Origin of the sequence: Enterovirga rhinocerotis (genome assembly GCF_004363955.1) — a bacterium.
Lineage (GTDB): Bacteria > Pseudomonadota > Alphaproteobacteria > Rhizobiales > Beijerinckiaceae > Enterovirga > Enterovirga rhinocerotis.
Map to the genome: position 1 here is coordinate 1856983 of NZ_SNZR01000011.1, position 230686 is coordinate 2087668.

Here is a 230686-nt window from a genome sequence, read left to right on the forward strand (position 1 = left end):
GAGGTGATCTCGCGCGTGTTCGCGCCCGACGCCTATTTCGCCCGCGTCCGCGGCCTCGCCGCGACGCTCGACCGGGCGCCCTATCTGCCGCCCTTCAGCTGGCGAGCCCTGCGGCGCGATCTCACGGCGCTCAGCCGCGCACTCTATCGCTTCACGCGGACGCATCCGGATTTCGCGAAGCCCTTCTGGTCGACCTTCTGGTTCTGCCTCCGGACCAACCCACGCGCCCTGCAGATTCTCCTGATCAACATGGTGATCTACCTCCATCTCGGCCCGTTTTCCCGCTACGTGGTCCGCCAGCTCGACGAGCAGATCGAGGCGATCGATGCGGGACGCTGGATCGAGCCCCGCCCGCTGGACGCCGACCGGGCGGTCGCCTGACCGCGGCGGCTGGAAAGCGCCCGCGCCTTCCGATACCAGACGCGCCACAGGGTCTCGCCCGGCGAGGCCGCCAGCCGGATGACGAGATGGCCAAGTTCCGAACGATCGACGATGCAGGCAACCTTCGCGGCAAGCGCGTCCTGGTCCGCGTAGACCTGAACGTGCCGATGGAGAACGGGCGCGTGACGGACGCGACCCGCATCGAGCGCATTCTGCCGACCATCCGCGACATCGCCTCCCACGGCGGCCGGGTGATCCTGCTGGCCCATTTCGGCCGCCCGAAGGGCAAGCGCGTCGAGAGCGAGAGCCTCGGCCCGGTCCGGGCCGAACTCGCGAAGCTGCTCGGGCAGCCCGTCGGCTTCGCGGATGATTGCATCGGCGAGGCGGCCGAGCGGGCCGTCGCGAGCCTCGAGGACGGCGGCGTCCTGCTGCTCGAGAACACCCGCTTCCACGCGGGCGAGGAGAAGAACGATCCGGACTTCGCGAAGAAGCTTGCCGCGCTCGGCGACCTCTACGTGAACGACGCCTTCTCGGCCGCGCACCGTGCCCATGCCTCTACGGAAGCCCTCGCCCACCTGCTGCCCTCCTATGCCGGCCGGACGATGCAGGCCGAGCTCGAAGCCCTCCAGAAGGGGCTCGAAGCGCCCGAGCACCCGGTCGTCGCCATCGTCGGCGGCGCCAAGGTCTCGACCAAGATCGATCTTCTCGAGAACCTCGTCGCCAAGGTCGATGCGCTCGTCATCGGCGGCGGCATGGCGAACACCTTCCTGAACGCCATCGACGTGAATGTCGGCCGCTCGCTCTGCGAGGCCGATCTCGCGCCGACCGCCCAGCGCATCCTCGAGAAGGCCAAGGAGACCGGCTGCGCGATCATCCTGCCGGTGGACGGCGTCGTCGCGAAGGAGTTCAAGGCCGGCGCCGAGCACCACACCTACGGCGTCGACGCCATTCCCTCGGACGGCATGATCCTCGATGTCGGCGCGCAATCGATCGATCGGGTCAACGCGGCGATCGACGACGCGAAGACGCTCGTCTGGAACGGGCCGCTCGGCGCCTTCGAGATCGCGCCGTTCGACCAGGGCACGGTCGCGGCCGCTCGCCATGCGGCGGCGCGGACCAAGGCCGGCAAGCTCGTCTCGGTCGCCGGCGGCGGCGATACGGTCGCCGCGCTGAACCATGCCGGCGTCGGTGAGGATTTCACCTATGTCTCGACGGCCGGCGGCGCCTTCCTCGAATGGCTGGAGGGCAAGGAACTGCCAGGCGTCGAGGCCCTGAAGAAGAGCTGAGCGCGGTCCCGGATCCGGATCCTCCCCCTCAGCGGATGATCCGGATCTCCTTGTCGGCAATCCTCTGAAGGGTCGGGCACGAGACCACGATGCGGATGTCGTCGTAGTCCCGGTCGCTGCCTCCCGACGGCGTCGGAGGCCGGTCTTCCCAGCCGTAATACATGGACTTCCCGTCCGCGCAGGCACCGGTCGCCGTCTTCGGCGTCCGGCCGGTCTCGTTATTGTTCGGCAGGATCCCGCCCTGGTTCCGCGACTTGCAGTCGACATCCGTCGTACAGATGATCGTCTCCAGGATCGGGGCGGAGCTCAGGTCGGTCATCGTCATGGTGCCATTGGCCGATTCGCGCCCGCCAGTGACCGTGTTGGTCATCTTCCGGCTGTTCGGCTCGATCGTGGTATCGGTGTAATAGAGGTAGTGCTCCGCCGAGGGCTTGTCCCAGTTCGCCGGCGTCGTGCGAGCGTTGCGGACGTTTCGGAGCTGGTAGCTCAGCGTTTCGCCGTCGGCGCAGACGGGAAGCTTCGCCTTCGAATAATCGGTGCCGCCATTGTCGGAGATCGCTGTCAGCGTGTTCAGCATCCGACCCTTGTTCGACTGGTTCTTCTTGGATTCGTCGTAGCAATAGACCGAGATGCGGTTGTAATCACCGGCCTCGTAGGACATGTCGCGGACCGTGGGCAGGCTCCAGGCCCAGACGGGGGGCTTGCGCTTGACCGCGGTGGTGACGGAGACGGGGATCGTCCTCGGATAGCCCGGCAGCACGACGGACAGCGTCGTTGCGATGCTCGCATTCGCGGTCAGCGTGTAGATGCTTCCCGCCGTCCACTGGTCCGCCGTCCCCACCTGCGAGATCAATCCGCTGGCGCCGCCGTAACGGGTCGTCACCCGCGCCTTGAAGGCGGCGATCGACAAGGCCTCGTTGGGTGAATCCGAGGACGCGATGGCCAATGCGGTGGCATCCGTCTCGCGGTGCAGGAAGGTGCGCAGCTCCGTCGCCCGGCTGTAATCGACGGCGACACCCGCGAGACCGACAAGAGGCACCAGAGACAGGCCGAAGAGCACCGCGACATTGCCGCTTCGATCACGGCGAAAGCGATGCGCCCCGAGCGCGCCGGATCTGCGGATGGTCTCGCAAAGGCCCATGGTCCACCTCTGCCTTCGACGGAGGCTCACGCGCTCGGCCGGTCTTCCCGAACAGATCGGGAATTCCGCCTCGTCCGGGACAAGAGAAGGGCGACAACCCTAAAGCGCAGGTTTCAGGACGTGCTCGCAGTTGAGGAGCGCGACATGAGATGGCGAACGTCGTTAACCGATCATGATCGGGAAATCGGCCTGACCCGAGCCCGCTTCGACGCGGCAGCGGCAGCGCGGGGGCTTCGCTCGCCGCCCGGGACGGGGTAAGAGCGATCCACGCTCACGCAAGCCGTATCCAGAGAGGAAACGATGGCCCGCATCACCCTGCGACAGCTTCTCGATCACGCCGCCGAGAACGATTACGGCGTCCCCGCCTTCAACATCAACAACATGGAGCAGGCGCTCGCGATCATGGCGGCGGCCGATTCCGTCGACGCGCCGGTGATCATCCAGGCCTCGCGGGGCGCCCGCCAATACGCCAACGACATCATGCTGAAGCACATGATGGACGCGGTCACCGAGATCTACCCGCATATCCCGGTCTGCGTGCATCTCGACCACGGCAACGAGCCGGCGACCTGCATGACCGCGATCCAGGCCGGCTTCACCTCCGTCATGATGGACGGCTCGCTCAAAGCCGACGGCAAGACCCCCGGCGACTGGGACTACAATGTCGGCGTGACGAAGAAAGTGACCGAGATGGCCCATCTCGGCGGCATCTCCGTCGAAGGCGAACTCGGCGTGCTCGGCTCGCTCGAGACGGGCGAGGGCGAGAAGGAGGACGGCCACGGCTTCGAGGGCAAGCTCAGCCACGACCAGCTCCTCACCAATCCCGACGAGGCGGTGAAGTTCGTCGCCGAGACGAAGGTCGACGCGCTCGCGATCGCCATGGGCACCAGCCACGGAGCCTACAAGTTCTCCCGCAAGCCCGACGGCGCCGTCCTCGCGATGAACGTCATCGAGGAGATCCACCGGAAGCTGCCGAACACCCACCTCGTCATGCACGGCTCCTCCTCGGTGCCGAAGGAGTTGCAGGACATCATCAACCAGTACGGCGGCGAGATGAAGCCGACCTGGGGCGTGCCGGTCGAGGAGATCCAGCGCGGCATCAAGAACGGCGTGCGCAAGATCAACATCGACACCGACAACCGGATGGCGATGACCGGCCAGATCCGCAAGGTGTTCAAGGAGAACCCCTCCGAATTCGACCCGCGCAAGTATCTCGGGCCGGCGATGAAGGCGATGACGGCCCTCTGCAGGCAGCGCCTCGAGGAGTTCAACACCGCCGGCCAAGCCTCGAAGATCAAGCGCGTCGCGACGCTCGCCGAGATGGCCGCGCTCTACAAGAAGGGCGAGCTCGATCCGAAGATCGGCGCCGTGACGCGCGCCGCGGCCGGCTAACGCAGGCATTCATCGCCGACCGGCGCGTCGCAGCGCCGGTCGGCTCGCTCGGGATCGCCCGCCTCCCCTTCTTCGACCCGCCTTTCGCCGCAATCGGACAGCAATTCGATGGCTTCGGTTGGCCCCCATCGAGCATCATGACCAGCCTTCGTCCGAGCCTCTATCTTCTCTCGCCTTTGATCGAGGATCCGTCCTCCTTTCGGGCGCCTCTCGCCGAGGCCGTGGCGACGGGCTTCATCGAGGCAGTCCTGCTGCGCCTCGCCCCCCGCGAGGAGCGCGCACTGATCAATGCCGTCAAGGAACTGGCCCCGGTCGCGCAGGACCGGCAGGTCGCCGTGATCGTCGCCGATCCCGGCGATGGCTGCGATCTCGCACAGGTCGTCATGCGCAGCGGCGCGGATGGCGGGCACGCGGAGGATCCGGCCCGGATCGAGGCCCTGTGCCAGCGCCTGAAGGACGGCCGCAACATCGGCGCCGGCGGCCTCAAGTCGAAGCACGACGCCATGGTCGCAGGCGAGTTGGGCGTCGATTACGTGTTGTTCGGCGAGCCCCGGCCCGACGGCTTTCTTCCGCCCTTCGATCTCATCGAGGATCGGGCCGCCTGGTGGGCCGAGATCTTCCAGACGCCTTGCGTCGTCTATGCGCCGACCCTGGAGGCGCTGCCCGCCGTCGCCCGGACCGGGTCCGAGTTCGTCGCGCTCGGCGATGCCGTCTGGACGCATCCGGACGGACCCGGGGCGGCGCTTCGGGAGACCGAGAGCATCCTCGCCGCCCTTCCCCCCCGGGCCGGCGCATGACGCGGCCCGCCTCGCTGCTGCGGGCATGGGCGGTCCTGACCCTCGCGCTGGGCTGCGCGGCGGAAGCGGCGCCCTCCCCTCCTGGCAAGCCCGCGACGCCGGCAGCCCGCCCGCCCGCCGCAGCCACCCCGCCATCCGGCCCGCCCCGCGATCTCGCCTACGGCGCCTATCAGCGCGGCTATTACGCGACCGCCCGCCGCGAGGCGCTGCTGCGGCTCGAAAAGAACCCCGACGACGTCGCGGCGATGACATTGCTCGGGGAACTCTACAACCAGGGCCTCGGGGTCCGGCAGGATCCCAAGGCGGCCGCCGACTGGTATCGGCTGGCGGCGACGCGCGGCGATCCTCGAGCGATGGCGACGCTCGGCCTGATGGCGCTCGACGGTCGGGGCGTTCCGCGCGATCCGGCCGTCGCGCGCGAGTGGCTCGAGAAGGCGGCGGCGAAACGCGAGCCGGTCGCGTCCTACAACCTCGCCCTCACCCTGCTCGCCAGCGGCACGGACGAGAACATCGCGCGGGCGGCGCGCCTCCTCGTCGTCGCGGCCGAGGCGGAGATCGGCGATGCCCAGCATGCGCTCGGCGTCATGCATTCCCGCGGCCAGGGCGGCGTCGCGCATGACAGAGCGGAAGCCGTTCGCATGTTCCGGCGCGCGGCCCGCAACGGATCGATCGCGGGCGAGGTGGAATACGCGATCGCCCTGTTCAACGGCGACGGGGTGCCGGCGAACGAGGGCCTCGCGGCACGCCATTTCCTCCACGCCGCGGCCCTCGGCAACGCCATCGCCCGCAACAGGGTCGCGCGGCTCTTCGTGATCGGGAGGGGCGTCCACAAGAACCTCGTCGAGGCCGCCGCCTGGCACATCCTCGCCAAGGCGCAGGGACTGACCGACCCCTGGCTGGACGAGCAGCTCGCGGGCCTCTCCAAGGACGACCAGAAAAGGGCCGAGCTGATCGCGGCCCAGCGCTCCAACATCTGAGGCGCCCTACCTGGCCGTGCGCCACCGTCGCAGGAGGATCAGCCCGCCATTCCAGGCGAGCGAGGTCGCGAGGCCGAGGCTCAGCGCCATGGCCGATCCCAACGGCAGGGCGGTCAGGTGGACGACGGACAAGGCGGGGACGAACCCGCCGATTCCCGCCAGGGCGTGGGAAACGATGCCGGCGACGGGTGCCGCGCCGACGCGCGGCTGAAGCACGATGATCAGCGACAGGAACACGACCGGCATCAGGGCGCCGTAGCCGGCGGCGACCGGGCCGGCGAGCTCGCCGAGGATCGAAACAGCCGCGACGACCGTCATCACCGCACCCGCCCGCACGAGGAGATCGATCCTCCGGTTGGGCAACGCCACACGAACCGCGGCCCGCCGCGCGAAGCCCGTCGCGAGAAAGCTGCCTCCGATGAGGGTGGCGCTCCAGACGAACGCGCCGGGGAAGGTCCAGTCGAAGAGGTTCGTGACGAAGACGGTGGCGACCAGCGCCGCGATGGCCGCCCCTATCGACGGGATCGTGCCGGCCCTGCGCGAGACGACACAATAGGCCCAGACGAAGGGACCGGTGGCACCGACGCTGAGAATGCTGGCGACGGTGCTGTTCGCCAGGAACGCGGCATCGTGATCCAGCGCGAGGAACACATAGGCGGGACCGGCCGAGATCGGGATCGAGGCGAGCATGGCGCCGAGGAACGGCCCGGCCCGGCCGACAACCGCCGAGATCGCGAGGACGATCGCCGCCACGATCGCCATGCGGCAAGCCAGCAGAAAGGCGCCCGTCAGCACCGTGGATCGCCCCTCCCCCTCCCGGCAGCCGCTTCACGGCTTGCCGCCGGCCGGATTCGGCCGCTATCCCGCCTCATGCCCATCCTGTTCTCATCCGGCAAGGCCGCACGATGCCGGCCGCCCATGCTCGCCGCTCTCCTCGGCGCGCTGCTCGCCCTGTCGCCGTCCTCAGAAAGCCTCGCCCGAGACGGAGCGCGGCCGCTCTCCGACCCCCGTGTCGAGGCGCGCGTCGACGCGATTCTCTCGCGCATGACGCTCGAGGAGAAGATCGGGCAGCTCGACCTCGTCCCGAACGGACCGGACCTCGATCCGGCCGATATCCGGGCGGGGCGCATCGGTGCCGTCTCCGGCTTCAACACGTCGCGGAGCATCGCGGCGGTTCAGGAGGCGGCCCGATCCTCGCGCCACGGCGTGCCGCTTCTCGTCGGGCTCGACGTGGTGCACGGGTTTCGCACCATCTTCCCGCTCGGCCTCGCCGAGGCGGCGAGCTTCGAGCCCGCGCTCGGGCGGGAGGCCGCCGAGATCGCCGCGCGCGAGGCCGCCGCCGTCGGCATCAACTGGACCTTCGCGCCCATGGCCGATCTCACGCGCGACGTGCGCTGGGGCCGGGGTATCGAGGGCTTCGGCGAGGATGTCCTGCTCGGGCGGCTGTTCACCCGGGCCCGCGTCGAGGGCTACCGGGCGGGCGGCCTCGGGGTCTCGCTGAAGCATTTCGCCGGCTACGGTGCGGCCGTGGGCGGGCGCGACTACGACGCCGCCGAGATCTCGCGCCCGACGCTCCACGACCATTATCTGCCGCCTTTCCAGGCGGGGATCGAGGCGGGAGCGGAGAGCGTGATGAGCGCCTTCCACACCCTGAACGGGATGCCGGCCACCGCGAGCCGGCCGCTGCTGACGGACACGCTCCGCGGGCGCTTCGGCTTCCGCGGCTTCGTCGTCTCCGACTGGCAGGCCATCCCGCAGCTCATGCAGCACGGCATCGCGGCGGACGAGGCCGAAGCCGCCCGCAAGGCGATCGAGGCCGGCACGGATATGGACATGGCGGGCGGGCTCTACCGCGCCCATCTCGCCCCTCTCGTCAAATCGGGCCGGCTGCCGGAGCCGGTCGTCACGGAGGCGGCTCGGCGGGTCCTCCGCGCCAAGGTCGCGATGGGATTGCTCGACCGGCCGGCCCCGGCATCCCTCTCGGACGAGGTCCCCGCCCCCAGCGCCGCGGCGCGCGCGGCGGCACGCCGGATCACGGCCGACACGCTCGTCCTGCTGAGGAACGAGGGCCAGCTGCCGATCGGGACGAGCCCCATCCGCAAGCTGGCCGTCATCGGCGGCATGGCGGCCTCGGGCCAGGCGCTGATCGGCCCGCATGGCGCACTCGCCCGCTGGGAGGATTCGGTGACGGTCCTCGACGCTCTCGGCGAGCGAGGCAAACGGGCCGGAATCGAGGTGGCCTTCGCGGCCGGGTGCGAGGTCGAATGCACCGATGGGGCCGGGTTCGACGCGGCCGAAGCCGAGGCACGGGGCTCCGATCTCGTCGTCGCCGTGCTGGGGGAGCCGGAGGAGATCACCGGTGAAGGCGGCTCGCGGGCCCATCTGACGCTGCCGGGGCGGCAGGCCGAACTGCTCCGCCGCCTCGTCGAGACCGGCAAGCCCGTGGTGGTCGTGCTGCTCGCCGCCCGGCCGATCGATCTCGGCCCGCTCCACGACCGGCTCGCCGGCCTCCTGATGGCGTGGTTTCCGGGCACTGAGGGCGGCCATGCCGTCGCCGACATCCTCTTCGGCGATACCGGCCCCTCGGCCAAGCTGCCGGTCTCCTGGCCGCGGACGGTCGGCCAGGCCCCGCTCTATTACGACCGGCTGCCGACGGGACGGCCATTCGAGCCGGGCAACCGCTACACGCTGCGCTATGCCGACGAGGAGCTGACGCCGCTCTACCCGTTCGGGTTCGGCCTCACCTATGCCCGTTTCTCGCTCTCGCCCATCTCGGTCGAGACGCCGAAGGTCGCGCGGGCCGGCGAGCTGGTCGTCAAGGTCGGCATCGAGAATGTCGGCACGCTGGCCGGGCGGGAGGTGGTCCAGCTCTATCTCCGCCAACCGGTCGCAAGCCTCAGCCGGCCGGTGCGGCAGCTCAAGGCCTTCGAGAAAGTGACCCTGAAGCCCGGCGAGAGCCGGGTCGTCACCCTGCGCGTGCCGGCCGCCGATCTCGGCTTCCATCGCGAAGACGGGACCTATGTCGTCGAACCGGGCCGGTTCGAGATCTTCGCCGGCACGTCGTCCGACGCGGCGCTGTCGGCGCGGTTCGAGCTGGAATAGCGGCGCCGTGCCCGGGCCACTCGCCCATTGGCACGGCGGTTGCTGGCATGAGGATCGTCCTCGGAGACCCCAAGGATCATCCTCGGAGACCCCATGACCAGCTTCGCCGGACTGTTCGCCTCGGAGCCCGACCCGTGGAAGCCAGCCCGATGCTCCTGCGGAGACCACGAGTCGGAGGCTCAGCACGAGAAGGCCGTGGCGCTCGCACAAAGCCGCCGCGCTCGGCGCCTGTTGATCAAGACCACGCTCCGGAACCTGCTGCGCGTCTCAGCCAGAACGAAGACGATGGATGCGCCGGCAACGTTCCATCCCATCGCCTGACCTGACAGGCGGACACCGCCCATCGTCCGTCTCCGCCTCCTTTCCGGACTGCCCGACTCGCCCCATATTCGGGCATGGCCAAAGCTCCGAAGACAGCCGATCCGGATGCGTCGCCGAAGGGGAGCACGAAGGCTCGCAGCCGTGCCGCCCCGAAGGCCTCGAAGCCGGAGCTGAAACCGCTCGATGCGCATCTCGCGACGCTTCTGAACCCCGCCATCGGGCGCGGCGAAGCCTCGCCCGCCCACCTGTCGCCGCAGAAGCCCGCCCGGGCCCGCAAAGCAAAGGCAGGCGGCCCGTCCGGCTTCGGCGAGGCGCCGCAGGCCGCCTATGCGGGCGCGCCCGTCACGGCCCTCGATCCGGCCCTCGCCGAAACGCTCGGTCTCGGCGTCGCCGATCCCGCCGCGGAGGAAGCGGAGGACGAGGACACCGCCCTCCCCTCCTCCAGCGGCGTGTCGGCGACGGTCTCGGCGCTGACGGCGTTGCTGGAGAGCGGCAATCCGCTGTTCAAGCACGGCAAGCTCTGGACCCCGCACCGGCCGGAGCGCCCCGAGAAATCGGAAGGCGGCATCCGCTTCAAGCTGGTGTCGGACTACCAGCCCGCCGGCGACCAGCCCCAGGCCATTCGCGAACTCGTCGAGGGCGTGAAGACGCATGAGCGCGATCAGGTTCTGCTCGGCGTCACGGGCTCCGGCAAAACCTTCACCATGGCCCAGGTCATCGCCGAGACCGGCAAGCCGGCCCTGATCCTCGCACCCAACAAGACCCTCGCCGCCCAGCTCTACGGCGAATTCAAGTCGTTCTTCCCCGACAACGCCGTCGAGTATTTCGTATCCTACTACGATTACTACCAGCCAGAAGCCTACGTCCCGCGCACCGATCTCTATATCGAGAAGGATTCCTCGATCAACGAGCAGATCGACCGGATGCGGCACGCCGCGACCCGCGCATTGCTGGAACGCGACGACGTCATCATCGTCGCCTCGGTCTCCTGCATCTACGGCATCGGCTCGGTCGAGACCTACACGGCGATGACCTTCGCCGTGACGCTCGGCGAGACCATCGAGCAGCGCCAGCTCATCGCCGACCTCGTCGCGCTTCAATACAAGCGCGTGCAGGGCGATTTCGCGCGCGGCACCTTCCGGGTGCGCGGCGATACGGTCGAGGTCTTCCCGGCCCACTTGGAGGACCGGGCCTGGCGCATCAGCCTCTTCGGCGACGAGGTCGAATCCATCGCCGAGTTCGACCCGCTGACCGGCACCAAGACGGCCGATCTCAAGTTCGTGAAGATCTACGCGAACTCGCACTACGTCATCCCGCGCCCGACCCTGCAGCAGGCCTCGCGCCTGATCCGGGAGGAGCTGCGCCAGCGCCTCGACGAGCTGAACCGGATGGGGCGTCTCCTGGAGGCGCAACGGCTCGAGCAGCGCACGACCTTCGACCTCGAGATGATCGAGGCGACGGGCGCCTGCGCCGGCATCGAGAACTATTCGCGCTATCTCACCGGCCGGCGGCCCGGCGAGCCCCCGCCGACGCTGTTCGAATACCTGCCCGACAACGCCCTCGTCTTCACCGACGAGAGCCATGTCACGATCCCGCAGATCGGCGCGATGTATCGCGGCGACTTCCGGCGCAAGGCGACGCTCGCCGAATACGGCTTCCGGCTCCCCTCCTGCATGGACAACCGTCCTCTCCGCTTCGAGGAATGGGAGGCGATGCGGCCGCAGACGGTCCATGTCTCGGCGACGCCCGGCCCCTGGGAGATGGAGCGCGCGCAGGGCGTCTTCGTCGAGCAGGTCATCCGGCCGACCGGCCTCATCGATCCGCCCGTCGAGGTTCGCCCAGCGCGCAGCCAGGTCGACGACGTCCTCGGCGAGATCCGCGAGACGGCCCAGCGCGGCTACCGCTCGCTCGTCACCGTCCTGACGAAGCGGATGGCCGAGGACCTCACCGAGTATCTCCACGAGAACAAGATCCGCGTGCGCTACATGCATTCGGACATCGACACGATCGAGCGCATCGAGATCATCCGCGACCTGCGTCTCGGCGCCTTCGACGTGCTGGTCGGGATCAACCTGCTCCGCGAGGGGCTCGACATCCCCGAATGCGCCCTCGTCGCGATCCTCGACGCCGACAAGGAGGGGTTCCTGCGCTCGGAGACCTCGCTCGTGCAGACGATCGGCCGGGCGGCCCGCAACGTCGAGGGCAAGGTGATCCTCTACGGCGACCGGATCACGGGCTCGATGGAGCGCGCGATGGCCGAGACCGACCGGCGCCGCGAGAAGCAGCTCGCCTACAACACCGAGCACGGCATCACCCCGGCCTCGATCAAGCGCGGCATCGCCGACATCCTCGAGAGCGTAGCCGAGCGCGACCATGTCCGCGTCGATACCGGCCTCGCCGACCAAGCGGTCACGATCGGCCACAACCTCAAGGCCGTCATGGCCGATCTCGAGAAGCGCATGCGGGCCGCCGCGGCCGATCTCGATTTCGAGGCGGCGGCGCGCCTGCGCGACGAGCTGAAGCGACTTCAGATGACCGAGCTCCAGCTCGGCATCGATCCCAAGGGCGGCGGCGCCGGAGATGGCGGAGGCCGCTCCGCCGGCCGCGCGGTGGCCGTCGGACAAGGCTATCCCAAGCCCGGCCAGGACAGCCGCGCCCGCAAGCCGACCCTCGACGAGATGGGCCCTCACGCCCACGAATTGCCGGCCCATGCCGGCCCGATGCCGGTCAAGCCCGCCGCCTATTCGACCGCGGGCACCGCGGGGCAGAAGCCCAAATGGCGGGGGCGCAAGCGCTGACGCCATTCCGCCCCTGAATCGCCTCGCCCCGGAAACACGAAAGCACTTCCCCGCAGCCGACGCGCAATCACGCTGCAACACGCGGCCTCGATGACAGGTCCGCGTGCCGGTCCGCGCAGCTCTGGCGCCTCACCAGCGTCAGGAGCAGGCGAGGCACCGGCACCGCGGTTACGGATCGCTATGGGGGAAGAACGAAGTCATGAAGCGCTTTGCCATCATGCTGGCCGCCGCCGCGGCCTTGGGAGCAGCGACGTCGGGGGCGATGGCCGCGCCGGCCTTCCCGGGAGCGGGGGCGGGCGATAACCCGCTCGTCGAGAAGGCGCGGACCTTCTGCTACGACCGCCATACCGGCCGGTTCCTGCATTGGGGCTCCTGCCGCCGCGCGCGGCCGGTCTACAGCTCACGGCCCCGGGTCTATTGCCGCAACCGCTATACCGGCCAGTTCCTGCACTGGGGCTCCTGCCGCCGCTGACCGACGGCCAGGGGCCGCGCGCGGCGCGGCCCCTCCCTGCTCGCGCCTCACTCGACCAGCGCGCCGTAGATCAGGTTCTTGAACAGGAAGCGCGTGTGCTGGCGCGTCGACGGGCCAGCCGCCATGAAGACGCCCACGATCTTCTCCTTGGGATCGATCGTGAAGCTCGTGCCGCCGGCCCCTGCCCACATGTAGTCGCCGGTCGAGCCCGAGACCCAGGCGTTGCCCTCCGCGAGCCGGACGCCGAAGCCCAGGCCGAACCCGTAGCCCGGCCCCGTCGTCGGCAGCGGATCGCCGGCGAGGCCGCCGATATGGTTGCTGGTCATGTACTCGACCGTGTCGCGCCCGAGGATGCGCGCACCGTCGAGCTGCCCCTTGTTCAGCATCATCTGGGCGAAGCGGAAATAGTCCTCGGCCGTCGTGGCGGTCCCGGAGCCGCCGCGGAGGTAGCGCTTGCCGGGATCGGCCTCGATCCGGTTCGCCTTCCAGGAGCTCGCCTTCAGCGGATCGGCGTCGAAGGCGTCGGCCAGGCGGGGAAGCTGGCTCTCCTTCGCCTGGAAGCTCGTATCCTTCATGCCGAGCGGCTTGAAGATCGTCTCCTCGAGATGGACGTCGAGCCGCTTGCCGGCCACCTTCTCGACGACGAGTCCCAAGACGTCGGTCGCGACCGAGTATTCCCATCGCATCCCCGGCTCGTAGGCTAGCGGGATGGCGGCGAGACGCTTCATGAACTCCTCGGTCGAGACGTCCCCGACGCTCGATTCCACATCCGCCTTCAGATAGGCGTCGCGCAGTTCCGGGAAGGGCGAAGAGCCGGAATAGGTGAAGCCGGCCGTGTGCCGCAGGAGGTCCCAGATCAGGATGGGACGCGTCGCGGGAACCTCCGCCCGGCTCGTCAGGCCGCGTCCGTCGCGCTGCTCGACGAGCACCTTCATCTGCTTGAATTCGGGGAAGTATTGCGACAGCGGATCGCGCAGGCTCAGCTTGCCTTGCTCGACCAGCGCCATGGCGGCGACCGAGACGATCGGCTTCGTCATCGAATAGGCCCGGAACACCGCGTCCTTCGGCATCGGCTTGGTCTTGCCGGAATCGAGGAAGCCGTGCGCCTCGAAATGGACGATCTTGCCGTTGCGCGCGATGAGCGTGACAGCTCCCGGCACGGTGCCCTTGGCGATCTCGTCCTTCATCACCGGCGCGATGCGGGCGAGCCGGTCGACGGCCATGCCCTCCGCAGCGCCCGATGTCTGGGCGGCTGCCGCGCCAGCAAACGACAACAAGGCGGCCGCGAGGGCCGCCGAATGCAATCGGCTCATCGTTTCCTCCCGTTCGTCTTCGCGAACGGCAGGAAGGTAGTCAGGTTCTCCAGCCCCGGCCAGAGCGGAGAATCAGGCGCCCGGGGAGCCTTCCAGCTCGGTGACGACGCGCCTGTTCTGCGACTTGCAGTACAGTTCCGGGCAGTCGCGCACGAGCCTTTCGCGGCCGTACCCTCGCACATCCATGCGCTCGGGGGCGACGCCGACGGAGGCGAGGAAGCCCCGCACGGCCTCGGCGCGCCTCTCCGACAGGGCCAGATTGGCCTCCTTCGTGCCGGAATCGTCGGCGAAGCCCTGGATCCTCACGCGCCATTGCGGATGGCGGGACAGCCAGGCCGCCTGCTTGTCGAGCGTTTCCTTCGCGACGTTGTCGAGATCGGCCGAGTTCTCTCGGAAGAAGGTGCGCGGGCTGACGCTGACCGCGAAATCCGAACGGGAGCCCGGCGCGGCATCGGTCAGGACGGCGATCGACCGATCCGGCCCGCCGGCATCGGCCTTCACCTTCGGCTTCTCGGGCTGGACCGCGCAGCCGCCGAGGCCGAAGGCCACGAGCAGTGCCAGCCCCGCCAATCGTGGCGGGGTCCCCATCCTCGTCATGTCGGAACCCCCATTGGCCGCCGCAGAGCGCGCGGCCTGTCTGTATCAGGCGTCGCGGGACCCGAGATGCTTCAGCACCAGAACCTTGGTGCCGATCGGGCAGCGGCCGTAGAGATCGATGGCGTCCTCGTTGAGGAGCCGGATGCAGCCGGACGAACCGTCATGGCCGATCGACCAGGGCTCGTTGGTGCCGTGGATGCGAAAGCCCGTATCGCCCTTGTCGCGGTACAGGTAGAGCGCCCGCGCGCCCATGGGATTGGAGTCGCCGCCTTCCATGAACCGCGGCAGCTCGGGCTTCCGCTTGAGCATCTCGGGCGGAGGGGTCCAGGTCGGCCACATGGCGCGCCGGTCGATCGTGGCGCGGCCGTACCACTTGAAGCCCTCGCGTCCGACGCCGACGCCGTAGCGCAAGGCGGTCTGGTTCTCGAAGATGACGTAGAGGAAGTGGTTCTGCGTATCGATGACCACCGAACCGGGAGGCTCGTCGGAGCGATACTCGACGAGCTGGCGCAGCCAGATGCGCTCGAGCTTCTCGCGGTTGGTCGTCTTGAAGATCTTGCCGTGATCCTCGATCTCCGGACCGTAATAGAGGTGGTAGTCCGGCGGGATCTCGACATCGGCCCGCGCCGTCGTCGCAAGCGCCGCGCCCGCGATTCCGGTCGCAAAGCTCCGCCGCGTGATCATGACCATTACGCACACTCCGTCAGCGGTGAACGCCGTCCCGTCCGGGACGAATCGGACCGATCTGTGTCGCCGAACCGCCGCTCTCTCTTTCGCGCAATGTAGTTACCGACCTGTTGCCAAGTGTGTTGTACAGGAACATCACTGGTCGCCAGTATCGGGGCGGAGGCGCTCGCGGCAACTTCTCCGGCCTTCCGGCGTTGAAGCGGGCTTTCGCGGGCGGATGCCGAGGCAGGAGGGTGCGATGGGCCTTTTGGATCAGGTTCTGGGGCAGGTGATCGGCGGGATGGCCGGTCAGGGCGGCCGCGCGGGCGGTTCGGCGCCGGGCCCTTCGGGATCGGCCGGCGGCCTCGGCGATCTGCTCGGCCAGGTGCTCGGCGGCGGCCAGGCCGCAGGGCGAGCAGGCGGAGCGGGAGCAGGCGGACAGGCCGGCGGCGGCCTGCCGCCCGGTCCCCTCGGCGACCTTCTAGGCAACGTCCTGCGGGGCGGCACGGGATCGCCGCCTCCCGGCGCACCGCAGCCTCAGGCTCCTGCGCCGTCCGGCGGCGGCATCGGCGATGCGCTCGGCGGCATCCTCTCGAGCGCCGGCGGCAAATACTCGCCGCTCGTTCTCGCCCTGCTCGCCATCCTCGCCAACAAGAACCTGTCCTCGGGCGCCGGCGGCTTCGGCAGCGTGCTGCACGACATGTTCACGGGCGGGCGCCCTGGCCCGCGCGGAGGTGAAGAGGCACCGGAAGGCTATGCTGGCGATGACGGCTACCGCACCCCGCGCGGCGGCATGGGCGCTCCGATGGGCTATGACGAGGGTCCCGGCTACGATGCGCCGCCGCCCGGCTACGGACGACGCGGGGGAGACGGCGGCGGGGGCTTCCTCGACGAGATCGGCTCGATGCTGGACGGCCCGGGCGGGCAGGCCCGCGCCTTCGCGGGGGGCGGCAGCCTGCAGGACCTCGTCGGCGGCGGGATCGACGGCCTGCGGCAGCGCTTCGACCAGAACGGGCGGGCGGACGTGTTCGATTCATGGGTCCAGCCGGGCCCGAACCATCAGCCGGACCCGACCGATCTCGATCAGGCCTTCGGCGCGGGGACGATCGACGAGCTGGCACGCCGTACGGGGCTTTCCCGCGAGGATCTGCTGGCGCAACTTGGCCAGGCCCTGCCTCAGGTGATCGACGGCCTGACGCCCGGCGGCCGCATGCCCGACCCGGACGAGCAGCGGCACTGGATCTGACAAGCGCCGCGTCCGAAGGAGATATGCAGAGATGAGTACGGCCCCGACCGCCTCCCCCGATACCGATGGCTCGATCCTCGGCCAGCGCAGCGCCCTTCTCGCCCGGAACTGGTGGGTCGTCGCGCTTCGCGGGGCTTTCGGCATCCTGTTCGGCGTCCTGACGCTTCTGCTGCCGGGCGTGACGCTCGTCAGCCTCGTCTATGTGTTCGCAGCCTATCTGCTCATCGACGGAGCCCTCGCCATCGCCGCGGCGGTCCGCGCGGCACGCGCCGGCGAGCGCTGGGGCCTCTTGATCCTCGAAGGCATCGTCGACCTCGTCGGGGCGGCGGCGATGGTGGCCATACCCGGCCTCGCCATCGTGTTCTTCATCTACCTCGTCGCGGGGTGGTCGATCGTCTCCGGCGTGTTCGAGGTGGTCGCGGCCTTCCAGCTCCATCTCGATCACGGACGCTGGTGGCTGGTCCTCGCCGGGATCGTCTCGATCGCGTTCGGCCTCCTCATCGCCATCGCGCCGATCGCGGGTGCCATCGTGCTCGCGGTGTGGATCGGTGCCTATGCCATCGTCTTCGGAACGATGCTGCTGGTCCTCGGCTTCCGTCTCAAGAGCCGTCATCAGGCGGCGGCCTAAGCCTCCGTCGATCGGCTTCGAGGGGCGCGAACGCCCCTCGACGCTCTTGGTCCTCGCCGCTCAGACGACGGTGGGGACGGCCACGCCATCCATCGAGATGTTGACGCCGGTCAGGTAGCTCGCGCGGTCGGAGGCGAGGAACAGGACCGTCGAGGCGATCTCCTCGGGCTCGGCCATCCGGCCGAGGGGGATCTTGGCGACCCCGTCCTTCAGCGCCTCCTCCTCGGAGATGCCCTTGAGCGCCGCGTCGGCCTTCATGCCTTCGGCGACGCGGGAGGTGGCCGTGAGACCGGGATTGATGCCGACGACCCGCACGCCGCGCCCCGCATAGGCATTGGCGAGACCCGCAGTCGCCAGCATCAGGGCGGCATTGGCCGCCCCGCCCGCGAGATGGATCGGAGAGGCGACCTTCCCGCCGTTGCCGATCACATTGACGACGACGCCCGCCTTGCGCGCGGCCATGCGCTTGATCACGGGATCGATGACGTTGATGTAGGAGAAGTACTTCGCGTCCATGGCGGCCCGCCAATGAGCCGGCGTGAGTTCGTCGGCCGGGGTGCGCCGAGCGGCCCCCGCGCTGTTGACGAGGATGTCGATCGGCCCGAGCGCAGCCTCCAGCGCATCGATCGCGCGCAGGGCATCGGCGGCATCGATGAGATCGGCCGCCTGGGTCTCGACGCTCCCGAGTTCGGACGCCGCCCGCGCGAGGTTCTCCTGCGACCGCGACACGATGCCGACGCGCGCGCCTTCCTCCAGGAACGCCTTGGCGCAGGCGAGGCCGATCCCCTTCGATCCCCCGGTCACGATGACGACCTTGTTCTCCAGCCCGAGCTTCATCGGATTCTCCCTAGCCGCCGGATCGGCCGGCCCGTCGCGGTCAAGCACCGCATGATGCCCTTGTCGAGGATCGATCACACCAATCCTTCACGGCCGGGCGCTAAACGGGCGGGATGACGACCGGCCCAGCCGATCCCATCGAAGCCCGGCTTCTCGGACCGGATGCCCTCGCGGAGCTCGCGGATGCCTGGGACGACCTGGCAGGACGGGCGCTCGACCCGAATCCGTTCCTGTCGCCGGCCTTCGGCCGGGCTCGGCTCCATCATCTGCCCGATGGCCGCGCGGCGCGGCTTCTCGTCGCCTGGTCCCGCTCGGGCGGCCGGCGGCGGCTTGTCGGCCTGTCGGTCCTGGTCCCGCCGCGCGGGCGGCATTTCACGCCATGCCGGATCCTCAGGTCCGCCCAGCTCTACGCTCCCGTCTCGACGCCCCTCGTCGCACCGGAGGCACCGGTCGAGACGATCTCGGCCATGCTCGGAGCGTTGCGGCGGGCAGGCTTCGGCGGTCTCGCCCTGCCGTTTCTTGCGCGGCACGGTGCCGTCGCCGCCGCCCTGCGCGAGGCCGCGGAGCGGGAGGCGCTGCCGCTCGTGGTTCTGGACGAGCACGAACGCGCGTTTCTCCGCAGCCCCCTCGGCGGTGCGGAATACCTGCGAACCGCAATCGACCGCCGGCGCAGGCGCGAGGCGGATCGCCAGCGGCGAAGGCTCGCCGAACTGGGCACCCTCACCTTCTCGGTCGCAAGCGAGCCGGATGATGTCACCGCGGCGCTCGAGCGGTTTCTCGCGCTCGAAGCCGCGGGGTGGAAAGGTCAGGGCGGAACCGCGATCGCCCATGCCGACGGCGCCGCTCCCTTCTTCCGGGAGGCCGCATTCGAGGGCGCGAGGACAGGCGCCTTCCGGGTCGCGACGCTCGCTCTCGACGACAGGCCCGTGGCGGCGGGTCTCCTGGCGATCGCAGGCCGGCACGCCGCCTATATCAAGACCGCCTATGACGAGGAGATGGCCCGCTTCTCTCCCGGCCTCCTCCTCACGCTCGACCTGACCGCCCACCTGCTCGACGATCCCGCCATCGACGAGGCCGATTCGCTGGCCGTCGCGGGCCATCCCATGATCGATCGGATCTGGACCGGCCGCCTTCCGATCGAAAGCGTCCTCGTCGGAACGCGGCCCGGCCGCCCGCTGGCCTTCGCCGTGGCGAAAGCTGTCGAGCGCAACCGCGAGCGCGCCATCGACCTCGCCAAGGCGCTGCGAAGGCGGCAGGCGTGATTTTCCCGAGGCGACGCCGCCCTGATGCACGCCGTTATCGGCATTGCAGCCCAGAATTGTACGCGTAAAGACTGACGGCTGGTCTTGGCAATGCTCTCGCTGCTATTCTAGCGTCCCCCCGGATCGACCGGGTCAACCTCGACCGGACGTCACACCATTTCACTCGATCTTTCCGGTGACGTTCCAGCGCTGGTCCTCGACGAGGCGGCGCGCATCGTCGAGATCAACGAGGCCGCGCTCGCCCTTCTCGGGGGATCGCGGGACGCGGTCCTCGGCCGCGATTACTTCCGCGACCTCGAACCCGCCCTCTCCGGCCCGGCCTATCGCGGCCGGTTCCTCGATTTCGTCCGAGGCGGCATCGCCCCTCCGCCGATCAGCGCGATCGTGGGCCGGGAGACGGGTAGCCTGCGGCTCTCGATCGTCATGAGGCCGGGTGATTCGGCTGGACGCTACCGTCTCACCATCGCCCTTCTCGAAACGTTTCGGCCGAGCCGGCACCGCGAAGCGATGCTCGCCGTCGGACGGCGCGAGCGGGTGGAGAGCGTCGATCCCGTCGTCTGCGAGGCGGAGCCGATCCAGGTTCCCGGGACCATCCAGCCGCCCAGCGGCCTTCTCGCGGTCGATCCCGCGACGTTTATCGTCGAGGCGGCGAGCGAGACGATGGCCGAGTTGATCGGCACGGATTCGGCGATCCTCGGCTGCACCCTCGACGAGGTGCTGTCGCCGGAGGCCGCCACCATGATCCGCACGGCCTATGGCGACGGCACGCTTCCCGAGGGACCGCCGATCCGTCGGCCCGCGACGCTCGGCCCCGAGCGCCGTCCTTTCGATCTCATGCTCCACCACAAGGACGGCCGCCTGATCGTCGAGGTGGAGGCGGCACCGCGTCTGCCCGGAGATTTCGGCGTCCCGCCGCACGCCGCAATCCGGGAGGCGGTGGAGGCCTTGCGCAAGGCCGACGACCTCGCGGGCCTGCTGGACGCGGCAGTGGCGCGTATCAAGGACCTGAGCGGCTACGAGCGCGTCCTCATCTACCGCTTCGATTCGGATTGGAACGGCGAGGCGGTCGCAGAGGCGATCGATCCCGATTGGGACGCCTCGCTGAAAGGTCTGCATTTTCCGGCTTCCGACATCCCCCGGCAGGCGCGCGAACTCTATACGCGAAGCCCGTCCCGCTTCGTCGTGGACCGCGATGCGGCGCCCGTTCCCATCGTCGCCCGGCCGACGATGGGGAACCGGCCGATCGACATGACCTTTGCCGGGTTCCGCAGCCTCTCCCCCGTTCATCTCGAATATCAGCGCAACCTTGGCGTGAACGGCTCCATGTCGATCGCGATCCTGGTCGACGGGCAGCTCTGGGGGCTCGTGATCGGGCATCATCGCCGGCCGCTGTATCAGGCACCGGAGACGCGGGACGCGCTGGTCGGCTTCACCGACACCCTCGCGCTCGCGATCGAGGAGACGGCAGCCCGTACCAAGGCGGCCGATCAGAACGTCCACCTCTTCGCCGAAGTCGCCCTGCTCGAGCAGATGGCGGGCGCGGACGACATCGCGGTCGCGCTGAGCGGGGAGACCAGGCTGAACGATCTCTTCGGCTCGACGGGCGCGGCCGTGATCACCGGCGATGCGGTCTCGACGATCGGCTCGACCCCGCCCGAGAGCGACATCGTCGATCTGATCCGCCGCGCCCGAGACGAGATCGAGGCCCTGGCCTTCGGGACCGATCACCTCGAATCCTTCCACCCCGCCATGGCGGATCACAGGGCCATCGCCAGCGGCGCCCTGATCGCCTTCACGAGCGAGAGCCGGCACCGGGCTCTCGTCTGGTTCCGGCCGGAAATCGTGCGGACCATCGCCTGGGGCGGCGATCCCTCGAAGCCGCTGGCCGGAGACCGCATGTCCGGACAGGCCCTCCCCCGCGCGTCGTTCGAGCGCTGGGTCGAGACCGTCCGGGGACGGTCGCGACCCTGGCCCGACTGGAAGGTCGAGGCGGCGCAGGCTCTGGCGCGCGCCGTCGAGCGCATGGGCGCGCGCACGACACGCCGCATCGAGGAGCTCAGCCGGCAACAGGCCGACCTGATCGCCGCTCTGGTTCAGAAGGAGGCCCTGCTCGCGGAGAAGGATCTCATGACCCGCGAGATCGACCACCGGGTGAAGAACAGCCTCCAGATCGTCTCGGCCTTCCTGCGCATGCAGGGCCGCCAGGTCAGCGATCCGGACGCGCGGGCCGCCTTCAACGACAGCTACGGGCGCGTCATGTCGATCGCGCGCGTGCATGACAGCCTGTACCAGTCCGACAGCGTCACCGAGGTCGATCTCGGTCAGACGATCGAGAACCTCTGCCGCGATCTCGCGGTGATGGGTGGCGACCGCCGCGAGATCGGCCTCGACGTCCAGCAGGGCCTGATGGTGCCCTACCGCAAGGCGGTGGCCCTCTGCCTCATCGCGACCGAACTCGTGACCAATGCCTGGAAATACGCCTATCCGGCCAACCAGCCGGGTCCGGTCGAGGTCGAGGTCAAGCGCAGCACGAGCGACGGGCTGTCCCTCACCGTCCGAGACCTGGGCAAAGGCATGCCGACCGATTGGGAGGAGAACCGAAAGGGCCTCGGCATGCAGATCATCGGCGCGATGCTGAGCCAGATCGAGGCGAGCATCGCCGTCGTCAACGATCCGGGCGCGCGCGTGACCGTGACCTGCACCTGACGCCGCGGCGTTCGGGGGGCAGCCATCCCGTCCTGGCGCTGATCGCTATTGCGACAGCCGCGCCCTCGCCCGAGCCTGCGCAGTCTTGATCAAGCCTTGATATTGACGGTCCTTGCCCGGGTACCAGGGCATGCTCGCGATCGTCCCGAAGCCGGGGATGGTCTCCATATGCGCCACCATGCGGCGGCGCATCGCGGCATCGGGCAGCGGCCCGTGCATCGCCATCAGGTTGTCGACGACGTGATCGGGATCGGACGTGCCGCACAGCACGCTGGTCACGGCGGGGTGCGCCATCGCCCATTTGAGGAAGAACTGGGCCCAGCTCGTGGCGCCGAACTCGCTCGCGAAGCCGGGCAGGCGATGGCCCTCGACGACCTTCATCAGCCGCGCCTTCTCGAGCGGCAGATTCACCAGCACGCCGACGCCACGGTCGGCGGCCAGCGGAAGCAGGCGCTGCTCGGCGTGTCGGTCGAAGATCGAGTAATTGACCTGGACCATGTCGACATCGCCCTTCCCGACGATCTGCGCCAGTTGCTCATGCGCGGCTGTCTCGTGATGCGTCACCCCGACGAGGCGGATCTGCCCTTCCTTCTTCCAGGCCTGGAGAAGCGGAATGACGACCGGCGCATTCACGATGCTGTGGCACTGCATCAGGTCGATCGGCGATCGCCAGGTCCGCAGCTTGGACTGCTCGAGGCTGTCGGTCGCCGGGCCGACATCGCCGAGATACTCGCCCGTTGCCCAGATCTTGTTGGCGAGGAACATCTGCGCATCGGCCGGCGCCTGCGAGAGAAAGGCGCCGACGCTGGCCTCGGCGGAGCCATAGAGCGGCGAGGTATCCACCACCCGGCCGCCGCCGGCCACGTAAAGCCGGAACACGTCCTGGATCTGCTGACGCGACGCGCCCGGCAGAAGGTCGAAGGTCAGGAAGGTGCCGAGCCCGAGCGCCGTGAGGCTCTGCCCGGTGCGCGGGATCTGCCGTGTGATCGGCGCGCCTCCCATGGTCGCTCCCATGGCTGCGGTCGTCGCGCCGGCCGCCTGCGTTCCGCCGGTCTGCGCCTGCGCCGCACCGGAAGCGGCCAATGTCACGGTCGCGCCGCCTACGGCGCCGAGAAAGCCGCGCCGGTCCAGGCCGATCATCGTGCCGGTCATCGTGATGCCTCCTTCAAACCTGCCAGCCCGCGGGGACCCAGGCGTAACCGGTGTCCGTGCGCAGCAGATGGCCGAGCCCTGGGAACGGGTAGTGAAAGCCGAGCACGGGAATGCGGTCGGCCGCCGCGCGGTCGAAGATGCGCCGGCGTGCGCTGAGCGCGGCATCCTTGTCGCGATCGGGACCGGGCCGCCATGGCCGGTCGATGTTGACGACGGGGTGGTAGGCGAGATCCGCCGTCAGCAGCAGCTGGTCGCGGCCCGAATGCACGAGGAAGGAAACCATACCGGGCGTGTGGCCCGCGGCAGCGATCGTGGTCAGCCCGGGAACGATCTCCGTCCCCGGCTCGTAGAGCTCGACGGATTTCGCGACGGGTTCGAGGCTGCGCTTGATGGCGGCGCCGAAGCGCCGGCGGAAGTCTTCCGGAACCGGCATGTAGGAGAGATCGGGCTCGCCGCCGACGAAGAAATCCCAGTCCGCCTTGGGCGCGAAGACCGTGGCCCTCGGGAAGGCCGGCGTTCCGTCGGCAGCCCGAAGATTGCCGACATGATCGGGGTGGGTGTGAGAGACGACGACCGCGTCGATGTCCCGAGGGCCGAGACCGATCTCGGAGAGACGGGCGAAGATGCGGCCGCCATCGGGGCCCATCGTCTGGCCCGCACCGGGATCCAGCAGGATGCGCCGGCCGCCGGTCTCGATCAGAAGCGCGTTCAGATTGAGCGTCATCCGGTCGACGGGCAGGAAGGCGCGCCTCAGCACCTCCTGCAATTCCTGCTCGGGCGCGTCGCTGGCGTAGATGCGTGGCGGCCCGCCGATCACCCCGTCGCTGAGCACCGTCGCGCCGATCTCGCCGACACGGAAGCGGTAGTGCCCGGCGTTGCGGATGGGTGTCTGCGAGGCCTGGCCATGCGCCGTCCCGATGCTGCCGCCAGACACGAGGCCCGCCGCGCCCATGGCGGCGGAAAGCATGATCCTGCGGCGGTTCAATGTGATGGTCGTCATGGCCTCCTCGCGGGTTGCCTCATCGATCCCCCGCAAGGTGACGATTGTCGATTGATCGGATAAGCCACCTTCTATCGATCGGCTTGATAAGAAAATTGTCGCAATGAAACCGCTTCGCCTCGACAGTCTCGATGCCTTTGCCTGTGTCGTCGCCTGCGGCGGATTTCGGGCGGCGGCAACCGAACGGGGCGTGTCGTCGGCTGCGCTGAGCCAGGGCATCGCGGCGCTGGAGGGCACGCTGGGCCTGCGGCTGCTGAACCGGACGACGAGAAGCGTCGCCCCGACCGAGGCCGGAGCCCGGCTCTATGAACGGCTCGTTCCGGCATTGCAGGACATCAGGATGGCTGTCGACGATCTGGATCGGCTTCGCGAAACCCCGACAGGCACCTTGAGGATCAACGCGCCCGGCCCGGCGGTCGACCACGTGCTCTGCCCTCTGGTGTTCGACTTCATGCGCCTGTTTCCGGACGTGAAGGTCGAGCTGATCAGCGACGCGGCCATCATCGACATCGTCCAGCAGGGCTTCGATGCCGGGGTGCGCTTCGGCAGACAGCTGGAGCAGGACATGATCGCGGTCCCGCTCGGACCAGCCCTGCGCTACGCCATCGTGGCGTCGCGGGACTATCTGCGGGATCGCCCTGCCCCGCCGACGCCGTCCGATCTCATGGGCTTCGACTGCATTCGCCGGCGCTTCCCAGGCGGCTCCATCGTCAGCTGGCATTTCGAAAAGGACGGCGAGCGCCTGGAGATCACACCGGAAGGCCGCCTGACGCTGAGCTCCGCACACCAGGAATTGCAGGCGGCACTGGCAGGACAAGGCATCGCGCACGTCTTCGAGGATTATGCGAGACCACATCTCGACGAGGGGAGCCTGGTCGAACTGCTGGCGAACTGGTCCCCAGAGCTGCCGAGCTGGTTTCTCTACTACCCCAACCGGCGGCACCAGAGCGCGGCGATGTCAGCGCTGCTGCAGCACATTCGCAAGTTCGATTGGCGGCTTGAGACATAGTCGCGCCGCCCAGAACGACCGCTGGCAGGCGGTCTGCCAAGATCGACTTGTGGCGCTCGGCGTCTGCCGCGTCCGGACCGCCGCATTCGCGACCTTCGGCTCCGGCCACGCCGGTCCAGTCAGCTCCGGCTTGGACGAGGTTGGAACCTGCTGTCGTGTCGGTGGAACGGCCGCAACCTCTACCGTGCCGCGGCCCGCATCGAGACCCAGGCGGCCGGTGTCGCGTAGCCTTCGGAGGTCACGTCGACATCGACGCTCATGCCGAGGAAATCGCCCGGGAAACCCGTGAAGCTGCCGGAGAGCGGCATGGCCTGCCGAGGGTCGCGCACCGTCGCGACGCGGACGAGCCCGGCATTGCCGACCCAGCCGCTCGTCGGATCGAAATCGACCCAGCCGACGCTCGGAAGAAACACCTGGAGCCAGGCATGGGTGTTGCCGCCGGCCTGCCGGATATGGCTCTCGTCATGCGGCACATAGAGATAGCCGGACACGAAGCGGGCGGCGAAGCCGAGGCTGCGCACCGCCTCCGCCATCAGCACCGCGAAGTCGCGGCAGGAGCCGCGGCCGCTGCGCAGCGTCGCGGCGGCATCCTGGATGCCCTCCTCCTCGCGGCGGATGTAGCTGAACCCGCCTTCGATCGCGTCGTTCATGCGGCACAGGAAGGCCCAGCTGTCCCGTCCCGGTGTCTCGTCGAGAATCCGTCTGGCCCAGGCCTCGACCGCTCCGCCGGCATCAGGCTGCTGGCGCTCGATGAAGCGGGCAAGATCCGGCATCTTCTCGCGCGGATACGAGAAGGGGCAGGTCCGCACGGCGGCAGGAAGACTGACATGGGTCGTGTCGAACGGCGTCTGCTCGACCACCATCGTCGCCACCACCCGAAGCATCGGGGCGCGTCGGTCGAAGTTCATGACCACGACGGCATTGCCCGAGGCGTCCTCCTGCCAGGACACGCGGGCAGGCCGCGGCTCGACCTCGAGCCGATAGTCGAGGGTCCGCTGATCCATCGACTCGCGCGGGCGCAGGAGAGCGCGGTGCTCGCCGAAGGCCACCGGTGAGCGGTACCGATAGACCGTCTCGTGTCTGATCCGAAGGATCGCCATGAGTCATGGCGCTAGCAGGATTGCGGCCAGACAGGATAGAGCGCGAGAGTCACGCATCCACGACGATCTCACGACAGGACCGCGGCGCCATGGCCGACACGCTGCTCTCCCCGGACGAGCCCTCCCCGGTGACGGTCCGCCATCCGGAGGGGCGATCGCCGCTGTTCCTGACCTGCGACCATGCCGGCCGGGCGACGCCGCGACGGCTCGGCCGGCTGGGCCTCCCCGAGAGCGAGTTCGAGCGCCATATCGCGTGGGATATCGGCATCGCCGCCGTCTCGCGCCGGATATCCGACGCTTTGGACGCGACGCTGGTCGAGCAGACCTATTCGCGGCTCGTGATCGACTGCAACCGGCCACCCTCAGTGCCGAATTCGATCCCGCTCGTCAGCGAGGCGACGCCGATTCCCGGCAATGCGGGGCTGACGGAGGCGGCGCGGCAGGCCCGGCTGCGGGAGGTCTTCGAGCCCTACCACGCCCGGATCGAAGGGCTGCTGCAGGAACGTGCAGCGCGTCCGACCGTCCTCGTGGCCATGCACAGCTTCACGCCGGTCTATCTCGGCGAGGCGCGCCCCTGGCAGATCGGGACTCTCTACGGCCGCGACGGCCGCCTCGGCCGCGCCCTCGGTACGCTCCTCGTGCGGGAGGAGCGATTCACCGTCGGCGACAACCAGCCCTACAGCGTCAGCGACGAGACCGACCACACCCTCCCCGTCCACGGCGAACGGCGCGGGCTGCACCATGTCGGCATCGAGATCAGGCAGGATCTGATTACGGATGAGGCAGGACAGAACGAATGGGCCGATCTCCTGATCCGGCTCCTGCCCGAAGCGGCCAGTCGGGTCCTCGATTGAGGTGCGATGGGCCGCCATGCCCCGCAAGCACTTGTGAATCCGTCCCCGGCGGATCACATTAGCGTCATCCGAGGGGTGCCCTGCGGGGCTGAGACGGCATCGCCGAACCCTTTGAACCTGATCCGAATCGTATCGGCGGAGGGACGGACTTGCCCAACGATCGCACCATGACGAATGCCACCCCCGCAGCGACGGTGGTCGGTGCCGGCATCTGCGGAAGCTGGGCCGCCCTGCTCCTGGCCGAGGCCGGGCTCGCTGTCACGCTGCACGAGCGCGACGATCCCGATCTCAAGTCGTCGACCAGCCATTGGGCAGGCGGCATGCTGGCACCCGATTGTGAGAGCGACGGGGCCGAGCCGGTCGTCGTGCGCCTCGGCAAGCGCTCGCTCGACCTCTGGTCCTCCCACCTTCCGGACGTTCCGATGGAAGGCTCTCTGATCGTCGCCCATCCCCGCGACCGCAGCGAACTCGACCGCTTCGCCCGCCAGACGAGCGGCCATCGGCGCGTGGACGAGGACGCCATCGCCTCTCTCGAACCAGCGCTCGCCGGCCGGTTCCGGTCCGGCCTGTTCTTTCCGAGTGAGGGCCATGTGGAACCCCGCGCCGTTCTGCCGGCCCTGCACGAGAAGCTGCGCGCCAGGGGCGGGACGATCCGCTTCGGCTCGGAGGTCGATCCGGCGGTGCTGACCGGGCTCGTCGTCGATTGCCGCGGGATCGCGGCGCGCGGCGATCAGCCGGACCTGCGCGGCGTCAAGGGCGAGACCGTCCTGATCGAGACGCCGGAGGTCACGCTGACGCGCCCCGTGCGCCTGATGCATCCGCGCTGGCCGATCTACCTGATCCCCCGGCCCGGCCACCGCTATCTCATCGGCGCCTCGTCCATCGAGAGCGAGGACGCATCGGGCGTGACGGTCCGGTCGGCCCTGGACCTCCTGACGGCGGCCTATACGCTCCACCCGGCCTTCGGGGAGGCGCGCATCGTCGAACTCGGCACGGCGCTTCGGCCGGCCTTCCCCGACAACGCGCCGCGGATCGAGGTCCGCGGCGAGCACATCGCCGTGAACGGGCTCTACCGTCACGGCTTCCTTCTCGCCCCCGCCCTGGCCGAGATCGTGGCGGGCTACGTGACGACGGGGGCGCGCGATAACGAGGTCATGCGATGGAGTTGATCGTCAACGGCGAGCGGAAGCAGGTCGGGGCGACCCGCATTCCCGCCCTTCTCGACGAACTGGGCTACGAAGGCTCGTTCTTCGCCGTCGCGGTGAACCGGGAGGTGGTTCGGCGCGCGCGCTGGAGCGATGTCGAACTCAACGACGGCGACGAGGTCGAGGTGGTGACGCCCCGGCAGGGAGGATGAGGTGACGGCAACCCACGCAGCGACAGGCGCGTCGCGGCTCACGCTCTACGGCCAGGAGGTGTCCTCGCGTCTCCTCCTCGGCACCGCGCTCTATCCGTCCCCGGCGGTGATGGAGGAGGCGATCCGCGCCTCCGGCGCGGAGATCGTCACCGTCTCCCTCCGGCGCGAATCGGCCGGCGGACGCGCGGGCGATGCCTTCTGGCGCATCATCCGCTCGCTCGGCCTCAAGGTCCTGCCGAACACCGCCGGCTGCCGCAGCGTGAAGGAGGCCGTGACCACGGCCGAACTCGCGCGCGAACTCTTCGACACGCCCTGGATCAAGCTCGAGGTGGTCGGCGACGACGAGACGCTGCAGCCCGACGTGATCGGGCTCGTCGAGGCGGCGAAGATCCTCCTCGACGACGGCTTCGAGGTGTTCCCGTACTGCACCGAGGACCTGACGGTCGCGACGCGCCTCGTCGAGGCCGGCTGCCGGGTCGTCATGCCCTGGGGCGCGCCGATCGGCTCGGGCCAGGGGCTGATGAACCGCCACGGCCTGCGCACGCTCCGCGCCCGCTTCCCCGACGTCACGCTGATCGTCGATGCGGGCCTCGGCGCGCCGTCGCATGCGGCCGAGGCGATGGAACTCGGCTATGACGGCGTTCTCCTGAACACCGCCGTCGCCAAGGCGGACGATCCGATCGCCATGGCGCGGGGCTTCGCGCTGGCGATCGAGGGCGGGCGCCTCGCGCACGAGGCCGGGCTGATGCCCCCGCGCGACTTCGCCACGCCCTCGACCCCGGTCGTCGGCACGCCGTTCTGGCACGCGGCCGGCTGAGCCGCCCGACGATGTCCGGTCCGCAGCGCGCCGAGATCACGCCCGAGATCCTGCTGCGGGCCTATGCCGCCGGCATCTTCCCGATGGCGCAGGATGCGGACGACCCGTCGCTCTTCTGGGTCGAGCCCGAGACCCGCGGCTTCTTCCCGCTGGGATCGATCCACGTCCCGCGCCGCCTCGCCCGGACGGTGAGGCAAGACGTGTTCGAGATCCGCATCGACCACGATTTCGATGCCGTGCTCGCGGGCTGCGCCGCGCCCGCGCCCGACCGGGACCGGACCTGGATCAGCGGTCGCATCCGCGAACTCTACGGCGAATTGTTCGATCTCGGCCATTGCCACACCGTCGAGGCGTGGCAGGACGGACGCCTCGTCGGCGGGCTCTACGGAGTGCGGCTCGGCGCGGCCTTCTTCGGGGAATCGATGTTTCACCGCGTCCGGGACGCCTCCAAGGTGGCCTTCGTCCACCTCGCGGCGCGCCTGAACCGCGGCGGCTTCCGCCTGCTCGACGCGCAATTCGTCACCGACCACCTCGCGAGCCTCGGCGCGGTCGAGATGGGGCGCGACGCCTATCGCATCATGCTGTCGGAGGCCGTCACGGGCGACGCGGATTGGGAATGCTGGCCGCCCGGCCGACTCGTTTCAGGACACGAAGCTCTGGCAGCGCTCGATCAGAGGGTGTCAGCGGCCGGCTGAACGCCGCGCGGCGACCTGAGCGTACTCCTCCGAAAGGAAGTCTAGGAAGCTCCTGACGGACGGCAGCAAGCCGCGCCGGGATGCGAAGACGGCGTGGACGATCCCGGACGAAAGCCGCCAGCCCGGAAGGACCTCGACCAGCCGGCCCGCCGCGAGATGGTCGTCGATGACCATGCTCGGCAGCTTGACCACACCGACGCCGTCCAGAGCAGCGTACAGCAACTGCGCCATGTCGTCGGTGACGAGACGCGGGCGATGCGAATGCCGCACCGTCTCCCCGTCGGGCGACACGAAATCCCAGCCGTGCCGCGACAGCGACGGCCCGAAATCGAGGCTCGGCAGCGTCGCGAGATCGGATGGAGCCGCCAGCGGATGAGGGGCGACGAGCGAGGGCCGGGCGACGAGGCGCTGCTCGCTGTCTCCCAGCCGACGCATGACGAGATCGCTGGCCTCGAGCGGCGGAAAGCGGACGCGGATGGCGATATCGATGCCCTCGCCGACGAGGTCGACCCGGCGGCTCGTACTGTCCATCTCGACGGTGACGTCGGGATTGCGGGCCATGAAGCGGGCGATCATCGGCCCGATCTCGAAACAGACTAGGGCCGGCGGCGCGCTGATGCGCAGAAGCCCCTGCGGGCCGGCCCGCGATCGGTCGATCGCCTCCTGGGCCGCCTCGGCCTCGACGAGCATCGCCACGCAATGCCGGTAATATTCCTGGCCGAGTTCCGTCACCGACAGCTTGCGGGTTGTCCTCTGGAGCAGCCGCACGCCGAGCCTTTCCTCCAGCGCGAGGATGCGTCGGCTGAGCCGGGACTTCGGCATGCCGAGCGCCCGCCCCGCCGCGGCGTAGCCGCCATGGTCGACGACGTTCACGAAATGGGCGAGGTCGTTCAGGTCAATCACCGGCGATCGTCCTACAGGCGGGACGCTGAGGCCCGCGAACGCCATCTAGTCGCGCGATCATCGCATCGGCAACGTCGCTCCATGCGCGATCCGCGCAATGTGGAAGAGAGCGAAAGGAAGATCGATGACAAAGCCCTACGTCCGACTGGACAAGGACCAGGCCGCCGTCCTTCTCGTCGACCATCAGTCGGGACTGCTGTCGCTGGTGCGCGACATCGACCCGGACCGGTTCAAGAACAACGTCCTCGCGCTCTCCGACCTCGCCCGGTATTTCAAGCTCCCGACGATCCTGACCACGAGCTTCGAGGACGGCCCGAACGGTCCCCTCGTGCCGGAACTGAAGGAGGCGTTTCCGAATGCGCCCTTCATCCCGCGTCCGGGCCAGATCAACGCCTGGGACAACGAGGATTTCGTCAATGCCGTGAAGGCGACCGGCCGCAGGCAGCTCATCATCGCGGGTGTCGTGACCGAGGTGTGCGTCGCCTTCCCCGCCTTGTCGGCGCTCGCGGAAGGCTACGACGTCTTCGTCGTCACGGATGCCTCGGGGACGTTCAACGAGCTGACGCGGCACTCGGCGTGGGATCGGATGTCGGCTGCCGGAGCCCAGCTCATGACCTGGTTCGGCCTCGCCTGCGAACTGCATCGCGACTGGCGCAACGACGTCGAAGGCCTCGGCACGCTCTTCTCGAACCACATCCCGGACTACCGGAACCTGATCACGTCCTACACGACGATGAAGCGCGGCTCATAGCGGCGCGAAACGCCGTCACCGCCCGGGATTGAACCCGCCGACGCCGCCCTCGTTGGTCGGGAAGAAGCGGCGGCTCGGCGCCTGTTTCGGCTGGACCTCGCGGCCGCGCGGTCCCTCGACGTCGATCTGGCCGGCGGAGTTGGTGCGCCGGGCCTGACGCTGCTGGCGGCGTTCGGGACGTGCCGCGGCGGCGACCGGCGCGTCGTCCTTCTCCTTCGCGTCCGCGATGACCGCCGTGCCGCCTTTGCACTCCGTCAGCCAGACATCGTAGATCGGGTGCTCGACGCCGTGCAGGCCGGGGCTGGCCGCGAACATCCAGCCCGAGAAGATCCGGCGGTACTTGTTCTCGAGCGTGACCTCGTCGACCTCGATAAAGGCGTCGGTCTGCGGGGTCTCGGTCGGCGGGCGCGAATAGCAGACGCGCGGCGTGATCTGGAGCGCGCCGAACTGCACGGTCTCGTCCACCGCCACGTCGAACGCGATGATTCGGCCGGTGATCTTGTCGAGACCGGCGAAGACGGCGGTCGGGTTCTTGATCTTGTCCGCCTCGGCAGGCCCTGCAACGAAGGCGATGGCGCCCGCGAGGAGCGTGCCCGCCGCGAGGGCGGTGACCTTGATGGCTCTCGTCGTCATCCGCTGGTCCGATCCCTCGGCGCCGCCGCGCCGCCCTGGCCGAGGTCCCGCTTCGCCGAGACAGGCGATGCAGGACTCATCCGACACGTCGGGGATGCGTGTTCCACGACCTCTGGACGAAAGTATGGCTGCGCGGTCAGCCGGCGCGGCCGGCCGCGCCCTCGTCCGGAGACCACGGCACGTAATCGCCCGTCGCCGCGGGGCGCCGGCCGCTCGCGCTCGGCGACCCCTGCGGGCGATAGGCCTCGGGCGTGCCGGTCATGTTCGGCAGGTGCGCCATCTCCCACTCGCGCGGCGTGTACTGTTCCTCGCTCGGCGGGACGTTATGCGTATGGGCGAGCCAGCCGCGCCAGGAGGGCGGCACGCGCGACATGTCGGCGAGGCCGTTATAGACCACCCAGCGCCGCTCCGGCCCCATGGACGGGTCGATCATATGGTCGGTGGCCCGGTAATAGACATTGCCGAGCTCGTCCTCGCCGACGCGTTCGCCGCGGCGGCGGGTGTACCAATAGGTCCCCCACGTCTGGCCGTTCCACCAGGTGAAGGTGCGGGTGAGGAAGTCGATCAGTTTCATACCGGGATCGGAACGCTGGCGCCGTGGCTTCCGGTTAGGCCGAGAGGGCTCGCCTGTCCAGGGCGCGCGCACATGATGCAGCCTTGCAACGCCTGTCACGTGGTCGCGGGGCATCATCCCCGCCATCCACAGCCGCACACATCAATCGCTCAGAACGGGCGGATTTCGCCAAGCCCTTGATCCGTCTCGGCAACACTTCCTTAACCGCCGCTCGAACACCATATCTAGCGTCGGAGATCGGACCTTGGCGCAAGCCCTAGAGAGAACTCGGACGATTGACGATGGTGCGAGACTCGCACTAGCGTCGTTATCCGTTGTGAGCGGCCGCCAGTACGCGGACGTTCGCGGCTCCCATCGTATCGGGCGTTCATCCCCCTCGGAAGACAGTTTTCCGAGCGCGGCGAAGCTTTGCCCGAGCCGTCGGAGCGACATGATTTTTTGATCGGGGCGGCGCAAGCCGGAGGGGCGGGACCATGCGGATCGAACGGCGGCACACGAAAGCTGGCAGCTCACCTTATGCAGGCATCGCCTTCCGGACGGCGACGAGCGAGATCCGCAATCCGGACGGCTCGACCGTCTTCAAGGCCGAGGGGATCGAGGTTCCGGAGGCCTGGTCGCAGGTCGCCTCCGACGTCCTCGCCCAGAAATATTTCCGCAAGGCGGGCGTGCCCGCGCGCCTGAAGAAGGTCGAGGAGAACGACGTCCCGTCCTGGCTCTGGCGCTCGGTGCCTGACGAGGACGCGCTCGCGGCCCTGCCGGAAGGCGAGCGTCTCGGCTCCGAGACGACGGCGAGCCAGGTCTTCGACCGTCTCGCCGGCTGCTGGACCTATTGGGGCTGGAAGGGCGGCTATTTCTCGACCGAGGAGGATGCCCGCGCATTCCATGACGAGCTCCGCTTCATGCTGGCCGCGCAGATGTGCGCGCCGAACTCGCCGCAATGGTTCAATACCGGCCTGCATTGGGCCTACGGCATCGACGGGCCGGGCCAGGGCCATTTCTACGTCGACCCCTTCACCGGCACGCTGACCTCCTCCGCCTCGGCCTACGAGCATCCGCAGCCCCATGCCTGCTTCATCCAGGGCGTCGGGGACGATCTCGTCAACGAGGGCGGCATCATGGACCTCTGGGTGCGCGAGGCGCGCCTGTTCAAATACGGCTCGGGCACCGGCTCGAATTTCTCGCGCCTGCGCGGCGAGGGCGAGCGGCTGTCCGGCGGCGGCAAGTCCTCCGGCCTGATGTCCTTCCTCAAGATCGGCGACCGCGCGGCCGGCGCCATCAAGTCGGGCGGCACGACGCGCCGGGCGGCCAAGATGGTCGTCGTCGACATCGATCACCCCGATATCGAGACCTATATCGACTGGAAGGTGCGCGAGGAGCAGAAGGTCGCGGCGCTCGTCACCGGCTCGAAGGTCGTCAAGAAGCACCTGAAGGCGGTGCTGAAGGCCTGCGTCCAGTGCGAAGCCGAGGGCGACGCCTGTTTCGACCCCGAGAAGAACCCCGCCCTCAAGCGCGAGATCAAGCTGGCGCGCCGCTCCCAGGTGCCGGACAACTACATCCGCCGCGTCATCCAGCAGGCGCGGATGGGCACGACCGAGCTCGATTTCCCGGTCTTCGACACCGATTGGGATTCGGAGGCCTACCTCACGGTCGCGGGCCAGAACTCGAACAACTCCGTCTCGCTCACGGACGACTTCCTGCGCGCGGTCGAGGGTGATGGCAACTGGCACCTCAACGGCCGCACCACGGGCAAGGTCACGAAGACCCTGAAGGCGCGCGACCTCTGGGACAAGATCAGCGCCGCCGCCTGGGCCTCCGCCGATCCGGGCCTGCATTTCAACACGACGATGAACGACTGGCACACCTGCCCGGCGGGCGGGCGGATCAGGGCGTCGAACCCCTGCTCCGAGTACATGTTCCTGGACGACACGGCGTGCAACTTAGCGTCGGCTAATCTTCTGACGTTCTACGATCGCGAGACGCGGCGCTTCGACGTCGAGAGCTACGAGCACCTCTGCCGGCTCTGGACCGTCGTGCTCGAGATCTCGGTCATGATGGCCCAGTTCCCCTCGAAGGAGATCGCGGCGCTCTCCTATGAGTACCGCACGCTCGGCCTCGGCTACGCCAATATCGGCGGCCTGCTCATGACGATGGGCCTCGGCTACGATTCGGAGGAGGCCCGCTCGCTCTGCGGCGCCCTCACCGCCATCATGACGGGCACGAGCTACGCGACCTCGGCCGAGATGGCGAAGGAACTCGGCCCCTTCCCCCGCTACGAGGAGAACGCGGAGGCGATGCTGCGGGTCATCCGCAACCACCGCCGCGCCGCCCATGGCGAGACCTTCGGCTACGAATTCCTGCAGCAGAACCCGGTCCCGCTGGACCGGGCCCATTGCCCGCAGGTCGACCTCGTCCAGCACGCGGCCGCCGCCTGGGACAAGGCGCTCGACCTCGGCAAGCGCCACGGCTTCCGCAACGCCCAGGCCACCGTCATCGCGCCGACCGGCACGATCGGCCTCGTGATGGATTGCGACACGACCGGGATCGAGCCCGACTTCGCGCTCGTGAAGTTCAAGAAGCTCGCCGGCGGCGGCTATTTCAAGATCATCAACCGCGCCGTGCCGGACGCCCTCCGCGCGCTCGGCTACCGCGAGCACGAGATCGCCGAGATCGAGGCCTATGCGGTCGGCCACGGCTCGATGAAGCAGGCTCCGGCCATCAACCCCTCGACGCTGAAGGCCAAGGGCTTCACCGACGAGGCGATCGCCGCCGCCGAGGCGGGCATGAAGAGCGCCTTCGACATCAAGTTCGTGTTCAACAAATGGACGCTCGGCGCCGATTTCCTCGTGCAGGTCCTGAAGGTGCCGGCCGAGAAGCTGGAGGACCCGTCCTTCGAGTTGCTCCGCCATCTCGGCTTCTCGAAGGACGACATCGAGGCCGCCAACGTCCATGTCTGCGGGGCGATGACGCTGGAAGGCGCGCCGCACCTCAAGACCGAGCATTACAGCGTCTTCGACTGCGCCAATCCCTGCGGGCGGCTCGGCAAGCGCTACCTCTCGGTCGAGAGCCACATCCGCATGATGGCGGCGGCGCAGCCCTTCATCTCGGGCGCGATCTCGAAGACCATCAACATGCCGAACGACGCGACCATCGAGGATTGCTCCAAGGCCTACATGCTGTCCTGGCGCCTCGCGCTGAAGGCGAACGCCCTCTACCGCGACGGCTCGAAGCTGTCGCAGCCGCTCAACTCCGCCCTCGTCTCGGATGACGAGGACGAGGTGGAGGATGCGGTCGACGCCCTCCTCGCGCAGCCGACGGCGGCCCGCACGGCGCAGATCGCCGAGCGCATCGTCGAGAAGGTGATCGAGCGGGTCGAGCGCGTCGAGGTCGAGGTGCCGGTCCGCCTGCGCGAGAAGATGCCCGACCGGCGCACCGGCTACATCCAGAAGGCCGTGGTCGGCGGCCACAAGGTCTATATCCATACCGGCGAATACAATGACGGCCGGCTCGGCGAGATCTTCATCGACATGCACAAGGAGGGCGCGGCCTTCCGGGCGATGATGAACAACTTCGCCATCGCCATCTCGCTCGGCCTGCAATACGGCGTGCCGCTCGAGGAATACGTGGAAGCCTTCACCTTCACCCGCTTCGAGCCGGCCGGCTTCGTGACGGGGAACGAGCGCATCAAGAACGCGACCTCGATCCTCGACTACGTCTTCCGCGAGCTCGCCGTCTCCTATCTCGGCCGCACCGATCTCGCCCATGTGAACCCCGAGGAGATCGGCCACGACGTCCTCGGCTCGGGCGAGACCGAGGGCCGCGCGGCCGGATCGGGCGGCGCGGTCGCTCCGGACGAGGCCCCGGCCGCCCTCCCCGCCGGCATCGCCTCCTCGGGCTTCCTGCGCGGCAAGCCCGCGGCGCTCACGGTCTTCGAAGGCGGCCGCTCCACCGGCGGCTACGCCACGGCCGGCGCCACGGCGCTGAAGGCGGAGGAGGTGGTCGAGCCCACGGGACAGCTCGGCTTCCTCGCCATCGCCGAAGCGCCCCCGGTCTCGAAGGCCTCGGTCCGCGAAGCCACAGTCGCCGAACGCCGCACCGAAGCGCGCATGAAGGGCTACGAGGGCGAAGCCTGCCCCGAATGCGCCAACTTCACCCTGGTGCGCAACGGGACGTGCCTGAAGTGCGACACGTGCGGGAGCACGACGGGGTGTAGTTGAAGGGCCGCATACGCCACCTTTACTTTGGCCAAATAAAAGATGCGCTGAGCGACCTAGCCAATCAGGCCGCTCTCCGCCAAATCGGGGGCGCAGATGAATCGCGACGACTTTCTGAAGGTAAGAAATTCTTATCTTACCTCAGCGAGCCCGATTCAGTCTCCCGAGCATCTGAAAGGCCGTGAGCGCTCGCTGAGCGCGCTAGTAGACGCATTGAGCTCACCCGGTAGACATGCGTTTATATTTGGTCATCGAGGCGTCGGAAAGACATCATTATCTCAAACAGCAGCATTTCAGCTGCAGAACTCTCACGGATCTCCTATTTTATTAGGATGCGATCAATCATCGACCTTCGATTCATTATGCTCCGAGGCAATAAAACAGGCTCTAAACATAAGCCCCCTTGAGCGAAAAGGACAGATGAAATTCAACCTTGGCGCCAGTGTAGCTTCGCTAGGAGGCGCCACTGTTGGATTTGACAGAGCAAAAGAAGGCACTCAAATAGCTATAAGCTCAGCGAATTCTGCTGTTTCATATTTTTCTGCCGTAACGAAGTATTTGGGATTTGGACTGATAGTTGTAATTGACGAATTCGATAAACTTCAGAATCAAAATGATCACGCAAAATTTGCATCACTGATTAAACTGTCAAGTGATCAAAAAATACCCGTCAAATTTATCTTGTGCGGCATCGGGGAAACAATTGAGCTAATTTTTAAGGAGCACGAGTCTGTATCTCGACAAGTTCACTCCGAAGCCGTAAGTCAATTGAATCTACAAGCCAGACTGGATATAATTGAAGATGCCGAGAAAGCACTTTTCATACATATGAAATCTGATTTCAAATACAGAATAGCTCAAATAAGCGATGGATTCCCGTCGTTTGTGCATCTGATAGCCGAGAAGATATTCACCGCGGCCTTCGACGCGGGAGAGACTGAAGTTACGAGCGAATCGTACAGAGACGGATTGGAACAGGCGATAGTCTCTGTAGAATTCTCCATGAGAACTAGATACGAGAAAGCACTTCACAAAAACACCAGAACCTATGAACCCATAATATGGGCCCTAGCGAATGATAAACTTCTTGAATTGAACGTAGACGATACATGGAGAAACTATCTAAAAGTCTGCGATCAGATGAATATCACGCCATCTTCTCGCCAAAATATGAATACAAAACTTAATCAATTAACGCAAGAGCCGTATGGATGCCTGCTTTTCAAGCCACGAAGATCTAATTATACATTTTCTGAGAAAATGATGAGAGGGTACGCCCGGTTAAGAGCCGCAAGGGATGGGTGCATGCTGGGCCCAGAGAACCCAGCGGCGACATAGTATTTCGGAACAACCATCGCCCAACGCGCAGTGCGTGCTTCGAGACGGGCTGCTGCGCAGCCCTCCTCAGCATGACTCCGTTGGGAGTTGCTAGGCGGGCGGATCGCGCCTCGCCCTAGAACCCAACAGCCGGATGCGCTCCCAATCGCCCGCGATCAACGCCTCCTTCTTGGCCCGGCTCCAGCCCTTGATCCGTCGCTCGGCGGCGATGGCATCGAGGATGTCCTGGAACTCCTCCGCCCAGACGAGCACCACGGGACGCCGGCGCGCCGTAGTGCCGTCCATCTCGCCGCCCTGGTGCTGGCCGATGCGGGTGTCGAGGTCGCTCGTGCAGCCGACATGGAACGAGCCGTCGGTACAACGCAGCATGGAGGCCCAGAACGGCATCGGCGGCGCCCGATTGCGTGCTTCGAGACGGCGGCCCTCGGCCGCCTCCTCAGCATGAGGCCGCTGAGATTGCGCGGCAACGGCACCGGTCGATCCACCCGACGCTCCTCATCCTGCGGTGCTCGGCCCGCATCTCGGGTGTTCCCGAGATGCGCACCGACGGGTGCTCAAGTCGGCAACAGCCGATTTGGGTGCCGAGCCTCGAAGGACACCCGACGCTGGTGCGTGCTTCGAGGCTCGCCATGCGGGCGAGCACCTCAGCATGAGGAAGGGAGGGAATTCTATGTCGTCAGCCACCCAGCGACGCCTCGGCGGTCGACCGAGCCGAACCGGCTGCGCCCTCTCCTCGGCCTGCGCTGCCCCCGTAACCGCCCGCTCTCGTTCGGGAGGTGACATCCCGCATTACCCAGCCGCCTTCGCTTCGGCCCGATCCCCGCGGCATGCGCGTCCCGCGCCTCCAGCACCAGCGCGAGGGCCTGTTCCATCGCCGCGAGATCAGCGGCGTCCGAGGCGAGGAGGGTTTCGGCCTTCACGAGGAGGCGCCACGGGAGGGTGCGCGCGCCCTGGCGGATGATGGCACGCGGCGTGTCGCTCAATTCGTCGAGGGGCCGGGCGCTTCCCGGCGGACGGCGCCAGCCGCCCGAGCGGGCCCACCGGCTCACCGTCATGTGCGAAACGCCGACGATGGCAGCGATCTCCTTCTGGCCGAGGCGCGTCTCCTCGACGAGTTCGCGGACCTGCGCGACGACATCGTCGCCATAGGGCTGCCCCTGGCCGCCGAGCGGGCCGACCGTCAGCCGGACGAGACCTTCGCCCCACCTCACGGCGCGGCTTCGCGCGAGCGGACCGGCCGCAGCGCGGCCCGCACGCGGCCGAGCAGGGTGCGCGCCCGGGACAGGCGCTCGGAATCGTCGGTCTCGGCAATGCGGACGGACTCGCGCTCCGCCATCGCCTCCAGCCTCCGCAAGGCTGCGCGGCAGCGACGCGTGAAACCGGCCCGCTCCAGGCCGACCTTCCGCGTCGACAGGGAGGCATCCGCCGGCCGCCGCCAGCCGTGGCGCGTCTTCCAGGCGTGGACGGTGGCGACGCCCACACCGACCCGCGCCGCGATCGCGGCTTCCGGCCAGGTGGTTCCGACGATCAGGACGCGGACCTGCTCGACGACGTCGGCCACATAGCGGCGTCCCTTTCCGCGCCGGCGGCGCTCCGGGCGCGGCGGGGAGACGAGGAGGGGCGGAAGACGAGGGCGGCGTCGCATGACATAGGTATATATACCCAAACACGCCAATGACGCGAGTCGAATGGGTGCCGCAGCGTCATCGCGGGGAGCGGAGCGACGAAGCAAGGCGGGGGCCGTCTGCGCCGAGGTTCTGGATTGCTTCGCTACGCTCGCAAGGACGGGGGCGGAAGCCCCCCGCCCCTCAGTTCAACAAACTCTCGTTCTCGGGCTCGGCCTGCTGGCGCGCGGCGACGGGGACGCGGCCGAGGCCGTCCTTGTTGTAGATGTCGTCGCGGAACTGGACGAGGCCGTCGGGCTGGGTCCAGCTCGTGATGTAGGTCCAGTAGACCGGCACCGCGCTCGCGAGCGGCGCGTCGGTGCGCGAGCCCGCCGCGAAGGTCTCCTCGATCCGGTGGCGGTCCCAGCCGGGCGTCTCGCGCAGCAGCCAGGTGACGTAGTCGCGCACGTTCTGCACGCGCACGCAGCCCGAGGAGACGAAGCGGAAATCGTCGCCGAAGATGCCCTTCGAGGGCGTGTCGTGCATGTAGACGCCGTGCGGGTTCGGGATGTTGATGCGCACGAAGCCCATCGAGTTCACCTCCCCGCCCGGATCCTGCCGGAACATGTAGCGGGTGGCCTCGTCCGAGTTCCAGTTGACGTTCTCGGGGCGGATCTCCTGGCCCGAGCGGTCGAAGATGCGGATCTTGTTGTCCGTCAGGTAGGACGGCTGCTTCCGCATCATCGGAATGAGGTCCTTGCGGATGATCGAGGCAGGCACGGTCCAAAACGGATTGAAGTTCACGGCGACGATGCGCGCGTTCATCACCGGCGACTGGCGGTCGATCTTGCCGACACCGGCGGCATGGCGCGTGACGACGCGCCCGCCCTCGACGGTCTCGACGAGCGCGGCCGGGATGTTCACGATCACGTAGCGGTGGCCGAGATTGCCCGAATAGGAGCGCAGCCGCACGATGTTGAGCTCGAGCTGGCGCAGGCGCGTCTCGGCCGGCACGTTCATCGCCGCGACCGTCGCGACGTTGACGACGCCTGTGGCGGACAGGCCGTGCCGCGACTGGTAGCGCCGCACGCCCGCCTCGACATAGCTGTCGTAGATGGGCGAGAGCCCGGCATTCGGATCGAGGTCGCCCTCGATCATCAGCCGCTGGCGGAGCTGCTCGACGGCGGGGCTGCGCGTGCCGATCCGCATCCCCGTCGGGAGTTGCACGGCCTGCCAGCCGCCGCGCTGCACGATCTCGCGATAGCGCTCGGCCGTCTGCTCGGTCGCCTGGAGGGCCTGGGGCGAGAGGATCGGCGTCGCGGAGCGCGGGATCCGCACCCGCGCCGCACCGTCATAGTTCTGCGCCCACTCGGCCTGCTGCGCGAAGGACCGGCCGGACAGGACCGTCCCCGCCGCGGCCGTGGACAGGAAAATGCGCCGGGAAATCGTCATCGGATCGCTGGCTTCTCTCGCTCGAGTTCGGTCCGGGAGCTGGCCAGGCGCTGCCCCCGACGAGGGGCGAGCCGTGCCAAGCCGCCGTTAACGAAGCCTCACCAGTCCGGCCGATTTGTGACGGCAGCCGGGCTCTGCCGCGGTGCCGCGACGCAGCGGCGGGTTTCATGCGCGGCTGATGCACACGGGACACAGGCGCGGGCACCGGCCGGGTTTTCGGAAATCTCCGCCATTTTAAGCGATTGGCAGAAGGCCTTTCGTAGGGTCGCTCGCATATCCCGTGCGACGATCAGCCCACAGCCTGCGATGCCCTCGCGCCTGTGACCCGCGACAGAAGCGGCAACAAGGACCGCCAAGCATGCGCAGCCCGTCCCAGGTCGAGCAGTTCATCGCGTTCTGCCATGGCCGATCGAACGCGCCGGCCGGTGATTTCGAGGCGTTCGAGCGCTGGTCCGTCGCGGAATTCCGGCTGTTCTGGCGCGACTTCCTCGACTGGTCCGCGATCGCATGGTCCGGCTCGGCGGAGCCGGTCTGCGTCGGCGATCTCTGCGAGACGGCGAGGTTCTTCCCCGAAATCGAGCTGAACTATGCCGATATCGTCCTGTCGCCGGACGATACGGATGCGGTCGCGATCACGGCGGCGCGGCGCGGCCGCCCGGACGAGATCATCACGCGCCGGCAGCTCCGGCGGCGGGTCGTCCGGCTCGCGGCGCATCTGGAGCGGCTCGGCATCCGCAGCGGCGACCGGGTCGTCGCCATCGCACGGAACCGGCCCGAAGCCGTGATCGCGGCCCTCGCCGCCGCCGCCATCGGCGCGACCTTTTCGAGCTGCTCGCAGGAGATGGGCGCCGAAGCGATCCTCGCCCGGTTCAGCGCTCTCGGGGCGGGTGTCCTCCTGGCCCATGTCGCCGCCGAGCCCTGGGATGCGGGCGAGCCGCTCGCGACGCGCGTCTGCGAGGTGGCGGCACGCCTGCCCGGCCTCCGCCATCTCGTCGCCCTCGACCCCTCGCCCGTGCTCGACGTCGCGCTGCCGGTCTCCTCCTACGAGGAGATCATGGCCGGAGCGGATGACGAGGAGATCGCCGCCCCCCTCCCCCGCCTTCCCTTCAACCACCCGCTTTTCATCCTGTTCTCGTCGGGGACGACGGGGCAGCCGAAATGCATCGTCCACGGCGCCGGCGGCACGCTGCTGGAACACCTGAAGGAGCATCGGCTCCACTGCGACCTCAAGGCCGGCGACCGCCTCTATTTCCACACCGGCTGCGCCTGGATGATGTGGAACTGGCAGCTCACCGCCCTCGCCTCGGGCGCCGAGATCGTCCTCTTCGACGGACCGATCGAAGGGCCCGGCACGCTGTGGGACCTCGTCGAGCGCCTCGGCGTGACGGTGTTCGGGACGAGCCCGACCTACCTCCAGCTCTGCGAGCGGACGGGCTATCGCCCCGGCGCGGCGCACCGGCTCGACGCCCTGCGGTCGGTCCTGTCGACGGGCTCCGTCCTGTACGACCGGCAGTTCGACTGGTTCGAACGGCATGTGAAGCCGATCCCGCTGCAATCCATCTCCGGCGGGACCGACATCCTCGGCTGCTTCGTGCTCGGACTGCCGCTCCGCCCCGTCACGCGCGGCGAGGCGCAGAGCCGGAGCCTCGCGCTGGACGTGCGCGCGATCCCGGCGCGGGAGGGGGATGCGATCGGCGAACTCGTCTGCGCCAACCCCTTCCCCTCGCGGCCCCTCGGCTTCTTCGGCGATGACGGCTCGGCCTTTCACCGCGCCTATTTCAGCCAGAACCCGCCCTTCTGGACCCATGGCGACCTGATCGCGTTCGGCCCGTCCGGCGGCGCCCGGCTGCACGGCCGCTCGGACGACGTGATGAACATCAAGGGCATCCGGATCGGGCCGGCCGAGATCTACGCGATCCTGAAGCGCATCGACGGCATCGCCGATTCCATGGCCGTCGAGCGCGAGCATCCCTCCGAAGGCTCCGATCTCGTCCTGCTGGTCGTCCTCGACGAGGACCGGAAGCTCGACGCCGAACTCCTCAGGACGGTCCGCCGGGAACTCGCCGAGCAGGGCTCGACCGCCTTCGTTCCCGCCCTCTGCGTCCAGGTGCCCGAACTGCCCGAGACGATCAGCGGAAAGCGATCCGAGACCTCCGTCCGGGACCTCGTGAACAATCGGCCGGTCAGGAACGCCGCGGCGCTGAGGAACCCGGGCAGTCTCGGGACGATCCAGGCCCGGATCGAGGAGGCGACATCCGCTCGGGCCACCGGCCCGGAGGGGGCCGCAGCGACGGCGACGTCACCCGAAGGCATCAGAGACCTCATCCGGTCCGAGCTTCGGATCGAACTCGGGCTGGACGACAGCTTCCTCGACGCCGGCGCGGATTCGCTTGCGATCGTCCACATCCTTCTCCGGCTTCAGGAGACCTCCGGACACGCGCTGTCGATCGACGATCTCCTCGCCTCGCCCAGCCCACGGGGCATCGCGGCCCTCTTCGAGGGCGGTGCGTCGGCAGGCGGCGGACCTCCGACCGGCGCCGAGGCGACCTCGATCCGGGCCGCGCGCCCCGAGGATCTCGACGAGATCTGCGCGCTGCTGGACCGAGGCTTTCCCGGCGGGCACGTGGCGCGCTCGGAGTGGCGCCGGATCGCCGCGACGCGATGGACCGAGGACGATCTCGGCTACGGTCTCGTCCTCCTGGCCGGCGGCCAGATCGTCGGCTTTCTCGGCACGCTCTTCGCGGACCGCCCAAGGGACGACGGCACGACGGCGCTCGTCTGCAACCTGACGTCCTGGTACGTCGAGCCCGCCTATCGGAGCGCAGGCGCCCTCCTGATGGCAGCCGCCATGCGCCGCCGCGACGTGATCTACACCTCGCTCACCCCCGCTCCGACCGTGGAGCCCATCCTCAGTGGCATCGGCTTCACGCCCTATGCCCATCTCGAGTTCTACGGTCCGCGCCTCAAGCCTCTGACGGTCCTCTTTCCCGGCATCCGCGTGAACGCGATCCCCGCGATCGTGCGCGAACGGATCGGCACTCGGCAGCACCGCGTGTTCGACAACAACCAGCACGACAGCCTGCTGCATCTGTTCGTCGAGGATCGGTACGGCGACCTCTATCTGATCGCGAAACGGCGAAAGATGGCCTGGAACAAGATCTCCGTCGTCGTCAGCGAAGTGATCTATGCGGACAACATCGAGCTTTTCCGGCGCTCCTTCGACGCGATCGCGAACTATGTTCTCCTGAAACAGCGATCCGTGCTGGTGTCCGTCGAGAGCCGTCACGCGCCTCCGAAGTCGCGTCCGCTGCGGCGCTCGAAACAGAGCCGCTACATCTATCCCGGCCCGCCGGAAGACGACCGCTTCTACGGCGTCTTCTCCGAGTTCTCGATTCTGGACGTGTGAGCGCCGCGCGGCGTCGGCTCAGGCCTGCACGCCGTCCTCCGCGCCCATCAGCGCCACCTTCAGGGCCTCGAGCTGCTCGGCGACGCGGGTCGCCTCGTGCTCGAGTTCCTCGCCGCGCACCCGCGCTCTCATCGATCGAAGATGCCGGATGATGATATCGATCGATCGAAGGCTGTTCGCGCTCGCCTGACCGGTCGAGACCCTGTGGGCCAGCTGGACCATGGTATGGTCCGGCATCAGCTTGATGTTCTTGTGGATGATCAGGATCGCATCGTCATTGCTGACGGCGACGATCTGATCGAACTCGGCCAGGATCTCGTTGTTCGCCCGGGTCCGCCAGACGCATTCGAACCGCATGAACAGGAGGTTCCGGTCGAACCTGTACTCGCCGGACACCTCGGAAATGCTTTCAAGCGCGCCGTGATAGTCGGCGGCCTTCATCTGACACTGGATCAACGATCGAAGGCTCGAGCCCTTGTCGGTCTGCGCCAGCGTCCGCCAGACATCCGCAGCCGTGCGATAGCTGGACAGCTTCTCGAGGTTCCTGGCGAGGAGCATCAGCGCGACCCGGTGCTCGCGGTCGACCCGGACCACCTCCAGCGCCGACGAGGCGGCCACATGATGGGCTCCGGTGCGATCCGCAAGACGGGCCATCAGGAGGTTGGCCGGAACAGACGTCGGGTCCGTCGCCTGGGCTTCGCGGGCGAACCCCAAGGCCGTCTCGGCATCTCCCACCGCGAGATAGGCTTCCGCCAGGACCACCCTCGGACTTTCCCGGAACTCGGCCGAGTCGACGGCGGATGCGAGCAGCTTACGCGCCTCGTCCATCTGGCCCTTCTTCACGAGCGCACGGACGGTCGCGAGGATGGATTCCTCCTCGACCGCCGTGAGCCTGTCGAATTCGGCGATGGCGGCGGCGACGGACTCGAACAGCGTCAGCTTGCCGTCGTGCAGGACGCCTCCGACATCCGCCAGGTAGCGGGCGTTCCGCGTGCTGGACGTCACGATGATCGTCGACGTGCTCTGCCGCCGGGCCTCGAAGGCATCGACGCAGCGCTTGATGACCGTCTGGCTGCCGCGGGAGGGCGACGGCGAGATGCCGTTCAGCAGATAGAAATCCGCCCAGACGGAATAGCCGAGGCCGTAGGAGAGATTGCTCTTATCCTCAGGGGTCAGGTGGATCAGATAGGTGTCGAGACTGAGGTCTCCGATGAAGAGGCGGACGGATTCGCGCAGCTGCCTCGCGTCGACCTCGTAACTCTGCGCGACGAGATTGACCGCCTCGCCCACCGTGTGACTGTAGAACGGCAGCGCCGCGGTTCCGATCACGGGCGAGACCGTTCCGTAGCGCATGATGCGGCCCTTGCTCGGCCGGCTGTAACCGCCGAGAAGGTTGAGCAGAACCCGCGGCTTCGCATCCGGCGTCGCGAAGATGATGTAGCTCGAGTTCTTCAGGAACGCGGCATTGATGTTGTCGTAAAGGCATGTCCGTCTCATCCACTTCCCGGAGAAGTGGGTGAGAGACTGGAGTTCGATCCCCCGCCTGTCATCCGCCGGCATCATCGCGCAACTCCGGCCCCGTCAGCACGCCGCCGCGGGGTCGTCGGATGCGGCTCATGCGTGGTGGGGCTCCATGTCGACCTGTGTCGCATCGTCCTCATGCGGACCGGATCCGCCTCAATCAAAGCTCGGCGCCGGATCCTCGGGCGCCACGTCCTGCCGCAGCAAAGCAGGCAATCGCGACAAAGCTAAGGTCTCACCCGCGCGATCGGAAGGGGCCTGACGGGCAGCAGCCGTTTCCGGCTACTCTTCCGCCTCGCAGATCGTGAACAGCTCCTGCGCCCGTTCGATGCCGCGGAGCGCGTAGCGCCCGACCGAGACGAGGCATAGGCGGTCGTCCTCGTCCGCGGCGGAGACGAAGGCGGACGAGGCGAGGACGGTCCGCTCCGCCGAGCGGCACATCGCCGCGATCCGCGAGGCCTCGTTCACGGCCGGTCCCACCACGGTGAAGTCGAGGCGCGTATCCGAGCCCACATTGCCGTAGAAGACCTCGCCGACATGCAGGCCGAGATAGACCTCCGTGACCGGCAGTTCGGCCGCGTTCCGGCGCTCGTTGAGGCTCCTGACCCGCTCGAAGGCCTGGGTCTGGGCGCGGATGGCCGCGCAGCAGGCATCCGCGAGGCGGGGTGCGGTGAAGATCGCGAGCGTCCCGTCGCCGATCAGCTTCAGCACGTCGCCGCCCGCCTCCTCGACCGAGGAGATGATCGCGTCCGCATAGTCGTTCAGGAACGGGATGATCTGGTCGGGCGGCGCCGCGCCGGTGATGCGCGTATAGCCCCGCAGATCGCTGAACCAGAGCACCGCCTCGATCCGGTCCGTGATCCCGCGCTCGATCCGGCCCTGGAGCACCCGGCGGCCCGGATCGCGGCCGAGATAGGTCTCGACCAGCGTGCCGGCGATCCGACCGAGCGCGACCGCCTTGATGGCAAGGCCAAGCACGGGGGCGAGGCGGCGCAGCTTCGCGACCTGATCGTCGGTGAAGCCGCCCGGCTGACGGGTGCTGAAGGCGGAGAAGAGGCAATCCAGCTCCCCGATCGTGCCCGCTTCGTTGAAGCGGTCGAGGAGGATCACCCACTGCGTGTTGCCCTCGTCCTTCAGCTCCTTGACGATGGTGTTCTCGGCGTAGTCCGGGTGGTCGATCCCGATGAGAAGCAGGTCCTCGCCCGATTGGAGCATCCGGTAGAAGGGCGATTTCCGCCAGCTTTCCTCGGCCTCGCCGCCCCGGTTGGTGCGGCCGTATTCGCGGGTCGTGATCTCGGCGGGCGCTCGGTCGCGCCAATGGTAGACGTGGCCCTCATGCACCGGATGCAGCGTATCGACGAGCAGGATGGCGCGTGAGATCCCGACCCCTGCCTCGAGCGCGCCCTGGCAGAAGTCGCGCAGCAACTCCTCCTCCGACGCGCCGGCGAGACCGGCCTTCGTGATCCGGTAGCCGAGTTCCGCCGCCGCGTCAGAGCCCATCGGCCGAATCCGCTCAGCCCTTGAGATGGGCCTCGAGTTCGGCCCGGAATGCGGGTCCGAGATCGTCGCGCTCGAGCGCATAGGCGACGTTCGCCATCAGGAAGCCGAGCTTGTTGCCGGTATCGTAGGTCTTGCCCTCGTAGCGCAGGCCGAAGAACGACTGCTCGGCGGCGAGCCGCTTCATGGCATCCGTGAGTTGGATCTCGTTGCCGGCGCCGCGCTCCTGCGAGGACAGGATGCCGAAGATCTCCGGCTGGAGGATGTAGCGGCCGGAGATGATGAGGTTCGAGGGCGCGGTGCCCTTCGGCGGCTTCTCGACCATGCCTTCGATCTCGAAGGTCCGGCCGAAATCCTGCCCGACGGCGACGATGCCGTATTGATGCGTCTGGTCCTCCGGCACCTCCTCGACGGCGATGACGTTGCCGCCATGCTGCTCGTAGGCCTCGATCATCTGCTTCATGCAGCCGCGGCTCAGCATGTCCGGCAGGATCACGGCGAAAGGCTCGTCGCCGACGATCTCGCGCGCGCACCAGACCGCGTGGCCGAGGCCGAGCGGGGCCTGCTGTCGCGTGAAGCTCGTCTGGCCGGCGGCCGGAAGATCCGCCTTCAGCGCCTCGAGCTCCTTCGTCTTGCCGCGCTCGGCGAGCGTGCTGTCGAGTTCGTAGGCGATGTCGAAATGGTCCTCGATCACGCCCTTGTTCCGGCCGGTGACGAAGACGAAATGCTCGATCCCGGCTTCGCGGGCCTCGTCGACCACGTGCTGGATCACGGGCCGGTCGACGACCGTCAGCATCTCCTTCGGCACGGATTTGGTGGCCGGCAGGAACCGGGTTCCGAGCCCTGCGACCGGCAGGACCGCCTTGCGGATGCGCTTCATGAGCCGTTCCGTCTCCGTCGTGTCGATTGTTTCTTTGGGGTGGGACCGATGAACCAGCCCTGTCACCAATTGGTGAAGGAGCCTTGTCTCCGATGCGTGAAAGGAAATGTCAAAGATGCCCTTTCACGCCTCATTGAAGCGTTTCGCGGCAAGATGATGGCGACGAGGCCGGAGCGGGCCTTGCTGGAGACGAGACGATGACGGTCCTGGTGACGGGCGGCGCCGGCTATATCGGCAGCCATTTGGTGCTGGCGCTGCTGGATCGGGGCGAGACGCCGGTGGTCCTCGACAACCTGTCCACGGGCTTCGCCTGGGCCGTGCCCGCGGGCGTGCCCCTGGTGACGGGCGACATGGGCGATGCCGATCTCGTCGCGCGCACCATCGCGGACCATGGCATCCGCGAGATCGTCCATTTCGCGGCGAAGATCGTCGTGCCGGACTCCGTCGCCGATCCGCTCGGCTACTATCTCAACAACACCTCGAAATCGCGGACGCTGATCGAGACGGCCATCCGCGGCGGCGTCGACCGGATGATCTTCTCCTCCACGGCGGCCGTCTACGGCGACGTCTCGGGCGATCCGGTCGACGAGACCGCGCCGACCGCGCCCGTCTCGCCCTACGGCCGCTCGAAGCTGATGACGGAATGGATGCTGGCCGATGCCGGCGTCGCGCACGGGCTGCGCTCGGTCGCGCTGCGCTACTTCAACGTCGCGGGGGCCGATCCCGCCGGCCGGTCCGGGCAGTCGATGCAGGCGGCGACCCACCTCATCAAGGTGGCCGCCCAGGCCGTGCTCGGGCAGCGTCCGAAGCTCGACGTCTTCGGAACCGACTATCCCACCCGCGACGGCTCGTGCCTGCGCGACTACATCCACGTCTCGGACCTCGCCGACGCCCACCTCGCCGCACTCGACCATCTGCGGGGCGGCGGCGGCAGCCTGACCCTCAATTGCGGCTACGGCCAGGGCACCTCGGTGCTGGAGGTGATCGAGGTGATGAAGCGCGTCTCGGGCGTCGATTTCCCGGTCGCGATCTCGCCGCGCCGGCCCGGCGATCCGGCGGCGATCGTGGCCAAGGCGGACCGGATCCGATCCGAACTCGGCTGGAGCCCGAAGCGCGACGACCTCGACGGGATCGTGCGCTCGGCACTCGCCTGGGAGCGCCATCTCCTCACGGCCAAGGCGGCCTGAGGGTTCAGGGCGCGACGAGCACCCGTCGGCACTCGGCGGGAAGCTGGGACATCAGCATGGGCGGCGGCGGAGCGCCTGGGCCGGGGAAGAGCATCTCCGGCGTGAACCAGCGCTCGAGCTCCGCGCCGCACCCGTCGCCCCGCGGCACCGGATCCTGATCCCGGCAGGCATCGCCGTCCGGGCAGGTCAGGCGGATGTGGAAATGGTAGTTGTGGCCCCAGATCGGCCGCACCTTCGACAGCCACGACCGGTCGCCGGCGGAATCCCGGCAGAAAGCCTTCTTGATCGCCGGGTTGACGAAGATGCGCGCCACCTCCGGCTCGGCCGCGACCGCGCGGATCAGCTTCATATGCGCGGCCGTGTAGACCGCGGGATCGATGTCCCGGCGATCCGGCCGCAGCAGATTGACCGCCGCCATCTCCTCCCGGTCCGAACGCGACATCTTCCGGTTCGGCATGGGCATGAGCCAGATATCGGCATCGAGCCCGATCTGGTGCGAGGCGTGGCCCGTCAGCATCGGCCCACCGCGCGGCTGCGAGATGTCGCCCACGAGGAGCCCGGGCCAGCCGTTGATGGCGGGCACCTTGGCCGAGAGCCGCTCGATGAAGGCGATCATCTTGGGATGCCCCCAGTTCCGGTTGCGCGACACGCGCATCGCCTGCCAGGTCTTGCCGTCGACCGGCAGAGCCCGCGCCCCCGCGAGGCAGCCCTTCGAATAGAAGCCGATCGAGCGGGCCTCGAGCGAGGCGGGCTTCGGCCTCCGCCCGAACATCTCCTTGGCCGGCGTCGCCGGGCCTGCCTGACCGAGAGGGGGAAGCGGCTTCGGATCGAACGTCCCGTCCTGCGCGAAGACCGGCACGGACGTCAGGGCGATCGCGGCGACCAGCGGCGCGAGGAAGCGGCGAATCGGGAGCATGGCTCAGCCTTGGCTCAGCCGAGGATGCAGGAGAAGGGGGCAGATGGCCACGCTGCGGCGGAGCGCTCGCCCGCGCCGTGAGCCGTGCGGCATTGACATCACGTCCGGCCTGCCATGGTGCGGATGGGCGATGAACGCGAACGACCACAGCAGGGAGACGCCGCGCCCCGCCCATAACGGACGGAGGACCTTTCTCGTCGCCGCCTGGATGACCGGCACGCTGCTGTCGTTCTGCGTGTCGGCGATCTCGGTCCGGGCCCTGTCGCGGACCCTCGGCATCTTCGAGTTCCTGTCCCTGCGCTCGCTGATCGGGGTCGGGCTCGTGGTGGCGATCGCCATGTATCTGCCCGGCGGCCTGCGCCGGCTCACGATCCGCCGCCCCCGCCTTCAGCTCGTTCGGAACTCCATCCACTGGGTCGGCCAGGCCGCCTGGGCCTACGGCGTGACGCTGCTGCCGCTCGCGATGGTGTTCTCACTCGAATTCACCGCGCCGATCTGGCTCGCGGTCCTCGCCGTGCCTTTCCTCGGCGAGCGGCTGACGACGGCGCGGATCGGGGCGGTCGTGCTCGGCATCGCCGGCATCCTGATCGTGCTGCGGCCTGGATTCGTCCCGCTCGGCCTGCCGAGCATCGCCGTGCTCTTCTCCGCCTTCGCCTTCGCCATCACGGCCATCTGCACCAAGAGGCTGACCGCGACAGAGGGAACCTTCGCGATCCTCTTCTGGATGAACGTTATCCAGCTTCCGCTGAACCTGGCCCTCTCGAGCCCGGACATGATCTTTCGGATCGAACCCGGCCAGTGGCTCGCGGTCATCGGGATCGGTGTGTCGGGGGTTTCCTCCCACCTCTGCCTGATCCAGGCCTACCGCCACGGCGACGCCACCGCGGTCGTGCCGTTCGACTTTCTGCGGGTTCCGCTGATCGCGCTCGTCGGCTGGCAATTCTACGGCGAGGCCCTGGATGTTTATGTCTTCCTGGGCGCCATCGTCGTCATCGCAGGGATCACCTGGATGCTGATCAGCGAAACGAGACGGCCGTACCGGCCGCCGGGCGGCACTAGCGGATCGCCATGACCTGGATGACGGCCGGCGTCATGATGACGACGAACAGGACCGGCAGGAAGAACAGGATCATCGGCACCGTGAGCTTCGGCGGCAATCCGGCCGCCTTCTTCTCGGCCTCCATCATGCGCATGTCGCGGCTTTCCTGCGCGAGGACGCGCAGCGCCTGGCCGAGCGGCGTGCCGTATTTCTCCGCTTGGACGAGCGCCGTCGTGATCGACTTCACCGCGTCGAGCCCCGTCCGCTTGGCGAGGTTCTCGTAGGCGGCCCGCCGCTCCTGGAGGTAGGAGAGTTCGGCGGTGGTCAGGGTCAGTTCCTCGGCGAGGGCGACGGACTGGCTTCCCACCTCCTCGCTGACGCGGCGGAACGCCTGCTCGATCGACATCCCGGCCTCGACGCAGATGAGGAGGAGATCGAGCGAATCCGGCCAAGCCTTGCGGATCGATTGCTGACGCTTCTCGATGACGTTCTTCAGGAACAGTTCCGGTGCCTTGATGCCGAGATAGAGCGCGAGGATCACCCCGGCGATCCGCAGGATCGCGGGCTGCCCGAAATCGTTGAGCACGAAGAGATAGAACGCAGCGAAGAGCGCGAAGGCGATCGGCGCGACGAGGCGGAAGAACAGGAACGTGACCTCGGCGCCCGACCCTCTGAAGCCCGCCATCACCAGCTGCGATTTCGCCGTCTCGGTGCCGAGCCAGTCCCCGAGCTTGAACTGGTCCACCACGCGCTTCATGTACGCCTTCGGCTCCTGGCGCAGGACCACGCGGCCTGCGGATCCGAGGCGCTCGCGGTCGCGGATCCGCAGGCGCTCGCGCTCCTGCGCGACGGCCTTCATGCGCCGGCCGAGATTGTCCCCTTCCAGCAGCGGCATCGCCAGGGTGATGACGGTCGCCGCCGCGGCGACGGCCGCGAAGATCGCGGCGAGCACCTGAGGATCGGACAGCTTGAGCAGAAGCTGGGACATGGCGGGACCCCGGCTCAGATTTCGAAGTTGATCATCTTGCGCATGACCAGCACGCCGATGGTCATCCAGACTGCGCAACACACGAGGGCGACCTTGCCGACATCCGTGATCCAGAGCAGCTCGATGTATTTCGGGCTCGAGAGATAGGTCATGAGGGCAACCATGAAGGGCAACGCTGCGATGATCATGGCGGAGGCCTTCGCCTCCTGGCTCATGGCCTGCACCTTCGCCTTCATCTTCTTGCGGTCGCGCAGCACGCGAGACAGGTTGCCGAGCGTCTCCGACAGATTGCCGCCGGCCTTGGCCTGGATCGAGATGACGATGGCGAAGAAGGTGGATTCCGCCACGGGGACGCGATCGTAGAGCTTGGCGACCGCATCCGCGATCGGCACCCCGAGAGCCTGCTCGTCGACGATGGCCTTGAACTCGGACCTGACCGGCTCCTGTGCCTCCGCGGCGATCATGCGAAGGCAATCGTTGAGCGGCAGGCCGGCCTTGATGCCACGCACGATGACGTCCATCGCGTTGGGCAGCTCCTCCAGATAACGCGAGATCCGGCGATTCTTCAGATAGCCGAGGATCCAGCGCGGAAGCCCGAGCCCGCCGATGAACAGGCCGGCGACGAGGCCCATCCATCCGTTCGTGATGAGGAACAGGACGAGGCCCATCCCCGCGCCGAGAAGAGCACTGATCAGCAGGAACTTCGACTTCGACCAATCGAGCCCCGCCTGAGCGATGCGGGCTTCGAGCGTCAGCTTGTGACGCGCCTTCTCCCGCTGCTCGAGTTCCTTCAGGCTCTGCGCGACCTGGTCGCGCCGGTTCTGAGCGCCCGTGACGCGTTCGACGCGCGCGGCGGTCGAGCCCACGAAGGTCTTCTGCCGCTTCTCCGCCCGCGCCTCGCCCGAGAGCGCCGGGTACAGGAACACATAGGCGAGGCCGCCGGCCGAGGCGGCCGACAGGAGCGCGACGGCGACCGTCGTCAGGTCCATCGCCGGCCAAGCCATCAAGACCTCCTGCCCCGCGCGCCGGGAACGATCGCGCCCATCATGCCGCCTGCTCGGTTGCGGCACGCTCCATCGCGTCGAGGGCGGCGGCGAGATGCCCCTCCTCGTTGTAGTAGCGCGCGCGCTCCCAGAATTTCGGCCGCCCGATCCCCGTCGAGCGGTGCACGCCGCTGAGACGACCGGAGGCATCCTCGCCGAGGAGGTCGTACACGACGATATCCTGCGTCGTGATCACGTCGCCCTCCATGCCGACGACCTCGGTGATGTGGGTGATGCGACGCGAACCGTCGCGCAGACGGGCCGCCTGGATGATGACGTCGACCGAGGACGCGATCATGTCCTTGATCGTGCGGGAGGGCAGCGAGAAGCCGCCCATGGTGATGAGCGATTCGATACGGGACAGGCATTCCCTCGGCGAGTTCGAGTGGACCGTCCCCATCGACCCGTCATGGCCCGTGTTCATGGCCTGGAGCAGGTCGAATGCTTCGGGTCCGCGCACCTCGCCGACGATGATCCGCTCGGGACGCATACGCAGGCAGTTGCGCACGAGATCGCGCATCGTCACCTGCCCCTGCCCTTCGAGGTTCGGAGGCCGTGTTTCGAGCCTGACGACATGCGGCTGCTGGAGCTGCAACTCGGCCGCGTCCTCGCAGGTGATGACGCGCTCGTCGGGTTCGATGTAGCGGGTCAGGCAGTTCAGCAGGGTCGTCTTGCCGGAGCCCGTGCCGCCCGAGATGACGACGTTGCAGCGGACCTTGCCGATGATCTCGAGGATCCTCGCCCCCTCCGGCGAGATGGCGCCGAACCGCACCAGTTGTTCGAGGGTCAGCTTGTCCTTCTTGAACTTCCGGATGGTGAGGGACGGGCCGTCGATCGCCAGCGGCGGCGCGATCACGTTGACGCGCGAGCCGTCCGGCAGGCGCGCGTCGCAGATGGGCGAGGATTCGTCGACGCGCCGGCCGACCTGGCTGACGATCCGCTGGCAGATGTTCATCAACTGGGCGTTGTCGCGGAAGCGGACGCCGGTCAGTTGGATCTTGCCGCCCACTTCGATGTAGGTGCGGTTCGCTCCGTTCACCATGATGTCGGCGATGTCGTCGCGCGACAGCAGCGGCTCGAGCGGGCCGTAACCGAGGACGTCGTTGCAGATGCCGTCGAGCAGTTCCTCCTGCTCGGCGATGGACATCACGACGTTCTTGAGCGCGATGATCTCGTTGACGATGTCGCGGATCTCGTCGCGGGCCGCCTCGGGATCGAGCCGGGCGAGCTGCGACAGGTCGATCGCCTCGATCAGCGCGCCGAAGACCATGCTCTTGGTGGCATAGTAGTCGTCGGACTTTCGCCTCTCCTGCGCGTGAGCGGCCTCGTCGAAGGGCGCCGGCTCGGCGGCGCGCGCCGAATGTCGGGTGTCGGGCAACGGCGCCGATGCGGGCTGCAGGGGTGCGGCCGCCGGACGAGGCGATTGCGGGGACGAGGTGCCGGTTGAACGCTTGCCGAACATGATCGCTCTCCGCCCCCTCAGGACGCCTTCAGCCCGAGCCGGGCCATGAGCGGCTCGAACAGACTGGGACGGGCGCGCTTGGGCTCGACCTTGCCCGTGAGCGTCGAGCCGAGCGATGCGAAGAGCTCGGCATGTTTCGAGCCCGCCTGCACCTCGGCGATCATCTGGCCGTTATTGGCCGCGGCGCCGAACAGAGCCGCGTCATGCGGCAGGGTGGCGGCAAGCTCGATATCGAGCGCCTTGGCGAACTCCGCCGGAGCGATTTCGGGGCGCTTGGGCATGCCGACGCCGTTCAGGACGACCCGCGGCGGCGCGTCGTTCGGACGATTCCCTCGCACGGCTTCGAGCAGGTTCTTGGTATTGCGCAGGCTGGCGAGATCAGGCGTCGCGACGACCACGATCTCGTCGGACGACACCAGGACGCGGCGGGTCCAGGCGGTCCAGACGTGGGGAACGTCGAGAATGATCGTCGGGATCGACGCGCGCAGGATGTCGATCAGGCCGTCGAGCGAGGTCTCGGTCAGGTCCGTCGTCCGGTCGAGCACCGCCGGGGCGACGAGAAGCGACAGATTGTCGGAGCATTTCGACATGAGCCGATCGACGAGATTGGCGTCGAGGCGGTCGGGCGCGAAGATGGCCTCGGCGATGCTCTGGGGCGGATCCTGGTTGAAATCGAGACCGGCCGTTCCGAAGGCGACGTCGAGATCGGCGATCAGCGTCTGGCTCTTCAGGTTTCGAGCGATGGCCCAGCCGACATTGTGGGCGATCGTCGAGGCCCCGACTCCACCTCTGGCGCCCACGAAGGCGATCATGCGTCCGAGCGGCTCGGCGCCCGGAGCGGAGAACAGCTCCGACACCGTCCTGACCACATCGAGCACGCTCAGCGGCGCAATGAGGTATTCGCTCACGCCGCGGCGCGTCATCTCCCGGTAGAGAAAGACGTCGTTGACATGGCCCACCACGAGGACCTTGGTGCCGGCGTCACAGACCCCTGCCAGTTGGTCGAGAGCGTCGAGCGTCGCCGCGCGATCGCCCTGGAACTCCAAGACAACGACGTTGGGCGTCGGCGCCTGGCGATAGGCCTCGACCGCGGCCGCCCCGCCGCCCATCTGAACCTTCACATGCGCCTTCTGCATGCGCCGGTCCCGCCCGGCCGCGTCGATCGCCTCCGCAACCGGGGCGGTCTCGCAGAAGGCCTGGATCGTGACCCGGGGAACCGGTGCGATCAGTTCGCCATGCGGATCGAGTTCGTCGGACATGCCTGAAGCTCCCTCTCCGCCCGTTACTGGCTGATGCCCTGCATGACGCTGGCAGGCGCGTTCCTCCACTGGGTCGACGGGTCCTGCCCGCGGCGGAGCTGCTCGAAATTGTACATGCGCCGGCCGGTATCGGGCCTGCTCTCCTGGCGGCCGCGCACGAGATCGACCGGATCGGCCACCTGCGAGGCGAGGTTGGCCTGATAGGCGCAGCCGAGGTTCCAATACTGCTCGTTGCGCCAGTCCTTCTTGTAGTCGCCGACCCCGAGATCGTCCGGCCACAGGCCGCATTGCGAGCCGACCTTGGCCTGGAGACGCTTGAAGCTGAGCCGGATGGGCGAAGCGACCCGGGGATCCGTCGGCCTGTAATAGGAGACCGAGACCCGGCTACCGGACCGCGAGCGGATCGTCTCGATCGCGCGGCGCGTCGCCGGATTGGTGCCGTGACCGTGAGGCACCTGGGCGACCATCGGCCCGGTGCCGTGCTGGCGATACTCGGCGAAGAAGGCGCCGAGATCCTGCCGGCTGCGCGTCACGAGGCCGTCGTGCCCCTGCACGAACACGTCCAGCACCCGCGAGCCGTCCGACAGGACGATCGGATGGCGGTCGCGATAATCGGCCGGGTAGATCGAGCCGGTGATCTCCTCCTTCGACTGGCAGGCGGCTAGGGCCGGCAACAGGAGGGCGACCGCGACAAGAGGCTTCAAAAGGGTCTTCAAGGGGGACCGAAGGACGGGAGCGGTCATCGGAAAGTCTCCGGCGGCTCTGGAGCGCGCCTCGATGGATCGTGAAGGCGTCAGTCGGTGATGAAGCCGAAGCGGCCGGGCACGCGGGCCGCCGCCCGGCCGGGGCCGGCCGTGCCGTAGAGCTTGTTCAGCCGCCCCATCAGGAGCGCCTGGGGATCGGTCGGATCCTGGAAGCCATCATCCGGACGCACCACCTGCGCCGCCTCCATGGGCTTGGCGAGATAGGGCGTGACCATGATCATCAGTTCGCTGTCCCGCCGCTGGAAGTCGCGCGAGCGGAACAGGGCGCCGAGGACGGGAAGATTGATCAGCCCGGGGATGCCGGTGATGGCCTGGGTCGATTGCGAGGAGATGAGGCCGGCCGTCACCATCGTGCCGCCGGAGGGGAGTTCCACCGTCGTCGCGGTCTTGCGGGTGCGGAAGCCGACATTGCCGTTGATGGTGGTCTCGCGGTCGAGTTCGTTGACCTCCGTCGTGACCCGCAGGCTGATACGGCCGGGCGACAGGACGATCGGAGTGAAGCCGAGAGCGATGCCGTAGGGCTTGTAGGTCACGGAAGGCGGGCAGAACTGGCCGGGCGCGCAGACCGTGTTCACGATGATCGGAACCTCGCCGCCGGCGTGGAAGGTCGCGGATTCGCCTGAAATCGCGACGAGAGTCGGCTCCGCGAGGACACGGGAGACGCCGGCGCGTTCGAGCGCCTGGAGCGTTCCGCCCACATTGGCGTTGCCGCCGATGCCGGCCTGGCCCTGGAAGTTCAAGCCGCCTTGCTCGTTCCGGCCGGCCAGAATGCCGGTCGCGAAACCGACGAGCCCGGAGGCGGGATTGGCCGCGGCGACGCCCTGCTTGGCGGCATCCATCACGTTCCAGTTGCCGCCGACATTGATGCCGAGCTGTTTGATGGCGGTGCGAGCCATCTCGACCACCGTCACCTTCAGCATCACCTGCTCACGATCGGCGATGGTGAGGGCGTTGATGACCTGACCGGTTCCGCTCGATTGCGCCGACGTCGAGGGCGCACCCGTAGCGCTGCCGGCGGGGACCGCCACGCCGCCCGAGCCGAGTCCGGTCCCGACGAAAGCCCTCGCGATATCCGCCGCCTGCTGGGCGTCCGCCGCGTTCTGGACGGTTCCGGTCAGGAGGATGGAATTGCCGGCGGGCTGGACCTCGATGCGCCCCATCGGAATCGCGGCGCGGAGGGTCTGACGAAGCGGGTTGAGGTCGCGGCCGACATTGACCTCGAAGGACGCGATCTGGCGCCCCTCCGCATCCATGGCGAGCACGGAGGTTCCGCCATTGCCGATACCGATGAGGAACATCTTGCGGGCCGAGCGCACCACCGCATTCGCGACGGCAGGGTTGGCGACGAAGACCTCTTTCGCGTCGCGCGGCAGATCGATGATGACGGAGCGCCCGATCGAGATGTCGAGGCGCTGCGAGCCGCGGAGCTCCGTGCCCGTGCCGCCGCCATAGGCTGCCGGATGATAGCCCCCTCCCCGATCGGCCGCCTGCCCAGACGCGGCGGCCAGCGGGAGGAGCGCAAGCGCGGCAAGGCCGGGGCGCAGGAGCGTCGCGAGGGTCGGGTGGGACCGGTCGGTGTTCATGGGCGTGGGTTTCCCTCGATTCCGGTCGGTCAGCGGCGGGCCGCCTGACGGCTGATGCCGTAGCGGATCAGGGTCAGGTTGGCGTCGTCGTCCTTCGCCTCCGGCGTCTCCGCGGCCTTGCCGGCATCGGCGAGGCTGCGCAGGGAGAGCGAGAGCTGTCCCGTCTTCTGGGCCAGCGCCAGCGTCTCGGCCTCGGCCGGGGAGACTTCGAGCGTCGCCGTCTCGCCCGTCACGACCTTCTCGCCGTTCTTGTCCTGCACGTTCTGGCCGATCGCGAGGATGCGGATGTTCTGCAACAGCGTCTCGGAGCTCTGGCCCTCGCCGCCGAGCTTGGCCGCCTCCTCGTCACGATAGGTCCTGATGATGTCGACCCGGTCGTTCGGCAGGATGAAGCCGCCCGCCGTGTTCGAACCGCGGGTGTCGATCGAGATCGCGACCGCACGCATCCCGGCCGGCAGGATGGCGGACATGAAGGCGTTCGAATTCGCCTTGACCAGCTTCTCCTGCCGGATCGGCTCGCCGACGAGGAAGCCGGAGCGCACGATCGAGCCCGTGATATCGCCGAGCGTCTCGCCTCCCTGGCGCGTCACGGAGCCGGGCGGCACGTAGTCGGACGGCCAGGGCTGCCAGCGCAGGTCGCCATCCTTGAGCGTGGTGCCGATGGGAAGGTCCGCCGCGGCGATCAACACGTCGGTGGTTCTGACGGGCGCCTTGCGCTCGACCACGACCTTCTCCGGCGGCGCCGCGGGACGGGACATCAGCATGGCGGCGGCCCCGGCGGCCACGACAGCCACGCCGAGGACGATGATACGCGCAGGCTTCATGGAAGCGTTTCCGACGCAAACGTGCGTTCGAGGAAGCTTGCCCGCGGAATGGTCAAAACATGGTTAATCGACCTTCAAGAATGCAGGTCGCCCGCCATCCGTCTAAGCTGTGCAAAACATCCCCGCGTTTCGATCGAAACTCGCGGGCGACACGACCTAGCCGCGGATCTTCAGGGATCGGATGTCGGCTGCCTCAGCCGGACAGCGCACTCAGCCAGATCTCCGACGACGGGTACACCGCGAGCGCGGCTCCCGCGAGGGCAATGCCGTAGGGAACGCCCGTCTTCTGGTCGTGCAGGTGCAACAGCCAGGGCCAGCGGGACGCGAAGCCCGGCAGCGGCACACGCCGTATCGCAAGGAGCGCCAGGGTGAGGAACCCGCCCGCCACGGCCGCGATCAGAAGGTATTCGAAGAGGACGCCGAAGCCGAGCCAGAGCGCGCTCGCCGCGGCGAGCTTCGCATCGCCCCCGCCGATCCAGCCGGCCGCGAACATGCCGAAGGTGATCGCGAGGACGAGGACGCCGGCCGCAAGATGGAGCAGCGTCGCCTCGAGGCTGAGGCCCGCCAGCCAGGCCATGACGGGAAAGGCGCCGACGAGCAGCAGCGCGAGACGATTGGGAATCGTCATCGTGAACAGGTCGCTCGAGGCCGCATAGGCCATGAGCAAGGGGAAGAAGACGAGGATAAGCGCTTCGGTCATCGTCCAGCTCGCCTGTTCTTCGCAGCGAAACTCGAGATCGACGATATCAGCCTCGGTGATCGGTCTCGACACGCTACAATAAAATACGGGCGGCATGCTGCCGCCCGTCGAATCGTCCGCGTGAGAATCTGTCTACACGCGAAGCATAGATATCACGACAGATTTTCGGCGATGTTGTTGAACTTGCTCTCGAGGCGCGTGCCGATGATGCCGATCACGCCGATGATGACGACGGCGATCAGGGCGGCGATCATGCCGTACTCGATGGCGGTGGCGCCCGACTCGTCCTTCGCGAAACGCTTCATCAGATTCATGGTAGTCTCCTGGATGCACTGGGTTTTTTTGACAACCCGGCGGCTCGGGACGCCCCGGGCTCGACCGAGGCTCACAGTAGAAAACGCCCGTTTCGACATAGTTAAACCGAGCGCCTAAACACGACGCGTCTCCGGTGGAGTTAATTTTGTCTGGATTTCGTCAAGACCGTGTCTAAGGTGCGCCATCCTAGCATAGAGGCACCGGCTGTTCTTGATCTGGGCAGACAGAGCGGACGTTAGCCAAAGATTCACCAAATCACGGGCATGGTTCGAAGACAGCTGCCACGGATTCCTCGCCCATGGGTTCGACGCCCCCCTTCGCCCTGACGGCGGCTCTCGCCTCTGTTCTGCTCGCGGCGGTTCCGGCTTCGGCGCGGGATGCCGTCCGCCAGGTGCCGAGCGTATCCGCGCCTCCCGCCTCCCAGCCGACGCCCTCCCCCGAGCCGACCGTCGCTTCGGCGCCCGTGACGACGCCGGTTCCGGCCGCAGCGTCGAACCCGTCCTCCGATCGCGGCTCCCTCGACGTGATGATCAATCGGGCGAAGGTGATCCGGCTGCCGGAGCGCACGCAGACCGTGATCGTCGGCAATCCGGCCATCGCCGACCTCTCCGTTCAGAAGAGCGGAATCGTCGTCGTGACCGGCAAGAGCTACGGCTCGACGAACCTCATCGCCCTCGACGGGACGGGCAACATGCTGGCGGAATCGCTGGTGAACGTCGTCGGGCAGACCGACGGCATGCTGGTTGTCCAGCGCGCCTTCGACCGGGCCTCGTATTCGTGCAACCCCGTCTGCCAACCGACGGTCAATCTCGGCGATTCCAACGCCTATTTCAACGATACGCGCGCACAGGCCGACGCGAACAACCAGTTCGCCATCTCCCGCTGACCCTGGCATCCGTGCCGGCCGCACGGCGGCCCAGCCTTGTCGGGACGCGGGCAGCCGGCGCCGCATCGCGCCCGACGCTCCCGCGACACGCGCAGGATCGATAGTCGGCCTCGCGACCGGAGGCCAGGCGCCCGAGTAATCTCGAGAAGTCGCAAATCGGCTCAACGGTCTAGAAAAGTTTTCCGGATATTTCGGAGGACCGCGACCGGCCATCGGCCGCGATCGGTGGAAAGAGTTCGATGCGGGCACAACGAGGGGCTTCGGCGAGGCCGATCTCCGGCCTCGATCTGACAAGACGGTTCCGGCGCTCCCAGCGCGGCGCAACGGCGGTCGAATTCGCCCTCATCCTCGGCCCCTTCCTGTTCGCACTCCTCGCGACGCTCGAGATCGCGATGGTGTTCTGGAAGACGCAGGTCCTCGAAACGGCCGTGGCGAACGCATCCCGGCAGATCTATACTGGCCAGTTCCAGACGAACCCGGACAACAAAAACAAGACCAGCGCGCAGCTTTTGGCCAACTTCAAGGGCAAGCTCTGCGAAAACGTCACCGCCCTGTTCAATTGCCAGGCCGATATCTCGGTCGATGTGCGCGACGTGTCCGCCTTCGCGGGCGCTACGCCGCCCGATCCCGTCTCGAACGGGGTGTTCAATGCATCCGGCTTCTCCTACGCCCCGATCGGACCCGGCGCGATCGGGATCGTGACCGTAGCGACGGAATACAAGTCGTTCTTTCCCTCGCTGTCCGGCAACAGATTGAAGAACGGCAACCGGCTGATCATGGCGACCGCCGTGTTCAGGTCCGAGCCGTACGGGAATTGAGGCCGGTGATGCCGAGCATTTTCGCCCGCTCCCTGCTGGGGCCGCTTCAGCGGGCCGCAGGTCATGCGCGACGCCTCGGGACCGCGTCCGCCGGCGTCGCCGCGATCGAGTTCTCGCTGATCCTGCCGGTCATGCTGGTCCTCTATTTCGGCCTGACGGAGGTCACGCCCGCCATCAACATCAAGCGCAAGCTCAGTCTCGTGGCGCGGACGCTGGCCGACCTCTCGTCGCGCTCGGCGACCCTGTCGACGGACGAGCTGAAGAACATCTTCTCGGCCTCCTCGGCCATCATGCGGCCCTATGACCGCGCGGGGCAGACGCAGATGCTGGTGACGCTCGTCGACGTGACGCAGGCCACGAAAGGCGGCCCCTATACCGGCAAGGTCGCTTGGAGCTGCGGCTGGAACCTCGCCACAGCCCCCACCGGCGAAGACCTTCGCAAACCGGCCGAGCAGTCCGATCACGTCGTGCCGGCCGGCTACGCCAACGACACGACGAAATCCTTCATCGTCGTGACAACCCTCTATCCCTATTCGCCGGTGATCGGCCACGCGATCTCCGGCACGATCCATCTCAAGGAAACGACGCCCTGGCCGATCCGCGACGCGGACCGCGTCGCGAAACCGGTTTGCCCGCCTCAGAGCTGACCCGTCACAGGGTCTGGTTGTAGGCCCCGACCTCCGGGTTCTCGCGCAGGACCCCGTCGACGGCCTTGAACATCTCCTTGAGACGCGCCTCGGAGACCGGGCTCTCGACGACGACCACCAGCTCGGGCTTGTTCGAGGAGGCGCGAACGAGGCCCCAGGTGCCGTCCTCGGTGACGACCCGAACGCCGTTCACCGTGACGAGATCGACGATCTTCTGGCCCGCGACCGTGTCGCCCTTGGCCCTCATGTCCTCGAACCGCTTCACGACCTTCTCGACGACGCCGTATTTCTTCTCGTCGTCGCAGTGAGGCGCCATGGTCGGCGAGCCCCAGGTCTTGGGCAGGGCCGCGTAGAGCTCGGACATGGTCTTGTCGGGGCTGCGGTCGAGCATGTCGAGAACGGCGATCGCGGTGACGACGCCGTCGTCATAGCCGCGCCCGACCGGCGCGTTGAAGAAGAAGTGACCCGACTTCTCGAAACCGGCGAGCGCGTTCAGCTCCTTGACCCGGCGCTTGATGTAGGAATGGCCGGTCTTCCAGTAATCGGTCTTGGCGCCGAGTTCCTTCAGCACCGGATCAGTCAGGAAGAGGCCGGTCGACTTCACGTCCACCACGAATTGCGAGGGGCCGTGGACGCGGGCGAGGTCGCGGGCGAGCATCGCGCCGATCTTGTCCGCGAAGATCTCGTGGCCCTTCTCGTCGACCACGCCGCAGCGGTCGCCATCGCCGTCGAAGCCGAGCGCGAGATCGGCGCCGTGTTCCTTCACGGCCGCCGCCATGACATGGAGCATCTCCATGTCCTCGGGATTGGGGTTGTAGCGCGGGAAGGTATAGTCGAGCTCGGTGTCGAGCCGCACGACCTCGCAGCCGAGGGCTTCGAGGATCTGCGGGGCGAAGGCGCCGGCCGTGCCGTTGCCGCAGGCCGCGATCACCTTGAGCTTGCGCTTGATCTTCGGGCGGTCGGTCAGGTCCTTGATGTAGCGGTCGGGGAAATTCTCGGCGAAGACGTAGGAGCCGCCGCCCGCGAGGTCGAAATCGCCGGAGAGCACAATCTCTTTGAGCTGGCCCATCTCGTCGGGGCCGAAGGTGACGGGACGCTGGGCGCCCATCTTCACGCCGGTCCAGCCGTTGTCGTTATGCGAGGCCGTGACCATGGCGACGGCCGGCACGTCGAGTTCGAACTGCGCGAAATAGGCCATCGGCGACATGGCGAGGCCGATATCGTGGACCTTGCAGCCGGCCGCCATGAGGCCCGTGATCAGCGCGTACTTGATCGAGGAGGAATAGGCGCGGAAGTCGTGGCCGGTCACGATCTCCTTCTTGACGCCGAGGCGTCCGAGCATCGTGCCGAGGCCCATGCCGAGAGCCTGCACGCCCATCAGGTTCAATTCGGGCGCCTTGTCTGAGCCCGGATGCCCGAACCACCAGCGCGCATCGTATTCCCGAAAGCCTGTCGCTTTCACGAGGGGCTGCATCTCGAAGCCGAGGGTGTTCGGCTTCAGGGAGGCTTGCGGCTTCGGATACATTCGGTCTCCGGGATTCTCTGGACGTGCCTGAGCGGGCTGTCTCCGCCGGGTCGAGCCGACGGGCTTCCGCCTTAGCCTATCGGGCCGAGCAAATGAACGCATCCGGAACGGCCGCCTTGCCGGAGCCGCGCCCGCATGCCACCTCCCCTCCATGACGAAGCCGCTGCCGACGAACCCGCTCCTCGCTCCCTGGGACACCCCCTTCGGCGTGCCGCCCTTCGAGGAGATCGCGCCCGGCCATGTCCGGCCCGCCCTCGACGAGGCCTGCGCCGAGCATCTCGCCGAGATCGCCGCGATCCGCGACGAGCCGGCTCCTGCCGATTTCGAGAACACGATCGCCGCGCTCGAACGGGCGGGACGCAAGCTCGACCGGGTGACGGGCGTCTTCTACAACCTCGCCGGCGCCCATACGAACGAGGCGCTGCAGGCGGTCGAGCGCGAGGTCTCGCCGATCCTCGCCCGGCATTGGAACGCGATCTATCTCGACCCCGCGCTGTTCCGGAGGATCGACGAGGTCAAGGGCCGCGCGGAGAACCTCGATGCCGAGCAGGCCCGCGTCCTCGACAATTACCACCGCGCCTTCCGCCGCCAGGGAGCCGGCCTGCCTGATGCCGAGCGCCGGCGTCTCGCCGAGATCGCCGAGCGCCTCGCGAGCCTCGGCACGCAGTTCGGACAGAACGTCCTCGCCGACGAGCAGAGCTTCGTCCTGCCGCTCGAGACGGAGGCCGATCTCGCCGGCTTGCCCGATTTCCTGCGCATCGCGGCACGGCAGGCGGCGGAGGAGCGCGGGCTTCCGGGCCATGTCGTCACGCTCGCCCGCTCGCTGATCGAGCCGTTCCTGCAATATTCGACCCGCCGCGACCTGCGCGAACGGGCTTTTGCCGCCTGGACCCGGCGCGGCGAGACCGGCGGCACGACCGACAACCGCGCCATCGTCGCCGAGACCGTGCGGCTGCGCGCGGAGCGGGCGCGGATCCTCGGCTTCCCGAGCTATGCCCATTTCCGGCTCGAACCCACGATGGCCAAGACCCCGGAGGCGGCTCAGGGGCTGCTGCGCACCGTCTGGGGTCCGGCCCGCGAACTCGCCCTCGCCGAGGCGCGCGACCTCCAGGAGATGGCGGATCGCGACGGCGCCTCCATCCGCATCGGACCGCAGGATTGGCGCCATTACGCCGAGCGCGTGCGCAAGGAGCGCTACGATTTCGACGCGGCGGCGCTCAAGCCCTACCTCACGCTCGAGCGGATGATCGAGGCGGCCTTCGACTGCGCCTCGCGGCTCTTCGGCGTCTCCTTCGTGGAACGGTTCGACATCCCGCGCTACCATCCGGACGTCCGGGCGTTCGAGGTGAAGAATGCCGGAGGCGAGACCATCGGCCTCTTCCTCGGGGACTATTTCGCCCGCCCCTCGAAGCGCTCGGGCGCCTGGATGAGCGCCTTCCGCCGCCAGCGGAAGCTCGACGGCATCGTCCGGCCGATCATCGTCAACGTGATGAACTTCGCCGAAGGGGCCGAGGGCGGCCCGACGCTCCTCTCCTTCGACGATGCGCGCACGCTCTTCCACGAATTCGGCCATGCCCTGCACGGCCTCCTCTCGGACGTGACCTATCCCTCGATCGCAGGCACCTCGGTCGCGCGCGATTTCGTCGAGTTCCCCTCGCAGCTCTTCGAGCACTGGCTCGACGAGCCCTCCGTCCTCGCGCGGTTCGCGACCCATGCCGAGACCGGCGAGCCGATGCCGCCGGACCTGGTCGGCCGCCTGCAGGCGGCCCGCAAGTTCAACCAGGGCTTCGCGACGGTGGAATACGTCTCCTCGGCCCTCGTCGATCTCGACTTCCACCTCCTGCCCTCGGCCGACAACCTCGATGTCGGCGCCTTCGAACGGGCCTCGCTCGACGCGATTGGGATGCCGGAGGCGATCACCATGCGGCACCGGACGCCGCATTTCACGCATGTCTTCTCGGGAGAGGGCTATGCCTCCTCCTATTACAGCTACATGTGGTCGGAGGTGCTGGACGCCGACGGCTTCGCGGCGTTCGAGGAGGCCGGCGATCCCTTCGATCCGGAGACGGCGAAGCGGCTGAAGGACTACGTCTATGCGGCCGGCGACCGGCGCGAGCCGGACGAAGCCTATACGCTCTTCCGGGGCCGCCTCCCCTCCCCCGAGGCGCTCCTGCGTCAGCGCGGCCTCGCCCCGGTATCCCCGCAAGGCGAGATGTAGACGCGTCTCCGGAGCCGGCGAACGCTCCAGACGACCGGCGCGGGCGACGATGGCGCCGCGCCCGGCGCATGGCTTCGCCGCGCGAGCCCCGTCGCGGGGAACGATCCGCTCTGATACTGCTCGTCGGTAGAAGAACGATCGCAGGAGGAACGCCATGCGGGACGGCCACGGCCTCTCGCCCTTCGACGTGGGCGACGACGGCCCGCCGGCCGATGGGCGCGCCGCCTGGATGCGGCTGCTCGTGTCGCTGGCGATGGTCACCGTCGGCGGTGTCGGCATGTGGTGCGTGGTCGTGGCGCTGCCCGCCGTCCAGGCCGAGTTCGGCGTCGATCGCGGCATGGCCTCGCTGCCCTACACCATGCTGATGCTCGGCATCGCGGCCGGAGGCGTCCAACTCGGGCGTCTCTCCGACCGGTTCGGCATCATGCCCGTCGCGGCGGGCGGCGGCGTTCTCCTCGGCCTCGGCTTCATCGCAGCCGCCCTTTCGCCCAATCTGTGGACCTTCGCCCTGGTCCACGGCCTCATGATCGGCGTCGGCGCCTCCGCGAGCTTCGGACCGGTCATGGCCGACATCTCCTTCTGGTTCTGGCGTCGCCGCGGCATCGCCGTCGCCATCGTGGCCTCGGGCAACTACCTCGCCGGCGCCTTCTGGCCGCCGATCATCCAGTGGGTGATCGCCAATTACAGCTGGCGCACCGCGCTCGCGGGGATCGGCGTCGTCTGCCTCGTTACGATCGTCCCTCTGTCGCTCGCCCTCGGGCGCCGTCCGCGACGGCCGGTCATGCCGGACAGCATGGCCTCGGCCGGCCGGATCAGCCCCGCGATGGGGGCGCCGAGCACCCAGTCGCGGCTGGGGCTCAGCCCCTCCTTCGTCCAGATGCTGCTGATCCTCGCCGGGCTCGGCTGCTGCGTCGCGATGTCGATGCCGCAGGTGCACATCGTCGCCTATTGCGGCGATCTCGGTTACGGGCCGGCCCGCGGCGCGGAGATGCTGTCGCTCATGCTGGGCTTCGGCATCATCTCGCGCGTCGCGTCCGGCTATGTCGCCGACCGGATCGGGGGGCTGATGACGCTGCTCGTCGGCTCGGCGCTCCAGTGCCTCGCACTCATCATGTACCTGTTCGCGGACACCCTCGTCTCCCTCTATGTGGTGTCGATCCTGTTCGGGCTGTTCCAGGGCGGGATCGTGCCGAGCTATGCGCTCATCGTGCGGGAGCTGTTTCCTCCGGGCGAGGCGGGACGGCGGGTCGGCCTCTGCGTCGCCTCGACCCTCGTCGGCATGGCCCTCGGCGGCTGGCTGTCGGGCGTCATCTTCGACTGGACCGGAAGCTACCGCGCCGCCTTCCTGCACGGCATCGCCTGGAACCTCGTCAATCAGGGCATCGTGCTCTATCTGCTGATGCGCATGACGCGGCGCACCGCAATCGGCGGAAAGACCGTGCCGGCCTGACGGCCATCCAGGGAGCACACGATGAGCGACGGCATCTCGATTTCCGACTCGATCGCCTGGGCGAAGCCGGAGGATGTCGGGATGTCGCGCGACAGGCTCGCGCGGATGGGCGAGCGGCTCGAGGCCGATATCGCCGACGGCTCGCTGCCCGGCGCCGTCGCCCTCGTCGCGCGGCGCGGACGCGTCGTCCACTACAAGGCCTATGGACGGCGCGACCCGGCCCATCCGGATCCGATGCAGCGCGATACGATCTTCCGCATCTATTCGATGACGAAGCCCATCACCTCCGTCGCCGCGATGATGCTCGTCGAGGAGGGCCGGCTCGATCTCGCGGCGCCGGTCTCGCAGTACCTGCCCGATTTCGCCAGGATGCAGGTCTATGCCGGCGAGGGGCGCACCGTGCCGGCGAAGCGCACGATCACCATCCACGACCTCCTCCGCCACACCTCGGGCATGACGCTCGACTGGGGGGAGCGCGACACGACGGGGCCGATCTACCAGAAGAACGACACCGCGCGGCGCAGCCGGACGAATGCCGAACAGGCCGCCCTGCTCGCGAGCCTGCCGCTCGCCTGCCAGCCGGGCGAGCGCTTCGTCTACGGTCGCTCGACCGACGTGCTCGGCCACGTGATCGAAGTCATCACCGGCGAGCCGATCGCCGAGCATCTGCGCGCGCGGGTGCTGTGGCCGCTCGGAATGATGGAGACCGGCTTCCACGTTCCGGCGGATTTCGCGCACCGCATCGCGGGCGGGCACCCGATCGACCCGGATACGAGGGCGAAGACGAGCTTCATCGACCTCACCGAGAACCCGCCGCTCCAGATGGCCGGCGGCGGCATGGCCTCGACGACGGCCGATTACGCGCGCTTCCTGCACATGATCCTGAACGGCGGCACCCTCGACGGCGTCCGCCTGCTCTCCCCCGCGACGCTCGCCTTCATGATGAGCGACCATCTCGCACCCGATGTCGGCAACAACCTCGACATCCTGCCCGAAGGCTACGGGTTCGGCCTCGGCTTCGCCGTGCGCCGCGGCGGCGGCATCGCTCCGTTCCCCGGATCGCCTGGCGACTGCTTCTGGGAGGGGATCGCAGGCACGAGCTTCTGGATCGATCCCGCTCTCCAGCTCTACGCCATCCTCATGGTCCAGGCGCCCGGGCGGCGCGAGCGGTACCGGCGCATGTTCCGGAGCCTCGTCTATGCGGCGGTGACGTCGTAGCGGGCGGGCCGCCCCGCCTTCAGCTTGCCTTCCGCATCCGGCCCGACGAGCGGGCCGCGGTCCGGCGCGAGGTCGAGGCCGGCTTTTTGCGCGCGGGGGATTTCGGGGCGGCCTTTCCGCCGCCCTCCTCCGCCTTCCCCGAAGCCTTGGCCTTCGCGGGCGACGTCTTGGCCTCGCCCTTCCCCTGATCGGCCAGGCTCTTGCGCAGGGCATCCATCAGGCTGACCACGTTCCCCGTCTTCTTGGCGGCGGGGGCCGACTTGACCGGCCGGTTGTGGCGCTTGGCGTCGATGATCGCGAGCAGCGCATCCTGGTAGCGGTCCTCGAACTGCTTCGGGTCGAAATGCGCCATCTTGCGGCCGATGATGTGGGTCGCGAGATCGAGCATCTCGTCCGGCACATCCTTGTCCGCGATGTCCTCGAAGACCTCCTCGTCGGCCCGGACCTCGTAGGCGTAGCGCAGGGTCGTCGCGACGAGCCCCTTCCCCCGCGGCTCGAGCAGGATCGGCCGCTCGCGCCGGTAGAGCACGACGCGCCCGATGCCGCAGACGCCCTTCTCGCGCATCGCCTCGCGGATGACGGAGAAGGCCTCCTCCGCCATCGCTCCGTCCGGCGCGAGGTAATACGGCGTGTCGAGGAAGGTCTCGTCGATCTCGTCGCGGGCGACGAAGGTTTCGATGTCGATCGTGTGGTTCGATTCGATGGCGACGGAGTCGAAATCTCCCTCCTCCATCAGGATGTATTCGTTCTTGCCGACGGCGTAGCCGCGGACCTGCTCGTCCGCCTCGACCTCCGCCTCGGTCTCCGGATCGACCAGCCTGCGGCGAAGCCGATTGCCGGTCTCGCGGTTCAGGAGATGGAACGACACCCGCTCCCGCGACGTGGTCGCCGGGAAAAGTTGGACCGGACACGAAACCAGGGACAGTTTCAGATAGCCCTTCCAGTTCGCGCGCGCGGCCATGAGATACTCCTACTCGGGCTCGAACCGGGGCGACCCAATTCGGCTGCGACTTAACGACTCGTCCGGGCGAGTCGTTCCGCCCGCTCCGGCACGCGCTCATCGGACGCTTGCGTCTCGCGCCCGGGAAGGCCAATTACGTCGTCGGATGTCGCAGACGCCCCCTTCCCCCGACGAGCCCTCCGAGGCCGCGCCTGCTCCGACCGCCGCGGAGGCCGACGGGGGCGGAGCGTGCCTCGTGCCGCTCTCCATCCTCCCGAAGGCCGTCGGGATCCGGGACTGGCTCCTCGCGTCCACCGAGCTCCCGCAGACCCAGCTCCTCGCCGGCTTCGCCGAGCGACTCAACGAGATCGGGGTGCCGATCGACCGGCTGACGACGGCGATCGACGCGCTGCATTCGGAATATTCCGGCATCGGCCGGTTCTGGCGCAAGGGCGAGGGCTCGAGCCATCTCCTGTTCCCCTACGGCCCGGAAACGGACGCCATCTACGAACGCTCGCCGTTCGCGCATGTCCACCGGACAGGCGAGTGGCTGATCCTGAACCTCGACGAGACGCCGGATGACCGCTTCGGCATCATCCCCGAGCTGAAGGAGCAGGGATTCCGGCACTACATCGTCATCCCGCTGATCTTCTCCAACGGAACGCAGAACGGCATATCCCTCGCGACCGAGCAACCGAACGGTTTCGACGATCGCGCCATCGGCCTGCTCCGCTTCCTCGTGCCCACTCTCTCGGCCGCCATCGAAATGCGGTCCGTCGGGCAGAGGCTGGACAACGTGCTGCGGATCTATGTCGGCGACGAGCCGCATCGTCAGATCCTGTCGGGAGCGATCCGGCGCGGCCAGGTCTCGCGCATCCGCTCGGCGATCCTCTTCGCCGACATGCGCAGCTACACGCGCATCACCTCCGCGCTGACCCCGGAAGCCGCCGTCGAACTGCTGAATACCTTCTTCGACTGCCTCGTCCCTCCGATCGAGGCGGAGGGCGGAGAGGTCCTGAAATATCTCGGTGACGGCCTCCTCGCGATCTTCCGCGACCGAGGGGACGACACCGGCGGGACCGCGCAATCGGCCCTCAATGCGGCCATCGACGGGCTCGTGAAGCTGGAACAGGCGAACCAGGCCCAGGTCTTTCCGCAACTGATCAAGGCCGGGATCGCGCTGCATTACGGCGAGGCCGCCTACGGCAATGTCGGCTCAGGCAGCCGCCTCGACTTCACCGTGATCGGCCGGGACGTGAACCTTGCATCCCGCATTGCACAATTGAACAAGGCCTTGGGCGAGCCGCTCCTGATGTCCCGGCAATTCGCCGACCATCTCTGGGGCGATCCCGAACCGCTCGGCGACCACAGCCTGCCGGGATTCGAGCAGCCGGTATCGATCTATCGGCTGCGGCCGGCCGCTCCGCCCTCGGAGCCTCGGATCGAGGATCCCGAGCCGGCGGCGGCCTGAACACGCCGTTCGGATGTCACGGCCGACGCCCGCGAGCCGGTATGGAGCGGACAGCAAAAAGGGCGGGATGGCGCCCGCCCTTCGAGACAATCGCCGAGATCACCAAGACGCCGCCTCAGACGAAGTGGCGCTCGATCCGGCGCTCCAGGTCGTCCGTCATGCGACCGCCGCGCATTTCGATGTAGCGGGCGATCTCGCGCTCGGCGCGGCGCGTCTGAGCCTCTTGAACGGCACTCAGGATGCGGGCGAAGAAGCCGGACCGCTCGGTGGCCGAAGAGGAAACCTGGGAACCAACAAAACCATTGAGCTGAACAGAAGCCGCGGGCATGGATATCTCCGTAGGAACCGCGGGCGTTTCCTTCGTATGTTGCACTGCAATATAAGGGGATGCCGTGGTTTGGTTAGGTGTCGTCTCGCAAGGTCGACCTGCGTTTTCCGCATGCCGTGACGCGTAATCAGTCAACGCCATGCCGTCAGAACATGCACGCCCTCTTGGCCGTGCCAACCCGCACGGTTTCCATCCCATGGCCTTCCGTTCCCTGCCCCCCTCGCTCCACCCCGAGACCCTGCTCGTCCATGGCGGATCGTTGCGCTCCGAATTCGGCGAGACCTCCGAAGCGATCTTTCTGACCCAGGGCCACGTCTACGGCAGCGCGGAGGAGAGCGAGCGCCGCTTCTCCGGCGACGAGCCGGGCTTCATCTATGCCCGCTTCTCGAACCCGACCGTCGCGATGTTCGAGGCGCGCATGGCCGCGCTCGAAGGCGCCGAGGCCGCACGCGCCACCGCAACCGGCATGGCGGCCGTGACGGCGGCCCTCGTCGGCCAGTTGAAGGCGGGCGACCACGTGCTCGCCGCGCGCGCCCTCTTCGGCTCCTGCCGCTACGTGATCGAGGAGTTCCTGCCGCGCTTCGGGGTGGAATCCACCCTGGTCGACGGACGCGATCTCGATGCCTGGAAAAGAGGCATCCGCCCGAACACCAAGACATTATTCCTCGAAAGCCCGGCCAATCCGACGCTCGACCTCGTCGACATCGCGGCCGTCGCCCGCATCGCGAAAGCGGCCGGGGCGACGCTCGTCGTCGACAACGTCTTCGCGACGCCGCTCTTCCAGAAGCCGCTCGAACTCGGGGCCGATTGCGTCGTGTATTCGGCGACCAAGCATATCGACGGCCAAGGGCGCTGCCTCGGCGGGGTGATCCTCGCCTCGGCCGCGTTCATCGACGCCCATATCCAGACCTATCTGCGCCAGACCGGGCCGGCCATGTCGCCCTTCAACGCCTGGGTGCTGCTCAAGGCGCTGGAGACGCTGCCCCTGCGCATCCGCCAGCAGGCGGCGAGCGCGGCCCACATCGCCGACGGCCTCGCGGGTTCGGCGGGGATCGCCCGGCTCGTCTATCCCGGCCGGCCGGACCACCCCCAGGCCGATCTCGTCGCGCGCCAGATGACGGGCGGCTCGACCCTGATCGCGCTCGAGATCGACGGCGGCAAGGCTGCGGCCTTCCGGTTCCTCAACGCGCTGCGGCTCGTGCTGATCTCGAACAACCTCGGGGATGCGAAGAGCCTCATCACCCACCCGGCGACGACGACCCACCAACGGTTCACCCCGCAAGCCCGCGCCGAGATGGGCGTCGGCGAGGGCCTCGTCCGGCTCTCGGTCGGCCTCGAACATGCGGACGACATCCTGACGGATCTGAAACAGGCCCTCGCGGCGTCGCGGGCCTGAGAGACGGCCGGCCTCTGCACGACCCACCGGCCGAACCGAGATCGCTCATCATCGGGAAGCCCCACCGGCGTCGACCCCCTCGGCAGCCTCGTCGGCGTTCTTCAAGGACGAAGACCCGGCTCCAGCCACCGTGAATTATCGGCGCCCGAAGGTTGCATTTTCACTTGTCATTCACGCAGTGCGCGCTATATGTTCATCCGACAGGAGGGTGCCATGGCTCGAATCTGGATTAGCGCAGTCACCGTGTTCGTCGCGCTTCTTCCCTATGTGGAAGCATTGGCCGGCCCGACCAACCCGCGTTGAGCGTCATAGGAACCGAGCCGCGCGACCGGTCAGGAGCGGGCGGAGCCACCGGCGCTTCAACCGGCGGCTGAAGACGCCCCGCCTAGCGACGGTTGGCCACCGCCGTACTCGGCCGCCGCCATCGGTTCTTATCGTCGGTTGCAACGGCTATCTGCGGTCGCCGCTTCGGGCGGCCGCATCTGTCATCGGTATCCACGATCAGGTGGTCCCTGCTCTCGGTGGGAGCGTAGCTGAAAGTCGTCGCCGGCATTGGTGGCTGCTGCCAGGCGCCGCTCGTCGGATGCTGTGACTGGCGTCCACGCTCAGCCCCATCCAAGCAATCGCTGCCCGGCCGGCCACTTCGCTCACGTCCATCGGCGCCGCACGCGTCAGTCACGGGCTCCGCACATTCCCTCTCGGACACCGCCGACTTCGTTACGGGCTCCCTCCGCCTTCCCCTCGCGGGCGGCGCTTCCCTCGCAGGCAACGCGCCCCCACGGGCGCCGCACCTTTACTCACGGACACCGCCGGCTCCCTCACGGGCTCCGCCTTCCCTAGCGGGTGGTGCGCTCCCCTCGCAGGCGACGCACGCCCCCACAGGCACCGCACCTTTCCTCCCGGACACCGCCGACTTCCTCACGAGCTCCGCACCTTCCGCTCGCAGGCCGCGCACGTCCTCACGGGCACTCGTCCCGCCCTTCCTTCAGTTGCACGTCGATGCGCTCGGCCCGCGCAGCATATCCGCTCCGGGTATCGCTCGCATGCGCCCGGTCGATCTTCGTGTCCCAGCTCCCCTCGCTTACCTGCCGGCGATGACCTCCGTTCAGGTAGTCGTCCTGAAACGAGAGGGCGTCCCGCGCATGCGTCAACGCCGTACAGAGCAGCGCGCGTCGCCTCGACCGACTGCTCTCCTTCGCGGCCAGCGCCGCGTTGATCGCCGCAATCGTGTCGTGGAACGCCGCTTCGGTGCGCACGCTGTTGAACCGATCGTCGCTCTGCCCGTGGATCCGCAGGCAGGAGAAGTTGAGGTTCTCGAGCTGGCTCATTCTTTTGCCGAACAGCCTCGTCCTGCTCTCGCTGTCGATCAAATCGGGACTGGTCGACGTGAAGTAGAGGTAGCTGTTGACGTAGCTGAAGTGGACCAACGCGAAGATCTTGAAGTTCGCGCTCGTGGCACCGTGACATCGGGCCGGCGCGAGGGTGTCGAGGAGGCCGTTCTTATAGATCGTGCCGCTGAAGCCGACCCACGGAACCCTGCTCAGGATCAGTTCCCCCTGATCGAGCGATTCACGGATCCAGCCCATGCTCAACCGCCTCATCGCGGTCGCGCCGTCCCCGAAATCGAGGCTCGCTCCGTGTGTCAGCAGCCGGTAGCGGGGAAACAGGAAGCGACGGCCATCGGCTTCCTGGAGGTTCGGCCGGAAGCCTTGAGCCCAGAGATCGAACTGCCACAGGGCGGCGTGAGGCTCGCCGATGGCATCCAGCATGAGCGCGGACAGGATCGTTCCGTATGGGAGCTTCGGATTAAACGTATTCGGGTGAACGTGATCCGCAATGATTTTATCTCTCTCGGTCTCCGTCGGACAATATTCGGCTCCTCTTACCGCGACCTGAGACGCTCCGTCGTCACCGGAGCGCAGGACGATTTCGCAGCTCACGGTCCAGATCAGCTTGAGCCCTGCTATGATCTTGTTGATATTGCCGCGCTGCCGTTCCTGATCCGAGCGTGATCGCGGCGAGGAATCGACGAATGCTCGGAAATCGTCGACGAAGTGGCGCGGCACGACGAATTCCGGAGAATTGTATCGGCGGACGTCATGCATCATCTCGACGATGTTGCCGATCGGATAGGCCACGCGCCGTGCGAATTTGTGATCGTTGCCGAAGGTCTCGTCCTGATCGACTGCCTCGTCCCCCGCGACGCCCCCCTCGGGCGGTTTACCCGGGAGTGCGGCCCTGAAGAGTTCGTCGTGGAACGCGATGTCTTCCTTGATGTGGTTCGGCAGGTTCCGCATGAAGCGCAGCAGCGTGGCGACCTTGCTTTCCCCGGATTTGACATTGGCCAGCGTCGGGGTCGGAGCGAGCCGATGCTCCGTCGACGCGCCGGCCTGGGCTGAGAACTCGATCCCGCCTCCGCCGATCGACACCTTCTGCAGACGGGCGAGCCAGCCATACCGGTCCTCCGACACGATCAGACTGACAAACAGCACGCTGACCAACAACGGCAGGAACGCCCGTGCCCCCGCGATGGGCTGATCCTGGGAGACGACGCCGGCCGAACGTGCCGGAGGCACGACGAGCGTGCGGAGCCAGATGCCGAAACCGACGCCCGCAGCGATCGGCAACAGGACGGATTTGAACGCCTCACGCAGGCCGAAGATGCCTCTCGCCTCGAGCAGGAACTCATAGAGCGCCAGACCGAAGACCATGACGAGGCCGACACGGATGGGCCACCAGGCGAGATCCCGCCAGCCTCGTGGCGATTGGTCATGCCAAAGATGGGCGAGGCCGAAGCCGGACATCATCCCGAGCCAAAGGAAGAACAAGGCCCCCTCCCTTCCGCCGACGACCGCCGCCGATGACTACCCATACGTGCATCAATGACACGATAACAACCATCAGTACTTGAGGCCGGAGTCAAGCCGGCACGCATGCGGCCGGCGCACCGCCGCGATCGAGCGATTTGCCATTCCGGCCCTGTCCGGGGCAGGAGGGGACGGAACGCGGGAGAGCGAGATGTCCTTCTGGAAGCGCATTTTCGGTGGCGGGGCGGACGACAAGGAGCCGGGTGCCCCGACGACGACCGCCGAGGTCGAGCATAACGGTTTCACGATCCTCGCTCAGCCCTACAAGGCCGAGGGCGGCTACCAGACCGCCGGCCTCGTGACGAAGGGAGAGGGTGAGGCCCGCCGGGAGCATCGCTTCGTGCGAGCCGATCGTTTCCCGTCCCTCGACGACGCTACCGAATTCTCGCTGCGAAAGGGCCGCCAACTGGTGGACGAGCAGGGCGAGCGGATGTTCCGATGATCGATCCGTCGCCGGCACAGATGCATGATTGCGCCCTGAAGCATCGCATCTCAGGCCGACGGAACGTTATATCGCGACCGAAGAACGGAAGTAGTCATCTTTCCTCCAAGGTTTAGCTTGGAAACCCACCTCGGAATTACTATTCGCCACATCCCAGCGCGCGAGACGCTCGGCCTCGTGCCTGCTCGCACCGATCGGGCGGGCGGAGATTGTCGCACCCTGCAACAAATAACCTCGGCCGGACTTGATGCGGCATCGACGAGGCGAGACGTCCCCCGACACCTGGCGACGCAGCGCTCCGCGATCGATCTGACCTCGGAGGTACGAGATGAATCAAGTGACGAAGGGTGCCATCGTCGGCGGGGCCTTGCTGGCGGCAGTGGGAGTGACGACGGCCGCGTCGGCGCAGCAGCCGCTGGCGGTCGTCGTGCGGCCGGTCGCGGCAGTGGTCCAGGCCCCTTTCACGCTGCTGGGGCTGCCCGCGACGACGGGCTACAATCCGGAGCCCGCTCGGCAGGCAGCGGTCGCCTATACATCGTATGACTGGGCCGTCGTCCGTCCTGGCGTCCTGAAGGCGACCGGGCCGCATCACATCAACCCGGCCAACGCCGATTACCGCCGCCCGATCGTCCTGCGCCGCGGCTCGACGGTGCCCGCCTATGTCGAAACGGCGCCCGTGGCGAACATCTCGACGCCCGGCATGGTCCGGAACGCCACCTACGACTTCTTCGTCTCCCCCCAGCGGCACGTGGTGTTCGTGCACCCGGTCACGCGGCAGGTCGTTCAGATCACGCGCTGAGGCCAATGGGAGCCGCCCCGAACTCGGGTGCGGCTCCCGTTGGATGAACGGCCGGGACGCCGCGTCGACGCGTGAACGGCAGCGCTCCGGCTCACAGCGAATTGCCGCGTGGCCTGCGACATGACGGGTTGGCGCCCAGCGCCCCCGGGCGTGGCCGCCGCCATCGGCGCATTCGCCTGATGGTGTCGACCCACGCGCGGACCGTCCGTTCGAAGCGGTTGGGATTAATGCGTCGCCGGTCGATACCGGGAAATCTTCTGCCGGCCCGACCGGTCCGGACGCCGATTACCGCGCGAAAGCGAGGGCTGCGACGAGCACCGAAATCCACACAAGGATCCCTAGCCAGGCCGTGCCCGCAGAAGAGACCAGCACGGTGCCGGTATCCGTCCGCCTTGCGAAGCCCCGATTGAATTCGGCCGCGGGGGAGTCCAGCCCGGCCGACCTGATCCTCCCAAGCGACAGCAACGGCAAGCGACGGCGACCGGTGTGATAGCCGAACCGGTCGAACAGCAATTCGAGGGCGATCACGTCTGACCCCTGGGACGAGCCAGTCCTCACCGGATGGCGATGTCGTGCAGGAGGGCCCGAGGCAATTGTCGCCGCACATGGCACGAACGCCGTGGTCCCTCACGACGAAGGCCGCCCTCGTTCATCACGAAGGCGGCCTCTTGCTGTCTGTCCTCCCCAGACGGAGGTCGCGCTGGATCGGGCTTCAGCCGCCAGCGCGGCCGTCCAGGCCCGCTCAGTCGTAGAAGAAGGAGCCGTAATCCACGGGCCCGAGCGGGTTGCGGGCGCCGATGAAGGGGCCGTTCGTCGTCGGATCGGGCAGCGTGCCGGCGCCGTAGCGATCCCGATCGTGAGCGTACGGGGGGCTGTTCACATAGGACACCATCTGGCCGTAGGCGCTGGCCGGGTTCACCATGCTGTGGGGCGACACCACGGTGCCCGGGTTCAGGAACGATTTCGCCCGAACCGTCAGCCGGAGGGGTCCGTTGACGTGGTAGGATTGCTGGGCCTCCGCCACGCCGGCCCCGAGCGTGACGAGGGCGGTGGCGAGAGCGAGTGCAGAGACGCGCATCGGGTGGTCCTTCGGCCGCGAATCGGCCCGTATCCATGAAGGCGATCGCGCCTCAAAAGTTCCCTAAAGCGGCCGGATTCTCGGCGGATTCCAGCGCATGGCAGCTCATGCGAGGACCTCCTTGCGCTCGGCAAGCCGCCCGTCGACCTTCGCCCGCTTCTCGTCGAGATGGCCGCCCTGGGCGGCGGCCAGCGCCTCGCGGATATCCTGGGCCAATGCCAGCCGGATCAGGGTCACGTAATCGGCGCCGGCCGCATAGAGGCTCTCGACGTCGTCCAGCGTGTCTGCCGGCGCGATGATGGTCGCGTTCGGATTGAGCGAGCGCAGGAGACGGACGAGACGTTCGTTGGTGATCCCCTTCAGGAGATAATCCGGGACGGACAGGACGAGGATCTCGGCGCTCTCGACGCCGGCATGGATCAGCGTCTCCCGCTGGGAGATGTCGCCGTAGCGGACCCGGACGCCCCGCGTGGTGAGGTTCGAGAAGACGACCGGATTGAAATCGACGACGCCGACATCCTTGAGGAGTTCGGGCTCCTCCCGCTCGAGATCCGCCACGAGCGAGCTCGCCGTCCGAAAGAAGCCGAGCAGAAGGATCTTCGCGCCATGGCCTTCTCCGAGCCCTTCGGCCGGCGCGCCGGCATCGAGGTCCGGCAACCCGAGCGCCTTCAGGAGGCGCACAACCCGGCGTGTGATCCAATCCGAATTCGTCATCGCGAAGGAAGACACGACGGCGAGGATCACGAAGGCGAAGGAGGTCGCGTTCTTCACGTCGGCCGAGACGTGTCCCGCAGCGAGGCCGAGCGTCATCAGGACGAGCGAGAATTCGCTGATCTGGCAGAGGTTGAGGGCGGGCAGGAAGCTCGCCCGGATGCCCTGCCGCAACAGGTAGAGGGCCGGGAAGGTCGTCAGGATGCGGCTGACCACGACGAAGGCGGCGATTCCGAGCGTCAGGCCGATCACCGCGGAGGTCGGGATCGGGATCGTCATGCCGAGGCCGACGAAGAAGAGGGTGACGAAGAAGTCGCGCAGGCTCGTGACCTTCGCCGTCACGTCGAGCGCGTAGGGGAAGGTGGAGAGCGCCACCCCGGCGACGAGCGCGCCCATCTCGCGCGACAGGTGCAGGCGCGCGGCCAGTTCGCTGCCGAAGAAGCACCAGGCCAGCGCGCCGACGAGAACGAGTTCAGGCTGCCGCGCGATCGAGCGGAAGAACCTCGGCAGCAGGTAGCGGCTGATCACGAACAGGGTGACGACGAGCGCCATCACGCGTCCGACCGACAGGAAAAGCACGCTGAGATGGAGGTCGTTCAGGCTCGGCTGGACCGCCAGGAACAGGATCGCGAAGAGATCCTGGAGCACCAGGAGCCCGAGCGTGATGCGCCCCGGCAACGTGTCGAGTTCGCGCTTCTCGTAGAGCACCTTGACGATGATCACGGTCGAGGACAGGGCCGCGGCGACGCCGAGATAGAGCGCATCCCAGCGCTGACCGCTCATCGGGAACCCGATCAGCGCGAAGACGGCGACACCGAGGATCGCTCCTCCGACGATCTGCGACGCCGCGCTGCCGAGGATCGCCGCGCCGGACCGGATGATCTTCTTCAGGTCAATCTCGAGACCGATCATGAAGAGCAGGAAGATGAGGCCGAGCTCGGAGATCGTCTCGATCGAATGCTGTGACTGGACCAGCGACAGGCAGGTCGGGCCCACCAGGAAACCGGCGACGAGATAGGCGAGGATGACCGGCTGCCGCGCATATTGCGACAACACGCCGAGGATCCAGGCCGCGATCGTGCAGGTCGCGATGTCGACGAGAAGACTATGCATGGAAGCCTGTGCGGATGGACGGGGCTTGGTCCCTGCCCCGCGGCATCATCCTGCCACGAGGCGGGAGGAACGAGACGATCAGACCGTCTTGAACCGTGCGGCGAGCGCTTCGGCGTTGCGCGCGAGCAGGCCGAGATCGGCCCCGACGGCGGTGAAGGTCGCGCCCCATTCGATGTAGCGCCGCGCCTGTTCCTCGTTGCCGGTCAGGATCCCCGCCGGCTTGCCGACCGCCTTCAGCCGGCCGATCGCGTCCCGGATCGCATCCTGGACGACGGGATGGGCCTGGTCGCCGAGATGGCCGAGCGAGGCCGAGAGATCGGCCGGGCCGATGAAGACGCCGTCGACGCCGTCGACCCTCGCGATCGCTTCCAGATCATCGAGCGCTTCGCGCGTCTCGACCTGGACGAGGACGCAGATCTCGGCCGGCGCCTTGTGCAGATAATCCTTGATCCGACCATAGCCGCCCGCCCGGCCGCTGGTGGTGATCCCGCGGATGCCATGGGGCGGGTAGCGCGTCGCGGCGACCGCCGCCTTCGCCTCCGCCTCGTTCTGCACGAAAGGCAGGAGCAGCGACTGGGCGCCGGCGTCGAGGAAGCGCTTGATCAGGACGGGATCGTTCCAGGCGGGCCGCACGATCGGCGTCGCTGTGCTGGTCGCGAGGGCCTGGAGCTGGGCGACGACGTCGGGGACTTCGTTCGGCGAGTGCTCGGTATCGATCAGGATCCAGTCGAACCCCGCCCCCCCGATGATCTCCGCGACGATCGGGCTGCAGAGGCTCGACCACAGGCCGATCTGCCGCTCGCCGCGCAGGATGGCGGCCTTGAAGGCGTTTCGCTTGATCTCCACGGCGTCCCCCGTCCCGAGCCGCCCTCGGCCCGTATCGGCTGGTGTCGATCCGCCAGCCTCGAAAGTCCAGCGCCAAGCGGGGCTGCAAGCGAGGCCGAGGGTCAGATCATCGGCAGATGGCGCGGCTTGCGGCCGAGCGGGAACGCGGCGTCGAGCCGTGCGATCTGCGCCGGGCCGAGCACGAGATCGCCGGATGCGGCGTTGTCGCGGGCATGGGCCACGCGCGATGCCTTCGGGATCGGAAAGACCGACGGGTGCCGGGCGAGAAAGGCCAGAACCACCTGCCGCGGGCTCGCGCCCGTCTCCGCCGCGACCTCCTCCAGCGCCCGCCGGGCCGGCGAGCCGGCCTCGGGAAACTCGCCGTGTCCGAAGGGGCTGTAGGCGACGAGGGCGATCCCGTGCGTCTCGCAGAACGGCAGCACGGCATGCTCGATCGCCCGCTCGGCCGGATGGTAGAGCACCTGGTTGCAGGCGATGCGCCCTTCCCCGGCGACGGCGACCGCCTCGGCGAGATCGTCCTCGTCGAAATTGCTGACGCCCCACGAGACGATCTTGCCCTGCTCACGGAGCGTCTCGAAGGCCGCGAAGGTCTCCTCGAGCGGCACCGGGCCGCGCCAATGCAGGAGGTAGCTATCGAGCCGATCCGTCCCGAGCCGCTTCAGGCTGCGCTCGCAGGCTGCGATGGTGCCGGCCCGGCTCGCGTTCTGAGGCAGCACCTTCGAGACGAGGAAGACCTCGTCCCGCCGCCCCGCGATCGCCTCGGCGACGAGCGGCTCGGCCTCGCCGTACATCTCGGCCGTGTCGACATGCGTCATGCCGGCATCGAGGCCTGCCCGCAGGGCCGCGAGCGCCTCCGGCCTCGCCTCGTCGTCGAGGAGCCAGGTGCCCTGCCCGATCACCGAAACGGAGCGGCCCGTCGGGCCGAAGGGTCGCGTCTGCATGGCCGATCTCGCTACCGTGCCGTCCAGCCGCCGTCCACGAACATCGTCGAGCCGGTGCAGAACGAGGATTCGTCGCTCGCCAGGAAGAGGATCGCGTTCGCGATCTCCTCCGGCTTGCCGAGGCGGTTCATCGCCTGCCGGGATTCGAGGCCGTGGCGGAAGGCGGCCGGGTCGTTCGACTGGGCGAGCATCCGGTCGAAATAGGGGGATTCGATCGTGCCGGGCCCGACCGCGTTGCAGCGGATGTTGTCGGCGACGTGGTCGAGCGCGACGGCCCGCGTCAGGCCGGCGACGGCCCCCTTCGAGGCGACATAGGCCGCCCGGTCCGTGACGCCGACCCGCGAGGTCGTCGAGGCGGTGTTGACGATGACGCCGCCGCCCTGCGCGCGCATGATGGGCACGGCGTATTTGCAGCCGAAGAAGACCCCGTTGACGTTCACCGACAGCAGCGCGTTCCAATCCTCCTCTGAGGTCGATTCCACGGTGCCGACGATGCCGTAGCCGGCATTGTTGACGAGGATGTCGAGGCGGCCATGCGCGGCGACGGCGGCCTCGAGCAGGGCCTTCACCTCGGCCGAGCGCGAGACGTCGACCTGACGCGCGCTCGCCTTGCCCCCGGCCGCCACGACATCGGCCACGACGCCCTCCACGGCCTCGGCATTCTTGTCGGCGAGAAGGAGGGTCGCGCCCTCGCGCGCGAAGAGCGCAGCCGTCGCCCGCCCGATCCCGGATCCGGCGCCCGTGATCACCGCGATCTTGCCACCCAGCCTCATTGCGTTCTCCCGTTGCTCTTGATGCGCCGAGCTATAGGGGCAGGTAGCCTCCCTGTCTTCGCGAAACGGACCGTTCGCGAAATGGACCTTGGCGCGAGGCGCGGGCGCCGCCACGTAGGACCCAGCGAGGCCTAAGCGGCCTTCTTCCAACCATGCGAGGCCGGCCGCAGATCGCGCGCCCCGCCTCAGGGAGCACGTCCATGGACCTCACCGGCATCCACCATCTCACCGCCGTCACGGCGGATGCGCCGCGCAACCGCGACTTCTACACGCGCGTCCTCGGGCTCCGGCTCGTCAAGAAGACCGTCAACCAGGACGATACGAGCGCCTATCACCTCTTCTATGCGGACGGGAAAGCCTCGCCGGGCTCCGACCTCACCTTCTTCGACTTCGCCGCCTCGCCCGAGCGGCGCGGCACGCGCAGCATCAGCCGTACTGGGCTGCGGGTCGCGGGCGCCGACGCCCTGGCCTACTGGGCGAAGCGCTTCGACGAGGAGGGCGTCACCCATGGCGGCATCGTGCAGCGCGACGGGCGCGCGGCGCTCGACTTCGAGGATTTCGAAGGCCAGCGCTTCACGCTCGTCGACGATGGCGGCCAGGGCGAGGCGCATCCCTGGGAGCGCTCCCCCGTGCCGGCGGAGCATCAGATCCGCGGCCTCGGCCCGATCACGATCAGCGTGCCCTCGCTGGAAGGCACCGACCTCGTGCTGACGCGGGTGATGGGAATGCGCTCCGTGCGCGACTATCCGACGCCCGGCAACGAGGGCTCGACGACGCAGGTCTACGAGATGGGCGCCGGCGGCGCGGCGGCCGAGTTGCACGTCGCCGTCGAGCCCGGCCTGCCGGTCGCGATGCCGGGAGCCGGGGGCGTGCACCATGTCGCCTTCCGCATCCCGGATGCGGATTACGACGCCTGGGCGCGGCGGCTGCAGGAGATCGGCGTCCGCTCGAGCGGGCCGGTCGACCGGTTCTACTTCCGGAGCCTCTATTTCCGGGAGCCGGCCGGCATCCTGTTCGAGATCGCGACGGACGGACCCGGCTTCACCGCGGACGAGCCGCTTGAGACGCTCGGCGAGAGCCTCGCCCTGCCGCCCTTCCTCGAGCCGCGCCGGGCCGCGATCGAAGCCGGGCTGAAGCCGCTCTGAAGGGCCGGTGCCCGCCTGCCGCGGTTCTGTGGCGGCGGGCACCTACCCTTCGCGGCCTCCGGTTGCTATGCCCCGGCCTTGCGGCCGCGGCGCGGCCGATTGGCGGATTGCGATCACCCATGAACATTTTCGGGCTCTTCGAACGGCGTGTCGCGGAAGGGCTGGAGCGCCTCGCCGCGGCCGGGCACCTGCCCGCCGGGCTCGACCTCTCGCGCGTCCTGGTCGAACCGCCGCGCGATCCGAGCCACGGCGACATGGCGACCAACGCGGCGATGGCCATCGCCAAGCCCGCGCGCATGAACCCGCGCGCGCTCGCCGATCTTCTCGCCGAGGATCTGCGCACCGATCCGCGCATCACCGAGGTGTCGGTGGCGGGGCCGGGCTTCATCAATCTGCGCCTCGCGCCTCACCTCCACCACGAGGTGATCCGGGCCGCGCTGCTCGATCCGGCAGGTTTCGGCCGCAGCGGGCGCGGCGCCGGCGAGGCGGTGAACGTCGAGTACGTGTCGGCCAATCCGACCGGACCGATGCATGTCGGCCATGGGCGCGGCGCGGTGTTCGGCGATGCGCTCGCGAACCTGCTCGCCTTCGCCGGCTACGAGGTGACGCGCGAGTACTACATCAACGATGCCGGCGCCCAGGTCGACGTCCTCGGGCGCTCGGCCTTCCTGCGATATCGGGAAGCGCTCGGCATGGATGTCGGTCCGGTGCCCGAAGGCCTCTATCCGGGCGATTACCTGAAGCCCGTCGGCGCCGCCCTCGCCGAAGCGCACGGCTACGCCCTCGCGCAGATGCCCGAGGAGGAATGGCTGCCGATCGTCCGGCAGGCGGCGATCGACGCCATGATGGACCTCATCCGCGCGGATCTCGCGGCGATCGACATCCGGCACGAGGTCTTCTTCTCGGAGCGTTCCCTGACCAAGGGGGAGGTCGACCAGATCGGCGCGACCATCGCCGAGCTCCGCGCGCGCGATCTCGTCTATGAGGGGCGGCTCGAGCCGCCGAAGGGCCAGCCGATCGAGGATTGGGAGGATCGCGAGCAGACGCTGTTCCGGGCCAGCCGCTTCGGCGACGATGTCGACCGTCCGCTCCTGAAGTCGGACGGCTCCTACACCTATTTCGCCGCCGACATCGCCTATCATCGCTCGAAGTTCGAGCGCGGCTTCCGCCACATGATCGACATCTGGGGCGCGGATCACGGCGGCTACGTCAAGCGGATGACGGCGGCCGTGAAGGCCGTGAGCGGCGGCGAGGCCGACCTCGACGTCAAGCTGTGCCAGCTCGTGAAGCTGCTGCGCGGCGGCGAGCCCGTGAAAATGTCGAAGCGCGCCGGCGACTTCGTGACGTTGCGTGATGTGGTGGATGAAGTCGGACAGGACCCCGTCCGCTTCATGATGCTGTACCGGAAGAACGACGCCCCGCTCGATTTCGACCTCGCCAAGGTGCTGGAGCAGTCGAAGGACAATCCGGTCTTCTACGTCCAGTACGCCCATGCCCGGATCGCCTCGGTGTTCCGGCAGGCGGCCGAGGCCCTCGGGCGCGCGCCCGAGATGAGGTCGCTGGCCGATGCGGACCTCTCCCTTCTCGTGGACGAGGCGGAGATCGATCTCGTCCGGCGCATCGGGCAGTTCCCGCGCATTGTCGACGCGGCGGCGGCGGCGCACGAGCCGCACCGCATCGCTTTCTACCTCTACGAACTCGCAGGTCTTTTCCACGCCTTGTGGAACAAGGGCAAAGACCTGCCGCAATTACGGTTTGTTAAGCACGACGATGAAAGGTCGACACTTGCCAGACTCGCACTCGTCGGGGCGCTGAAGGGCGTGCTGGCCTCGGGTCTGGCCATCCTGGGCGTGAAGGCGCCGGACGAGATGCGCTGAAGCCAGGCTCCCTCCTCGGAACCGGCTTGCATCCGCCGCCTTGTCGCCCACCTCTTGGTCTAGGACCGGCAGCGGCCCTTGGACCGAGCCGGAGAGCGTGTTCATGAGCGAAGCCAGAACTCATCGCTTCGAGATCGATATCGACGAGATCGAGCGTCAGCTGCGCCGCTCCATCGAGGAGCAGCCGGCGGCGAAGCCTGATCCGCTGGCCGAACTCGCGCGCATCGTCGGTCAGGACGATCCCTTCCGAGGCATCCTGCCCCGCGATGCGGCTCAGCCCGCGCCGCGGCCCGCGCCCCAGCCCCAGGCGGCGCTGCCGCCCGCCTCCCATGGGCGGGACGAGCTGCCGCCGAACGTCCATGTCTTCCAGCGGCCCGCGCAGCCTGCGCTCGAACAGCCGCCGGCGCCGGCCCGGTACGACGACCTGCCTCCCCAGCAGCAGGAGCCGGCCTACGCTGCCGATCCATATTCGGCCGAACCGCAGATCCGCGCCGAGCAGCCTGCGCCGCAGGAGAATCTGTACGATCCCGTCTCCGCCGCCTACGGCTCGCAGGACGCGGCGCTGGCCGAGGAGGATTTCAAGCCCCTGCACCGGCGCCGCTCGCGCGGCCGCCTCGCCGTCGTCATGGCGGGATTGCTGGTGACGGTCGGCGCGGTCGCCGGCGGCCTGTATCTCAGGAGTTCCGGCAGCCTGTCCTCGGGGCCGAAGCTCATCACCGCCGATACGAGCCCGCTGAAGGTGGCGCCGGAGAATCCCGGCGGCCTCCATGTGCCGAACCAGGATCGGAAGATCTACGAGCAGCCCGGCACCCGCGACGTGCCGAGCCGCGTCGTCGATGGCCGCGAGCAGCCGATCGACGTCCGGGCCGCCGCCCGCAACATGCCGGCGCCTGTGACGCCCGCGCCGACGGCGCCCGGCTCGGAGCAGCCTGCCGCCGAGACGGGACAGGGCGGCTCCACCGTCGCGAGCGCCCTCGGCGAGCCGCGCCGGGTGCGCACCGTCGCGGTCAATCCGGACGGCAGCCAATATGGTGCCCGCACGCCCGTCGCGACCTCGCCTTCGGGAGCCCTGGTTCCCGGCGGAGAGGTGCCCTCTCCGGTCTCCGTGACGACGGTTCCCGTCGGGAGCGATCCGGCCTCCGCCGCCCCGGCTCCGCCGGTTGCCGAGGCTCCCGCCCCGACCGCGCCCGAGCCTGCCCCTCCGCCGGCCATCGCCAGTGCCGGCGAGCCGAGCACGCTCGCCCCGGTGATGGATGTCATGCCGCCGAGGCGTCCGCGCTTCGACGCTCCGGCCGAACCTCCCGTCCGGACCGCGGCCCTGCCGACCGAGCGGCCGAGCGCCGAGCGGCCCGCGGCGGAGAGCCCTGCAGCGGGACGGGCCAACTTCTCGGTGCAGATCGCCGTCCGGTCGTCCGAGCAGGAAGCGCGTGAGGCCTGGGGCCAGGCGCAGGACAAGTTCGGAGCGGCCCTCGAGAACAAGCCCGCTCGCCTGACGACGGCCAATGTCGGCGGCCGCACGGTCCATCGCGTTCGCCTCGGCCCGATGACCAAGACGGAAGCCGATGCGATGTGCGCGCGGCTCAAGACCAGGGGCGGCGCCTGCTTCGTCGCCCAGAACTGACGGCAGGCCCGAACGGGCCCGGCTGAGCCGGGCCCCCTTCACGACGGGATATCGAGATGCGGGCATTCGTGGCCGGCTGCTCCGGGCCGGACCTCACGGCGGAGGAGCGCGCGTTCTTTCGCGAGGCCGATCCGTTCGGATTCATCCTCTTCCGGCGGAACGTCGTCTCGCCCGAACAGGTTCGCGCGCTGACGGCCTCGCTGCGCGAGGCGGTCGGACGGGCGGATGCGCCCATCCTCATCGATCAGGAAGGCGGCCGGGTGCAGCGGCTCGGGCCGCCGCACTGGCCCCGCTATCCGGCCGGCCGGACCTATGGCGCGCTCGGGGCCGACGCCATCGAGGCGCGCGACGCCGCCTTCCTCGGCGCCCGGCTGATGGCGCACGACCTGCGCGAACTCGGCATCACCGTCGATTGCGTCCCGGTGCTCGACGTGCCCGTTCCCGGAGCCCACGACGTCATCGGCGACCGGGCCTATGGCGAGGATCCGGAGACCGTGACGGCGCTCGGCGGCGGCGCGGCGGAGGGCCTCCTCGCCGGCGGCGTCCTTCCCGTCGTCAAGCACATCCCCGGCCATGGCCGTGCGGGGGCGGACAGCCACCTCGCCCTTCCGCGCGTCTCCGCCTCCCTGGACGACCTGCGGGCGCGGGACTTCGTCCCCTTCAAGGCCCTCGCCCACCTGCCGGCGGCCATGACCGCCCATGTCGTCTACGAGGCGATCGATCCCGACGCTCCGGGCACGACGTCGCGCCGCGTCGTCCAGGACGTCATCCGCGGCGAGATCGGCTTCGACGGCCTCCTCTTCACCGACGACCTCTCGATGAAGGCCCTCGCCGGCCCGTTCCGCACGCGGATGGAGGCGGCGATCGCGGCGGGCTGCGACATCGGGCTCCACTGCAACGGGGACCTCGCCGAGGCGCGCGCGGTGGCGGACGGAGCGCCGCTCCTCGCGGGGCGCGCGCTCGAACGGGCCGAGGCGGCTCTCGCGCTCATCGCCGCGGGACCGGCGGAGTTCGATCCTGTGGATGCGAGGCTCGCCTTCGAGACGCGACTCGGCGCGATCGCGTAGAATTCCGCCCGTCATGATGCGACGGGCCTGAACGAACGGATGGCGAAGGAGATCCCTTTCGAGGAGGACCGGCAGGAGCGTGCCTCGGCCGATCCGACGCTCGTCGTCGATGTCGGCGGCTTCGAGGGGCCGCTCGACCTCCTGCTCGACCTCGCCCGGCGCCAGAAGGTGGACCTGCACGAGATCTCCGTCCTCGCGCTCGCCGAACAATACCTCGCCTTCATCGAGGACGCCCGCGCGATGCGGCTCGAACTCGCCGCCGATTATCTCGTGATGGCGGCCTGGCTCGCCTATCTGAAGTCGCGTCTTCTCCTGCCCGAACCGCCGAAGCCCGAAGGACCGAGCGCGGAGGACCTCGCGACCGCCCTCGCCTTCCGCCTCCGCCGCCTCGAGGCGATCCGGCAGGCGGCGAAGCTGCTGGGCGAGCGCGCGCAGCTCGGCCGCGAGATCTTCGCCCGCGGCGAGGCGGAGCCGCCGGTGTCGACGAACGCCCCGATCCGATACGAGGGCAACCTCTACGACCTCCTCGCCGCCTATGCCGCGCGGCGCCAGCGCCATCTCGGTGCCCGGGTCACGGTGGCGCGCCGCGCCGTCTGGACCCTCGCCGAGGCGCGGGAGGCTCTGGAGCGCCTCGTCGGCTGGGCGAGCGACTGGGTGGAGCTGGACTCGTTCCTTCTGCGCTATCAGGCGGAGCCGCAGATGCGCAGCACGGTCCTCGCCTCCGCCCTCTCGGCCGCGCTGGAGATGGTGCGCGAGGGCAAGGCGAGCATCCGCCAGGACGCGCCCTTCGCGCCTCTCATGATGAAGCGCGGCGAGCCCGCGCTGCGGCTGGTCGCGCCATGACGCAGGCCGCCAAACGGAACACCGACACGGCAGGCGGAAACGCGGTCCTCAAGCAGATCGCGGCGATCTCGCGTTCGCTCGCGGCCAAGCCCGTCGAGACGCCCGCGCCGGAATCGATCCGCATCGCCGAGGCTCTCATCTTCGCCTCGCCGCAGCCGCTGAAGGCCGAGGCGATCGCCGCCCGCCTGCCGAAGGGCACCGACGTCGAGGCGGTCCTGCGGATGATCGCGGCAGCCTATGAGGGGCGCGGCATCAACCTCGTGCGGGTCGCCGGAGGCTGGGCCTTCCGGACCCCGACCGACCTCGCCTACGCCCTCGCCGACGAGGCGGCGCCCCCGCCGCAGAAGCTCTCCCGCGCGGCGATGGAGGTGCTCTCCATCATCGCCTACCACCAGCCGGCGACGCGTGCCGAGATCGAGGAGATCCGCGGCGTCGCGACCTCGAAGGGAACCCTCGACACGCTGCTGGAAGCGGGCTGGATCAGGCTGCGCGGCCGCCGGAAGGCGCCCGGCCGCCCCGTCACCTTCGGCACGACGCCGGCCTTCCTCGCCCAGTTCGGGCTCGACGCCATCACGGACCTTCCCGGCCTCGAGGAGTTGAAGGGGCTCGGCTTCCTCGAAGGCCGCGTTCCCAAGGGGCTCGACGTGCCGATGCCCTCCGATTCCGACACGCTGGCACCGGACGAGGAGCCGCTCGAGGCCGACATGCTGTCGGTCACGCCGCTCGAGGTCGACGAGGAATAGAGGGCCGGGCCGGTGAGGCCCTGCCCTCCTAATCCATCGAGGCCTATTGCTTCTTCAGTTCGCGCAGCAGCGCCTCGTGGAAGCGGTCCGGCGCCTCGACCTGCGGCGAGTGACCCATTTCAGGGAACTCGACGAGCGACGCGCCGGGGATGCGCTCCGCGGCCGCCTTTCCGAGACGATCGTAGCGGCCGAGCGTCCCCGCCAGCTCCTTGGAGGCCCGGTTGGCCCCGGGCGCCGTGCGGTCCTTGCCGCCGATGATCAGGACGGTCGGGACGCGCAAAGCGGGCAGTTCGTGCAGGACCGGCTGGGTGAAGATCATGTCCCCGGTCTGGGCGCTGTTCCAGGCAACCCGTTCGGCACCCGGGCCGGCATAGAGGCCGGCCTGCATCTGCACCCAGCGATCGTATTCCGGCCTCCAGACGCCGTTGTAGTAGAATTTCAGCTGGTAGGCCTTGATGCTGTCGAACGTGGTCTTGCGCTCCGCCTCATAAGCCTTCTCGATCGGAAGCCAGGGCACGCCCGCGGCCTGCCAATCCTCGAGGCCGAGCGGCGCGACGAGGACGAGCTTCTCCACCCGCTCCGGCATCATCAGCGCGAACCGGGTCGCGAGCATGCCGCCCATCGAATGACCGAGGACCGTCGCCTTCTCGATGCCGAGCGAGGACAGGAGCCCGGCCGTGTTGGTCGCCAGCTGCTGGAACGAGAACTGATAGCCGGCAGGCTTGGTCGACTTGCAGAACCCGACCTGGTCGGGCGCGATCACCCGGTAGCCGACCTTGGTCAAGGCGGCGATGGTGCCTTCCCAGGTCGCCGCACAGAAGTTCTTGCCGTGGAGCAGCACGATTGTGCGCCCGTTCGCCTTCTCCGGCCGCACGTCCATATAGGCCATCGAGACGTCCTGCCGCTGCGACGTGAAGCGGTGATGCTTCACCTCGTGCGGGTACTCGAATCCGTCGAGTTCGGGGCCATAGGTCTCCGCGGCCTGGGCGCCCAGGCTCGCCATCATAGCGAACGCGACAAGGATCGGTCTCTTCATCCAGATGCTCCAGCGTGAGGAGGCATCCTCCTAGCCGGACGCGACGACCGAATGGCGACCCGCCGGTGCGGCTAATCGGCAGGGTCCGTCGCCGCATCTGAGCGACCGGCAACCGTCGTCGAACATTCAGCTGGCCGCAGCGGCATGATGCCGTGTGCTAAGCGCTGGGCGCCCCGCCGCAGCGATCAGCTCCAGTCCTGCTCAGCCTGTTCGGCATGTGTGTCCGATATCGTTAAACGACCTTGTCGCTCACCACCGGCGGGAAGCTTATCCATCTTCTCTTCTATCGGACAGGTGTCGGCTTTCTCAAATATCCGCGCCGTTGATCACCCTTCCGGCTATTGCCAGTGAGGATAGGTCACATAAGCTGTCACGGCGCCGTCTTCGTGAGAGCGGATTTTGACCTTGTCGCCCTTCTGCATGGCGATGATCTCTCCTCGTCCCGCCGTCACCGACTTGTGGCCGTCGGAGACGGTGATCGTTCCTTCAAGGATGATCATCGTGTCGTGCACGGCCATGGTCTCCTCCAAGGTCTGAGACGGCCCAAAGCGCCCGAAGCCGATGGTGACCGGCCCGCCGTGACGCTGGTCCAGGAGGTTGCCCGTGAAGACGTCGCCGTCCTGACCCGGCGAGCGTTCCAGCTTTGCGTCAGCGAAGGCGAACTTGTGGATCGTCATGGCTTACATCCTTTGTGATCGGGATTTCGGGCCAAAGCGCATCCACAGAGGACGAATTCCGGGACGTCGGCGTGCAGCGCGGCGGCATCCGGCCTCCGCATCCGGTGCGGACAGCCAGGACTGCTTCCTATGTTGGGGGCTGCGACAGGTCGGACAAGGTCAGAGGATCAAGCGAGCCTGAGAGCCGTCTGATCACAGCCGCATCCAGGCGCTGATCGAGGCGTAGGGCGTGAGGGAGCGGCGGCCGTCCTCCGTCATCCAGCCGGCCGAGAGGCGGAGCGTCACGATGCCGAGGGCGAGGCCGGTGACATGCCCGCCCCATCGCGTCTCGCGGTAGGTCGGCGTGGTGTAGAACGTCACCTCCGGCCCGAGATAGGCGTTCGAGAAGGCCCGGATCCCGCCCGACATGCGGGCCCAGACGCTCTCGTTCGCCGAACTCAGGATCACCGTCCCCGTGATCAGCGTGTCGGGGCTCGGATGAGCCCAGAGTTCCACCTGCGCGCGGCCGCCGAGCCGGGGCTTCGAGAAGTTCGCGAACCGCCCCCGATGGGTAAGCTGCTCCTGGAACAGTTCAGGACCCGCATAGGCGGCGAGATAAAGCGGCCCCAGCATCGTCTGCCAGCCGAGCGAGGCGCTCGTCTGATGCGTGAAGCGCCGGACCGCGACAGCGCGACCGTCGATGACGATGCGCTCGTGCGTGAGGCCGATCCCCGTGAGTTCGAGCCCGAGAAGGCCCGGGCGGTCGAGCGTGCCGGTCAGCGCCTGTTTCGAGCCGCCGCTGAGAAAGACCGAACGGCCGCCATCGGCGCCTGCGAAGAGGACGAAGCGATGATCCTCGGGACGCAGGAAGAGCGCCTCGTCCTTGGCGAGGACGCTCCCCGGCCCGAGCGCGACCGTCAGCGCCGAAAGGCCGACGACGCACGCGATGAGCCGGGCGATACGCGACACGGACGCAACCCTCGGGGAGCCGGTCTCTTAACCATATCGGCGGGGCGGGCGGATGCCAGCGCCGCCGCATCCCGGCACGGGGTTTGCGACGAGGTGTGTGATGAAAGTCGCGCCGAATTCGACGTGAATGCGGTTCACATTCGACGCGGTTTGAATCCGTTAACGAATTCGGGGCGACACTTCATCGTCGCCCAAATCGAAAGACGACAGGAGTTACACTCAACAACGCGAGGTGGTTCGATGGTCTCCGAAGACTTCACCCGTCAGATCCAAGGTTACGGCCTCACCACGGCCACCATCCTGTACGGACTGCCCGACCATCCGCGACTGCTCCAGACCTTCGTCTGGCAGAACTACGACCTCGCTCCGCGCTTTCCGGTGCTGCGCAAGTTCCTCGACTTCTGGCGCCGCGAACTCGAAGGCCCGCTCCATTCGGTCACGGTGGCGCACAGCGTGCTCATCAAGCCCGCCGAGTTCAGGTCCGTGAATGGGGAACTGACCTACCACTGAGGGCCGTGCGAACGGCGCATCCCACGATCACAGTCCGAACCGCGCTCGATCCTGCCCTCTGGGGGCAAGTCGGCGCCAGCCGACCGGGGTGGGGTGATGCCCGGCTGGGTTCTCCCCACCCCGGTTCGACGCTTCGCGTCGACTCGGCCCTCCCCTCCGGGGAGGGATCGAGCGCCTATCCTCGGCCTACCCCGACTGCGCCTCCACCACCGCGACCGCCGTCAGGTTGACGATGCCGCGCGCGGTCACGGAGGGCGTGAGGATGTGGACGGGTTTCGAGGGCCCGATCAGGATCGGACCGACCGGCAGGGCATCGGCGAGGATGCGGACGAACTGGAAGGCGATGTTGGCCGCGTCGAGATTGGGCATGACGAGGAGGTTCGCCTCGCCCTTCAGCGCAGCGCCGGGATAGACCCGGTCGCGGATCATCTGGGACAGGGCCGTGTCTGCGGCCATCTCGCCGTCGACCTCGAGGTCGGGCGCCATCTCGCGGACGCGGGCGAGCGCGGCCCTCATCTTCTTCGCCGAATCCGTGTCGCCCGAGCCGTAATCGGAATGCGACAGCAGGGCGGCCTTCGGCGTGATCCCGAACCGTTTGACGTGGTTCGCGCAGGAGATGGTCATCTCCGCGATCTCCTCGGCCGTCGGATCCGGCCGGACATGCGTGTCGGCGAGGAAATAGGGCCCCTTCGACGTGATCATCAGGCTCATCGCCGCGAGCTGCTGATGGCCCGGCGCGAGGCCGACGATGTCGGAGATGTGGCGCAGGTTCGAGCGGAAGCGCCCCTCAAGCCCGCAGAGCAGCGCGTCGACGTCGCCGCGCATCAGCGCGATCGAGCCGATCACCGTCGCGTTGGTGCGCACCAGCGTGCGGGCGGCATCGGGCGTGATGCCCTTGCGCCCCGCGATCTCGACGAAGGTCTGGACGTAGTCGCGATAGCGCGGATCGTCCTCGGGATTGATGAGGTCGAAGTCGCGGCCGGCCGCCAAGGAGAGGCCGAAGCGCTTGAGCCGCGCCTCGATCACGGCGGGACGACCGATCAGGGTCGGACGCGCGAGCTTGTCCTCGACGACGGCCTGGACGGCGCGCAGCACGCGCTCGTCCTCGCCCTCGGCATAGGCGACGCGCCGAGGCGAGGCCTTCGCCGCGGCGAAGAGCGGCTTCATGATGAAGCCCGAGCGGAAGACGAAGCGCCCGAGGCTCTCCGCATAGGCGTCGAGATCCGCCACGGGCCGGCGCGCGACCCCGCTCTCCATCGCCGCCTTCGCGACGGCGGGCGCGATGCGCAGGATGAGGCGCGGATCGAAGGGACTCGGGATCAGCGAATCCGCTCCGAAGGGGCGCGCCTCGCCGCCATAGGCCCGGGCCACGACGTCGGACGGCGCCTCACGGGCGAGGGCCGCGATGGCGCGAACGGCCGCGCCCTTCATCTCCTCGTTGATGGTGGAGGCGCCGACATCGAGGGCGCCGCGGAAGATGTAGGGGAAGCAGAGGACGTTGTTGACCTGGTTCGGGAAATCCGAGCGCCCGGTGCAGATCAGCGCATCGGGACGCGCCTCCCGGGCGAGTTCCGGCATGATCTCCGGCGTCGGGTTCGCGAGCGCCATGATCAAGGGGTTCGGCGCCATGGATTTCAGCATCTCGGGCTTGATGACGCCCGCCGCCGACAGGCCGATCACGACGTCGGCCCCCTCGATCACCTCCGCGAGGGTCCGCTTGTCGGTCTCCTGCGCATAGACCTCCTTCCAGCGGTCCATGAGGGTGTTGCGGCCCTTGTAGACGACGCCCTCGATGTCCGTGACCCAGATGTGCTCGCGCGGCACGCCGAGGGTCACGAGCAGGTTCAGCGTCGCCAGGGCCGCCGCGCCCGCGCCGGAGGTCACGACCTTGATCTCGGAGAGCTTCTTGCCGCCGATCTCGAGTGCGTTGAGGACGGCCGAGGCGACGATGATCGCGGTGCCGTGCTGGTCGTCGTGGAAGACCGGGATGTTCATCCGGGCCTTCAGCTTGTCCTCGACGTCGAAGCACTCGGGCGCCTTGATGTCCTCGAGATTGATGCCGCCGAAGGTCGGCTCGAGCGCGGCGATCACGTCGACCATCCGGTCGACGTTGAGTTCCTCGATCTCGATGTCGAAGACGTCGATGCCGGCGAATTTCTTGAACAGGACCGCCTTGCCCTCCATCACCGGCTTCGAGGCGAGCGGGCCGATGGCGCCGAGGCCGAGCACGGCGGTGCCGTTCGTGACGACAGCGACGAGATTCTGGCGGGCGGTGAGTTCGGCCGCCTGATCCGGATCGGCAGCGATGGCCTCGCAGGCGATGGCGACGCCCGGCGTGTAGGCGAGCGCGAGGTCGCGCTGGTTGCCGAGGGGCTTGGTCGGTTGGATCTCCAGTTTCCCAGGCCGCGGATTTCGGTGATAGAAGAGCGCGCTGCTCTTCAACTCGTCCGAAACGTTGTCCGCCATCCCACCGATTCCCTGTGCTCGCACGCGCCGGCCCTATCCGCCCGGAACGTCGTCTCGATGACGTTATTGCAGCGACTGCGGCGGGGCCGCAATCCGCACAATCAAACTGCGATCCACCTCGCACCGCTGATCCGGCGCTGGGGGCACGTCATAGGTGACTATTCCTACGGCCATCCGAAGGTCCGCTTTTCGGAAACGGGCGCCAAGCTGCGCATGGGCCGCTATTGCTCGATCGCCGACAAGGTCGAGATCCTGCTCGGCGGAAATCACCGTCTCGACTGGACGACGACCTACCCCTTCACGGCCCTTCCCGAGCTCTGGCCCACGGCTCGGGACCTCGAAGGATCGCACGCCTCGAAGGGGGACGTCACGATCGGCAACGACGTCTGGATCGGCTCGGCCTGCATGATCCTGTCCGGCGTCACGATCGGACACGGCGCGGTGATCGGCGCGCGCGCCGTCGTCGCGAAGGACGTGCCGCCCTATGCCATCGTCGCCGGCAACCCGGCGCGCGTGATCCGCATCCGCTTCCCGCAGGAGGTGGTCGAGGCCCTGCTCGACGGCGCCTGGTGGGACCTGCCTCGGGCGCAGGTCGAGCCGCTGATCCCCCTGCTCCAGAGCAACCGGATCCCGGAGCTGCTGGCGGCGCTTGGACGGATACGGGGCGGCTAGCGCGCTCCGTCATTGCGAGCGACGGCGTTCCCGTTCCCCCCTCGCCCGCCATGTTCTAAGACGCCCCCTTTCCCCGGCCGCGGGGCCGATGTTCCAGAGATCGCCATGCATCTGTCCGCCCTCGACAAGGCCCGCGTCTTCCGATCCGCCTATCTCGCCGGCGTCGAAGACCAGCCCCTCGCGATCCTCGACGTCGGCTCGGCCATCGTCGATCCGACCCAGCATTCCAACCGCGATGCGATGACCAATCCGCGCTGGACGCCGACCGGACTCGACATCGAGCCCGGCCTCAACGTCGATGTCGCGGTCGCCGACCCCTATGACTGGCGGGAGGTCCAAAGCGCGTCGATCGACGTCGTCACCTGCTCCGAGGTGTTCGAGCACGCCGAGTATTTCTGGGTCACGATCCACGAGATCGCCCGCGTGCTGAAGCCGAACGGGCTCGCCTTCATCACCTCGCCGAGTTCCGGGCCGCTGCACCGCTTCCCGGTCGATTGCTGGCGCTTCTACGACGACGGCCTGCCGGCCGTCGCGCGCTATGGCGGCCTCACGGTGCTGGAGGCGCAGGTGCAGTGGATGCCGGTCTACCGGAAGGGCATGCAGTGGCGCGACGCCTCGATCGTCCTGCAGAAGCCGGCGCATTCCCCCGAGGGCGCGGCGGCGGCGCATCTGAAGAACTGGGCGGCGAAGCTGATCCTCAAGGCCGACCTGACGGCGGCCGATTTCGCCTCGCCGCCCCTCGCCCCGGCCGCGCAGCCGAGCATCATTCCTCCGCTGGAGGGCAAGGGCGCCTTCGCCGCGCGCGAGGCAGAACTCGCCCGCGAGGGCGGACTGAAGCAGAAGGGACAGGTCGTCCTGCGCCAGGTCCGAGACCTGATGCGCACGATCGGCGAGCCGCTGACGAAGATGAGGTACTGAGCGCCTCGGCGAGCCGCGACGTCGTTCGGCGGCCCTCCCCTGCTCCGGGGAGGCGACCGCCCTCTCCCCAGGAGAGCGGAGAACAAATCGTTCTTTTGCCGACCGTTCTTTTGAACATACGTTTCGTTGCAAATAACGAACTAGGCGTGGCAGATTCCCGACAGAACGCGATGGTCGCGGTCGGGATCAGCCGGAACCGGCGGATCCGTGTTTTCCGCGGGAGATTGCCATGCCGGTTTTGTCGAGACGCGCCCTGCTCGGGGCTCTGGCCGCAGCGGCGGCGTCCGGTCCGGCCTTCGGCCAGCAAGCGACGATCAAGGTGGGAGCCACGGCCGGACCTCATGCCGAAGTCCTGGACGTCGCGGCCAAGGTCGCTGCCCGCAACGGGCTGACCGTGCAGGTCATCGAATTCAACGATTACATCCAGCCCAATGCGGCTCTCGCAGCCGGCGATCTCCAGGCGAATTCCTATCAGCACCTGCCGTTCCTGCAGGCGCAGATCGACGCGCGGGGCTACGACATCGTGCCGGTCGGGCGCACGGTCCTGTTTCCGATCGCGGTCTATTCGAAGAAGCACAAGCGCCTCGAGGACCTCCCCAAGGGAGCGCTCATCAGCATCGGCAGCGACCCCGCCAACTTGGCGCGCACCCTCATCCTGTTTCAGGAGGCCGGGCTGCTGAAGCTGCGGGACGGCTCCGGCTTCAAGGCGACGCCGCTCGACATCGTCGCGAACCCGAAAGGCCTCCGCTTCAAGGAGCTCGAAGCGGCGCAGCTCGTCCATGCCCTCGACGATGTCGACGCCTCGGCCGTCAACACGAACTATGCGCTGCTGGCCGGGCTCAACCCCCAGAAGGATTCGATCCTGCTGGAGAAGCCCCAATCCGACTATGTCTGCGCGATCGTCGTCCGCAGGCAGGACAAGGACGCTCCCTGGGCGAAGACCCTCGTCGCCTCCTATCAGTCGGACGAGGTGAAGGCCTTCATCGAGAAGCGCTATCCCGGCGCCGGCTTCGCCGGCTGGTAGGGCGTCACCCTGGGCTTCGATCCGCGGCGCCCGGCTCCGCGAGGACACCCTCGCGGCCGAGCGCCGTCCGGCCGCGCAGGAAGGCGAGCGCGCCCGCCGCCGAGCCCGCGTAGCGTTCGATCAGCGGGCGCCGAAAGCTCGCGAGGGCGAGCAAGCTCCTGACCGCGTTCCACGCGAACATGCCGGGAGCCGGCGACGGCAGGCCCCATTTCCGCGAGACATAGGCCCGCGACCAGGCCTGGTGCCAGCGCGAGCGGAAGATGCGCCCCGGCGCCGGACCGCTCGACTTGCCCCGGCCATGCCGAGCCACCGCCGCCTGCACATGGACCAGCGCATGGCCGGCCTCGGAGAGACGCCGGCAGAGATCGTCGTCCTCGTAGAAGAGGAAGATCGCCGGATCGAAGCCCCCGACGGCCAGGAAGACCTCCCGGCGCACGAGGAGGCAGGCGCCGGACAGGAAGGGCGCGCAGCAATCGCCCTCGGGGAAGCAGGGCACGCCCTGCGGGTTGGTCAGGAAGCCCGAAAGCAGCGAACGCGGCTGGAAGAAATAGCGCCCGTCCTCCTCGACGATGCGCGGGGCGAAGAGCGCGGCATCCGGATAGGCCGCCGCCGCCGCGAGCAGCGCCGCAGCGGCCCCCTCGTCGAGGACGAGATCGGGATTGGCGATGAGGACGAACGCCGCCCCGCTCGCGGCGACGCCGGCATTGTTGGCCCGGCCATAGCCCTCGTTCCGCGCCATGCGCACGACGCGCGCCCCGGCCCGCTCCGCGACCTTAGCCGTGCCGTCGCGGCTCGCATTGTCGACGACGATGGCCGGCACGCCCTCCCGCGCCAGAGCCGCGAGGCAGGCCGGAAGAACCTCGGCCGAATCGTGCGCGACGACGACGGCTTCGATCTGGGACCGCACAGGATGATCGACTAGAGGCACGCTGCTCTCGGGCGCGGGAGACCTTCCCCGCCAGCCCGAGATGGACGACCAGACGGCGCCCCGCAAGCCGATCGCGGGCCTCGCATGCCCATCAGGCGGCGGGGGCAGCCGAGATGCCGTCGAGAGCGTCGAGTGTTTCGGGCCGCAGCGCGATCTCGGAGGCCGCCAGATTGTCCCGCAGATGCCCGATCGACGACGTGCCGGGGATCAGGAGGATGTTCGGGGCGCGGTGGAGAAGCCAGGCGAGGGCAAGCTGCATCGGTAGCACGCCGATCCTGGCCGCCTCCTCCGACAGGGTCGAGGATTGAAGCGGCGTGAAGCCGCCGAGCGGAAAGAAGGGCACGTAGGCCACGCTGTCGCGGGCGAGCGCGTCGATCATCTGATCGTCATGCCTGTGCGCGAGATTGTACTGGTTCTGCACGCACGCGATCTCGGCGATCTGGCGGCCCTCGGAGACTTGCGTCGAGGTCGCGTTGCTGAGCCCGATATGCCGCACGAGGCCACGGCGCTGGAGATCCGCCACGGCCTCGAGGGGCGCTGCGATGGATCCCTCGGCAGGGCCGTGCGCGTCGAACATGATCCGCAGATTCACGACCTCCAGCACGTCCAGGCGAAGGTTGCGCAGGTTGTCCTCGACGGCTCGGGCGAGTTCGTCCGCGGAGAAGGCCGCATCCCACGACCCCTCGGGGCCGCGCTTGGCGCCGATCTTCGTCACGATGACGAGATCGTCCGGATAGGGGTGGAGCGCCTCGCGGATGATGTCGTTCGTGACGTGGGGGCCGTAGAAATCGCTCGTGTCGAGGTGGTTCACGCCGGACGCCACGGCCTCGCGAAGCACGCCGATCGCCGCGGCGCGGTCTCTCGGCGGCCCGAAGACGCCTGGGCCGGCGAGCTGCATCGCCCCGTAGCCCATCCGGTTCACCTCGCGGTCCCCGAGCTTGAATGTCTTGCCGATCGTCATCGCTCATCTCCCGGTGTTCCGACATATATGCGCGCTGGCGGGGCGGACGATAACGGATCACAATCGGGACAGGCTGTACGTTCTGGCGAACAATCATGGTCGATGTCGGGGATCTCAACGCCTTTCTGGCCGTCGCCGAGCGCGGCAGCTTTCGCGGGGCCGCCCGAAGACTGAACGTCAGCGCATCCGGATTGAGCGAGGCGGTCCGACGCCTCGAGAGCAAGCTCGGCATCCGCCTGCTCCACCGAACGACCCGCAGCGTCGTCGCGACGGAGGCGGGTGCTCGGCTGATCGAGCGCCTGCGCCCCGCGCTCGCGGAGGTCGAGGCCGCGCTGGAAGTGGTCGACACCTTCCGCGACCGGCCGGCAGGAACGCTTCGGCTCAACGTGCCCGTCGTCGCCGCGCGCCTGATCCTTCCGGCGATCGTGCCGGACTTTCTCGCCCGCTATCCCGACATCACCTTGGAGGTCGCCGCCGAGGACGATTTCATCGACCTCGTCGCGGCAGGTTTCGACGCCGGCATCCGATATGACGAGCGCCTGGAACGCGACATGATCGCGGTGCCGATCGGGCCGCGAGTCCAGCGCAGCGCCACCGCCGCGGCTCCGGCCTATCTCGCGCGAAAGGGCAGGCCGGAGCACCCGGAGGACCTGCTGTCCCACTCCTGTCTCACGGGACGGTTCGGCAGCGGCGCGGTCCTGATCTGGGAATTCGAGCGCGACGGCGAGATCGTCCGGGTCGAACCGCGAGGCCCGCTCGTGATCCGCACCGGGGCGACGGCGGATCTCGCCGTCGACGCTGCCATCGCCGGGACCGGCATCATCCATCTGTTCGAGGATTGGCTGCGGCCGCATTTCGCGCGCGGCACGCTCGTTCCGGTCCTCGAACCCTGGTGGCAGCCATATTCCGGGCCGTTCCTCTACTATCCAGGCCGCCGGCTCCCGCCCCCGCCCCTGAGGGCATTCGTCGACTTCATCCGCTCCCGCCGGCCCGGCTGAGGACGTCACGCTGCACGAAGGGAAGGCCTCGGCGGACCTCCGCGCAGCCTTCCGGATCGCTGCGCAGGCGGCGCGATGCGACGCGTCCGCTGGCTACCCCTTCTGCGGCAGGTTCAGCCGTATGTGCAGCTCCCGGAGCTGCTTCGGCGTCACCTCGGAGGGCGCGCCCATGAGGAGGTCCTCGGCGCGCTGGTTCATCGGGTAGAGGACGACCTCGCGCAGGTTCTGCTCGCCGCAGAGGAGCATCACAATGCGGTCGATGCCGGGCGCGATGCCGCCGTGGGGCGGGGCGCCGTAGGTCAGCGCGCGCAGCATGCCGCCGAACTTCTCCTCCAGCACGTCCTCGCCGTAGCCGGCGAGCGCGAAGGCCTTGCGCATGATGTCGGGGCGGTGGTTCCGGATGGCCCCGGAGGACAGCTCGATGCCGTTGCAGACGATGTCGTACTGGAAGGCCTTGATGCCGAGGATCGTGTCCTTGTCGGCCGCCTCGAGCGCCAGGAAGGCGTCCTTGTCGAAGTTCGGCATCGAGAACGGGTTATGCGAGAAGTCGACCTTCTTCTCGTCCTCGTTCCACTCGAACATCGGGAAATCGGTGATCCAGCAGAAGGCGTACTGGTCCTTGTCCGACAGGTCGAGATCGTCGCCGATGCGGATGCGCGCCTTGCCGGCGAGGCTCGCGGCCTTCGCCTCCTCGCCCGCCGCGAAGAAGACCGCGTCGCCCGCACCGATCCCCGCCCGCATGGCGATGGCGGCCTGCACGTCGGCCGGGATGAACTTCGCGATCGGGCCCTTGCCCTCGAGCCGCCCGCTCTCGTCGCCGAAGACGATGTAGCCGAGCCCGGCCGCGCCTTCCGAGCGCGCCCAGTCGTTCAGCTTGTCGAAGAAGGAGCGCGGCTGCGAGGCTGCGCCCGGCGCCGGGATGGCGCGCACGACGCCGCCCGCCTTGATGACGTTCTTGAAGGCGTTGAAGGTCACGCCCTCGTCCGAGAACTCCTCGGTGACGTCGGCGATCACGAGGGGGTTGCGCAGATCCGGCTTGTCCGAGCCGTATTTGAGCGCGGCCTCGGCGAAGGTGATGCGGGGGAACTCGCCCGTGACGCGCTTGCCCTCGGCGAATTCCTCGAAGACGCCGCGCAGAACGGGCTCGACCGACTGGAAGACGTCCTCCTGGGTGACGAAGCTCATCTCGATGTCGAGCTGGTAGAACTCGCCCGGCGAGCGGTCGGCGCGGGCGTCCTCGTCGCGGAAACAGGGCGCGATCTGGAAGTAGCGGTCGAAGCCCGCGATCATCGTGAGCTGCTTGAACTGCTGCGGCGCCTGCGGCAGCGCGTAGAACTTGCCGGGATGGAGGCGCGAGGGCACGAGGAAGTCGCGCGCGCCCTCAGGCGAGGAGGCGGTCAGGATCGGGGTCTGGAACTCGAAGAAGCCGCCCTCCTTCATCCGCCGGCGGATCGAATCGATGATCTCGCCGCGCTTCATGATGTTGGCGTGCAGCTTCTCGCGGCGCAGATCGAGGAAGCGGTACTTGAGCCGCTGCTCCTCCGGGTATTCCTGATCGCCGAAGACGGGCACGGGCAGCTCCGCGGCCGGCCCGAGCGCCTCCATCTCGGTCGCGTAGATCTCGATCTGGCCGGTCGGCAGCTCGGCGTTGATGGTGCCCTCGGGCCGTGCCCGGACCTTGCCGTCGATGCGCACCACCCATTCCGAGCGGGCCTCGTTCGCGAGCCGGAAGGCCGGCGAATCCGGATCCACCACGATCTGCGTCATGCCGTAATGGTCGCGCAGGTCGATGAAGAGCACCCCGCCATGGTCGCGGATGCGGTGGCACCACCCGGACAGGCGGACGGTCTGACCGATATCGGACGGGCGCAGGGCGCCGCAGGTATGGCTGCGATAGGCGTGCATGGAAACGATCTTCTGGAGAAGCGGGGGTCCGACCATGGAGGCCCCGGCTTGTCAAGCCGAGCACGCCGGACGCCCATGCGCGGGCCGCAAGGCGTTAACTCCAATTCTCAGGATTCGATTCAGGAACCGGTCATAACTCACTCGCACCTCACCAAGACCCGTGCCGTGCGACATGTCCTCCCGCGATTTGCTCCTGTGCCTTTGCACGTTGTCGTCGCTCGCGGTTCTCGGGCGAGCGCCCGGTGCGGTGAGCCTGCGGCTGCGCGATGTCGAGGCGGCGATCGCGTGCGATGCCAAGAACGGGCGGGACAAGAAGGTGGCCATCCGCCCCCTCGGTGGAAATCCCGTCGGATAAGCGCGCCGGTCTGTCGCGGCCGCCGCATGGCTGCGCTATAGGTTAACGATGCCGCTCATCACCACGACCTCCGAGCTGGAGCTCGCCTGCGCGCGCTTCGCCGCGCTTCCCTTCGTGACCGTCGACACGGAGTTCATGCGCGAGACGACCTATTATTCGAAGCTCTGCCTGATCCAGATGGCCGGGCCGGGCGTCGAGGGCGTCCTCGTCGACCCCCTCGCTCCGGGCCTCAGCCTCGATCCGTTCCTCGCCCTGATGACCGATCCGCGCGCCGTGAAGGTGTTCCATTCGGGCCGCCAGGACGTCGAGATCATCTGGCATCTCGGCCATGTGATCCCCTCCCCTCTCTTCGACACCCAGGTCGCCGCCATGGTCTGCGGCTATGGCGATTCGGTCTCCTACGAGCAGCTCGCGAACGACCTCGCGAAGGCGCGGATCGACAAGTCCTCGCGCTTCACCGACTGGTCGCGCCGCCCGCTCAGCGAGGCCCAGACGCTCTACGCCCTCTCGGACGTCACGCATCTCGTGCCGGTCTACGAGAAGCTCCTCGACGAGCTCGAACGCACCGGGCGCTCGCACTGGCTCGACGACGAGATGGCGGTGCTGACCTCGCCCGACACCTACCGGGCCGACCCCGACCAGGCCTGGCAGAGGCTCTCGGGCCGGATGCGCAAGCCGCGCGAGATCGCCGTCCTCATGGAGGTCGCGGCCTGGCGGGAGCGCGAGGCGCAGACGCGCGACGTGCCGCGCAGCCGCGTCCTGAAGGACGAGGCGGTGATCGACGTCGCCGTCTCGGCGCCCCGCAGCGTCGAGGCCCTCGGCCGCCTGCGCTCGATCCCCAACGGATTCGAGCGTTCGCGCACGGGCCAGGACATCCTCGCGGCGGTCGAGCGCGGCCTCGCCCGCGATCCCGCCACCATCCCCGTGGCGCAGCGCTCGCGCGGAGGGCGCGGCGGGGCGGCGGCGACGGTCGAACTGCTGAAGGTCCTGCTGCGCGCCGTCTCCGAGAACGAGGGCGTCGCGCCGAAGCTGATCGCAGGAGTCGACGACCTCGAGGAGATCGCAGCGGACAACACCGCCCGCGTTCCCGCGCTGTCCGGCTGGCGGCGCGAGGTCTTCGGCGAGCAGGCGCTCGCCCTCAAGGCCGGCCGTGTCGGGCTGTCGATCGATCGCGGCCGCGTCGTCACCTTCGAGCGCCCGGCGGCCGAGCCGGATCAGGCGGAATAGCGCTCCTTCAAGAGCGCGTAGACGAGCCGCGCTCCCTGGACCTCGCCGCCCTCGGGGCGGGCCGGACGCGATGACGGCATCCAGCCGTAGATGTCGAAATGCAGATGGGCCTTCGCCGCCGTCACGAAGCGGGCGAGGAAGAGGGCCGCCGTGATCGAGCCCGCGAATCCGCCGGCGGGCGCATTGGTGAGATCGGCCACCTTGCCCTCGATCATCGAGCGATAGCGCGGCCAGAGCGGAAGGCGCCACACCGGATCGTTCACCGCGAGCCCGAGGCGCACGACATCCTCCGCGAGCGCGTCGTCGTCGCTATAGACCGGCGGCAGGTCGGGCCCGAGCGCCACCCGCGCCGCGCCGGTGAGGGTCGCGAAATCGACGATCAGGCCGGGCTCCTCCTCGTCGGCGAGTGCAAGGGCGTCGGCGAGGATCAGCCGCCCCTCGGCATCGGTGTTGCCGATCTCGACGCTGAGCCCCTTGCGGCTGCGCATCACGTCGCCGGGACGGAAGGAGGCGCCCGAGATCGCGTTCTCGACCGTCGGGATCAGCACGCGAAGCCGAATCGGGAGGTCGGCGCCCATGATCATCTGCGCGAGCGCGAGAGCGGCGGCCGCGCCGCCCATGTCCTTCTTCATCAGCAGCATCGCCGCCGAGGGCTTGATGTCGAGCCCGCCGGTATCGAAGCAGACGCCTTTGCCGACGATCGTGACCATCGGCGCGGTGCGCTCGCCCCAGACCATGTCGATCAGCCGTGGCGCACGAGGCGAGCCCGCCCCGACCGCATGGATCATGGGAAGGTTGGCCGCGAGCAGGGCATCGCCCGCGATCACGGAGAATTCCGCTCCGAACCTGTCGGCGATCCGCCGGGCGGCGGCCTCGACCTCGTCCGGTCCGAGATCGTTGGCCGGCGTGTTGATCAGGTCGCGGCCGAGCGCGACAGCCTCGGCGATGCGCTCGATCTCGCCCGCATCCACGTCCTTCGGCGCGACGAGGCGCGCCGCGCGGCGCGGCCGCTCGCGGTAGCGGTCGAAGCGGTAGCCGGCGAGGAGCCAGGCCAGGGCCGCGCCTTCGAGATCGGGCCATTCGTCGGCGAAGCGGTAGGTTCCGGCCGGCAGTTCCGCCGCGAGCTTTCCGGCCGCGAAGGGATCGTCATCGCTCCCGACCCCGAATAGCACCTCCGCCACGGACCCGTCGGGCGCAGGGACGAGCGCGATCCGCCCGGCCTTCGGCTCGAACTCGCTGGCCTCCAGGAAGGCGCGCGCCATCGGCACGAGCGTCGCGGCGCGGGCGGGCCAGGTCTCGCGGTCGACCCGAACGATCGGGATCGCACCGTCGGGCTCGCCGGGCAGGGGCGGAGGCGCGAAGGCGTAGGGAGAAGGGTCGGCGGAGTGTGACGGTTCGGAGGACGACATGCACAGCCTCTGGGGCGGTTAACGGCCGGTTAGGGTTAACGATTTATCGCTGATGCCCTTGGGTCAGGGGTTGGTGTCATGGCGTCCGGGTCGCTGCAAGCTTTTGCTCCGAAGCTTCGGGGAGCAGTCGTCTCAACGCTGCTCGTCACGACGGCGGCTCTGGCGGGTTGCCAGTCGCGGGGACCGACGACCACCGGCTCGATCGGCCTGGGCGCGCGCGCCGCGCAGGTCGATCCGGAAGCCCTCGGGCGTCGCTACGAGGCCAACCCGCGCGATCCGAACGCCGCGCTCGCCTATGCGTCGAGCCTGCGGGCCCGCGGCCAGACCGCACAGGCGCTCGCCGTCCTCCAGCAGGGCGCCCTCAAGAATCCGAACCACCCTCCCCTGCTCGCCGCCTATGGCAAGGTCCTCGCCGATGCCGGGCGCTACAAGGAGGCTGCGGCCGTCCTCGCGAATGCCCATCGGCCCGACCGGCCCGATTGGAGCATCCTGTCGGTCCAGGGCGCGGTCGCCGATCAGCTCGGGCAGTTCGAAAGCGCCCAGCGCTATTATGCGGCGGCACTGAGGATCGTCCCCGGCGAGCCTTCGGTCCTCGCCAACCAGGGCCTCTCCTTCGCCCTCGTGAAGCGGCTCGACGAAGCCGAGCGCATCTTGCGGGAGGCGGCCAACCATCCGCGCGCCGATTCGCGGGTCCGGCGCAACCTCGCCCTGGTGCTGGGATTGCGCGGCCGCTACGCGGAGGCCGAGCAGGTGCTGGCGCGCGACATGCCGGCCGATCAGGCCCGGCAGAGCATCGCCGAAATCCGGGGCAGCCAGGCGGCTCCCGCGCCCCGGCGCGCCGTCCGCCAGCCCGATCCCTGGACGGCGATCCGCCAGTCCGATGCGGGGCACGGGGGCGTGGATCCGTCGCCGGCAGCGAAGCCGGATGCCCGCCGGGCGGTGCCGAGGCACGCCGCGCTTTAGACGGAGAACTCGCACCCTCACGACCGCCGGGCCTATCCTCGATTGCGATTCCGGCCGGGGCGTTCTAACGCTCCGGCTTATCCCTGGGAGGGCCCCGATGCTCGATAACAATGCGCGCGGCGTCTACGCGATCGCTCCGACCCCGTTCCACCCCGACGGACGCGTCGACGAAAAATCCATCGACACCATGGTGGACGCCTATGCCGCCGCCGGCTGCGAAGGCATCACCGTGCTCGGCATCATGGGCGAAGCGCCGAAGCTCGAGGCGAAGGAAGCCCTCGACATCGCGACCCGCGTCATCAAGCGGGCCGGCAAGATGAAGATCATCGTCGGCGTCTCGGCCGCGGGCTTCGCCGCCATGCGGGCGCTGTCGAACGGCGTCATGGATGTGGGCGCGGCGGGCGTCATGATCGCCCCTCCCCCCAGCCTGCGCACGGACGACCAGATCGTCACCTATTTCGGCCAGGCCGCCGAGGTGATCGGCGCGCAGACCCCCTGGGTGCTTCAGGATTATCCGCTCACCCTGAGCGTCGTCATGACGCCCGGCGTCATCCGCCGCATCATCACCGAGAACCCGTCCTGCGTGATGCTCAAGCACGAGGATTGGCCGGGGCTCGACAAGATCTCGACCCTGCGCCGCTTCGAGAAGGACGGCATGCGCCGCGTCTCGATCCTGACCGGCAACGGCGCCCTCTTCCTCGATTTCGAGATGGAGCGCGGCGCGGACGGCGCCATGACCGGCTATTGCTTCCCCGACATGCTGGTCGACATCGTCAATCTCTCCTCCGCCGGCAAGCGCGAGGAGGCGCACGACCTCTTCGACGCGCATCTGCCTCTGATCCGCTACGAGCAGCAGCAGGGCGTCGGGCTCGCCGTCCGCAAGTACGTCCTCATGCGCCGCGGCATCATCGCCTCGGACGCCCAGCGCAAGCCGGGGCCGGCGCTCTCGGCGGAAACGAAGAAGGAGGTCGACTACCTCCTCTCGCGCCTCGCCCGCCACGATCAGCGGGCGCAGAAGCTCGCTGCCTGACGGCAGCCGAAAACGTCGATCGGATTTGAACGGCCGCGCAGCCTTGCGCGGCCGTTTTCATGTCGGGAGATGGCCCGCTTCGCGCAAGAAGCGCGCGATGCCGGGATGGATCCACGCCGCCGGGACGGCGGCGACCGTGTTGGCAGGGCGCGTCTCCCGTCCCTGGGGCAGGAGCGCGGCGAGCCTGTCCTGCGCTCGGTCGAGGGCGCGGGCGAAGCGATGGCCGGATGCCTCCGGGAGATCGCCCCGGCAGAGAATGAGACTCCAGGACCCGATCGAGACCAGCGGCAGATCCTGGCCCCGATAGGTGCCGGCCGGCACCTCGATCCGGCGCATGTCCGGATGAGCCGCGAGGATGCGGGAGATCGCCTCCTCTCCCGGCGCAATGAACCGCGCTCCCGCGGGCTGCGCCGCGACGGCGTGGAAGCCGGGCCACCCGACACCGCCCCCGAACAGGGCCGCGGCCCGCCCATCCGCGACCATGATGGGTCCCTCACCCGCCCGCTCGAGCGTGATCGCCTCGATATCGGTCTCCGGATTGAGGCCCTCCCCCCGCAGGATCGCACGCGCCAAGACCGCCAGGCCCGATCCCGCAGCGCCCAGGGCGATGCGGCGGCCGCGCAGGTCCCCGATGGTCCGGAGCGAGCTATCCCCCCGGACGACGAACAGCCCCGCCGTCGCATACATCGCGGCGGCAACCTTCGGCCCGCCCGGCTCCGATCCGAGCCGCGAAAGATGCGCGTAGGCCACCTCGCCCTGGACGAGGCCGAGATCGATCCGCCGCTCCTCCAGCAACGGCACGTTCTCGGCCGATCCCCGGGTGTTGCGTTCGTCCAGCACGACGCCGGGATCGGCCTCGCGCACGGCCCTCGCGAGGGCGGCGCCGTAGACGGGAAAGCCGCCGCCGGGCGTCGCCGTTCCGAGGACGAGGCGGAGGGTTTCCTGCGCTGCGGCGCCCCGTGCCGTGACCGATCCGGACACAGCCGCCGCCAATCCTCCGGCGACGATGTGACGACGCCTCATCGGAACGCTCCCTGCCTTGCGGTCTCTTACCGCGTCTCCAACCGCTTCGCGCGTTTCTCCAGGAACTCGGCGAGCCCGGCCGCGACCTCCGGGCCGGACTGGACGATCCCCGCCATCAGGCTTTCCGCGAAGAGCCCGTCCGTCGTCGACATGTCGTTGATCCGGCTGATGGCCGTGACCATGGCGTAGTTCGACAAGGGCGCGTGCTTCGCGGCGGCTTCGGCGATCTCGAGCGCGCGCTCGAGGCTTCGGCCGGGCGGCACGATCTCGTGGCAGAGGCCGAGATCGAGGCCGCGCTTGGCGTCGTAGGTGCGCGCGGCGAGCATCATGTCGACCATCCGCCCGGCGCCGATGATGCGCCCGACCCGGACCGTCGCGCCGCCGCCGGTGAAGATCGCGCGCTGGCCCTCGGGCAGGGCGAAGAAGGTCGTCTCGTCGGCGACGCGGCTATGGCAGGCCGCCGCGATCTCGAGGCCGCCGCCCACCACCGCGCCCTGGAGCGCGCCGATGACGGGCGTTCCGCCGAACTGCATCTGGTCGAAGGCCCAATGCCAGCGCTGGCACATGCGCATGAACTCGACCGGCGTCCGCCCGAGCCGCGCATGCTCCTCGAGATCGAGACCGGCGCAGAAATGCGGCCCCTCGCCGGTCAGGACGATGACCTTCGTGCCCTCGGGCGGCTTCTCGAAGAAGCGCCCGATCTCCTCGACCGTCGCCTCGTCGATCGCGTTGCGCCGATCGGGCCGCGACAGCGTGACGACGGCGATGGGCCCGCGCATCTCGACCCGCAGCGACTTGAGATCCATCTCGCCCTTCCTCTCGCTCCACCGTATTCGGTCTCTCGGGCCTGTCCGATCAAATCGCGGGCCTCGTGGCAAGACCCGGCCGTCCGAGAACCCCAGCCCGGCAAAGGGGGCATCGTGGCAAAATTGCTGTTCGCGATTGACGACTCGGCGCCGCTCGCCCCTTCCATGAGCGCGCCGCAACCTCCGCGCGATTCCGTCTCATCAGCGGCCATTGTCAGAAGGATCGAGGATATGAACACCACTGAGAAATCCCGCCGCAACGTCCTTCGTCTGGCCGGGGCGGGTCTCGCCGCGACCTCCGTCGCCACCGTCGCGGCGAACGAAGCCCTCGCCTATCAGGGGAACATGGAACGCGCCGTCTCCTCCCTTTACAGCGCGCTCGGCTCGCTGCGGGAATCGACCTCCGACAAAGGCGGCCACCGGGTCAAGGCCATGCGCCTCATCCAGCAGGCCATCACCGAGGTTCAGTCCGGGATCGAATTCGCCGCCGAAAAGTTCGGCGACTGAGCAACTCCGGGCGAGAACGATCTCCGCCCGAAGATGCGACGAGAGCACGATCGGTGTGACCGTGCTCTCCTTTCGCGGAAGACTTCGCCCCGCGGCCAGCTACCGTTGCACGACTGCGCCATTCGGTCTTCCAGGCCGAGAACGAAGGATCGGAACGATGGATTATCGACGGATGGGTCTCGCGGCGGCGCTGTCCGTCGTCGCGGCCGGCGCCGCTCAGGCGACCGAGGCGCAGTACGAATGCAGCGGCGGCACGCGCCTCTTGGCGCAGTTCTCTCCGCCGGGCGCCCCGAACGGGCACGTCGTGCTCACCTTCACCGGCTCCGATCGCAAGCTGAGGCTGCCCCAGGCCATGTCGGCGGATGGCGGGCGCTATGTCGGCGACGGCATCGAGTTCTGGATCAAGGGCCGCGGCGCGACGCTCACCCGGGGCGACCAGCGCGAGACCTGCACCTCGCCCTGAGAGCAGAACCATCCGCGTCGCGGACGCACGACCGATCGGGGAGCCTTTCCATGCACGAACGTTTCGACGGGGCGCTCCGCCGCCTCCTTTTCGCGGCGGCGATCGGAGCGGCGCCGCTCGCCGCCTCATCGGGTGCGAGCGCGGCCTCCTTCGATTGCAAGCTCGCCGCGCTTCCCGCGGAAAAGGCGATCTGCGGCAACGCCAATCTCAGCCGGCTCGATGACAGCACGGCCGGGATGTATCTGCTGATCGTGGGAAGCGGCGCTCCGGCAGCCACCATGTCGCGCGTGAAGCAGGCCCAGACCAAGTTCCTGCAGACCCGCAACGCCTGCGGCACCGATATCGACTGCCTCGTCGACGCCTACACCTCGCAGATGATGTTCCTGCGGAACGAGAAGAGCAATCTCGGGCTCTGACGGGGGCCGAGCGGTCGCGGATCGCCTCATCGCGCAGAGCGCGCGGGTCCCGGAGCCTGCGGCGTCCTTTCGGCGCCTCCGGCACCGGGAGCAACGCGGGCCGCGGCGAAGCCAGAGCGCGCGCACATCTCGATGAACGCCCGCAGCTTCGGCTGGTCCTGCGCCGTCCGCGCGAAATAGAGGTAGAGCGCATCGGCGCTCGGGGAATGGTCCAGCAGGACCGGTTCGAGCGTGCCGGCCTCGATCTCCGTCGCGGAATGGTAGGTCGACGAATAGATGAGCCCGAGCCCCCGCGCGGCCATCCGGCGCATCAGCTCGGCATCGTTGACCGTCATCGGTCCGTTCGGCTCGATGCGCACCACCTCGCCGTCCTCGACGAATTCCCACCGGTAGATGTCGCCCTTGCCCGGCCTGCGGAACCGGATGCACTGGTGGGAGGCGAGGTCGCCGGGTCGCTCGGGACGGCCATGGGCGGCGAAATATGCCGGCGAACCGAAGACCGCCCAGCGGAACCGAGGCGAGAGCCGCACGGCGATCATCTCTTGGGCGATGTACGAGCCGATCATGATCCCGGCATCGTAGCCCTCGCCGACGAAATCGGATTGCCGGTTGCTCACGGTGATGTCGATGGCGACCGCCGGATAGGCTTGGCGGAAGTCGGGCAGGACATTCGGCAGGACCTGCGTCAGGGCGATGCGGTCGACGATCAGCCGGAGCGTGCCGACCGGCTCCTCCGAGGCTCGAAGGGCCTCCTCCAGGCCGATATCGATCGCGTCCGCGGCCGGCCCGATCCTGGCCAGGAGGGCCTCGCCGGGTCCCGTCAGCGAGAGCCGTCGGGTGGTGCGGTGGAACAGGGCGACGCCCAGCCGTCGTTCGAGCCGCTGCAAGGCCTGGCTGACGGCGCCGGGCGTCACGTCGAGCGCCAGGGCCGCGCCGCGGATGCTCCTCTGCCTGGCGATGGCGAGGAACTCGGGCAGACCGTCGAAACGATTCTGGCGGCTCACGCGCGGTCCTCCGGGATCGGTGGGAATTCGATGCATCATGGGAGGCAATGACGCGCCCATTCAAGCGCTTCGCTAAACAATCAGTATAGCTCGCACGGCTACCGGCCGACCCCGCGCGCGGCGATACAGGTCCCGTGTTCCCCCAAGCGAGGATCGGCATCCCATGTTCAAGCGAATTGCAGCACTTTTCGTCGCGCTGACGACCCTGGCCGCGGCGCCGAGCGTCGTATGGGCCCAAGGTGCAAGCCAGCCCAAGAAGATCCTGATCGTCGTCTCCAGCCTCGACAAGAAGGCGCCCAACCTCGTCGGCGGGTATTGGTTTCCGGAACTGACCCACCCGGTCGAGGTCTACGACAAGGCCGGCATCGAGTTCGACATCGCCAGTCCGAAGGGTGGCCTCTCGCCATTCGACGGCTTCGATCTGAAGGACCAGGCGACCCTCGATTTCTGGACGAATGCAGGCCATCGCACAAAGATCGCGAATTCGATCAAGCTGTCGGATGTCGACCCGACGAAATACGCCGCCGTCCAGCTCGTCGGCGGTCACGGCCCGATGTGGGACTTCGTCGACAATCCCGAACTCGACGCCATCATCCGCTCGATCCACGATCGCGGCGGGATCGTCAGCGCGGTCTGTCACGGTCCTGCGGGACTGCTCGGCGTGCGTCTCGCCAACGGCGAGAGGCTCATCAAGGGCAAGAAGCTGACAGGCTTCACCGCCGAGGAAGAGGCCTCGCGTGGATACGACAGGATCGTGCCCTTCGAGCTCGAGGGCGCGCTCAAGACCGCCGGCGCGGCGTTCGAGGAGGCGCCGATCTTCCAGAGCCGCGTCGTCGTCGACGGCCGTCTGATCACCGGCCAGAACCCGGCCTCGGCCCGCGAATTCGGCGAAGCCGTCGCCAAGGCGCTCGGCTCGAAATCCTGAGGGCCGCCGCACCCGTCGGCGACAGGGGATCGACAGCCGTCGTGCCGCACGATGGGCGCTTCGTCCGATGCGCCCATCGCTTTCCTGTCGTGGGACGGTCGCTGCCCGCCTCAGATGACGATGTCGAAATGCGCGGCGGTGAGGGTGGGGTTGGTCGTGAGGACGGCGATGAGCTGCGGGGCCTCGTCGCGGCCGGAGCCGTCGGCGTCGTAATAGAGATGGCCCTTGCTCTCGACGTACAGGAACCGATCCGTCGCCGAGGTCGCCCGGCCCGTGGTGCTCAGCACGAATTGCTCGGGCGTGAGCTCGTCCCCGGCGACCAGGCCGCCGCCGAAGAGGGCGGCGCTGATCTGGAGCATATCCTCGGCCGCTACGAAATCGCGGATCATGTCGCGGTCGGCCGTCGTCGCGGTCAGCACGAAGGTGTCCGCGCCCGCCCCGCCGAACAGGTTGTCGATGCCCGCGCCGCCGATCAGCGTGTCGTTGCCGGCCCCGCCGCGGATCGTGTCGCGCCCGCCCCCGCCGAAGAGGACGTTGTCGCCCCCGTTGCCCTGGATGACGTTGTCGAGGTTGTTGCCGGTGGCGGAGACGATGCCGTCGCGCAGGATCAGGCGCTCGACCGAGGCGCCGTCGGCGAGGACGTAGCCGTCGACGCCCAGCATGGCGGTGTCGTAGCCCTCGCCCGCCTCCTCGACCATCACGTCGCCGAGATCGTCGATGTAGTAGGTGTCGTTGCCGATGCCGCCGATGAGGATGTCCGCGCCGCCCCGCCCGTCGAGTCGGTCGTTGCCGGCCCCGCCCGAGAGGGTGTTGGCGCCGCTGTTGCCCATCAGGATGTTGTTCAGCGCGTTGCCGAAGCCGCTGAGATCGGCGCTGCCCATGAGGAACAGGTTCTCGACGTTGTCGCCGAGGACATAGCCGTCGAGCGTGGTGCGGACCTGGTCGATCCCCTCGCCGGCGAGTTCCACAACGACGTCGCCGACATTGTCGACGACAAAGATGTCGTTGCCGGTGCCGCCCGTCATCGTGTCGGCCCCGAGGCCGCCGTCGAGGCGGTCGTTGCCGCCGCCCCCGGACAGGCTATCGTTCCCGAGACCCGCTATAAGAATATCTCCGAAGTTTCCACCTCCGAGCGCAACGGGTGCCAAATTCTGCGAAAAATTAGCACTGATCGAATACTGATCGGCGCGCATCCAATCGGAAAAATCGTTTGGGTCGCCGAAGAACGATCCGCCATTGTAATTGGCTACTCCGAAATTCATCAGAAACCAACTTGGCGACGTATAAGGACCGACGCCGTAACTAATGGCTGAGTTTTGATAGTCGTTAGGGTTCGTATTGGTGAAGTTTACCGTACTGGTCGGATCAAAATCGCCGCCATAGGTGAATGAGATGGTTGCCATCGCTGCCTCCTGAGCATGAGGCCACCGCCCCGCGCACTACAAGTCTCACCCGTCACATCGCCGGTTAAGGGTCTATCTCTGAACGCGATGAAATTTGTTGCTTCTGCCGTTTCGATAGAATCGTACGTTGGATCCCAACGATGTCGCCTTCACGAACACGGCTACTTCGCTCGGACGGGCCTCGTCGGGATCATCGAGGCGACAGCTCGATCGGCAGCCCCTCCGGCACGGCGGGGCCGTCCACCTCCGCTTCACGCCGGTCTCGCCTGCCGCATGGCGCGGACGATCTCCCGCAGCTCTCGCATCTCCGCTCGCTTCTCGGCCTCTTCGTCCATCTCACGATCGTGAGCCTCGGCCTCGAGGCACCCGGCGCAGCGGGTCAGGGCCGCCGTCAGCATCGTGATCGCGTTCACGAGCACTCGATGTCGCGGGCGCCCGGAAAGGGCCCGTCGGCGGTCGGAAGGATTTCGGGCTTCAGCGGCTCGCGCCGGCCGCTCGCCGCCTCCTTCGTATAGGCAAGGTATCCGACGACAATCGCCGAAGCCTTCCATGGAAGACGACGCCCCATTGCCGTTCGGAGGCGAGCTCCGCCAGAGCGGCATTGATGGGGTTCCCGAAGGTCCGTCGCCACGGCACGATGAGCCAGAGGCCCCAACCGATCGTCATGCACGCGAAGAGATGTTCGACGAGGCGATCGGGATAGACGTCGACGAAGCGCTCGCGACGGACGCCATCCCATCCCTGCTGCAGGATCGGTGCGACCGGAAGCTAATTGCGATCGACGTGCGATTGAACCGCCGCGACCTTCAGGCAATCGGCGCCCGCTCAATCCCAAAAAGCAATGTATTGAAGCGGGTTGATGGTGGGCGTGACAGGGATTGAACCTGTGACCCCTACGATGTCAACGTAGTGCTCTCCCGCTGAGCTACACGCCCGGGATGCCGGCGGATCGTGCCCGCCGGGAAGGGCCGTATAGAGGCTCGCGCCGGCCGGCGCAAGCACTCTGTCGACCTTTGTTTCGCAGAGCGATCAGTCCACGCGCTCGAAGGCCATGGCGGCGCCCTGCCCTACGCCGACGCACATCGTGGCGAGGCCGTAGCGCGCGCCGCGGCGGCCAAGTTCCTCAACGACATCCATGGCGATTCGGGCGCCCGACATGCCGAGCGGATGGCCGAGCGCGATGCCGCCGCCATTCGGATTGACGAACTCGGCATCGTCGGCGACGCCGAGCTGGCGCAGCGAGGCGAGGACCTGCGAGGCGAAGGCCTCGTTCAGCTCGATCAGCTCGATGTCCGAGACGCGCAGGCCCAGGCGCTCGAGCAGCTTGCGCGTCGCCGGGACGGGGCCGATGCCCATGACGCGCGGCGGCACGCCCGCGGAGGCGAGGCCGAGCACGCGGGCCCGCTTCACGAGCCCGTGCTTCTCCGCCGCCTCGGCCGAGGCGAGGATCAGCGCGGCCGCGCCGTCGTTCACGCCCGAGGCGTTGCCGGCCGTGACCGACCCTCCGGCCCGAATCGGCCTCAGCTTGGCGAGCATCTCCGCGGTCGTCTCCGGGCGCGGATGCTCGTCCCGGTCGACCACCGTCACCTGCCCCTTCCGGCCCGTGATCTCGACCGGAACGATCCGCGCGCCGAGCCGCCCCGCCGCCTGCGCCGCCGCGGCGCGCTGCTGCGAGCGCAGCGCATAGGCATCCTGGTCCTCGCGCGAGACCTGGAAATCCTGCGCGACGTTCTCGGCGGTGTCCGGCATCGAATCGACACCGTATTGCTGCTTCATCAGCGGGTTGACGAAGCGCCAGCCGATGGTGGTGTCGTGGATCTCGGCCGAGCGCTGGAACGCCGTCTCGGCCTTGCCCATCACGAAGGGCGCGCGGGTCATGGATTCGACGCCGCCCGCGATCACGAGATCGGCCTCGCCGGCCTTGATGGCCCGCGCGCCCGCCCCGACCGCGTCGAGGCCCGAAGCGCAGAGGCGGTTCAGCGTCACGCCCGGCACGGAATCCGGCAGCCCGGCGAGAAGCACCGCCATCCGCGCGACGTTCCGGTTATCCTCGCCAGCCTGGTTGGCGCAGCCGAGATAGACCTCGTCAACATGATCCGCGATGCCGGGATGCCGCTTCAGCAGCTCCCGGATCGGGATGGCAGCGAGATCGTCCGTCCGCACCGGCGCCAGGGCGCCTCCGAAGCGGCCGATGGGCGTGCGGACGGCTTCGCAGACGAAGACCTCCTTCATGGTATTCTCCTCCGGCGCGGCCGAACGGCCCGCTCCTGACAACGTCAAAGATTTACTCGGCGGCCTTGAGCGCCGGCTCGTGCTTGTAGGCGGCTCCCGGCCACAGGTTCGGCGCGGCGCGCTGATATTGCAGCGGACGCGCGACTTCCGCGCCGAGCACCTGGGCAGCGTTCCAGGCCCAATGCGGATCGTCGAGCACGGTGCGGGCCAGGGCGATCATGTCCGCCTCGCCGGACGCCACGATCGCTTCGGCCTGGTGAGGCGTGACGATCAGCCCGACCGCCCAGACCGGGATGTCGACGCGGCGGCGGATCTCCGCCGCGAAGGGGACCTGATAGCCAGGGCCGATCGCGATCTTGGCGCCGAGGGCGACCCCGCCGGAGGTGACGTCGATATAGTGGCAGCCCCGAGCCTTGAGCTCGCTCGCGAAGGCGACGGCCTCCTCGACGTCGATCCCGCCCTCGATCCAGTCCGACCCGGTGATCCGCGCACCGACGGCCATGGTGTCCGGCGCGACCGCCTTGACGGCGTCGAAGACGCGCAGCGGAAACCTCATCCTGTTCTCGAGGCTACCGCCGTAAGCATCTGTCCGCTTGTTGGAAAGCGGCGAAAGGAACTGGTGGAGAAGGTAGCCGTGGGCGGCGTGGACCTCGACGAGGTCGATCCCCTGCCGGGCCGCGCGCCGCGTGGTCGCGGCGAAGGCGTCGACGATCCGGTCGAGATCGGCTTCCGTCGCCTCGGAGGGCGTATGCCAGTCGTCGGCGAAGGGGATGGCCGAGGCCGAGACGGTCTGCCAGGGATCGCCGTCCGGCCCGAGCGCTCGGCCGCCTTGCCAGGGCACCTGCGAGGAAGCCTTGCGGCCGGCATGAGCGAGTTGGATCCCGATCCGGGCCGAGCCGTGCTTGCGGCAGAAGCCCATGATGCGGGCGAAAGCGGCCTCGTTGTCGTCGTTGTAGAGGCCGAGGCAATGATGCGTGATCCGGCCGATCTCCTCGACCGCCGTCGCCTCCAGCACGAGGACGGAGGCCCCGGACATGGCGAGCGATCCGAGATGGACAAGGTGCCAGTCATTCGCATCGCCATGGATGGCGCTGTACTGGCACATCGGCGCGATCGCGATCCGGTTGGGCAGATCGAGGGGGCCGATCCGGATCGGGGAGAAGAGTTCGCTCATCGGGAGTTATAGCCTCTCAGACACATCGGCCGCCGTCGACGGCGAGAACCGTTCCTGTCACCATCTCGCCCTCGTCCGAACAGAGGAAGAGAGCGGCGTTCGCGATATCCTGGGCGGTCGAGAGCCGACCCCAGGGGATGCTCGCCTTGAAAGCCTCGCGCTTCTCGGGCGTGTCCTCGCCCATGAAGGAGGCGAGGAGCGGCGTGTCCCCGGCGACCGGCGCGATGCAATTGACGCGCACCCGGTCGGGCGCGAGCTCCACCGCCATCGATTTGGAGAGAAGGTTCACCGCGCCCTTCGAGGCGTTGTACCAGGTGAGGCCCGGCCGCGGCCGGATGCCCGCCGTAGAGCCGATATTGAGGATGCAGCCGCCGCGGCGGCTGCGAAAATGCGGCAGCACCGCTCGGGTGAGGAGGTAGACCGACTTCACGTTCACGGCGAAGATGCGGTCGTATTCCTCTTCCTCGACCTCCAGCATGGGCCGGTTGCGATGGGTCGTGCCGGCATTGTTGACGACGATGTCGACGCCGCCAAACCGCTCGATCGCCGCCTCGGCCGCGCGGTTCACGTCGCCGGCCTTGGAGACGTCGCAGCCGAGCCCGATGGCGGCCGCCCCGAACGGCTCGGCAGCCTTCGCCACCGCGGCTTCGTTGATATCGAGCATCGCGACCCGCGCACCCTCGCGGATGAAGGTCTCCGCGATGCCGAGGCCGAAGCCCTGGGCAGCCCCCGTCACGATCGCGGTCTTGTTGTGCAGCCGTCCGGCCATATCTGCCTCCCAGCCCGTCCGCGCCTGTCTCGGGGGTCCCGCGAGCGGCGTCAACCCAGCGCGGCGTCCGGGGTTGATCTGCGGCGAGGTTTTGACGACACTGCCTGTGAAGCAGCGTGACGCTGCCGTCGGCGAGAACGTTCGCCACTCGGATCCTGGGGGTAGAACAGGAGGCCGGATGAGCACCGCCGGACTGCGCCGGCGTACGGCGCTCATCGTGGAGAGTGATCGCTGCCGCAGCGATCTCGCCGCAATGATGATGAAGGAATTCGATCTCGAGATCACGCAGGTCGCCGATGCCGACGATGCGATCGATCACCTCTGCGCCAGCCCGTCCGGCGTGGATATCGCGCTGATCGAGATGTCTCTCGACGGCAGCATGGACGGCCTCGCGCTCGCCCGGCGCATCTCGGTCCTCTGGCCGACCATGAGCGTGATCGTCACCTCGCGCACGGTCTGCTCGGGCGATGCCCCGGCCCTGCCTTCGCGAACCACCTTCGTGCGAAAGCCCTGCCGCCCCCTCGACATCGTCGCGGCCACCGCGAATGCGGCGCGCGCCGACCATTCCCTGCGCTCGCTCCGCTTCTGATCGCCCGGCCGCGCGCGTCGTCCCTCCCGCTAGACCGGGCGGGAACCGATGACGCCCGTCCTCGCGCTTCCGTGCGGCAGGGCACCCACCGCTCAGTTTTAAAACGGACCTGCCGGTCGAGGGGCGACCTAAGGTCGCGACAGGGGGGACGCTTGCTGCCGCCCCCTCGCTCGGGCCGCCGCATCCGTCCCAAATCGAGTCGGCCGGCCGGCGGCTCTTAACGCCTCGTTAGAGTTTGAGTGGTCAGATTAAGATCTCATTGACGAATGCTGCCGAGCCCCTGGGGCCGGACCGGCGGTGAGGGACGAGCGGCGCAACGAAACTTCGGAGATCAACCGTGGCCAGGCAATTGACTGTGCTCCTCGTGGCGAGCGACGGGCTGACCCGCCAGATCACGGCGAACGGGCTTGCCATGTACGGATACGAGCCGATCCTCGCCAAGGACGGCGTCGAGGCGATGGTCGCGCTCACCGGAGAGACGAGGATCGACATCCTCGTCGTCGATGCCGATCTCGGCGGCGACATCCCCGGCGTCGAGGTCGCGAAAGCCGCCCGTCTCCGCAATCCGCGCATCGACGTCATCTACACGTCGCGCATGCCGTTCCGGATCCCCGAAGGCGCCAAGGTGAAGGGCGCGCCGTCGATCCGCACGCCCTACCAGCCCCAGCAGATCGTCGGCATGATCTCCGAACTCCGCCATCGCGGCGGCGGCTCCGACGACTACGCCCGCCGGGTCGCCTGATCCATCGAGCGTCGCCGAGGCGCGCTGCGCCGGACCGGCTTCCTCAGATGTCGGCTTCGGATACCTGCGGCGCTCCCCGGGCCGGGGCCACAGGGGAGCGGCTTCGCTTCTTCCGATAGAGCTCGCTGTCAGCGCTGGACATCATCTCCTGGAAGGTGACGCCGGACTGGCATCGCTGCACCCCGACCGAAACCGATAGAACATGCGGGAGGCCGGATCGCTCCCGGAAATTGTCCGTCGCGGCGCGGTTGATGGCGACGACGAGCCGATCGACCGTTCGCGCTTCGCCCCGGGGCACATACGCACAGAATTCGTCGCCGCCGATGCGCGCGATGAGACATTCGTCGCCCAGGACGATCTCCAGCGCATGGGACACCGCCAGGATCGCGTTGTCACCGGCAAGGTGGCCATGCCGATCGTTGATCGACTTGAGATAGTCGACGTCAGCGATGATGAACTTGCCGCCCGAACGGAGCTTGATCGCGGCGTCGAACTGCTCTTCGAAGCTTCTCCTGTTCAACAGCCCCGTCAGAGGATCGGTACTGGCTCGCCTCGACAATTCGCGCGTCTTCTTCAGAAGACTCCTGTAGGCAAGATCAAGCCGTTCGATCTTCGAAAAAAGGACAACCGCAATCGGAAAGGCGATGATGAACGGCAGTATCAAGCGAACGATGATCGTAATACCGTCCGACTTCACGCCCAGGTAATATCGGACGGCTGTAGACGTCGATATAGACAGCGCGGCACAAAACAATGTGACGATCGTCGCCCATTTCAAAACGTAGGGGGAGAGAAATCTCACTTCTTCGACCACGGCAGCGACGTCGGCAGAGGGGTTCTAGCCCCTGACATGACTTGATCACAACCCCCGAGTGCCATAGGCGCGCACGGCGATAGAAGCGCGCTCGCGACGCCGGTCCGTTCGCCGGCCCGCCAGCGCGCCGAAGGCCCGGCCAACGGCTCGATGCCGGGATATTGACGCATCTGTCCCGGAGCGCATGCTGCGTCGTCCTAGAACCAACTCAAGAGCGAGGCCGCCCCCTTGAAATCCGTCACGCAACGCGCCCGCGATCTCCGCCGCCGCTTTCACGTCAAGCCGCATGCCGCGGTCGATCTCGAGGCGCTCGATCCCGCGGAGACTAGCCATGTGGGGGACAAGGAGACGGCGAAGGCGCAGACGGAGGAGGATGCCCTCGCGATCGACGCGCTGCAGGACCGGCTCTTCGCCGAGGGGCGGCGCGCGCTGCTCGTGATCCTCCAGGGCATGGACACGAGCGGGAAGGATGGGACGACACGGGCCGTGTTCGGCCGGACCGGCCCGCTCGGGGTCTCCGTCACCTCCTTCAAGAAGCCCAGCGAGGTCGAACTCTCTCACGACTTCCTGTGGCGGGTGCACAAGGCCTGCCCGCAACGCGGCACGATCGGCATCTTCAATCGGTCGCAATACGAGGACGTCCTGATCGGACGCGTGCGCAAGCTCGCCTCGCGGGAGGTGATCGAACATCGCTACGAGCAGATCAACGCCTTCGAGGACATGATCTCCTCCTCGACCCACATCGTGAAGTTTATGCTCCACATCTCGAAGGACGAGCAGAAGGAACGCCTCCAGTCCCGCCTCGACAATCCTGACAAGAACTGGAAATTCGATCCGTCCGACGTCGCCGAGCGCAAGCTTTGGGATGACTACCTGCGCGCCTACGAGACCATGCTGCAACGCTGCTCGACGGCAATCGCACCGTGGTACGTGATCCCCGCGGACAAGAAATGGGCGCGCAACGCCGCGGTCGCGACCATCGTGCGGGCGACGCTCGAGGAGATGGACCCTCAATATCCCAAGGTCGATTTCGATCCGGCCGCGATCACGATCGACTGACCCGGCATGGGCGGACCCACGATCGAGGCGGTCGAGACGCTGTACGAAGGCTGGGGCCGCTATCTCGGCGTCACCGTCCGGCGCCCCGACGGCGTCCGCTTGAAGCGCGAGGTCGAGGATCACGGCGGAGCCGCGGGCCTCCTCGCCTACGATCCCGAGCGCCGCACCGCACTCCTCGTCCTCCAGCTCCGGGTCGCGATGCTGCTCGCGGGCGGTCATCGCGACACGCTCGAGATCGTCGCCGGCCTGATCGAGGAGGACGAGACGCCCGAGGCCTGCATCCGGCGCGAGGCGATGGAGGAGGCCGGTCTCGCCGTGCGCGAGATCGAGCCGGTCGTCGTCATGCAGACCATGCCCGGCATCTCGACCGAGCGGATCCACCTCTATCTCGCCGCCTACACGCTGGCCGACCGGTCCGGCCCGGGCGGCGGCGTCGCGTCCGAGGCCGAGGACATCACCGTCGTCGAGCTCTCCCTCCGCGATCTCGCCGACATGGCCGATCGGGGCGATCTCCCCGACGCCAAGACCATGCTCCTGCTGCAGACGCTCCGGATCAGGCGGCCCGACCTGTTCTGACAGCTCCCCTTCGCGGCTCCCGCTCCCGGCCCTTTTCGACCGCACCGCGAGCCGGCGGACACTCACCACAACCCAGGACAGAATTTTTATCTTGAAGCATCTTTCGATTGCATCACTATGTCGCGATGCAATCCCAGATCGCGCCAGCACCACCGGCAGAGATCGACGCGTTCATCGCGCGCTGGTCCGACCGGGAAGGCGGCCAGGAGAGAGCGAATTACGGCCTCTTCCTGCTCGGGCTGATCGGCCTTCTCCGCCTCCCCTCCCCCGACCCCGCTGGCGCAACCCATGAGCACAACGACTACGTGTTCGAAAGGGCCGTCCCGAAGCGGCGGGGCGAGGCGGAGACGACGGGGCGGATCGACCTCTACAAGCGCGACTGCTTCGTCCTCGAGGCCAAGCAGTCGCGCCTGAAGGGGAACGCCAAGGAGATCGCCGGGCAGGCCGATCTCTTCCGACCGGAGGACGACCGGCCGCGGTGCGGCGCGCGCGGCGGCTGGGACGTCCTGATGCTGAACGCCAAGCGCCAGGCCGAGGATTATGCCCGCGCCCTGCCGGCCTCGCACGGCTGGCCGCCCTTCATCCTCGTCTGCGACGTCGGCCGCGTGATCGAGGTCTTCGCCGACTTCTCCGGCCAGGGCCGGAACTACACGCAGTTCCCGGACCGGCAGAGCTACCGCATCCGCCTCGAAGACCTGCGCGAGGCGGCGATCCGCGACCGGCTCCGCGCCATCTGGCTCGATCCGACCTCCCTCGATCCCGGCCGGATCGCCGCCCGCGCGACGCGTCGGATCGCCGAGCGTCTCGCCGCCGCCACGCGGCGGCTCGAGCGCGCGGGCCATGCGGCGGAGGAGGTCGCCCATTTCCTGATGCGCTGCCTCTTCACCATGTTCGCCGCCGATGTCGGCCTTCTGCCGCGCGGATCCTTCCGCGACCTGCTGAGGGAATGCCGCGCCGATCCGGAGGCGTTCCCGCGCCTCGTCGGAGAGCTGTGGGAGGCGATGGACAAGGGCTCCCCCTACGCCATCTCCATCCGGGCCAAGGTGATGCGTTTCAACGGCTCGCTGTTCAGGGAGGCCAAGGTCCTGCCGCTCGGCGCGGAGGAGATCGGCGAACTCGCCGCCGCCGCAGAGCAGGATTGGCGCGAGGTCGAGCCGGCCATCTTCGGCACGCTGCTCGAACAGGCGCTCGATCCGGCCGACCGCAGGAGGCTCGGCGCTCATTACACGCCCCGCGCCTATGTCGAGCGGCTCGTCGTCGCGACGGTGATCGAGCCGCTCCAGGCCGATTGGCGAAGCGTCCAGTCGGCGGCGGAGGAGCGCCGGGCCGCCGGCGACGCGAAGGGAGCCCTCGCCGCCGTGCGAGCCTTCCATGAGGCCCTGTGCCAGACGCGGGTGCTCGACCCGGCCTGTGGGACCGGGAACTTCCTCTATGTCGCGCTCGAACTCATGAAGAAGCTCGAAGGCGAAGTCCTGGAGGCGCTCGTCGCGCTCGGCGGCCAGGAATCGCTGATCGGCCTCGGCGGCCACACGATCGACCCGCACAACTTCCTCGGCCTCGAGATCAATCCGCGCGCCGCCGCCATCGCAGAACTCGTGCTGTGGATCGGGTATCTCCAGCTCCATTTCCGGATGCGGGGCGGGATTCCCGAACAGCCGATCCTGAAGGCGTTCCGGAACATCCGGCAGACGGACGCGATCCTGACCTGGGACGGCGCGCCCGTCCCCGCCGTCACCGGCGGCCGCGAGACCTATCCGAACCCCCGCCGACCCGACTGGCCTGCGGCCGAGTTCATCGTCGGGAACCCGCCCTTCATCGGCGGCAAGGACCTGCGTGGCCGGCTCGGCGACGGCCATGCCGAAGCGCTGTGGGCCGCGCACCGCCACATCAATCCGTCGGCCGATCTCGTCATGTACTGGTGGGACCGCGCGGCCGAACTCCTGACGCGCAAGGGCACGGCGCTCCGCCGCTTCGGCTTCGTGACCACGAATTCCGTCACGCAGGACTTCTCGCGCCGCGTGATGAAGAGGCGCCTCGACGGCAAGGCGCCGATCTCGCTCGTCATGGCGATCCCCGATCATCCCTGGACGAAGGCGACGCCCGACGCCGCCGCCGTGCGGATCGCGATGACGGTCGCCGAGGCGGGCGCCCATGACGGCGCCTTGCGGGAGGTCTTGAGCGAATCCGGCCTCGAGACCGACCAGCCCGCGATCACCTTCGCGGACCGAACCGGACGCATCAATCCGGACCTGACGGTCGGGGTCGACGTCACCTCGGCTCTGCCGCTTCGCGCGAATGCCGGACTGTGCTCACCGGGCGTGAAACTTCACGGGGCCGGCTTCATCGTCACCCCGCAGCAGGCCGAGCATCTGGGGCTCGGCCGCCGGCCGGGTCTGGAACGGCATATCCTCGCCTACCGGAACGGCCGCGACCTGACCGCGCGGCCTCGAGGCGTGATGGTGATCGACCTCTTCGGCCTGACGGAGGACGAGGTTCGCCTGCGTTATCCGGAGGTGTACCAGCACGTCTTGCGCGAGGTGAGAGACAAGGTCGACGGCGAGGGACGGCGCGTGGGGCGGGCTTGGAACGCGCGCGCATCCTATCGGGAGAGCTGGTGGGTCTTCGGCGAGCCGAGAACAGAGCTGCGGCCCGCCCTGGACGGCCTGAGCCGATACGTGGCGACGGTCGAGACCGCCCGGCATCGGACCTTCCAGCTTCTTCCCTCCGACATCATGCCGGACAACATGCTGGTCTGCATCGCTGCGGCGGATGCGCTCCAACTCGGCATCCTCTCATCACACCCGCATCTCCTCTGGAGTGCGCATGCCGGCGGCACCCTCGAGGATCGCCCTCGCTACACGAAGTCGGCCTGTTTCGACCCCTTCCCCTTCCCTGCCCCGTCCGATGCGCTGAGGGGCACAATCCGCGCCGTCGCGGAGGAGCTCGACGCCTTCCGCAAGGCTCGGCAGGCGGAGCATCCGGAGCTCACACTGACCGGCCTGTACAACGTCCTGGAGGCGCTGAAGGCCGGCCGCCCGCTCGACGCCAAGGAGGAGGCGATCCGCGACCGGGGGCTCGTCCTCATCCTGAAGGAACTCCACGACCGGCTCGATCGCCTCGTCATGCAGGCCTATGGCTGGCCGCCATCCCTCTCGGACGAAGCCATCCTCGAACGCCTCGTCGCGCTCAACCGGGAGCGGGCGAAGGAGGAGCGGGAAGGCCTCGTGCGCTGGCTGCGACCGGACTACCAGATCCCGCTTTTCGCCAGGGATACCGATCGTCAGGAAGCGGCGGAGAGAGGCAGGCAGGCCCCGCTCGACATCGTACTGCCGCGCCAGAAGCCGAGCTTCCCGGCCGGGGCGGTCGAGCAGAGCGCCGCCATCTTCGCGGCTCTCGCCTCGGCCACGAGCCCCATGGACGCGCCCAGGATCGCCTCCGTCTTCCGGCAGGGCCGGCGGATCGAGCCGAGGGTCGCGGCCATCCTCGCCTCGGCCTCGCGGATCGGGGCGCTCGATACGCCCGACGGCAACCGCTTCTTGCTCCGCCGCGCGGCGTGAGCGTCGGCACGACGGCCTCGCGCGGCGCGCTCCGCTGCGTCCAGCCGGTGAACGGACGGCGCCGGGGAGCCGTTCGGCCGACCCTCTACTGGCTCTCCAGCAGGCGGCGCGCGATGACCTGGGCCTGGATCTCGGCCGCGCCCTCGAAGATCGAGAGAATGCGGGCGTCGCAGAGAAGGCGGCTCACCGGGTATTCGAGCGCGAATCCGTTGCCGCCATGGATCTGGACGGCGTTGTCGGCGGCCGACCAGGCGATGCGCGCGGCGAGCAGCTTCGCCATCCCCGCCTCGAGATCGCAGCGCGTGCCCTCGTCCTTGGCGCGGCCGGCGAAATAGGTGATCTGCCGTGCGATCGCGACCTCGACCGCCATCATCGCGATCTTGTCCGCGACGCGCGGGAACTGGGTCAGCGGCTTGCCGAATTGCTGGCGCTCCTCGGCATAGCGGAGCGCGACGTCGAGCGCGGATTGCGCCACGCCGGTCGCGCGCGCGGCCGTCTGGATGCGGGCGGATTCGAAGGTCTGCATGAGCTGCGTGAAGCCGCGGCCCTCGACCCCGCCGAGGAGGTTGTCGCCCCTCACGGCAAATCCGTCGAAGGACAGCTCGTATTCCTTCATGCCGCGATAACCGAGCACCTCGATCTCGCCGCCCGTCAGGCCTTCGACCGGGAAGGGATCGGCGTCGGTGCCGCGCGGCTTCTCGCCGATCAGCATGGAGAGGCCCTTGTAGCCTTTCTCCTCGGGGATGGTGCGGACGAGGATCGTCATGATGTCGGCCCGGACGGGATGGGTGATCCAGGTCTTGTTGCCGTGGACCTTCCAGGTCTCACCCTCCTTCACCGCGCGGGTGCGCAGCGAGGCGAGGTCGGAGCCCGTATTCGGCTCGGTGAAGACCGCCGTCGGCAGGAGCTCGCCCGAGGCGATCTTGGGCAGGAAGCGGGCCTTCTGCTCGTCGGTGCCGCCGCCGAGGATCAGCTCGGCCGCGATCTCCGAGCGCGTGCCGAGCGAGCCGACGCCGATATAGGCGCGCGACAATTCCTCGGAGACGACGCACATCGAGACCTTCGACAGCCCCATCCCGCCGAATTCCTCGGGGATGGTCAGGCCGAAGACCCCGAGCTCGGCCATCTGCTCGACGACCGGCATCGGGATGTATTCGTTGCGCATGTGCCAGCCATGGGCATGCGGCTCGACCTCGCGCTCGGCGAAGCGGCGCATCTCGCCCCGGATGGCCTCCAGCGTCTCGTCGAGGCCGGTATCGGCGGGCGACGGCCCCTTCTCCCGAAGGATGGCGACGAGGCGGGCGCGGTTGCCGGTCGTGTTGCCGGTCTCGATCAGGCTCTCGACGGCATCGGTGCGGAAGCGCGCCGCCTCACGGGCGGGCAGGCCGAGATCGGCGAGCCGGGCCGTCTCGAGCTGGCTCATCGGGATGCCTGAGAACAGCTGTTCGAGATACTCGCCCATGCCGATCCGCACGAGCAGCGTCTCGGCTTCGCCCAGCCGTCCCTCGGCCGCGAGGCGTTCGGCATAGGCGGCGAGTTCGCGCAGCGCGATCGCGTAGGTCGCCGCCCAGGCGAGGGCGTGGGTCGCGTGCTGCTCGGCTTCGAGCTTCTGTCCCGAGACGCGCCCGTCCTCGACGAGGCGCGTGCGCACGCGCCGCGAGGCTTCCGCGACGAGGTCGGCGGCGGAGGCCGCACCCTCCCTGGCGAGCGTGACGAGATCGGCGGCGGGCGCGGATGGGGACGAGGCGGACATGGTTTTCCTTTTCCTCAAGGCTCCCGAAGCGTCAATCGTCAGGATCGCGTCGCGAGCGCCACCCCGACCATCGCAACAGCCATGCCGAGCATCTGAACGGGGGCCAGCGTCTCGCCGAAGATCGCAAGGCTCATCAGGGCCGTGATCGGCGGCACGAGGAAAAGCCAGGCCGCGACACCGACCACCGCGCCGCGCCGGATCATCGTGAACAGCAGCATGACCGCGCCGATCGACAGCCCGAAGATGGACCAGACGAGCCCGATCCAGAAGGCGGGGGCCGGATCGACACGCATGGTCTCGGTCGCAAAAGCGAGCGGAAGGAGCGCGATCGCGGAGGCGCCGAACTGGATGGCCATGCCGGTGCGCATGTCCTGAGCCCCGCCGGCCCTCTTCTGCCAGATCGTGCCGAGCGTGATGGCGATCAGGCTCGCGACGCTCACGACGAGGGGAAGGACACCGTAGCCGCCGCCGACACCGATCTTGGGCAGGAGAACGAGGGCCACCCCGACGAAGCCGACGGCGACGCCGAGCCAGCGCCTCGGCGAGACGCGCTCGCCGAGGAGCGGCAGCGCGACCAAGGCCGTGAGGAGCGGCTGCGTCGCCGCGATCAGCGCCGAAACGCTGGTCGGGAGACCGTGCCTGACGGCCCAGAACACGCCGCCGAGATAGACTCCCTGGATCAGGATCCCGATCGCGGCCGTCCGCGCCCACTCGGATGGCCGGCGCGGCCACGGCGCGCCGGCCGCCAGTGCGAAGACGCCGAGGACGATCGTCGTCAAGCCGAAACGCAGAACGAGGAAGGAGATCGGCTCGATATGCGGCGCGACGAGTCGGGCCGTGACGAACCCTGTCGCCCACATCAGGACGAAGAGAGGCGGAATGACGAGGGAAAGGTTCATGTCGACGCTTCGCGCCAGCGGGCGCAGGGGCCGTGTAGCCCGCCCTCGTCCCGATCAGAAGCCGCGCGCGACACCGGTCGGACCCGACGCCCGCGCAGACGCCGCCGCGCGCCAGTCCGGGATCGGCCCGATCGAGGTGCAAAAGCCGTGGGACGAGCCTCTTCCAGCCTTGCGCCGCCGCGACCGGGCTGCCATGTGCCTCGGCAGATGTCGGCCGTGAAACGCTCCATCTCGCCCCTCGACGTTCCGACGATCGCGTTCCAGCGCTTCGTCACCCATGACGGCTGGGCGATCGCGAGCCATATCGCCCTTTCGGCGCTGACCTCGATGTTCCCCTTCCTGATCCTGCTGACGGCGCTCGCGCCGCTCTTCGGGCCGGCGAATCTCGCGGACGAAGCGGCGAACGTCATTCTGGAAGCCTGGCCCAAGGAAGTGGGCGGCCCGATCGCGGCGGAGGTGCACCGCGTCCTCTCGACGACGCGCCCGAGCATCCTGACCTACGGCGCCATCCTCGCGCTCTACTTCTCGTCCTCGGGCGTGGAATCTCTGCGCGTCGGGCTCAACCGCGCCTATGACAAGCCGGAATTGCGGCCCTGGTGGCTCACCCGGCTCGAATCCATCGCCTATGTGATCTTCGGCGCCTTCGCGATGCTGGCCTTCGGCTTCCTCGTCGTGCTCGGCCCACTTCTCTGGCGCGGAGCGGTGAGCTTCGTGCCCCAGCTGGCCCCGTTCAACCTGACCGTCACCATCATCCGGCTCATGCTGGCGACCGCCGCGATCATCGGCGCCCTCACGATCGCGCACAAATTCATCGCGGCGGGGCGACGCCGCTTCATCGACATCGTGCCCGGCATCTCGACGACGCTCGTCCTCTGGCTGATCGGAGGCGCGCTGTTCGGCTGGTATCTCGACGGCTTCGCAGGCGCCTACGTCTCGACTTATGGCGGCCTTGCGACCGCCATGGTGGCGCTGGTGTTCCTGTATTGGCTCGCCGCCATGTTCATCTTCGGCGGCGAGGTGAACGGCGTCCTGATCGCGGCGCGGCGGCGCCAGAAGCGCTCGCCGAAGCGGGCCGCCGAGGAGATCAACCCGGCTCCGTGACCGCCCGTCAGGGTCCTCCGCGCCCGCCCACCGCGCCGAAGATCTGGCCGGTCGAGAAGGTCGCCTCGTCCGAGGCGAGGAGAACGAAGAGGCTGGCGAGCTCCGCCGGCTGGCCCGGGCGGCCCATCGGCGTGTTGGCGCCGAAGTCCGGCAGGTCCTCGGGGAACTGCCCGCCCGAGGGCTGGAGCGGCGTCCAGACCGGCCCCGGCGCGACGCCGTTCACGCGGATGCCGCGCGAGGCGAGCTGTTTGGCGAGGCTCTTGGTCATGTTCATGTTGACCGCCTTCGTCGCCGCGTAATCCAGCAGGTTCTCGCCGGGATCATAGGCATTGATCGAGGTCGTGGTGATGATGGCCGAGCCGGGCTCAAGATGCGGCAGGGCCGCCTTCGTGATCCAGAACGGAGCATAGACGTTCGTCTTGAAGGTCCGGTCGAACTGCTCGCTCGTGATCTCGTCGATCGCGGTCTGCGGCTTCTGGTAGGCCGCGTTGTTGACGAGGATGTCGAGCCCGCCGAGCGCGGAGACCGCGTCCTCGACGAGCCTCTCGCAGAAGGCCTCCTCGCGGATGTCGCCCGGCAGCGCGACGCCCTTTCGTCCGGCCTCGCGGATCAGGCCGATCACCTCGGCGGCGTCGGATTCCTCCTCCTCGAGGTAGTTGATCGCGACATCGGCGCCCTCGCGGGCGAAGGCGATGGCCGCGGCCCGGCCGATGCCGGAATCACCGCCCGTGATGAGCGCCCTGCGGCCCTCGAGGCGGCCCGAGCCCCGATAGCTCGCCTCGCCATGGTCCGGCCGCGGCTGCATCTTCGAGGCGAGGCCGGGCCAGGGCTGCTCCTGCCTCGCGAAGGGCGGGCGCGGATGCTTCGCGAGCGGATCGCGGAGCGGGCTCGTGCGGATCTCGTGTCCGTCGCTCATGCTGTCCTCCGTCCGGCCGCCGAAGAGGCGGCGTCAGGAGGGCCAACGCCTCAGGCCGCCGAGCGTTGCGGCCAAGCTCCGAGCGGTCGGCGCATCAGGGCGTGCCGGCCTCGATCACGTCCTCCATCGTGCGAAGGCCCGGCTTCGGCGAATTGACGAGCACGGCCATGTTGCCCGGCAGATGCTGGTTCTTCCACATCTTGGTGTGGGCGAGCGGAATCTCGTTCCAGGGCATCACCTCGCTCATGCAGGGGTCGATGCGCCGGTCGAGCACGAAGCGATTGGCGGCGACGGCCTGTTTCAGATGGGCGAAATGCGAGCCCTGGATGCGCTTCTGCCGCATCCAGACATAGCGCGCGTCGAAGGTGATGTTGAAGCCGGTCGTGCCGGCGCAGAAGACGATCATGCCGCCACGCTTGGCGACGAGGGTCGAGACCGGAAAGGTCTGCTCGCCCGGATGCTCGAAGACGATGTCGACGTCCTGCTTGCCGGTGATGTCCCAGATCGCCTTGCCGAACTTGCGCGCCTCCTTGGTCCAGTCCGCATATTCGGGCGAGTTCACCGTCGGGAGCTGGCCCCAGCAGTTGAAGTCCTTGCGGTCGATGACGCCCTTCGCGCCGAGGCCGAGCACGTAGTCGCGCTTGGTCGGGTCGGAGATGACGCCGATCGCGTTCGCACCCGAGGCGGCGCAGATCTGGATGCCGAAGACGCCGAGGCCGCCGGACGCGCCCCAGACGAGGACGTTCTGCCCCGGCTGCAGGCGATGGCCCTGGTGGCCGTAGAGCATGCGGAAGGCGGTCGCGAGGGTGAGCGTGTAGCAGGCGCTCTCCTCCCAGGTCAGGTGCTTCGGCCGCTCCATCAGCTGGCGCGACTGCACCCGGCAGAATTGCCCGAAGGAGCCGTCCGGCGTCTCGTAGCCCCAGATCCGCTGCGAGGGGGAGAACATCGGATCGCCCCCGTTGCACTCCTCGTCGTCGCCGTCGTCCTGGTTGCAATGCACGACGACCTCGTCGCCGACCTTCCAGCGTTTGACCTTCGAGCCGACGGCCCACACGATGCCGGACGCGTCGGAGCCTGCGACGTGGAACGGCGCCTTGTGGACGTCGAAGGGGGAGATCGGCTCGCCGAGCCCGGCCCAGACGCCGTTGTAGTTCACGCCCGCCGCCATCACGAGCAGCAGCACCTCGTCATCGCCGATCGTCCAGGTCGGCACGACTTCGAGCTGCATCGACTGCTCGGGCGCCCCGTGGCGCTCGCGCCGGATCGCCCAGGCATGCATCCGCTCGGGCACGTGGCCCAGCGGGGGGATCTCGCCGATATCGTAGAGGTCTTTGGGACCGGCCGCCTTCTTCTTGCTGGTCTTCGCCACCGCTCGTCCCCTTCCTCAAGCCGGTCTGGCCGGTTGTTTCGGGCGCGAGCCTAGCCCGCATCGGGCTCATGCTGCAACGCATCATATATGCGTAGTCGGCACTCGTTCTCCGTGTCGTTCGCCGCCCGCTTCAACGCGCGGCGACGCGCGCTCCGACCGGCTATTCCGCCATCGACGAAAGATCGCGGCGGACCGCATCCCGCTCCGCATCGTCCTCGGCGAGGAGGTGCACGTGCAGCTCCGTCGCGCCCCGGGTGCGCATCAGGGCGAGCCAGCGCAGGCGCGAGCGCCGCGTCGCTGCCGGGTCCGGGACGGTGACGTCGACGACGCTGGCCGTCCCGTCACCGCCGCGACGGACCGCGATCAGGACCGCGCCGGCCATGTCGACGACAGCCGGCACGAGCGAGGGATGGACCCCGACCACGTAGCGGCGGCCGGACACCCCGCGCCAGGACGACATCGGCGAGGCCAGCCGCAGGCCGGCCGTCGACCGCAAACGCTCCTCGCGCACCCCAGCACGAGGCATTCTCTCGCCCCTCACGTCGCGCATGGCACCGGACCAGGACAGGCTTCGTCTGTTCGTCATTTGTTCTCAAATGGGGCGAGTCCCGATACTTGTCAAGCGAAACGTGGCGGGGATCGCGCTGGCGCCTTCGTCGCCTTCACCGCGCCGCCCACACGCCGCCGGCAGGCCTACTCTGCCTGTTCTAGGACAGCGCATAAACGATCATCGCCGAGTATCCGGCCGACATCATCGCCATTATTACCAATGCAACGTTGAGTGAATTTTGATTGCAGACGAGCACAGAAAACATCATCGGCACAACCGGAAATATCCCGGGAAACACTACCACAACAGTCTCCAGATATCGGACCCCAAAACTGCCGTCGGATGGATAGCAGAGACGCAAGCCGGTCAGAACGTAGGCAATAGCCAAAGCCAGAGACAGCCATCGAAACACGTGCAATCCCCCTCGGTCGTTCTAAACAAGGCGGACCGGGCTTCCGTATTCGGCGAGTGCCGCATCCGCCGTGAGGAGCACGATGCCCTCGGTTTTGGCCTGGGCGAAAAGAAGCCGGTCGAACGGGTCCTTGTGGAAGGCCGGCAGAGCTGCGGTCGAGACCGCGTGCCTGCCCGAGATCGGCAACTCCCGATAACCGTTGTCGATCAGGCGACGTAAAAGCACCCCCGGGTCGAGGCGGAAGTCGGGCCGACCCAGCGCGCTTTTGATGGCGACCTCCCACAGGCTGGCGGAACTGAAGACCAGAGTATTTTCAGACGCAGCCATGAGCGAGCGCGCCTCCGCCGGGAGCCGGTCGGCCCCTTCCGCCGCCCACAACAGGATGTGGGTGTCGAGCAGAAGCTGCACCTACCGACCCTGCGCAAAAAGCTGCGCGATCTCGTCGGTGCCCATCGTGTCGAAATCGTCCGGCACTTCGATTTCGCCAGCCATGAAGCCGAACCGCTTCATTTGCGCCGCATCGGAAGGCGCATCGAGCGCGACGACCTTCACCATAGGCTTGCCGGCCTTGGCGATGACGAAGGCATCGCCCCGCGCCGCCTCTTCGATCAGGCGAGAGAGGTGTGTCTTCGCATGATGGACGTTGTAGCTGCGCATGATCTCAAGTTAGTCCGCTGACTTAAGTTCAGCAATATCGAAGACCAGTGTCTTTCCCGCTTGCGCGCTCGGGGCGAGAGGCCTAAAGCGACCCGTAACGTACGGTACGGTTCGCGTTCTTGCCCCGATGACCACGACCTCGGACAGCACGGGAGAGGCCCCCACGCCCCGCCAGCAGGCGGTGCTGGATGCCGTGCTCGGGCTCATGGTCGAATCCGGCGACCAACTCACCATGGACGCCGTCGCGCGCCGGGCGAGCTGCTCGAAGGAGACGCTCTACAAGTGGTTCGGCGACCGGGACGGCCTGCTCGCGGCGACCGTTCAGTGGCAGGCCTCGAAGGTCCGCGCCCGCCGCTACGATCGCCAGCATCTCGACGTCGCCGCCCTGCGCGACAGCCTGCGCGGCTTCGCGGCGGCCTGGCTGACGACCATTTCGAGCCCGACCTCGATCGCCCTGAACCGCCTCGCCATCGCCCATGCCGCCTCGTCCGGGAGCAATCTCGGCCGGCTCGTCCTCGCCAATGGTCGTTTCGCGATCGGCGAGCGCCTGAAGCCGGTCCTCGAAGAGGGCCGCGAGGCCGGCCTGCTCGATTTCGACGACGCGGAGACGGCGTTCCGCACCTTCTTCGGGCTCGTCGGCCGGGACGTCCAGATCCGGCTCCTCCTCGGCGACCGGCTGCCCCTCCCCCCGGCGGAGATCGCGCAGGACGCCGAGCGTGCCATCGACCAGTTCCTCGCGCTTCACGGCGCGGCGAAGCCCAAGCCTCAGGCTTGAAATCAGTCAACCCAGGGAAGGATTTAAGTCATGCGTGTCTATTACGATCGTGATGCGGACATCAATCTGATCAAGGGCAAGAAGGTCCTGATCGTCGGCTACGGCAGCCAGGGCCACGCCCATGCGCTGAACCTGCGCGATTCCGGCGTCAAGGATGTCGCGATCGCGCTCAAGGACGGCTCCAAGACCCGCGCTAAGGCGGAAGCCGCCGGCTTCAAGGTCTTCACCCCGGCCGAGGGCGCCAAGTGGGCCGATTTCGTCATGATGCTGACGCCCGACGAGCTCCAGGCCGACATCTACAACCAGGACCTCGCCGCCAACATGAAGCAGGGCGCCGCCCTCGCCTTCGCGCACGGCCTCAACGTCCACTTCAACCTCATCGAGGCCCGCCCCGATCTCGACGTGCTGATGATCGCGCCGAAGGGCCCCGGCCACACCGTGCGCTCCGAGTACCAGCGCGGCGGCGGCGTGCCGACCCTGATCGCCATCGACCAGGATGCGACCGGCAACGCGCATGATCTCGGCCTGTCCTACGCCTCGGCCAATGGCGGCGGCCGCGCCGGCATCATCGAGACGACCTTCAAGGAGGAATGCGAGACCGACCTCTTCGGCGAGCAGGTCGTCCTCTGCGGCGGCCTCGTCGAGCTGATCCGCGCCGGCTTCGAGACGCTGGTCGAGGCGGGCTACGCCCCCGAGATGGCCTATTTCGAGTGCCTGCACGAGGTGAAGCTGATCGTCGACCTCATCTACGAGGGCGGCATCGCCAACATGAACTACTCGATCTCGAACACGGCCGAGTACGGCGAGTACGTCACGGGCCCGCGCATCATCACTTCCGAGACCAAGGCCGAGATGAAGCGCGTCCTGACCGACATCCAGTCGGGCAAGTTCACGCGCGACTGGATGCTGGAGAACAAGGTCTCCCAGACCTCGTTCAAGGCGACCCGCGCCCGCCACAACGCCCATCCGATCGAGCAGGTCGGCGAGCAGCTCCGCGGCATGATGCCCTGGATCAAGGAGAAGGCCCTGGTCGACAAGGCCAAGAACTGAGCCGTTCCGGCCCGAACGGGTTCGGATCTCATCCTGGGGCTCGGCGAAGCCGAGCCCCCCTTCGCCCGGCGGCGATTACTTGTAGGCCTCGGGATCGGCCGAATCCGTCGGCTTCGCCCAGGCCTTCTTGGTGAGGTCGCTCGGCGTGTAGTTCAGCGTGATGGTCTGCGGCGGGATCGGCTGCTCGAACCACTTCTTGTACAGAGCCTGCATCTCGCCGGTCTCGATCATCTTGCGCAGCCGGCGATCGATGACGGCCTTGAAGGCCGGATCGTCCCTCCGGATCATGACGCTGTAGGGCTCGATCGACATCGCCTCGCCGACGAGATGGTACGCCGAAGGGTTGCGCGAGCGCGCGGCGAGCGAGGCGAGGATCACGTCGTCGAGGAAGAAGGCCTCCGCCCGGTCGTTCTCGAGCAGCAGGAAGGCCTCGCCGAGATCCGAGCCTGGCGTGATCCGCATGCCCATGGACTGGGCCGCGTTCAGTTCGGAGAGCTGCTTCAGGCCGGTCGAGCCGGCATTGGTCGTCACCGTCCGGCCCTTGAGGTCGTCGAACCCCTTGATCGGCGAGGAGGTCTTGGTGAGGATGCGGTTGCCGGAGACGAAATAGGTCAGCGAGAAGGCGACCTGCTTCTGGCGCTCGGCCGAGTTGGTGGTCGTGCCGCATTCCATGTCGATGGTGCCGTTCAGCAGAAGCGGAATGCGGGCCGAGCCGGCGACGAGCTGGAACCTCACCTTCAGATCCGGCTTCTTCAGCTCGGCCTTGATCTCCTCGACCGCCTGAAGACAGATGTCGTGGGCATAGCCGACCGGCTGCTGATTGCCGTCGACATAGGAGAACGGCACCGCCGCATCGCGGTAGGAGACCACGACCTCTCCCTTCTCCGCGATCTTCTTGAGGGTCTCGCCCTGCTGGGCCTGGGCGGCCGCCGCCGAGAGGCAGAGCGCCCCCGCCAGGGCCAGGGCTGCGGAACTCATCTTCATCGTCGGTCTCCCTCTGTCTTCGATGGAGCTCTCTGCGGAGCCTGGGCCTCAGGCCTCGGGCAAATTCAACGCCGCCTCGGCGCAGCGCGTCAAGCACCCTCCGGCGCTTGCCTCCCTCGTCTGCGAATGCGATCCCCGAGGAGAAGGCCGCAACGACGGCCGAGGGAGGACGCATCGTGGGAACAGGCTTGGATCGGCGCCAATTCGGCCTTTCGGCTGCAGGAGCGGCCATCGCGCTCGCAGCCGGCCGCGATGCACGGGCGCAGGCGGGTCCGATCACGCGCCCGGTCACGCTCGTCGTCCCCTTCGCTGCCGGGGGCTCGACGGACGTCCTCAGCCGCATCGTCGCCAGGCGCCTGTCCGAGAAGACGGGATTGTCGGTCGTCGTCGAAAATGTGGGGGGTGCCGGCGGCACGATCGGCGCCGGACGCGTGGCGCGCGCCGAGCCCGACGGCTCGACCATCCTGATGGCGACGGTCGCGACCCACGCGCTGAACCCGCTGATGGCCAAGGAGAGGCCCTACGATCCCGTCGCCGATTTCGCGCCGGTCTCGCTGCTCGCCACGGTCCCGAACGTTCTTCTCGTGAACCCCAAGGTGCCGGTGAAGAGCGTGCAGGAGCTGATCGCGCTGCTCAAGGCCGAGCCGGGCAAGTACAGCTACGCCTCGTCCGGCGTCGGCACGCCGCTTCACCTCTCCGGCGAGCTGTTCAAGGTGCTGACCGGCGTGAAGATGGAGCACGTTCCCTATCGCGGCGGAGGCCCGGCCATGACGGATCTCATCGGCGGGCAGGTGCCGATCATGTTCGACGTGCTCTCCGGTGCTGCCGGCTTCGTGCGGAACGGCAGCGTGCGCGCGCTCGCCGTGACCACCCGCACCCGCGTCGGCTCCTTCCCCGACCTGCCCACCATCGCGGAATCGGGCGTGCCGGATTACGAGACCTATACGTGGAACGCGGTCTTCGGGCCGGCGAAGCTGCCGCAGCCGATCGTCGAGTTCCTGTCGCGGGAATTGCAGGCGGTGATCGCGGAGCCTGCGATCCGCGAGCGGCTGAGCGATCTCAGCGCGGTTCCGGTGGGGTCCGACCCCGCCGGCCTCGCCGCGCAGGTGAAGAGCGAACTCGAGAAATGGGCGCCCGTCATCGCGGCGGCGGGCCTCAAGCAAACCTGACGGCCGCCTGGCCCGGAGCCGAGAGCATGACCGAACCTTCCGACTTCGCCGAAGCCGCCGCAGCCCTGATCGGCCCCAAATACGTCAGGACCGATCCGGCCGAGACCGAACCCTTCCGGAAAGACTGGCGCGGCCGCTATGCCGGCGAGGCGCTCGCGGTCGTGTTTCCCGGCACCCCAGACGAGGTCGCCGCGATGCTGCGGCTCTGCGCCGAGCGGGGTCTTCCCGTCGTTCCCCAGGGCGGCAATACCGGCCTCGTCGGCGGCGCGATCCCGAGCAAGGATGGCCGGGCCGTCCTGATCAACGTCTCGCGCATGGACCGCATCCGCGAGACCGACATCGCCAACAACTCGGTCACGGTCGAGGCCGGCTGCATCCTCGCGAACCTCCGCGAGCATGCCGACCGGCACGACCGGCTCTTTCCGATGCTGCTCGGCAGCGTCGGGAGCTGCGAGGTCGGCGGCCTCGTCTCGACCAATGCCGGCGGAACGGGCGTGCTTCGCTACGGCAACATGCGCGACCTCGTGCTCGGCCTCGAGGTCGTGCTTCCGGACGGGCGCATCTGGAATGGCCTACGCGGGCTCCGCAAGGACAATTCCGGCTACGACCTGAAGCAGCTCTTCATCGGCGCGGAGGGCACGCTCGGCATCGTCACGGCAGCCGTGCTGAAGCTCTTCCCGAAGCCGCTCGTCTCGGCGACCGCGATGGTCTCGCTCGGCTCGGTCGAGAAGGCCGTCTCCCTGCTGGAGCTGATGCAGAACCGGATCGGCAACCGCATCGAGGCCTTCGAGCTCGTCTCGAAATCGCAGCTCGAGATCGTCGAGCGGCACATGCCCGCGCTCAGGAGCCCGATGCCGCTGGCGGAGCCCTTCTACGCGCTCGTCGAGATCGCGGACAATGCCGCCGACTGGAACCCGGAGGAGGCCTTCGCGGCCGCGCTCGAGGCCGCCCTCGAACAGGAGCTGATCGGCGATGCCGTCGTCGCGACCGACATCGCCAAGGCCGAGCGCATCTGGGCACTCCGCCACAACATCTCGGAATCCAACAAGCAGGAAGGCTTCACGATCTCGAACGACACCTCGGTGCCGATCTCGCAGCTCCCGGCCTATGTCGAGCGCGTGACCGAGGCGCTGAAGCGCGAGGTCCGCGACGCCACCATCTGCCATGCGGGCCATATGGGCGACGGCAACCTGCACGTGATCGCGATCCTCTCGCGCGCGACCTATCGCACCCCCGAGGAATGCGAGGCGGGCGCGGCGATCGTGAACGCCATCGTGCACGAGGAGGCCGTCAAGCTGAACGGCAGCATCTCGGCCGAGCACGGGATCGGCCTCATGCATGTCGGGCGGCTGAAGAAGTACAAGCCGCCGCTCGATATCGAGCTGATGCAGCGCCTGCGCGCCGCCTTCGATCCGACCGGCATGATGAACCCCGGCAAGATCGTTTAGGCTGCGCGCGCTCTATGTTCTAGCTGGAGCATGCTGTTTTCGGGAAACGGGATTCCGATGTCCCGCAGCATGCTCTAGCGTCGGGCGCCCTCGAAAGCGGCGAGGAAGGCGACGAGGTTCTTCGGCAGCGCCTCGCAGAGATAGCCGCCCTCCTGGACGAGGAGGACGGGTCCGCGGAAGCCCGCGACGATCTCGGCCGCGCGGCTGAACCCGTCGGTCGTCACGCGGAAGGCGCCGATCGGGTCGTGTTCGGAGGCGTCGAAGCCGAGCGCCACGACGAGGGCGGCCGGCCCGTAACCGTCGATCTGGCCCATCGCATCACGGATCGCGCCGAGCCAGGGCGCATCGCCCGAGCCCTCCGGCAGGACGAGGTTCCGGTTGAAGCCCCGCCCCTCCCCGCCCCCGGTCTCGTCGGCATAGCCGGCGTAGAACGGGAAATAGTTCGACGGGTCGGCGTGGATCGAGACCGTCAGCACGTCCGGACGGGACCAGAAGATGCCCTGCGTCCCGTTGCCGTGATGGACGTCGATGTCGAGGATCGCGACGCGCCCGCCCATGGCCGAGCGCAGCGATTGCGCCGCGATCGCGGTGTTGTTCAGGAAGCAGAAGCCGCCGGCCGAATCCGCATAGGCATGATGGCCGGGCGGCCGGCACAGGGCATAGACGCCACGCCGCTCGAGCAGGCAGGCGGCGCCTTCGAGCGCGACCTGCGCGCTCGAATAGATCGCCTCCCAGGTGCGGGCCCGGACCGGGGTCGAGGTATCCGCCATGTGATAGCCGAGCTGCCCGAGCAGCCCCTCCGGGCGGCGGGCCATCTGCGGCCGTGCGAAATGGCCCGTCAGGATCTCCTCGCCGATCCCCGGCAATTCGGCCCGGCGCGACCAGACGGTCGAGAGAAGGTCGAGATAGCCGGCATCGTGCACGGCCGTGATGGGGGCGAGGCCGTGATCGCGCGGCTCGCCGAGCCGATGCCCGGCCTCCGCCACCGCATCCCGCAGGATGCTGTAGCGCCGCGCCTGTTCGGGATGCTCGACGGTCTGGCCCCGGCGGAAATAGCCGCTCGGATCGTGAAGGAGCGAGGCAGGCGAATGCACGACGAGCATGGGGTCTCCTGTTTCACGACGATTACAAAAATCAAGGACTAAGCGCCCTGAAACATCCCGACATCACCTCAATAGAAGCTATCTTACCTGATGAGGACTTTCCTTGAACGATATTTCCGCACTTAAGAAAACCACTGAGATTGTTGAATCCAAAGCGCTCGCGATATCCTACGTCGCCTCCCGTATATCCTTCCTGGACAAGCCTTCTCTTAAGAGCTTCAAAATCCCCTCCGATAGGATACGTCAGCTCGATTTCCGCCTGGAGGCGTCGATCAGCAATTGTTGGCCCGGCACAGCCGCCCATGAGAAGGACCAAGAAACAAGTTCTGAGGCCCGAGCCTGCGATGGTCATGCCAGACCCGTGAGCAACGCCTTCATCAGGCGCAGGCGGGGGACGAAGCAAGAAACGAGCGCATATTCCTCGAGCGTATGGGCGCCGTCGCCCTCGACGCCGATCCCGTCGAGCGTCGGCACGCCGAGCGCAGCCGTGAAATTGCCGTCCGAGCCGCCGCCCGTGCGGGGCGCCTCCGCGAGGTCGATCCCGACGGACGCAGCGAGCGCCCGCGCCTGACCGAAGAGGTCGGCGATGGCGCGGCTGCGCTCGTAAGGCGGCCGGTTCATGCCGCCCGAGACTCGCACGGCGACATCCGGCCCGATCGGCGCAAGGCCGAGGATGGCACGCGTCAGGGCCACGCCCTCCTCCGGCGTCTCGACCCGCAGATCGACGCTGAAGCGGCAGAATTGCGGGACGACGTTCGCCGCCGTGCCGCCGGAGACGAGTCCGACGCTGGTCGTCACGCCCCGCTCGTAATCGGTCATGCCCTCGACGGCGGTGATCTGAAGCGCAGCCTCGCGGATCGCGCTACGGCCGTCCTCGTGGCGGGTGCCGGAATGCGAGGGCCGGCCCTCGACCTCGACGTCGAACCGGCCGACGCCCTTGCGGGCGGTGACGCAGCGGCCGCCATCGCGCGCCGGCTCGGTCACGAGCGCATAGGCGGCCTCGCGGCCGAGATCCTCGATCAGCGAGCGCGTCGTCGGGGAGCCGATCTCCTCGTCCGGCGTAAACAGCATGACGAGCGGGTGCGAACCCGAGCCCGTCCGGGCGGCGGACAGGAAAGCCTGGAAGGCGAGATAGGCCCCGCCCTTCATGTCGAAGATGCCCGGCCCGTAGAGCCGGTCGCCCACCCTTCGCAGCGGCAGGTCGCCGGCGAGCGTGCCCAGGGGATGCACCGTGTCGAGATGCGACAGGACGAGGATCGAGCCGGCCTCGTTCGCGGGGCCGGTCCGAAGGACGACGCTGCCGCCGAGCCCGTCGCGGCCCGGAACCCGCTCGATGCCGATCGCAGGCACCGCCGACGCCTCGGCGACGACGAGGTCCATCATCGCATCGACGCCGGCAGCGTCGGAGCTCGGGGATTCCGTCTCGACCCAGCGCGAGAGGCCGGCGACGATCTGGTCCTCGGTCACGGCCCGCAGCCTTGCCGCCGAAGCCTAGAACGGGATGTCGTCGTCGAGGTCCTTCGAATAGCCGCCACGGCCGCCGCCGCTCGCGGCGCCGCCCCCGCCGCCCCCGCCGCCGCTCGCCATGGCCGGGCGACGCTCCATCGGGCCCGAACGGCCGAACTCGCCGCCCCGGCTGACCTGTCCGCCTTCCATGTCGTCGCCGTAATCGCCGCCGCCGGACCGCTCGCCGCGTCCGTCGAGCAGCGTCAGGTCGCCGCGGAAGCGCGAGAGGACGATCTCGGTCGTGTACTTGTCCTGCCCGGACTGGTCCTGCCATTTGCGGGTCTGCAACTGGCCCTCGACATAGACCTTCGAGCCCTTGCGCAGATATTGCTCGGCGATGCGGCACAGGTTCTCGTTGAAGATGACGACGGAGTGCCACTCCGTTTTCTCCTTCCGTTCCCCGGTGCCGCGATCCTTCCAGGATTCCGAGGTCGCGATGCGCAGGCTCACCACCGGATCGCCGGAGCCGAGGCGCCGCGTCTCGGGATCGCGGCCCAGATTGCCGACGAGGATGACCTTGTTCACGCTGCCGGCCATGTGAAACTCCACTCCGGGACTGACATCAGAACGCGCACCATCCTGCCGCGGGCCTGCGAGAGCAAGTCCCAAGGCGTTCGCACGGGACGCGTCCACCGCTAGTTTGTTCTAACTTTGTTCTCAGCTCCGATCAACCGGCAATGCAGGCCGGCCCGCTTCGGGGCCTCCGTTCAGCCGCGGATCCGATCTCGCAGTTCGACAAGGCTCGCCCGCTCACGCGGGAGGGTTTCGGGCACGCTCGTCCAGCGCCCGATCCCGAGAACGTCGCCGCGCGAGCGCTCGGTCGTCGCCGCCGTCAAAAGGCTCGGATCGATGCAGCGGCGGCTATCGGCGCCATCCGGAGACCTGAAGGTCAGGCAGAGGGCGGCCGTGGGCGTCGTCGCGGAGCCGACCGTCGCCATCTCGGCAGACCAGCGGCCATGCATGATCTGGAACTGGTCGGCGCGCAGCAGCGAGGCCCGGCCGCCCGGCTCGAAATACAGGACCTCGTAGCTGTCGCCTGCGGCCGGCCGAAGGAAGGAATGACCGGACGCCGTGGTCCGGATCTCCTCGACGCTCATGCCGGCCGGCACCGCGGCCGGAGGCGGCTCACTCGTCGCAATGCGGCCGGACGGGCCGCCGGAGGGCGAGCATGCCGCCGCGCCGAGGACCAGAACCGATACCGCAACCACCACCTTCAACGTCATCGCGCGCCCCTGAACCCATCACTTCGTTCCGCTCGACCGCGGCAACGCGCCTGCTGGAGGCGATCACAACACGGCTGCATCCTGGAACAAATCCATTAACCAGGAAAAGGTCCCCTCGAACCGCCATCCACCGCGTTCGCGCAGGTCATCGCGCCCCGCCACGCACCTTCCGGAGCAATTCGTCGAGCGAGTAGCGGTCCTGCTTGCCGGTGACGAAAGGCACGGCCTTGCGCCGGGCGAGGCCGAACACGTCGCCCGGCCGCGCCTGCCCGCCCGCAAAAAGCAGATTGGCGTAGGATGTGCACTCCCAGCCCCCGCCCCGATGCCCCGTCACAGGGTTGTGGGTCTCGGCCCCGTACTGGAAGCAGATGCGGGGCTGCGAGACGGTGCGGGAGCCCTCCGGCCGTTGGATCGTCACGCTGCGCGCCTCGACCTTCCAGCGTCCCGCGAGGATCATCGGGTTGCCGGGATACCAGAGATAGCTTCGCCCATCGCGCGAGGTGTAGGCCACCTGCATCCCATGCCCCCCACTCGTGCTCACGCGCGTGCGGTCCGCAAGATGAGCGCGCGCCTCGGCGACGGACCAGTCCGGGATCCTGTCGAGCGCGATGCGAGGGATCGCCGCGCCCGGCGCTCGAAAGCCGGGCGGAGACGGGCTGGTGCAAGCCGAGGTCGCAAGCGCGACCATGCCGGCCGCTGTGACGGCCCATCGGGCCTTCAGGACGATCATCGGACGCTCAGCCTTTCACGCGCCGGCGCAGATCCGCCAGGCTCGCCTGCTCCCGTGGAAGCGAGGCCGGGACGCTCTGCCAGGAGGCGATGCCGAGGACGTCGCCCCTCGCGCGCTCCGTGTTCGGCGCCTTCAGCAGCCGGGGATCGATGCAACGGCGGCTATATCCGGCCTGGGCGGCATCGAGGCTGATGCAGATCGACGGGACCGGCGTCGCCGAGGAACTCACGGGCGTCGCTTCCGCCGCCCATTGCCCGTGCACGATCTGCGATTGCTGCGACCGCAGCAGGGACACCTTCCCGCCCGGAGCGAAATAGAGCACCTCGTATCCGCCGCCCGTGGACGGCCGCAGGAACGAGTGGCCCGAGGCGAGCGTGCGGGCCTCGTCGATGGTTGCGAGCGCTCCCGCGCCGCCCGGCGCCATCACCTCCTTCACGGTGACGTTCGCCCGGGATGTGCCCCCTCCGCTCGGAGAACAGGCGACCACGCCCGCCGCCATCGCGGCGACGGCAAGACCTCTGATGACCACCCGCGCATCCCCCCGCCGGCTTGGTGCCGTTGTCGGGCCGTGCGGCCCTCGGGAGCGACCTAATCCTGCTCCATCAGGCCGTGCAATTGCGGATCGGCCACACTCGCCGGCAAGCGGAGCCCCGTCAGACCAGCATCGACATCGGGTTCTCGATCAGCCCCTTGAAGGCGGCCAGCAATTCGGCGCCGAGCGCTCCATCGACCACGCGATGGTCGACCGAGAGCGTGACGGTCATCGCCTGGACCACGACCGGCGCATCGCCCTTCACGACCATGCGCTTCTCGCCCGCGCCGACCGCGAGGATGGTGGCATGGGGCGGGTTGATGACGGCCTGGAAGAACTTGATGCCGAACATGCCGAGATTGGAGACGGCCGTCGCGCCGCCCTGGTATTCCTCGGGCTTCAGGCGACGCTTCCGGGCGCGGTCGGCAAGATCCTTCATCTCGTTCGAGATCACCGAGAGCGTCTTCTGCTCGGCCTTGCGGATGACCGGCGTGAACAGGCCGCCTTCGATCGCGACCGCGACGCCGACATCCGAATGCCGGAAGCGGAAGATGCGGTCCTCGGCCCAGACCGCATTCGCGGCCGGCACGCGCTGGAGGGCGACGGCGAGGCCCTTGATGACGAAGTCATTCACCGACAGCTTGAAGGCGGGCTTGCCGTCCTTGTCCTTCGGCGCGCCCGCATTGATCTGCTCGCGCAAGGCCATCAGCGCGTCGAGCTCGACGTCGAGCGACATGTAGAAATGCGGCACGCTCTGCTTGGATTCCGTCAGCCGCTTGGCGACGGTCTTGCGCATGCCGTCGAGCGCGACCTCCTCGTAGCTGCCGGCCTCGTACATCGCCTTGACCTGATCGAGGGTCGGGCCGGCGGCGAGCGCGGCGCCGGCGGCCGGTTTCGCAGAAGCGGGAGCCCCCGCCGGGGCAGCCGTGTCGGCCTTCGGCGCCGCCTTGGCGCCGCCGCCCGCGATCGCGGCCTCGACATCGGCCTGGACGATCCGGCCCTTCGGCCCCGATCCGCTGATGGCGGAGAGGTCGACATTGCCCTCCTTGGCGATGCGGCGCGCGAGGGGCGAGGCGAAGATGCGCTCGCCCTCGGCGGCGGCGGCCGCGGGCTTCGCGGAGGGGGCGGGCGTCTCGGCCGGCGCGGGGACCGCCGGCGCCGCCTCGACCGAACCCTTGTCGGGAGCGGGCTCCGCTGGCGCGGCCTTCGGAGCCTCGCCCTTCGGCGCGCCCGCTCCGGAAGCGGCGACGCTCTTCGCATCCTCGCCCTCCCCGGCGATGATGCCGATGATCTCGTTCACCGGCACGTCGGCCGTGCCTTCGGGCACGGTAATCTTGGCGAGCACGCCCTCGTCGACCGCCTCGACCTCCATGGTCGCCTTGTCGGTCTCGATCTCGGCGATGATGTCGCCGGATTTGATCGTGTCGCCCTCCTTCTTGAGCCATTTGGCAAGGTTGCCCTTCTCCATGGTCGGCGAGAGGGCGGGCATGAGGATGTTGGTCGGCATGGTCAGGCCTCGGCCGCGGGCGGCGTGTCGAAGGGAAAGAGGTCGTCGAGCGGAAAGGAGATGGCGTCGAACGGCGCGACGCTCACCATCTCTCCGCGTTCGATCGTTGCGAGAAGAAGCCATTGCTCGCCTGCAAGCCCGAAGGCTTCGAGCACGCCCTCCACCGGATCGAGCAGCCACAGGTGTTGCACGCCTGCGCTCGCGTAGATGCGGCGCTTCGGGCCGCGATCAAGCCGTGCCGTCGAAGGCGAGAGGATTTCGCAGATCCAATCCGGCACGATGGTGATGAACGCGTCTTTCGGTCTTGGAAGACGTTCCCGCCGCCAGCCGGCGATGTCTGGCACGACGATGTGGGAGCCGAGATGCAGTTCGGGCTCCACGAGGAATATCCATCCGCCCGGCCCGCCTCGGCCACGATTGAATGGGCCGGTCAATTCATAGGACAGGCTGTTGGCCGCCGCGCCGTGCTCCGGCCTCGGCCGCGGATGCGTCTCCAGCACGCCGTCGATGATCTCGGCGACCAGCGTCTCCGGCACGGCCTCGAGGTCGGCATAGGTGGCGCGGCGGCGGGCGGGCTCGGCCATGTCAGGCCGCCTTCCCGGACGTGGCCGGGTGGACGATGTCGATCGGCATCCAATACGAGCGCCGCCGCGCGAGGCGCTCGTCCGGCGTCTCGTTCGCATAATTGACCGGCTCGGGCTCGCGACCCTCGAATTCGGGCACGCCGAGGCCGCCGACATTGACGACCGCAATCGGCCGCTCGTCCGGCTGGACGGCGGCGACATAGGTGCCGCAGTTGGCGCAGAGCAGATAATCCGCGAGGCGCAGGCCGAAGCGGTAGCGGTTCAATGCGCCGGGCCCACTCGCGCGGATGATCGCCCGCCCCTCGGAATCAGCGATGGTGCGCACCCCGCGCGGCCGGCAGAACCCGCATTGGCAGGCACGCAGGCGCAACTCGTCCGGCGCCTTCGACAGCTCGAGATCGACCTGGACGGCGCCGCAATGGCAATAGCCGGCGGGGCGGAGGATGTGGGTCGAGGTCGTCACGCAGCCCGCCCCGAAAAAGCAAAGCGCGCGGGACGGCCGGTAGCCCCGAATACGACGACACGCCCTCCATGCTCCGCGGAACGCGCGCGCAGATCAAAAGCCGATGCGGAACGTCTGCTCGCAGAAGCCGCAGCCATCACTCATCCACCAGCGCCAGCCGGCGCATCGAACACAGAGCAGGTGATCGAATTGCCTCCCCTTCGATTGCACTGCCACAACCGCGCATTTCCGCCCGGCTTTTCAGGAAGTGCGATCGTGTATCCGAAGGCGGCCGATACGCTTCCGCATCGCGCCCGCCACCGGCTGTGTCCATCGGCATAATAGCCAGCGGGGATGATGATCGCCACATTGCACGTGTCGCGCCAAGCCTTCCGGATCAACCCGTTGAGGACCCGCGCACGCGCCGTGTCACCCATTTCCTTGAACTGGACGGTCGATATCCCTGCCGGCGAAACCGTCACGCGGTCCAACGCGGCCTGCCGCTCGGCGGGCGCCATCCGAGCCCAGCGCCCAGCATGATCCTGCTGCACGCAACCGGTCACCGCAAAACCGACCGACAACAGAACGAGCGATCGCAGGGGGAGCATGGCAGGCACTTCATTTAGATCCGGAGACAGGCCCTAGGACCGATAGCAGACCGCCTTGGCCGCCGCGATCACCTCGGCGACGTTCGGCAGGGCAAGCTTCTCGAGATTGGCGGCATACGGCATCGGCACGTCCTTGCCGGTGACGCGCGCGACGGGGGCATCGAGATAGTCGAATGCCTCCTCCATGATCCTCATGCCGATCTCGGCGGTGACGCCCGATTGCGGGAAGCCCTCCTCCACCGCGACGCAGCGGTTGGTCTTCTGGACCGACTTCACCACCGTCGCGACGTCCATCGGGCGGATGGTGCGCAGGTCGATCACCTCGGCCTCGATCCCCTCCTTGGCGAGTTCCTCCGCAGCCTTGAGGGCATAGGTCATGCCGATGCCGAAGGAGACGATGGTCACGTCCTTTCCCGGCCGATGGATGCGGGCCTTGCCGATCGGCAGGACGAAATCGTCGAGCTTCGGCACCGGCATCGACTGGCCGTAGAGGATCTCGTTCTCGAGGAAGATGATCGGGTTCGGATCGCGGATCGCGGCCTTGAGGAGGCCCTTCGCGTCGGCGGCCGTGTAGGGCATGACGACCTTGAGGCCGGGCACGTTCGAGTACCACGCGGCGTAGTCGTGCGAATGCTGGGCGGCGACGCGGGCGGCCGCTCCGTTCGGGCCGCGGAAGACGATCGGCGCACCCATCTGGCCGCCGGACATGTAGAGCGTCTTGGCGGCCGAATTGATGATCTGGTCGATCGCCTGCATGGCGAAGTTCCAGGTCATGAACTCGACGATGGGCTTGAGGCCCGCGAGCGCCGCGCCGACGCCGAGACCGGCGAAGCCGTGTTCGGTGATCGGCGTGTCGATGACGCGTTTCGGTCCGAATTCCTGCAGGAGGCCCTGCGTGACCTTGTAGGCGCCCTGGTACTCGGCGACCTCCTCGCCCATCACGAAGACGTCCCTGTCGCGCCGCATCTCCTCGGCCATGGCGTCGCGCAGCGCCTCGCGGACGGTCTGCGTCACCATCTCGGTGCCCTCGGGCACCTCGGGGTCGACGACGGTCTCGGGCTGGGGCGGCGCAGCGACGGCCGAGGGGGCCTTCGGCTGCGCGGGCACCTTGGGCGCCTGGCCGGGCTCGGCCTGGGCGGCGGCGGGCGCGGGCGTGTCGCCCTTCGGGGGCTCGCCGGCCGAACCGTTCGAGGCAGGCTTCGCCGCCGTCGCCGCGGAGACGTCCTCGCCCTCGGCGGCGATGACGCCGATCGGGGTGTTCACGGCGACGTCGTCGGTGCCGTCCGGCACCAGGATCTTGGCGAGCACGCCCTCGTCGACGGCCTCGACCTCCATCGTCGCCTTGTCGGTCTCGATCTCGGCGAGGATGTCGCCGGACTTGATCGTGTCGCCCTCCTTCTTGAGCCATTTGGCGAGCTTGCCCTGCTCCATGGTCGGCGAGAGGGCGGGCATGAGGATGTCGGTCGGCATCGGTATGCTCTTAAGGAATTCGGCAAGACGGATACCCCCGAGCCCCCTCATCCCGAGGTGGCGCCCGCAGGGCAGCCTCGAAGAACGCACGAGCCTGGTGCGTGCTTCGAGGGCCGGCGGCGCCGGCCACCTCAGCATGAGGACCGGGGGTGGGCATGGAGCGCGCTAGGCCCGGACCTCGACGAGGATGTCGGTCCACAATTCGGCGGGATCGGGCTCGGGATCGTGGCTTGCGAATTCGGCCGAGTCGTTGACGATCTCGCGGACCTTGGCGTCGATCTTCTTCAGTTCGTCTTCGCCGACCTTGTGGGACTCGAGGAGGCGCTTCCTCACCATCTCGATCGGGTCGCGCTCCTCGCGCATCTTCGCGACCTCGTCCTTGGTCCGGTACTTGGCCGGATCGGACATGGAATGGCCGCGATAGCGGTAGGTCTGCATTTCGAGGATGTAGGGGCCCTTGCCCGAACGGGCGAAGTCGATCGCGCGCTGGCCAGCCTCGCGCACCGCGCGGACATCCATCCCGTCGACCTGCTCGCCCGGAATGTTGAAGGAGACGCCGCGTTTCGAGAAATCGGTCTGGGCCGAGGCCCGGTTCACCGAGGTGCCCATGGCGTATTTGTTGTTCTCGATGATGTACACGACCGGCAGCTTCCACAGCTCGGCCATGTTGAAGCTCTCGTAGACCTGCCCCTGGTTGGCGGCTCCGTCGCCGAAATAGACGAGCGCGACCTTGCCGTCCTCGCGGTACCAATTGGCGAGGCCGAGACCAGTGCCGAGGGAGACCTGGGCGCCCACGATGCCGTGGCCGCCATAGAAGGCCTTCTCCTTCGAGAACATGTGCATCGAGCCGCCCTTGCCCTTGGAGTAGCCTCCGCGGCGCCCGGTGAGCTCGGCCATGACGCCGCGCGGATCCATTCCGCAGGCGAGCATGTGGCCGTGGTCGCGATACCCGGTGATGACCTCGTCGCCCTCGTTCGCGGCCATCTGCATGCCGACGACGACCGCTTCCTGGCCGATATAGAGGTGGCAGAAGCCGCCGATCAGGCCCATGCCGTAGAGCTGGCCGGCCTTCTCCTCGAAGCGGCGAATGAGCAACATCTCGTGATACGCGGAGAGGTCCTCGGCCTCGGTGAAGGGCGGCGGATTGTTCGCCGGTACCTCCGATACCGCGGGGTCGACGGCAGTCTCTGCGGCCGCACCCCTATCCGTCCTCCCGCCGCCGCTCGTCTTGCGTGCTGCGACCGCCATTCGACCCCTCCGAAACAGCCTGCCTTTTGAAGCGACGCTAGACTAGTCGGGCGGGGAAAGCGAGAGTGTGACGGTGCCCTTTCGGATCAGGGGCCGACGACGACGACGTCGTTCTTGTGCACCCGACCGAGCAGGATTCGGGCGCGCTCCTCCAGGAGATCGCGATCGACATGCTCGGCGCGCAGGAGGGCCAGCCGGCGCTCCCATTCCTTGGTCTCGGCGCGAGTGGAGTCGAGCTCCTTGTTCAGCTCGAAGATCTGGATCTTGAGGATCTGCTTGGCGTCGAGACCGCGATTTCCGATGCGGGCGTTGTGCAGGAAATAGGCGACGAGCCCGCCGGCCATCGCGTAGGCCGCGAGCGAGAAGAGGATGACGCGAAAGCGGCGGCGGCGCACGACCATGATGCTGCAAGCCTTGCTGCATCACGGTTAAGGAACGGTTAGGGGCCGGCCTCCGTCAGACCTTGGGCTTCATGCGCAGGTAGTTGCCGCGGGCCGCAGCCGCGAGGCCCGCGACGATCAGGGCGATTCCCGCGACCTGGATGGGCCCCGGCCATTCGCCGAGGATGGGGATGGCGAAGATCGTGCCGACGACCGGAATCATGGGTGGGAAGAGCTGGGTGCCGCCGGCACCGAGCACCTTGACCCCGTGCCCCCAGAGCCAGAGCACGACGATCGAATTGACGATGCCCTGGTACAGGGCCTGGAAGACCAGCACCTCGACCGGCACGGCAAAGAGGCGCGGCTCGATGAGGACCAGGTAGATCGGCACGAAGACGAGCGAGAGCACGGCGCAGATGGCGGCGCCCGTCATGCCGTCGATCCGCCAGCGATGAAGCAGGACGGGGTAGAAGCCCCAGAGAAATCCGCCGGCGAAATAGCACAGATCGCCGAGCATGACCGACCGCGATCCCGTCACGGAGCCCGCCACGGCGATGGCGGCGAGGCCTGCGAGCGCCAGGCCGATCCCGGCGATGGTCAGCCCCGGCGGCAGGCGGCCCGCGAGGATGGCCGCGTAGACGACGCCGACCACCGTCACGGTGCCGGGTCCGAGAGCGGCGCCATGGGCGGCGGGCGCGAGCCAGGAGCCGAAGCTCATCAGCGTCGTGATCAAGGCCCCGCTCGTCAGGGCGAGCACGATGCCTCGGCCCCAGCCGACCCCCGCGCAATCCCGCCAGCCCTTCTGCACGAAGAAGGGCAGCAGGATCGTCCCGCCGATCGCGAATCGCAGGAAGACGAGGTCCCAGGGCGAAAGCCCGTGCTGGATGCCGTGCCGCGACACGGCGAAATTCGCGCCTGCCGTCAGCATCGACACGAGCATCGCGGCGATCGCGATCCGGGGGGACCAGCGCGGATTGAGGAACGAGAGGTGCACGCCCTCCCTTACCGCACGATACGCGCCAAGCTGCCATGTGCGCGGCACGGGCGGCCATGCCGCCACCGCGCGGCACTCGCCCGGCCCATCCCCGGCCGCGGCGGCCGGGGACCTGTCGGAGGCAGAGCGATCAGACCTTCAGCGCCGCCCGCCCCGCATAACGCGCGGCCGAACCCAGCTCCTCCTCGATGCGGATGAGCTGGTTGTACTTGGCGAGCCGATCCGAGCGGGACAGCGAGCCGGTCTTGATCTGCCCGCAATTCGTGGCGACCGCGAGATCGGCGATCGTCGCGTCCTCGGTCTCGCCGGAGCGGTGGGACATCACGGCCGTATACCCCGCCTTGTGCGCCATCTCGACGGCAGCGAGCGTCTCGGTGAGCGAGCCGATCTGGTTGACCTTGACCAGGATCGAGTTGCCGACGCCCTTCTTGATCCCGTCGGCGAGGCGGACGGGGTTGGTGACGAAGAGATCGTCGCCGACGAGCTGGCACTTCTTGCCGACGAGGTCGGTGAGGATCTTCCAGCCGGCCCAGTCGTCCTCGGCCATGCCGTCCTCGATCGAGACGATCGGGTAATCGGCCACGAGCTTCGCCAGGTACTCGGCCTGGGCCTGCGGATCGCGGCTCTTGCCCTCGCCCTCGTAGGCGTAGTTGCCCTTCTTGAAGAATTCGGTCGAGGCGCAATCGAGCGCGAGGACGACGTCGCGGCCCGCCTTGTAGCCGGCCTGCTTGATCGAGGTCATGCAGAAGTCGAGCGCCTCCTCGGCCGAGGAGAGGTTCGGCGCGAAGCCGCCCTCGTCGCCGACATTGGTGTTGTGGCCCGCCTTCTTCAGCGCCGCCTTGAGGGTGTGGAACACCTCGGCGCCGACGCGGACGGCATCCGCGAAGGTCGGCGCGCCGACCGGCATGATCATGAATTCCTGGAAGTCGATCGGATTGTCGGCATGGGCGCCGCCGTTGATGATGTTCATCATCGGAACGGGGAGCACGCGCGCCTGCGTGCCGCCGACATAGCGGTAGAGCGGCAGGCCCGCCGCGTCGGACGCCGCCTTGGCCACCGCGAGCGAGACGCCGAGGATGGCGTTCGCGCCGAGCCGGGCCTTGTTCGGCGTGCCGTCGAGGCGGATCATCGTCTCGTCGATCTCGACCTGGTCCTCGGCCTGCATGCCGGCCAACTCGCCCGCGATCTCGGAATTGACGGCCTCGACGGCCTTCAGCACGCCCTTGCCGCCGTAGCGCTTCTTGTCGCCGTCGCGCAGTTCCACCGCCTCGTGCGCGCCGGTCGAGGCGCCCGACGGCACCGCCGCGCGGCCCATCGAGCCGTCTTCGAGCACGACATCCACCTCCACCGTCGGGTTGCCGCGGCTGTCGAGGATCTCGCGCGCGGCGATGTCGATGATGGTGGTCATGGAAGAACTCCTTGGAATTTGGGCTGGCGGTAAGGCCACGGCGCGCGCCATGCAAGGGGCCGGGGCGTCACGGCCTGAAGCGGGGAGATCGACCGGGATGGGAACGGAACTGGCTCGGATTGACGCGCCCAGGCACCGGAACGGCTCCGGATTGAGCCGCCGCAGCCTCCTTTTGGGCCTGCCCGCCCTCGGCGCGGGCCTCGGCCTCGCCGCGTGCAGCAAGGCGGTGGGCACCGTCCTGCCGGGAGGCGAGATGCCCGGCCTGCCGGGCCTCGTGACGGCCGATGGACGCGCCGTTCCGGGTTTCGCGGCCGACGAGTTCCGCCGAGGCCCCGCCATCCTCAACATCTGGGCCTCCTGGTGTCCCGATTGCCGGGCCGAGCACGACCAGTTGATGCGCCTCGCCGCCGACGACCGGTTCCGCCTGCTCGGCATCGTCTTCCGCGACAAGCCCGAGTCGGCGGCGGCGCATCTGAAGCGCGCCGGCAACCCGTATGCGGCGCTCGCCATGGATGACGGACGCATCCCGGGCCTCCTCGGCCAGAAGGGCGTGCCCTACAGCTACATCCTCTCGCGCACCGGCCGGGTCCTCGCACGCGTCAGGGGCCGCATGGACGACAAGGCCGTCAGCGAGATCGTCATGCCCGCGATCCGGACGGCCCTCGCAGAGGCCGGCGCGGCCGGCTAGGCGTCACCGGCGCAGCACCGTCTCGGCGACGGGCCGCCGGCGCTCCCAGCCGTCCCGTTCGAGTTCGGGCGTCTCGCTCCGATCCGCCGGATGGCCGAGGCAGAGATAGGCGACGAAGCGCCAGCGGGACGGCACGTCGAGCGCCTCCGTCACGGCCTGCGGATCGAGGATCGACACCCAGCCGAGACCGAGGCCCCGCGCCTCCGCGGCAAGCCAGAGCGTGTGGATGGCGATGACCGCCGAATAGGCCGTCGTCTCCGGCATGGTGCGGCGCCCGAGCCCGTGGCCCTGCTCCGGCTCCGGATCGACGAAGACGGCGAGCTGGCACGGCGCCTCGTCCAGCCCCTGCAGCTTGAGCCGCGCATAGAGGGCCGCCCGCCCTTCGTCCTGCGCCGCGAGCGCCGCGGCATTGCAGGCGGAGAAACTCCGCCGCACGGCCTCCCGCCGCCGTCCCTCCTCGACCACGACGAAGCGCCAGGGCTGGCTCAGGCCGACCGAGGGAGCCGTCGCGGCGACCCCGAGGAGCGCCTCGAGCACATCCTCCCCGACGGGGTCGGGACGGAAGCGACGCACGTCGCGGCGCCAGACGAACAGATCGTGCAGGCTCCGGCGGAAGGAGGCATCGAAATTCGGTCGGGTGGGCATGGACCGGCTTTGGCAGAGACATTCGCGCGGCGCGAGGCCCTTGCGCGCGGCGCGAGGCGCGAGGCCCTTGACGGATCGGGCGCGCCCGCTACCTCCCGACCATGACCGATCTTCTGCTCGGCCGCTCGGCCGCCCTCCCCGCCTCGCCCGAGGATGCCCAGCTCGACCGGGTGCCGAACCCGCATCCGGATACGGACTACCTCGCGCGGTTCACGGCGCCGGAATTCACCTCGCTCTGTCCCGTCACCGGGCAGCCCGATTTCGCGATCCTCGTGATCGACTACGTGCCCGGCGACTGGCTGGTCGAATCGAAGTCGCTCAAGCTGTATCTCGCGAGCTTCCGCAACCACGGCGCCTTCCACGAGGATTGCACGGTCGCGATCGGCAAGCGGCTCGCGGGGCTGCTCGAGCCGCGCTGGCTGCGGCTCGGCGGCTATTGGTATCCGCGCGGCGGCATCCCGATCGACGTATTCTGGCAGACCGGCGCGCCGCCGAAGGACCTGTGGCTGCCCGACCAGGGCGTCGCGCCCTATCGGGGGCGGTGAGCGCCCTCAGGCGGCCTCGTTGATCCGCCGCATCAGGGTGCCGACGAAACGCTCCTGACGGTCGGTCGGGCCGCCGTGCAGGGCCGAGACCTGCTCCAGCATGGCGCGGAGCTCCTCCTTCTCATGCGGATCGAGCGCGCCGCGCAGAAGCGGCGCCACCTCGTCGATGGCGGCCTCCGGCGCCGCCAGCTTCTCCGCCGCGAAGCGGCAATAGCTGAGCCGGTGATCGACGTCGCCGTCGAAGCCCAGCCGCTCGCGCATCTGCCCCGTGATCGCCGTGGTCTGTTCGGGCGTGATCTCGCCCCGGCTTCGCGCGACGGCGAGCATCAGCGCCGTCGCCGCCTCGCGCGGATCGGTGATCGAGCGCAGCGGCGCCTTGGCCGCCTCCCTGTCGCTCTCGATCCGGCGCATTGCGTTCTGCTCGCGCCGCTTCCGCTCCTGGCGGGAGTTGAGCGCGGCGTCGATATAGGCGAGCCCTCCGCCCCACATGATCCAGTAGATCAGCCCCATCACGATGGCGCCGAAAATGGCTCCGACAATCGGCATGGCTTCTCCCCGCCCCTTTGCGTCGCGCCTCTAGAGAGGATGATTCTGTCGGTTCAGCGGCCGGCCGGGCTCGCCGGTCGCGAGAGGACGTAGCCCGCGGTCAACCCGAGGACGACGAGGCCGCAGGCACAGGCGATCAAGGCCGTGGCCCGGCCCTGGCTGGCCAGAACCAGCCCGAACAGGACCGGGCCGAGCGCCTGACCGATGAAGAAACCGAAAGCGTGCAGGGACACGGCCGAGGCGCGGGCCGTCGGCACCATCTCGGTGATCTGCGTCTGGAACGAGTTGTGGAGCATGTAGAAGCCGATGCCGACCACGAACAGGCCGATCGCGGCCACCCAGGCCGGCAGCACCGGTGCGAGCGCGAGATAGCCGGCGCCGGCGATGAAGCCGGCGACGCGCAGCATCCGGAAGAGACCCAGCGTGTTCAGGAGCCAGCGCACGACCAGCGTGTAGAGGATGCCGCCGACCGCGAAGGCCGCGATGGCGATGCCCGCCTCGGTGGGACCGCCGGTGCCGGAGGCCTCCAGCATGGCCGCGATATAGGGGTGCACGCCGTAGACCAGGATGCCTTCCGCAAACACGAACAGGACCAGCCAGCGCACGCGCCCGATCGCGATGATGCTCCGGTAGCGCCGACCGGCCGAGGCGAAGCTGAGTTCGCCGCCGGCCGACCGGTAGCCCCGGAAGCCGATCAGCACCGCCACCGTCGACGCGGCGGTGAGCAGCGTCGCAAACAGGAACACCCCCCGCCAGCCGAACCCATCGGCCACCAAGCCTGCGCCGATCCCGCCGAGAAGCTGCCCCGTGAGGACCGCCGTCAGGAAGCGGCCGATCGCGACCTGGCGGTCGACCATCCGCACGCGGTCGCCGATCGTCGCGAGCCCCATCGGAATGATGCCGCCTGCGGCCATGCCGGAGAGCACGCGGAAGACGAAGAGCGTCGTCAGGTCCGGAGCGGCGGCGCAGGCGAGCGTCGTCACCGTCAGCACCACCATGATGATCTTCGTGACCAGCTCCTTGCCGAGCGCGTCCCCGATCGGGCCGAGCACGAGCTGGATCAGCGCGTAGGGCAGCGCATAGGCCGTCGACAGAAGCGCGACGCGCAGCGGATCGGCCTCGAGATCGCGCGCGATGACGGTGATCATCGGATCGACGAAACGCGTCGAGAGCGCCGAGGCGAAGCCGCAGACCGACAGGATCAGGATGGTCCGCCGGACCTCGGCGGGATCCGTCGAGGCCGCGGCGGGAGAGGTCACGCCACGCGGCCCTTCGTCGTCCCCTTGGCGATCGCGTCGAAGGCCACGAGCTGGTCGATGAGCGCCGGCAGTTCCTTCAGCGGCACCATGTTCGGGCCGTCCGAGGGCGCGTTGTCCGGATCCTCATGGGTCTCGATGAAGACCCCGGCGACGCCGACCGCGACCGCGGCCCGGGCAAGGACAGGCACGAATCGGCGCTCCCCGCCCGAGGTCGTCCCGCGCCCGCCCGGCTGCTGCACGGAATGGGTCGCGTCGAAGATCACCGGCGCGCCGGTCGTCTCCGCCATGATCGGCAGCGAGCGCATGTCGGAGACGAGCGTGTTGTAGCCGAAGGAGGCGCCGCGCTCCGTCACCATCACCCGGGCATTGCCCGTCGCGCGGAGCTTCGCGGCGACGTTCCCCATGTCCCAGGGCGCGAGGAACTGACCCTTCTTGACGTTCACCACCCGCCCGGTCTTCGCCGCCGCGATGAGGAGGTCGGTCTGACGGCAGAGGAAGGCCGGGATCTGGAGGATATCGGCCACCTCGCCCACGGGGGCGCATTGCTCGATCTCGTGGACATCCGTCGTGATCGGGAGGCCGAAGCGCTCCTTGACCTCGGCGAAGACCTCGACGGCCTTGGCGAGGCCGATCCCCCGAGGGCTCGCGACCGACGAGCGGTTCGCCTTGTCGAAGGAGGATTTGTAGACGAGGCCGATCCCGGCCTTGTCGGCGATCTCCTTGATCGCCTCCGCCATCTCGAGCGCGTGCTCGCGGCTCTCCATGGCGCAGGGCCCGGCGATCAGCGCCAGCGGCAGGCGGTTGCCGAAGCGGACGCCGCCGACCTCGACGACATCATCGGGACGGATGTTCTGAGTATCGGACATGGCGTTGCCTTAGTGAGTTCCCGTTTCGGCGGGAAGTGCGGCTGCTGCTTCCCTCCCACGCCGCCGTTGCATCGGCCGCGGCGTGAGAGATGCCCGGCCCATGTAGCCGGGCCCTTCATGTCGAAGCATATCGAAAAGAGGCGACGGGACATGACCGCCTCGCTCGGACGGGGGCGAGCATCGGGGCGGCAAGGGTGCGGGCGGCACGGGTGCGGGCGAACACCGACTGCGGCCACCGGCATGGAATTGGCTTTCGCCGTCTCCACCCATCGTCCCGACGCAGCTCCGGTCATGCCCTCGCCACGCCACCTCCTGCTCCTGGCCATGCTCGCCTTGGCCGCCACGCTCCTCGGCGGGCCGACCGAGGCCCGATCCTCGCGTCCGCTGAAGCTCGTCGTGCTCGGCGACAGCCTGAGTTCGGGCTTTCTCATCCCGCGCGCCCAGGCCTTTCCGGCCGTTCTCGAGGCAAGCCTCAAGCGTAGCGGCATCGACGTCACGGTCGTCGACGCCGCCGTCACCAACGATCCGAGCTGGGGCGGCCTCGCACGGCTGGACCGGGACGTCCCCGCCGACACGGACGGCGTGATCCTCGAACTCGGCGCCAACGACATGATCCGGATGACCTCGCCCCTCGCAACGCGGAACGCGCTGGAGCAGATCATCGCGCGGCTGCGCGCCCGCGGCATTCCGGTCCTGCTGGCAGGCTTCCGCATGCCCATCCCTTGGATGCATGACGCCGCCGGGTTCGAGCAGGTCTATCGCTCGCTCGCCCGGCGCTATCGGCTGATCGCGTATCCCGACTTCTATGCCGGCCTGTGGGCCGAGCCACGCTACCGGCTGATCGACGGCGTCCACCCCTCGCCGGAGGGCGTGCAACGGATCGTGGCCGGAATCCTGCCGACCGTCAGGCGGTTCGTGGGCGCCCTCCCCCGGAGCCGAGGCGCGGGCTTCCAGGCCGCCCGCCGCCCCGGGCGGACGGCGATCACCGCCCGCCGGACACTTTGAGCTTGGCGCCGCTGATATAGGACGCCGCATCCGACATCATGAACACGACGGCTTCCGCGATCTCCTCGGGCTCGCCGATGCGCTGAAGCGGGATATGCGGCCGTATCCGCTCGATGCGGCCCGCATCCTCGGTCGAGCGCTCGTGGATGTCGGTCATGGTCATGCCCGGTGCCACGGTGTTCACCCGGATACCGTCCGGTGCGAGCTCCTTCGACAATCCGATCGTCAGCGAATCCACCGCCCCCTTCGAGGCCGCGTACCAGACGTATTCGTTCGGGCTCCCGAACTCGGCCGCGACCGACGAGATGTTCACGATCGAGCCGCCCGGACCGCCGCGGCGGGTGGAGATGCGCCGAGCCGCCTCGCGCGCGACGAGGATCACGCCGGTGACATTGATGTCGATCGAGGAGCGGATGACGTCCGGCGAAGCCTCGGCGAGCGTGCTCGACTTGCCCGTGACGCCGGCATTGTTGACGAGATGCGCGATCGGACCGAGTTCCGCGGCGGCCTTGTCGAACAGCGCGACGATGTCGGCCTGGACCGCCATGTCCCCCTGGATGGCGCAGGCGCGGGCTCCCGCGGCGCGGCAATCGGCGACGACGCGCTCGGCGGCTTCGGCCTCGGAGCGATAATTCACCGCCACGTCGAAGCCGCGTGCGGCGGCGAGCCGCGAGACGGCAGCTCCGATGCCGCGGCTTCCTCCCGTGACGACGACGACGGGCCGGCTGTCTACCATGCTTCCTATCCCTGGCGCTCGGGTGTGTGAACGACCAGCCCGTCGAGCTCGGACGTGATCTTGATCTGGCACGACAGGCGCGAACTCGGCCGGAGGTCGGACGCGAAGTCGAGCATGTCCGTTTCCATATCCTCCGCCTGACCGACCTTGTCGAGCCAAGCGTCATCGACATAGACGTGACAGGTCGCGCAGGCGCAGGCACCGCCGCATTCCGCCTCGATGCCGGGGATGTCGTTCTTGACGGCCGCTTCCATCACGGTCCAGCCGGCCGGCGCATCGACGTCCCGCGACGCTCCGGCGACGTCGATGAAGGTGATTTTGGGCATTGTTTCTCCGCACGCCCGCGAGAGGAGCCGGGCGCTCGGGAGATTTAGGCGACGTTCGCCGCCTTGGCGAGGGTGTCTGTAACGAGTCCAATCACGCCGCGCGGGCCGCGAGATGGAGCGAGATCACCCGCTCCGTCGCCTCGATCGCGCGTCGGAGGTCGGCGCCGGACCGCGCTTCGCCAGCCATCGCCGCGAGTTCGACCAGCAATGCGACCTCGGAGATCCGCTGAGCCCCGAGTGAACTCGCCGCACCTCGCAGGCTGTGCGCCGCGTCCCGCCGGGCGATCAGGTCATCTTCCTGGACCAGCACCGGCAGAAGGGTCTTGCACTGGCCGAGGAACAGGCGGAGCAGGTCGCGCTCCAGCACCTCGTCTCCGAAGGTCTGCTGCCGGAGGAAGCCGAAATCCACAAGATCGGTATCACTGGTCATGGGCGGATCCGACTCGCGTCCGGCCGTGGATTCCGGCCAGGAAGGGGATCGCTCAAAACTTTCGCATTTTCGAGTCGAATCGAGCGACTTGCGGCCGGGTGGTTACTCAGGCGTTAACGACGTTCACAGCTCGCGCGGCCCATCGGGTTCCCTCCCCTGGCCTCCCGACCTAGACTGGCTATGGTAAACGCGGATTAACCTTTGTCCGCCGGGCCGTGTCTGAGGAGGCCGGTTCCGGGGGACGACGCGGCGCAGGTGCGAGCGCCGCCGATCGAGTTCCGCGCGTTGCGTCACCGAGGCGGCAGATGGCGATCGAACAGAAGCTCCCCCCTTCCAACCAGGCCGGGATCTCGGCCGTCGAACAGGCATTGTTCGACGGGCAGGACGGCACAACGGTCGCGGAGCCCGGGCGCACGCCGCCCGCTGAAATCATCTCGCCGGACACGACCTCCGTCGCCAACGACGACAGCCAGGACGTGGCGATCCTCACGCGCGCGCTGCTCGGCCGGCCCTCGGCCGGGGCCTATTGGGTCGCCGCGCTCGCGAGCATCGCCTGGCTCGCGGGCCTTGCCACCCTCGTCTGGTGGCGCGTCGCCCCCGGCGAGTTGCAGGCCTATGCGACGGGCCTGTCGCCGATCCAGATCGCGCTCGCGAGTGCGGTCGCCTTCGGTCCCGTCCTTCTCTTCTTCATCGCGGGGATGCTCGCGGTCCGCTCGCGGGAGATGCGCCTCGTCGCCCGCGCGGTCGGCGAGGTCGCGATCCGTCTCGCCAAGCCCGACGATTTCGCCTCGCGGGGCGTGATGTCCGTATCGCGCACCGTGCGGCGCGAGGTGGGCGCCGTCGGCGACGGCCTCGAACGCGCCCTCGCCCGTGCGGGTGAACTCGAGACGATGGTCCGCTCCGAGATCACGACGCTCGAGCGTGCCTATGCCGATAACGAGCACCGTATCCGCAGGCTGCTCGAGGAATTGACGGCGCAGCAGGATTCCGTCGTGCAGAACGCCGAGCGCATCCGCGCCGCGATCACCGACGCGCAGGGCAACCTGTCCGGGCAGCTCAACGAGAGCGGCGCCCGCATCATCGAGACGATCGAAGCCGCCGGATCGCGCGTGACGTCGAGCCTCGACAAGCGCTCGGACGATCTCAACCGCGCGCTGGAACGGGCTGCGAGCGGCCTCGTCACCGATCTGGGCGTGCGCGGCGCCGACATCGTCGAGCGGATCAGCGAGACCGCCGAGACGGTCAAGCGCGACGTCACGGCCGCCGGCGACGCCGTCACCGGCGCCCTCACCTCGAAGGCGGCCGACGTGACGGTCGCGTTCGAGCGCACGGGCGAGATCCTGACGCGCAGCCTCCAGGAAGGCGCGACGCGCGTCACCCGGACCCTGGCCGAGACCGGTACCGAGGTGATCGGCTCCCTCGTCGCCCAGGGCGGAGAGGCGCGCGCCTCGCTCGAGCGCGCCGCCCAGGCGCTCGAAAGCAACTTCGTCACGCGCACCAACGAGATCAACCTTCAGATCGCCCAGACCGGGCGGGACATCGAAAGCGGCATCGACGCCCGCACGAACGCCCTGCGCGAGACCATCGCCAAGACCGGCACCGGCATCGTCGACGAGATCACGACGCGGGGTTCGGCACTGCGCGACGAGATTTCGAGCGTCGGCACCGGCCTCGTCTCGGAGATCGTCCTTCGCGGCGGCGAGGCGCGCCAGGAAATGGAGCGGAGCGCGACCGCCCTGGTCGAGACCGTCACGGCCCGTTCGGCCGAGGTGCGGGACACGCTCGACGGCTCGACGAAGAGCTTCGTCGCCGGCATCGCGACCCAGCAGGATTCCGCGACCTCCGCGCTCGGCGCGCTGCGCGAGGAACTGCTCGGGCTGCTCGAACGCCAGAAGACCGACCTCACCACGAGCCTGTCGACGACCGGCCGCGAGGCGGCGGACCTCATCCGGACACGCGGCACCGAGGTGCGCTCGGAATTCGACGGCGCGATCGAGGCCCTCGCGACCACGATCGGCGGCCGCGGCCGCGACCTGACCGACGGCCTCAACCTCGCCGGCATCACCATCGCCGAAACGCTGCAGCAGCGGACCGAGGAGGCGAGAACCGGCATCGAGGAGACCGCCGGCCGCCTGACCGAAACCCTCTCGACGCAGACGCGCGAGCTCCTCGACGGCCTCTCCCGGATCGGCAGCGGCGTCGTCGACGAGATCCGCGGCCGCGGCAACGAGGTGACGACCGAGTTCCACGGCGCCGCCGCGGGCCTGACCGCCACGATCGCGACGCAGGGCCGCGAGCTGACCTCGACGCTGTCGGCGACCGGCGGCGGGATCGCCGAGGCGATCCGCCTCAAGGGCGAGGAAGCCCGCAGCGAGATGGAGGCGAGCGCCGCCCGCTTCAGCGAGACGCTGATCGTCGAGCGCCGCGGCTTGACGGAAAGCCTCGCGGCCACGGGCGCCAGCGTCGCCGAGGCCCTGCATCTGCGCGGCGAGGAAGCCCGCACCGGCATCGAGACGGCCGCGAGCCGCTTCAGCCAGACCCTGGCCGAGGAGAGCCGCACCGCGCGCGAGGGGCTCGACGCGATCGCCTCCACCCTGGCGGACGCGATCCGGCTGCGCAGCGAAGAGGCCAAGACGGGCTTCGCCACGGCGTCGACCGAACTCGCCGAGACGCTGGCGAGCGGCGGGCGCGCCCTCACCGAAACCCTGTCCTCGACCGGATCGACGGTCGCCGAGAGCATCCGCGCCCAGGGTGAAGGCGCCCGCGGCGCGATCGAGGAGGCCGGCCGCGGCGTCGCCGACGCGATCCAGAGCCACGGCACGGAGACGCGCGACCGGATCGCCACGGCCGGCGCGGCCGTCGCGCATGAGCTCGGGCTGCGCGGCAACGCCTTCGAATCGGCGCTTCAGAGCGTCTCCGCCGCCGTCTTCGAGGAGATCACACGCCGCGGGGACGATCTCGCGGGTCGCATCAAGCTCTCCGGGACCGGCGTGACCGCCGAGTTCGACCGCCTCGGCGCCGAGTTGCAGGAGCGCATCCAGACCGTCGGCAAGGTCAGCGGCGAGGACCTGTCGGCGCGCGGCTCGGAACTCACCGAGAAGCTCGACGAGGTCAGCCGTCGGATCGACGAGAGCATCCGCGTGCGTGGCGGCGCGCTCGAAACCAACCTCTCGGGCTTCGGCGAGAAGCTGAGCCATGCCCTCGACGCCCAGACGGCCGAGGCGCAGGGGGCGCTGAACACCACCATCGACAAGGTGGCCAACGAGCTGTCGCGGCGCCTGAGCGAGGCCGGCGGGACGGTCGATTCCCAGGCGCGCGAGATCGCCGAGGAACTCGCCCGCCGGACGGCGGAGACCAACGAGGCCCTGGCCAATACCGGGCGCGAGGTCGTGCGCGCCCTCGCCGGCCAGAGCATGAAGATCAACGAGATCCTCTCGACGACGGGCACGCGCCTCACCGACGCGCTCGCGACGCGCGGCAAGGAGGTCGACGACCTCGTCGGCGCCCGCCTCCTCAGCTTCGAGGAGCAGATCACCGCCCGCGGCCGCAGCCTCGAGGAGACCCTGTCGGCCCGTCTTGCCGGCTTCGAGGAGACCGTCGTCGGCCGGGGCAAGGCGCTCGACGATACGCTGGGCGCCCATCTGACGGCGTTCGAGGAGACGGTCGGCACCCGTGGCGGCGCCCTGTCGGAGCGCCTGTCGCGCGACGTCGCCGCGCTGACGGAGCAGCTCAACGCCCGGCTCGAGGACATGAACCGGATCGTCTCCGTCGACGGCGTCAAGCTGTCCGAGGGGCTGATCGCCCAGGCGCGCGCGACGCAGGAGGCGCTGCAGGCAGGCCTCGTGAGCCTCGATCGCCACGCGACCGAGCGCACCGAGCAGGTCGGCCGTTCGCTCGAGGCCGTCACCGGCCAGCTCGAGCAGCGCATCGCCGCCCGCACCACCGCCCTCAACGAGGCGCTCGTCGAGCGCACCCGCGAAATGGCGCGCGTTCTCGTCGAGAACGGGCGCGAGATGGCTGCCGGCCTCAAGGCCAATGCCGAGGCCGTGGGCCAGAACATCGAGGCGCTTACCCTCCGCATCAACGAGACCATCGGCGACCATGCTGGCGGGCTCGACCGGAAGGCGAAGGAACTTGCCGAGCTTCTCGCCACCAGCTCGCGCGACCTGCACGAGATGCTGCGGGATCAGTCCGAGCAGATCACGCGCGACGTGGTCGCCCGGACCTCCGCCATCCGGGCGGCGCTCGAAGGCAAGGCCGAAGAGATCGAGGAGGCGCTGGGATCGCGGGCCGACCGCATCTCCGCCACGCTGGAGAACAGCCTCGGGCAGCTCGAGACGCGCGTCGTCGCGCCGCTCGGCGTCACCGCGCTGACGATCGACGAGCGTGGCCGCGTGCTCGACCAGACGATCGGCCAGCAGGCGACGTCCCTCACATCCGCGCTCCAGAACCACGAGCGCGAGGTCGAGGCTGCGATGACCAGCCACGCCCGCAGCCTGATCGAGGCGATCGACGAGCGCAGCCGCGCCCTCGTCGAGCTGCTCGACGCCAGGACCGAAGCCTTCGGGACGACGACGCAGGAGCGCGCCACCGCCCTCGCCTCCCTCGCCGACGAGAAGCGCCTCGCGCTCGCCGCCGGGATCGACGAAGCCGGCCGCTCCGTCTTCGCCACGCTCGGCGCGCGGATGACGGACCTCACCGCCCTGCTCGACCAGCGCGGCAAGGGCCTCGCCGACCTGCTCGACGAGCGCAGCCAGACGTTCGGGGAACGCTCGGCCGACCTCACGGCGACGATCGACCGGGCCACCGAGAACCTCGTCGCGGTGCTGGATGGCCGCCTGAAGGGCTTCACCGGCACGATCGACGACCGCACCACCGGCCTCGCGGCCATGATCGACGAGCAGAGCGCCGGCTTCGCCGATCTCGTCTCGCGCCGTGGCCAGGAGATGATCGCGACGCTCGGCAACCGGACCTCGGAAGCGGTCCAGCTGCTCGACCAGCGCACGAGCGCGCTCGCCGATCTCGTCTCGCAGCGCGGCGGCGAGGTGGCGGACCTGCTCCAGAGCCGCGGCCAGGCGGTCATCGGCACGCTCGGCAATCAGGCGACGGAGATCGCCACCCTCTTCGCCGACCGCACGTCCGGCCTCGAATCGATGCTGGAGAGCGGTTCGGCCTCGCTGGCCGACCGGATCGAACGGGCAGGCCGGGAAGCGGCCTCCCGCATCGAATCGCAGGCCGGGGCGGCCGAAATCGCCTTCGACACGCATACCGCGCGGCTCACCGCCCTCATCGAGGAGCGCGGAACCACCGCCTCGTCGCTCATCGGCCAGCGCGGCCACGAGGCCCTCTCCGCCTTCACCGCCCAGACGGGCGCGGCGGCAGACCTCCTCGAAGACCGGATGGCGAAGCTCGGGCTCATCCTCGAGACGCGCGGCAACGGTCTCGTCGAGATCGTCGCCCGGCAGGGGCTCGGCATCACGACGACCCTCGGAGGCCAGATCGCCGAGGTCGCGCGCCTGTTCGACCAGGGGAACGCGGAGTTCCGCACGCTGATCGAAGAGCGCTCGCCGGCCCTCGTCGAGGACCTGCGCCAGCGTGGCGACACGATCGCGGCGATCCTGGACGAGCGGATCGGGACTGTTGCCCGTCTCTTCGACGAGAAGGGTGCCAACCTCGCCGGCCGGTTCGAACTGCATGGCCGGGGCTTCGCCGAGCGCGTCGACGCGCAGGTGATCGAGCTGGATCGCGCCATCGATACCGGCAGCGCGAGGCTGGGCACGCTGCTCGCCTCGGCCCGCGAGGAGATCGCCGGCGCGCTGAGCGGCCATAGCGCGACGGTGCGCGACGCCATGCAGGGCTCGCTGGCCGAGATCGGCCGCCTGTTCGGCCAGGACGGCCTCGCCGCCGTCGAAGGCCTGAAGCGCCACGGCGACGCCGTCAGCGCGACCCTCGGCAACCGCATCGCCGAGGTGACGGACCTGTTCGAGAAGGGCGCGCAGCGCTTCTCGACGCTGATGGGCGACCAGGGAGGCCAGCTGCTCGCCGGCCTGACCGGCCAGGGAGAAGCGGTCACGGCCCGGATCGAGGAGCAGATGACGGAGCTGTCGCGTCTCTTCGACGAGCGCGGCGGCGAGACGCTGGCGGCGCTGTCCGGCCGCGGCGAGACCGTCACGCGGGACCTCGACGCCAGGATCGCGGACCTGACCCGTCTCTTCGAGGAGGGAGGCCGCAAGGCCGCCGACGGTCTCACCCGCCAGGGCGCGCTCGCCTCGACCTCGATCGGCAACCAGATCAAGGCTCTGGCGGCCCTTCTCGGCGAAGGCAGCGCGCAGCTCGCGACCCTGCTCGACGAGCGCGGCCGCGCGGCGGCCGAGGGCCTCGACAGCCAGGGCTCGACGATCCAGACCGCCCTGGACGGGCGCATCGCCGAGCTGTCCAAGCTTCTCGACACGGGCGCGGCCCGGATCGGCGAGGTGCTTCAGCGGCGTGGTGCGTCGGTCGTCGAAGGACTGGCCCAGCACGGCTCCCAGATCGACGCGGCATTCGCCGATCACTTCGCCAAGGCCGCCGAGCGCCTGGAAGCGGGAACCACCCGGATCGGCGACCTCCTGCAGCAGCGCGGCGACACCATCGTCGAGGGGCTGGCGCAGACGGGCGCACAGATCGACGGGACGCTGTCGGAGCATTTCGCCAAGCTGGCGGACATGCTGGAGATGCGCAGCTCGCAAGTCGGCGACCTCCTGCAGCAGCGCGGAGACGCGGTCGTGGGCGGCCTCGCCCGCCAGGGGGCCCAGATCGACGCCGCCCTCACGGGCCAGATCGCCGAGGTCGGCAAGCTCTTCGAGACCGAATCCACCAGGGTCGCGGCCTTGATCGAGGAGCGCGGACGGACCGCGACGGACGGGATCACCCGCCAGGGCGCGCTGATCACGGCCTCGCTCGGCGGCCAGATCGCGGAGGTGTCCGATCTCCTCGACACGGGGACGAACCGCATCACGATGCTGCTCGGCGAGCGCGGCGGCGAACTCGTCCGCACGCTCACGCGCCGCACCGAGGCCGTCTCGGGCGAACTCGACAAGCGGCTCGCGGAGGTCACTCAGGCCTTCGAGGAGCGCGGCGGCGAAGCCATGCGCGGACTCTCGGCGCAGGGCGAGGCGGTCGTCACCGAGATCGGGACCCGGCTCGCCGAACTGTCCCGCGTCTTCGACGAACAGGGCGGGCAGGCTGCCCGGACGCTGACGGTGCAGGGCGAAGCGGCCTCCAAGCAGATCGGCGCCCGGATGGCCGAGGCGGCGCGTCTGTTCGATACCGCGAGCACGGCCTTCACGCGGCTCTTCGACGAGCGGGGCGGCGGCCTCGCCCGGACGATCGACGAGCAGGGCCGTGTCGTGTCCGGCTCGATCGAGGCGGCCGTCGGGCGTCTCGGCGAGACGTTCGCGGCTCGGATGGAGGCGTTCGGCAGCCTGGTCGACAAGGGTGGCAGCACCCTCGCCGAGGAGATCGGCCGGCGCGGCCAGGCGGTCATCGCGACCCTCGGCAACCAGGTCGCCGAGGTGAGCCAGATCCTCGAGCGCCAGGCCGGCGCGATCGGCGAGAAGACCGAGGCCGCATCGCAGCTCATGGACGAGCGTGCGACCGCCTTCACGGACCTCCTCGACCGGCGCACCGCGACCCTCGGCTCGATCCTCGAACGCCGGAGCGACTCGATCGCCCTGACGCTCGGCAAGCAGATGGCCGACCTGTCGGAGCTGTTCGAGAAGCGGACGGCGGAGTTCACCGCCGTCGTCGAGACACGCGGCACGGCCGCGGCATCGCTGATCGGCAGCCACACGCAGGCCATCGCCGGTGCGATCGACCAGGGCAGCCGCTCGGCCGCCGAACGGCTGGACCGGGGAACGGACGCGCTGCGCTCGCTGCTCGACGACCGCACCGCCACCCTGCGCGAACTCGTGGAGGAGCGCGGGGTCTCCGTCGCGGCCGCCATCGAGCAGCGCGGCAAGGAGATCGCCGACGTCATCAGGACGGAGGGCGACGATCTCGCCGGCTCGCTCGATCGCAGGACCGAGAGCCTGAGGAGCCTCGTGGTCGACCGCGGCGACGCGCTGACATCGGCGATCGCGGCGAAGTCCGACGGACTCGCGGCGAACCTGAACCAGGTCGCGGACCGCGTCAGCGGATTGCTCAGCGAACGCGGGGACGAGATCCTCGAGAAGCTGCGCACGCGCCTCGCCGAGATCGGATCGCAATACACGGGCTCGGTCGAAGCTCTTCGGACGAGCGTCGAGGACCGCACCCAGGAGGCGATCGGCAACCTCGTCTCGGCCCAGGACAACCTGCGCAACGAGTTCCAGTCGATCATCCGCCGGCTGGGCGAGGCCAACGGGCTCGTCCAGCACGTCTCCTCGGAGGCGCAGGGCAATCTCGAGGCGATCGAGGACGGCCTCGCCGGCCGCATCCACCAGCTCCAGAGCCTGCTGTCCGACGTCACCAACGAGACGACGCGGGCGGCGGATCTCCTGTCGGATCAGGTCGGCGCGCTGAAACAGGCTTCGGGCGGCGCTTTGCGGGAGGTCTCGACCCTCGTCGGGCAGCTCGACACGAGCGGGCGCGCCCTTGCCGAGGGCACGCGCGTCCAGCTCGCCGCGCTCGATACGGCGACCACCGACCTCGGGACGGTGGAAGCGCGCATGACGACGGCCCTGGTCGAGCGTCAGGCGAGCCTCGCCTCGCTCCTCGACGCGGTCGACCAGCGGGCGCGGAGCTTCTCGGACGAGACCCGCAAGCTCGCCGCACTCCTGTCGGAGACGATCGGCGACGCCGAGGACAGGGCCGCCGCGGTCCGGACGGCCCTCGCCTCGGGCGCGGACAGCGCCTCGGCCTCGCTCACCCGCGAGTTCGAGCGGCTGCGCAGCCATTCGAACGAGGAGGTCGAGCGGTCGGTCGCGGAGCTGCGCCATCTGTTCGAGGACCTCAACGGCGAGATGGCCCAGCGGATCGAGCGGGCGCTCGAAGGCTTCCGGCACGCTGCCGGCGACCTGCGCGGCATGACGGGCACGATCCAGGAGGAGCTCGAGCGCACCCGCTCCGAGCTGCGCCAGGGCGTGGTCGGCCTGCCGGCCGAGACGGAGGCCGCGGCAGCCGAGATGCGCCGCGTCGTGGCGGAGCAGATCAAGGCGCTCAGTGAACTCAGCGCCCTCGTCTCCCGCTCGAATCGCGGCCACGACGTCGCGATCTCGCGCGGCCGCACCGAGACGCCCGAGCCGGCTCCCATTCCCGCTCCCGTGCCCGCCCGGCCCGAACCCGCGGCGCCGGCTGCAAAACCCGCCCGGACCGAGGGCGGACGCGGGCGGCTCGCCGCGGCGGTCGATGCCTCGCGCGAAGAGGGACGGCGGGCGCAACCCGCTGCCAAGCCGGAGCCCCGGCGCGTGCGCTCGCTCGACACGATCTCGAGCGACCTCGCGGGCCTGATCGACGGCGACGAGGCGCTTCGGCTCTGGGAACGGCACCGGCTCGGCGACGAGGCCGTCTTCACGGCCGACCTGTACGGTCCGCGCGGCCGGGACATCTTCGAGGAGGTGCAGGCGAGCTACGAGGCGGACAAGGGCTTCCGCGAGACGGTCGACCGCTATGTCGGCGAGTTCGAGCGGCTGCTGGACGGCCTGCCGGGCTATGCCAACGGCGAGGAGATGCGGCGCGCCTATCTGGGCTCGGACACGGGACGGGTCTTCCTCGTCCTCGCCCATGCGAGCGGCCGGATCGGCTGACCCTCGGCCTGGAGCACGCTGCTGTTTCACGGACACAACAGCGTGCTCTGAGTCATTGTCGGAGCGCGCTGTTACCGGAAGGCCAGCTTCCGGTTCTCAGCGGCACGCTCCAGCGACCGCATCGCCCAACGAAATCGGGGCGGGACCTTTCGGTCCCGCCCCTTTTTGCTCCCCTCTGGAGCAACCAGCCGTCTTGCGGACGGCCGGTCCCTGCGGTCAGCCCGCGTTGGGCGACAATGCGATCGCGACGAAGCGCGTGCCGTCGCGGCTCTTGACCCGCATCAGCACCGCCTTGCGGCCATCGGCCCGCGCCGCCTTGATGCCGTCCGCGACGTCCGAGGGATCGCGGACCGTCTTGCCGCCGACCTCGACGATGATGTCGCCCTCGCGGATCCCCCGGCCGGCGGCCGGTCCGTCCGGATCGACGTTCATCACCGCGACGCCATCCTCGCCGCGCGGAGCGGGCGCGAGCTGGAGGCCGAGCCGCAGCGAGCCGCGCTCGACGCCGCCCCGGTCGCCGAGGCTGGCGCTACGCTGCTCGGGCAGCTCGCCGAGCTGGACCTCGGTCGTCCGCTCCCGGCCGTCGCGCAGATAGACCACGTCCACCTTGCTGCCCGGCTTGAGCCCGGCGATGCGGCGGCTGAGGTCCCGCGCATCGGCGACCGACTGGCCGTTCACCGAGACGAGCACGTCGCCGGAGCGGAGGCCGGCCTTGGCGGCGGGCGTTCCGGGCTCGGTCGAGTTGATCAGCGCGCCCTTGGTGCGGTCGATCCCGAGGCCCTCGGCGAGGTCCTTCGTCATCGGCTGGATCTGGACGCCGAGGAAGCCGCGGCTGACCGAGCCGTGATCCTTCAGCTGCGCAACGACCGATTCCACCGTGGCGGCCGGGATCGCGAAGGCGAGTCCGACGCTGCCGCCCGAGGGGGAGGCGATCGCGGTGTTCACGCCGACGACTTCGCCCCGGAGGTTGAAGGTCGGGCCGCCGGAATTGCCGCGGTTGATCGAGGCGTCGATCTGCAGGAAGTCGTCATAAGGACCCGCGCCGATGTCGCGGCCGCGGGCCGAGACGATGCCGGAGGTCACGGTGCCGCCGAGGCCGAAGGGGTTGCCGATCGCGACGACCCAGTCGCCGACGCGGGGCTGCGCCGGGGCAAGCTTGACGAAGGGGTACGTCCCCGCTTCCTCGACCTTGAGCAGCGCGAGGTCGCTCTTCGGATCCGAGCCGATGACCTTGGCCTTCAGCGTCCGACCGTCATCGGTCGTCACCTCGACCTGGCTCGCCTTCTGGACGACGTGGTTGTTCGTGACGACGAAGCCGTCGGCCGAGATGAAGAAGCCCGAGCCCTGCGACTGGCCGCGGCGCGGCGCCTGGCGGCGGGGGCCACCTTCGGAGCGGTCGCTGAAGCGGTCGCCGAACAGTTCGCGGAGCTGCGGCGGCAGCCGCTCCATGCGCGATCCCATGCCGCCCTCGTCGGAGGCGGTCTCGATCATGACCTTGACCGACACGACAGCCGGCTTCACCGCATCGACGACATCCGCGAAGGAGGCCGGCGCCTGGGACTGGGACTGCGGCGAGACGGTGATGGGCGCCTGGGCGAAGGCGGGATGGCCTTCGAGAACCGCGGCGCCGACGGCGCCGGACGCGACGATGGCGACGGCCGCTGCCGAGGCGAGCGCCTTGCGGCGCAGAGAGGACGAACCGGACTGACCCGTGGACGACATGAGTGGCTCCTTCTGAAACTCTGGCCGGTTCCCTGGGGCATCCGGCGATGGAGCCAATATGGACACGCCGCGTGAAGCCGCTCTGGAGCCAGGATTAAAGTTTGTTCAGGTGGGCGGACGCCGAAAGGCCGAGATCGCGCCGATCAGCTCGTCGAGAGCGGCCCCATCCCGCAACCCGGCCTTAACCATGACCCGGCAAGCTCCGCGCAAACCGCCGCCGTGAGCCTTTGTCCATGCCGATCGCCGACCCAGAGCGGCCCGTCTACAGCCTCGTCGTCCCGATCTTCAACGAAGAGGCCGTGCTGCCCATCCTGCTGCATCGGCTCGATACCCTGCTGCCGAAGCTCGACGGGCCGGCCGAGGTGATCATCGTCGACGACGGCAGCCGCGATGCCGGCTCGATCGTGGCCGCCGCCCGCGCGCGGGACGACAGCCGCTTCCGCTACCTCGCACTGTCGCGCAATTTCGGCCACCAGGTCGCCATCACGGCCGGGATGGACGTCGCGCGCGGCGATGCGGTGATCGTCATGGATGCCGACCTCCAGGACCCGCCGGAGATCGTCCTCCGGCTCGCCGAAACCTGGCGTCAGGGTCACGAGATCGTCTATGCGCAGAGGCTGTCCCGCCAGGGCGAGACGCGCTTCAAGCGCTTGACCGCGCGTCTGTTCTACGGGCTCCTGCGGCGCCTGACGGCGGTCGACATTCCCGAAAACGTCGGTGATTTCCGCCTCGTCGACCGCAAGGCCATCGATGCCTTCAAGGCGATGCCCGAGCGAGACCGCTTCGTGCGCGGCATGTTCGGCTGGATGGGCTTCCGCCAGGCGGCCGTGCCCTACCATCGCGAGCCCCGGGCCGCCGGCGAGACGCATTACCCGCTCGGAAAGATGATCCGCCTCGCCTTCGACGGCATCGTCTCGTTCTCGGACGTGCCGCTGCGGCTCGCGCTCTGGCTCGGCACCGGCGTCTCGGCGGCGGCGCTGCTCTTCGGCGGCTGGGTCGTGTGGGAGGCGATGCACCAGGCCGGCTTCGTCGCGGGCTGGGCCTCGACGGTCGTGCTGCTTTCGCTGCTCTCGGGCGTGAACCTGCTGATGACGGGGATCGTCGGGCTCTATGTCGGGCGCATCCATGCCGAGGTGAAGAACCGCCCGCTCTACGTCGTCGGCCGCGCCGTCGGCTTCGAGCGCGACGAGGCGGCCTCGACCGATGGGGAATCGGCCCGCTATGTCGGGCCGCGGACCTCGGGCCCCGCGCTTCGGATCGCCTGATGGCCGCGCCTTTCGACAGCTACAGCGCGACTTACGACGACGTCGTCCAGCGCTCGATCGCCTTCTCGGGCGTCAGGCACGAGGTCTTCCTCCTCGCCAAGGTGCGCGAACTGGCCGGCATCTTCGAGCGGCATTTCGGCCCTCGGCCGCCGGATCTTCTCGATGTCGGCTGCGGCATCGGCGCGATGCACGAGCCGCTGCAGCCGATCACGCGCAGCCTCTCGGGCTGCGATCTGTCCGCCGATTGCCTCGCGACGGCCCGCCAGCGGCATCCCGCGATCGATTATCGCGCCCAGGACGGGAACGACCTCCCCTGGCCCGATGCCTCCTTCGACGCGACGCTGGCGGTGTGCGTGTTCCACCACGTTCCGCCCGCGGAGCGACGCGCCCTGCTCGGCCAGATGGCCCGCGTGACGCGGCCGGACGGCCTGGTGCTGCTGATCGAGCACAATCCCTGGAACCCGCTGACCCGCCTCGCGGTCGCGCGCTGCGATCTCGACGACGACGCGATCCTGCTGCGTGCGGGCGAAAGCCGCCGCCTCCTTCGCGAGGCCGGGCTTCGGGACGTCCGAAGCCACCATTTCCTCCTCGCGCCGAGCGCCGCACGCTGGGCGGGCATGTGCGAGGCACCCTTCCGCGCCCTGCCCCTCGGCGCCCAATACGTCGCCTTCGGCCGGGTCTGACCGGCAACGCATCCGACACGTCGCATCCCTGGGATGCCCGATCGGCTATGCTCCCCGCCGGCTCGGGCCACCGGAGTGACCATGGATACGGGACAGCAAGAGACGAGCCGGGGGCAACCCGGCCGGCCGAACCCGGGCTTTGCCGAGTTCGTCACCATCACCGCGCTGATGATGGGCGTCACCGCCTTCGCGGTCGACGGCATCCTGCCCGCCTTCCCGATCCTCGGGCGCGATTTCGACGTCGCCGATCCGAACCGGCTGCAGCTCGTCGTCTACGTCTACATGCTCGGCTTCGGCTTCGCGCAGCTGATCTATGGGCCGGCCTCCGACGTCTTCGGGCGGCGGCGCGCCTATCTCGCGGGGCTCGGCATCTTCCTGCTCGGCTGCGTGCTGTCGCTGTTCGCGACCGACCTCAACACGCTCCTCGCAGCCCGGTTTGTGCAGGGCATCGGCGCGGCCTCGGGACGCGTGCTGTCGGTCGCCATCGTGCGTGACCGGTTCGCGGGCCGCGAGATGGCCCGCGTGATGTCGATCAACATGGGCATCTTCATCACGGTGCCGATCTTCGCCCCGGCCATCGGCAGCGTCATCCTGCTGGCCTCCGGCCGGCAAGGGCTGTTCGTCGCGATGCTGCTCGCGGGGCTCGCGCTCGGCTTCTGGTTCCTGCGGCGGATGCCCGAGACGCTGGCGCCGGAGCACAAGATGCCCTTCTCGGCCGCCCGCATCCTGCGCGCCATGGGCACGGTCGCGACGAACCGGATCACCGTCGGCTACGCCACCGCGGTCGGCCTCATGTTCGGCTGCGTGATGGCGATGGTCGGTTCCTCGCAGCAGATCTTCACCGAGACCTTCGGCCTCGGCCACCTCTTCCCGCTCGCCTTCGCGCTGGTCGCGAGCGCGCAGGGCGTGGCCGCCATCGTCAACTCGGCCCTGGTCGGCCGCTTCGGCATGAGGCGGATCTCGCATCTCAGCGTCGTGGTGCTGACGACGCTCGGCCTGCTGCAACTCATCTTCGCGTGGTCTTTCGACGGGCGGCCGCCGCTGCTCCTGTTCGGCCTGATCCTGGCCTGTTCGCAGTTCCTGCTCGGCCTCGCCTTTCCCAACTTCAACGCGCTCGCCATGGAACCCCTCGGGCGCGTCGCCGGGACGGGCTCCTCCCTGGTCGGGGTCTATACGACCGTGATGGGCTCGCTCTGCGGACTCGCCATCGGCGCGGCTTTCGACGGCACGGTCCTGCCGATCACGGCGGGCTATCTCGCTCTGACGATCGCCGCGCTCGCCGTCATTCTCGTCACCGAGCGCGGGCGCCTGTTCGGCGCCCATCACTCGGCCGCGCCGGGGGGCTCCCCTCCGACGGGTGGAACCTGACCGGGAAGAAGATTCTCCGCGCCGGCCGATCTTTGGAACGAAGCGCGCTTGGCTTGTCGGGCCGCCCCCGCTAACCGGTCGGGCAAGCGCAGCAAGCGCCGGACGAAGCCCAAGGAGAGACCATGGCCGACCAGATTCCCGGCTTCAACACCCTCGCGATCCATGCCGGCGCCGCCCCCGACGCCGCGACCGGCGCGCGCGCGACGCCCATCTATCAGACGACCTCCTTCGTCTTCGACGACGTGGACCACGCCGCCTCGCTGTTCGGGCTCCAGGCTTTCGGCAACATCTACACCCGCATCGGCAACCCGACCTGCGCCGTGCTGGAAGAGCGCGTCGCCGCGCTCGAGGGCGGAACCGCGGCGCTCGGCGTCGCCTCCGGCCATGCCGCGCAGTTCCTCGTCATGCACGCCCTGCTGCAGCCGGGCGACGAGTTCGTGGCCGCCAACAAGCTCTATGGCGGCTCGATCAACCAGTTCAATCATTCCTACAAGAACTTCGACTGGCGCGTGAAATGGGCCGACGCGGATGACCCGGCCTCCTTCGAGGCGGCCATCACCAGCCGGACGAAGGCGATCTTCATCGAATCCATCGCCAATCCGGGCGGCGTGATCGTCGACATCGCCGCGATCTCCAAGATCGCCAAGGCGAAGAACATCCCGCTCATCGTCGACAACACGATGGCCTCGCCCTACCTGATCCGGCCCTTCGAGCACGGCGCGGACATCGTCGTGCATTCGGCGACGAAGTTCCTGGGCGGCCACGGGAACTCGATCGCGGGCATCATCGTCGACGGCGGCACGTTCAACTGGACGGGCGACGAGCGCTACCCGATGCTCTCGAAGCCGCGCCCCGAATATGGCGGCATGGTCCTCGGCGAGACCTTCGGCAACTTCGCCTTCGCCATCGCCTGCCGCGTGCTCGGCCTGCGCGACCTCGGCCCGGCGCTCTCGCCCTTCAACGCCTTCATGATCCTCACCGGGATCGAGACCCTGCCGCTGCGCATGCAGCGCCAGTCGGATTCGACCCTCGCCGTCGCCCGCCACCTCGCCGCGAACGACAAGGTCTCCTGGGTGAGCTATCCCGGCCTCGAGAGCGACAAGTACCACGCCCTCGCCCAGCGCTATTGCCCGCTCGGCGCCGGCGCGGTCTTCACCTTCGGCGTGAAGGGCGGCTACGAGGCGGGCGTGAAGCTCGTCTCGAACCTCAAGCTGTTCTCGCACCTCGCCAATATCGGCGACACGCGCTCGCTCGTCATCCACCCGGCCTCGACGACGCACCGCCAGCTCACCGAGGAGCAGCAGGTCACGGCCGGCGCCGGCCCGGACGTCGTCCGCCTCTCGATCGGCCTCGAGGATCCGGAGGATCTCATCGCCGATCTCGACCAGGCCCTGGCGGGGTAAGGGGTCTGGGACGGACGAAGCCGCGCGGCGTGCGCGCGGCTTTCACGCCGTCCACGGATCGATGATGCGTAATCCTGCGGCGAGGAACGGATCCACGTCCCTCGTCGCCACCGCGAAGTCGTGCGTCTCGGCGATCGCCGCGATCTGCGCGTCGGCGAAGGAGATCGGCTGCCCACGTGCCCGCCCGCGGGCCACGATGGCGCCAAAGGCCAGAGCCGCTTCTCGGTCGAAAGGAAGAATCCGAGGGCCGAACAGGCGCTCCAACAGGTCGGACAGAGCCTTATCGAGATCCGAGCGCCTCTGTCCCGCAGGGAGTATCCGCACGCCTGCCACGAGTTCGGCGAGGCTCGTCGTCGTCAGGTAGAGCGCCTCGCCCGGCTGCCGGTCGAGCCAATCGAGAACCATCCGGTTGGGTTTCGACCTCATCGGCTCCGACACGACGTTGGTGTCGAGCACGATCATTCGAACCGGGCCGGTTCCACCGGTGAGCGGTCGCGCTCAAGGTCAAGACCGCCGACCTCCTCGCCGAACGCCGCGAGTTCCGAGCCTATCCCTTTGCCGACCGGCCTGACGGCTGCCTCGAGGATCAGGCGGATTTCCGCTTCGGTGGAACGGCCCGATCGCGCGGCCCGCGATTCGAGCCGTCTGAGAACCTCATCCGACAATCGGCGGATCGTGACGGAGCCCATGGTTCCAACTCCCTGGTCCGATGGATCATGGATACCAGCGGCACCCTTCGATCTCAATCGGGCGACGTCGACCTCGCGAAGCGCCCCTCCGCCACAAAACCGCGTCATTCTCCGCTAGGAATGTGGCTCGATGTCCCTCACGCTCGCGCCGGAACTGCGCTAGGGTGGGAGGATGATGCCGCGGCAGGAGACGTCCCGTTCGATGCAGACGCCCCGTTCGATGCGCCAGCTGGTCCTGCCGGGCCTGATCGGGCTGTCCTGCCTCGCCGCCGCGCCGGCCGCCCAGGCCCAGTCCTTCCTGCCCTTCGGCTTCAACCCCCTGCCCGCCTTCGCCTGGACGGAGCCTGATCCGGCCACCGGCTCGATGCGCTGGGAGGGCAGCTTCGCGCGGATGTCGACCGGCTTCCAGGTCTCCTCCTCGAAGCGCTTCGGCACCTATGCGGGTCCGACCGTCGGGTTCGAGGGCGGCAAGATGTGGCGCGACGGCCAGTTCGTCTACGGCATCGTCGGCGGCTTCGACTACATGGCCCAGCTCGGCGGGCGAGACACGCCGAGCTTCGGCTCGATCGGCTATACGCGGGACTTCGCGGGCGGCATTCAGTTCAAGGCCGGCGCCCTCGTCGCCGACAACGTCCTCGTCTACACCAAGGTCGGCGCGCTCGCGATCAACGAGACCTACCGATACGGGCCGACGCCGTTCTCCACGGCCTTCGACCGCACCCGCATCGCGGTGCGGCCGGATGCGCGCGTCGGCGTCGAATGGGCCGTCACGGACAAGCTGACGATCGGCCTCGAGGCCGGCGTCACGGGCGCGCCGATCCGCTGAGCGGCGCCGGCCCCTTGATCCGCCGCTACGAGATCTTCGCGGATTATCACCAGTTCTATCTGTGGGACCACGCTCGGCAGCCCAGCTCCGCGCTCGACTACACGGACGAGGATGTCCGGCGGCGCATCAAGGCGAGCCTCTTCATCGTCGTCGTCCAGCCCGAGCGGAACATGACCGTTCCGGTCGAGGTCGAGATCGCCTCCCGGGCGCCTGATCTCGCGCTCGACGCCTGGGACCACGTGGCCGAGGCCAGCCTGGAGCTGCCGTCCGGCCGGCTCGAGATCCACGAATGCACGGGTGGGTCCATCGACATCCTCCCGGTCGCTCCGGGCTGCCATCGCGTGCGCCTCCATTGCGCCGGCCTCGGCACGCTGAGCGAGGACGGGCTGGACGGCGACGACCGCTACCGCCTCGTGATCTGGCCGGCGCCCTTTGCCGAGATCGCGGTGCTGAAGCAATATCGCGGTCGCGACGGCGGCTGACCCGCCATCCTCGGCGGATCCGACTCAGAAAGCGCCATGCCCAGCGATCGAATCGAAGATTACGGACTCATCGGCGACTGCGAGACGGGAGCGCTCGTCGGGCGCGACGGCTCGATCGACTGGCTCTGCTGGCCGCGTTTCGATTCGCCGGCCTGTTTCGCCGCCCTCCTCGGCACCGAGGAGAACGGCCGCTGGAAGATCGCGCCGATCGGCGACGCCGTCGTCAGCCGCCGCTACCGGCCGCGCACGCTGATCCTCGAGACCCGCTTCGAGACCGCGGCCGGCTCCGTCCTGCTGATCGATTTCATGCCGCCCCGCGGCACCGATTCCGACATCGTGCGCCTCGTCGTCGGCGAGAGCGGCCGGGTCGCGATGCGGATGGAACTCGTCCTGCGCTACGATTACGGGCGCGTGATGCCGTGGGTGCACCGGCTCGAGGACGGCTCGCTCCGCGCGATCGGCGGCCCCGACATGACGGTGCTCCGGACGCCCATCGAGACGCATGGCGAGGACATGCACACCGTCTCAGATTTCGAGGTCGCGGCGGGCGAGACCGTGCCCTTCGTCCTCGCCTATTGCGCCTCGCACCGCCCCGTGCCGGAGCCGATCGACCCGTTCGCCGCCCTCGCCGACACCGAGGCCTTCTGGACGGAATGGACCGCCCGCTACGAGCCGGCGGCGCTGGACGGCAAGATCGACCTGCCCGAGCCCTGGCACCAGGCGGCGCGGCGCTCGCTCATCACCCTGAAGGCGATGACCTACGCCCCGACCGGCGGCATCGTCGCGGCGGTCACGACCTCCCTGCCCGAATGGCTCGGCAGCACCCGCAACTGGGACTACCGCTACTGCTGGCTGCGCGACAGCGCCCTCACCCTCTTCGCGCTGATGAATGCCGGCTATTACGACGAGGCGCGGGCATGGCGCGACTGGCTGCTTCGCGCCATCGCGGGCTCGCCCGAGCAGATGCAGATCATGTACGGCATCGCCGGCGAGAGGCGGCTTCTCGAATGGGAGGTCGACTGGCTGCCGGGCTTCGCGGATTCGAAGCCGGTCCGGGTGGGCAACGCGGCCGCCGACCAGACCCAGCTCGACGTCTACGGCGAGATCATGAGCCTGCTCCATCAGGCGCGTCTCGGAGGGCTTCCCGAAAGCCCCGAGGCCTGGTCGATCCAGGTCTCGATGCTGGAGCGGCTCGACGACATCTGGCGCGAGCCCGATTACGGCATCTGGGAGGTCCGCGGCCCACCGCGTCACTTCACGTTGTCGAAGCTGATGGTCTGGCTCGCCTTCGACCGCTGCATCAAGTCGGCCGAGATCTTCGGTCTCGACCACGTGCCGCTGGAGAAGTGGCGCGCCATCCGCAGCGAGGTGAAGGGCGACGTCCTCGCAAGGGGGTGGAATGCGGAGGTCGGAGCCTTCACCCAGAGCTACGACGACACCGCGCTCGATGCGAGCCTGCTGCTGCTGCCGATGCTCGGCTTTCTGGACGACGACGATCCGCGCGTGCGCTTGACGGTCGAGGCCATCGAGGCGGACCTTCTCGTCGACGGTCTCGTCCAGCGCTACCACACCTCGACCGGGCATGACGGGCTTCCGCCCGGCGAAGGCACCTTCCTCGCCTGCAGCTTCTGGCTGGTGGAGGCCCTCGTCCTGATCGGCCGGCTGGCCGATGCGGAGGCGCTGTTCGAGCGCCTCCTGGCCCTGCGCAACGATCTCGGGCTCCTCGCCGAGGAATACGATCCGATCGGCGGGCGCCAGCTCGGCAACTTCCCCCAGGCCTTCTCCCATGTCGCCCTGGTCAACGCCGCCCATCGGCTCGCCGCGGCGAGGGCCGGCTCGGGCGACCGGTCCGAGGAGCTCCAGAAGGGCGAGGTCCCGGCCTGACGCGTCAGGCCGCGCGGCACAGCCGCGCGTGATGCGTCGCCACCATCAGCAGCACCATCGCCAGGAGCTGATGCGCAAGGCCCGCCCAGAGCGGCACGACCAGGAGCAGCGTGACGATCCCGAGCCCGGCCTGGGCGAGCGTCAGCCCGGCGACGGCACCGGCCCGCATCGCGCCGCCCTCGGTCCGGCGAGTCGCATAGGCGTGCCACAGCGCGGCGGCGACGAGCAGATAGGCGACGAGGCGGTGGTTGAACTGGACGAGGATCGGGTTGTCCGCGAAATTCTCGATCCAGGGCTGACCCGAGAACAGCATCGCCGCGGGCGGGACGAGATGGCCGTCCATCAGCGGCCAGGTGTTGTAGGTCCAGCCCGCGCGGGAGCCCGCGACGAGCCCGCCGAGCGCGATCTGCACGAGGATCAGCGCGACGAGCGCCACGGCCGCCCTCGCCAGCCCCGGCGAGACGGGCATCGCGCGGCCTTCCCCGGCGCGGAGCCCCGCCGCCACCCAGACGATCGCGGCGAGGATCATGCTCGCGATGACGAGATGCAGCATCAGCTTGATCGGGGCGACAGCCGTCATGCCGGGCTCGAGCCCCGAGGCGACCATGATCCAGCCGACCATCGCCTGGAGGCCGCCGAGCGCCCCGATCCCGACCAGGGTCAGCGCCAGCCGGCTCGACACGTTGCCCCGCCACCAGAACCAGACGAGCGGCAGGAAGAAATAGAATCCGAGGAAGCGGCCGAGCTGACGGTGGCTCCATTCCCACCAGTAGATGACCTTGAACTCGCCCAGCGCCATGCCCCGGTTGAGGTTCTGGTACTGCGAGGAGGCGCGGTACTTCTCGAACTCCGCCGCCCAGCCCGCATCGGACAGAGGCGGGATCGCGCCCGTGACCGGCTTCCATTCGGTGATCGACAGGCCGGAGCCCGTGAGGCGCGTCGCGCCGCCGACCGCGACCATGACCATGACCAGCACGGCGAGGCCATACAGCCACAGCCGCACGCTCGCTCCAGTCCGGGGGTCGCGGACGCTCGTCTCCGGCGGCGAGTCGATGGATGCGATGATCTGGCCCACGATGGCTGCTTTCGATTCCTGCTTCCGTCGGGAAGGATGGGGATGATCCGCAGCGCCTGTCCGACGTCTCCGCTTGCTGCGACCTATTCCAAACCCATAGAAAGCCCGCATCCAGCCGGCAACGCGAGCCGGCGCCGCACCCCGGACGTCAGATGCCGCGCCGCCTGCGCACCCTCATCGGGACCGTGATCATCCTGGTCTTCGTGCTCGTCTATGCGCTGGTGGCCATGGCCCTGGCGGAGAGCCGCATCGTCGAGGCCCCGAAACTCGTCCAGACCTTCGCCTACATGCTGCTGGGCATCGTCTGGATCGTGCCGATCTTCCCCCTGATCAAATGGATGGAGCGGCCGGACAAGGCGTAGCTGCCGGGGCCAGCCCCCTCCCCTGGAGGCGGCGTCGGGTGAAACCCGCTCCTACCCATCGTCGAGCTTTTCGCGGGAGACCGCGCATCTCCCCTCCCCGCCCTGAGGCGGCGAGGCGCTCTGCCCATGGCGGCCGCCTCGCCGCGCCTTTCGCACCGCATCATGTGACTTGCGGGACACAGCCGAAAAACATCCCGATAGCGCCCCTGTCCGGGCAGAGCTTCGCCCCGTTCCCGCCATAAACCGAGATCAGTTCCAGGGTCGCGAGAAATTGTTGCCCTGCAAGTGTTTAGAGTGCCCGCGGCGCGTCACGAAGGCCGTCCCTGAGCCTTCGGTCCAGACCATCGGCTCTCGTTGCACCCGAGTCGGGGGCCATGTCACTCGGCCGGTGAGAGAATGCCGAATGGCAGGTGGAGAGAGTTCGGGATGGACGCGCGTTTGATCGACAAGTCGAAGCTGCCGAGCCGCTACGTGACCGAGGGTCCGGCCCGCGCGCCGCATCGCTCGTATCTCTACGCGATGGGGCTGACCAAGGAGCAGATCCACCAGCCGCTCGTCGGCGTCGCGACCTGCTGGAACGAGGCGGCTCCCTGCAACATCTCGCTGATGCGCCAGGCCCAGGCGGTGAAGAAGGGCGTCGCCGCCGCCGCCGGAACGCCGCGCGAGTTCTGCACCATCACCGTCACGGACGGAATCGCGATGGGTCATAACGGCATGCGCGCCTCCCTGCCCTCGCGCGAGGTCATCGCCGACTCGGTCGAACTGACCATGCGCGGCCACGCCTACGACGCGCTCGTCGGCATGGCCGGCTGCGACAAGTCCCTCCCGGGCATGATGATGGCCATGGTGCGCCTGAACGTGCCGGCGATCTTCATCTATGGCGGCTCGATCCTGCCGGGCTCCTTCCGCGGCAAGCCCGTGACCGTGCAGGACATGTTCGAAGCCGTCGGCAAGCATTCGGTCGGCGAGATGTCGGACGACGATCTCGACGAGCTGGAACAGGTCGCCTGCCCCTCGGCCGGCGCCTGCGGCGCGCAGTTCACCGCCAACACCATGGCGACGGTCTCCGAGGCGATCGGCCTCGCCCTGCCCTATTCGGCCGGCGCGCCCGCCCCTTACGAAATCCGCGACCGGTTCTGCGCCGCGGCGGGCGAGATGGTGATGGAGCTCATCGCCAAGAACATCCGCCCGCGCGACATCGTCACCCTGAAGGCGCTCGAGAACGCCGCGACCGTCGTCGCCGCTTCCGGCGGCTCGACCAACGCCGCGCTGCACCTGCCCGCGATCGCGCATGAATGCGGCATCAAGTTCGACCTGTTCGACGTCGCCGAGATCTTCAAGCGCACGCCCTATATCGCGGATCTCAAGCCCGGCGGGCGCTACGTCGCCAAGGACATGTTCGAGGTGGGCGGCATCCCGCTCCTCATGAAGACCCTGCTCGATGCGGGCTTCCTCCACGGCGACTGCCTCACCGTGACCGGCCGCACCATCGCCGAGAACATGGCGAAGGTCTCCTGGAACCCGGACCAGGACGTCGTCCGCCCGGCGACGAGCCCGATCACCCCGACCGGCGGCGTCGTCGGCCTGAAGGGCAACCTCGCCCCCGAAGGCGCGATCGTGAAGGTCGCCGGCATTCCCGCCGACAAGCAGATCTTCACCGGCCCGGCGCGCGTCTTCGACAACGAAGAGGCCTGTTTCGAGGCCGTGACCAAGCGCGACTACAAGGAGGGCGACGTCCTCGTGATCCGCTACGAGGGTCCGAAGGGCGGGCCCGGCATGCGCGAGATGCTGTCGACCACCGCGGCCCTCTACGGCCAAGGCATGGGCGACAAGGTGGCCCTCATCACGGACGGGCGCTTCTCGGGCGCGACGCGCGGCTTCTGCATCGGCCATGTCGGGCCGGAGGCGGCGATCGGCGGCCCGATCGGCCTTCTGCGGGACGGCGACCTCATCACGATCGACGCCATCAAGGGCACCCTCGATGTCGACCTCTCCGACGAGGCCCTGACGGCGCGCCGCGCCGAATGGGCACCGCGCCCGTCCACCGCGACCTCCGGCTACCTCTGGAAATACGCGCAGGGCGTCGGGCCGGCCGTCGGCGGCGCCATCACCCATCCGGGCGGCGCACACGAAACCAAGAGCTATGCGGATCTCTAGCGGCACAGGCTTCGCGCTCGCCGTGCTGGCGGTGGCCTGGGGGGGGATGCCTTCCCAGGCCGCCGATCTCGCAACCCGGCCCCCGGCGCTCCTCCCCCCCTCCGTGCTCCAGGGCTCGCAGGCGAACCAAGCCTACAGCTCGGTTCGGGACGCGCTGCGTTCGGGCGTCCGCGACTACAATTCCGGCGACAAGGCCAACGCCGCCCGTGCTCTCGAATTCGCGGCCGACCGGGGCCATGCCCTCGCCCTCTGGAAGCTCGGCCGCATGTATGCCGACGGCGACGGCGTCGTCCGCAACGACCTGAAGGCCTTCAACTACTTCTCCCGCATCGCCGACGACAACGCGGACGAATCGCCCGATTCACCGCGCGCGGGCGTCGTCGCCAACGCCTTCGTCTCCCTCGGCACCTATTTCCTCGACGGGATCAAAGGCACGAACATCGTGCCCAATCCGGAGCGGGCGGCGGAGATGTTCGCCTATGCCGCCTCCTATTTCGGCGATCCCGACGCCCAGTACCTGCTCGCCCGCCTCTATCTGAAGGGGAAGGGTCTCGGACGCGACATGCGGCAGGCCGCCCGCTGGCTGAATCTCGCCGCCGAGAAGGGCCACAGCGCCGCCCAGGCCGTGCTGGGCCAGATGCTCGTGAACGGCGACGGCGTGCCGCGCCAGCGCGCGCGGGGCCTGATGTGGCTCGAACTCGCCCTCCAGGCGGCCGATGCACGCAGCCAGGCCTGGATCAAGTCGCTGCACGAAGAGGCCTTCGGCGGCGCCAGCGAGACGGACAGGCGCACGGCCATGGCCCTCTCGGAGCAGTTCCAGGCCCGTCGCCGCTGATCTCCCGCCGGCACTGACACCGAAACAAGGTTCTCGGCGGGGCTCCGACCTCTCGCCGGTCGTCTGGCCGCGCCAAGCCCGGCCATGACGAGTAGAAGCTTCGTGCCTCTTATCCGATCCGCCCGCCGCCGCGCTTCGTGATGGCGATCACGCTCGGCCGCGGGGGCATGTCGTCCCGGAAGTCCGGCCAGCGCGTCTCGGGGCGGTCGAAGGTCGCCGTGGTGCGGTCGTCCGATTCCCCCGGATGCTGCACGGCGAGGAAGAGCGTCTCGTCGTCGGGCGTGAAGAACGGCCCGCACATCTCGGCGCCGACCGGAACGCGGTAGAAGTGGCGCGAGGTGCCGCGCAACTCGCCTTCCGTCTCGACCGCCCAGAGGCCGTCGCTGCGGCCCGTGCGCCGCTTGTCGTTGCCGTCGGTCGCGATCCAGAGCCGGCCGCGCGCGTCGATCGCGCAATTGTCCGGCATGCCGAACCAGCCGTTCCGCGTCGTCTGAGGCGAGAACGTCGCCCCGATCTCCGGCACGCCGGGATCGCCGCAGAGAAGAAGCATCTCCCATCGGAAACGCGGCGAGCCCTGGTCGCCGCCATCCGGGATCATCTCGATGATATGGCCGAAGGCATTGAGCGGACGCGGGTTCGCGGCGTTGACCTCCTCGGCCTTCCGCCGGCTGTTATTGGTCATGAGGACATAGACGCGCCCGGTCCTCGGATTGGCCTCGATATCCTCCGGCCGATCCATCTTGGTCGGGCCGAGGAGATCGGCGGCACGGCGCGTGTCGATCAGGACGTCGGCCTGGGAGGCGAATCCGTTCGCCTCCGTCAGCGGCCCCTCGCCGTGGACGAGCGGCAGCCAGATCCCCGTCCCGTCGGCATCGAAACGCGCGACCGACAGGATCCCCCTGTCGAGGATGTCGCGATTGGCGGCGGGGTTCTTCGGGTCGACGCGATCCTCGCTGACGAAGCGATAGACATATTCGTAGCGCTCGTCGTCGCCGAGATAGACGCAGTAGCGCCCATCCGCCGTGAACGCCCCGGCGGCACCCTCGTGCTTCATGCGGCCGAGCGCCGTGCGCTTCTTCGGGATAGAGGTCGGGTCGAGGGGGTCGATCTCGACCACCCAGCCGAACCGGTTCGCCTCGTTCGGCTCGGTCGGAACGTCGAAGCGGGGATCGAGCCGGCTCCAGGCGTAGTGAGCGCGGCTGAGGCCGTAGCGGCGGTGATTGGCGGCTTCGCGATGGTCCGGCGCAACGCGGCCGTCGAAGTAGAAGTGGAAGTTCTCCTCGCCGCTGAGCCACGTCCCCCACGGGGTCATTCCGCCCGAGCAGTTGTTGATCATGCCGAGCACCCGCCGGCCGCCGGGATCGGCCGAGGTCGACAGGCGCGGCGAGCCGGCGGCCGGGCCCGTGATGTCCATCGGCGTGCGGGCCGTGATGCGACGGTTGAACCGGGAATCCAGCACGGGCTCCCAACCCTGCTCCGACCGCCGGATCTCGACCACCGCGCCGCCATGCGCCGCCATCTGGACGGAATTCATCTCCGGCGTGATCTTGGCGAGCCGGTCCTCGCGCTTCGCCTCGCCGCCGAGACCGCGGAACATCAGCTCCTCGTTCGTGTATTCGTGGTTCACGACGAGGAGGCCGTGACGGCTCGAGCCGTCGATCGGCAGATAGCCGACATAGTCGTTGTTGTAGCCGAAGCGCCGCTCCTGCTCCTCCGCCGTGAGGCGCAACGGGTCGAACGGCGTCATGTCAGGGAAAAGCGGATCGCCCCAGCGCAGCAGAACGCGGGCATCGTAGCCGTCCGCGACCGCATGGTCGGCCGTCACCGTCGCCTCGATCTCGTCGAAAGCGAAGGCCGGCTCGGCGGCGGCCTCCGCCTCGCTCGGAAGCCCGGCCCCGACAGCCGCCAGCAGGGCGCCCGTCAGAAACCCACGTCGCCCGACGCGCTGGCCGAGGATGTCCTCGAAGGTGGCATTGCTGCTGGCGTTGGCCGGCGCGTCGGCCTCGTCGCCGTCCCCGGAGAAGATGTCCGACACTGATGCCTCTCTTGCTGAAGGGACCCGCTTATCGGCGCGCCCGCAAAGGCTTCCGCCGGGAGGCCGCCAGCCTGTCCGTCAGTTGCCGCTGGCCTCGTCCATCTCCGGCGGAAGCCGGCCCGACTCGACGGTCCAGTCGGTGTCTTGAGCCTTCAACACGACAATCTCACGACGCTTGCTCCCCTTGTCCGTCACGGCGAAGCGAAGGGTCATGCTGCGCGGCTCCGGCCGATCGAGCTCGAAGATGCCCTCGACGTCGACGATCTCCTTCTCGTCCTCCTTCGCCCCGGCATTGCTTGCGCTCAGGCGGATCGGCTTCATCGCGACGATCCGACCGGCCCGGAAGAGATAGAGATGGAGATCGGAATACGAATAGCCCTGGAAGACCCCACCGCTCTCGATCGTCATCGCATCGTCCCCGCCGAAGCGGCCGGCTGCGATCGCGCCGGGGTTGCCCATCGTGCCGAGAGCCGTGAAATCACGAGCGACGGTGACGAGGCGCGACGCGCCGTTCTCCCGGCGCAGCACGAAGGCGCTCAATTCGGCGGGCTCGCTATGGCCCATGCCGCCGACACGCCCCTTCGCCATGATCAGCACCTCGGCGCCCTGGAAGGCGAGGAGCTTCGCCGGCCAATGACAGGAGGCCTCGCCCCGGCCGCCGGGAAGAACGACGGCCCGCGGCAGAGCGGCCTTGACCGCCGCCGCCAAAGCCGGGTCGCGGCGGAGTTTCGTCGTGCTTTCCGGGCAAAGCGCGTCCGCGCCGGCCGGATCGCGTGCCGCGGCGGGGCTCGCCAGCGCGAGAACGACCAGCGCCAGGATCGAGGACAGGAACCGCATGGATGGACGACTCGCGCGTCGGGAGTGACGCCTCGCCCTCTAGAAATCGAATCGGGCCGAAACCGGGACGTGATCCGAGGGCTTCTCCCAGCCGCGCGTCGCCTTGTGGATCTCGGTCGCGGACAGCCTGTCGGCGGCCTGCGGCGAGAGCAGCAGATGGTCGATGCGGATCCCCTTGTTCCGCTGCCAGGCGCCGGCCTGATAATCCCAGAAGGTGTAGAGGCCCGCCGCATCGTCGCAGGCCCGGACGGCATCGGTCAGACCGAGCGCGAGCAGGCGCCGGAAGGCCCCGCGGCTCTCGGGCTGATAGAGCGCGTCGCCCAGCCAGGCCTCGGCATCGTAGACGTCCCGCGGCTCCGGGATCACGTTGTAGTCGCCGGCGAGGATGAGAGGCTCTTCGAGCAGGAGAAGCGCGCGCGCATGCTGTTCGAGGCGGCGCATCCAGGCGAGCTTATAGTCGAATTTCGGCGTGCCGAGCGGATTGCCGTTCGGCAGATAGATCGACGCGACCCGCAGGACGCCGCCGTCGGGACGGGCGACGAGGGCCTCGATGTAGCGCGAATGGTCGTCGCCATCCCCCTCGGGAAGGCCGCGCCTGATGTCGGAGATCGGGTGCCGTGACAGGATCGCGACGCCGTTGAAGGCCTTCTGCCCGTGGACGGCGAGATTGTAGCCGAGCGCCTCGATCCGCTCCCCGGGGAAGGCCTCGTCCTGGCACTTGAGTTCCTGCAGGCACAGGACGTCCGGCTGCGTCTCCTCGAGGAAGCGGATCGCGTGATCCAGCCTCTGCTTGATGGAATTGACGTTCCAGGTTGCGATCAGCATGCGCGGCGAAGCTCTCCGCCTCCGTCTTCGGACGTTCGCGGCCGGCTGGCAAGACGGGACCCGCCGGACCGATGCAGCGGAGACACGCCAGTTGCCGAAGTGGGGCGCCTCGAAGGGCGGCTCCTTGATCCCGGCACCGCGCGCGGGCAGGGTAGCGGCGGATGCGGCCGTTTCGGCCGAAGCGCCGTCTTTGACGAATCGACGGCACCACCCATTGTCGTGAGCGCATGCCGCTGCGGAAGACGCATTGCTCCTCCGCAGCATGCTCTGAGGTCTGGAAGCCGGAACCGATGCTGCTTCGTGCGTTGACCATCGCCTTGCTCTCGGCCGCCGTCGCCGGATGTTCCGGCTCGTCCTATCCCGTCTACGGCAACCCGGTGAACCCGACGCCCGCCCCAGGCTATCGCGTCGTCTGCGATACGTGGCGCGTGCCGTCTCACGCGGCGTGTTCGCAATACGTCGTGCCGGCCGAGGCCGTCGTCAGGACCCGCGGCTGAGCGGCTCGATCCCGCGCATCTGCGCCAGCGCCTCGGCCAGCCGGTCGAGGAAGACGACCTGCCCGCGCAGCAGCTTGCGGCGCCCGTCCGCCAGGCCGAACCAACCGACCCTGTCGATTTCCGGATAGGCTCCGCGGCGGCCCGAGCGTGGTGGCCATTCGATGATGATCGAATCCCCTGCCAGGCTGCCGGGGTCGAAATCACCCTCGAGCGCGAAGGCGGTTACGATCTTGCGGCTCGGCTGAACGGCCTCGCCCAGCGGAATGGCCGTCCCGAGAGGCGGCTCGTGACCCGTCTCCTCCCGGAACTCGCGCCGGGCGGCCGCCAGAGGCTCCTCCCCCGGATCGATCCCGCCTTTGGGAATCGTCCAGGCGCCATCGTCCCGACGGGCCCAGAAGGGTCCGCCCGGATGGGCCAGCAGGACTTCGACGCTCTCCGGGCCACTTCGCCAGAGAAGCAATCCGGCGCTGCGCTTTGCCATCGCTCAGACTTGCGGGACGAGGAATCCGGCCCGCCGGCATCGAGCAGGCCACCCGATACGAAAAGGCCCGCGAAAGCGGGCCTTTAAGTTTATTCGCTGAGAGCGAATCTTCACTCGACGACGTCGATCGTCGCGACCTCGCGGCCCTTCATGCCCTGCGTGACGCCGATCTGCACCTTCTGACCTTCCTGGAGGTCGGGCAGGCGGGCGCGCTCGAGAGCGGAACGGTGGACGAAGACGTCACGGCCGCCGTCATCCGGGGCGATGAAGCCGAAGCCCTTGGCGGGGTTGTACCACTTCACCGTGCCGGTGAGGTCCTCGACCGGACCCGTCGGAGCGGCGTTCTGGTAGGGCGCACGACGCTGACCGCCGCCGAAGCCGCCGCGATCGCCGCCGTAGCCGCCGCCGTAACCGCCGCGATCGCCGCCGTAGCCACCACGATCACCGCCACCGCCGCCGTAGCCACCGCGATCGCCGAAACCACCGGAGCGCGGCGCGCGCGGCGCGCGGGGCTCAGCCGTCGACGTGTCGACGCTGAGGACCTCGGTCACCTGCGGACCACGCTGGCCGCTCGCGGTGCGGACCACGAGCTTCGTGCCGGGCTCGAGCTCGTTGTGGCCGGCCGCCTCGACTGCACGGATGTGCAGGAAGGCATCGCCCGATCCGTCGGAGAGTTCGGCGAAGCCGAAGCCCTTCTCAGGATTGAACCACTTCACCGTGGCGTCCTGCTCCGGACCCGCGGGGCCGAGGCTGGGGCGAGGCCCTGCCGCGGCGGGCCGCGACGGGGGGGGCAAATCGTAGGGGCTCGGACCACGGTCCATGCCGAAATCGTCGCCAAAGCCGCGTTTCCCCGGGCCCCGGAAATCTCGTCCTCTGCTCATCTCGTGACTCGTCTGAATGGCCCAAAGGCGCACATGGTTAGAAATGGACCGGATGCCCCCGCGGGAATCGGCAGGGCCCTAGGACAGGACAAGAAGGCTGCTCCGGGTCATGGTGCGACTGATCAGTTCGGTACAAAGCATATGTTGGGCCGAGACACGATACGGATCGAGTGCGACGTGGCATCATCACCTCGTCTTCACAACGCGTCAAGCAAAGATTGATGAATTCCAGGGCCTGATTGCCGATTCGGCTTCAGGCCCGCGCGAATGACCTCTCGGCCGGTCGCACCGAGTGGACGCGACGCGAGGCATCCGGCGCCCCCGCCAGCCAGCGCAGGCGCGCGCATTCGAGCCCCCAGACAAGCCCAAGCAGGATGTAGACGTGTCGCCAGTGATCGATGTCGATCTGCATGGCCTGCATGAAGTACATCAGCACAGTCGGGACGACGGATTGAGCGAAGCGGCGATAGGGCGAGGCGACGAGGCACAGCCTCACGCCGACGAACGCCGTCGTCAGCACCATGCCGAGGAAGCTGAAGCCTCCGATCCAGCCGCCATTGGCGAAGGCTCCGATATACGAATTGTGCGGATCGAGGTCGAAGATCACGCGGAAGCGCAGCGGACCGAAGCCGTTCGGGCTCTCGAGCAGCATGGACAGGGAGCGGAGCTGGTTGCCAAACCGTCCCGTGACGCCCTCGTCGTAGTCCTTGGTCAGCGTGAACCGGTCGGCGAACTGCTCGGCGATGCCGCTTTCGCTCATGAGGGCGGTGAGACCGAGGGCGGCGCCGATGATCCCGCACACCGCGAGGGCCGCGATGCGCCGCCGGGTCGGCCCCGCGCTCGACCGATAGGTGAACGCGATCGTGAGCAGCGCTCCCCCGACCGTCGCCCCCCAGGCGCCGCGGGAGAACGACAGGAACACCGCCGTCAGTACGACCGTCAGGGCCAGGCCGGTCAAGGCGGGATGGCGCGTGTCGCGGGTGAGGAGGCGGCGCAGCAGGGCGAGCACCCCGAAGGTGAGGAAGGAGCCGAGCACGTTCGGATCCTCGAACACGCCGGCCGCGCGGCCGTCCATGGTGAAAAGGAGGCTCCCGGGCGCCGCATACGAAATGATGCCGCAGACGGCGGCGACGAGGCAGCTCGCGATATACGCGTTGGTGGCGAGCGTGACGCGCTTCTCCGTGTTGTCCGAGAAGAACATGATGAAGAAGACGCACGTCACCATCAGGTAGAAGGACTGGAAGGTCCATTCGCGCGGGAGCGGCTCGTGCAGATGCGGCATCAGCGCCAGCAGCAGGCCGAGATGGTGAAGCAGAAGGAGCGCGAGGAAGACGACGGCGCCGCGATGCAGCCGGATCCCGAGCAGCACCCACAAGCCCAGCGTCGGGATCGCCGTGAAATCGTAGGGCGAGGGGCGGATGAAGGTGAAGCAGGTGAAGAGGATGAAGAGGCCGAAGAGAACGTAGCCGATCCGCTCGAGGACGAGGCGGACCGGGGCGCCGGAGCCGACCCGCACCGCCGCGGCCGGCGCGATCGCGCGCGCCATGGGGGCCGCGCTGCCAGGCAGGATGGCGGCCACCGTCAATAGGCGTTGTCGCTCTTCAGAAGAGCGAAGGGGGTGGCGAGGAGAATGTAGAGGTCGAAGAACACGGACCAGTTCTCGATGTAGTAGAGATCGTGCTCCACGCGGCGCTGGAGCTTCTCCTCCGTATCCGTCTCACCGCGCCAGCCGTTGATCTGGGCCCAGCCGGTGATGCCGGGCTTGACGCGGTGCCGGGCGAAGTAGCTGTCGACCACCTGGTCGTAGAGCCGGTTCTGCGCCTTGGCCTGCAGTGCATGAGGGCGCGGGCCGACGAGCGACAGATTGCCCTTGAAGACGACGTTGATGAGCTGCGGCAATTCGTCGATCGAACTCTTGCGCAGGAAGCGGCCGACCCGGGTCACGCGCGGGTCCCCGCGCGTGACCAGCCGGGAGGCCGTCGCGTCGCTCTGATCGACATACATGGACCGGAACTTCAGGACCTCGACGAGCTCGTTATTGAAGCCGTAGCGGCGCTGGCGGAACAGGATGGGACCCTTGGAGTCGAGCTTCACCGCGATCGCCGCGAGGAGCAGGATCGGCGCGCACAGCACGAGCAGGATCGAGCCGACGACCTTGTCGAACAGCCATTTGAGGACGTGATCCCAATCCGCGATCGGGCGGTCGAACACGTCGAAGACCGGGACCGTGCCGATATAGGAATAGCTGCGGGGCCGCAGCTTCAGCTTGGAGGCATGGGCGGACAGGCGGATATCGATCGGCAGCACCCAGAGCTTGCCGAGCATCTCGAGCAGCCGGTTCTCGGCGGAGATCGGCAGCGTGAAGATGACGAGGTCGATCGGGTTCTCCCGGGCATCCTCCACGAGGTCGGACACGGTTCCGAGCTTGGCGTAGCCGTCGACGAGGCTCGGCGAGCGGGCATCGTCGCGGTCGTCGTAGATGCCGATGATGCGGATCCCGGATTCGGGCTGCGTCTGAAGCGCCCGGATGATTTCGTTGGCCGGCTGCCCTCCTCCGACGATCGCGGCGCGCCTGTCGAACCGGCCGGCGCGGGTCATCGCCGTGACGTAGCGGCCGACGAGGAAGCGCTCGACCAGCAGGCCGCCGAGGCCCGCGGCGTACCAGGCCACGAGCCAGACGCGGGAGAACTGGTCGGACAGCTTGAGGAAGAAGACGCAGGCGGCCAGAGCCAGCATGACCAGCGTCCAGGCCGCCGCGATCGTGGCGCCGGAGCGGAAGAACGAGCGCAGGGCGCCCATCGTGTAGACGCCCGCCGCCTGGAACGCGACGAGAGCGAGAGCCGATACGATCAGGATCGCGAAGGCGTAGACCCATTCGAATCCCAGGGTCGTCGACAGATAGGCGCCATGGACGGCCGCACCGCTCGCGACGAGGATCGCGCCGTCCGCGACCCGGACCAGCCCGACCGTGACGACGGGGGACAGCCGAGCCTGCCGGGGAATCGCCATGTCCGGGGCAGCAGGCCGGGCCGGGCCGGGCCCGCTTCCATTGAGGCCGGCCACCTTGCCCAGCATATCGCGAAAGTCGATTCCGCTCATCGTCCCGCTACTCGCACAAAGGATGCGACGGGCGCCGGGCGCCGCCGCCTCCGGGCGAGCAATACCGAGGCAGCACTTACGGAAGCTTCAACGGAACGTTCGAAATAAAGCCAGCGGCGGCGCAGCCGCGCCGCGAGCGACGAATCCCCCGAGCGGATCAGATGCCGCGGGCAGCGAGCGCCTCGCGGTAGCCTTCGATCCCTCTCTCGACCATCGTGTCGATCCGGAAGCCTTGCCGCACCTGGTCGCTGAGCGCCCGCGCCTTTTCCATGCGCGTCTCTTCGGGCTCGGCCATCTTGGCGGCGATCGCCGTCGCGAGGACGGCCGGATCGTCCGGCCGGATCAGCTCGGCGCCGTAGGGGCCGAAGATCTCGGGAATGCCCCCGACATCGGTCGAGACGAGGGGCTGGGCCGCGGCGGCCGCCTCCAGGATCACATAGGGCAGGGATTCCGCCTTGGAGGGGATCACCATGATGCAGGCGCGCGCCAGCGCCGGGCGGATCGGCTGCGGCGGCTCGAAGGTGATGGCATCCACGACGCCCGCCTCCGCCGCGCGCCGGCGCAGAGCCTCTTCGCTCGGGCCGGAACCGACGGCGAGGAGCGTCGGCGCCCTCCCCTGCCGCTGGCGGATGATGGCGAGCGCATCGATCAGCGTATCGACGCCCTTCGCCTCGCGGAGTTCGCCGAGATACACGAGGTCGAACGGGTCGGAGGCCCGTTCGAGGGGCGTGAATTCCTCTTCGGCAATGCCGTTCCGGATCACCCGAACGAGCTTCGAGCTTCGCCCGACGAACGTCTCGAAACGATCGCGGATGTAGTCGCTCTCGAACAGGAAGGCGTCCGTGCGTCGCTCGAGCAACCGTTCGATCGCCATGTAGAGCCGATGGCTGCCCGAGCCCGGATGGTAGTTGAAGCTGCCGCCATGGGGGGTATAGGCGCGGATCGTATGCCGACCGAGGCCGGGTATGGTGAGGACGCGGGCGTAGACGCCGCCTTTCGATCCATGCGCATGCAGGACGTGGGGGCGGGCACGGCGATAGAGAGCACCCAGCGCCGACAGCGCGGAGAGGTCGCTCGGATGCGGCAGCCGACGCATCGGAACGCGGTGCATGCCGAGGGCGAGCGCGGGAGCCAGCTCGGCCAGCGCAGCCTCGGCCCGCGCCCCGCCGGTGCTGGCGTCGCAGAAGATGCCGACCTCGTGGCCGCGCTCGATCTGCCCATGCGCGACGTCGAGAACGTGCCGGAACAGGCCCCCGAGCGGCGCCCGGAAGACATGCAGGATGCGGAGAGGGCCGGAACTCGCAGTCACCGCAGCGCCCTCAGAACCAGCGTTCCTTGATGACGATCGTGTCGCCGGGCCGGATCGGATAGGTGATCGGGACATCCCCGACCACGATCCCCCGCGGTGTCCGGCGCGTCAGTTCGGCATAGTTCCGCTCCGCCCGCGGCGTGAAGCCTCCCGCGATCGCGACCGCCGTCTGGATGGTCGCGCCGTTCACGAACGGGAACTGCCCGGAATTGGTCACTTCGCCGAGGATGAAGAAGGGCCGATAGGTATCGACCTCGACCGTCACCTTCGGCTCGCGGATGAAGCCCCCGCGGAGCTTCGCCGCGATCGCATTGGCGGCCCCGGCCGTGGACAACCCGCCGACCTGGACAACGCCGACCAGCGGCATGGCGATCCGGCCCGAGGCGTCGATCTGATAGATGTTCGAGAGCGAATCCTGGCCGAACACGATGATCCGCAGCCGGTCGCCGGTTGCGAGCACGTAGGGCCCGGCCAGTCTGAAGTCCGGGCGAACCTCCGGACGACGCATGCAGCCGCCGAGCGCAAGCCCTGTCATGGAGAGGCCGAAAAGGGCCTGACGCCGGTTCATTCGGAGGATCCGAAGCAATGAGACACGTCTTCGGATACCCGCAGCAGGGTTAACGAAGGGTTTTTGTTAACCACGGCGCGCCGCACGACCGGTGTTCGGTGAAACATTGGCAGCGCTTAGATGCCTCTCGCGCCGACGGCAGCTCCGGCAGCTCCCGACGACGAGGTCGGTCCTGCAGAAGACGGTCCAATATCTGCCTTAACTCGGCTTCAACCTTAATGAGGTCTTGTCGCGGCCAAGTTTCGTGTCGCGTCCATGGGAATCGACCATGACCCAGTCATTCGTTGCTTCGACCTCCGACGACCGGCCCGCCTCCTCGGAAGCGACGGTCGCCGATGTCGGCCGGGCACTGATCCGCAAGTGGCGCTGGGTCGTCCTCCCGACGCTCGCGGCGATGATCGCCTCGGCGGCGTATGTCTTCACCGTGACGCCGCGCTACACGGGCGAAGCGAAGATCCTGCTTCAGACGAGCGATTCGACCTTCACCCGTCCGGGCCCCGGCGACCGGGCTCCGGACCAGTCCCCGCAGATCGACGAACAGGCCGTGGCGAGCCAGGTCCAGGTCGTCATGTCGCGTGATCTCGCCCGCGAGGCGATCCGCCGCCTCGGCCTCGTCGGCAATGCCGAATTCGATCCGCAATCCGGCAGCAAGGGGATCGTCCAGACCATCAAGGAGACGCTGGGCCTGACGAAGAGCGGGCCGGAGCGCGCGCCCGAGGATCGTGTCCTCGACGCCTATTACCGCAGCCTCCTCGTCTATCCGGTCGGAAAGTCCCGCATCGTCGCGATCGAGTTCCGGTCGCAGGACCCGGACCTCGCCGCCCGCGGAGCCAACACCGTGGCCGAGATCTATCTCGGTCGCCAGGAGGACACGAAGAAGGACCAGGCCCGCTCGGCCTCCTCGTGGCTCGGATCGAACGTGGAGAGCCTGCGCAAGCGCGTCGCCGAGGCCGAGGCGAAGGTCGAGGCCTTCAGGGCCAAGACGGGCCTCCTCGCGGGCTCCGGCACGACGACCCTGTCGGCGCAGCAATTGTCGGAACTGTCGGCCCAGCTCGCTCAGGCGCGGGCCACGCGCAGCGACACGCAGGCCAAGGCCAAGCTGATCCGCGACGCCCTCCGCGAAGGGCGGGCCTTCGACATCCCGGACGTCGCCAACAACGAACTGATCCGCCGGCTTCTCGAGCAGCGCGTGAGCCTCAAGGCACAGCTCGCTCTCGAGCTGCGCACCCTGATGCCGCAGCACCCGCGCATCAAGGAACTGAATGCCCAGCTTGCCGATCTCGAACAGCAGATCCGGCTCGCCGCGGAGCGTACCGTCCGCACGCTCGAAAACGATGCCAAGATCGCCGGCTCGCGCGTCGAAGCGCTGGAAGCGGCGATCGAGTCCCAAAAGAAGATCGTCGCCGAAGCCAATGCCAACGAGGTCGAGCTTCGGGCGCTCGAGCGCGAGGCCCGCATCCTGCGCGAGCAGCTCGAAAGCTATCTCGGCCGCTACCGCGACGCCGCCGCCCGCGATGCCGATTTCGGCGTCCCGCCGGATGCGCGCGTGATCTCCCACGCCGTCGTGCCGCAGATCCCCTCCTTCCCGAAGAAGCTGCCGATCATCGCGCTGTCGACCCTCGCGATGTTCCTCCTGTGCGTCGGCGCCATCGTGTCCCGCGAACTCCTGACCTCCTATCGGCCGGAGGAGCGCGAACAGGCCGGCGCCCTGCTGCCCTACCAGCGCGTCGCCCGTGCCGCGTCGCCGCGGAGCGAGCCCGATGCCGATTTCGAGCTCGATCTCGGACCCGTCACCCGGTCGGACGCCACCCATCGCGGCCCGGTCCTGGACATGCGGCCCGAAGCTCGGGTGGACGCGATCGACGCGCCCGATCCGAACTACGATTTCGCCGCGCTCGTCGAGCGGGTGTCCCGCACGCCGATCGCCGGCCGCGGTCGCCGCCTCCTCGTCACCGGAATCGGCGGCCGCGACGATGTCGAGCGCGTCTCGCGGGGGCTCGGGCAGACCCTCGCCCGAAGCACTCGCACGATCCTCATCTCGATCGATGCGGATGAATCGACGCCGATCGACGCTCATCTCGGCCTGACCGATCTCGTCGCCGGAGAGGCCTCGTTCTCGGACGTGATCATGCGCGACGCGGGCTCCGCGCTCTACCGGATCGAGCCGGGCACCCTCCTCAACGAGGCCATTACCGGTTCGCCCGAAAGCCTCGATGTGGCCCTTCAGGCCCTCGACAGCACCTATGGCTGGATCGTCTGCGCACTCGTCGGACGGGACGACCGCCAGCTCACCAAGCTGATCGCGCCGCGCGTCGACGCCGTCGTCCTCGCCTCCGATCTCGATCCCTCGAGCCCGATCCTCGTCGGCGCCTACGAAGATCTGCAAACCGCAGGCGGCAAGGACGTGATCGTCGCCTCCGCGCAGTACGGTCAGTACTCGCAGGCGGCCTGACCCGAGCCGGCGCGCGCCGGCCTCTCCGATCCGTCTGCCCCATCCGCCTTGCCGGCCCTCCCCTCGTCCGCGACAACGGTCACAGGGAGGACAACACCATGGCGCGTCTGCGATCGATCACGCCCGGATATTACCGGATCGAGCTTCCTGAGCCTCTGTCGGATTCCACGCACGGCACGATCACCCATTTCGAGCTGATCACGGTCCGCCTCGTCGATGCGGACGGACGTGAGGGCGTCGGCTACACCTATACGGTCGGCCGCAACGGCGCCGCCGTCGCCTCGGTCTTGGCGGAAATCGCGGAGATCGCCGCCGGCGAGGAAGCGAACGATGTCGAGCGCCTCTGGCACAGGCTGTGGTGGGCGCTCCATTACGGCGGCCGCGGCGGCGCAACCGTCTTCGCGATCTCGGCCTTCGACATCGCGCTGTGGGACCTCAAGGCCGTGCGCGCGGACCTGCCGCTCTGGCGGCTGCTCGGCGGCTATGACGCGCGGGTCCCCGTCTATGCCGGGGGCATCGATCTCGACCTGCCGCTCGACGCCCTTCTGCGCCAGACCGACGGCAACCTCGCCAAGGGCTTTCGCGCGATCAAGATGAAGGTCGGCCGGCCCCGTCTCCACGAGGATGCGGAGCGGGTGAAGGCGATGCGGGCGCATCTCGGCCCCGACATCCCGCTCATGGCCGACGCCAACATGCGCTGGAGCGTCGACGAGGCCATCCGGGCGGCCCGCGCCTTCCGGGACGCCGACCTTACCTGGCTCGAGGAGCCGACCATTCCGGACGATCCCGCCGGCCATGCGCGGATCGTGCGGGAAGGCGGCGTTCCGATCGCAGCGGGCGAGAACCTGCGCAGCCTCTGGGAGTTCAAACTCTACATCGCGGGCGGGGGCGTCACCTTCCCCGAGCCGGACGTCACCAATTGCGGCGGCGTCACGCCGTTCATGAAGATCGCCCATCTCGCCGAGGCGTTCAATCTGCCGGTCACGAGCCATGGCGCCCACGACGTGACGGTCCATCTCCTCGCGGCCTGCCCGAACCGATCCTATCTCGAAGCCCATGGCTTCGGTCTCGACCGCTACATCGCCGAGCCCCTGCGCATCGAGGAGGGCGTCGCGGTGGCGCCGGAGCGGCCGGGACACGGCATCGCCTTCGACTGGAGAGGCCTGGAAGCGTTGCGGGAGTGATGGTTCGGCGCTCGTCCTCGCGACGGCGCCGTCCCTTTCACCCCGAACAGGCGGCGGCGATGGCAAGCACCGCCGCGCGCCGGAGAGGTTGCCGGTCTACGAGGTGAACTTCACCGTGCAGCCATAGGGGCGGGAGGTCGGCGTCGAGACGGCCTTGCCGTCCGCGATCTCCTGCAGCGCCACGTCGACATAGTTCTTCGCGCCCTTGAGGTCTTCGATCCTCGCCGACGGCTTGTCGTCGATCCCGCCCATATAGGCCAGCGTGCCGTCGCCCTTGATGATGTACATGTGCGGCGTGACCTGCGCCTTGAAGGCGCGCCCGACATCACCCTTCGGATCGAGGACGACGGCGGTCGGCGCGGCGCTGCGGTCGGCGGTCAGCTTGTTGGCCTTCGCCGCATCGGCATAGCCCTGCTCGCCGGGCGGCGAGGAGATGATCGTCAGCCAGACGACATCCTTGCCGGTCCACTTCTTCTGGAGCGCCTGCATGTTCTTGCCCTCGTAGTGCTTGCGCACGAAGGGGCACTCGTCGTTCGTCCATTCGAGGACGACCGTCTTGCCCTTGTAATCGGCCAGGGAGACCGGCTTTCCATCGGCATTCGTGGCGGAGAAGCTCGGAGCCGGCGCTCCGATCTTGGGGCCCTGCGCGCCGACGGCGAGGGCCGGCCCGGCAAGGAACAGCGTCGTCGCGGCGATGGCAGTCAAGGCGTGGCGTCGGTTCAGCATGGCTCGCTCCTCTCTTGTCAATTCGCGGGTGAAGGGATGCTCGCCTCGGCGCGCCGCACGCCCGCCGGCAAGGCGGACAGGCTGTCGACGACCATGGACGAGGTCAGGATCTGGGGCAGCACGACGGGCTCGCCCTGCCCCGGATAGAGCACGTAGAGCGGCACGCCGCTGCGACCGTGTCGCTCGAGAAGGCGCGTGATCTCGGGGTTCTGGTTCGTCCAGTCGCCCTTGAGGTAGACGGTGCCGGTCTCGCCCAGCTTCGCCTTCACGGCGGCCGTCGACAGGACCGTGCGCTCGTTGACGAGGCAGGTGATGCACCAGGCCGCCGTCATGTTGACGAAGACGGGCCGCCCCTCCGCACGAAGCTGATCGAGCCGGGCCTGGGTGAAGGGCTCCGTCCCGTCCTGGCTCGCGGCGGCCTGTCCGGCCGCCGGTGGCCGCTCCTGGGCGACGCTCCAGCCGATCGCCAGGAGCCCCGCGAGCGAGGCGACCGCCGCGCTCTGCCCGATCCGCCGGCCCCAGCCGTCGCGCATCGCGGCGAGCCGCCAGCACCAGAGGCCGAAGCCGAGAAGCACGAGGCCGAGCAGCGTCGAGAACAGCGCACCCGGCCCCACCTGCTGGGCGAGGACGAAGAGCAGCCATGCCACCGTCGCGTAGACGGGAAAGGCGAGGACCTGCTTCAGCGTATCCATCCAGGGACCCGGTCGCGGCAGACGCGCGAGCAGGGCGGGCCAGAGCGTGAGGACGAGGAACGGCGCGGCGAGACCGAGCCCCAGCGCCGCGAAGACCGAGAGCGCGACGACGGGCGGTGCCGTCAGCGCGTAGCCGACGGCCGCGCCCATGAACGGCGCCGTGCATGGCGTCGCGACGAGGGCCGCCAGCACGCCGGTCAGGAAGGAGCCCGAGGCTCCGGAGCCGGTGGTCAGCGTTCCGACGCGGCCCGCGATCCCCGTGCCGAACTCCACCACGCCCGACAGGCTGAGGCCGACGGCCGCGAGCAGGAAGATCAGGCCGACGACGAGGGCCGGCGACTGAAGCTGGAAGCCCCAGCCGATCTCGGCGCCTCCCGCCCGGACCGCGAGCAGCAGCCCGGCGAGGGCAAGGAAGCTCACGACGACGCCGGCCGTGTAGGCGAGACCCGCGAGGCGGATCGACGCCGCGCCCTCGCCGGAATGCCGCACGAGGCTCAGCACCTTGATCGACAGGACCGGGAAGACACAGGGCATCAGGTTCAGGACGAGGCCGCCGAGGAACGCGAAGAACGCCGCCCAAGCAACTGAACCGAAACCGAGATCGACCGGCGGCGCGTTGGTCGCCGCGGGAGGCAGGGCCCCTGCTCCGCTCCCCTTGGCCGGCTCGGGAGCCGTGCCGATCTGGAAGCTCTGCCGGGCCGTGCCGCCGTCCAGCTTCTCCTCGATCACCAGCACGCCCGGAAGCTCGGTCGGGATGGGCCCGCTCGCGACGTTGCTGCGCTGCAGGCCGAGCGAGAAGCCGTCAGGCCTCATCGTCAGGGCCTGCGGCGCGGCATGATCGAGCGCGGTCTCGCCGGCCGGGAAGAAGTAGGCGGAGGCGATGCCGTCCGGCTTCAGCCCCGGAGCCTCGACCGACAGCGTGATCCGCTCGCCCTCTCCCGAAACCGAGGTCTTCCAGGGGGAGGGTTTCGGAAGGCTCGCGCGCGCGGCGGTGAAGATGTAGGCGCTGGTCGGCTCGGCTCCGCCGCCCTGGCCGGCGGCGGCCGTGGGGACCGTCGCGGAGAGGTCCGCCTCGCCCGGAATGCATTCGCGCTCGCAGACGAGGTAGCGCACGAGCGCCTTCATCGACACGGACTTGCCGGGAGCGAGATCGGCGGGCGGCGTCACCTCGACCAGCAGCGTCGTCTCGTCTTCGTAGCCGTAATTGACGAGATGGCTGACGGGGATGCGAGAGGGCGTCGGCCACTGGATCGGCCCGGCCTCGAAGCCGGGCGGCAGCGTCCAGTCGATCTCCGTCGCGAGGCCGGAATCGCCGGGATTGCGCCAATAGGTGTGCCAGTGCTCCGCCATCCGGAGCCGCACGCCGACCGTGAAGGGCTTGCCCGGCTCGATCGCACGGGATTCGGTGAGGAGCTCGGCCTGGACGAGGTCGGACGCCTTCGGCGCCGCCTGCGATGCGGGCGACAGAAGGCTGAGACACAGAGCGCCGAGGATCGCGCCGAGGAAGGCTCGCATAAGCTGAAGACGATCCGGGATAGGGGCCGGTTCCAGGCAGTCTGACGGAATCCGCAGACGGCCTCAACGCGGCGCCTCGACGCTGGCGCAAAAGCCCTGCCGTTGCGCAGGCGCGCGGCAGAAGCTAGGCGTTGGACATGTCCGAACAAGCTGCCGATCTCCCCCTCGCGTCCGAATTCCCGGCGCCGACCCAAGAGGCTTGGCGCGCGGCCGCCGAGAAGGCGCTGAAGGGCCGGGACTTCGACAAGGTCCTCGTCGGGCGCAGCTATGACGGAATCCGGATCGATCCCCTCTACGCCAAGGCCGAAGACACGCAGCCGGTGGCCGGACGCGCCGCCACTCCCTGGCGGATCATCGCCCGGGTCGACCATCCGGACCCTTCGGTCGCCAACGCGCTCGTGCGAGCGGACCTCGAGGGTGGTGCGGACGCGCTCGTCATCGCCGCCACCGGCAGCCGTTCGGCGCGTGGCTTCGGTCTCGCGATCTCGCCCGAGAGTCTCGCGACGACGCTCGACGGGGTCATGCTCGATCTGATCGCGCTCCGCCTCGATCCAGGCCCGGACGCGGCGGCCGCCGTCGAGGCCGTGCACGATCTCGCACGGGCGCGCGGACACGATCTCGCGACGCTCGACCTCGATCTCGGCCTCGATCCGATCGGAGCAGCCGCAGGCAGCGGCGAACTCGACGATGCGTGGAGCGCCGCGCTGTCCGACCGGTTCGGACGCGTCGCGAAGGCCGGCTTCTCGGGCCGCTTCGCGCGGGCCGACGGGCGGCCCTATCACGAGGCCGGCGCGAGCGAGGCGCAGGAACTCGCCTGCGTGCTCGCGACGGGCGTCGCCTATCTGCGCGCCCTCGAGGCGGGCGGCCACGATCTCGAGGCGGCGCGCGGCGCGCTGTCCTTCCTGCTCGTCGCGGATGCCGACGAGTTCCTCACGGTCGCCAAGTTCCGCGCCTTCCGCCGGCTCTGGGCGGCCATCGAATCCTCGTGCGGCCTCGCGCCGAAGCCCGTTCAGCTCGCGGCCGAGACTGCCTGGCGCATGACCACGCGGCGCGATCCGTGGGTCAACCTGCTGCGCACGACGCTCGCCACCTTCTCGGCCGGCATCGGCGGAGCGGACGGCGTCTCGGTCCTGCCCTTCACGGCCGCGCTCGGCCTGCCGGACGCCTTCGCGCGGCGCCTCGCCCGGAACACGCAGCTGGTGCTGCTCGAGGAATCCAACCTTTGGCGGGCGGCCGACCCCGTCGCCGGCTCGGGGACCTTCGAGACCCTCACGGACGATCTGGTGCGCGAGGGCTGGAAGCGCTTTCGCGAGATCGAGAGCGAAGGCGGGATCGCCGCCTCGCTCGCCTCGGGCGCCCTCGCCGGGCGTCTCGCCGAGACCCGCGGGAAGCGCGAAGCGGCAATCGCCGTGCGGCGCGACCCGATCACGGGGACCAGCGAATTCCCGGACCTGCGCGAGACGCCCGTCGCGGTCCTGATCGAGGCGCCGGCGGCGCCGGCCGCGACGAATGGCGGCCCGCTGCCTTCCCGGCGCGACGCGGAACTCTACGAGGTCCTGCGCGACCGCTCCGATGCGAGGCTCGCCGCGACGGGTCGCAGGCCCTCGGTCTTCCTCGCCAATCTCGGCACCCCGGCCGCCTTCACCGCTCGGACCACCTTCGCGCGCAACGCCTTCGAGGCCGTCGGCATCGAGGCGCTGACGAATGACGGCTTCGCGGACAGGGAGGCCTTGGTCGCGGCGTTCCGCGCGTCGGGGAGCGAGATCGCGTGCCTCTGCTCTTCGGACGACATCTACGCGCAGGAGGCCGAGGCCGTGGCCAACGCGCTGCGGCAGGCCGGCGCCCGGCATATCGCGATCGCCGGCCGGCCCGGGGAGCATGAGGCGGCCTGGCGCGCGGCCGGGATCGAGACGTTCGTATCGGTCGGGACGAACCTTCCGGGCGTGCTCGGCGGCCTGGTGTAAGGCGGCCGACACGGCCTAGGAGGAGCGCGGAGAGGCGCTTGGCCTCTGGCCTGCCGTCGGGTCGAACGACCCTCGGATGCGCGGCCGCTCCACGGTTTCACATCGTACAACGGCAGCGTGACCGCCGTACCGTCCAGAGCAAGCAGCCCCGTCCGAAGACGGGGCCACCAAATCAGCTACCAGTAATACCGCGGCCGATAATAGTACCGACGATACACGGGCGGGCGGTAGTAATAAGCCCGCGGGCGATAATAACGGCGATAGCCGTAGTACCGCGGACGGTAGCGGCGCCGATAGTAATAATACTGCGCCTTCTCGACGTTCGCGGGCGCCGTGCTCTGAGCCTGCGCCGATGCGCCCAGGGGAGCTGCTTGGCTCGGCCCTTGCGTCACGACGAAGGCTCCGATCAGGAGCGCCAAGGTGAGGATTAGTCGTTTCAGCACATCATTCTCCTTGATGCCGCCGCCCGAACCTAGGCTAATCCCGGCCCGGCTCAACCTTAAAGGCGGGATTGGGTGAATCGTTCCGCGGCGACAGGCGCGCAACGTTGACCCCGGGCGTCCCTTGCAGGACAGTCGGATCCGGTCGTCCCCTGAGGCTCTCCTGGGTGATCTGCCATGACGACGCCGAATCGGACGCATCATATCCGCCTCACGTCCCATCCCGAACCAGGGGTCGGCATCCGGCGGCCGCTCCACTGGGGCGATCCCGACCCGGTGCGCCGGGGTCCCGTCATCGGCTCGGTCACGAATCCGGCCGACCGCAACGTGATCGGCTCCCATGGCGGGGCCTATTCCGTCTATCGCGCCCTCGCGATCTCGGCCCGGGCCCTCAACCCGCTGGCGCGGCCCGACCTGCACAACACGCACCCGGTCGTACCGGTCGGCCCCCATCCCTCATGGGGCGATCCCGATCGGATCGTCTCGCTCGATCCGTTCGGACACGTGGCCGGGGAGGTGTTCGGCGAGGCCATCGCCACCGGGACCGATATCCGGCCGACCATCGCGATCACGCGGGCACGCCTGAACCTGCCCGAGATCCTCGCCTCGCTGGCCGCGCACCGCATCGCGGCCGACGGCGAAATCCTGCATCCGAACGGCGACATCGCCGTCACGAAGATCGCGATCGACCCCGTCTGGTGGCTCCCGGGCCTCGCGCGGCGCTTCGAGACGAGCGAGCAGGCGCTGCGCCGCACGCTGTTCGAGCAGACCGGCGGCATGTTCCCGGAACTCGTGACACGGCCGGACGTGTCGGTCTTCCTGCCCCCGATCGGCGGAATGACGGCCTATGTGGTCGGCGAGGTGGCGTCCCTGGCCGATCCGACGAAGCGGATCGCCTGCCGCGTCCACGACGAGTGCAACGGCTCGGACGTCTTCGGCTCCGACATCTGCACCTGCCGGCCCTACCTCATCCACGGGATCGAGGAATGCGTGCGCGAGGCTCAAGCCGGCGGCGCGGGGCTCGTCGTCTACAACCGCAAGGAGGGCCGCGCGCTCGGCGAAGTGACGAAGTTCCTCGTCTACAACGCACGCAAGCGCCAGGAGGGCGGCGACAGCGCCGCGACCTATTTCGAGCGCACCGAATGCGTCGCCGGCGTCCAGGACGCCCGTTTCCAGCAATTGATGCCGGACATCCTCCACTGGCTCGGCATCCGGCGCATCGACCGGCTGATGTCGATGTCGAACATGAAATACGACGCCATCGTCGGCTCCGGCATCGAGGTCGGCGAGCGCGTGCCGATCCCGCAGCATCTGGTCCCGCCCGACGCCTCGGTCGAGATGGAGGCCAAGAAGGCCGCCGGCTACTACGCGCCGGACGGAGCGCTGGGGGAAGGACAGCTCGGCGGCGTGAAGGGACGCAGCCTGGACAGATACTGACCCGTATAGAAGCGTTGCCCGCCGCGCAGGCCGCCTGCGCTTGCCTGATGCCGAAAGGTGCGACAAGCAGAGCCGCGGCGGAGAGCGCACACGTTGATCCAGATCCGTGAGTATTCCGGCGGGCTGATCTACCGCGAAGAGAAGCTGTCGCTGGCCGCGCGTGTCTTCGCCGGCACCATCGGGCTGTCCATGTTCGGCGGCTGCGCGATCTTCCTCCATCTCGGCCGCTGGTTCCCGCCCGCCTGGACGGATGCGATCGCCGTCGTGGCCATCCTCGCCTTCGCGGGCGTCGGCGCCGTCGGTCTCTTCATCGCGTTCTCCGCCCGAAAGACACTCGATTTCGACGCCGAGCGGCGCGTGATCCGCCGCGACGTGGTCTCTCCGCTCGGCTCCTGGCGCGACGAAATCCCATTCGCCCGGGTCGAAGGGATCGCCCTGCATCTCCGCGAGACCGAGGACGGCCCCTTTCCTCTCGTCAGGCTGACGGTCGCGGGCGCGCGCCGTCCGGTCGAACTCGCGGGCCTCGGCACGCCTCCGCAAGCCGACGCATGGCGCGAGCGGATCGAGGCGCTGCTGAAGGCCTGAGCAGCGCTCGCGACGGTCTCCCGTTCAGAGATCGGCCTTGGCGAGGTCCCAGAGAAGCCGATAGGTGCCGAGCGAGATCCGCTCCCCTTCGGCGCCGAGGGCCGGCACGAGGCGCTGCTCCGCGAAGGCCAGCACGGCCGCGATGTCCGACCCGTCGACGAGCACGCGCCAGTCACCTGCGCCCGGATCCTCGGCATCGGGCTCCGTCAGCGAGACGGAGAGGGCCGGATCGTTCTCGAGGAGGTGCATTGCGATGACGCCGGCCGTGCCGGCCGGCTTGAACAGCGCCGCGATCCGGCGCCGCAACGCGTCGGGCTCGTCCATCCTTGGCCGCAGGCGCAGCATGGCGAGCACGCCGCCACGCCCCTGGCCGCCGCTCGCGGTGATGCGGGCCACGGCGCGCCCCATATTCTTGAACCGCGCAAGGTTCGTCTTCGACCATTCGGTCTGGTTCGCCAGAGCATGCTTGTAGGCGGGGCTCGACAGGTCATCGAACCGGCCGGTCGAGTAGAGGCCGAGATATTTCGGTGCCGCATCGACCGCGATGTAGCGGCGCGCCTCCAGGAAGCCCGGGATCGCGACCCGCTCCGCGAGGTGCTCGCGATCATACCATTCATTGAACTCCGCCTCATGCTCGGGCGGGATGTCCATGGTGGTGAGCAACATCCCTTTTCCGGAAACCGGCATCGCGAAGCTCCTCGGGCTCTTCCCGCAGCCTGCAGCGTCCGGCCGGCGACGTCCAGCCATATCGCGACAAGGCTCCGGGACGGCACGACCCCGCTGTCGGCCATCCGCTCCGACGACGGAGGCCAAGCAACAGCATCCTTCGATACATTCTAATCTAGTCGATTTGACGCCAGGGCAGTCGTGATACAAAAACTCGATCAACGTCGGAGGGAAAGATGCGGACATTGCCGGCAGCAATTCTTGCCATCTTCTTCGCGACGGTCCTGCCGGGCGCGGCGAAGGACGAGTGGGCCATCGGCCATGGCCCCTTCGTCACGGCCGCGGACGTGCGCGACCATAACAGGGCGGCGCTGGATTGGCGGGACCTGAAGGCGCTGGTCGACAGGGCCCAGCCGGATTGGCCCGCCGCCCTCACCCTCTATGCCTACGGCCGGCACTTCAAGAACCATTCGCTCGGCATCGTGGCCGACGATTACAACGGCCGCTTCGGAGCCGTGCTGCCGCTCTCGAGCCGACACTTCGGCACGCCGTCCTTCCAGGCGCTTCAGTGGAACGCCGCGCTGATGCGGACGTCGCGCTTCAGGCGGACGAGCGACGCGGACCGCGTGGCGTTCCTCGGCGGCGCCGCGCCCGCCCTGATGATCAACTGGGCGCGATACGAATTGGCCGAGGCCGAGCGCAAAGCGAAGGCGGCCCGGCCCAACTGGGCCCTGACGAACGGCTCACCGAAGAACTGGAACGAGATCTTCGCCTTCTATTACGGACCCGGCGGCAAGGATTCGGTCTTCGAGGCCGTGACCGAGGCCGGACAGGGAGCGTTGAACGAGCGGCTCTTCGCCGCCCTCGCCGAAGGCCAGGACGCGCTCGTCAAGCAGGCCTGGCCGGCCGAGGCGGCGCGGCGCACGCGCGATCTGCTCGACCAGGCGAGCCTGGTGCTGCTTCGTCACGCCTTGTCGAGCGGCCTCGACACGGATCCGTCGAAGGCGCGCCTGCGTGCCTCAGGCGCCTGGATGGCCGCGGCCGAGGCGGCGCTGGCCTCCCCCGGCCTTGCCGCGGCGATCGAGCCCGCTCTCGCCGAGCAGGCTGACGCGACGGCCTCGAGGACGGCGATCGAAGCGCTTTCCCGCGCGATCGCACCCTGACGCGCGAGCCTCCCTCCCGTCGGTCTATCCGCGCTCTTCAATCGCAGCGGCGCCCGAGGGCTGCGAGGCCTTCGTCGAGAAGATCGCCGAGATTCGGGATGCCGAGGAGATAGTCGGCGGTGGAGAGGGTTTCGCGCTCGCGGGCCGTCCGCAGCGCCTCCGCCCAGTCCGACGCCTCGAAATCGCCCCTCCCGATCCAGGCGATGGCGACCAGATCGTGACGCTCGTCGTCGTTGAGGCCGGCGATGAACTCGCGGACCTGATCCTCGGTCGAATCCCCGCGAGCGGAGGTGAGGACGTCCGTCGAGCCGTCGTCGATCGGGTTCGAGCCCGAATCGGGATCGGTCTCGCCGTCCTTCCCGTCGATGGTCCGTGCGCGCACGATGAGGTCGCACACCTTGTCCGTCGCAATATCCATGGCTCTGCTCCGTCTCTTCGACTGGGGCAATGCGCGAGATCGCGGCGGGTTCGGCCCGGGATCAGGACGTCTCGGCTACGGCGACCGCCCGCGGCGTCCTGCGGAGGGCGGCCAGGGCGTCGGCCGCCCCGAGCGCGGCGACGCCGATGACGAGGCCGGCCGCGACGTCCACGAAGTAATGGCCGCCGTCGATCGGGGTCGCGGCGATCAGGAGGAGGTTCACGGCGACGCCGGGCCAGCGAAGCCAGGGCACCGACCAGAGCGCGACCATGAACAACAGGCCGAGCGTCGCATGCAGGCTCGGGAAGGTGATGATGCCCTCGGCGTGTTTCAGCGAGATCACCGTCATCGCGCCGGAGCGGAGCGCGTTGAAATCGGGGACGTGCACCTCGGCGGCGCTCGGCCTCAGATTCGCGTAATCGGCCGGGGTCAGCCCGAGATGCACGAACATCGCATAGGCCGGCAGGACGCCGGAGATCGCGATCGTGACGAGCGAGGCGAGGAAATAGGCGACGAGGAAGCGCTGGAGTTGATAGGCGCGGCCCGTCAGCCCGAGCGCCGCCATGACGACGATCATCTGGACCAGGAGGCTGTCGTAGGCCTCCTTCAGGACCTTGCCGAGGAGCGGGCGCTCGTTCACGAAGCCGAGATAGGCGCGCCAGTCGAGGCCGAGGGCGAGGTCCCAGGCATGGAACATCGGATCGACCGTCGGCCGGCCGAGCGAGGCCACGAGATAGGACAGCGGCAGCCCGAAGACCGGGAAGGCGATCAGTTGTGCGAGACCGACCGTCGTGCTCGACAGCCGCTCGTCCGGCCGCAGGGTCCGATAGAAGATGCCGCAGGCCAGCGCGACGGCCGCGCCCGCCAGGGGCGGCACGGCGCTCGAGACGGCGAATGCCATGTCCGTGAGAGCGAACCAGGCCGCCGTCACGGCCGCCGTCACCGCGATCAGCAGCCAGGACACGGTTTCGAGGCGGCGGGCGCCGTCCCGGTCCAGGTCGCGAATGTCGGAGACGCCCATGCGCCGACCGTAAGCGGTGATCGCTTAAGCGCCGGTCAATGCGATCGCGGAAATCGCGCGCCGGAGGCCGGCTCGGCGCCGGCCGCATCCGCGCCATGCAAAATCGCCGGGCTCGCGCGATCCGCGTCTCTTGCCGCCTCACGCGCCCGGGACTAGGGTCCCCGGGTCTCTCGACAGCATGGAGAACGTCCGATGGCCTTCCTGGCCGATACCCTTTCGCGCGTGAAGCCTTCCGCCACCATCATGATGACGCAGAAGGCCCGCGACCTGAAAGCGAAAGGCAAGGACGTCATCTCGCTCTCGGTCGGCGAGCCGGATTTCGACACGCCGGACAACATCAAGAACGCGGCCATCGAGGCCATCCGCCGCGGCGAGACGAAGTACACGCCGGTCTCCGGCATCCCGCAGCTTCGCGAGGCCATCTGCCGCAAGCTCAAGCGCGAGAACGATCTCGACTACAAGCCCTCGCAGACGATCGTCGGCACGGGCGGCAAGCACGTGATCTTCAACGCGCTGATGGCGACCATGAACCCCGGCGACGAGGTGATCGTGGTCGCGCCGTACTGGGTCTCCTATCCGGAGATGGTCGGCCTCTGCGGCGGCACGCCCGTCCTCGTCGAGGCGACGATGGAGCACGATTTCAAGCTCCAGCCGGAAGACCTCGAGCGGGCCATCACGCCGAAGACGAAATGGATCATCCTCAACTCGCCGTCGAACCCGTCCGGCGCCGCCTATAGCTGGGACGAGATGAAGAAGCTGACGGACGTGCTCGTCCGCCATCCGCATGTCTGGATCCTCACGGACGACATGTACGAGCACCTCGTCTACGGCGACTTCAAGTTCGTCACGCCCGCCCAGGTCGAGCCGAACCTCTACGAGCGCACGCTGACGATGAACGGCGTCTCCAAGGCCTATGCCATGACCGGCTGGCGCATCGGCTACGCCGCCGGTCCCGAGACGCTGATCAAGGCGATGGATTTCGTCCAGGGCCAGCAGACCTCGGGCACCTCGTCGATCTCGCAATGGGCGGCGGTCGAGGCGCTGGACGGCACGCAGGAGCACCTGCCGCGCTTCCGCAAGGCTTTCGAGGACCGGCGGGATCTCGTCGTCTCGATGCTCAACCAGGCGAACGGCCTCGTCTGCCCGAAGCCGGAAGGCGCTTTCTACGTCTACCCGTCCTGCGCGGCGACGATCGGCAAGAAAGCCCCCTCCGGCAAGACGATCGAGACGGACGAGGATTTCGTGCTCGAACTGCTCGAGAGCGAAGGCGTCGCGGCGGTGCACGGCTCGGCCTTCGGCCTCGGCCCGAACCTGCGCATCTCCTACGCCACCTCGAACGAAGCGCTCGAAGAGGCCGGCCGCCGCATCCAGCGCTTCTGCGCCGCCCTGCGCTGACGCTTTTCCGCTCGAGACTGCAATCCAGCCCGGCCGCATGGCCGGGCTTTTCTATTGGGGGCGGGCGTCAGGGACCGTTCGCGAGTGCATCTCTGCGATGGGCGGGAAACGGTCTCGGCACCCTCTCCGCGATCCAGACATTCCGGTGGCCCGCATACGCGAGCCCGCGATAGTCTCCGTGCCTTGGATCAATCGGCCGACAGAGCCTTAATTCGACACGACCTTTCCCAGGGATCACTCTCCGCGAGGAGCCGGCCTTGCTCGACGAGGGCGACAAGGCGCGTTTGCAGCATCAAGTCGCCGACCTGCTGGTAGGGCTGAGAGCTGTAACCGAGCGCATTTCCAATGATCCTGGCGCTGGCTTGCCATTCTGAAGTCGCTTGCGCCAAGATCAGCGGGTCGAAGTGGTCGATCGTCGTTGAGACTAGCCCCGTGTCTGTGACGATCCGGAAGGGCGCGTTTTCTTTCTGAAGGTGACGCCATAACGCCTTGGCCTCACGTCGCTCGCGCGCGGCCATTAGCATCTCCTGCCCCAACAGCGACCTGAGGCCGTCCGCCTGCATGGTCGCGACCGAGTGAGGTTCGTATAATGCTGTTGAACCATCTCGCGCCTTCGACGGCACTTGCCGTCCGGTCACGTCGATGACGTGAAAAGGGCGGTCTCCAAGCCACGTTTCTAAAGCAAGGAGGAAGCAGAACTCAGAAGCAGAATGTCGACTGAACCAGACGATCAGACGGCCGTCGGCGGTTGAGATACGCTTCTGGAACTGGCGAAAGGCCGTCTCGACTTCAATGCCGTCGTACCATCGCCCCCACCATGCTGCCCGCGCGGTCGGGTCGAGTGGATCGATCGGCCCACAACTCAGATCGTCTCGAAAGCGAAGCACCTCCACGTCCTGGCCCGCATCGCGCAACGCGTGAAGGAGGCTCCCGCCGGCAGAGTCGCCAGGAGCGATGTGCAAGATGCTCATACCGATCGGATAACGCGAATCGTCACCCGCCAGAAGCTGAGCTCATAGCGGACAGTCAGCTTGGCTTGGCCTGAAGCCGCAAGATGATCCCCGCAGCTCCGAGTACATCGGTTCTCAGCATTTCGTGCCCGTTTCTGGAGACCCGAACTCGCCGTCGAGTTGGCGATCCTCACGCCAAACGAAGCGGTCATCCCAGTAACGAATGATTGCAGGCCGGTCGTCGAGACGAAGCTCGAACCAGAATACCCGCCCCCAAAGTTGCCAGCTGCCCGACGTCATCCCGCCGAGCAGCACCGCCCCATCCTCCTGCTCAGCGCTATCGACGCTCCATCGCATCGCGACGCCGCCGATGGACGCCTCGATAAGGCCGTCCCATTCGCCGACTGGCTCGAATCCGATCCGATAGGGACCGTCTTCGCTGGAGAATGTCAGGTCGAAGGCGCGAGGAACCATGGTCCGCATGCCCGAATGGTCGCATTGCAGCTTAAGGTCCGCAACGGATCGATGGGCGACGACCCCGCCGGGACGCTGGCCACCTCGGCGAAATCGACGCAGCGATGCCCCGATGATCAAATCCGATCGAGGTCACGGGTTCGGCCTTTGCGCGGGTCGCCGATGGCTTCTCGGCCGCCCGCGAATGCGCTGTCCCTCGCTCATGGAGAGCGCCTCCCTGCCGGATCGGCTCCACCACTGGCTCCGCCTGCCGTCGACAGTGACCTGCCGAGGTCGGAATCTTATCGTCCTCCCGGACAGGAGTTCGGAGCCGAGGGCATCATGAGCAAGGATACCAGCAAGCTGTTGAGCTATGTCCTGCGCCACGCCCCCGAAAGCCTCGGGATCGTGCTCGACGCAGGCGGCTGGACTTCTGTCGAGCAACTGGTCGCCAAGGCGCAGCAGGCCGGGCATCGGATCGATCGCGCGACTGTCGAAGCGGTCGTGGCCGAGAGCGACAAGAAGCGTTTCACGCTCTCCGAGGACGGAAGGCTCATCCGGCCGCTCAGGGCCACTCAGTCTCGGTGGACCTCGGATTGGCCCCTTCTGCGCCGCCGGACCTTCTGTTCCACGGAACCGGACGAGACGCGGTCGACGCGATCCTGGCCGAAGGGTTGAAGCCGGGCAGGAGGCAGCATGTCCACCTTTCGCTCGACGAAACCACCGCCGCCACCGTCGGGAGCAGGCATGGCAAGCCCGTCGTGTTTCGGGTCGCGGCGGGGCGGATGCACGCGGACGGCTTGACGTTCTGGAAGGCCGATAACGGCGTCTGGCTCACCGACTCCGTCCCACCCGGCTATCTCGACGCGTGAGGTGCGAGCGAGCTTCGCGCTGCCGGGGTTAGGAAGACGCACGCATCCCGGATCCGCAATGTGTGTCCGGCGCGGTGGCCGCGCTCTCCCCCGCGACATTCACCCTGTCTTCAGATTCCGCAGCCCCGCGACAAGCTTGGCAGGAACGAGTGCGTGGCCTGTGCATTTCGTACAGAGGGATATCATCGGAGGACATCATGATCAGAACGCTTTCGGCCCTTGCGGTCGCGGCGCTCGCCACAACGGCCCTTCCCCAGGTGGCCAGCGCGCAGGTCGTCCAGGCCGGCGTCCTGCGCTGCACGGCAGCTGCCGGAAGCGGGTGGGTGCTCGGATCCCAGAAGCGCGTCGCGTGCGTGTGGCGCAATCCCTATGGCGAGATCGAGCATTATGACGGCGTCGCCAGCACGCTGGGCATCGATATCGGCTATACCAGCATCAGCTCCATGGCCTGGGGCGTGATCGCCCCCGCGGGGAACGTGCGCGGCGGCCTCAGCGGCAATTTCGGCGGGGTCGGACTGCAGGCGACGGTCGCGGTCGGCGTCGGCGCGAACGCGATGATCGGCGGCTTCCAGAACCAGTTCATGCTCCAGCCGCTGTCCGTGACGGGCCAGGAAGGCCTGAACGGCCAGGTCGGCCTGACCGGGCTGTCCCTTGCCCTGCGCACCGTGACGCCTCCGCGTCGCCATCGCTGACACAGGATGGCGGCGCCGGCAGGCGCCGCCATCCGTCCTCCCAGAGCCACGCCGCCGCCGGGTTGCGTCCCGGCGCTCGGCGTTGTTCCATCAGGCGACCGGCTGCTAGAGAAGGCCGGCCGAAGAGGGAGGGTCGATGTCCGCCGATACTGGGCGCGCGCCGCGCGATCCGGCCGCCGATGAGCGGCTCGAAAGCTCTGCGGCCAAGCCGTGGCTCTCCTCGTATCCGCCGGGCGTCCCGGCCACGATCGACCCCGGCGCAGCCGGCACGCTGGTCGACATCTTCGACGATACCGCCAAGCGCTACCCTGACCGGCCGGCCCTCGAGAGTTTCGGCCGCCGGATGACCTATGGCGAGCTGGCCGGACACGCGGCCGCCGTCGGTTCCTGGCTCGCGGAGGCCGGGATCGGGCGAGGAGACCGCGTCGCGATCATGCTCCCGAACGTGATGGCCTTCCCGCCGATCATGTTCGGCGTGTTGATGGCCGGGGCCACGGTCGTGAACGTCAACCCGCTCTACACGCCGCGGGAACTGTCCGGGCAGCTCCGTGATTCGGGGGCCCGAACCATCTTCGTGCTGGAGAACTTCGCCCATACGGTCCAGGCCGTGCTCGGCGAGGTCACGCTCGACCGTATCGTGATCGTCAAGCCGGGCGACCTCCTCGGCTTCAAGGGCGGGGTGATCAATCTCGTCTCGCGCTATGTGAAGAAGGCCGTACCGGCCTACGACCTGCCGGGGACGATCTCCCTCGCCACGGTCGTCAAGGCGGGCCGCGCCGCCCCGCGGGTGCCTGTCCGCGTCACGCTCGATGACGTGGCCTTCCTCCAATACACCGGCGGCACGACCGGCGTCGCGAAGGGCGCCATGCTGACCCATCGCAACGTCGCGGCGAACGTCGTCCAGTGCGAACTCTGGCTGCGGACGGGGATGGGGGACGGCCCCCACATCATGGTGACGGCGCTGCCGCTCTACCACATCTTCGCGCTGACCTGCTGCTGCATGGTCCTGGTCAGGCTCGGCGGCTGCCAGCTGCTCATCGCCAACCCGCGCGACATCCCCGGCTTCGTCAAGACGCTGCAGACCCGGCCCTTCACCTGCATCTCCGGCGTGAACACCCTCTACAATGCGCTCGCGCGCGCACCCGGCATGAAGGAGGTCGACTTCTCGAAGCTGACCCTCTGCGTCGCCGGCGGCATGGCCACCCAGAGCGCCGTCGCCGAGGCCTGGAAGAGGCTGACGGGCAAGCCGATCGTCGAGGGCTACGGCCTCTCGGAGACCTCGCCCGTCCTCTCGATCAACCGGCTCGACATCGAGGCCTTCACCGGAACGATCGGCTATCCCGTCTCCTCGACGGAGGTCTCCGTCCGGGTCGGCGACCGCGAGGTGCCTTCGGGCGAGGCGGGCGAGCTCTGTGCGCGCGGGCCGCAGATCATGGCCGGCTACTGGAACCGCCCCGACGAAACCGCCAAGGTCATGACGGCGGACGGCTATTTCCGCACGGGCGACGTCGCCGTCTTCGAGCCCGATGGCGCGCTTCGCATCATCGACCGGATGAAGGACATGATCCTCGTCTCCGGCTTCAACGTCTATCCGAACGAAGTCGAGGAGGTCGTCGCCGGCTGTCCGGGCATCGCGGAGGTCGCCGTCATCGGCCTTCCCGACGAGCGCTCGGGTGAAACCGTCGCGGCCTACATCGTCCGGAGCGATCCCGCCCTGACGGAACAGGACGTGGTCGCCTGGTCCCGCGAACGGCTCGCGCCCTACAAGGTCCCGCACCGCATCGTCTTCCGCGAGGCCCTGCCGAAGACGAATGTCGGCAAGGTCCTCCGGCGCGTGCTGCGCGAGGAGACGGCAGCGCCGCAGACCTAGCAGGCGGCGGGCGGCGGCATCGGCACCATGCTCGCCGGCCCATTGCACCGTGCCGCCGGCCGCGCCACGGTGCGGCATGGCCCTCTCTCCCGACGAAATCGAACGCTATGCCCGCCACATCGTGCTGCGCGACGTCGGCGGCCCGGGCCAGGCGAAGCTGACGCGGGCGCGGGTGCTGGTGATCGGCGCGGGAGGCCTCGGCTCCCCGCTGGTCCAATATCTCGCCGCCGCTGGGATCGGCACGATCGGGATCGTCGACGACGACACCGTCTCCCTCTCGAACCTCCAGCGCCAGGTCCTGCACGGCACGCCCGATCTCGGACGGACGAAGCTCGACAGCGCGGCCGAGGCCGTGGCCCGGCTGAACCCCCATGTCTCGGTGATCGGCCATGCCGAGCGCCTGACGGCCGGGAATGCACGCACGCTCGTGGCCGGCTACGACCTCGTCGCGGACGGCTCCGACAATTTCGAGACGCGCTACGCCGTGTCCGATGCCTGCTATCACGAGGGCAAGCCGCTCGTGACGGCGGCGCTCGGCCAGTTCGACGGCTCGCTGACGACGATCCGCGCCCACGAGACCGGGCCGGACGGCATGCCGAACCCGACCTATCGCTGCCTGTTTCCCGACCGCCCTCCCCCCGGCGCCGTGCCGACCTGCGCCGAGGCCGGCATCCTCGGCGCCCTCGCGGGCGTGATGGGCTCGCTCATGGCGATGGAGGTGATGCGCGAGATCGTCGGTTTCGGCGAAGGCCTCGTCGGCCGCCTCCTGATGGTCGACGCCCTCTCGATGCGCTTCGAAACGCTGCGCTACAGCTGGGACGAGACGAACCCGCTGAGCGGGACGTCTGTGCGGTAGGCGTTCCGCGTCATGCGTGCTTCGAGACGCAGCCTTCGGCTGCTCCTCAGCATGACGCAGTCAGTGGAATCCAAAATGGCGTCATGCTGAGGAGCGGGCGCCTGCCCGCGTCACGAAGCACGCACCCAAGCCTCACTGAACCGTCGTGCCGCCATCCCGCGACTTGATCGCGTGCTGGAGCGCCTCGTCGCAGGCCTCGCCGATCTCGACGAGCATCCCGATCGGGATCGGGATGTCGACGCGCTGGTGATCGATCGTCTCGAACCGCAGCACGGCGAGGCTCTCGCCGAGCCCGATATCCTTGAGGTCGGTGCAGATCGGGAGTTGGAACGGGCCGGGGCCGTCGAGCGGAATCTCGACCGGCTCGGGGCCGCGCGGACGGTCGTCGTCGGTATCGTCAGCCATCATGGGCCTCCAGGCAGCACTTCTTGAATTTCTTGCCCGACCCGCAGGGGCACGGGTCGTTCCGGCCGACGTCGCGATGGGGGTTGCGGGTCGGCTCCGGCATCTCGTCCTCGCCCTCGGGGTCGTCGAGCGCCGCGGCGAGTTCGCCGACCACGTCCTCGACATAGCCGAATTCCTGGTCGTGGAAGCGTGCCGCGTCCTCGGGCTTGGCCTCCGCCTCGGCGAGCGTGAGGGCGAACCATTCCGGATCCTCGGCATCCTCGAGGAGGCGCGCATCGCTCCGGGCCGCTTCGACCAGCGGCACGAGATCGGCGAAGCCGAGGAGCGCGATCGCCTGCTCCCAGCCGGTCCAGGCCGCATCGCCGGACCGGGCCGGCCGCTCGCGGTCGAAACCGACGAGGAAGCCGTGCGCCCGCTCGCGCGGAATGCGGCCGACGAAGACGAGATAGGCATAGGCGCCGAACAGGCTCCAGCGCACGAACTCGTCCGCCGCCGGATCGGAGATCGCCGCTTCGAGCGCATCGACATCGCCGTCGAAGGTGCTGGCGGCGAGGCGCGGCAGGGTCGCGGGGACGGCGTCGCCGAGGAGGAAGGCGACCGCGTCCTCATCGCGCCGCGCGATCCGCAGCAGCGGCTGGAACAGCCGCTCGTCGCGGCCGAAGGCGAGGACGTGGATGCCCCAGAACAGGAGGTTGGCCTCCCGCTCGTCGAGTTCCTGTCCCTCGGCCGCCTTGCCGGCAGCGCCGAGCACGGCCTGCGCGATGCGGCCGGGATGACGCGAGGCCTCCTCGAGCGCGTCGACCGGCAGGTCGCGCGCCGTCGACAGAGCCTCGACGAGGCTCGCGCGGCCGACCGGCCCGAGCGGGATGTCGTCCGGAGTACTCATCTCTCTCTCAGTTCCGCAGCACCGCGCCGGTGCGCTTCTGGGCAGCCTCGACGATCTTCGCCGAGACCGCATCGATCTCCGTGTCGGTCAGCGTCTTCTCCATCGGCTGGAGCGTGACGCCGAGCGCAACGGACTTCTTGCCCTCGCCGACGCCGGGACCCTCGTAGAGATCGAAGACCTCCGTCGCCACGATGAGCTTGCGGTCGACATTGCCGACGGCCTGGACGAGATCGCGGACGGGCACGGCGCTGTCCAGCACGAAGGCGAAGTCGCGCGAGACCGGCTGGAGACCCGACAGCACGAGCTTCGGCTTCATCTTGGTCGGGCGGTATTTCGGCAGCGGCAGTTCGTCGAGGACGATCTCGAAGACGACGGCCGTGCCCTTGATGTCCATCGCGGCCATGACGGCCGGGTGGATCTCGCCGAAATGGCCGACCACGTTCTTGGGCCCGAAGGACAGCGTGCCGGAGCGACCCGGATGCAGCCAGGACGGGCCGCCCGGCGCAACCATCAGCCCCGCCATCGGCAGGCCGAGCGAGGCGAGAAGCGCCTCGGCATCGGCCTTCGCATCGAAGACGTCGACGGCGCGCGTCGCCCCGTCCCAATGCCGCCCGCCGCCGGCATGGCGCGCCGTGCCGCGGCGAAGGCCCGCCGCGCGCATGGACTGCCCCTCGGGCTCGTCGGTCGCGAAGCACTGGCCGACCTCGAACAGAGCGACGTCGGAGAAGCCGCGATCGGCGTTGCGCCCGGCGGCCTTGAGGAGGCCCGGAACGAGGCTCGGCCGCATGTCCGAGAGATCGGCGGCGATGGGATTGGCGAGTTGCAGCGCCTTGGCGCCGCCGCCGAAGAGCGTCGCCTCCTCATGCCCGATGAAGGACCAGGTCACCGCCTCGACCATCCCGCGCGCGGCGAGCTCGCGCTTGGCGCCGGTGGTGCGGCGCTGGAGGACGGTCAGGACCGGCTTGACGACGCCCGTATCGAGGCGCGGCAGCGGCTGCGCCGTGACGCGGTCGAGCCCGGCGATGCGGATCACCTCCTCGACGAGGTCCGCCTTGCCCTCGATATCGGGACGCCAGGACGGCGGCAGCACCTTCACCCGGTCGCCCTGCCCCGCGACGGTGAAGCCGAGCTCGGTCAGGATGACCTTGGCCTCGATGCGCGGCAGGTCGAGCCCCGAGAGACGCTTCACCTCGGTCCAGGGGAAGTCGATGGCGTGGTCGCGCTCCGGGATCTCTCCCGCGAAGGTCATCTCCGACGGCTCGCCACCGCAGAGGTCGAGGATGAGCTGCGTCGCGAGATCGAGGCCGGGCACCGTGAAGGCCGGGTCGACGCCGCGCTCGAAGCGGTAGCGGGCGTCGGTGATGATGCCGAGCCGGCGGCCGGTCTGGGCGATGGTGAGGGGGTGCCAGAGCGCGGATTCGACGAGGACGTCGGTCGTGCCCTCGTCGCAGCCCGAATGCTCCCCGCCCATGATGCCGGCGATGGATTCGGGGCCGTTGGCATCGGCGATGACGACGATCTCCTCGTCGAGCCGATAGGTCCGCCCGTCGAGCGCGAGGATCTCCTCGCCGTCCTTCGCCCGCCGGACGGCGAGCCCGCCGGCGACCTTGGCCGCGTCGAAGACGTGGAGCGGGCGGCCCCGGTCGAAGGTCACGAGATTGGTGATGTCGACGAGGCGATTGATGGGCCGCAGCCCGATCGAGGTCAGCCGTCGCTGCAGCCATTCGGGCGAGGGGCCGTTCTTGACGCCGCGCACGAGCCGCAGCGCGAAGGCCGGGCAGAGATGCCTGTCCTCGGCCGAGACATCGAGCGTCAGCGGGACGGGGCACGGGAACGTGCCGCGAATCGGCGCGACCGTCTCGGGCTTCAGCGCGCCGATTCCCGCCGCCGCGAGATCGCGCGCGATTCCGCGGATCGAGGTGCAGTCGGGCCGGTTCGGCGTCAGGTTGATCTCGATGACCGGGTCGCCGAGCCCGGCCCACTCGGCATAGGGCTTGCCGACCGGCGCGTCGGCCGGCAGCTCGATGATGCCGTCGTGATCCTCGGAGAGTTCGAGCTCGGCGGCCGAGCAGAGCATGCCGGCGCTCTCGACGCCGCGCACCTGCACGACGGCCAGCGTCAGGTCCTTGCCCGGGATGTAGGTGCCGGGCGGGGCGAAGACGCTCTTCATGCCGGCCCGCGCGTTGGGCGCGCCGCAGACGACCTGGATCGGATCGCCAGAGCCGAGATCGACGCGGCAGACCCGCAGCCGGTCCGCGTTCGGATGCGGCTCGGCCGAGAGCACCGAGGCGATGACATAGGGCGCGAGCGCCTTCGCCTTGTCCTCGACATGCTCGACCTCGAGCCCGATCCGCGTCAGCGTCTCGGCGATCTCGTCGAGCGAGGCCACGGTCTCGAGGTGGTCTCGGAGCCAGGAGAGGGTGAGTTTCATGATGCTGGGCGTTTCAGGTCGGCCTGGGCCTGGAGATCAAGAGGACGGCCATCGCGAGGCGCTGGTCATCGTTCAGCAAATCGAGGGCGAAGAGAACTCTGTCCGCCAATTCGAGTAGCGTTCTGGTCTGCTCGTCGGAGAGCGTATCGGCGGTGCCGGGCCGATAATCCGCTTTGTGACGGCCGATCTGCAGATCGGCGAAGTTGCCCCCGATCTGCTCCATCCACGGCGAGATGTCCCGGACTTTCGCGCTCGTCAGGTGCTTGCGCGCCGAATTGTGCTCGACCGTCCGATAGATGGCCTCGCGATGGGCAGCGTCGCGCGTACCCACCAGACTATCCGCGCAGACCCGGCAGATCGCGTGAAAGACCGCGTAATATGCCGTGCTGACGGCGCGTCGCCGACGGGCCTCCGTCGTCGTCGGATCGACGTCGACGAGAAGGTCGCGAGCGACCCGCATCAGGCTGTCTTCCAAGTCGTCGGACATGGGAGACGTCAGGCCCTCGCGCGAGCGTATTGCACGTCGAAATACGGAAACCTCGCCTCGCCCGCCTCCCGAAGACGCGCGCGGAATGCGGCCAGACCGTCCCCCAGAACCGCGCCCGGCACGATCGGGCTGCCGGCGACGAAATGCGCTCGGACGAAAAGAGCCGGATCGCCCAGATCGTCCTCACCGCTCGTCACGTCTGCACGCACAAAGCCATAAGGGCTCAGCAAGGCATTCAATGCCTCGTTGGCGATCCGTTCGATCTCCTGGTCAGTCATGACCACTCACCCCGTCAGCCCGCCGGCGAGCGTCGGCATGTCGAGCGGGCGGAAGCCGTAATGGTCGAGCCAGCGGACATCCGCGTCGAAGAAGGCGCGCAGGTCCGGCATGCCGTATTTCAGCATGGCGATGCGGTCGATGCCCATGCCCCAGGCGAAGCCCTGGACCTGGTCCGGATCGAGGCCGCAATTCCGCAGCACGTTCGGATGCACCATGCCGCAGCCGAGAATCTCGAGCCAGTCCGTCCCCTCGCCGAAGCGGATCTCGTCGCCGCGGCGCGAGCACTGGATGTCGACCTCGGCCGACGGCTCGGTGAAGGGGAAGAAGGACGGACGGAACCGCATCTTCACCTCGTCCACCTCGAAGAAGGCGCGGCAGAACTCCTCCAGCACCCAGCGCATGTTGGCGATGGTGGCCTTGTCGTCGATGACGAGCCCCTCGACCTGATGGAACATCGGCGTGTGGGTCTGGTCGGAATCGTGCCGGTAGGTCCGGCCCGGGATGATGACGCGGATCGGGGGCGCCTTCGCCCGCATGGTCCTGATCTGGACGGGCGAGGTGTGGGTGCGAAGGACCTTCCGCCGCCCGAGATGGTCGGGCTGCAGGAAGAAGGTGTCGTGCATCTCCCGCGCGGGATGGCCCTCGGGGAAGTTGAGCGCGGTGAAGTTGAGCTCGTCCGTCTCGATATCCGGCCCCTCGGCCACCGAGAAACCCATATCGGCGAAGATCGCCGTGATCTCGTCGACCACCTGGCTGATCGGATGGATGCGACCGGAAACCTCCGGCGCACGGCGCACGGGAAGGCTCACGTCGACGCGCTCGGAGGCGAGCCTCGCCGCGAGGGCAGCGGAGCGCAGCGTCTCGCGCTTCGCCTCGATGGCACCCTGCACGACGTCCCGGAGGCCGTTGATCAGCGGCCCCTGCACACGGCGCTCCTCCGGCGTCATGCGCCCGAGCGTCTTCAGCAGTTCCGAGATCGCGCCCTTCTTGCCGAGCGCCCCCACCCGAACACCTTCGAGCGCGGCCTCGTCGGTCGCGCGCTCGATCTCCTGCCGGATCGACTCCTCAAGCGGTCCGATTGCCGCCTCAGCCATTCGCCATCACCTTATTAGAAGGCGCGGCTTCTGGCACGGGTTTCAAAGGCTGTCGAGGAGCCACGCCGTCCTGCAGCCTGAACCGCGGCGCGTGCCAGACCGGAATCGGCGGTCGAGAATCGGATGGTCGACGCGCGGCGAGGACCGATCGCCACCGTCGTTCTCCAGCGAACCTGACCCGTATGTGAACTGTTCCGAGGCGGACCAGTCCCATCGGTCCACGACGAATGCGGAGATGCCCGGACGATGAGCGGGACCTTCACTCCGCGGCACGGACTTTGCGTTGACGCTCTAGACATCCGGCGAAAGGACGTCGTTTCCGACCGCCGGACCATTGTGGCGTCGGGCCGCTGCGGGTGCCTCCGAATCCAAAATTGACCTTGGTCGCGATTGACTACCGGTTGGGGCCGTGCTGCATACCGCCCCCGAGCCAGACGCAGAACTCGTCGTCGGGGGAAACGCCGGAACAAGGTCGGAATGTCGGACGATTACATCCTTACAACGCAGGGCCTGGGCAAGGATTTCAAGGGCTTCACAGCCGTTGGAAACGTCGACCTCAAGGTCAGACGCGGGTCGATCCATGCCCTGATCGGTCCTAACGGGGCAGGCAAGACGACCTGCTTCAACCTGCTGACGAAGTTCCTGCCGCAATCGCGCGGGACGATGACGTACAAGGGGAAGGACATTTCCCACATGAAGCCGGCGGACGTCGCCCGGCTCGGTCTTGTGCGCTCCTTCCAGATTTCGGCGGTATTCGGTCACTTGACCGTGCTCGAGAACGTGCGGATCGCGCTTCAGCGCCGCCGTCGGGGCGATTGCTTCGACTTCTGGCGTTCGGAATCCCTGCTGTCGCAGCTCGACGACGAGGCGCGCAGCCTGATCGAGGCGGTGGGCCTGAAGGAGTTCGAAACCACCCTCGCGACCGAGCTTTCCTACGGCCGGAAGCGCGCGCTCGAGATCGCGACGACGCTCGCTCTCGATCCGGAGATGCTGCTGCTCGACGAACCGATGGCCGGCATGGCGCATGAGGACGTCGACCGTACGGCGGCCCTGATCAAGCGCGTCTCCGCCAATCGCACCATTCTGATGGTCGAGCACAACCTGTCGGTCGTGGCCAACCTGTCCGACACCATCACGGTCCTGGCGCGCGGAAACGTGCTGGCCGAAGGGAACTACGAAACCGTGTCCAAAGATCCCCGGGTGATCGAAGCCTATATCGGAGCCGGTCATGGCTGAAGCCGCCCTCGCAACCCGCCCCGGCGCAGCGCGCGCCACCGCTCCCCTCCTCAAGGTCGAGGGCCTCGAAGCCTGGTACGGCGAGAGCCACGTTCTGCATGGCATGAGCTTCGACGTCCGCCAGGGCGAGGTCATCACGCTTCTCGGCCGTAACGGCGCGGGCAAGACGACGACCATGAAGTCGATCATCGGCATCATGGGCAAGCGGACCGGATCGATCGTCTTCGACGGCACCGAGACGATCAAGATGCCGTCGCGCCTCATCGCGAAGCTCGGCGTCGCGTTCGTTCCCGAGGAGCGCGGCATTTTCTCGAGCCTGTCGGTGATCGAGAACCTGATGCTGCCCCCGCAGATCAAGCCGGGCGGCCTGTCCCTCGACCAGATCTACGACCTCTTCCCGAACCTCAAGGAGCGCTCGGGCAGCCAGGGCACCAAGCTGTCGGGCGGTGAGCAGCAGATGCTGTCGATCGCCCGCATCCTGCGGACCGGTGCCAAGTTCCTGCTGCTGGACGAGCCGACGGAGGGCCTCGCTCCCGTCATCATCCAGCAGATCGGGGCGACCATTCAGCGCCTGAAGAACGACGGCTTCACCATCATCCTGGTGGAGCAGAACTTCCGCTTCGCGCAGACGGTCGCCGACCGGCACTACGTGGTCGAGCAGGGACGGATCATCGATATGATCCCGAACGAAGAAATGGATGCAAGCGTCGATAAGCTGCACCGCTATCTCGGCGTCTGAGCGCGCCGAGAGACCAAACTAAGAAAACACGAGGGTGTGAAACAGCGGAGGATCAGGCATGAGAAAGACGGCAACAGCCTTGGCCGTGGCGGGACTCTTGATGGGTGCCGGCACGGCCCAGGCGCAGATTTCGGTGAAGCTGGGCGTGCTGAACGATCGCTCGGGTGTCTATTCCGATCTTGGCGGAGAAGGTTCCGTCGTGGCCGCGCGCATGGCTGTCGAGGACTTCAAGGCCGAGTCGAAGGGCATCAAGGTCGAGATCGTCTCGGCCGACCATCAGAACAAGCCCGATATCGGCGCCTCGATCACGCGCAAGTGGTACGATCAGGACAACGTTGACGTGATCCTCGACGTCCCGACCTCGTCGGTCGCCCTGGCCGTCGCCCAGATCACCAAGGAAAAGAACAAGGTCCATCTGAATTCCGGAGCGGCGACGTCCGACCTCACCGGTCCCGCCTGCACGGCCAACACCCTGCACTGGGCATACGACACCGTTCAGCTCGCCAACGTCACGGGTGGGGCGATGGTCCGGCAGGGCGGCGACAGCTGGTACTTCCTGACGGCCGACTACGCCTTCGGTCACGCGCTCGAGCGCGACACGTCCGCCGTGGTGAAGAAGAACGGCGGCAAGGTGATCGGCACCGTCAGGACGCCGTTCCCGAGCAGCGACTTCTCCTCCTTCCTCCTCCAGGCGCAGGCCTCGAAGGCGAAGGTGATCGGGCTTGCGAATGCCGGTGGCGACACCGTCAACGCGATCAAGCAGGCCTCGGAGTTCGGGATCACGCAGGGCGGTCAGAAGCTCGGCGGGCTCCTCGTCTTCGTGAACGACATCAAGGCGCTCGGCCTGAAAGTCGCGCAGGGGCTGAACTTCAGCGAGACCTTCTACTGGGACTACAACGACTCGACGCGTGCCTGGTCGAAGCGCTTCATGGGCCACATGAACCGTGCGCCCAACATGACCAATGCCGGCGTCTATTCCAGCGTCCTGCATTACCTGCGGGGCGTCGAGGCCACCAAGAGCAAGGACCCGGCCAAGGTGATCGGCTGGATGAAGGCCAATCCCTTCGAGGACGCCGTCTTCGGGAAGGGCTATGTCCGCGAGGACGGGCGCGTGATGATCGACGCCTTCCTGCTGGAAGTGAAGAAGCCCGAAGAATCCAAGGGCGAGTGGGACCTCTTGAAAGTCGTGACGAAGGTCCCGGCCGACCAGGCGTTCCGGCCCATGTCCGAGGGGAATTGCCCTCTCGTCAAGAAGAACTGACCCGACCATCGGGAAGCACGGGCGGGACTCGACGGCACCTTGCTCCGACAACATAACCCGGCGATCCGGAAGGATCGCCGGCCCACAGCGAGACTGATGACGATGAAACGCAAGACCCTGACGGCCGCCGTCGCCGTCACCGCCCTCCTGGCCGGCGGCTCCGCCTTCGCGCAGGTCCCCGTCAAGCTCGGGGTCCTGAACGACATGTCGGGCCTCTATGCCGACATCTCGGGGCCCGGCTCGGTGGTGGCCGCGAGGCTTGCCGTCGAGGATTTCAAGCCCGAATCGAAGGGCATCAAGGTCGAGATCGTCTCGGCCGACCACCAGAACAAGCCGGATGTCGGATCGACGATCGCCCGCAAATGGTACGATCAGGACGGCGTCGACGTGATCCTGGACGTCACGACCTCCTCGGTCGCGCTCGCGGTCAGCGACGTCACCAAGGAGAAGAACAAGATCTTCATGATCTCCGGGGGCGGCACCTCCGACCTGACCGGCGCCAAGTGCACGGCGAACAACGTGCACTGGACCTATGACACCTGGGCGCTCGCCAACGGCACCGGCTCGGCCGTGACCAAGGCGGGCGGCGACAGCTGGTTCATGCTCACGGCGGACTACGCCTTCGGCGCCGCGCTGGACCGCGACACCAGCGAGGCCGTCAAGAAGGCTGGCGGCAAGATCGTCGGCAGCGTCAAGCATCCGCTCTCCACCGCGGATTTCTCGTCCTTCCTGCTTCAGGCCCAGGCCTCGAAGGCCAAGGTCATCGGCATGGCCAATGCCGGGTCCGACACCATCAACACGATCAAGCAGGCGGCCGAGTTCGGGATCACCCAATCGGGCCAATCGCTCGCGGGCCTCCTGATCTTCTCGTCGGACGTGAAGTCGCTCGGTCTCCAGGCCGCTCAAGGCCTCAAGCTGACCGAAGCCTTCTACTGGGACCAGACGGACGCCACGCGCGCGTTCTCCAAGCGTTTCGCAGCCGCCTTCGGCGGCAAGATGCCGACCAGTGCCCAGGCGGGCGTCTATTCGAGCGTCCTGCATTACCTCAAGGCCGTCGAGGCCCTGAAGGACAAGGACACGACGAAGGTCATGGCGAAGATGAAGGAGCTGCCGATCGACGACGCCCTCTTCGGCAAGGGCTCGATCCGCGTCGATGGCCGCGCCATTCACCCCATGTACCTCTACGAGGTGAAGAAGCCCGAGGAATCGAAGGGCGAGTGGGACATGTACAAGGTGGTCGCCACCATCCCGACCGAGGAGGCCTTCCGCCCCCTCAAGGATGGCGGCTGCCCGCTGGTTAAGTGACCTGCTTCACGCACCGCGCCGCACGCGCATAAGACAATGACCTCTCCTTCATCGGAGAGGTCGATCCGGGAAATGCCCCAAAGGCCAGCCATCACATGACTATGATCTTCGGCGTTCCAACCGCCGCCCTATTCGGACAGCTCCTGCTCGGGCTCATCAACGGCTCGTTCTACGCGATGCTGAGTCTCGGCCTCGCCGTGATCTTCGGACTGCTGAACATCATCAACTTCACCCATGGCGCGCAGTACATGATGGGGGCCTTCGCCTCCTGGATGCTGCTGAACTATCTGGGTATCGGCTACTGGCCGGCGCTCATCCTCGCTCCCCTCATCGTCGGAGCGACGGGCATCATCCTGGAGAGGTTGCTGATCTCACGGCTCTATAACTTGGACCACCTCTACGGGCTGCTTCTGACCTTCGGCGTCGGCCTCATCATCCAGGGCCTGTTCCGAAACCAGTACGGCGTGTCAGGCTTGCCCTACGGCATCCCATCACAGCTCACGGGCGGCCAGAACCTCGGCTTCATGTTCATGCCGAACTATCGCGGCTGGGTGGTCGTGGCGTCGCTCATCGTGTGCCTGGCGACATGGTTCATCATCGAGAAGACGCGACTTGGCGCCTATCTGCGCGCCGCCACGGAGAATCCGACGCTCGTCCAGGCGTTCGGGATCAACGTGCCGCTGATGATCACGCTCACCTACGGCGCGGGCGTCGCCCTCGCGGCCTTCGCCGGTGTGCTCGCGGCCCCGATCTATTCGGTGAACCCGAATATGGGCGCGGACCTGATCATCGTCGTCTTCGCGGTCGTGGTCATCGGCGGGATGGGCTCCATCCTGGGCTCGATCATCACGGGCTTCGCCCTCGGCCTCGTCGAAGGCCTCACCAAGGTCTTCTATCCGGAGGCCTCATCCACCGTCATCTTCGTTATCATGGTGCTTGTCCTGCTCGTGAAGCCGGCTGGCCTGTTCGGAAGGACCGCCTGATGTCCAGCGGAACCGTCGCATCTGAAGGCGCCGACGAGGCGCCGATCGGGGCCGTGCAGCAGACCGGCAAGAGCGCCAAGAAGCTCCATGGCATGATCTTCATCGGGCTCGCGGGCCTGCTGCTGATCGCGCCCTTCGTCCTCTACCCCGTCTTCCTGATGAAGGTGCTGTGCTTCGCGTTGTTCGCGAGCGCGTTCAGCCTCCTGCTCGGCTATGCCGGCCTTCTGTCCTTCGGGCATGCGGCCTATTTCGGCATGGCGAGCTATATCGCGGCCCATGCCGCCAAGGTGTGGGGCTTCACGCCCGAACTCGCGATCCTGAGCGGCACGCTCGTCGGCACCCTGCTCGGGGTCGTGTTCGGCTGGCTCGCGATCAAGCGTCAGGGCATCTACTTCGCGATGATCACCCTCGCGCTGTCGCAGATGGTCTTCTTCTTCTGCGTCCAGGCGAAGTTCACGGGCGGCGAGGACGGCATCCAGGCGGTTCCGCGTGGGCACCTCTTTGGCCTCATCGATCTCGCCAACGACCGCGTGCTCTATTTCGTCGTCGCCGCGATCTTCCTGTTCGGCATGATCGCGATCTACCGGATCATCCACTCGCCCTTCGGGCAGGTGATGAAGGCGATCCGCGACAACGAGCCCCGCGCGGTCTCGCTCGGCTACCGGGTCAACCAGTACAAGCTGGCCCTGTTCGTGCTGTCGACCGCGCTCGCGGGCCTCGCCGGTGCCACCAAGGCGATCGTCTTCCAGCTCGCCTCGCTCACCGACGTGCACTGGTCGATGTCCGGCGAGGTGGTCCTGATGACCCTGGTCGGCGGTCTCGGCACCGTGTTCGGCCCCATGGTCGGCGCCGCCGTGATCGTGACGATGCAGAACTACCTCGCGACGCTCGGAGCCTGGGTTCTGGTCGTGCAGGGCTTCATCTTCGTGGCCTGCGTGCTCGCCTTCCGCGAGGGCATCGTCGGCCTCTTCGCCAAGAGGCTGAAGCAGCCGCTCTGAACGGATGGCCGCCTGAGCAGGGCGGCCTTCCGAGGGGTTTTCCCCCGAATCCTGCAACGAACGCCGGCCTTCGCGCCGGCGTTTCGCTTTTCAGGCTCCTTGTCAGAGGCGGCGGGAGCCGACACACTCGCCGCCCATGCGAAGGCGAGCCCTCCGACCGACGCCGACCCCGCGCCACGAGGCACGCCGTGCCGGAGCCTCGCGGGCGATCCGATGCTCGTCTATCTGATCCGCCGGATCGGAGGCGCGCTCGGCGTCGTGGCCGTCATGGCGGTCGTCGTCTTCCTCGCCATCTATGCCGTCGGCGACCCGGTCGAGGTCCTGGCATCGCCCGAGGCCGATCAGGCGGAGCGCGCGGCGATCGCCCAGCGTCTGGGGCTCGACAGGCCGCTCGTCATCCAGTTCGTCACCTTCATCGGCAACGCGCTTCAGGGCGATCTCGGCCGCTCCTTCGTCTACAACGTGCCGGCCGTGGAGGTGATCCTGCAGCGTCTCCCGGCGACCCTGGAGCTGGCTCTGGCCGGGCTCCTCATCGCGATGGTCCTCGGCATCCCGCTCGGCCTCGTCGCCGGGCTCCGGCCGAATTCCTGGACGGGCCGGGGCATCATGTCGGGCTCGATCCTCGGCTTCTCGCTGCCGAATTTCTGGATCGGCCTGATGCTGATCCTGCTCTTCGCGGTGCAGCTGCGCATCCTGCCGGCGAGCGGGCGCGGCGAGACCGTGCCGCTCCTCGGCGTGCCGGTCGCCTTCCTCACGCTCGACGGGCTCCGGCACCTCGTCCTGCCCGCGCTCACCCTCGCGCTCTACAAGACGGCCCTCGTGATCCGCATCACCGAATCCGGCACGCGCGAGGTGATGGGCCAGGATTACATCCGCTTCGCGCGCGCCAAGGGCCTCGCACCCGCGCGGATCGTTCTGGTGCACGTGCTCAAGGCCGTGCTCATCCCGGTCGTCACGGTGCTCGGGCTCGAGCTCGGCTCGATGATCGCCTTCGCCGTCGTGACCGAGACGGTCTTCGCCTATCCCGGCATGGGCAAGCTCCTCATCGAGTCCATCAACCGGCTCGATCGGCCCGTGGTGGTCGCCTACCTGATGCTGACGGTCGTGATCTTCGTCGTCATCAACCTCGTCGTCGATCTCGCCTATGCCGCGCTCGATCCGCGCGTGCGGCTCGGGGGGCAGGACGCGTGAGCGCGGCCGCCGCCCTCCCCTCCCCGACGCCTGCGGGCTGGCTCCGCCGCTATGCGCGCCGGCCGGGCGCAGTGATCGCCCTCGTCGTCCTCGTCATGCTCGTCGCCGCGGCCGGGCTCGCGCCCTGGATCGCGCCGCAGAACCCCTACGATCTCGCCGCGCTCGACATCATGGACAACATGCTCGCGCCGGGACAGGAACTCGGCACGGGGCGGATCGCCTGGCTCGGGACGGACGATCAGGGCCGGGACATGCTGTCGGCCATCCTCTACGGCCTGCGCATCTCGCTCGGCGTCGCGATCGCCTCCGTCGCCGCGGCCTCGGCGATCGGGGCGACGCTCGGCGTCGTCGCGGCCTATGCCGGCGGCTTCGTCGAGGCGCTGATCATGCGCGTCGTCGACCTCCAGCTCTCCTTCCCGGCGATCCTCGTCGCTCTCGTGCTGCTCGCCGTGTTCGGGCGGGGGATCGACAAGGTCGTGATCGCCCTCGTCGTGGTGCAATGGGCCTATTACGCGCGGACCGTG

At 68.3% G+C, this 230686-nt stretch carries 210 protein-coding genes, 1 tRNA gene, 1 pseudogene and 1 riboswitch (2 of these 213 running past the window's edge); of the genes and pseudogenes, 98 read left to right on the plus strand and 114 right to left on the minus strand.

Translation table 11 applies throughout. The annotated features are described in order from the left end of the window. Together EV668_RS09540 and EV668_RS09545 are read left to right on the plus strand one after the other, a co-directional pair. Positions 1-381, plus strand: the final stretch of a protein-coding gene (locus EV668_RS09540; RefSeq protein WP_208111523.1) for a B12-binding domain-containing radical SAM protein. 1227 nt of this gene lie to the left of the window's left edge; the window shows 381 of its 1608 coding nt (coding positions 1228-1608); the start codon falls outside the window, past its left edge; its stop codon occupies positions 379-381. Positions 382-467: 86 nt separating this feature from the next. Further along, positions 468-1667: a phosphoglycerate kinase gene (locus tag EV668_RS09545; RefSeq protein ID WP_133769514.1), complete on the plus strand. Its 1200-nt coding sequence runs from the start codon at positions 468-470 to the stop codon at positions 1665-1667. 28 nt (positions 1668-1695) lie between these two features. Here the strand turns inward: EV668_RS09545 and EV668_RS09550 are convergent, their stop codons facing one another. Continuing rightward, on the minus strand, positions 1696-2808 hold the full coding sequence (locus EV668_RS09550; RefSeq protein WP_133769515.1) for a TadE/TadG family type IV pilus assembly protein: 1113 nt from the start codon (positions 2806-2808) through the stop codon (positions 1696-1698). A 300-nt stretch (positions 2809-3108) separates the two neighbouring features. On the opposite strand from EV668_RS09550, the gene fba reads away from it, so the two are divergent. The 3 genes from fba (at position 3109) to EV668_RS09565 (ending at position 5974) form a co-directional block, all read left to right on the plus strand. Then, positions 3109-4200, plus strand: coding sequence for a class II fructose-bisphosphate aldolase (gene fba / locus EV668_RS09555; protein ID WP_133769516.1), 1092 nt, complete (start codon positions 3109-3111; stop codon positions 4198-4200). Positions 4201-4337: 137 nt separating this feature from the next. Beyond that, positions 4338-4997, plus strand: a complete 660-nt coding sequence (locus EV668_RS09560; protein ID WP_133769517.1) for a thiamine phosphate synthase — start codon at positions 4338-4340, stop codon at positions 4995-4997. After that, positions 4994-5974 (plus strand): tetratricopeptide repeat protein, encoded by a 981-nt coding sequence (locus tag EV668_RS09565; protein ID WP_208111499.1) that lies wholly within the window; start codon positions 4994-4996, stop codon positions 5972-5974. The genes EV668_RS09560 and EV668_RS09565 overlap by 4 nt, the downstream gene beginning before the upstream one ends. Positions 5975-5980: 6 nt before the next feature. Here the strand turns inward: EV668_RS09565 and EV668_RS09570 are convergent, their stop codons facing one another. Then, positions 5981-6769, minus strand: coding sequence for a hypothetical protein (locus EV668_RS09570; RefSeq protein ID WP_133769518.1), 789 nt, complete (start codon positions 6767-6769; stop codon positions 5981-5983). A 123-nt stretch (positions 6770-6892) separates the two neighbouring features. Between EV668_RS09570 and EV668_RS09575 the strand changes: the two genes are divergently transcribed. The 4 genes from EV668_RS09575 to EV668_RS09590 all read left to right on the plus strand — a co-directional run bounded on the left by EV668_RS09575 (position 6893) and on the right by EV668_RS09590 (position 12667). Continuing rightward, entirely contained in the window at positions 6893-9076 is a 2184-nt protein-coding gene (locus EV668_RS09575) for a glycoside hydrolase family 3 N-terminal domain-containing protein (protein WP_166652397.1), read from the plus strand. A 93-nt stretch (positions 9077-9169) separates the two neighbouring features. After that, complete coding sequence (locus tag EV668_RS09580; protein ID WP_133769520.1) at positions 9170-9397, plus strand: hypothetical protein; 228 nt, start codon at positions 9170-9172, stop codon at positions 9395-9397. 74 nt (positions 9398-9471) lie between these two features. Next, positions 9472-12195: an excinuclease ABC subunit UvrB gene (gene uvrB, locus EV668_RS09585; RefSeq protein ID WP_133769521.1), complete on the plus strand. Its 2724-nt coding sequence runs from the start codon at positions 9472-9474 to the stop codon at positions 12193-12195. A 199-nt stretch (positions 12196-12394) separates the two neighbouring features. Further along, positions 12395-12667: a hypothetical protein gene (locus tag EV668_RS09590; protein ID WP_133769522.1), complete on the plus strand. Its 273-nt coding sequence runs from the start codon at positions 12395-12397 to the stop codon at positions 12665-12667. A gap of 47 nt (positions 12668-12714) precedes the next feature. Here EV668_RS09590 and EV668_RS09595 read toward each other — a convergent pair whose 3' ends face one another. The 3 genes from EV668_RS09595 to EV668_RS09605 form a co-directional block, all read right to left on the minus strand. Next, a complete protein-coding gene (locus EV668_RS09595; RefSeq protein WP_133769523.1) occupies positions 12715-13980 on the minus strand; it encodes a serine hydrolase domain-containing protein in 1266 nt (421 codons plus the stop codon). A 72-nt stretch (positions 13981-14052) separates the two neighbouring features. Further along, positions 14053-14577, minus strand: coding sequence for an OmpA family protein (locus tag EV668_RS09600; protein ID WP_133769524.1), 525 nt, complete (start codon positions 14575-14577; stop codon positions 14053-14055). A 45-nt stretch (positions 14578-14622) separates the two neighbouring features. Then, positions 14623-15267, minus strand: coding sequence for a L,D-transpeptidase (locus EV668_RS09605; protein ID WP_245512973.1), 645 nt, complete (start codon positions 15265-15267; stop codon positions 14623-14625). A gap of 235 nt (positions 15268-15502) precedes the next feature. On the opposite strand from EV668_RS09605, the gene EV668_RS09610 reads away from it, so the two are divergent. Beyond that, positions 15503-16489 carry a YidB family protein gene (locus EV668_RS09610; protein WP_245512975.1) on the plus strand — a complete coding sequence of 329 codons (987 nt, stop codon included), beginning with the start codon at positions 15503-15505 and terminating at the stop codon, positions 16487-16489. 31 nt (positions 16490-16520) lie between these two features. Next, the gene (locus EV668_RS09615; RefSeq protein ID WP_133769525.1) at positions 16521-17117 is read left to right on the plus strand and encodes an HdeD family acid-resistance protein; all 597 of its coding nucleotides are present in this window, start codon (positions 16521-16523) and stop codon (positions 17115-17117) included. A 60-nt stretch (positions 17118-17177) separates the two neighbouring features. Here EV668_RS09615 and EV668_RS09620 read toward each other — a convergent pair whose 3' ends face one another. After that, positions 17178-17954: an SDR family oxidoreductase gene (locus EV668_RS09620; protein ID WP_133769526.1), complete on the minus strand. Its 777-nt coding sequence runs from the start codon at positions 17952-17954 to the stop codon at positions 17178-17180. A 113-nt stretch (positions 17955-18067) separates the two neighbouring features. Here EV668_RS09620 and EV668_RS09625 point away from each other — a divergent pair, with 113 nt between their 5' ends. Together EV668_RS09625 and EV668_RS09635 are read left to right on the plus strand one after the other, a co-directional pair. Beyond that, the gene (locus EV668_RS09625) at positions 18068-19216 is read left to right on the plus strand and encodes a GNAT family N-acetyltransferase (protein WP_133769527.1); all 1149 of its coding nucleotides are present in this window, start codon (positions 18068-18070) and stop codon (positions 19214-19216) included. A gap of 384 nt (positions 19217-19600) precedes the next feature. After that, positions 19601-21922 (plus strand): histidine kinase dimerization/phosphoacceptor domain -containing protein, encoded by a 2322-nt coding sequence (locus tag EV668_RS09635; protein WP_133769528.1) that lies wholly within the window; start codon positions 19601-19603, stop codon positions 21920-21922. A 45-nt stretch (positions 21923-21967) separates the two neighbouring features. On the opposite strand, the gene EV668_RS09640 is transcribed toward EV668_RS09635, so the two are convergent. Then, positions 21968-23074 carry an aldo/keto reductase gene (locus EV668_RS09640; protein WP_133769529.1) on the minus strand — a complete coding sequence of 369 codons (1107 nt, stop codon included), beginning with the start codon at positions 23072-23074 and terminating at the stop codon, positions 21968-21970. A gap of 13 nt (positions 23075-23087) precedes the next feature. Further along, positions 23088-24074 (minus strand): MBL fold metallo-hydrolase, encoded by a 987-nt coding sequence (locus EV668_RS09645; RefSeq protein WP_133769530.1) that lies wholly within the window; start codon positions 24072-24074, stop codon positions 23088-23090. 103 nt (positions 24075-24177) lie between these two features. On the opposite strand from EV668_RS09645, the gene EV668_RS09650 reads away from it, so the two are divergent. Beyond that, complete coding sequence (locus EV668_RS09650; RefSeq protein ID WP_133769531.1) at positions 24178-25083, plus strand: LysR family transcriptional regulator; 906 nt, start codon at positions 24178-24180, stop codon at positions 25081-25083. Between the two features lie 179 nt (positions 25084-25262). Here EV668_RS09650 and EV668_RS09655 read toward each other — a convergent pair whose 3' ends face one another. Continuing rightward, on the minus strand, positions 25263-26183 hold the full coding sequence (locus EV668_RS09655; RefSeq protein ID WP_133769532.1) for a transglutaminase family protein: 921 nt from the start codon (positions 26181-26183) through the stop codon (positions 25263-25265). An 89-nt stretch (positions 26184-26272) separates the two neighbouring features. Here EV668_RS09655 and EV668_RS09660 point away from each other — a divergent pair, with 89 nt between their 5' ends. From EV668_RS09660 to aat, 5 genes are all read left to right on the plus strand, one after another. Then, entirely contained in the window at positions 26273-27037 is a 765-nt protein-coding gene (locus EV668_RS09660; RefSeq protein ID WP_133769533.1) for an N-formylglutamate amidohydrolase, read from the plus strand. Between the two features lie 61 nt (positions 27038-27098). Then, positions 27099-27198, plus strand: a riboswitch (TPP riboswitch). Between the two features lie 6 nt (positions 27199-27204). Further along, positions 27205-28206, plus strand: a complete 1002-nt coding sequence (locus tag EV668_RS09665; RefSeq protein ID WP_133769534.1) for an FAD-dependent oxidoreductase — start codon at positions 27205-27207, stop codon at positions 28204-28206. After that, complete coding sequence (gene thiS / locus EV668_RS09670; protein ID WP_133769535.1) at positions 28197-28394, plus strand: sulfur carrier protein ThiS; 198 nt, start codon at positions 28197-28199, stop codon at positions 28392-28394. Before EV668_RS09665 ends, thiS begins: the two co-directional genes overlap by 10 nt. Before the next feature lies 1 nt (position 28395). Then, a complete protein-coding gene (locus EV668_RS09675) occupies positions 28396-29211 on the plus strand; it encodes a thiazole synthase (RefSeq protein WP_133769536.1) in 816 nt (271 codons plus the stop codon). A gap of 11 nt (positions 29212-29222) precedes the next feature. Further along, positions 29223-29906: a leucyl/phenylalanyl-tRNA--protein transferase gene (aat, locus tag EV668_RS09680; protein WP_133769537.1), complete on the plus strand. Its 684-nt coding sequence runs from the start codon at positions 29223-29225 to the stop codon at positions 29904-29906. Here the strand turns inward: aat and EV668_RS09685 are convergent. After that, positions 29892-30809 (minus strand): LysR substrate-binding domain-containing protein, encoded by a 918-nt coding sequence (locus tag EV668_RS09685; RefSeq protein WP_133769538.1) that lies wholly within the window; start codon positions 30807-30809, stop codon positions 29892-29894. The genes aat and EV668_RS09685 overlap by 15 nt on opposite strands. Before the next feature lie 124 nt (positions 30810-30933). Between EV668_RS09685 and ycaC the strand changes: the two genes are divergently transcribed. Next, on the plus strand, positions 30934-31560 hold the full coding sequence (ycaC, locus tag EV668_RS09690; RefSeq protein WP_133769539.1) for an isochorismate family cysteine hydrolase YcaC: 627 nt from the start codon (positions 30934-30936) through the stop codon (positions 31558-31560). Positions 31561-31575: 15 nt separating this feature from the next. On the opposite strand, the gene EV668_RS09695 is transcribed toward ycaC, so the two are convergent. Together EV668_RS09695 and EV668_RS09700 are read right to left on the minus strand one after the other, a co-directional pair. Further along, entirely contained in the window at positions 31576-32193 is a 618-nt protein-coding gene (locus EV668_RS09695; protein WP_133769540.1) for a DUF2155 domain-containing protein, read from the minus strand. A gap of 136 nt (positions 32194-32329) precedes the next feature. Next, the gene (locus EV668_RS09700) at positions 32330-32767 is read right to left on the minus strand and encodes an NADH:ubiquinone oxidoreductase subunit NDUFA12 (RefSeq protein ID WP_133769541.1); all 438 of its coding nucleotides are present in this window, start codon (positions 32765-32767) and stop codon (positions 32330-32332) included. A gap of 473 nt (positions 32768-33240) precedes the next feature. Between EV668_RS09700 and EV668_RS09705 the strand changes: the two genes are divergently transcribed. Beyond that, entirely contained in the window at positions 33241-36981 is a 3741-nt protein-coding gene (locus EV668_RS09705; protein WP_133769542.1) for a vitamin B12-dependent ribonucleotide reductase, read from the plus strand. A 93-nt stretch (positions 36982-37074) separates the two neighbouring features. Beyond that, positions 37075-38316, plus strand: coding sequence for an ATP-binding protein (locus EV668_RS09710; RefSeq protein WP_133769543.1), 1242 nt, complete (start codon positions 37075-37077; stop codon positions 38314-38316). 90 nt (positions 38317-38406) lie between these two features. On the opposite strand, the gene EV668_RS09715 is transcribed toward EV668_RS09710, so the two are convergent. From EV668_RS09715 to EV668_RS09730, 4 genes are all read right to left on the minus strand, one after another. Continuing rightward, a complete protein-coding gene (locus EV668_RS09715) occupies positions 38407-38685 on the minus strand; it encodes a GIY-YIG nuclease family protein (RefSeq protein ID WP_342636826.1) in 279 nt (92 codons plus the stop codon). A 299-nt stretch (positions 38686-38984) separates the two neighbouring features. Beyond that, positions 38985-39527, minus strand: a complete 543-nt coding sequence (locus tag EV668_RS09720; protein ID WP_133769545.1) for a helix-turn-helix domain-containing protein — start codon at positions 39525-39527, stop codon at positions 38985-38987. After that, positions 39524-39877, minus strand: a complete 354-nt coding sequence (locus EV668_RS09725) for a terminase gpP N-terminus-related DNA-binding protein (protein WP_166652398.1) — start codon at positions 39875-39877, stop codon at positions 39524-39526. Before EV668_RS09725 ends, EV668_RS09720 begins: the two co-directional genes overlap by 4 nt. 247 nt (positions 39878-40124) lie before the next feature. After that, complete coding sequence (locus EV668_RS09730; protein ID WP_133769547.1) at positions 40125-41372, minus strand: L,D-transpeptidase family protein; 1248 nt, start codon at positions 41370-41372, stop codon at positions 40125-40127. A 358-nt stretch (positions 41373-41730) separates the two neighbouring features. Here EV668_RS09730 and EV668_RS09735 point away from each other — a divergent pair, with 358 nt between their 5' ends. Next, a complete protein-coding gene (locus EV668_RS09735) occupies positions 41731-44778 on the plus strand; it encodes an acetoacetate--CoA ligase (RefSeq protein WP_133769548.1) in 3048 nt (1015 codons plus the stop codon). 18 nt (positions 44779-44796) lie between these two features. On the opposite strand, the gene EV668_RS09740 is transcribed toward EV668_RS09735, so the two are convergent. The 3 genes from EV668_RS09740 to galU form a co-directional block, all read right to left on the minus strand. Beyond that, entirely contained in the window at positions 44797-46341 is a 1545-nt protein-coding gene (locus tag EV668_RS09740; RefSeq protein WP_166652399.1) for a hypothetical protein, read from the minus strand. A gap of 240 nt (positions 46342-46581) precedes the next feature. Further along, entirely contained in the window at positions 46582-47799 is a 1218-nt protein-coding gene (locus EV668_RS09745) for an adenylate/guanylate cyclase domain-containing protein (protein ID WP_133769550.1), read from the minus strand. 13 nt (positions 47800-47812) lie between these two features. Next, a complete protein-coding gene (galU, locus tag EV668_RS09750) occupies positions 47813-48676 on the minus strand; it encodes a UTP--glucose-1-phosphate uridylyltransferase GalU (protein WP_133769551.1) in 864 nt (287 codons plus the stop codon). A gap of 197 nt (positions 48677-48873) precedes the next feature. Between galU and galE the strand changes: the two genes are divergently transcribed. Continuing rightward, a complete protein-coding gene (gene galE, locus EV668_RS09755) occupies positions 48874-49863 on the plus strand; it encodes a UDP-glucose 4-epimerase GalE (RefSeq protein WP_133769552.1) in 990 nt (329 codons plus the stop codon). Positions 49864-49867: 4 nt separating this feature from the next. Here galE and mepA read toward each other — a convergent pair whose 3' ends face one another. Continuing rightward, positions 49868-50779 carry a penicillin-insensitive murein endopeptidase gene (gene mepA / locus EV668_RS09760; RefSeq protein ID WP_133769553.1) on the minus strand — a complete coding sequence of 304 codons (912 nt, stop codon included), beginning with the start codon at positions 50777-50779 and terminating at the stop codon, positions 49868-49870. A 130-nt stretch (positions 50780-50909) separates the two neighbouring features. Between mepA and EV668_RS09765 the strand changes: the two genes are divergently transcribed. Then, the gene (locus EV668_RS09765; protein WP_133769554.1) at positions 50910-51851 is read left to right on the plus strand and encodes a DMT family transporter; all 942 of its coding nucleotides are present in this window, start codon (positions 50910-50912) and stop codon (positions 51849-51851) included. Here EV668_RS09765 and EV668_RS09770 read toward each other — a convergent pair. The 9 genes from EV668_RS09770 to EV668_RS09810 form a co-directional block, all read right to left on the minus strand. After that, positions 51835-52806, minus strand: coding sequence for a type II secretion system F family protein (locus EV668_RS09770; protein ID WP_133769555.1), 972 nt, complete (start codon positions 52804-52806; stop codon positions 51835-51837). The two genes, EV668_RS09765 and EV668_RS09770, sit on opposite strands and share 17 nt — an antisense overlap. Positions 52807-52820: 14 nt before the next feature. Further along, positions 52821-53810, minus strand: a complete 990-nt coding sequence (locus tag EV668_RS09775; protein WP_245512977.1) for a type II secretion system F family protein — start codon at positions 53808-53810, stop codon at positions 52821-52823. Positions 53811-53850: 40 nt separating this feature from the next. Further along, positions 53851-55311, minus strand: a complete 1461-nt coding sequence (locus tag EV668_RS09780) for a TadA family conjugal transfer-associated ATPase (RefSeq protein ID WP_133769556.1) — start codon at positions 55309-55311, stop codon at positions 53851-53853. 17 nt (positions 55312-55328) lie between these two features. After that, positions 55329-56570: a CpaE/TadZ family protein gene (locus tag EV668_RS09785; protein ID WP_133769557.1), complete on the minus strand. Its 1242-nt coding sequence runs from the start codon at positions 56568-56570 to the stop codon at positions 55329-55331. A 23-nt stretch (positions 56571-56593) separates the two neighbouring features. Continuing rightward, positions 56594-57313, minus strand: coding sequence for a CpaD family pilus assembly protein (locus tag EV668_RS09790; protein ID WP_133769558.1), 720 nt, complete (start codon positions 57311-57313; stop codon positions 56594-56596). Between the two features lie 50 nt (positions 57314-57363). Continuing rightward, the gene (locus EV668_RS09795; RefSeq protein WP_133769559.1) at positions 57364-58917 is read right to left on the minus strand and encodes a type II and III secretion system protein family protein; all 1554 of its coding nucleotides are present in this window, start codon (positions 58915-58917) and stop codon (positions 57364-57366) included. 29 nt (positions 58918-58946) lie between these two features. Beyond that, entirely contained in the window at positions 58947-59741 is a 795-nt protein-coding gene (cpaB, locus tag EV668_RS09800; RefSeq protein ID WP_133769560.1) for a Flp pilus assembly protein CpaB, read from the minus strand. Positions 59742-59934: 193 nt separating this feature from the next. Further along, the gene (locus tag EV668_RS09805; RefSeq protein ID WP_133769561.1) at positions 59935-60441 is read right to left on the minus strand and encodes an A24 family peptidase; all 507 of its coding nucleotides are present in this window, start codon (positions 60439-60441) and stop codon (positions 59935-59937) included. A 152-nt stretch (positions 60442-60593) separates the two neighbouring features. After that, a complete protein-coding gene (locus EV668_RS09810) occupies positions 60594-60755 on the minus strand; it encodes a Flp family type IVb pilin (RefSeq protein ID WP_133769562.1) in 162 nt (53 codons plus the stop codon). A 299-nt stretch (positions 60756-61054) separates the two neighbouring features. Here EV668_RS09810 and EV668_RS25290 point away from each other — a divergent pair, with 299 nt between their 5' ends. From EV668_RS25290 to EV668_RS09825, 3 genes are all read left to right on the plus strand, one after another. Further along, complete coding sequence (locus EV668_RS25290; protein WP_245512979.1) at positions 61055-61642, plus strand: pilus assembly protein N-terminal domain-containing protein; 588 nt, start codon at positions 61055-61057, stop codon at positions 61640-61642. A 239-nt stretch (positions 61643-61881) separates the two neighbouring features. Continuing rightward, positions 61882-62460, plus strand: a complete 579-nt coding sequence (locus EV668_RS09820; protein ID WP_133769563.1) for a TadE/TadG family type IV pilus assembly protein — start codon at positions 61882-61884, stop codon at positions 62458-62460. A gap of 8 nt (positions 62461-62468) precedes the next feature. Then, positions 62469-63107, plus strand: a complete 639-nt coding sequence (locus EV668_RS09825) for a TadE/TadG family type IV pilus assembly protein (protein WP_133769564.1) — start codon at positions 62469-62471, stop codon at positions 63105-63107. Positions 63108-63111: 4 nt separating this feature from the next. Here EV668_RS09825 and EV668_RS09830 read toward each other — a convergent pair whose 3' ends face one another. Continuing rightward, positions 63112-64632: a phosphomannomutase/phosphoglucomutase gene (locus tag EV668_RS09830; protein WP_133769565.1), complete on the minus strand. Its 1521-nt coding sequence runs from the start codon at positions 64630-64632 to the stop codon at positions 63112-63114. A 151-nt stretch (positions 64633-64783) separates the two neighbouring features. Between EV668_RS09830 and EV668_RS09835 the strand changes: the two genes are divergently transcribed. From EV668_RS09835 to EV668_RS09845, 3 genes are all read left to right on the plus strand, one after another. Then, entirely contained in the window at positions 64784-66850 is a 2067-nt protein-coding gene (locus EV668_RS09835) for a M3 family metallopeptidase (protein WP_133769566.1), read from the plus strand. Positions 66851-67004: 154 nt separating this feature from the next. After that, positions 67005-68300 carry an MFS transporter gene (locus tag EV668_RS09840; protein ID WP_133769567.1) on the plus strand — a complete coding sequence of 432 codons (1296 nt, stop codon included), beginning with the start codon at positions 67005-67007 and terminating at the stop codon, positions 68298-68300. A gap of 21 nt (positions 68301-68321) precedes the next feature. Continuing rightward, positions 68322-69518 carry a serine hydrolase domain-containing protein gene (locus tag EV668_RS09845; protein ID WP_133769568.1) on the plus strand — a complete coding sequence of 399 codons (1197 nt, stop codon included), beginning with the start codon at positions 68322-68324 and terminating at the stop codon, positions 69516-69518. Positions 69519-69537: 19 nt separating this feature from the next. Here EV668_RS09845 and ku read toward each other — a convergent pair whose 3' ends face one another. After that, complete coding sequence (gene ku, locus EV668_RS09850) at positions 69538-70479, minus strand: non-homologous end joining protein Ku (RefSeq protein WP_133769569.1); 942 nt, start codon at positions 70477-70479, stop codon at positions 69538-69540. A 145-nt stretch (positions 70480-70624) separates the two neighbouring features. Here ku and EV668_RS09855 point away from each other — a divergent pair, with 145 nt between their 5' ends. Next, positions 70625-71929 carry an adenylate/guanylate cyclase domain-containing protein gene (locus tag EV668_RS09855; protein WP_133769570.1) on the plus strand — a complete coding sequence of 435 codons (1305 nt, stop codon included), beginning with the start codon at positions 70625-70627 and terminating at the stop codon, positions 71927-71929. A 115-nt stretch (positions 71930-72044) separates the two neighbouring features. On the opposite strand, the gene EV668_RS09860 is transcribed toward EV668_RS09855, so the two are convergent. Beyond that, a complete protein-coding gene (locus tag EV668_RS09860; protein ID WP_133769571.1) occupies positions 72045-72257 on the minus strand; it encodes a hypothetical protein in 213 nt (70 codons plus the stop codon). A 196-nt stretch (positions 72258-72453) separates the two neighbouring features. On the opposite strand from EV668_RS09860, the gene EV668_RS09865 reads away from it, so the two are divergent. After that, positions 72454-73653 (plus strand): O-succinylhomoserine sulfhydrylase, encoded by a 1200-nt coding sequence (locus EV668_RS09865; protein ID WP_133769572.1) that lies wholly within the window; start codon positions 72454-72456, stop codon positions 73651-73653. A gap of 959 nt (positions 73654-74612) precedes the next feature. Here the strand turns inward: EV668_RS09865 and EV668_RS09870 are convergent. Then, positions 74613-76481 (minus strand): hypothetical protein, encoded by a 1869-nt coding sequence (locus tag EV668_RS09870; protein WP_133769573.1) that lies wholly within the window; start codon positions 76479-76481, stop codon positions 74613-74615. 190 nt (positions 76482-76671) lie between these two features. On the opposite strand from EV668_RS09870, the gene EV668_RS09875 reads away from it, so the two are divergent. Beyond that, positions 76672-76962: an HlyU family transcriptional regulator gene (locus tag EV668_RS09875; protein ID WP_133769574.1), complete on the plus strand. Its 291-nt coding sequence runs from the start codon at positions 76672-76674 to the stop codon at positions 76960-76962. 328 nt (positions 76963-77290) lie between these two features. Then, positions 77291-77761, plus strand: coding sequence for a hypothetical protein (locus tag EV668_RS09880; protein ID WP_133769575.1), 471 nt, complete (start codon positions 77291-77293; stop codon positions 77759-77761). 285 nt (positions 77762-78046) lie between these two features. Here EV668_RS09880 and EV668_RS09885 read toward each other — a convergent pair whose 3' ends face one another. From EV668_RS09885 to EV668_RS09910, 6 genes are all read right to left on the minus strand, one after another. Continuing rightward, complete coding sequence (locus EV668_RS09885) at positions 78047-78289, minus strand: hypothetical protein (RefSeq protein ID WP_133769576.1); 243 nt, start codon at positions 78287-78289, stop codon at positions 78047-78049. Between the two features lie 214 nt (positions 78290-78503). Continuing rightward, a complete protein-coding gene (locus EV668_RS09890; RefSeq protein ID WP_133769577.1) occupies positions 78504-78839 on the minus strand; it encodes a hypothetical protein in 336 nt (111 codons plus the stop codon). Between the two features lie 105 nt (positions 78840-78944). Further along, positions 78945-80663 carry a cation:proton antiporter gene (locus EV668_RS09895; RefSeq protein ID WP_133769578.1) on the minus strand — a complete coding sequence of 573 codons (1719 nt, stop codon included), beginning with the start codon at positions 80661-80663 and terminating at the stop codon, positions 78945-78947. A 78-nt stretch (positions 80664-80741) separates the two neighbouring features. After that, entirely contained in the window at positions 80742-81509 is a 768-nt protein-coding gene (locus EV668_RS09900) for an aldolase/citrate lyase family protein (RefSeq protein WP_133769579.1), read from the minus strand. Between the two features lie 101 nt (positions 81510-81610). Further along, complete coding sequence (locus EV668_RS09905; protein ID WP_133769580.1) at positions 81611-82450, minus strand: aldo/keto reductase; 840 nt, start codon at positions 82448-82450, stop codon at positions 81611-81613. Between the two features lie 11 nt (positions 82451-82461). Beyond that, positions 82462-83223 (minus strand): SDR family oxidoreductase, encoded by a 762-nt coding sequence (locus tag EV668_RS09910; RefSeq protein WP_133769581.1) that lies wholly within the window; start codon positions 83221-83223, stop codon positions 82462-82464. Positions 83224-83423: 200 nt separating this feature from the next. Here EV668_RS09910 and EV668_RS09915 point away from each other — a divergent pair, with 200 nt between their 5' ends. The 6 genes from EV668_RS09915 (at position 83424) to scpB (ending at position 90519) form a co-directional block, all read left to right on the plus strand. Then, complete coding sequence (locus EV668_RS09915) at positions 83424-84368, plus strand: ring-cleaving dioxygenase (protein WP_133769582.1); 945 nt, start codon at positions 83424-83426, stop codon at positions 84366-84368. Positions 84369-84487: 119 nt separating this feature from the next. Then, a complete protein-coding gene (argS, locus tag EV668_RS09920) occupies positions 84488-86245 on the plus strand; it encodes an arginine--tRNA ligase (protein ID WP_133769583.1) in 1758 nt (585 codons plus the stop codon). A gap of 103 nt (positions 86246-86348) precedes the next feature. Beyond that, positions 86349-87866, plus strand: coding sequence for an SPOR domain-containing protein (locus tag EV668_RS09925; RefSeq protein ID WP_133769584.1), 1518 nt, complete (start codon positions 86349-86351; stop codon positions 87864-87866). Between the two features lie 56 nt (positions 87867-87922). Beyond that, positions 87923-88933: a beta-N-acetylhexosaminidase gene (nagZ, locus tag EV668_RS09930; RefSeq protein WP_133769585.1), complete on the plus strand. Its 1011-nt coding sequence runs from the start codon at positions 87923-87925 to the stop codon at positions 88931-88933. A 39-nt stretch (positions 88934-88972) separates the two neighbouring features. Further along, positions 88973-89776 carry a segregation and condensation protein A gene (locus EV668_RS09935; RefSeq protein ID WP_133769586.1) on the plus strand — a complete coding sequence of 268 codons (804 nt, stop codon included), beginning with the start codon at positions 88973-88975 and terminating at the stop codon, positions 89774-89776. Next, the gene (gene scpB / locus EV668_RS09940) at positions 89773-90519 is read left to right on the plus strand and encodes an SMC-Scp complex subunit ScpB (RefSeq protein WP_133769587.1); all 747 of its coding nucleotides are present in this window, start codon (positions 89773-89775) and stop codon (positions 90517-90519) included. Before EV668_RS09935 ends, scpB begins: the two co-directional genes overlap by 4 nt. Positions 90520-90562: 43 nt before the next feature. Here the strand turns inward: scpB and EV668_RS09945 are convergent, their stop codons facing one another. The 3 genes from EV668_RS09945 to bcsS form a co-directional block, all read right to left on the minus strand. Beyond that, positions 90563-91555 carry an alpha/beta fold hydrolase gene (locus EV668_RS09945; RefSeq protein WP_133769588.1) on the minus strand — a complete coding sequence of 331 codons (993 nt, stop codon included), beginning with the start codon at positions 91553-91555 and terminating at the stop codon, positions 90563-90565. Between the two features lie 338 nt (positions 91556-91893). Next, the gene (locus EV668_RS09950) at positions 91894-92232 is read right to left on the minus strand and encodes an ethanolamine utilization protein (protein WP_133769589.1); all 339 of its coding nucleotides are present in this window, start codon (positions 92230-92232) and stop codon (positions 91894-91896) included. Between the two features lie 192 nt (positions 92233-92424). Continuing rightward, a complete protein-coding gene (gene bcsS, locus EV668_RS09955) occupies positions 92425-93180 on the minus strand; it encodes a cellulose biosynthesis protein BcsS (protein ID WP_133769590.1) in 756 nt (251 codons plus the stop codon). 240 nt (positions 93181-93420) lie between these two features. Between bcsS and EV668_RS09960 the strand changes: the two genes are divergently transcribed. Continuing rightward, a complete protein-coding gene (locus EV668_RS09960) occupies positions 93421-93690 on the plus strand; it encodes an usg protein (RefSeq protein WP_133769591.1) in 270 nt (89 codons plus the stop codon). Between the two features lie 186 nt (positions 93691-93876). On the opposite strand, the gene EV668_RS09965 is transcribed toward EV668_RS09960, so the two are convergent. Further along, positions 93877-96156: an NADP-dependent malic enzyme gene (locus EV668_RS09965; RefSeq protein WP_133769592.1), complete on the minus strand. Its 2280-nt coding sequence runs from the start codon at positions 96154-96156 to the stop codon at positions 93877-93879. 66 nt (positions 96157-96222) lie between these two features. On the opposite strand from EV668_RS09965, the gene EV668_RS09970 reads away from it, so the two are divergent. From EV668_RS09970 to EV668_RS09980, 3 genes are all read left to right on the plus strand, one after another. After that, positions 96223-96828 (plus strand): CatB-related O-acetyltransferase, encoded by a 606-nt coding sequence (locus EV668_RS09970; RefSeq protein WP_133770149.1) that lies wholly within the window; start codon positions 96223-96225, stop codon positions 96826-96828. Between the two features lie 105 nt (positions 96829-96933). Continuing rightward, complete coding sequence (locus tag EV668_RS09975) at positions 96934-97746, plus strand: class I SAM-dependent methyltransferase (RefSeq protein WP_133769593.1); 813 nt, start codon at positions 96934-96936, stop codon at positions 97744-97746. Positions 97747-97975: 229 nt separating this feature from the next. After that, positions 97976-98770, plus strand: a complete 795-nt coding sequence (locus tag EV668_RS09980; RefSeq protein WP_133769594.1) for a MetQ/NlpA family ABC transporter substrate-binding protein — start codon at positions 97976-97978, stop codon at positions 98768-98770. A gap of 4 nt (positions 98771-98774) precedes the next feature. On the opposite strand, the gene EV668_RS09985 is transcribed toward EV668_RS09980, so the two are convergent. After that, positions 98775-99677, minus strand: coding sequence for a glycosyltransferase family 2 protein (locus EV668_RS09985; protein WP_133769595.1), 903 nt, complete (start codon positions 99675-99677; stop codon positions 98775-98777). 112 nt (positions 99678-99789) lie between these two features. Next, a complete protein-coding gene (locus tag EV668_RS09990) occupies positions 99790-100659 on the minus strand; it encodes an aldo/keto reductase family oxidoreductase (RefSeq protein WP_133769596.1) in 870 nt (289 codons plus the stop codon). 92 nt (positions 100660-100751) lie between these two features. Between EV668_RS09990 and EV668_RS09995 the strand changes: the two genes are divergently transcribed. Beyond that, positions 100752-101657 carry a LysR substrate-binding domain-containing protein gene (locus tag EV668_RS09995; RefSeq protein ID WP_133769597.1) on the plus strand — a complete coding sequence of 302 codons (906 nt, stop codon included), beginning with the start codon at positions 100752-100754 and terminating at the stop codon, positions 101655-101657. A gap of 93 nt (positions 101658-101750) precedes the next feature. Here the strand turns inward: EV668_RS09995 and aspS are convergent, their stop codons facing one another. Then, on the minus strand, positions 101751-103562 hold the full coding sequence (gene aspS / locus EV668_RS10000) for an aspartate--tRNA ligase (protein WP_133770151.1): 1812 nt from the start codon (positions 103560-103562) through the stop codon (positions 101751-101753). 403 nt (positions 103563-103965) lie between these two features. On the opposite strand from aspS, the gene rnd reads away from it, so the two are divergent. Next, the gene (rnd, locus tag EV668_RS10005; protein WP_133769598.1) at positions 103966-105144 is read left to right on the plus strand and encodes a ribonuclease D; all 1179 of its coding nucleotides are present in this window, start codon (positions 103966-103968) and stop codon (positions 105142-105144) included. Here rnd and EV668_RS10010 read toward each other — a convergent pair. Beyond that, a complete protein-coding gene (locus tag EV668_RS10010; RefSeq protein WP_208111500.1) occupies positions 105132-106553 on the minus strand; it encodes a leucyl aminopeptidase family protein in 1422 nt (473 codons plus the stop codon). The genes rnd and EV668_RS10010 overlap by 13 nt on opposite strands. A gap of 78 nt (positions 106554-106631) precedes the next feature. Here EV668_RS10010 and EV668_RS10015 point away from each other — a divergent pair, with 78 nt between their 5' ends. Both EV668_RS10015 and EV668_RS10020 read left to right on the plus strand, forming a co-directional pair. Further along, entirely contained in the window at positions 106632-107516 is an 885-nt protein-coding gene (locus tag EV668_RS10015; RefSeq protein ID WP_133769599.1) for a tetratricopeptide repeat protein, read from the plus strand. Positions 107517-107613: 97 nt separating this feature from the next. Continuing rightward, the gene (locus tag EV668_RS10020; protein WP_133769600.1) at positions 107614-108546 is read left to right on the plus strand and encodes a dihydrodipicolinate synthase family protein; all 933 of its coding nucleotides are present in this window, start codon (positions 107614-107616) and stop codon (positions 108544-108546) included. A 57-nt stretch (positions 108547-108603) separates the two neighbouring features. Here the strand turns inward: EV668_RS10020 and EV668_RS10025 are convergent, their stop codons facing one another. Beyond that, entirely contained in the window at positions 108604-109569 is a 966-nt protein-coding gene (locus EV668_RS10025) for a TAXI family TRAP transporter solute-binding subunit (RefSeq protein ID WP_133769601.1), read from the minus strand. A gap of 26 nt (positions 109570-109595) precedes the next feature. Beyond that, complete coding sequence (locus EV668_RS10030; RefSeq protein ID WP_133769602.1) at positions 109596-110375, minus strand: crotonase/enoyl-CoA hydratase family protein; 780 nt, start codon at positions 110373-110375, stop codon at positions 109596-109598. A 114-nt stretch (positions 110376-110489) separates the two neighbouring features. Here EV668_RS10030 and EV668_RS10035 point away from each other — a divergent pair, with 114 nt between their 5' ends. The 3 genes from EV668_RS10035 (at position 110490) to EV668_RS10045 (ending at position 111761) form a co-directional block, all read left to right on the plus strand. Next, positions 110490-110882, plus strand: a complete 393-nt coding sequence (locus EV668_RS10035) for a hypothetical protein (protein ID WP_245512981.1) — start codon at positions 110490-110492, stop codon at positions 110880-110882. 157 nt (positions 110883-111039) lie between these two features. Then, positions 111040-111345: an MliC family protein gene (locus EV668_RS10040; RefSeq protein ID WP_133769604.1), complete on the plus strand. Its 306-nt coding sequence runs from the start codon at positions 111040-111042 to the stop codon at positions 111343-111345. A 50-nt stretch (positions 111346-111395) separates the two neighbouring features. Further along, positions 111396-111761 carry a lysozyme inhibitor LprI family protein gene (locus EV668_RS10045; RefSeq protein WP_133769605.1) on the plus strand — a complete coding sequence of 122 codons (366 nt, stop codon included), beginning with the start codon at positions 111396-111398 and terminating at the stop codon, positions 111759-111761. Between the two features lie 26 nt (positions 111762-111787). On the opposite strand, the gene EV668_RS10050 is transcribed toward EV668_RS10045, so the two are convergent. Continuing rightward, positions 111788-112765, minus strand: a complete 978-nt coding sequence (locus EV668_RS10050; RefSeq protein ID WP_133769606.1) for a LysR family transcriptional regulator — start codon at positions 112763-112765, stop codon at positions 111788-111790. Between the two features lie 163 nt (positions 112766-112928). Between EV668_RS10050 and EV668_RS10055 the strand changes: the two genes are divergently transcribed. Then, positions 112929-113690: a type 1 glutamine amidotransferase domain-containing protein gene (locus tag EV668_RS10055; RefSeq protein ID WP_133769607.1), complete on the plus strand. Its 762-nt coding sequence runs from the start codon at positions 112929-112931 to the stop codon at positions 113688-113690. Between the two features lie 110 nt (positions 113691-113800). Here EV668_RS10055 and EV668_RS10060 read toward each other — a convergent pair whose 3' ends face one another. Beyond that, positions 113801-115093, minus strand: a complete 1293-nt coding sequence (locus EV668_RS10060; RefSeq protein ID WP_133769608.1) for a calcium-binding protein — start codon at positions 115091-115093, stop codon at positions 113801-113803. 251 nt (positions 115094-115344) lie between these two features. Further along, positions 115345-115506 carry a hypothetical protein gene (locus tag EV668_RS24755; protein WP_166652401.1) on the minus strand — a complete coding sequence of 54 codons (162 nt, stop codon included), beginning with the start codon at positions 115504-115506 and terminating at the stop codon, positions 115345-115347. A gap of 136 nt (positions 115507-115642) precedes the next feature. On the opposite strand from EV668_RS24755, the gene EV668_RS10065 reads away from it, so the two are divergent. Beyond that, positions 115643-115975 carry a hypothetical protein gene (locus EV668_RS10065; RefSeq protein ID WP_133769609.1) on the plus strand — a complete coding sequence of 111 codons (333 nt, stop codon included), beginning with the start codon at positions 115643-115645 and terminating at the stop codon, positions 115973-115975. Here EV668_RS10065 and EV668_RS10070 read toward each other — a convergent pair. The 4 genes from EV668_RS10070 to EV668_RS10085 all read right to left on the minus strand — a co-directional run bounded on the left by EV668_RS10070 (position 115954) and on the right by EV668_RS10085 (position 119268). Continuing rightward, positions 115954-116028, minus strand: a tRNA-Val gene (locus EV668_RS10070). The two genes, EV668_RS10065 and EV668_RS10070, sit on opposite strands and share 22 nt — an antisense overlap. A 94-nt stretch (positions 116029-116122) precedes the next feature. Then, positions 116123-117325, minus strand: coding sequence for a 3-oxoadipyl-CoA thiolase (gene pcaF, locus EV668_RS10075; RefSeq protein WP_133769610.1), 1203 nt, complete (start codon positions 117323-117325; stop codon positions 116123-116125). Positions 117326-117377: 52 nt separating this feature from the next. Continuing rightward, positions 117378-118499, minus strand: coding sequence for an NADH:flavin oxidoreductase/NADH oxidase (locus tag EV668_RS10080; protein WP_133769611.1), 1122 nt, complete (start codon positions 118497-118499; stop codon positions 117378-117380). A 16-nt stretch (positions 118500-118515) separates the two neighbouring features. Then, positions 118516-119268 (minus strand): glucose 1-dehydrogenase, encoded by a 753-nt coding sequence (locus EV668_RS10085; protein WP_133769612.1) that lies wholly within the window; start codon positions 119266-119268, stop codon positions 118516-118518. 178 nt (positions 119269-119446) lie between these two features. On the opposite strand from EV668_RS10085, the gene EV668_RS24760 reads away from it, so the two are divergent. Continuing rightward, positions 119447-119857: a response regulator gene (locus EV668_RS24760; protein ID WP_166652402.1), complete on the plus strand. Its 411-nt coding sequence runs from the start codon at positions 119447-119449 to the stop codon at positions 119855-119857. A 337-nt stretch (positions 119858-120194) separates the two neighbouring features. Further along, on the plus strand, positions 120195-120599 hold the full coding sequence (locus tag EV668_RS10095) for a response regulator (RefSeq protein WP_133769614.1): 405 nt from the start codon (positions 120195-120197) through the stop codon (positions 120597-120599). A gap of 43 nt (positions 120600-120642) precedes the next feature. Here EV668_RS10095 and EV668_RS10100 read toward each other — a convergent pair whose 3' ends face one another. Beyond that, a complete protein-coding gene (locus tag EV668_RS10100; RefSeq protein WP_425359615.1) occupies positions 120643-121401 on the minus strand; it encodes a GGDEF domain-containing protein in 759 nt (252 codons plus the stop codon). 240 nt (positions 121402-121641) lie between these two features. Between EV668_RS10100 and EV668_RS10105 the strand changes: the two genes are divergently transcribed. From EV668_RS10105 to EV668_RS10115, 3 genes are all read left to right on the plus strand, one after another. Continuing rightward, a complete protein-coding gene (locus tag EV668_RS10105) occupies positions 121642-122472 on the plus strand; it encodes a PPK2 family polyphosphate kinase (protein ID WP_133769615.1) in 831 nt (276 codons plus the stop codon). A 6-nt stretch (positions 122473-122478) separates the two neighbouring features. Further along, complete coding sequence (locus EV668_RS10110) at positions 122479-123048, plus strand: NUDIX domain-containing protein (RefSeq protein WP_133769616.1); 570 nt, start codon at positions 122479-122481, stop codon at positions 123046-123048. A gap of 107 nt (positions 123049-123155) precedes the next feature. Further along, positions 123156-126605: a class I SAM-dependent DNA methyltransferase gene (locus EV668_RS10115; RefSeq protein ID WP_342636828.1), complete on the plus strand. Its 3450-nt coding sequence runs from the start codon at positions 123156-123158 to the stop codon at positions 126603-126605. Between the two features lie 85 nt (positions 126606-126690). Here EV668_RS10115 and EV668_RS10120 read toward each other — a convergent pair whose 3' ends face one another. Further along, on the minus strand, positions 126691-128358 hold the full coding sequence (locus tag EV668_RS10120; RefSeq protein ID WP_133769617.1) for an acyl-CoA dehydrogenase family protein: 1668 nt from the start codon (positions 128356-128358) through the stop codon (positions 126691-126693). A 38-nt stretch (positions 128359-128396) separates the two neighbouring features. Continuing rightward, complete coding sequence (locus tag EV668_RS10125; protein ID WP_133769618.1) at positions 128397-129257, minus strand: DMT family transporter; 861 nt, start codon at positions 129255-129257, stop codon at positions 128397-128399. Positions 129258-129464: 207 nt separating this feature from the next. On the opposite strand from EV668_RS10125, the gene EV668_RS10130 reads away from it, so the two are divergent. Continuing rightward, positions 129465-130358: a YihY/virulence factor BrkB family protein gene (locus EV668_RS10130; protein ID WP_133769619.1), complete on the plus strand. Its 894-nt coding sequence runs from the start codon at positions 129465-129467 to the stop codon at positions 130356-130358. A gap of 7 nt (positions 130359-130365) precedes the next feature. Here the strand turns inward: EV668_RS10130 and EV668_RS10135 are convergent, their stop codons facing one another. The 5 genes from EV668_RS10135 to EV668_RS10155 all read right to left on the minus strand — a co-directional run bounded on the left by EV668_RS10135 (position 130366) and on the right by EV668_RS10155 (position 134262). Further along, positions 130366-131274 carry an SDR family oxidoreductase gene (locus tag EV668_RS10135; protein WP_133769620.1) on the minus strand — a complete coding sequence of 303 codons (909 nt, stop codon included), beginning with the start codon at positions 131272-131274 and terminating at the stop codon, positions 130366-130368. 94 nt (positions 131275-131368) lie between these two features. Further along, positions 131369-132643 (minus strand): crotonyl-CoA carboxylase/reductase, encoded by a 1275-nt coding sequence (gene ccrA / locus EV668_RS10140; RefSeq protein ID WP_245512985.1) that lies wholly within the window; start codon positions 132641-132643, stop codon positions 131369-131371. A 160-nt stretch (positions 132644-132803) separates the two neighbouring features. Continuing rightward, on the minus strand, positions 132804-133229 hold the full coding sequence (locus EV668_RS10145) for a hypothetical protein (RefSeq protein WP_133769621.1): 426 nt from the start codon (positions 133227-133229) through the stop codon (positions 132804-132806). Between the two features lie 397 nt (positions 133230-133626). After that, positions 133627-134013, minus strand: coding sequence for a type II toxin-antitoxin system VapC family toxin (locus EV668_RS10150; RefSeq protein WP_133769622.1), 387 nt, complete (start codon positions 134011-134013; stop codon positions 133627-133629). After that, positions 134014-134262, minus strand: coding sequence for a type II toxin-antitoxin system Phd/YefM family antitoxin (locus tag EV668_RS10155; RefSeq protein WP_133769623.1), 249 nt, complete (start codon positions 134260-134262; stop codon positions 134014-134016). It lies immediately after the preceding gene. 127 nt (positions 134263-134389) lie between these two features. Here EV668_RS10155 and EV668_RS10160 point away from each other — a divergent pair, with 127 nt between their 5' ends. Both EV668_RS10160 and ilvC read left to right on the plus strand, forming a co-directional pair. Next, complete coding sequence (locus EV668_RS10160; protein ID WP_133769624.1) at positions 134390-135037, plus strand: TetR/AcrR family transcriptional regulator C-terminal domain-containing protein; 648 nt, start codon at positions 134390-134392, stop codon at positions 135035-135037. A gap of 30 nt (positions 135038-135067) precedes the next feature. Beyond that, entirely contained in the window at positions 135068-136087 is a 1020-nt protein-coding gene (ilvC, locus tag EV668_RS10165; RefSeq protein ID WP_133769625.1) for a ketol-acid reductoisomerase, read from the plus strand. 75 nt (positions 136088-136162) lie between these two features. Here the strand turns inward: ilvC and EV668_RS10170 are convergent, their stop codons facing one another. Then, positions 136163-137071 (minus strand): amino acid ABC transporter substrate-binding protein, encoded by a 909-nt coding sequence (locus EV668_RS10170; RefSeq protein ID WP_133769626.1) that lies wholly within the window; start codon positions 137069-137071, stop codon positions 136163-136165. Between the two features lie 173 nt (positions 137072-137244). Between EV668_RS10170 and EV668_RS10175 the strand changes: the two genes are divergently transcribed. Together EV668_RS10175 and EV668_RS10180 are read left to right on the plus strand one after the other, a co-directional pair. After that, positions 137245-138240, plus strand: coding sequence for a Bug family tripartite tricarboxylate transporter substrate binding protein (locus EV668_RS10175; RefSeq protein ID WP_425359616.1), 996 nt, complete (start codon positions 137245-137247; stop codon positions 138238-138240). Positions 138241-138266: 26 nt separating this feature from the next. After that, the gene (locus EV668_RS10180; RefSeq protein ID WP_133769627.1) at positions 138267-139688 is read left to right on the plus strand and encodes an FAD-binding oxidoreductase; all 1422 of its coding nucleotides are present in this window, start codon (positions 138267-138269) and stop codon (positions 139686-139688) included. A 74-nt stretch (positions 139689-139762) separates the two neighbouring features. Here EV668_RS10180 and EV668_RS10185 read toward each other — a convergent pair whose 3' ends face one another. The 15 genes from EV668_RS10185 to eno form a co-directional block, all read right to left on the minus strand. Next, positions 139763-140791 (minus strand): histone deacetylase family protein, encoded by a 1029-nt coding sequence (locus EV668_RS10185; protein WP_133769628.1) that lies wholly within the window; start codon positions 140789-140791, stop codon positions 139763-139765. 348 nt (positions 140792-141139) lie between these two features. After that, a complete protein-coding gene (locus tag EV668_RS10190; protein ID WP_245512987.1) occupies positions 141140-142258 on the minus strand; it encodes a M20 family metallopeptidase in 1119 nt (372 codons plus the stop codon). Between the two features lie 24 nt (positions 142259-142282). Then, the gene (ssb, locus tag EV668_RS10195; protein WP_133769629.1) at positions 142283-142834 is read right to left on the minus strand and encodes a single-stranded DNA-binding protein; all 552 of its coding nucleotides are present in this window, start codon (positions 142832-142834) and stop codon (positions 142283-142285) included. 170 nt (positions 142835-143004) lie between these two features. After that, positions 143005-143520, minus strand: coding sequence for a hypothetical protein (locus EV668_RS10200; protein ID WP_133769630.1), 516 nt, complete (start codon positions 143518-143520; stop codon positions 143005-143007). A 145-nt stretch (positions 143521-143665) separates the two neighbouring features. Next, positions 143666-144250, minus strand: coding sequence for a hypothetical protein (locus EV668_RS10205; protein ID WP_133769631.1), 585 nt, complete (start codon positions 144248-144250; stop codon positions 143666-143668). Between the two features lie 7 nt (positions 144251-144257). Continuing rightward, entirely contained in the window at positions 144258-144779 is a 522-nt protein-coding gene (locus EV668_RS10210; RefSeq protein WP_133769632.1) for a hypothetical protein, read from the minus strand. 124 nt (positions 144780-144903) lie between these two features. Next, positions 144904-146289, minus strand: coding sequence for a pyruvate dehydrogenase complex dihydrolipoamide acetyltransferase (locus EV668_RS10215; protein WP_133769633.1), 1386 nt, complete (start codon positions 146287-146289; stop codon positions 144904-144906). Positions 146290-146291: 2 nt separating this feature from the next. Continuing rightward, positions 146292-146873: a Uma2 family endonuclease gene (locus EV668_RS10220; RefSeq protein WP_133769634.1), complete on the minus strand. Its 582-nt coding sequence runs from the start codon at positions 146871-146873 to the stop codon at positions 146292-146294. Position 146874: 1 nt separating this feature from the next. Continuing rightward, a complete protein-coding gene (locus tag EV668_RS10225; protein WP_208111501.1) occupies positions 146875-147336 on the minus strand; it encodes a GFA family protein in 462 nt (153 codons plus the stop codon). Positions 147337-147476: 140 nt separating this feature from the next. Beyond that, complete coding sequence (locus EV668_RS10230; RefSeq protein WP_133769635.1) at positions 147477-147923, minus strand: hypothetical protein; 447 nt, start codon at positions 147921-147923, stop codon at positions 147477-147479. 33 nt (positions 147924-147956) lie between these two features. Continuing rightward, entirely contained in the window at positions 147957-149393 is a 1437-nt protein-coding gene (locus tag EV668_RS10235; protein ID WP_133769636.1) for a pyruvate dehydrogenase complex E1 component subunit beta, read from the minus strand. Between the two features lie 165 nt (positions 149394-149558). After that, positions 149559-150641 (minus strand): pyruvate dehydrogenase (acetyl-transferring) E1 component subunit alpha, encoded by a 1083-nt coding sequence (gene pdhA, locus EV668_RS10240; RefSeq protein ID WP_133769637.1) that lies wholly within the window; start codon positions 150639-150641, stop codon positions 149559-149561. A gap of 86 nt (positions 150642-150727) precedes the next feature. Beyond that, positions 150728-151042, minus strand: coding sequence for an FtsB family cell division protein (locus EV668_RS10245; protein ID WP_133769638.1), 315 nt, complete (start codon positions 151040-151042; stop codon positions 150728-150730). A 55-nt stretch (positions 151043-151097) separates the two neighbouring features. Next, a complete protein-coding gene (locus EV668_RS10250; protein WP_133769639.1) occupies positions 151098-152015 on the minus strand; it encodes a DMT family transporter in 918 nt (305 codons plus the stop codon). A 130-nt stretch (positions 152016-152145) separates the two neighbouring features. Further along, the gene (eno, locus tag EV668_RS10255) at positions 152146-153423 is read right to left on the minus strand and encodes a phosphopyruvate hydratase (protein WP_133769640.1); all 1278 of its coding nucleotides are present in this window, start codon (positions 153421-153423) and stop codon (positions 152146-152148) included. A gap of 151 nt (positions 153424-153574) precedes the next feature. On the opposite strand from eno, the gene EV668_RS10260 reads away from it, so the two are divergent. Continuing rightward, complete coding sequence (locus tag EV668_RS10260) at positions 153575-154111, plus strand: redoxin family protein (protein ID WP_133769641.1); 537 nt, start codon at positions 153575-153577, stop codon at positions 154109-154111. A 3-nt stretch (positions 154112-154114) separates the two neighbouring features. Here the strand turns inward: EV668_RS10260 and bluB are convergent, their stop codons facing one another. Then, a complete protein-coding gene (bluB, locus tag EV668_RS10265) occupies positions 154115-154756 on the minus strand; it encodes a 5,6-dimethylbenzimidazole synthase (RefSeq protein WP_133769642.1) in 642 nt (213 codons plus the stop codon). Positions 154757-154857: 101 nt separating this feature from the next. On the opposite strand from bluB, the gene queF reads away from it, so the two are divergent. Beyond that, complete coding sequence (gene queF / locus EV668_RS10270) at positions 154858-155301, plus strand: preQ(1) synthase (protein WP_133769643.1); 444 nt, start codon at positions 154858-154860, stop codon at positions 155299-155301. Between the two features lie 6 nt (positions 155302-155307). Here the strand turns inward: queF and EV668_RS10275 are convergent, their stop codons facing one another. Genes EV668_RS10275 through kdsA form a run of 3 tightly spaced genes read right to left on the minus strand, consistent with a single transcriptional unit; the run spans position 155308 to position 157972 of the window. Then, a complete protein-coding gene (locus EV668_RS10275; protein ID WP_133769644.1) occupies positions 155308-155847 on the minus strand; it encodes a TerB family tellurite resistance protein in 540 nt (179 codons plus the stop codon). Between the two features lie 53 nt (positions 155848-155900). Then, a complete protein-coding gene (locus tag EV668_RS10280; RefSeq protein ID WP_133769645.1) occupies positions 155901-157106 on the minus strand; it encodes an MFS transporter in 1206 nt (401 codons plus the stop codon). After that, on the minus strand, positions 157103-157972 hold the full coding sequence (kdsA, locus tag EV668_RS10285) for a 3-deoxy-8-phosphooctulonate synthase (RefSeq protein WP_133769646.1): 870 nt from the start codon (positions 157970-157972) through the stop codon (positions 157103-157105). Before kdsA ends, EV668_RS10280 begins: the two co-directional genes overlap by 4 nt. A gap of 240 nt (positions 157973-158212) precedes the next feature. Here kdsA and EV668_RS10290 point away from each other — a divergent pair, with 240 nt between their 5' ends. Next, positions 158213-158977: a GDSL-type esterase/lipase family protein gene (locus tag EV668_RS10290; protein ID WP_245512990.1), complete on the plus strand. Its 765-nt coding sequence runs from the start codon at positions 158213-158215 to the stop codon at positions 158975-158977. On the opposite strand, the gene EV668_RS10295 is transcribed toward EV668_RS10290, so the two are convergent. The 3 genes from EV668_RS10295 to EV668_RS10305 all read right to left on the minus strand — a co-directional run bounded on the left by EV668_RS10295 (position 158955) and on the right by EV668_RS10305 (position 160469). Next, positions 158955-159713, minus strand: coding sequence for an SDR family oxidoreductase (locus EV668_RS10295; protein ID WP_133769647.1), 759 nt, complete (start codon positions 159711-159713; stop codon positions 158955-158957). The genes EV668_RS10290 and EV668_RS10295 overlap by 23 nt on opposite strands. A 5-nt stretch (positions 159714-159718) precedes the next feature. Further along, a complete protein-coding gene (locus EV668_RS10300; protein WP_133769648.1) occupies positions 159719-160039 on the minus strand; it encodes a 2Fe-2S iron-sulfur cluster-binding protein in 321 nt (106 codons plus the stop codon). 91 nt (positions 160040-160130) lie between these two features. After that, a complete protein-coding gene (locus tag EV668_RS10305) occupies positions 160131-160469 on the minus strand; it encodes an Hpt domain-containing protein (RefSeq protein ID WP_133769649.1) in 339 nt (112 codons plus the stop codon). A 305-nt stretch (positions 160470-160774) separates the two neighbouring features. On the opposite strand from EV668_RS10305, the gene EV668_RS10310 reads away from it, so the two are divergent. Continuing rightward, positions 160775-170233, plus strand: coding sequence for an apolipoprotein A-IV repeat region-like domain-containing protein (locus EV668_RS10310; RefSeq protein ID WP_133769650.1), 9459 nt, complete (start codon positions 160775-160777; stop codon positions 170231-170233). A 216-nt stretch (positions 170234-170449) separates the two neighbouring features. On the opposite strand, the gene EV668_RS10315 is transcribed toward EV668_RS10310, so the two are convergent. Further along, on the minus strand, positions 170450-171955 hold the full coding sequence (locus tag EV668_RS10315) for a Do family serine endopeptidase (RefSeq protein WP_133769651.1): 1506 nt from the start codon (positions 171953-171955) through the stop codon (positions 170450-170452). 233 nt (positions 171956-172188) lie between these two features. Here EV668_RS10315 and EV668_RS10320 point away from each other — a divergent pair, with 233 nt between their 5' ends. From EV668_RS10320 to EV668_RS10335, 4 genes are all read left to right on the plus strand, one after another. Next, positions 172189-173220, plus strand: coding sequence for a glycosyltransferase family 2 protein (locus EV668_RS10320; RefSeq protein WP_133769652.1), 1032 nt, complete (start codon positions 172189-172191; stop codon positions 173218-173220). Continuing rightward, entirely contained in the window at positions 173220-173903 is a 684-nt protein-coding gene (locus EV668_RS10325; protein WP_133769653.1) for a class I SAM-dependent methyltransferase, read from the plus strand. The genes EV668_RS10320 and EV668_RS10325 overlap by 1 nt, the downstream gene beginning before the upstream one ends. 81 nt (positions 173904-173984) lie before the next feature. Continuing rightward, positions 173985-175271: a multidrug effflux MFS transporter gene (locus EV668_RS10330; RefSeq protein ID WP_245512991.1), complete on the plus strand. Its 1287-nt coding sequence runs from the start codon at positions 173985-173987 to the stop codon at positions 175269-175271. A gap of 122 nt (positions 175272-175393) precedes the next feature. Then, on the plus strand, positions 175394-176674 hold the full coding sequence (locus tag EV668_RS10335; protein ID WP_133769655.1) for an O-acetylhomoserine aminocarboxypropyltransferase: 1281 nt from the start codon (positions 175394-175396) through the stop codon (positions 176672-176674). A 42-nt stretch (positions 176675-176716) separates the two neighbouring features. Here the strand turns inward: EV668_RS10335 and EV668_RS10340 are convergent, their stop codons facing one another. Further along, on the minus strand, positions 176717-177136 hold the full coding sequence (locus tag EV668_RS10340) for a type II toxin-antitoxin system VapC family toxin (RefSeq protein ID WP_133769656.1): 420 nt from the start codon (positions 177134-177136) through the stop codon (positions 176717-176719). Further along, positions 177133-177363 carry a FitA-like ribbon-helix-helix domain-containing protein gene (locus EV668_RS10345; protein ID WP_133769657.1) on the minus strand — a complete coding sequence of 77 codons (231 nt, stop codon included), beginning with the start codon at positions 177361-177363 and terminating at the stop codon, positions 177133-177135. The genes EV668_RS10340 and EV668_RS10345 overlap by 4 nt, the downstream gene beginning before the upstream one ends. Before the next feature lie 202 nt (positions 177364-177565). On the opposite strand from EV668_RS10345, the gene EV668_RS10350 reads away from it, so the two are divergent. Genes EV668_RS10350 through EV668_RS10360 form a run of 3 tightly spaced genes read left to right on the plus strand, consistent with a single transcriptional unit; the run spans position 177566 to position 180555 of the window. Continuing rightward, entirely contained in the window at positions 177566-178189 is a 624-nt protein-coding gene (locus EV668_RS10350) for an outer membrane protein (protein ID WP_133769658.1), read from the plus strand. A gap of 14 nt (positions 178190-178203) precedes the next feature. Beyond that, positions 178204-178671, plus strand: coding sequence for a hypothetical protein (locus tag EV668_RS10355; RefSeq protein ID WP_133769659.1), 468 nt, complete (start codon positions 178204-178206; stop codon positions 178669-178671). A 36-nt stretch (positions 178672-178707) separates the two neighbouring features. Continuing rightward, positions 178708-180555, plus strand: a complete 1848-nt coding sequence (locus EV668_RS10360; protein WP_133769660.1) for a glycoside hydrolase family 15 protein — start codon at positions 178708-178710, stop codon at positions 180553-180555. A gap of 4 nt (positions 180556-180559) precedes the next feature. On the opposite strand, the gene EV668_RS10365 is transcribed toward EV668_RS10360, so the two are convergent. Continuing rightward, positions 180560-181633, minus strand: coding sequence for a COX15/CtaA family protein (locus EV668_RS10365; protein WP_425359617.1), 1074 nt, complete (start codon positions 181631-181633; stop codon positions 180560-180562). A 149-nt stretch (positions 181634-181782) separates the two neighbouring features. Here EV668_RS10365 and EV668_RS10370 point away from each other — a divergent pair, with 149 nt between their 5' ends. The 3 genes from EV668_RS10370 (at position 181783) to EV668_RS10380 (ending at position 184984) form a co-directional block, all read left to right on the plus strand. Continuing rightward, positions 181783-181992: a DUF2842 domain-containing protein gene (locus EV668_RS10370; protein ID WP_133769662.1), complete on the plus strand. Its 210-nt coding sequence runs from the start codon at positions 181783-181785 to the stop codon at positions 181990-181992. Positions 181993-182418: 426 nt separating this feature from the next. Continuing rightward, complete coding sequence (gene ilvD, locus EV668_RS10375) at positions 182419-184149, plus strand: dihydroxy-acid dehydratase (protein WP_133769663.1); 1731 nt, start codon at positions 182419-182421, stop codon at positions 184147-184149. Beyond that, positions 184136-184984 (plus strand): tetratricopeptide repeat protein, encoded by an 849-nt coding sequence (locus EV668_RS10380; RefSeq protein WP_133769664.1) that lies wholly within the window; start codon positions 184136-184138, stop codon positions 184982-184984. The genes ilvD and EV668_RS10380 overlap by 14 nt, the downstream gene beginning before the upstream one ends. Positions 184985-185093: 109 nt before the next feature. On the opposite strand, the gene EV668_RS10385 is transcribed toward EV668_RS10380, so the two are convergent. The 3 genes from EV668_RS10385 to xth form a co-directional block, all read right to left on the minus strand. Continuing rightward, positions 185094-187019, minus strand: a complete 1926-nt coding sequence (locus EV668_RS10385; protein WP_133769665.1) for a PhoX family protein — start codon at positions 187017-187019, stop codon at positions 185094-185096. A 78-nt stretch (positions 187020-187097) separates the two neighbouring features. Next, positions 187098-187856 (minus strand): hypothetical protein, encoded by a 759-nt coding sequence (locus tag EV668_RS10390; RefSeq protein ID WP_133769666.1) that lies wholly within the window; start codon positions 187854-187856, stop codon positions 187098-187100. A 39-nt stretch (positions 187857-187895) separates the two neighbouring features. Beyond that, on the minus strand, positions 187896-188681 hold the full coding sequence (gene xth / locus EV668_RS10395) for an exodeoxyribonuclease III (RefSeq protein WP_133769667.1): 786 nt from the start codon (positions 188679-188681) through the stop codon (positions 187896-187898). A gap of 290 nt (positions 188682-188971) precedes the next feature. Here xth and EV668_RS10400 point away from each other — a divergent pair, with 290 nt between their 5' ends. Next, the gene (locus EV668_RS10400; RefSeq protein ID WP_133769668.1) at positions 188972-189178 is read left to right on the plus strand and encodes a hypothetical protein; all 207 of its coding nucleotides are present in this window, start codon (positions 188972-188974) and stop codon (positions 189176-189178) included. Here the strand turns inward: EV668_RS10400 and EV668_RS10405 are convergent. The 6 genes from EV668_RS10405 to EV668_RS10430 form a co-directional block, all read right to left on the minus strand. Continuing rightward, the gene (locus EV668_RS10405) at positions 189162-189659 is read right to left on the minus strand and encodes an NUDIX hydrolase (RefSeq protein WP_133769669.1); all 498 of its coding nucleotides are present in this window, start codon (positions 189657-189659) and stop codon (positions 189162-189164) included. The two genes, EV668_RS10400 and EV668_RS10405, sit on opposite strands and share 17 nt — an antisense overlap. Positions 189660-189769: 110 nt before the next feature. Further along, positions 189770-190540: a cold-shock protein gene (locus EV668_RS25580; RefSeq protein WP_133769670.1), complete on the minus strand. Its 771-nt coding sequence runs from the start codon at positions 190538-190540 to the stop codon at positions 189770-189772. A gap of 253 nt (positions 190541-190793) precedes the next feature. Further along, a complete protein-coding gene (locus tag EV668_RS10415) occupies positions 190794-192119 on the minus strand; it encodes an O-antigen ligase family protein (protein WP_245513081.1) in 1326 nt (441 codons plus the stop codon). Between the two features lie 2 nt (positions 192120-192121). Further along, positions 192122-193639, minus strand: a complete 1518-nt coding sequence (locus EV668_RS10420) for an undecaprenyl-phosphate glucose phosphotransferase (protein WP_133769671.1) — start codon at positions 193637-193639, stop codon at positions 192122-192124. A gap of 157 nt (positions 193640-193796) precedes the next feature. Then, the gene (locus tag EV668_RS10425; protein WP_245512994.1) at positions 193797-194948 is read right to left on the minus strand and encodes a glycosyltransferase family 4 protein; all 1152 of its coding nucleotides are present in this window, start codon (positions 194946-194948) and stop codon (positions 193797-193799) included. 10 nt (positions 194949-194958) lie between these two features. Next, a complete protein-coding gene (locus EV668_RS10430; RefSeq protein ID WP_133769673.1) occupies positions 194959-195516 on the minus strand; it encodes a polysaccharide biosynthesis/export family protein in 558 nt (185 codons plus the stop codon). Between the two features lie 268 nt (positions 195517-195784). On the opposite strand from EV668_RS10430, the gene EV668_RS10435 reads away from it, so the two are divergent. Both EV668_RS10435 and EV668_RS10440 read left to right on the plus strand, forming a co-directional pair. Then, on the plus strand, positions 195785-197968 hold the full coding sequence (locus EV668_RS10435; protein WP_133769674.1) for a GumC family protein: 2184 nt from the start codon (positions 195785-195787) through the stop codon (positions 197966-197968). Positions 197969-198066: 98 nt separating this feature from the next. Then, positions 198067-199152 carry a mandelate racemase/muconate lactonizing enzyme family protein gene (locus tag EV668_RS10440; RefSeq protein WP_133769675.1) on the plus strand — a complete coding sequence of 362 codons (1086 nt, stop codon included), beginning with the start codon at positions 198067-198069 and terminating at the stop codon, positions 199150-199152. A 96-nt stretch (positions 199153-199248) separates the two neighbouring features. Here the strand turns inward: EV668_RS10440 and EV668_RS10445 are convergent, their stop codons facing one another. Together EV668_RS10445 and EV668_RS10450 are read right to left on the minus strand one after the other, a co-directional pair. After that, entirely contained in the window at positions 199249-199878 is a 630-nt protein-coding gene (locus tag EV668_RS10445; protein ID WP_133769676.1) for a redoxin domain-containing protein, read from the minus strand. Between the two features lie 17 nt (positions 199879-199895). Continuing rightward, positions 199896-202085, minus strand: a complete 2190-nt coding sequence (locus tag EV668_RS10450; RefSeq protein ID WP_133769677.1) for a protein-disulfide reductase DsbD family protein — start codon at positions 202083-202085, stop codon at positions 199896-199898. 137 nt (positions 202086-202222) lie between these two features. Between EV668_RS10450 and EV668_RS10455 the strand changes: the two genes are divergently transcribed. Further along, positions 202223-204049, plus strand: a complete 1827-nt coding sequence (locus tag EV668_RS10455; RefSeq protein WP_133769678.1) for a methylmalonyl-CoA mutase family protein — start codon at positions 202223-202225, stop codon at positions 204047-204049. Between the two features lie 176 nt (positions 204050-204225). Here EV668_RS10455 and EV668_RS10460 read toward each other — a convergent pair whose 3' ends face one another. Next, positions 204226-204492 carry a hypothetical protein gene (locus EV668_RS10460; RefSeq protein ID WP_133769679.1) on the minus strand — a complete coding sequence of 89 codons (267 nt, stop codon included), beginning with the start codon at positions 204490-204492 and terminating at the stop codon, positions 204226-204228. 174 nt (positions 204493-204666) lie between these two features. On the opposite strand from EV668_RS10460, the gene EV668_RS10465 reads away from it, so the two are divergent. Continuing rightward, positions 204667-205926: a GTP cyclohydrolase II gene (locus tag EV668_RS10465; RefSeq protein ID WP_133769680.1), complete on the plus strand. Its 1260-nt coding sequence runs from the start codon at positions 204667-204669 to the stop codon at positions 205924-205926. Between the two features lie 93 nt (positions 205927-206019). Beyond that, entirely contained in the window at positions 206020-206511 is a 492-nt protein-coding gene (locus EV668_RS10470) for a hypothetical protein (protein WP_133769681.1), read from the plus strand. A 24-nt stretch (positions 206512-206535) separates the two neighbouring features. On the opposite strand, the gene EV668_RS10475 is transcribed toward EV668_RS10470, so the two are convergent. Further along, positions 206536-207198: a DUF4286 family protein gene (locus EV668_RS10475; protein WP_133769682.1), complete on the minus strand. Its 663-nt coding sequence runs from the start codon at positions 207196-207198 to the stop codon at positions 206536-206538. A 215-nt stretch (positions 207199-207413) separates the two neighbouring features. Here EV668_RS10475 and EV668_RS10480 point away from each other — a divergent pair, with 215 nt between their 5' ends. Further along, complete coding sequence (locus EV668_RS10480; RefSeq protein ID WP_133769683.1) at positions 207414-208340, plus strand: hypothetical protein; 927 nt, start codon at positions 207414-207416, stop codon at positions 208338-208340. A gap of 37 nt (positions 208341-208377) precedes the next feature. On the opposite strand, the gene EV668_RS10485 is transcribed toward EV668_RS10480, so the two are convergent. Then, entirely contained in the window at positions 208378-208758 is a 381-nt protein-coding gene (locus tag EV668_RS10485; RefSeq protein WP_133769684.1) for a DUF3775 domain-containing protein, read from the minus strand. A gap of 61 nt (positions 208759-208819) precedes the next feature. Then, entirely contained in the window at positions 208820-209779 is a 960-nt protein-coding gene (locus EV668_RS10490; RefSeq protein WP_133769685.1) for a phosphatase PAP2 family protein, read from the minus strand. A gap of 192 nt (positions 209780-209971) precedes the next feature. Here EV668_RS10490 and EV668_RS10495 point away from each other — a divergent pair, with 192 nt between their 5' ends. Then, a complete protein-coding gene (locus tag EV668_RS10495; protein ID WP_133769686.1) occupies positions 209972-211174 on the plus strand; it encodes a pyridoxal phosphate-dependent aminotransferase in 1203 nt (400 codons plus the stop codon). A 188-nt stretch (positions 211175-211362) separates the two neighbouring features. Here the strand turns inward: EV668_RS10495 and EV668_RS10500 are convergent, their stop codons facing one another. After that, complete coding sequence (locus EV668_RS10500; protein ID WP_133769687.1) at positions 211363-212145, minus strand: DUF3658 domain-containing protein; 783 nt, start codon at positions 212143-212145, stop codon at positions 211363-211365. A 114-nt stretch (positions 212146-212259) separates the two neighbouring features. After that, positions 212260-212607: a hypothetical protein gene (locus tag EV668_RS10505; RefSeq protein ID WP_133769688.1), complete on the minus strand. Its 348-nt coding sequence runs from the start codon at positions 212605-212607 to the stop codon at positions 212260-212262. A 312-nt stretch (positions 212608-212919) separates the two neighbouring features. Between EV668_RS10505 and EV668_RS10510 the strand changes: the two are divergent. The 4 genes and pseudogenes from EV668_RS10510 to EV668_RS10525 all read left to right on the plus strand — a co-directional run bounded on the left by EV668_RS10510 (position 212920) and on the right by EV668_RS10525 (position 216867). Continuing rightward, a pseudogene (locus EV668_RS10510) lies at positions 212920-213449 on the plus strand (RNA 2'-phosphotransferase). Between the two features lie 197 nt (positions 213450-213646). Then, positions 213647-214141, plus strand: coding sequence for a DUF992 domain-containing protein (locus EV668_RS10515; protein WP_133769689.1), 495 nt, complete (start codon positions 213647-213649; stop codon positions 214139-214141). Between the two features lie 136 nt (positions 214142-214277). Continuing rightward, positions 214278-216011 (plus strand): AMP-binding protein, encoded by a 1734-nt coding sequence (locus tag EV668_RS10520; protein WP_133769690.1) that lies wholly within the window; start codon positions 214278-214280, stop codon positions 216009-216011. Positions 216012-216087: 76 nt separating this feature from the next. Beyond that, a complete protein-coding gene (locus EV668_RS10525) occupies positions 216088-216867 on the plus strand; it encodes a HesA/MoeB/ThiF family protein (RefSeq protein ID WP_133769691.1) in 780 nt (259 codons plus the stop codon). 132 nt (positions 216868-216999) lie between these two features. Here EV668_RS10525 and EV668_RS10530 read toward each other — a convergent pair whose 3' ends face one another. The 6 genes from EV668_RS10530 to pheS are packed head-to-tail and all read right to left on the minus strand — an operon-like array spanning position 217000 to position 222449. Then, positions 217000-217272 (minus strand): hypothetical protein, encoded by a 273-nt coding sequence (locus EV668_RS10530; RefSeq protein ID WP_133769692.1) that lies wholly within the window; start codon positions 217270-217272, stop codon positions 217000-217002. Then, positions 217265-218158: a DUF1186 domain-containing protein gene (locus EV668_RS10535; protein WP_133769693.1), complete on the minus strand. Its 894-nt coding sequence runs from the start codon at positions 218156-218158 to the stop codon at positions 217265-217267. Before EV668_RS10535 ends, EV668_RS10530 begins: the two co-directional genes overlap by 8 nt. A 7-nt stretch (positions 218159-218165) precedes the next feature. Continuing rightward, positions 218166-220589: a phenylalanine--tRNA ligase subunit beta gene (gene pheT, locus EV668_RS10540; RefSeq protein ID WP_133769694.1), complete on the minus strand. Its 2424-nt coding sequence runs from the start codon at positions 220587-220589 to the stop codon at positions 218166-218168. 13 nt (positions 220590-220602) lie between these two features. Further along, a complete protein-coding gene (locus EV668_RS10545; RefSeq protein ID WP_166652404.1) occupies positions 220603-221064 on the minus strand; it encodes a hypothetical protein in 462 nt (153 codons plus the stop codon). A 20-nt stretch (positions 221065-221084) separates the two neighbouring features. Further along, entirely contained in the window at positions 221085-221354 is a 270-nt protein-coding gene (locus EV668_RS10550; RefSeq protein WP_133769696.1) for a hypothetical protein, read from the minus strand. A 6-nt stretch (positions 221355-221360) separates the two neighbouring features. Continuing rightward, the gene (pheS, locus tag EV668_RS10555) at positions 221361-222449 is read right to left on the minus strand and encodes a phenylalanine--tRNA ligase subunit alpha (protein WP_133769697.1); all 1089 of its coding nucleotides are present in this window, start codon (positions 222447-222449) and stop codon (positions 221361-221363) included. 477 nt (positions 222450-222926) lie between these two features. On the opposite strand from pheS, the gene EV668_RS10560 reads away from it, so the two are divergent. From EV668_RS10560 to EV668_RS10595, 8 genes are all read left to right on the plus strand, one after another. Next, positions 222927-223685: an ABC transporter ATP-binding protein gene (locus EV668_RS10560; RefSeq protein WP_133769698.1), complete on the plus strand. Its 759-nt coding sequence runs from the start codon at positions 222927-222929 to the stop codon at positions 223683-223685. Then, positions 223678-224424 (plus strand): ABC transporter ATP-binding protein, encoded by a 747-nt coding sequence (locus tag EV668_RS10565; RefSeq protein WP_133769699.1) that lies wholly within the window; start codon positions 223678-223680, stop codon positions 224422-224424. Before EV668_RS10560 ends, EV668_RS10565 begins: the two co-directional genes overlap by 8 nt. A gap of 58 nt (positions 224425-224482) precedes the next feature. After that, a complete protein-coding gene (locus tag EV668_RS10570) occupies positions 224483-225685 on the plus strand; it encodes an ABC transporter substrate-binding protein (protein WP_133769700.1) in 1203 nt (400 codons plus the stop codon). Between the two features lie 96 nt (positions 225686-225781). Next, entirely contained in the window at positions 225782-226990 is a 1209-nt protein-coding gene (locus tag EV668_RS10575; protein WP_208111502.1) for an ABC transporter substrate-binding protein, read from the plus strand. A 95-nt stretch (positions 226991-227085) separates the two neighbouring features. Continuing rightward, positions 227086-227973 (plus strand): branched-chain amino acid ABC transporter permease, encoded by an 888-nt coding sequence (locus tag EV668_RS10580; protein ID WP_133769702.1) that lies wholly within the window; start codon positions 227086-227088, stop codon positions 227971-227973. Then, complete coding sequence (locus tag EV668_RS10585; protein WP_133769703.1) at positions 227973-228971, plus strand: branched-chain amino acid ABC transporter permease; 999 nt, start codon at positions 227973-227975, stop codon at positions 228969-228971. Before EV668_RS10580 ends, EV668_RS10585 begins: the two co-directional genes overlap by 1 nt. Before the next feature lie 213 nt (positions 228972-229184). Further along, positions 229185-230162: an ABC transporter permease gene (locus EV668_RS10590; RefSeq protein WP_133769704.1), complete on the plus strand. Its 978-nt coding sequence runs from the start codon at positions 229185-229187 to the stop codon at positions 230160-230162. After that, positions 230159-230686: the 5' portion of an ABC transporter permease gene (locus tag EV668_RS10595; protein WP_133769705.1), read on the plus strand. Its footprint extends 366 nt past the window's final position; the window shows 528 of its 894 coding nt (coding positions 1-528); its start codon is at positions 230159-230161; the stop codon falls past the right edge of the window. Before EV668_RS10590 ends, EV668_RS10595 begins: the two co-directional genes overlap by 4 nt.

Coding starts and splice junctions, on each gene's coding strand:
- EV668_RS09710 (WP_133769543.1), top strand. CDS start 37,075: ATGAATCGCGACGACTTTCTGAAGGTAAGAAATTCTTATCTTACCTCA.
- EV668_RS10125 (WP_133769618.1), bottom strand. CDS start 129,257: ATGAACCTTTCCCTCGTCATTCCGCCTCTCTTCGTCCTGATGTGGGCG.
- EV668_RS09730 (WP_133769547.1), bottom strand. CDS start 41,372: ATGACGATTTCCCGGCGCATTTTCCTGTCCACGGCCGCGGCGGGGACG.
- EV668_RS09785 (WP_133769557.1), bottom strand. CDS start 56,570: ATGTCCGACGAACTCGATCCGCATGGCGAACTGATCGCACCGGTTCCC.
- EV668_RS10305 (WP_133769649.1), bottom strand. CDS start 160,469: ATGACCAGTGATACCGATCTTGTGGATTTCGGCTTCCTCCGGCAGCAG.
- nagZ (WP_133769585.1), top strand. CDS start 87,923: ATGCGGGCATTCGTGGCCGGCTGCTCCGGGCCGGACCTCACGGCGGAG.
- EV668_RS10320 (WP_133769652.1), top strand. CDS start 172,189: ATGCCGATCGCCGACCCAGAGCGGCCCGTCTACAGCCTCGTCGTCCCG.
- uvrB (WP_133769521.1), top strand. CDS start 9,472: ATGGCCAAAGCTCCGAAGACAGCCGATCCGGATGCGTCGCCGAAGGGG.
- EV668_RS10205 (WP_133769631.1), bottom strand. CDS start 144,250: ATGATCGTCCTGAAGGCCCGATGGGCCGTCACAGCGGCCGGCATGGTC.
- EV668_RS10065 (WP_133769609.1), top strand. CDS start 115,643: ATGGAAGACGACGCCCCATTGCCGTTCGGAGGCGAGCTCCGCCAGAGC.
- EV668_RS10505 (WP_133769688.1), bottom strand. CDS start 212,607: ATGCGGACCATGGTTCCTCGCGCCTTCGACCTGACATTCTCCAGCGAA.
- EV668_RS09905 (WP_133769580.1), bottom strand. CDS start 82,450: ATGCAGACGCGACCCTTCGGCCCGACGGGCCGCTCCGTTTCGGTGATC.
- EV668_RS09810 (WP_133769562.1), bottom strand. CDS start 60,755: ATGAATCTGATGAAGCGTTTCGCGAAGGACGAGTCGGGCGCCACCGCC.
- EV668_RS10535 (WP_133769693.1), bottom strand. CDS start 218,158: ATGAGTACTCCGGACGACATCCCGCTCGGGCCGGTCGGCCGCGCGAGC.
- EV668_RS09565 (WP_208111499.1), top strand. CDS start 4,994: ATGACGCGGCCCGCCTCGCTGCTGCGGGCATGGGCGGTCCTGACCCTC.
- EV668_RS10335 (WP_133769655.1), top strand. CDS start 175,394: ATGGCCGACCAGATTCCCGGCTTCAACACCCTCGCGATCCATGCCGGC.
- EV668_RS10480 (WP_133769683.1), top strand. CDS start 207,414: ATGCGGACATTGCCGGCAGCAATTCTTGCCATCTTCTTCGCGACGGTC.
- galE (WP_133769552.1), top strand. CDS start 48,874: ATGACGGTCCTGGTGACGGGCGGCGCCGGCTATATCGGCAGCCATTTG.
- EV668_RS10325 (WP_133769653.1), top strand. CDS start 173,220: ATGGCCGCGCCTTTCGACAGCTACAGCGCGACTTACGACGACGTCGTC.
- EV668_RS09910 (WP_133769581.1), bottom strand. CDS start 83,223: ATGAGGCTGGGTGGCAAGATCGCGGTGATCACGGGCGCCGGATCCGGG.
- mepA (WP_133769553.1), bottom strand. CDS start 50,779: ATGCTCCCGATTCGCCGCTTCCTCGCGCCGCTGGTCGCCGCGATCGCC.
- EV668_RS09880 (WP_133769575.1), top strand. CDS start 77,291: ATGAATCAAGTGACGAAGGGTGCCATCGTCGGCGGGGCCTTGCTGGCG.
- EV668_RS10405 (WP_133769669.1), bottom strand. CDS start 189,659: ATGGCAAAGCGCAGCGCCGGATTGCTTCTCTGGCGAAGTGGCCCGGAG.
- EV668_RS09950 (WP_133769589.1), bottom strand. CDS start 92,232: ATGACGATCCACAAGTTCGCCTTCGCTGACGCAAAGCTGGAACGCTCG.
- EV668_RS09560 (WP_133769517.1), top strand. CDS start 4,338: ATGACCAGCCTTCGTCCGAGCCTCTATCTTCTCTCGCCTTTGATCGAG.
- EV668_RS10235 (WP_133769636.1), bottom strand. CDS start 149,393: ATGCCGACCGACATCCTCATGCCCGCCCTCTCGCCGACCATGGAGCAG.
- EV668_RS10350 (WP_133769658.1), top strand. CDS start 177,566: ATGCAGACGCCCCGTTCGATGCGCCAGCTGGTCCTGCCGGGCCTGATC.
- EV668_RS09625 (WP_133769527.1), top strand. CDS start 18,068: ATGACGACCGGCCCAGCCGATCCCATCGAAGCCCGGCTTCTCGGACCG.
- EV668_RS10135 (WP_133769620.1), bottom strand. CDS start 131,274: ATGAGCGACGGACACGAGATCCGCACGAGCCCGCTCCGCGATCCGCTC.
- EV668_RS10290 (WP_245512990.1), top strand. CDS start 158,213: ATGGAATTGGCTTTCGCCGTCTCCACCCATCGTCCCGACGCAGCTCCG.
- ilvC (WP_133769625.1), top strand. CDS start 135,068: ATGCGTGTCTATTACGATCGTGATGCGGACATCAATCTGATCAAGGGC.
- EV668_RS09610 (WP_245512975.1), top strand. CDS start 15,503: ATGGGCCTTTTGGATCAGGTTCTGGGGCAGGTGATCGGCGGGATGGCC.
- EV668_RS10055 (WP_133769607.1), top strand. CDS start 112,929: ATGTTCAAGCGAATTGCAGCACTTTTCGTCGCGCTGACGACCCTGGCC.
- eno (WP_133769640.1), bottom strand. CDS start 153,423: ATGACCACCATCATCGACATCGCCGCGCGCGAGATCCTCGACAGCCGC.
- EV668_RS10445 (WP_133769676.1), bottom strand. CDS start 199,878: ATGCTGAACCGACGCCACGCCTTGACTGCCATCGCCGCGACGACGCTG.
- EV668_RS10315 (WP_133769651.1), bottom strand. CDS start 171,955: ATGTCGTCCACGGGTCAGTCCGGTTCGTCCTCTCTGCGCCGCAAGGCG.
- EV668_RS10310 (WP_133769650.1), top strand. CDS start 160,775: ATGGCGATCGAACAGAAGCTCCCCCCTTCCAACCAGGCCGGGATCTCG.
- EV668_RS09660 (WP_133769533.1), top strand. CDS start 26,273: ATGGCCGACACGCTGCTCTCCCCGGACGAGCCCTCCCCGGTGACGGTC.
- EV668_RS09580 (WP_133769520.1), top strand. CDS start 9,170: ATGACCAGCTTCGCCGGACTGTTCGCCTCGGAGCCCGACCCGTGGAAG.
- EV668_RS10185 (WP_133769628.1), bottom strand. CDS start 140,791: ATGCTCGTCGTGCATTCGCCTGCCTCGCTCCTTCACGATCCGAGCGGC.
- EV668_RS10390 (WP_133769666.1), bottom strand. CDS start 187,856: ATGCGGTTCCTGTCCTCGATCCTGGCGCTGGTCGTTCTCGCGCTGGCG.
- EV668_RS09575 (WP_166652397.1), top strand. CDS start 6,893: ATGCTCGCCGCTCTCCTCGGCGCGCTGCTCGCCCTGTCGCCGTCCTCA.
- scpB (WP_133769587.1), top strand. CDS start 89,773: ATGACGCAGGCCGCCAAACGGAACACCGACACGGCAGGCGGAAACGCG.
- EV668_RS10345 (WP_133769657.1), bottom strand. CDS start 177,363: ATGGGCTCCGTCACGATCCGCCGATTGTCGGATGAGGTTCTCAGACGG.
- EV668_RS10500 (WP_133769687.1), bottom strand. CDS start 212,145: ATGAGCATCTTGCACATCGCTCCTGGCGACTCTGCCGGCGGGAGCCTC.
- EV668_RS09640 (WP_133769529.1), bottom strand. CDS start 23,074: ATGACCGGCACGATGATCGGCCTGGACCGGCGCGGCTTTCTCGGCGCC.
- EV668_RS10565 (WP_133769699.1), top strand. CDS start 223,678: ATGGCTGAAGCCGCCCTCGCAACCCGCCCCGGCGCAGCGCGCGCCACC.
- EV668_RS09600 (WP_133769524.1), bottom strand. CDS start 14,577: ATGACGAGGATGGGGACCCCGCCACGATTGGCGGGGCTGGCACTGCTC.
- EV668_RS09825 (WP_133769564.1), top strand. CDS start 62,469: ATGCCGAGCATTTTCGCCCGCTCCCTGCTGGGGCCGCTTCAGCGGGCC.
- cpaB (WP_133769560.1), bottom strand. CDS start 59,741: ATGAAGCCTGCGCGTATCATCGTCCTCGGCGTGGCTGTCGTGGCCGCC.
- pcaF (WP_133769610.1), bottom strand. CDS start 117,325: ATGAAGGAGGTCTTCGTCTGCGAAGCCGTCCGCACGCCCATCGGCCGC.
- EV668_RS09665 (WP_133769534.1), top strand. CDS start 27,205: ATGACGAATGCCACCCCCGCAGCGACGGTGGTCGGTGCCGGCATCTGC.
- EV668_RS09775 (WP_245512977.1), bottom strand. CDS start 53,810: ATGGCTTGGCCGGCGATGGACCTGACGACGGTCGCCGTCGCGCTCCTG.
- EV668_RS09550 (WP_133769515.1), bottom strand. CDS start 2,808: ATGGGCCTTTGCGAGACCATCCGCAGATCCGGCGCGCTCGGGGCGCAT.
- EV668_RS09820 (WP_133769563.1), top strand. CDS start 61,882: ATGCGGGCACAACGAGGGGCTTCGGCGAGGCCGATCTCCGGCCTCGAT.
- EV668_RS10180 (WP_133769627.1), top strand. CDS start 138,267: ATGACCGAACCTTCCGACTTCGCCGAAGCCGCCGCAGCCCTGATCGGC.
- EV668_RS09875 (WP_133769574.1), top strand. CDS start 76,672: ATGTCCTTCTGGAAGCGCATTTTCGGTGGCGGGGCGGACGACAAGGAG.
- EV668_RS09935 (WP_133769586.1), top strand. CDS start 88,973: ATGGCGAAGGAGATCCCTTTCGAGGAGGACCGGCAGGAGCGTGCCTCG.
- EV668_RS09960 (WP_133769591.1), top strand. CDS start 93,421: ATGGTCTCCGAAGACTTCACCCGTCAGATCCAAGGTTACGGCCTCACC.
- EV668_RS09605 (WP_245512973.1), bottom strand. CDS start 15,267: ATGGTCATGATCACGCGGCGGAGCTTTGCGACCGGAATCGCGGGCGCG.
- EV668_RS09830 (WP_133769565.1), bottom strand. CDS start 64,632: ATGTATCCGAAGCCGCAAGCCTCCCTGAAGCCGAACACCCTCGGCTTC.
- EV668_RS10515 (WP_133769689.1), top strand. CDS start 213,647: ATGATCAGAACGCTTTCGGCCCTTGCGGTCGCGGCGCTCGCCACAACG.
- EV668_RS10330 (WP_245512991.1), top strand. CDS start 173,985: ATGGATACGGGACAGCAAGAGACGAGCCGGGGGCAACCCGGCCGGCCG.
- EV668_RS10245 (WP_133769638.1), bottom strand. CDS start 151,042: ATGGTCGTGCGCCGCCGCCGCTTTCGCGTCATCCTCTTCTCGCTCGCG.
- EV668_RS09595 (WP_133769523.1), bottom strand. CDS start 13,980: ATGAGCCGATTGCATTCGGCGGCCCTCGCGGCCGCCTTGTTGTCGTTT.
- kdsA (WP_133769646.1), bottom strand. CDS start 157,972: ATGTCCGATACTCAGAACATCCGTCCCGATGATGTCGTCGAGGTCGGC.
- EV668_RS10295 (WP_133769647.1), bottom strand. CDS start 159,713: ATGGTAGACAGCCGGCCCGTCGTCGTCGTCACGGGAGGAAGCCGCGGC.
- EV668_RS09860 (WP_133769571.1), bottom strand. CDS start 72,257: ATGCCCGCGGCTTCTGTTCAGCTCAATGGTTTTGTTGGTTCCCAGGTT.
- EV668_RS10145 (WP_133769621.1), bottom strand. CDS start 133,229: ATGACGAACAGACGAAGCCTGTCCTGGTCCGGTGCCATGCGCGACGTG.
- EV668_RS09890 (WP_133769577.1), bottom strand. CDS start 78,839: ATGCGCGTCTCTGCACTCGCTCTCGCCACCGCCCTCGTCACGCTCGGG.
- galU (WP_133769551.1), bottom strand. CDS start 48,676: ATGAAGCGCATCCGCAAGGCGGTCCTGCCGGTCGCAGGGCTCGGAACC.
- ssb (WP_133769629.1), bottom strand. CDS start 142,834: ATGGCCGGCAGCGTGAACAAGGTCATCCTCGTCGGCAATCTGGGCCGC.
- EV668_RS10045 (WP_133769605.1), top strand. CDS start 111,396: ATGCACGAACGTTTCGACGGGGCGCTCCGCCGCCTCCTTTTCGCGGCG.
- EV668_RS09915 (WP_133769582.1), top strand. CDS start 83,424: ATGGACCTCACCGGCATCCACCATCTCACCGCCGTCACGGCGGATGCG.
- EV668_RS10155 (WP_133769623.1), bottom strand. CDS start 134,262: ATGCGCAGCTACAACGTCCATCATGCGAAGACACACCTCTCTCGCCTG.
- EV668_RS10550 (WP_133769696.1), bottom strand. CDS start 221,354: ATGACTGACCAGGAGATCGAACGGATCGCCAACGAGGCATTGAATGCC.
- ilvD (WP_133769663.1), top strand. CDS start 182,419: ATGGACGCGCGTTTGATCGACAAGTCGAAGCTGCCGAGCCGCTACGTG.
- EV668_RS10060 (WP_133769608.1), bottom strand. CDS start 115,093: ATGGCAACCATCTCATTCACCTATGGCGGCGATTTTGATCCGACCAGT.
- EV668_RS10200 (WP_133769630.1), bottom strand. CDS start 143,520: ATGACGTTGAAGGTGGTGGTTGCGGTATCGGTTCTGGTCCTCGGCGCG.
- EV668_RS25580 (WP_133769670.1), bottom strand. CDS start 190,540: ATGAGCAGAGGACGAGATTTCCGGGGCCCGGGGAAACGCGGCTTTGGC.
- EV668_RS10170 (WP_133769626.1), bottom strand. CDS start 137,071: ATGAAGATGAGTTCCGCAGCCCTGGCCCTGGCGGGGGCGCTCTGCCTC.
- EV668_RS10220 (WP_133769634.1), bottom strand. CDS start 146,873: ATGGCCGAGCCCGCCCGCCGCCGCGCCACCTATGCCGACCTCGAGGCC.
- EV668_RS10575 (WP_208111502.1), top strand. CDS start 225,782: ATGACGATGAAACGCAAGACCCTGACGGCCGCCGTCGCCGTCACCGCC.
- EV668_RS10015 (WP_133769599.1), top strand. CDS start 106,632: ATGGCGTCCGGGTCGCTGCAAGCTTTTGCTCCGAAGCTTCGGGGAGCA.
- pheS (WP_133769697.1), bottom strand. CDS start 222,449: ATGGCTGAGGCGGCAATCGGACCGCTTGAGGAGTCGATCCGGCAGGAG.
- EV668_RS09980 (WP_133769594.1), top strand. CDS start 97,976: ATGCCGGTTTTGTCGAGACGCGCCCTGCTCGGGGCTCTGGCCGCAGCG.
- EV668_RS09965 (WP_133769592.1), bottom strand. CDS start 96,156: ATGGCGGACAACGTTTCGGACGAGTTGAAGAGCAGCGCGCTCTTCTAT.
- EV668_RS09620 (WP_133769526.1), bottom strand. CDS start 17,954: ATGAAGCTCGGGCTGGAGAACAAGGTCGTCATCGTGACCGGGGGATCG.
- ku (WP_133769569.1), bottom strand. CDS start 70,479: ATGGCCGCGCGCGCGAACTGGAAGGGCTATCTGAAACTGTCCCTGGTT.
- EV668_RS10570 (WP_133769700.1), top strand. CDS start 224,483: ATGAGAAAGACGGCAACAGCCTTGGCCGTGGCGGGACTCTTGATGGGT.
- aat (WP_133769537.1), top strand. CDS start 29,223: ATGTCCGGTCCGCAGCGCGCCGAGATCACGCCCGAGATCCTGCTGCGG.
- EV668_RS09705 (WP_133769542.1), top strand. CDS start 33,241: ATGCGGATCGAACGGCGGCACACGAAAGCTGGCAGCTCACCTTATGCA.
- xth (WP_133769667.1), bottom strand. CDS start 188,681: ATGCTGATCGCAACCTGGAACGTCAATTCCATCAAGCAGAGGCTGGAT.
- EV668_RS09865 (WP_133769572.1), top strand. CDS start 72,454: ATGGCCTTCCGTTCCCTGCCCCCCTCGCTCCACCCCGAGACCCTGCTC.
- pdhA (WP_133769637.1), bottom strand. CDS start 150,641: ATGGCGGTCGCAGCACGCAAGACGAGCGGCGGCGGGAGGACGGATAGG.
- EV668_RS09645 (WP_133769530.1), bottom strand. CDS start 24,074: ATGACGACCATCACATTGAACCGCCGCAGGATCATGCTTTCCGCCGCC.
- EV668_RS24760 (WP_166652402.1), top strand. CDS start 119,447: ATGAGCACCGCCGGACTGCGCCGGCGTACGGCGCTCATCGTGGAGAGT.
- EV668_RS10360 (WP_133769660.1), top strand. CDS start 178,708: ATGCCCAGCGATCGAATCGAAGATTACGGACTCATCGGCGACTGCGAG.
- EV668_RS10300 (WP_133769648.1), bottom strand. CDS start 160,039: ATGCCCAAAATCACCTTCATCGACGTCGCCGGAGCGTCGCGGGACGTC.
- EV668_RS10085 (WP_133769612.1), bottom strand. CDS start 119,268: ATGGCCGGACGGCTGCACAACAAGACCGCGATCGTGACGGGGGCTGCC.
- EV668_RS09655 (WP_133769532.1), bottom strand. CDS start 26,183: ATGGCGATCCTTCGGATCAGACACGAGACGGTCTATCGGTACCGCTCA.
- EV668_RS09650 (WP_133769531.1), top strand. CDS start 24,178: ATGAAACCGCTTCGCCTCGACAGTCTCGATGCCTTTGCCTGTGTCGTC.
- EV668_RS10025 (WP_133769601.1), bottom strand. CDS start 109,569: ATGAGGCGTCGTCACATCGTCGCCGGAGGATTGGCGGCGGCTGTGTCC.
- EV668_RS09780 (WP_133769556.1), bottom strand. CDS start 55,311: ATGTTCGGCAAGCGTTCAACCGGCACCTCGTCCCCGCAATCGCCTCGT.
- fba (WP_133769516.1), top strand. CDS start 3,109: ATGGCCCGCATCACCCTGCGACAGCTTCTCGATCACGCCGCCGAGAAC.
- EV668_RS09975 (WP_133769593.1), top strand. CDS start 96,934: ATGCATCTGTCCGCCCTCGACAAGGCCCGCGTCTTCCGATCCGCCTAT.
- pheT (WP_133769694.1), bottom strand. CDS start 220,589: ATGAAACTCACCCTCTCCTGGCTCCGAGACCACCTCGAGACCGTGGCC.
- EV668_RS09790 (WP_133769558.1), bottom strand. CDS start 57,313: ATGACCGCTCCCGTCCTTCGGTCCCCCTTGAAGACCCTTTTGAAGCCT.
- EV668_RS10230 (WP_133769635.1), bottom strand. CDS start 147,923: ATGCTCCCCCTGCGATCGCTCGTTCTGTTGTCGGTCGGTTTTGCGGTG.
- EV668_RS10455 (WP_133769678.1), top strand. CDS start 202,223: ATGTCCGAACAAGCTGCCGATCTCCCCCTCGCGTCCGAATTCCCGGCG.
- EV668_RS10585 (WP_133769703.1), top strand. CDS start 227,973: ATGTCCAGCGGAACCGTCGCATCTGAAGGCGCCGACGAGGCGCCGATC.
- EV668_RS09765 (WP_133769554.1), top strand. CDS start 50,910: ATGAACGCGAACGACCACAGCAGGGAGACGCCGCGCCCCGCCCATAAC.
- EV668_RS10440 (WP_133769675.1), top strand. CDS start 198,067: ATGGCGCGTCTGCGATCGATCACGCCCGGATATTACCGGATCGAGCTT.
- EV668_RS10275 (WP_133769644.1), bottom strand. CDS start 155,847: ATGCCGATTGTCGGAGCCATTTTCGGCGCCATCGTGATGGGGCTGATC.
- EV668_RS09590 (WP_133769522.1), top strand. CDS start 12,395: ATGAAGCGCTTTGCCATCATGCTGGCCGCCGCCGCGGCCTTGGGAGCA.
- EV668_RS09805 (WP_133769561.1), bottom strand. CDS start 60,441: ATGACCGAAGCGCTTATCCTCGTCTTCTTCCCCTTGCTCATGGCCTAT.
- ycaC (WP_133769539.1), top strand. CDS start 30,934: ATGACAAAGCCCTACGTCCGACTGGACAAGGACCAGGCCGCCGTCCTT.
- EV668_RS09895 (WP_133769578.1), bottom strand. CDS start 80,663: ATGCATAGTCTTCTCGTCGACATCGCGACCTGCACGATCGCGGCCTGG.
- EV668_RS09615 (WP_133769525.1), top strand. CDS start 16,521: ATGAGTACGGCCCCGACCGCCTCCCCCGATACCGATGGCTCGATCCTC.
- EV668_RS09545 (WP_133769514.1), top strand. CDS start 468: ATGGCCAAGTTCCGAACGATCGACGATGCAGGCAACCTTCGCGGCAAG.
- EV668_RS09740 (WP_166652399.1), bottom strand. CDS start 46,341: ATGATGCCGGCGGATGACAGGCGGGGGATCGAACTCCAGTCTCTCACC.
- EV668_RS10120 (WP_133769617.1), bottom strand. CDS start 128,358: ATGTCCGCCTCGTCCCCATCCGCGCCCGCCGCCGATCTCGTCACGCTC.
- EV668_RS10475 (WP_133769682.1), bottom strand. CDS start 207,198: ATGCCGGTTTCCGGAAAAGGGATGTTGCTCACCACCATGGACATCCCG.
- EV668_RS10485 (WP_133769684.1), bottom strand. CDS start 208,758: ATGGATATTGCGACGGACAAGGTGTGCGACCTCATCGTGCGCGCACGG.
- EV668_RS10400 (WP_133769668.1), top strand. CDS start 188,972: ATGCTGCTTCGTGCGTTGACCATCGCCTTGCTCTCGGCCGCCGTCGCC.
- EV668_RS10525 (WP_133769691.1), top strand. CDS start 216,088: ATGGCCCTCTCTCCCGACGAAATCGAACGCTATGCCCGCCACATCGTG.
- rnd (WP_133769598.1), top strand. CDS start 103,966: ATGCCGCTCATCACCACGACCTCCGAGCTGGAGCTCGCCTGCGCGCGC.
- EV668_RS09795 (WP_133769559.1), bottom strand. CDS start 58,917: ATGAACACCGACCGGTCCCACCCGACCCTCGCGACGCTCCTGCGCCCC.
- EV668_RS09845 (WP_133769568.1), top strand. CDS start 68,322: ATGAGCGACGGCATCTCGATTTCCGACTCGATCGCCTGGGCGAAGCCG.
- EV668_RS10430 (WP_133769673.1), bottom strand. CDS start 195,516: ATGAACCGGCGTCAGGCCCTTTTCGGCCTCTCCATGACAGGGCTTGCG.
- EV668_RS10590 (WP_133769704.1), top strand. CDS start 229,185: ATGCTCGTCTATCTGATCCGCCGGATCGGAGGCGCGCTCGGCGTCGTG.
- EV668_RS09840 (WP_133769567.1), top strand. CDS start 67,005: ATGCGGGACGGCCACGGCCTCTCGCCCTTCGACGTGGGCGACGACGGC.
- aspS (WP_133770151.1), bottom strand. CDS start 103,562: ATGCACGCCTATCGCAGCCATACCTGCGGCGCCCTGCGCCCGTCCGAT.
- EV668_RS10030 (WP_133769602.1), bottom strand. CDS start 110,375: ATGGATCTCAAGTCGCTGCGGGTCGAGATGCGCGGGCCCATCGCCGTC.
- EV668_RS10380 (WP_133769664.1), top strand. CDS start 184,136: ATGCGGATCTCTAGCGGCACAGGCTTCGCGCTCGCCGTGCTGGCGGTG.
- EV668_RS09835 (WP_133769566.1), top strand. CDS start 64,784: ATGACGAAGCCGCTGCCGACGAACCCGCTCCTCGCTCCCTGGGACACC.
- EV668_RS10130 (WP_133769619.1), top strand. CDS start 129,465: ATGTCGGCCGTGAAACGCTCCATCTCGCCCCTCGACGTTCCGACGATC.
- queF (WP_133769643.1), top strand. CDS start 154,858: ATGACCGATCTTCTGCTCGGCCGCTCGGCCGCCCTCCCCGCCTCGCCC.
- bluB (WP_133769642.1), bottom strand. CDS start 154,756: ATGCCCACCCGACCGAATTTCGATGCCTCCTTCCGCCGGAGCCTGCAC.
- EV668_RS10215 (WP_133769633.1), bottom strand. CDS start 146,289: ATGCCGACCAACATCCTCATGCCCGCCCTCTCGCCGACCATGGAGAAG.
- EV668_RS10560 (WP_133769698.1), top strand. CDS start 222,927: ATGTCGGACGATTACATCCTTACAACGCAGGGCCTGGGCAAGGATTTC.
- EV668_RS25290 (WP_245512979.1), top strand. CDS start 61,055: ATGGGTTCGACGCCCCCCTTCGCCCTGACGGCGGCTCTCGCCTCTGTT.
- EV668_RS09855 (WP_133769570.1), top strand. CDS start 70,625: ATGTCGCAGACGCCCCCTTCCCCCGACGAGCCCTCCGAGGCCGCGCCT.
- thiS (WP_133769535.1), top strand. CDS start 28,197: ATGGAGTTGATCGTCAACGGCGAGCGGAAGCAGGTCGGGGCGACCCGC.
- EV668_RS10520 (WP_133769690.1), top strand. CDS start 214,278: ATGTCCGCCGATACTGGGCGCGCGCCGCGCGATCCGGCCGCCGATGAG.
- EV668_RS09715 (WP_342636826.1), bottom strand. CDS start 38,685: ATGCTGCGTTGTACCGACGGCTCGTTCCATGTCGGCTGCACGAGCGAC.
- EV668_RS10080 (WP_133769611.1), bottom strand. CDS start 118,499: ATGAGCGAACTCTTCTCCCCGATCCGGATCGGCCCCCTCGATCTGCCC.
- EV668_RS10420 (WP_133769671.1), bottom strand. CDS start 193,639: ATGAGCGGAATCGACTTTCGCGATATGCTGGGCAAGGTGGCCGGCCTC.
- EV668_RS09695 (WP_133769540.1), bottom strand. CDS start 32,193: ATGACGACGAGAGCCATCAAGGTCACCGCCCTCGCGGCGGGCACGCTC.
- EV668_RS10040 (WP_133769604.1), top strand. CDS start 111,040: ATGGATTATCGACGGATGGGTCTCGCGGCGGCGCTGTCCGTCGTCGCG.
- EV668_RS09700 (WP_133769541.1), bottom strand. CDS start 32,767: ATGAAACTGATCGACTTCCTCACCCGCACCTTCACCTGGTGGAACGGC.
- argS (WP_133769583.1), top strand. CDS start 84,488: ATGAACATTTTCGGGCTCTTCGAACGGCGTGTCGCGGAAGGGCTGGAG.
- EV668_RS09735 (WP_133769548.1), top strand. CDS start 41,731: ATGCGCAGCCCGTCCCAGGTCGAGCAGTTCATCGCGTTCTGCCATGGC.
- EV668_RS09990 (WP_133769596.1), bottom strand. CDS start 100,659: ATGACGATCGGCAAGACATTCAAGCTCGGGGACCGCGAGGTGAACCGG.
- EV668_RS10465 (WP_133769680.1), top strand. CDS start 204,667: ATGACGACGCCGAATCGGACGCATCATATCCGCCTCACGTCCCATCCC.
- EV668_RS09945 (WP_133769588.1), bottom strand. CDS start 91,555: ATGAAGAGACCGATCCTTGTCGCGTTCGCTATGATGGCGAGCCTGGGC.
- EV668_RS09745 (WP_133769550.1), bottom strand. CDS start 47,799: ATGGGCTCTGACGCGGCGGCGGAACTCGGCTACCGGATCACGAAGGCC.
- EV668_RS10110 (WP_133769616.1), top strand. CDS start 122,479: ATGGGCGGACCCACGATCGAGGCGGTCGAGACGCTGTACGAAGGCTGG.
- EV668_RS10450 (WP_133769677.1), bottom strand. CDS start 202,085: ATGCGAGCCTTCCTCGGCGCGATCCTCGGCGCTCTGTGTCTCAGCCTT.
- EV668_RS10020 (WP_133769600.1), top strand. CDS start 107,614: ATGCTCGATAACAATGCGCGCGGCGTCTACGCGATCGCTCCGACCCCG.
- EV668_RS10010 (WP_208111500.1), bottom strand. CDS start 106,553: ATGTCGTCCTCCGAACCGTCACACTCCGCCGACCCTTCTCCCTACGCC.
- EV668_RS10435 (WP_133769674.1), top strand. CDS start 195,785: ATGACCCAGTCATTCGTTGCTTCGACCTCCGACGACCGGCCCGCCTCC.
- EV668_RS10490 (WP_133769685.1), bottom strand. CDS start 209,779: ATGGGCGTCTCCGACATTCGCGACCTGGACCGGGACGGCGCCCGCCGC.
- EV668_RS10370 (WP_133769662.1), top strand. CDS start 181,783: ATGCCGCGCCGCCTGCGCACCCTCATCGGGACCGTGATCATCCTGGTC.
- EV668_RS10495 (WP_133769686.1), top strand. CDS start 209,972: ATGGCCTTCCTGGCCGATACCCTTTCGCGCGTGAAGCCTTCCGCCACC.
- EV668_RS10530 (WP_133769692.1), bottom strand. CDS start 217,272: ATGGCTGACGATACCGACGACGACCGTCCGCGCGGCCCCGAGCCGGTC.
- EV668_RS10160 (WP_133769624.1), top strand. CDS start 134,390: ATGACCACGACCTCGGACAGCACGGGAGAGGCCCCCACGCCCCGCCAG.
- EV668_RS10340 (WP_133769656.1), bottom strand. CDS start 177,136: ATGATCGTGCTCGACACCAACGTCGTGTCGGAGCCGATGAGGTCGAAA.
- EV668_RS09925 (WP_133769584.1), top strand. CDS start 86,349: ATGAGCGAAGCCAGAACTCATCGCTTCGAGATCGATATCGACGAGATC.
- EV668_RS10580 (WP_133769702.1), top strand. CDS start 227,086: ATGACTATGATCTTCGGCGTTCCAACCGCCGCCCTATTCGGACAGCTC.
- EV668_RS09770 (WP_133769555.1), bottom strand. CDS start 52,806: ATGTCCCAGCTTCTGCTCAAGCTGTCCGATCCTCAGGTGCTCGCCGCG.